This is a genomic window from Oceanobacillus neutriphilus, assembly GCF_014645515.1.
In the GTDB taxonomy this organism is placed as follows: Bacteria; Bacillota; Bacilli; order Bacillales; family Amphibacillaceae; genus Oceanobacillus; species Oceanobacillus neutriphilus.
In genome coordinates this window covers 1-162,721 of record NZ_BMLW01000014.1, presented here as the reverse complement: position 1 = coordinate 162,721, position 162,721 = coordinate 1, and the positions used below count along the sequence as shown (strand labels likewise).

Genomic DNA, 162,721 nt, shown 5'->3' with positions numbered 1-162,721 from the left:
CCATGTTTTTTAGCTGTTGCCCCTATGGATTTTCTCTTATCTAATACTTGCCGTACTATTTGAATTCGTTCATCCAGTTCATGTCTCGTTCCTCTTTTAGACATATGAAATACTCCCTTCATAATAGGAGAGAATTTTTATTATTTTACTGTCTACTATAAAGGGAGCATATCAGCGGTGCCTTACACGTTACCTTCTTTCTGGAGTTTATGCTTTGTCAAGAGATAGAAGGGATTGACAACATATTTGGATTTTTAATAATGTAGGGGCACCTGCCTCCATACAAAAGAGACATTTACTCTCTCTCATTATCCGCTATCTCTTCAGCGGAAATATATTCTTCCGCCCAGTGCTGAATATCCTTGATCACAGGCTCAAGCGCTTTTCCTTTTTCTGATAATGTATATTCAATACGAACTGGAAATTCCGAATATATATTACGCTCTACAATACCTTCTTTTTCCAGTAATTTTAAACGATCTGAAAGTAAGCGGCCGCTAATAGGGAGGTCTGCTTCCATCTCTGAAAAACGTTTTGCCCCTTTTAATAATTCAAATAAAATAAGCCCGACCCAACGAGTGCTCAATAAGACCATTGCTTTTTCAAAACGTGGACATAATTGATTCATTTTTCCACCTCCATAGAACCATTTTGTATCTGAAATGTATGTGATAAATTCATTAGTTACGAAAAGTAATCTTAATATAGGGTATCATAAATAGGGGTACTAGTAAATGAAAGCTGTAATGATGGGGATAATAGAGGATATTAAAAGGAAATATATTTGGAAATATTTAAGGGAATATGAAATAATAAAAAGGTATTCAAAAAAAGAGAATTTAAATTTGTGCATATGGAGGTATATATTTATGGTTCAAGTACAGGTACAGGAAAAGTATGCAGAGTTAACATTGAAAAAGGGTGTTAACCTGCAAAAAGGACAGGCAGTTATGATTAATGCGCCGATTGAAGGGGCAGAATTTACGCGGATTGTAGCTCGTAAAGCGTATGAAATGGGGGCAAAGGATGTACATATTAACTGGGTTGATGATGAGCTCACCCTGTTAAAATACGAGAATGCACCAGATGAAGTTATTGCACATTTTCCGGAATGGAAAGTAAAATTGAATGAGACGTTTGCAGAGGATGGAGCAGCAGTTGTAAATATTCGTTCCACGAATCCGGATTTATTAAAGGATATTGACCCGTCACGCGTAGCAAAAGCAAATAAAGCAGCTGCGGAAGCGATGGTGAATTTCCGGAAATATACAATGAATGACCGCATTCCTTGGACCATTATTTCCATCCCATCAAAGGATTGGGCGAAAAAAATCTTCCCTGATAAGTCAGCAGAGGAAGCGGTTGCCAGTCTTTGGGAAGCTATTTTGAAGATTGTCCGTGTGGACCAGGATGATCCCGTTGCAGCATGGGATAAGCATAATGAAACATTGAGAACAGCCAGAGAAGTGTTAAATAAGAAAAACTATAAAAAATTGATTTTTAAAGCACCTGGTACAGATTTAGAACTGGAACTGCCGGAGGGACATATTTGGAAAGGCGGATCTGCCGAGGCTGAAACAGGCGTTACCTTCAACCCGAATATGCCGACAGAGGAGGTTTTCTCTGTGCCGCATAAATATGGTATTAACGGAACAGTATCAAGTACCAAACCGTTAAACTACGGAGGAAGCTTAATTGATAATTTCTCTTTAACCTTTAAGGAGGGGAAAGTAGTTGACTTTCAGGCAGAGCAGGGAGAAGAAGTCTTGAAGCATCTGCTGGACTCTGACGATGGTGCCCGCCGTCTTGGAGAAATTGCCCTGGTACCAGACGAATCGCCGGTATCGCAATCTGGGCTTATTTTCTATAACACATTATTTGATGAAAATGCCTCCTGCCATATTGCGTTGGGTAAAGCTTATCCGACGAATCTGAAAGGCGGAGCTGCTATGGATTTAGAGGAGCTGGATAAGCATGGGGTAAATGACAGCCTTGTTCATGTCGATTTTATGATTGGATCTGATAAAATGGACATTGATGGTATTACAGCTGATGGCAACTCAGAGCCGGTATTCCGTAATGGAACCTGGGCATTGGATATTAAGTAAACAATAAAAAAACTGCAGCAGGGCTTATCTAAGTCCTGCTGCAGTTTTTTTGAGGCATGAATCATCCGCAGATACAGTTTATTATGAACTTTCTTTAACCATAAATTTATCATTCTTCACAAGTACAGCTTTAATTTTTCGATACGTATAGTCTTGTGGTAAAGACTCTTTCAGTTCTTTCAATCCAGTTGCGTCTATTTCCTCATGCTTAGATAAAACGGTATCCTCTTCTTCGGAATTAAAAAATAAATTCCAATTAAGTGTATATCCCTTTTGAAAAGCTTGAAAAACATGAGATTCTATCGTCTGTTCCTTTAAATCCCGGATGGCGGCAATTTCCCGAATTGTTTTTCCTTTCTGCAGAAGCTCATACGATATTTGATAGGAAGGGCGATCATCCGCATCTTTGGCTTTGGCTGCTTTTTGATAATGAATAGCTGTCGGTGCTTTATAATCGGGATTTGCTTCTTTCCAATCCGCTATAGCTTTCAGAAAAGCTTCTCCATATAGCTCGTATTTCTTTTGACCGACCCCTTTTAACCGTAAGAATTCATCCTTATCTTCAGGAAGATACCGGGCCATTTCCTTTAATGTCATATCTGAAAATAAAACATAAGGAGGCAACTCCAGCTCCTGCGACATTGATCTTCTAAGCTGACGCAGTGCTTCAAACAGATCTGTACTATAATCTGCCTTTTCAACAGTTGGAACGTCCTGAATAAACATCGTAACATTTTCTTTCCCGGTAAGGATATCCATTGATTTTTGATTTAATTTTAAGATAGGAAACTGTCCTTCCTCTGCTGCTAAGCATTCTTCAGCAAGTAAGAAGTGAATTCTTTCTGTAATTTCCTTCTCTGTATATTTCGATAGGATTCCATAAGTAGATAATTTTGTTAAACCGAATTGAATCAGTTTCTTATCCTTCGAGCCTTTTAAGACTTTGGCTGTCAAACCAACGCCAAACCGTTCGCGCATGCGTTTGACACAGGATAAAATCATTTGTGCCTCTTCCGTAATATCCTCTAATTCCCCTTGCTGCAGGCAATTGCTGCAGCGCCCGCAGGATCCAGCAGCAGAGCCCATCTGGAAGTAGTTAAGAATATAGCTGTTTAAGCAGCTTTGTGTACGGCAATAATTGACCATCTTATTCAATTTTTGATATTCACGCTGCATGCCTTCTTCGTCCATCTCTGATTTTTCAATTAAGAACTTTTGCGTATGAATATCCTGAGGGGAGAATAATAAAACACAATTACTCGGTTCACCGTCCCGCCCGGCTCTTCCAGCTTCCTGATAGTAGGATTCCATGTTCATCGGGATAGCATAATGGATAATAAAACGAACATTCGACTTATCAATTCCCATTCCAAATGCCGTAGTAGCAACCATTAATTCGGTTTGATCAAAAATAAAAGCTGTTTGTGCAGCCTGTCTTTCCTGTTCGGATAACCCGCCGTGATATTTGGAAACGGCATAGCCTTTCTCGTTTAGGACATCATAGACATATTCGACCTGTTTTCTCGTAGCTGCATAGATAATTCCTACTTCTCCCTGATGCTTTTTCAGGTAGGAAAGAATGTAGTCTATTTTATTTACTCCTTTTTCGATAAAAAAGGAGAGATTCTTTCTCTCAAAACCAGTGTGCACTGTATTCGCAGGGGCTATATGTAAAAGACTCTGAATATCTTCAATAACTTCAGGTGTAGCTGTTGCAGTGAGTCCCATAATAATTGGATTGCCGCCAATCTGTTGAAGAATAGGAACGATGGAGCGGTAGCTCGGACGAAAATCATGCCCCCATTGGGAAATACAATGTGCCTCATCAAAAGCAATTAATGAAAGATTGGTCTGCTGCAGTGCATGAATGAAAGAACCAGATTCAAACCGCTCGGGAGCAACGTAAACAAATTGGTAACGATTTTGCTGCATCGCGATTAAACGCTGACGCTGTTCAGCGGAAGAAATAGAGCTGTTAATATAAGTAGCTGCCACGCCTAGTGCATGTAAACCGTCTACCTGGTCCTTCATCAGTGAAATAAGCGGTGAAATAATAATTGCTGTTCCGTTCATAGCGAGTCCGGGTACTTGATAACAGAGTGATTTCCCGCCGCCGGTCGGCATTACTGCAAGGGTGTTTTTACCTTGATCGATATTGTTAATAACCTCAGCCTGTCCAGGACGGAAACTGGTATAGCCAAAGTAATTCTGTAAAATATTTAGATGCTTTTCCATAGATAAATCTCCCTTTTAGAGGTTGGTTTGGGGCTGAGATTACTTTCACCCCATCAAAAAATGTAATACGCAGAAGAATAGCGGAAATTTCATATCAGGGTTATGTAAGCTGAACCATTAACTCCCCTATAGAATGTAAATGATTAAATACATGCTTCATTTTATAAACTGAAAATACGTGATTTATAATTAGACAATGCAGCGGTTATTATTTAACTCTTCTTAGATAGCTACATATAAAAAAGTGAGGAATAAATATTTCATTTAATTATTTTCTACCTTCTATCCTAGAACGTTTTAATTGGAAAGTAAAGTATTGAAAAATCGTAAATAACAGTTGAAAACACTGTCAAAACAAAGCTATTGCTCGGAGAAATGTAAATTTTTCTGTATATAACTTCATATGAATTTACTTTTTCTTATTTCATCTATAAAATAAAACTTCCTTCAGTGAGGTTTCTTTAATCTTCTTTCATTGGAGGACTTAGGGCAATGACTATATCCCTAAAGATTCATTATGCATGTTACAGCGTGAAAAATACGCTATATTTTTTGAAAAGGAGGGGAATATATGGTTCCTTCTTTGCTATTTGAGCTAATGTTAATTTGTATATTAGGCGTTGCTTCCCAATGGGTCGCATGGCGCTTTCGTATGCCGGCTATTGTTGTCATGGCAGCTACAGGACTGATGATTGGCCCTATTTTTGGATTCATTAACCCGGAACAGGATTTCGGAAACCTGTATAGTCCGCTGATTTCTGTGGCTGTAGCAATTATATTATTTGAAGGAAGCTTAAATTTAAGCTTTCAAGAGTTACGTGGAGTAGGAAGACCTATTTTTCGGATATCCACAGTGGGTGCATTCATTGCCTGGGTTTTAGGGTCATTAACAGCTCATTACATCGCCGGCCTATCCTGGGCAGTTGCCTTTGTTATCGGTGGTTTATTTGTAGTGACAGGTCCAACGGTAATTATGCCGCTTTTACGCCAGGCAAAATTAAAAGCGCGCCCTGCGAAGATTTTGAAATGGGAAGGAATTATTGTTGATCCTATTGGAGCCTTGCTTGCTGTTTTTGCATTTGAAATTATAACTTTTATGACAGCATCTAACCCGGAAGCAAGCCAAATTATATTTTTCTTTGCCGGATCTCTTTTTGCCATCTTCCTGGGCTGGATATTAGGTCGCGGACTTGGCTGGATGTTCGAGATGGGGCATGTACCTGAATTTCTGAAATCACCGATGGTTGTCGTTGTTGTTCTGTTTTGTTTTACAATTGCAGATGTTATTATGCACGAAACAGGTCTTTTATCTGTGACAGCGATGGGAATCACTTTAGCGAATATGGGGATTCGTTCTGTATCAGATATGCGTCATTTTAAGGAAAATATTTCTGTGCTTTTGATTTCAACCATTTTTGTTATGCTGACAGCATCCCTTGATGTGGCAACAATCACACAGATATTTAATCCGCACATTATCGGCTATGTATTGCTGATGATGTTTGCAGTCAGGCCATTGTCAATTTTCCTGTCGACGATTGGAACAGGGCTCAGCCTTAATGAAAAGGTGCTGATTGGCTGGATCGCACCAAGAGGAATTGTAGCGTTAACAGTATCCGGTTATTTTGCCGGTGTATTAACAGATGCCGGCTATGAGGATGCTTCTATCCTGACAGCATTGACCTTTGCCCTTGTCATTTTCACTGTAATAGCGCATGGATTTTCGATCGGCTGGCTGTCTAAAAAGCTGAATCTGTCGAATAAGGGTAATCCCGGAGCATTAATTGTCGGCAGTAATCCATTTACTGTTCAATTAGCTAAATCATTAAAAGAGGCAAATTATCCTTCTATTCTTGTTGATTCATCATGGGAAAATCTGTCCTTGGCAAGAAAAGAAGGCTTGGAAAGCTATCATGGAAGTATGCTGTCTGAGCAGACGGAGCATCATCTGGATACTATTCCATATGAATATTTATTAACGTTAACCCATGATAAATCGTATAATTCGCTTCTCTGCACAACATTTCTTCCTGAATACGGAAGAACAAATGTATTTAAGGTCAGTCCATATACAACGTTTAAGGATAATGGATATTCTGCAGGTATTGTGTCACAGGTTGGCGGCCGAATTTTATTTGATAAGAAATTCTCCCTGGAGGACTTAATTGATAAAGCCGAGAATGGTTTTACTGTGCGGCAGACAACACTTACCGATAAATTCACGTTTGAAAATTACAAACAGACCAAGGACCCGGAGACAGTCTATTTGTTCTTAATTAAACCTTCCGGACAGCTGAAGTTTTTCTCTGAAGAAATGCGTACCATACCAGCATCCGGAGATAAGATTGTCAGCTTAACCAAAGGAAAAGAAGCAGAGAAGCATTCTGGTCAAAGCTAAGATAATAAAAGAAGCTGACTCGTCAAGAAATGAGTCAGCTTCTTTACTTTATCAGTTAAATTGCTCCAGTTCTTTTCTTACCGCAGCAATTTCTCCTTCTAAACGGACTAATTGTTCTTCAGCTGAGGAGACACGCCCTTTAACAAACTCGAGCTTATCTAAATCCCCTTGAATACGGGCATAATCAGATTTTAATTCATCTAATTGCTGCTCCAGTTCTGCTTTTTTTGTCAAGAAAACCCCTCCTAAATTAATGCATCATCCTTATTTTTTCTTGATTTCACAAAGGTTTGATAAAAGTGAATTGTAATGGTACGGATTACTGCGTATACAGGAATCGCGAACAATATCCCTAAAAATCCGGCAATGCTTCCGGCAGCCAGAATCACCGTAATAACAGTTAACGGATGCAGACTGAGTGTCTGACCCATCACATTTGGAGTAATAAACGTACTTTCAAGCTGTTGAGCTACAAGCATAATAATAGCTACCCAAAATAAATTATACGGATCCTGGAACCCGCCGACTAACAAGGCAGGGATAACAGCAATATAAGGTCCCAGGAACGGGATAACGTTCATCATCATACCGAATAATGCGAGTACAACAGCATACTCTAAACCGATAATCAAGTAACCAATCAGCAATAAAACACCTACTGCAAAACTGACTAATAGCTGTCCCTGGATAAAGGCAGATAATACTTTATCAATTTTACTTAGTAAATCATGCAGGTTATCTGCTTTCTTTTTGCTGAAAAATTGCAGAATGAACGGAACAAGCTTTTCTCCATCTTTTAACATAAAGAAGAGGAAAAACGGAACCAGGACAATTCCGGCAATAATGCTCACCAGCTGGCCAATAAAGCTTCCCAGAAAACCGAAAACATTATTCAATACATTCTCAATATGCCCGGGGATATCATTGGCGAAATTATTAATAGCATCAATTACCTGGTCAGGAACTAAAGCAATATTATCCTGCCAATAATTAATCCATCCTTCCACCGTCTGAACCATTCCGGGAATACTGTCCATTAAACGGTCAAACTGATCACGGGCGATCGGCCAGATAAATACGATAAACAGTGTAATTGCACCTATGATAACCAGGAATACAACAATAATGGCTAAGATTCGCGGTACTTTATATTTGACGAGCAGATTCATCAGCGGTCTGGTTAAATAATAAAGGATACCTGCACCGATAATTGGGAGAGCTACAGCGCCAACTAACTGCAAGACAGGTGTAAAGATAAAATGTGTTATAGAGACCAAAAAAATTAATGTAAATAGACAGATAAAAAAGATGAAAAATTGAAACCAGCGTTTCTGCGTCATTGAATCACACTACTTTCTTTCTTTGTTTGTTATGCTATATTTTACATTAACCGAATTGAGAAAGCCATAAACATCTGCGGGAGATTTCAGAGGATATGTGCAAGGACTGACTGGGAGCACGTATTTGTTATGTATATTTTCAGGCAATATAGTATGAAGTAATTGTAAAAGATATTGACAAAGATCATAAAAAAGGTTTTAATAAAGTATACTTAATAAATGGCGAAAAGGGACATGCAAAAATTTGCGGCAGTCATCAAACGTCATCATAAATTTTTAGTGAACATTTATTCCTAAAGGGGAGTAGCTGTACACGTAAAGTCGTCATTACGGGACAATCATCCCCGGCTTTATGTGGCAACCAGAAAAGTTGTTAGCGAGACCTTTACCGATTGCAGGTAAAGGTCTCTTTTTATGACCTTTTCTGCAAAATACATGTAGAGAAGGGGAATACATCATGGGAACAGAATTACTGCTCGAGTATTTATGGGTCTTGCTGGTGTTAGTGGCATTAGAAGGCTTATTAGCAGCAGATAATGCACTTGTATTAGCAATCATGGTAAGACATTTGCCGGAAGAACAGAGAAAGAAAGCATTATTTTATGGATTGGCAGGAGCATTTGTCATGCGTTTTGCATCCTTATTTGTTATTTCATTTCTGGTTGATTTCTGGTTCGTACAGGCGTTAGGAGCCGCATATCTGTTATTTATATCAGGAAAGAACTTATACGACAGATTTAAGAAGAAGGAACCGGACAAATCAGAATCGCCAGAGAAGGATGAAGCGGATTCTGCAGAGACAGGGCAGGTATCCAGGAAGGAATTCTGGATGACTGTGGTGAAAGTGGAGTTCGCAGATTTAGCCTTTGCTGTAGATTCTATTTTAGCAGCTGTTGCCTTGGCAGTAGCATTACCGCCAACAACGTTAGGCCATATTGGAAGTTTGGATACAGGTCAATTTGCTGTAGTATTTGCCGGTGGTATGATTGGTTTAATTATTATGCGATTCGCTGCCAATATATTTGTAGGACTCCTGCATAAACGGCCAACATTGGAAATAGCCGCCTTTCTAATTGTAGGATGGGTCGGAGTGAAACTGGCTGTTATCGTATTAGCAAATCCGGATTTAGCAGTCCTTCCAGAGCACTTCCCGCACTCAACAATATGGAAAGCTTCCTTCTATATCGTTCTTGTAGGAATTGCGGTTGCCGGTTGGTTTGCATCCAGTCCGAAATTGAAAAGAGATAAAGAACAATCAAGGTCAAACTAAAACCTGACTGTACTAATCAGGGAATGTACTGACCGTTTACCTGAATCAAATTCATGTATTCCTTCTGTAGCTAAAAGAAGGAATTACGAAAGCCGTGTTGACTTGTAAAATGGTCAGCACGGTTTTTTAAAAGATAAGAAAGTATATAAAAATGCTGAAGTCAGCCGCTGCAACGGGTTTCATGGGGTGAGTAATCGCAACCCTAGAAATACACTACGCTTTCCGTGGGCTTGAGCTCAGCCTCCTCGAAAAAAAGAAGAGCACTTTTTTCCTGCGGAGGCATACAGGACGTATGTCAGTTCGGTGTTGCGACAGGACGTCGCGAACTTAACCGAACTTCCTTTCGTTTTGCGCATTCCCACAGGAGTCTCCGTGTATTTCTTCTGGGACTGGGACTGCGGTTACTCGTCCCACCGAAGAGCTTTTGCGATTACTCGCCCCATCGAAAACCGTTGCTAAAATTAGCTTTATTTCTTTGTGAAAAAGTAAATAAAACATATTTCTTCTTAGATGGGAGCGAAGGGAAGTCGACTCCTGCGGGAAAAGCAACAGGTGAAGACCCCGCAAGAAGTGGACTTCTTCTGAGGAGGCTGAGGCGTTGCCCGCGGAAAGCGACTTCCCGCAGCGGACATCTCCTTGGCTAGAATACCAGTATTTTAAAGACCAAGTGATTTTTCTTGGTTTTTCTAATTGAAAGCTTGAAAATTGTATTTTTTGTAAAAAGCTTTTATATGCGGCATAATAGTGGAAAAGAGGGACAAAGTGAGGAGTGATTGCCATGACATTGCACCATTTTCATTTGAAAGCAGAATGGCCCGGGGGACGGAATAGTGAGGGCTATATAAGCGCAGGGAATTTACAAACCAAAATATCAATTCCTCCAGAAATGGACGGACCTGGAATTGGTACAAATCCGGATGAAATGCTGCTTGGAGCAGCTGCAACATGCTATATTATTTCTCTGGGAGCCATGTTTGAGCGGGCAGAGCTTCCAATTGCCGGGATGAGCATGACCTCAGAAGGAATCGTGGATGTAACAGATGGCATTTTCACATACGAAAAAATCATCCACCGGCCTGATGTGACATTGAAGCAGGGGGCAACAGATAAAGAAATTCGCTTAACTGAAAAACTTGTTGAGAAAGCGGAAAAAACATGTATGATTTCGAAAGCTATTAAAGGGAATGTTGAATTAGGGTTGGAGCCAGTTATCCGAATACCAGAATAAAGGGAACGAAGTCATATGAACAAGGAGATCCAAAGATTGAATTGGCTTCATATGGCTTTTTTGATTGGCAAAAGTTTTGCCTAAATATAGATATTTAACAAGCCGATTAATTTGTATTACATTTTTTCGAGACACTAACAAATTGATTACAAAACGATAAAATTTCTGTTTTTTAGGAGATTTTTTTAGTACAAGTGGGTAAAGTAGAGTATGCAACTTTAAATGTGTACGAAATAGAGGGATGAGTTATGGAGCGAAATGCATTTTTTGATAATGCGAAAGTGATTTTAATTTTCCTTGTGGTTTTTGGTCATATGATTCAACCCTTTGTTGGGGATTCGAAGTCAACGGAAGCAATTTATATATGGATATATACTTTTCATATGCCGGCCTTTATTTTATTGGCAGGGTTCTTTGCAAAAGGATCAGGGAACAAAAAATATATATGGAATTTAATGAAGAAGCTAATTATTCCATATTTAATCTTTCAGACGTTATATACAATTTATTATTTCTTAATCGGAAAAGCAGATTGGCAGACAGGAGTTTTCTATCCTCAGTGGTCGCTGTGGTTTCTGTTCAGCTTATTCAGCTGGCATATCCTGCTTGTGCTGTTCAAAAAGATTCCGGCAGGATGGAGTATTGCTTTATCTGTATTCATAGGAGTGCTTGTCGGTTATTTTGGAGAAATTGGCCATTCATTCAGTTTATCAAGAACATTTGTGTTTTTCCCATTTTTTTTAATTGGCTATTGGCTGACAGTAGATCAAATGATGGTGGTGAAAAAACGGCAGGTGAAGATAGCATCTGTTGCCATAATGGCAGTCCTGTTTGGATTAATCTATACACTTCCAGCGATAGACACAGGCTGGCTGCTGGCATCACAATCTTACAGCAGTTTAGGCGCAGACAGCTTTGGCGGTATACTCCGGTTACTTGTTTATACAATTGCGGCAGTGATGACAATCAGTGTATTGGCATGGGTTCCGAAAAGAAACCTGGGCTGGGTAACCAGACTTGGAACAAGAACATTGTATGTTTATTTATTACACGGTTTTATTATTCAGTTCCTTCGCGAGTTTGATTTATTAACTGTAAATCACTGGTTTGATGTTGTCGGTATTGCGGGTTTAGCAGCATTGATTGTGATAGTGCTCTCCAGCAAACCTATTTTAACAGTATCACAGCCATTAATTGAAGGACGTTTAGCTAAGGTCCAGTCGTTATTTAAAAACCGGCATAAAGAGACATCTTCTTAAAAAAATTATGCTGTAATAAAAAATGCGGAGTTTCCCTGAGAATCTCCGCATTTTTTTATTTTATTTATTCAACTTTCGCACCTGAGAATAAGTATCTATACCTTACCATTCTACAGCGAATGAAAGGAATTATATCCAGATGGGGTTGTATGAAATAATCGCTTATTACTTGATGTAAAAGATCATTTAATGTTTCGAATGGTTGATTTGGCAATTTAAATGATGATACGGCATGAATAGTAAATATCGGAAATAGCATCATCTGAAGATCCAATTTTGCCAAGTGCTCTTCTTGGCAAAAGTTAGCTGAAGAGCATGCCCCTAAGAAAGCAAAACGGTCCACCGCAGCGGTAGCCTTACACGTTACCTGCTTTCTAGATAAAGTTTATGCTTTGTCATAGAGATAGGTGGAAGGAACGATCAACACCTATCCCTATAATAAGCAAGTTATTTTATAGATACGAAAGTTGAATTATTTAAAATAATATATGAGCGATGACAGTAATAATCGGCAGCGTAATTGCTGTACGGATCAAAAAGATAATAGCAAGGTGACGGAAGGATACCGGGATTTTCGTTCCCAGGATAAGCCCGCCGACTTCTGACATGAAAATTAGCTGTGTGACAGATAAAGCAGCAATAATAAACCGTGTAATTTCCGCTTCCACACCAGTAATTAAAATTGCCGGCAGAAACATATCTGCAAAACCAATTAGCAGTGTTTCAGATGCTTCGTGGGCAAATGGGATCTGCATCAGCTCTAAAATAGGAACAAACGGCATCCCAAGCCATTGGAATAAAGGTGTGTATTCCGCAATAATTACTGCGATTGTTCCGAACGCCATTACTACAGGAGTTACACCGAACCACATATCCAGAATATTTTTTCCGCCGTCTACAAAGAAAGTGCGGAAGCTCGTTTCTTTCTCTGCTCGTCTTAAAGCATTTTTAAACCCAAAAGTAACTGCATTCTCAGATTCAGGAATTTTTTCATCATCGGTTCTTTCTTTTCCATCGATATAGGTGTTTGCCATTCCAGAAAGCGGTGGAATTCGCGGCATAATGAAAGCAGCAATTCCTCCTGCAATAAGGATAGTCAGGTAAAAAGGTAAAAACATGTGCTCCAGACCGACCTGCTGTAGAATGACTAATGTGAACGTAATAGAAACAACAGAGAAGGTTGTACTAATGATGGCAGCTTCCCGTTTTGTATAATAGCCTTCTTCATATTGCTTATTTGTCAGCAGTACCCCAATTGTAGCATCTCCAACCCAGGAAGCTAAGCTGTCAACTGAGGCTCTGCCCGGCAATCGAAATAGAGGACGCATGATATTCCTCATAATTCCTCCAAAAAACTCAAGCAGACCAAAGTTGGTTAGAAAAGGTAAAAAGAGACCTGCAAACAGGAAGGTGACAAATAATGTATGCAGTAAACTATCTAAGAGCATGCCGCCTGTATCTTCGTTATAAACAAATTCCGGTCCAATTTGAAAATAAACCATCACTGCAAAGACAGCCGCCAAAAAACGAGTGATTGTCCAAAACCAGGTTGTATAGAATAACTGATGCAAAAAAGGGAATCTTTTAAAAGATGACTTACCGCCAAATTTTGCCGAGATGGTGAAGATGGCAGTCAATAAAATAACAATCATCATAATAAGTGATAAATAATTATCGATAGCTCCCTCCAGTATGCCTGCTAAAAAGGCAATGGGGATCGTAAAGCCGTCCTTTGTCGGTAAGGGATATAAGAAAAGAAATAACCCTAATAAAGACGGAATAATAAATTTGATAATATTGCTAAAGGAATAGGACTTCATTTTTTTCCTCCTAAATAATACTAAAAAGTGCAACTGTATGATTATACAAGTAAACGTAATTTTATTCAATAGCAGATGGTTAGATAATGGTTAATTATAGTATGGAACGGGAATACAATAATATAACAGATAAAATTAGCGCCAAAATCATTTACGCAGCGGCCTAATATTTTATATAATAACTGTGTAGGAACATTTATTTTATTCTTTGTACCCAAAAAATGTATAGAATAATCCTGTTTCACGTATTGTAAGGATGACGGGTTAAAAGGATGAAATTCATCCAGTTTCCATTGAACCATCATACAGACATACTATTAGGAGGTATAAATGATGAGTGAATATTTACGTAAAGGATTTTTACTGGGCCTGGGTGCTGCAGTAAGCGGAAAAGAGAAGTTTGAACAAAAAGTAAAAGAATTAGTGGAAAAAAATGAATTGACACAGGAGCAGGCAAAAACTGTTTTAGATAATTTTATAGAAAAAGGCAGCAGCAAAAAAGGCGAGTGGGATGAAAAAAGCAAAGAGAAGAAGAAAACGATGGCAAGAGAGGCCGGGCTTGCAACAACGGATGACATCGAAGAGCTGCGTGCGAGAATTAATGTGCTGGAAGAAAAACTGGGTGTTTCCTTGGCAGAAGAAGCTAAAGAGGAAGCAGTAGAAGAAGAGCAGAATTAATGTTTAAGAGCAGGACGCTTTCAGATAGGGTGAAAGTGTGTTGCTCTCTTTTTTTGCAGAAAGCATTTTATTTATGAAGCAAGGGAGGATAAAAATGATTACAGTCTATGGACCGGTCGTTGATAACCAGACAAGATGTAAGCATTATCACGGTCAAAAGGATATTATTGCGATTAAATTTAAATGTTGTCATAAGTACTATCCATGCTATCAATGCCATGAGGAATGTGAAAATCATAAAATAGCCACCTGGGAAAAAGACGAATTTGATAAGCTGGCAATTTTATGCGGTGTTTGCAAAACAGAACTTACGATTGATCAATATCTAAATACGAATCAGTGTCTGAATTGTAAATTTCCATTCAATGAAGGCTGTCAAAAGCATTATCATTTATATTTTGATTATGAAGTAAACCGCAAAAGGTAACAGTACATAAATGAAATGATTCAAACCTGCTCATGAACCAGCCAATTTCATAGAAACATCTTGTAATTTATTATTATTTCTATTAGTATCTTATATAAGTATCAGGTACTAAAAAAGAGAAAAGGAAGAGAAAAAGCATGTATTATTTTGCAGCATATGCCTTAAAGGTAATATTAAGTTTATTTGGACGTGTAAAAGTATTTCAAAAGGAAAAGGTGCCGGAATCCGGCGGATATATTATCGCATGTACTCACTCAGGCTGGGTAGATATTTTATGGTTAGGTGTCAGTATGCTGCCTACAAAAATTCACTATATGGCAAAGAAAGAATTATTTCAATCCGGTCCTTTGAAATGGCTGATGAAAAAACTGAACGCATTTCCTGTAGATAGGGAAAACCCGGGTCCAAGCACGATCAAAGTGCCCCGCAAGCTTTTAAAAGACGGAAAAGTTATCGGTATTTTTCCAAGCGGCACGAGGACAACGAATCAAGTCCCGTTAAAAAGAGGGGCAGTTACCATTGCTGCATACAGTAACGTACCAATTATTCCGGCAGCTTACACAGGACCGAATAATTTTAAAGAACTCATTAAGTTTAAAAAACCAAAAATTATTTTTGGCGATCCAATCTATTTATCTAAAGATGTTTCACGCAGGGAAGCAATGGATGAGATGATGGAAGTAATGAATGAGAAGCTCTATACATTACAGTCAAAAATAGAAGGAAAATAAAACAAAATGTTATTTTAAAAGTATAGTTCCCATTAAGGAAAAGAAAAGGGGTATTAATACACGTTATTTACCATAAATGTTTATATTGTTAGGACTAATTTAATGGTTATTTATTTTGTGCAAAAACTTAGTTCCTATAATAAAGGTGTAATTTTTCTTTATTATGAAATTACTTGTAATATTCTCCTATTGAAGATAAAAATAGACAATGCTATAATATTTTTATATTTTACTGCATCAGTATAGGGGGAGTTTTCAAGTATGAAAAACTTTTTTCATCTATATCGGCAAACTTCAACACAATTGGGAAGAGAACTTCAAGACACAGAGGTTACATTTTTGAAATGGATGTATGAGCGCTATACGGTGGAGGAAATAACAAGACAGAAGTTAAGTGAAAAGCGTATATTACGATAAAGAGCAGAAAGACGGATATGATCGTCTAAAGCTCTTTTTTATTTTGCGGACATGAGAGCTTTTTCTGAATGATTTCTGTGCTATAATTCATTAGGGAAGTCAGTGATGTAAAAGGAGGGGTTAAATGGCTGTAAGTAATGAAATAATAATTAATAAAATGATACGCGAATTAGAAGAGGCCAAACGAAAAACCCATCAGCAGGATCAAGTAAAAAAACATATGGAGAATATCCATTTATTAAGTGAGCTGTTCCTTTCAGCAAGCCAAGATCAAAATAAAACAAATCAAATACAGGTTAACATGGAAGATACGGAAGAGCATATTTCAGAGGCAGAAATGAAAGCGATGCTAGGTAAACAGTCCAGTATCAAGGTAGTCAATCCGAAGCAGAAAAAACTAAATGATGAAGACGCAAATGGAGATTCTATTTTTGATTTCTAAGGATTATGACTAGAGAAATTTTAATTCTTTTGAAAAATGCACTTCTATAAATGGGAAGGATTGGAGTTGGAAAAGATGAAACTATTTTTAATAATTGGAGCTGTCCTTGGATTTTTAGCGGTTGCCCTGGGAGCATTTGGCGCTCACGGGCTGGAAGGAAGATTATCTGAAAAAGCATTAACCAATTGGGGCAAAGCAGTAGATTACCAAATGTTCCATACAATAGCTATTGTTGCAGTGGCAATTCTCTTAGGGAAATTTGAGGGGAGTAATCTTTTTGCATCAAGCGGCTGGCTATTTTTAGCTGGTATTGTCTTATTTTCAGGGAGCTTATATCTCTATTCTTTAACAGGTGTCAAAACACTTGCGATGATTACGCCAATTGGAGGTTTATCCTTTTTAGTAGGATGGGTGTTATTAGGTATTGGTGCTGTGAAATGGTTGTAGTTATAAGACGGATATATAATGTGTAAGAAAGTTCTATCTTATTAATAGATGAGAATAGAGCTTTCTTTATTTTTCCTAAGTTGAATAAAAATAAGTATGGATATGAATTATACTGCTGGTAAACAGGTGGAGGAATCTTTGGGATTACTATAATAATCAGTATAAGATAAGGAAGTTAATATATTCCTGAAAACTCTAAAATAAATGAGCATCTGAAAATAGTTAATAAAAATAAAGAGAAGTGATAAATAAAAACAGCAGCACTGCCCGAATAACCTGTTTGACCGCATCAGAGCTTCTGCGCGTATGGAGCAAAATCAAAGCATCAGCAAGCATGCTGAGCACAAAAAGATAACAGGCAAAGAATAAAAAGAGCATCCAACCTGTTATCCAGGCTAGTATACCAATAAATAGGCCGCCCATGATAGCAATCGCTTCAATTCGTATGAATTTTTCCAGAGGATGTTTCATCGTAATCTCCTCACAATACAGTTATCGGTTTAAGTAAATAAAGCGTAGACGTTATTTGTGTCTACGCTTTATTTACAGTTTCAAATACTTTACCTGGGGTTATAGCTGGATAACTGATCCTAACTACTTGGATTGCCATATGGATAAGAATAATTGATTTGTTCGTCAAATAACACATAATCTAAATACACCATTAATAATAAGAAACGCCGTTCAGAGTCTTCCTCACGAATCAAAATATGATCCCTTCCAGCTTCTTCGAGATAACCGCGGAAGGACGTTGGCTGCTGACCTTCAAATGTCAGATAAAAAGTACCCAATTTTCCTCGGTTCAAGCGTAAAATATTCTCAATAAAGGATTGCTGATTTGTTAACTGACCACCTCCATTTCCGCTTGATGGCTGTGGCTGTGCATATTGTCTGTATGAATAGGCAGGATAAAAGTTCCCGGTCGCCTGAGGATAATAATAGTATGGATTAGGATAGTAAGCCTGATTATTACTCACTGGCTGATTTGGATTCGTTTGATCACTCATGATTTCACTCTCCCTCATTCTAAAAAATTGAGCTGTACATTAAATGAAATTCTCTACCGATACACAGCAGGACATTCACTTTCAGCTGGAGCATAAAAGCAGTGCGATAGGAATCGGCCAGTATTCCATTGGCCATACCATTGAGCAGGGCATGCTCCTTCAGGCATAAAGAACCAAAGTGAGTTGGAAGCAGGGTGCTGCATTTCGCCTTGGATAACTCTTCTTGCAAGACGTTTATCTGATTCTCTGGCCCGTTGATAAAAATAGCCTTGCTGCGTTGCCTCAAACCCGCCGGGGCTTTGGAAAACCATATCGGTTATCGTCCGAATATCCGTAAAGTCTAAACAATCGGCAAGTACACGATTGATGCCTGTATTGCCGACCATCAGCATGCCGAGATCGCCATCTCCCTCTGCTTCTGCACGCATTAAGCGGGCGAGTAAATCAACCTCCGCTTCATTATGAGCAACAACTGCCATAAACCAACCTCATTTCTGAAAAAACTTCGGTGCAAGCTCATTAATGATATGTATGTAAGAAAGTGTTTTTTCATGATTATTTTCTGCATAAAAAAAGAGACCTTTTCAGTCTCTTTTTAATAAACATTAGGATAATGCAAGATAACCGGCTAGTTCATCTGCTGCTAAATAGTTACCCATGATGAAATCACCGAACTCTGCATATTTTGTTGTAACTTCATCGAAGCGCATTTCATAAACAATTTTCTTAAATTGTAATGGGTCATGAGCAAATAACGTTACGCCCCATTCCCATTCGTCAAGTCCAATAGATCCAGTAATGATTTCTTTGACTTTACCGGCATATTTACGTCCTGTCATACCATGCTCGTAAAGTAATTTTGTGCGCTCTTCTTTATCAATTGTAAACCAGTTTGCTTCAGGCTCACGGCGTCTGGCCATTGGATAGAAGCAGGCGTGCTCCCATTTTGGCATGATTGGTCTTAAGCGTTCCTTTACATATGGAGAAAGCTCCCGGTCGTCACCAGCCTTCATTGGATCATGCATCGTCATTTCAATAATGGATACATAAGAATAGGCAGGGATTAAGAAATCACCTAATACAGATTTATTGATTGCTGTTTTAATTTCTTCCAGCTCATCCATTGTTTCGCGTAAGAAAATAAACATAAGGTCTGCTTTATTTCCGACAACTTTGAATATACTATGACTGCCTTCTTTATTTTCTTCTACTGTTTCCCATTGTTTGATAAGTTCTTCAAACTCTTTTATTGCTTTATTTCGTTCGTCCTCAGAGATTGATTTCCAAGATGTCCAATCAAAATGACGAGTATCATGTAATGCGGACCAGCCGTCTACAGTTACTACTGCTTCTGCCATTGTATATACACTCCCTCATTATAAGTTAAATACTGATTCAATATTAACTATAGCATAACCAGAGGGTGGGAATCATATAAAAAAGGGACAAAATCATGTTATTTTATGTATTGTCAAGGCTTTGTCAAAATTAAGGAGTGTTGAAGGCAGATTTGCTGAAAATTTTATACTTTCCTGATGGATAAAATAAGGGAGATATTGGCAGTTAGGGATAAAGAGGAGTTGTAATCCTTTTCATTGATTTTTCAGGGTTCAAGGCTTTATTTGTGCGGTTAAATGGTATATCATTAAAGAGAATTTGAAGGTAAAATGAATCGGTTTTTCCAAGTAAAAAGTCCGTAACTATCATTTTAACGTGTTAATTACCATAGGAGGTTTCAACATGGGTTTATTTGAACAATTAACAGAGAAAGTAAAAGGAAAAGGTAAACGTATCGTATTCCCTGAAGGATTAGATGAACGTGTATTAACAGCAGCAGGCCGTCTGGCTGAAGATGGTGTACTTACACCTGTTGTCATTGGGAATAAGCAGGAGGTAGAAAAAAAGGCATCAGATCTTGATGTACAAGTATCTGGGCTTGAGATTATTGACCCTGCAAGCTATGAAGGTTTCCAGGAAATGGTTGATGCCTTTGTTGAAAGAAGAAAAGGAAAAGCAACGGAAGATGATGCGAAGAAAATTCTTTTAGACGAAAACTATTTCGGTACAATGCTTATTTATTTGAATAAAGCAGACGGTCTTGTAAGTGGTGCTGCACATTCCACTGCAGACACAGTGCGTCCGGCATTACAAATTATTAAAACAAAAGAAGGCGTGAAGAAAACTTCCGGCGTATTCATTATGGTAAGAGATGAAGAAAAATATGTATTTGCTGATTGCGCAATTAATATTGCTCCTGACAGCAATGACTTGGCAGAAATTGCTGTAGAAAGTGCTAAAACAGGGGCCTTATTTGATGTGGACCCGCGTGTTGCTATGCTTAGCTTTTCCACTGCCGGTTCTGCGAAATCACCAGAAACAGAAAAGGTTACAGATGCGTTAATAATTGCAAAAGAAAAAGATCCTTCTCTTGTTATTGACGGTGAATTCCAATTTGATGCTGCATTTGTTCCGAGTGTTGCTGAGAAAAAAGCGCCTGACTCCGTGATTAAAGGGGACGCAAATGTGTTTGTATTCCCAAGTCTGGAGGCCGGTAATATCGGCTATAAAATCGCCCAGCGTTTAGGTGGTTTTGAAGCAGTCGGTCCAATTCTTCAAGGGCTTAATAAACCGGTAAATGATCTATCCAGAGGCTGCAGTACAGAAGATGTGTACAACCTTGCACTTATCACAGCAGCGCAGGCAACAGCTGAATAATTTATAAATAAGAAACAGCCTGATCGGATTGAATTCGATCAGGCTGTTTTTGTATACCTCGTTAAACTTGCTTATATATTCTCATTCCGTTTTATCATTTGCTGATAACGTTTATCAAAATTTTCCTGTTCCTTATCCTGTATCGGGATTGTAACTATTTTGTCGGAGAGTTCTTTTAATGTGGCCGTGACACGCCGCTTGACCTCTTCAACAGTCAATGAAGTCCCCAATAAATCAGAGAGAGAAGCCATAACATCAGGATTTACCTCAGGATAAGTAAAGGCTGTATCTTCACCGCGTTTCGCCATATGATAAAACTCCCGAATTAAAGAAGCACGTTTTTTGCTGTTACCTTCAACGTCTAAATAAATCTGTACGGAAATGCCGCTTTTCACCCGGCGCTGTGAAATACCTGCAAACTTTTTTCCATTAATACTTAAATCATAATCTCCCGGGCAGTAGGAACCGACAATTTCATATGCCTCAATAGCTTCAGTTATATCTGCAAACATTGCCTGGACAAAACGGACCATTGCTTCATAACAATCATATATAGATAAGTTATCTATTCCGGGAATAATGAGGGAAATATTGAGCACACCTTTATCCAGAGCAACAGCAAGTCCTCCTGAATTACGAACAACCCCCTGATAATGCTTTTCTTTTAGAAACGCCATTCCATCTTTGATATAAGGGAGGCGTGAATCCGGGATACCTAAAACAATCGTATCCGGGTGTACCCATAAACGAAGCACAGGAGGAGAAGCTTCCTCACTGACTGAAATTGCCAGTGCGTCATCAACAGCAAATGATGCCAGAGCTGTGTTTGGTTTGCCTGCAACCATATCCTCTGTGGTGTGGTCTATGTATCGAAATGTTTTATGCCGAATAATTTCTTTCCAATTTTTCATAAGTTTATCCTAAACCTTTCGTCAGCTGATTAACTATATTATAATATAATAAAAGCATATGTGGAAAAGAAGTAAAAAGCACTTCATCAAAGATAATAAAGGACTTGTTCAAAATGTCCTGTTTATTGGATTTTTTGAACACCCTATTAAAACAACTACGCTGGACCTTTTCTGGAAAAGTATGCAAAAAATCTTTCAGAAAGTACGGATGGGGACAAATATATGGCATATAAAGATGAACAATTAATAGAAGAGAAGGTATTTAAAGATCCGGTCCATCGGTATATTCATGTCCGGGACCGGGCTGTCTGGGATTTGATTGCCACACCGGAATTTCAGAGGCTGCGCCGGATAAAACAGCTGGGAACCACCAACCTGACCTTTCATGGTGCAGAACATAGCCGTTTTAACCATTCTCTGGGAGTCTATGAAATTGTAAGAAGGATTACTAATAATTTTGCAGACCGTGAAAGATGGGATAGAGAACAGCGGCTGCTATGCCTTTGTGCGGCATTATTGCACGATTTAGGCCACGGACCATTCTCGCATTCATTTGAGAAAGTATTCAAACTGGATCATGAGCAGTTTACACAAAAAATTATCCTGGGAGATACGAAGGTTAATCACATATTGAAGAAAGTGTCTGCTGATTTTCCTGAGAAGGTAGCCGATGTAATTGCCAAAACGTATTCGGACAAGCTTGTTGTGAGTCTGATATCCAGTCAGATTGATGCCGATCGAATGGATTATCTGCAGCGCGATGCTTATTTTACCGGAGTGAGCTACGGCCATTTTGATATGGAGCGTATTTTGCGTGTTATGCGGCCGATGGATGATCAGGTAGTGATTAAATCAACAGGGATGCATGCGGTGGAAGATTATATTATGAGCCGTTATCAAATGTACTGGCAGGTTTATTTCCATCCTGTAACGAGAAGTGCGGAGGTTATCCTGTCAAAAATATTTCAGCGGGCAAGAGTGCTTTATGAAGATGATACCTATCAATTTCAGCTGGAGCCAACACACTTTATTTCATTTTTTGAAGAGAGAGTAAAGCTGTCAGACTACTTAAAGCTGGATGACATGATTGTATATTATTATTTTCAGCAATGGCAGGAAGAAAAAGATGATATTTTAGCTGATTTATGCTACCGGTTTATTAACCGTCATTTATTTAAGTATGTGGAATACAATCCAGACCCTCAGATTAATGCAGGAATGGAGCTTTATCAGCTGTTTAAAAAAGCGGGTATTAATCCAGACTATTATTTAGTGGTGGATTCATCTTCTGATTTACCGTATGATTTTTATCGTCCGGGTGAAGAAGAAGAACGCCTGCCTATACACCTTTTGATGCCGGATGGCGGTTTGAAGGAATTATCCCGTCATTCTGATATTGTCGAGGCGATTTCAGGTAAAAAAAGGACAGACCATAAGCTGTATTTTCCTAAAGACAGGATTCAAGCGATAGAAGATACTGAGTTGAAGAAAAGAATTCTAGATATATTGTACGGGAAGGAATGACCATTTGTGTTAGACAATCATGCGAAACTGCTCTATTTTTTCTCTAAAGCCAAGCAAGTAACTGGAAGAAAGAAATTACAAAAAATGATTTATATTTTGCAGCAATGCCGGGTCCCCTTTGAAGAAAAATACCAATTCCATTTTTATGGGCCTTATTCAGAGGAACTGACATTGCGGGTGGAGGAGCTTTGTAATTTAAACTTTTTAAATGAAGAAAAGGAAGAAAAAAGTAATTACCATCAATATCACTATTCAATAACGGAGGATGGAGCTACTTTTTTAAATCAATTTGAAGTGAATATTCCTGAAATAGAAGACAGAATCAATGTACTGCAGGATTGCAGTGCCCGCTTTTTAGAGCTTGTCTCTACGGTGCTGTATTTTTCTTATTTACCGCGGGAGGAAATAATTGATAAAGTACATACGGTAAAGCCAAAGCTGAAATATACAGATGAAGAAATGAATGAAGCCTTCCAGTTTATTGATGAATTACAGGATAAGTCTTCTCACTAAAAAAGCCTGTTAGAACGTGGTAGAATAGGAAAAAGGTCAGAATGAAGCAGGAGGGAATGACATTGACAGACGGAAAAAAGAAAAAAAATACATTTACAATTATAAAAGACGATTCTACAGATGGCCATGGCGGTTATGGAGCTGGGACAGTCAGCCTTGAAAATATGTCATCGATTATTGTAGATCCGAATGAAGGTAAAGCTTATGTTGATATGGATGCGATGCATGCGAGAAGTTCTGTAGAGCGCCGTGTGAAATGGATTAGAGACCGTGAAGAAGTGCAAGGCGGAAAGCTTTATTGGATTGTCTGGGTCACAGTGGAAAAAGGAGAAAATGGTCCGTATTATTCTGGAGTTGCCGGCAGTGAAATCCGTGTTAATCGGGAAATCAAACGGGCCTATAAATCCATGGCAGAGCATGTGAAGCATATGGAGAAATCATTGAAAGGCCAAATTATCGTTGAGCATATGGACGGGCCTTCCAAAAAATTATTAGGAGACTTCCTGAAAGAATTTAAGCCTGAAATGTGGGAAAACGCTTCTTCAGAGCTGAAAGATCAATTAGGAATGGAAAGCTGATCTTTGACAAAAATGTGAATGAATTATGAACATATTTAGAAATTCTTGTACTTTTCTTAAATACTTTGTAAACTATGAGTACATGGGCTAACTCATGTTTACTAGGACAAAAAAGCAGTCCGTATCGACAAATTCGATACGGACTGCTTTTTTGTCCTGAAATTTTAATATTATTTATTCCGTAAAGCCTCTTCAATATATTGAACTCCGACATCGGTAACAGCTTCATACTGATTGCCTTGTCCTATTTCAACAACAGGTACATGGCGAACACCGTATTTTGCTTCCAGGATATCCCGTCTATCATCGTGGTTTGTCAAATCAATATCTTTAAAGGTGATCCCTTTGTCAGCTAAGTATTGTTTCACCTCTCCGCAATAACTGCATCCCTGCTTTGACCAGACAACGATGTTTAATGTTTCCTTTGCCATATTTCATCATCCTTTCCATTTTATTGTGATTTATGTTGTTTTAACAATTGTTGCGCATTTTCATAAAAAATCTTATTGGCAATACGATCATCTAATACTTCGCGTCTATAATGCTCCATGGCGTAATGATAGGGGACATTGGGATAACAGCTCGCAAATAAAATTTGATTCTCTAATCCGAATTTTGCAGCTTCTATATATTGCTGCCCGCCTGGAAAAGCGGTATAAAAATCCGGACAGAGATAAATGTTTTTAAAGTGGGTTGCAATTGCAATTGATTCTTGTACAAATGGCCAGGCAGCATGTGAAATAATCAGCTTTAAGTCGGGATACTTCTGTGCCACCCGAATGAGCTGTTTCGGATGAATATAATCATAATCCGGTTTTTCACTGATTAGTGATATCAATAAGCTTAAGGTCATACAAAATGGCAGGCCGTATTCAAGACAGGCTTCAAAAATAGGGTCAAGGCCTGGATCACCGATTGGGGTCAAAGGCTTAATCTTAGAGGGAATAGCTGCTACTCCATGAAAATCTCCTGTCCGTCCAAAGCGATGAATGGTCTCCACAGCCTCTGTCACTGTCATGTCTTCAATGCCGATGAAGCCAAAGAACCGCTCTCCCTGGGGACCCGCTAAAAATGCTTGTAATGCTTCATTGGAGCTCCCTATATCATTATTCCTTCCAAGAATAACGGAATGGCTGATTCCTTGCTTATCCATTTCCTGGAGAACATCTGTAAGGCTGGAGGAGGTTGTCGGTGTAACATTTTTCAGTTGTGGAAAGACGTCTTTGATGCCGGTTTTTCCACTTTCAAATAATGCCTCCCAACCAGGAATTGGTGCTTTCATTTTAAAATCTATAATCATTTATCTGCCCCCTCTTATTTTTATCGTGCAGTTAAGCCGCCGTCGATAACGCATTCCGCTCCAGTTGTATAGCTCGATTCATCCGAGGCGAGATGAAGAACAAGATTAGATACCTCTTCTTTTGTCAGTACACGCTTTAAAGGACGATCTGTTGCCACATTGCTGCCGCCAGCCTGTTCTGAAAACATACCCGTATTTACTAAGCTGGGGTGAATGGAATTAACTCTGATTTGATACTGTCCTAATTCCAGTGCTGCCACTTTAGTCATCCCGGTTACAGCAAATTTTGAAGCGCCATAGGCAATACCGGCAATTCTTCCACGCAAACCGCCAATAGAAGAGATGTTAATGATTGACCCGCTTTCTGCTTTCTTCATTGAAGGAATAACTGCCTTCATTCCTAGGAAAACAGCTGTTTGATTAACTTCAATTACTTGCCGGTAAGCATCTTCAGGAAAGTTTTCCAAGTATTCACTGTAGTTTAATCCGGCATTGTTTACTAAAACATTCACGGCTCCAAAAGCTGTTTCTGCTTCTTTTATAATTTCATCCCAACGATCGGCATCCGTTACATCCTGCTGTAAAAATAACGTATTCCTGCCGAGCTCAGCTTGTAAGGCCTGCCCCTCCCTGGCAAGAACATCGGTAAAGACAACCTTTGCTCCTTCTGAAGCTAACTTTTTTACATGAGAGGCGCCCATCCCGGATGCCCCTCCAGTTATAATTGCTACTTTTCCATCTAATCGCCCCATGTTTTATTCCTCCGTTTCTTCCTGGCTGACAGTTACATCTTCATCAAACCATTCTATTGCCAAGTCATGAAGCACACCGTCTTCTTTTAAGTTTTCCAGCGCTTCATTTAAATCGAGGATCAATTCTTTATTTTCGTCTGTGTCAGCGAAGGGGAGGGAGACAAGCTTCTCTCCGAAGCCATCACCAACGACCTTTAATGGAATATCTCTATTTTTAATTTGGGCAAGCAGCAGCTCTCTGCCGGTTACAAAGGCGTCTAATTTGCCGGATGCAACATCCTGTCTGATTACATCTGCTGTTTCATAGCTGGTAATCTCAATTTCATTATTTGGATCATGCTCCTTCAGTACATTCTCATAATTTGACCCAGTTACATTTCCGACCTTTTTTCCCTTCAAATCGTCTAAGGACTCGATCGTATCGTTATCCAATGCAACACCAAAGCCAGCCCGGGAATAGTAGTATGGATCGGTAAAGATATATTTTTCTTCCCGCTCCGGTGTTTGCGCAAAGCCAGCAACGGTATCAATTTTCCCGGTTTCTAAAGAAGCAAGTACACCGGTCCAATCTGTGATAACCCATTCAACTTCATAACCAGCTTCATGAAATAAAGCTTCTAAAACGTCTGCGCTAAAGCCCTTGACTTCATCATCTTCGACATAATACTGCGGATAGCCATCTGGTGTTGCACCGATTTTTATAATATTATCCTTTTCAGATGCTGCTTCACCGCCACTGCTCTGTCCACAGGCACTTGTGAAAATAATGAAAACAACTATGATAAATCCGACTATTTTTTTCATTTTTACGTAGCCTCCAAAAGTTAAACTTCTCTGACATATGCTTTGCTGATTTTCTTTTCATACCAGGATTGCAGCCAACTATATAAGGCAGTTAATCCCCAATAAATCAATGCAACCGCCATATATGCTTCAAAGAAATGAAGCGTGGCTGTAGCCAATAATTTTCCTTGTGCAAGTAATTCAGTAACCCCGATTGTAAACGCTAAGGAGGTGTTCTTCAGCAAGCCAAGAAAGGTGTTTCCGGTGGCTGGAATCGCATTCCGTGCAGCCTGTGGCAGAATAATAGACCGTAATGCCTGCGGATAGGTCATCCCTGTTGTCAGTGCTGCTTCAGCCTGCCCTTTGTCCACCGATTCCAATCCTGCCCGGAAAATTTCTGCAAGGTATGCGGAAACATTTAAACTAAATGCAAGAATTGCAGCGGTCATTGCCGTAATGGAATTGAATGAAGGCAGCAGCTGAGGCAGCCCGAAATAAATCATTAACAGCTGTACCAGCGGCGGGGTCCCCCGGAAAAAAGAAATATAAATCAGCGCCAATTGATGCAAAACCGGGATTCGGTTGACCAGGATTAAAGAAAGAAAAATAGCAATAATGACAGCGATAATCATGGAAGCAATCGCTATATACAGCGTAACTGCCACATAGGTTAAAAGCTCAGGAATAATTTCAAACATATATTTAAAATCAAAGTTCATATTTGGACACCGCCATCTTTTCTATTTTAAGTGTTAGACAATAGCAAACTTTTCATTTTTATTGTCTGTCTTCCCTGTGATTTGTCTTTGATAATCCCGCAAGAATTTTTTCGTTCGGTCATTTGCAGGATAATCAAAAACTTCTTCTGGTGTACCCTGTTCAACAATGAGGCCATCATCCATGAAAATGACTCTGTCGGCAACCTCCCGTGCGAAATTCATTTCATGTGTGACAATAATCATAGTCTTATCCTTATCGGCGATACCTGATATGACACGGAGCACTTCTCCTACCCATTCAGGATCAAGAGAAGATGTAGGTTCATCGAATAAAATAGCATTTGGATTAACCGCCAGCGCACGGGCAATTCCTACACGCTGCTGCTGCCCGCCCGACAGAGAAATGGGATAGTGGTCTGCTTTATTGGATAATCCTACCTGCTCCAATAAACGGCGTCCGATTTCTTCTGCTTTTTTCTTATCTAATTTTTTAGTTACCCTTAAAGGATGGGCGACATTTTTTAAAGCAGTAAGATTTTTAAAAAGGTTATAGTGTTGAAAAACCATCGATGTTTGTAAACGTAATTGATGAATCTCTTTCTTAGCAGCTTTGGTGGTATCGACGGATACTCCGCCAATTTCAATATGTCCTTCATTGGGTTTTTCTAAAAAATTAAGACAGCGCAGTAAGGTTGATTTCCCTGATCCGGAGGGACCGATAATTGCTACAACCTCGCCTTCATCCACATGAAAGCTGATATCTTTTAAAACTGGATTATTTTTATAGCTTTTCTTTAAGTTAGAAACCTTTATCATGAGTTATCCATCCTTTCTTTTATTAAGTGAACTATTCCTAGTTATTTAATCGGTTTTGAGATTATCGGTTAGTATATCACGCACATTAGTGTCTAACAATAACTCTTCTTATAGGAATATAAGGAAGTTCTTATAGAGGTTCTCTATAAGAGGATATTCAAAAGTCGTCAAATGTATTGAATGGGGGAATAATTGCTGCTCAATAATCGACTGTGTCTGGGGGAACGTGAGAAGAGCTCCTTTCATTTACTAAAAACATGTCTTCTCAATCCTCAAAATTCGGAACTCTTCTTTTTTGAACATTTGCTTCAGGTTCTAAAAGATTATCTGTTTTTTTCCTTCTTCCTGAGCAATTTCCAGCAAAGTATTATAATAAGCAGGTTTTTCATTTGTATAGGAAACCATGTTTGTTTTTAAAGATAGATTGGATAGGACATCTAAATGAATATGGACTAATTTTTGAGATTGAAGTTCATTTCGTACACTAATTTCCGGTAAAAAACCAATCCCGTTCCCGCTCATAATCAATCCCTTCGCCAGCTCCATATTATCTACTTCATATTGGATAGTTGGCTGTAAGCTGAGATTCTGAAAGAGGTTGCGTACCATGGACCAGTCCAGGGAGCCGCATTCAAAAAAGATGATAGTCTCTTTTGCCAAATCATTTATATCAATTAGACTGGCATCTGCGAAAGGATGATCCGGTTCGACAAATAGATTAATAGGACTTTCAAGCACTCTTTCAGAGGTGAGGAGAGGGTGTGCTCCATTTTTGACAAGACCAAGGTCAATTTCCTGGTTTAATACTTTATGTTGAATTGCCTCGCTTGAGCCTGTGATTACTTTTACCTGAACATGCGGATATCTCCTGGAGAATGCTGGAATGATCCTGGTAAGCAGATAATTGGAAACGAGCTGTGTGCATCCAATGCTTATTTGCTCAGATAGTTCATATGTTTTCAACTGTTTTTTCCCAGTTTTATAGAATTCAATAATCTGTTCTGCATAAGGAAGGAATTCTTTTGCTTTTTCTGTAATGATGAGTTGTCTGCCTGCGCGTTCAAAGAGCTGCGTATCTAATTCCCGTTCTAAAGACTGGATTCTTGCGGTGACAGATGGCTGGGATAGGAAAAGTGCACGGGAAGCTTTATTGATACTCCCAAAGTGATTTACCAGTACAAAGGCTTCGATGTTTTCGATATTCATAAATGAAAACCCTCCTAATTCATAGTAATTTTATCAATATTATATACATTGGATTGGGAAATGTCACTATCATTCAGATATTCAATGAATTGAGAGTAAATACTGCTTTTTCAGTGGTGAACATGATGAGCCTTCCATCATAATATGGTATTCAAAAATGGAGGGAACTCAAAAGAGGCGATGAACAGCGGATTGCCTAACGACTCTTTATAGATTTTATCTATAAGAAAATTAATAATTATTTATAAGTGCGCCTATTGTAGGGAGTTTGTTAGGATGCTATACTGTATTAAATTTATAATTCATTGTAAATCACTTGGAATACTAAAAATAATTTTTTGTGTTGAAAACGAAAATCAACCAAGCAATTTTAGCTGACAGGTAATAGAAATACGGAACATGGGAGGAGAAAGGAATGGGATATAAGCTGGGAATACTTGATCAAAGCCCTATCTTTTCAGAAGAGACCACAGAAGAGGCATTAGAAGCAACAGTCCAATTAGCACAAAAAGCAGAGGGGTGGGGATATAACCGTTTTTGGGTGTCAGAGCATCATCAATCACTTGATTTGGCGGGAAGTTCGCCAGAGGTGCTTATTTCATATTTATTAGCTAAAACATCATCTATTAAAATCGGTTCAGGAGGTGTTATGCTGCAGCATTATAGTCCTTATAAGGTAGCAGAGAATTTTAAAGTGCTGTCTGCGTTGGCACCGGACCGGGTGGAACTTGGTGTAGGGAAAGCCCCCGGCGGTTTTTCATTATCAACGAATGCACTGCAATACGGCGGAGCAGGCTCGGAAATTGTGTTTGATAAAAGATTCAAGACGCTGCAGGAATTTACTTCTGATCAATTGCCGGAAAATCATCCTTTATATGGCGCAAAAGCTTTACCGGAAACGAAGAAGAACCCGCCGATTTATCTTTTGGGGGCCAGCAAAAATAGTGCCAGACTTGCGGCAGAGCAGAGAGCTAATTTTGTATTTGCGCGATTTTTAAATGGTAATGATGAAGTTCTGCAAGAGGCAGTAAGCGAATACCGAAGTATCTATCCACATGGTGTATTTTCACTTGCCATTGCTTCTTTTGCGGCAGAAACACAAGCAGAAGCAGAAAAAGAAACAAGTAGTTATAAAATTTATAAGCTGCAATTAGAAAGCGGCCGTTCTATTTCTGTTCAGTCTCCTGAGCAAATAGAATTGTTCCGGAGCCAGACAGAAGAATCCTTTGAAGTCAAGGAACAGGAAGTGGAGCTGCTTGCGGGAAGTACGGATACTATCAAGGAAGAGCTGGACCGTTTGGGGGATATCTTCCAAATTAATGAGTTTATTCTGCATACACCGATTCAAAACAGAAAGAAACGTTTCAAGTCATTTGAGCTGTTAGGGCAGTTAACCGCTCCAGTGCTGGAACGGACTTGATTAGCGAATATACAATGACGAAGGATTAAACCTTTGTCAAATACGAATGGTTCTTAAATGGATCGAAGGGGGAAGTAAATGAAAAAACTACTTTTATTTATATCTGCTGCTTTCTTACTTCTTACCGCGGCTTGCGGTCAGGGAGAGGCTAAGGGAGAAGGAGACAGCGATTCATCGGAAGAGAAGGTGATTAAGGTCGGGGCAGTACCAGATGGATTCCCGCATACCTTTCAGGAAGATGGAGAGTTAGTCGGGTTCAATGTAGATATATTTAATGCCATTTTTGATGATATAGGCTATGAAGTGGAGTGGGTTTTAACAGAATGGGATGGTGTTCTGGCAAATCTGCAGTCTGGAAAGGTAGATACAGCAATTAATTTTGCAGCAACTCCTGAGCGGGGAGAAGCGTATGATTTTACCGATCCGTACTATCGTTCAAAAGCAGTGGTTGCTACCTCCAGTGAAGACCCGCAGATAGAATCATTAGATGATCTTGCCGGGAAAGAATTAGTTAGTATTTTAGGAACCAATTTTGAAAATGTCTTAAAAGAAAACTACCCGGAAGAAGATTATGAATTAGTTATTTATGAATCTGCAGATGTAGCTTATACCGATATTAATACAGGAAAAGTAGACGGATTTATTTATGGCAGAGAACCGCTGATGGCACAGATTAGTCAGCGGAATATTCCGCTTAAGATTGTTGATAAACCGTTTGGGAATCAGCCAGTTGCACTGCCATTCCAAAAGACAGAAGAAAATCAGGAATTAATCGCAGAAATTAATCAGTCCATTGAAAAATTGAAGGAAGACGGAACATTTTCTGAAATATCTTTAAAATGGTTTGATGTCGACTTTTTAGCAGAAGAACAATAGAGAGGAAGAAAATAAATGAAACTTGGAGTAATGATACAAGGACCGGGTGGACATATGAACTCCTGGAAGTCAGAGGAAGTACCTGATGATGCGAGTGTTAATTTGAACCATTATATATCTGTCACCCAAAAAGCAGAAGCAGCCGGACTGGATTTTGTATTTATTGCAGATGGGCTGCACATTAATGAAAAATCCATTCCGCATTTTCTTAACCGGTTTGAACCGCTGACATTATTATCGGCTTTAGCAGCAGTCACAGAAAAAATTGGATTGGCGGGAACTGTTTCAACAACGTATAGTGAACCATTTAATATTGCACGTCAATTTGCCTCTTTAGACAAATTATCAGGAGGCAGAGCCGGGTGGAATGTCGTTACCTCTCCGCTGGAAGGGACAGCGTCCAATTTTAATAAAGGAAATCATCCAGAGCATAAGCTGCGTTATCAAATGGCAGATGAATATTTAGACGTTGTCAAAGGATTGTGGGATTCCTGGGAAGACGACGCCTTTGTCAGAAATAGGGAAACAGGCCAGTTTTTTGATGCGGAGAAGATGCACCGTTTAAATCATTCAGGAAAATTCTTTAAAGCAGAAGGTCCATTAAATATTGACCGTTCCAGGCAGGGACAGCCGGTTATTTTTCAAGCTGGATCGTCTAAAACGGGAATGGAATTTGCGGCAAAACACGGGGAAGCAATTTTTACGAATAAATCCACTTTGGAAAGCTCTCAGGAATACTATCGTGCATTGAAAAAGCTGGCCGCAGAAAATGGAAGAAAACCGGAGGATATTGCCATTTTACCTGCGCTTTCCCCAATTATTGGTGCGACAGAGGAAGAAGCAGAAGAAAAATATAATGAAATTAAAAATTTGATCAGTATCGGGGAAGCACTCAACTATTTAGGGCGTTTCTTTGACCATTTTGATTTCAGTCAGTTTCCATTAGATGAACCGTTTCCTGATATTGGTGATGTCGGAAAAAACAGCTTCCAATCAACAACGGATGATATTAAAAAGCGGGCCAAAGAAGAGAATTTAACGTTAAGAGAGGTTGCTTTAAGTGTTGCTACACCAAGAAATGAATTTTTCGGCACCTATGAGCAGGTTGCTGACAAAATGATTGAATGGATAGAGAAGGAAGCTGCAGATGGATTTGTGATCAGTATGTATGTATTAGGAAAACAATATGATGATTTTCTGAAGTATGTGCTTCCACTGCTGGAGCGAAAAGGTTCCTTTCAGAGTGATGGTAAAAGCGATACTTTACGGGGAAACCTCGGATTATCGGTTCCTGAAAATCGTTTTAAAAAAGAGCGTATTAAAAACTAGGAAAATCCGCCGGATAGAGCTTAGTTTTAAAAGTGCGTGTTCAAGGAGAACAAAAAAATTCACAGGATTATTTTATTGAGCTGTTTGAACATCCTCGTTAAAGAAGGAAAGGAGAATGAATGTGAGTGCAATTGTAATTATATCAGGAAGCCCTTCACCGCTGTCCAGATCAGAACGCATTCTTTATTATTTGGGTAACCAGGCGGAGCAGAAAGGTTTTTCTGTGAAATATATATCCGTTAGAGATGTGGAAGCGGAAGATTTATTGTTTGCCAACTTTCAAAGTTCGAAAATAAAAGAAATAGCGGCTGATTTGGAAAAAGCAGAGGGAATTATTGTCGGTTCTCCTGTATATAAAGCTTCCTATGCAGGGGTGCTGAAAGCATTATTTGATCTGATGCCTCAGGATGTTTTGAGGGGAACTGTTTCACTGCCGGTAATGACTGGAGGGAGCCTCTCTCACTTATTAGCATTGGATTATGCTCTGAAACCATTACTTGCTACACTGAAAAGCCAAAGCTTAAAAGGTTTGTATTTTCAAGATAGTGAAATTGATAAAACGAGAGAAAACCCAATTTTAGATGATGCCATGCTGAATAGAACGCAAAAGCAATTAGATTATTTTTTAGAGCAATTAAAAAGTAAGGAGCTGGTTTGACATAAAAAATCGCAGCATCCCTGCATATGATCTTCAGGGTGCCGCGGTTACATCAGTTTTAAATGTATTAAAAATGAACATTTGATAATTGGCCCTCATTTAGAGGGTTTTTTCTATTCTAAAATGAGGAGAACCTAAACGACATTAGAATAACGATTCAAACCACTTCTCCAAAACCCCTCTGTCCGGATTATCTATTTCTTCATCCTGATGCTCTGCTTCATCACGATGGCAGTATCCAAGCGGTTCAGTACCTTTTTCATAAAACATAATTCTGCTTTTTTCACAGCTTACATCTGCCCGTAATCCGCTGGCAGGATCGACTGGAAGCCCGACAACACCAGAGGGCATTGGGAAAACATTTTTTTCATCATCATCAATTTTTTCCATATAGTTTGCCCATATTTCTTTTGAGAAAGCAGTTTCTGCGACATTAGTCATTTCTCTATGATCATCATACCCGACCCAAATGCCGGTAGAAATAACAGGGCTGTATCCAATCATCCAGCTGTCAAAGTCAGTTGTTCCAGATTTGCCGGCATAAATATCAGTCAGCTGATTTTTTACATTTGCTCCGGTGACGCTCGTATAGCCGTTTAACGTTTCGTCAAACATTCCCGTAAGAAGCTGTGTCAGAATAAAAGCTTTTTTCTCATCCAGCACCGGCTTTCCCTCCTCTGGTTTATGTGAGTAAAGGGATTTCCCGCTGGCATCTGTAATTTCCTCGATCAGATAAGGGCTGACTGCCTTTCCTCCGTTTGCAAGACGTGCATAAGCATTTGTCAACTCAATTACAGAAACTGAAGAAGTGCCGAGCGCTAAGGAAGGGACTGAATTTAAATCACTTTTAATCCCAAATTTTTTCGCTGCTTCTATAAAACGGTCCCCGCCTATATAAAGTGCTGTTTTGACAGCGTAGATGTTATCTGATAAAGCAATTGCCTGAGCAAGCGTGATTGGCGCATCTGCATAATACCCGTTAAAATTACTCGGCCGATACGTAGAACCGTCAGAAAGCTGGAAGGTGGTTGCTTCGCTGGTTAAAGTCGTACTCGCTGTATAACCGTTTTCCAATGCAGCATAATATAAAATTGGTTTAAAGGTAGAGCCTGGCATCCTTTTGGCATCAACCGCCCGATTGTAGCTGCTGGTATGATAATCGGTTCCGCCGACCATTGCTGCCACTTCGCCCGTTTGCGGGACAATGGAAATACCCGCAGTTTCCAGGCCGGTCTCTTTATCGATGGTTTGAGCAGCGGCAGCTTCCATTTCCTGTTGATAATCACTGTTTAAAGTTGTATGGATCTGGTAACCGCCAAGCTTTACTTCTTCTACGTCTTTATTTAAAATCTGTGCAGCTTCTTTTAATGCCTGATCTTTAAAAAAGGATGCCGTCTCTTCAGCAGGAGCCTGTTTTTGATAATTTAGTTTTTCATTTATAGCTGCGGTGTAGTCCGCCTCAGAAATAAGTTCATTATCAAGCATTCTTTTAAGAATAAGATGCTGCCTGTCAGTGGCTTTCTCCAAATTATTTAATGGAGAATAATAGGTCGGCCCCTTTGGAACTCCTGCCAGCATACTTGATTCTGCCAGGGACAGCTGATCAGCAGGCTTTCCAAAAAAATAATTGCTCGCAGCTTCAATGCCATGAGCGCCATGCCCATAATAGATCGTGTTCATATAGCCCTCCAAAATTTCTTCCTTGGAATAGAACATTTCTAAACGAATGGCATAGAAGGCTTCCTGCAGCTTGCGGGACCAGGTCTTTTCTGGAGATAAATAGAGATTTCTTGCATATTGCTGTGTGATGGTGCTGGCGCCTTCCTTCAACGAGCCGGAAACAAAATTATTCCACAATGATTTTGCAATACGAAAGAAATCAAGACCGTTATGGTCAAAGAAACGATTATCTTCAATAACCAGCGTTGCCTGAATAGCAGAAGGATCGATATTGTCTAAAGAAACCCATTCATAAGAATCCCCAAAGCTGTCTTCAATAATTTCTCCTTCCTGATCATAAAAAACAGCGGGAGATTGATTACTGAGATTTGGAGGACCCATTAAATAAGCTAATAAGTAGATCGCTAATATCCCGGCTATCATCAGTAAAATGATACCGCCAATCAGCTTGTAGATTAGGCGCAGTTCTTTTAATGATTTCATCCTTCATCGTCTCCAAAATAATATGTCTTCACTAAAATGGTGATACTGGAGTTTGTATATCCTCTCTATTCATTATGGAAAAAGAAACGATTTTATAAACCTCAAAAGTTTTCCATCAGCAAGAGTATTGCTTATCATGGTGTTTTACAGATATAATATACAAATACATTAAATTAAGAAAATGATAGAAGGAGTACCTATGCAACAAAATTCCGAACATGTCAATATTACATTGAAGACACTGATTTTTGATTTGGATTCAGGCGATCAGGAAACACAGGAGCAGACTTTTACTGGAGAATGGACAAAAAAAGGCGACATCGATGTGCTGAGATACAAGGAAGTTATTGAAGAAGCCGGAACTATCCAGAATATGATTATGATTCGTCCGGAGCGTGTTTCTATTAAGCGTACTGGTGCCATCCAAATGAACCAGCAATTTCAGTTAGGTCAGAAAACAGAAAACATTTATCAGCATATGCATGGTAATATTCATATGGAAACTTTTGTAGAAACCATCACATTTACAGAGGATACAATGCCGCGGGTGCTAGATATGAATTATACAATGAAGCTGAATGGCCAAATAGAACGTAAGCATCAGCTTAAACTGCAATTTTCAACAAAATAAGCAAGGATTCTCCCGCCTTCAGGAAGTGCAAAGTGAGTAAGCGGCGGAGGAGTTGCCAAGAGTAAAGCTATCACAGGAGAGGCGGAACGCTAGTGGTCCCCCCTTTCTAGTGTGATAGTAATCCGCCGATATTTATAAACTGTCTGCGGGGATCGAAACAAGGAGGAAATAGGAAATGAACGTATTAGCACAAGCAGAAGAAACATTAAAGGAGCAAATTCATACAGCCGTCATTGCTGCAGAGCTTGCAACAGAGGATACCATTCCTGATATTATTCTGGAAAAACCAAAAGATAAAGCACATGGCGATTTTGCCACCAATATTGCGATGCAGCTGGCCCGGATTGCTAAAAAAGCACCGCGACAAATCGCTGATGATATCGTGGCAAAATTAGATAAGCAGAAAGCATCCGTTGAGAAAGTAGATATTGCGGGACCTGGATTTATTAACTTCTATATGAAGCAGGATTTCTTAGGTGAAGTGATTGAAACGGTGCTTGATGCTGGAGATGCCTATGGAACTTCGAAAGACGGCTATGGCGAGAAGGTACAAGTCGAATTTGTATCTGTTAATCCGACTGGAGATCTCCATTTAGGCCATGCACGAAATGCGGCGTTTGGCGATGTTCTGTGTAATCTTTTTGCAGCTGCCGGCTATGAGGTAGAAAGAGAATATTATATTAATGATGCAGGAAACCAGATTAATAATTTGGGTTTATCGGTAGAAGCCCGTTATTTGCAAGAATTAGGACAGTCTGTTGATATGCCGGAAGACGGCTATCATGGGCAGGCAATCATTGATATTGCGAAAACGCTTGTGAAAAAAGAAGGAGATATCTGGGCGAAAAGATCACATGAAGAGCGTCTGGATTATTTTAAAGAATATGGCCTTAAAGCCTCCTTACGCAACATTGAAAATGATTTAAAGGATTTCCGTGTTGAATTTGACAGCTGGTTCTCCGAGCGATCTCTTTTTACGGATGATCAGATTGATGATGCTTTAAAAGTGTTGGAAGACGGCGGCTATACGTATGAAAAAGATGGGGCATTATGGTTTAAGACGACAGCCTTCGGCGATGATAAAGACCGGGTACTTATCAAGCAGGATGGAGCTTACACCTATTTAACTCCGGATATTGCTTATCATAAAAATAAATTAGACCGCGGCTTTGACCAGATTATTAACGTATGGGGCGCAGATCACCATGGTTATATACCGAGAATGCGTGCTGCTCTCCAGGCTTTAGGTTATCCAGTCGACAAATTCTCCGTGAAAATTATTCAAATGGTAAATCTGTTTGAAGGCGGCGAGAAGGTTAAAATGAGTAAGCGTACAGGTAAAGCTGTATCGTTAAGAGAGCTTATGGATGAAGTGGGAATTGATGCGGTCCGTTATTATTTCGTTGCGCGCTCAAATGACTCGCAATTGGATTTTGACATGGATCTTGCAAAATCACAATCCAACGATAACCCGGTGTACTATGTTCAATATGCGCATGCACGTATCTGCACCATGCTTGAACAGGCAAAAAATAAAGGCTTTGCAACAGAGGAAGCATTTGATGCCTCCTTATTAACAGCAGAAAAGGAACTGGACCTGCTTAAAAAAGTAGGGGAACTGCCACAGGTGATTGCCGATGCAGCAGACAAACAAACACCGCATAAAGTAACCCAATATGTATTTGACCTGGCATCAACGCTGCACAGCTTCTATAATGCAGAAAAAGTATTGGATGCTGATAATCCCGAGCGTACCAGCGCACGTATTGCTTTAATGAAAGCTGTGCGTCAGACCTTGGCAAATGGATTAGGTATTTTGGGAGTAGCTTCTCCGGAGAAAATGTAACTGGAAGATGATAAAAAAATCCCACTGAGAAATGGATGATTTCTCAGTGGGATTTTTGCTTGACAGTTAAGAAAGTATAAACTTTCTTACTGCATAAGTGTAACTAAGGCTGTCACCTAAAAGCTTGATGACAACCAAGTTTTCTAATTTTTTTGTTAGATAATCAATAATCAGTGAAGGAGCAATTAGAAATTATTTTATCTTCATTTTACATTTTTCAAATTATAATGTATATTATAGATAGAAATGCGTATATTATTAAAAAGACCGTCCATGCATGGTACATGGAACGGTCATCAATAAACCGAACCCCATTAAGAGGGGATAGGTAACGAGAGAAAAATAATTCCTCAGTCTCCTGCTAAAGATCATGAGGGGTTATTTTTTTGGTTTTTATCAGCCATAATGAACGCTATCAACATTCCAAAGGATATCATTAACGCCAAAGAGCTTTCCAAATCCATCGGCAGCACCTCCTCTCCCTGGAAGTCTCCAACGAAAGACCAGCGACAGATTACAGTGCTACCTAACCCCTCATACGAAGCCGGTTTATTGTGTTTTCATTATAGCATAATTACCGGCCTGTTAATCCTTCCATTCAAAGTTTATCAATAAAAATTAAAAATAACATTATTCCCCCTGAAATAGGTTGACTGAATGATCATTCATGTTTTAAAGTAGAGATAGAATTATTTTTTATTAAAATATGAAAACGCTAACAAATTATATTATAATAGAAAGAGGGGGAAATCATATTGGATACATTTCTGATTATTAATTGGATAGCATTTTTAGCTGTGACCGGCTATGCGATATTCTTATTTGCTAAAGTTATCACAACCCGGATTGCATATATCAGACTTGGGAAAAAATCAGAGTTTGATGGCGAGATAAAGCTGCGGATCCAGCGTATTATAAAAAACGTATTCGGACAGTCGAAGCTGTTAAAAGATAAAAAATCCGGTACGATTCACGTTATGATGTTTTATGGCTTTATTCTGGTGCAATTTGGAGCGATTGATATGTTTATCAAAGGGCTCTCACCGGGAAACCACTTGCCGTTTGGAATGTTCTATCCGGGATTTGTCTTTTTCCAGGAACTCGTTACTTTAATGATCCTGGTAGCTGTTGTTTGGGCATTTTACCGCCGTTATATGGAAAAGCTTGTCCGTTTGAAAAGAGGATTTAAAGCGGGGCTTGTTCTTATTTTTATCGGAACATTGATGGTTTCCGTGCTGTTTGGGAATGGAATGGCTATGATTTGGCACGGGCATGAAGTAACATGGGCAGAACCGGTAGCCAGTGTCATTGCAGGCTTATTTGGCGGCGTTTCAGCAGGTACAGCGATGGTACTGTTCTATATTGCCTGGTGGGTACATACGGTAACATTGCTTTCTTTCTTGGTGTATGTGCCGCAATCCAAGCATGCGCATTTAATTGCTGCGCCAATTAATGTATTCCTGAGTAAGCAGGTACCTGGCAAATTAGAAAAGCTGGATTTTGATTTAGAAGATATGGATGAAGAAAGTGAAGAAGAGATTGCTTTCGGAGTCGGCAAAGTAGAAGACTTCAAGCAGCATCAAATGATAGATTTTTATGCCTGTGTGGAATGTGGCCGCTGTACCGATGTATGTCCGGCTGCCGGCACAGGAAAAATGCTTTCTCCGATGGATATTATGATTAAGGTTCGTGACCATTTAACAGAAAAAGGAGCAGCGGTTACCGGCAAATCAGCATGGGTTCCTTCCTATGCCTTTGCAGGAACTGCTGGCAATCAGGCTTCTGCAAGCAAGGAAGCTGCTGCATCCGTTCAAAGTATGAGCTTGATCGGTGATGTAATCACAGAAGAGGAGCTGTCTGGATGTACGACCTGCCGGAACTGTGAGGATGCCTGCCCTGTAAATAATGAGCACGTTGGCACTATTATTGATATGCGTCGTTATTTAGTCATGACAGAAGGAAAAATGGATTCGGATATTCAGCGTGCTGTCATGAATATTGAACGTCAGGGCAATCCTTGGGGATTATCCAAGAAGGATCGGATTAAATGGCGTGATGAAGATGAGTCTGTCTATATTCCGACGGTGAAGGAATTGAAGAAGGAAGATAAATCATTCGAGTATTTATTCTGGGTCAGCTCAATGGGGTCCTTTGACAGCCGCAGCCAGAAGATTGCACTCAGCTTTGCGAAATTAATGAACCAGGCCGGCGTCAGCTTTGCTATTTTAGGAAATACAGAAGCAAACTCCGGCGATACAGCAAGACGGATTGGTAATGAGTTTTTATTCCAGGAAATTGCGGAGAAAAATATCAAGCAATTTACAAAAAATGAAGTCACGAAAATTGTCACGATAGACCCGCACGCGTACAATATATTTAAGAATGAATATCCTGACTTCGGGTTTAAAGCAGAGGTATATCACCATACGCAGCTGCTCTATGACCTGATTATGTCAGGGAAATTGAAGCCGCAAAAAGCAATAAATGAAAGACTAACCTATCATGATTCCTGCTATTTAGGAAGATATAACGGTGTTTACGATCCGCCGCGTGAAATACTGAAGGCTATTCCAGGCTTAGAGCTGGTGGAAATGGATCGGAGCCGTGAAAATGGTATGTGCTGTGGCGCAGGTGGCGGCTTAATGTGGACAGAAGAAACTACTGGGAACCGGATTAACGTTGCACGTACAGAGCAGGCATTACAAGTACAGCCGTCGATCATTTCAAGTGCATGTCCATATTGTTTAACTATGCTGAGTGATGGCACAAAAGCAAAAGAAGTAGAAGAAGATATTGGTACAATGGATGTTGCTGAGATCTTGGCACTATCTGTTTTTGAACAAAATGAAGAAAAAACAGCATAAAGGTATAGAGAGGGCGGGTGTCCTCTCTATACTTTCCACTGTTCATTGAACGAGCGTTCGTTCGAACTATAAAGGGAGGCTATATATATGAAGAAATCGGTTATTGTTTCGGGGGCACGTACGCCTTTTGGCAAATTTGGAGGAGTATTAACACCGTTGACAGCTGTAAATCTAGGAGCAGCAGCAATTAAGGCAGCATTAGAAAGAGCTGAACTTGATGGTGCAGATGTAGATGAAGTAATTATGGGAACCGTTTTGCAGGGGGGACAGGGACAAATCCCGTCAAGACAGGCTGCAGTAGAAGCGGGTATTCCATGGGAGGTAAAAACAGAGACAATCAATAAGGTCTGTGCCTCCGGGCTGCGCAGTGTTACACTGGCAGATCAATTAATCCGGTTAGGCGAAGAGGATATTATCGTTGCCGGTGGAATGGAAAGCATGAGCAATGCGCCATATTTCTTGCCTGATGCCAGATGGGGAAACCGCATGGGTGATAAAACAGTGAAGGATTTAATGATTCATGATGGCCTTACCTGTACTTTTACAGGAAATCATATGGGAAGCTATGGCAATGACACAGCTGCATCCTTTGAAGTGACCCGTGAGCGCCAGGATGAATGGGCGGCACGAAGTCAGCAGCTGGCTGTGGAGGCGATTGAAACAGGGAAGTTTGCAGATGAGATTGTTCCTGTAGAAATTCCGGTCCGTAAAGGAGATCCGATTGTTGTCAGCGATGACGAAACACCAAGAAAAGGAACAACTGTTGAAAAGCTGGCTGCATTAAGACCGGCCTTTGATAAGGATGGCACAATTACAGCAGGAAATGCACCTGGTGTGAACGATGGAGCGAGTGCAGTTGTTGTGATGTCAGATGAAAAAGCAAAGGAATTAAATAAAACACCTCTGGCAACAATTTTAGGTCATGCAGAAGTAGCTGTGGAAGCAAAAAACTTTCCGCAGACGCCAGGCTTAGTTATTAATCGTCTGTTAGAAAAAACAGGTGTATCTAAGGAAGAAATCGATCTCTACGAAATTAATGAAGCATTTGCGGTTGTTGCACTGGCAAGCGGACAAATTGCAGATATTGATGAGGAGAAAATAAACGTCAATGGGGGAGCAGTCGCACTGGGTCATCCAATTGGCGCAAGTGGTAACCGGATTATCCTGACATTAATCCATGAGTTAAAACGCCGCGGCGGCGGTAAAGGCATTGCGGCAATTTGCAGCGGCGGCGGCCAGGGAGATGCCGTTTTAATTGAAGTACCGGCAAATTAATCATGTGCGTTTAAATAATCTCTAAAAGGAGCGTGTTAACGTGACTGTAAAAGAAGTAATGGTTATCGGAGCAGGGCAAATGGGTGCAGGAATTGCGCTCGTTTTTGCCCGTTCCGGCTACCATGTGAAAATGTATGACGCAGATATTGAAGCATTGAAGCGGGGAAAGCAGTATATTGAAAAGATATTCGACAAGGATACTGCTAAAGGGAAAATGGAAGCGGATACAAAGGAAGAGGCGCTGAATCGTCTGCAGCTTGTTGTTGATCTGGATGCAGCTCCAATCACAGCTGATTTTATTATTGAAGCAGTTGTTGAAAGAATGGAAGTGAAAAAAGAGGTATTCCGCAGACTGGATGAGCTGGCACCGGATCATGCTGTTTTTGCGACCAATACATCCTCTCTGCCGATTACGGAAATTGCAGCTGTTACAAACAGAGCTGAGCAATTTATCGGCATGCATTTTATGAACCCTGTTCCTGTCATGAAGCTGGTTGAAATTATCCGGGGACTGGAAACGAGTGAAGCGACTTACCAGACAGTAAAAGCATTGACGGAGGCTTTAGGCAAACAAGATGTGGAAGTGAAAGATTTTCCGGGCTTTGTTTCCAATCGCATCCTGATGCCGATGATCAACGAAGCAGTTTATACCGTCTTTGAAGGGATTGCCAGTATAGAGGATGTGGATCAGGTAATGAAGCTGGGGATGAATCATCCGATGGGGCCGTTGCAATTAGCAGATTTTATTGGCCTGGATACATGCTTATCCATTATGGAGATACTGCATGAAGGCTTCGGAGACAGTAAATACCGCCCATGTCCGCTCCTGAGACAGTATGTGCAGGCAGGAAGACTTGGCAAGAAAGCAGGCAGAGGCTTTTACACATATAGTGATTAAAAGAACACGTTTTGAGCGTGGAAGGAGTATGCGTATTGATTATTACACAAACGGAAGAACAAAAAATGTTAGTCAAAATGGTTCAAGATTTTGCCCGCGATGAGATTGCCAAGGAAGTCGGGCGGATGGAGGAGGAAGACCGTTTTCCGAAAGAAATTATTGCGAAGATGGGAGAGCTTGGCTTAATGGGTATTCCTATACCGGATGAGTACGGAGGAGCTGGTATGGATTTCAGCTCCTATATCCGGGTGATCCATGAGCTGTCAAAGGTCAGTGCAACGATTGGTGTTATTTTGTCTGTGCATACTTCTGTCGGTACTAACCCGATTCTTTATTTTGGAACAGAGGAACAGAAAAAGAAATATATCCCCAAGCTTGCTTCCGGAGAATATTTAGGCGCTTTTGCTTTAACAGAGGCGAATTCCGGCTCCGATGCAAGCGGTTTAAAAACAACTGCCAAACTGGTAGATGATATGTATATATTGAACGGTTCAAAAGTATTTATTACGAACGGGGAATATGCAGATACCTTTATTACTTTTGCCAGAACAAGTGATGACAAGGACGGGATCAGTGCATTTATTGTCGAAAGAGACAGTCCAGGTCTGGTGATTGGAAAGAATGAGAAGAAAATGGGATTGAAGGGGTCAAGTACGGTTGAATTAAGCTTTGAGCAATGCCGGGTTCCTAAAGAGAATATGCTTGGTAAGGAAGGGCAGGGCTTTAAAATAGCGATGGCTAACTTAAATATCGGAAGAATTGGTATCGCTGCCCAGGGGCTCGGTATTGCGGAGGCAGCATTAGAATATTCCGTTGCTTATGCGAGGGAAAGGGAGCAGTTTGGCAAGCCGATTGCAGTAAATCAGGGGATTTCCTTTAAGCTGGCTGAGATGGCAACGAAGGTAGAAGCGGCAAAACTATTAACCTATCAAGCGGCAAAACGGATTGAAATGAATCAGGCCTGTATAAAGGAAACATCGATGGCAAAGCTGACAGCAACCAAAGCAGCGATGCAAAATGCCATTGAGGCTGTCCAGATTTATGGCGGATATGGCTATACCAAGGAATATCCTGTTGAAAGATTGTTTCGTGATGCGAAGGTAACCGAAATTTATGAAGGAACGAATGAAATACAGCATATCGTGATATCTAAAGAGCTATTGAAGGGGAGATAGAAATGGATTTTCAATTGACTGAAGAACAAGAGATGCTGCGGAAAATGGTCAGAGATTTTGCTGAGAATGAAGTAGAGCCGACAGCAGCGGAAAGAGATGAAGAAGAACGGTTTGACAGGAAGATTTTCGATCAGATGGCCGAGCTCGGATTAACAGGTATTCCCTGGCCGGAGGAATACGGTGGAATAGGTTCGGATTATGTGAGCTATGTGATTGCAGTTGAGGAATTATCACGTGTCTGTGCTTCTACGGGAGTAACGCTTTCTGCCCATTTATCCTTGGCGAGCTGGCCGATTTATAAATATGGAAATGAAGCACAGAAGCAGAACTTTTTACAACGGCTTGCAACTGGAGAAGCATTGGGAGCTTATGCCTTATCAGAGCCGGGGGCAGGCAGTGACGTAGTTTCGATGAAAACAACAGCCAAAAAAGATGGCAATGATTATATATTGAACGGCAGCAAAGTATGGATCACAAATGGCGGTGTAGCAGATCTCTATATTGTTTTTGCAAAAACAGATGCGGATAAAAAGCATAAAGGCATTACAGCTTTTATTGTTGAAAAGGGAACAGAGGGCTTCACATTCGGAAAAAAAGAAAAGAAGCTTGGCATTCGTTCTTCTCCAACCACAGAGTTAATTTTTGAGAATTGCAGAGTACCTGCAGAAAATGTACTTGGGGAAGAAGGGGACGGATTTAAAATTGCGATGACCACTTTGGATGGAGGCAGAAACGGCATTGCTGCACAAGCTCTGGGGATTGCACAGGGAGCACTGGATGCAGCTGCGGCCTATGCGAAGGAGAGAAAGCAATTCGGCAAGCCGATTGCAGCTAATCAGGGTATTTCCTTCAAACTGGCAGATATGGCAACAGACATCGAAGCAGCCCGCCTGTTAACCTATCAGGCTGCATGGCTGGAATCAGCTGGAAAACCGTATGGAAAAGCATCTGCTATGTCGAAATTATTCGCAGGGGATGCAGCGATGCGTATTACAGTAGAAGCGGTCCAAGTTTTTGGCGGTTATGGATATACCAAAGACTATCCAGTGGAACGTTACATGCGTGATGCGAAGATTACGCAAATTTACGAGGGTACCAATGAAATTCAGCGCCTCGTTATCGGACGGATGCTGACAAAATAAAGGAGCATTCCCTTTCTATAATGGAAGCAGAACAAACTATTTACTCAACTTTCGCACCTAAGAATAAACACACTAACCTTGCTATTCCAGGATGTACATGGTCTCAATTATCATGCTTGCTTTTAGTTAACTCATCTTTTTATTTTTTGAACAGGTTATTGTGTATAGCTTCCGCTCCGGCCAACCACTCCGCTTTCCGACGTACAGGACGTACTAGTGCAGACGTTGCAACAGGACGTTGCGATCTTAGTCTGCCATGGGGACGGCTTCAGCTAACTTGAAAAGAAACCCGCTTTTCAAGTGGATCTTCAGCTCGCCCTGTTCCCATAGGAGTCTACGTGGTTGGCCTGCGCTCTAGTAGGATTCTACAGCGCATGGAAGAAATAATAGACTGATGAAGTTAGATGAAATCATCGTTTTTTAGCAGTTCAAATCATAACAGCATGAATAAATCATATCGAGAATAGCTTTCATGCACAATAAGGATTACTGAGCATCTTTACCATAAAACACGAAAAATTTGTTCTGTCAGATCTGCCTTTTATTTGTTCAGTTATTTCAGTATAGAATACCCTGTTAGCGGAGGCGGACCGTTTTGACTCCTGAGGGATTAAGCACCATCTGAAGATCCACTTTTGCCAAGTGATCTTCTTGGCAAAAGTTAGCTGAAGAGCGTGCCCCTAGGAAAGCAAAACGGTCCGCCGTAGCGGTCACTGTACACTTTACCTTCTATCTTTGTCAATAGATATATGGAGGAAATGATCACCCCCTGTTCCTATGGATAGGAAGTTTCTTTTTAAAGTGCGAAAGTTGAGCTATTTATAAATTCTAAGGATGAATAATCAATGATTTATCATAGAGAACCGCCAATTTATTTATAAAAAGGAGGTTGAGTGATGAGTGAAGACCAGATCCGTTCTTCCGTCAAAGACCAGGAACTCGTAATGCGTCGCAGGAAGCAAATTATTGAAGGAGCCATGCGGCTGTTTAAGGAAAAAGGCTTTCACAGGACAACGACAAGGGAAATTGCCAAAGAATCTGGATTCAGCATTGGCACGTTATATGAATATATTAGAACAAAGGAGGATGTGCTTTTTCTTGTATGTGAATTTGTACATGATCAAGTGCGTGATCAGCTCTCGGCAACAGTTTCTGTAGAAAATCCGACAGAGGAAAGCCTGCGTCAGGCCATTCGGCAATACCTTTATTTTATGGATACCATACAGCCTGAAATTTTAATGCTGTATCAGGAAACAAAATCATTAAATAAAGAAAAACGTAAATTTGTCCTGGAGCAGGAGCGTAAGGTTGTCGGAATGATGGAGGAGCTCTTGACTGTTTCTCTTAAAGAAAAGCTGAGCCCTAAAGAAATTTATTTTTTGGCAAATAATATTGTCGTCAGCGGACATATGTGGTGCTTCCGCCGCTGGATGATTCAAAAAGAATTTACCATTGATGAATACGTAGAATTGCAGATGAAACAAGTGAATTGTTGGCTGTAAATAGATGAAAGACCAGAAACTTTGCAATCTAATTAAAGAGGAGGATAAAGCATGACAGAAGAGCGTTATTCGCCAAAGCATCCCATTCGTTTTGTGACAGCGTCCAGCTTGTTTGACGGGCATGATGCTTCCATAAATATTATGCGGCGTATTCTGCAGGCCAGTGGTGCGGAGGTTATTCACCTTGGACATAACCGTTCTGTAGAAGAAGTGGTTTATGCAGCCATTCAGGAGGACGCACAGGGGATTGCTATCTCATCTTATCAGGGCGGGCATGTCGAATATTTTAAATATATGATTGATCTGTTGAAGGAGCTGGATGCAGCGCATATTCAAGTATTAGGCGGAGGAGGAGGGACCATTCTTCCGCGCGAGATCAAAGAGCTTCACGAATATGGCGTTGCCTGGCTGTTTTCCCCTGATGATGGAAGAAAATACGGGCTTCAAGGGATGATTGACCGTATGCTGGAAAAATGTGATTTTATCCCGCCGATAGATATAGATAAAGACTTCTTACGATTAAAGGAAGGGGACCGGCTGGCGATCGGTAAATTTATCACTTTAATGGAGAATGGGGAAGCAGAAACGAAGAAGCAGGTTTTAGAAAAGTTCTCTGCGCCTTCCAAAAAGAAAATTCCTGTACTTGGGATTACGGGGACAGGGGGAGCAGGGAAGAGTTCTTTGACCGATGAACTTATCCGCCGATTTTTAAATGAAATTCCAGAACGGAAGGTGGCGATTTTATCTATTGATCCATCCAAACGGAAAACTGGCGGTGCTTTGCTTGGAGACCGTATCCGTATGAATGCAATTTTTTCTGACCGGATTTATATGCGCTCTCTTGCTACCAGAAATTCAGGGACAGAACTTTCCGATTCAATCCATGATGCGATAGAAGTGGTACGTGCATCAGATTATGATCTTATCATTGTTGAGACAAGCGGAATAGGGCAGGGCGATGCAGCAGTTACAGATATTACGGATTTATCCATGTATGTTATGACCGCAGAATTTGGCGCACCTACCCAACTGGAGAAAATAGACATGATTGATTATGCTGATTTTATTGTGATTAATAAATTTGAACAAAAGGGATCAGAGGATGCACTTAATCAAGTGCGGAAGCAATATGAACGCAGCCATATGCTATTTCATCAGGATAAAACCAAATTTCCTGTCTTTGGCACAATAGCCAGTCAATTTAATGATGAAGGAACAAACGCTTTATTTGCTTCATTGATTGATCGCATGAATGAAGATTTTCAATGGGAGGCAGAGGTTCCGTTTCAACGTCATGTTATTTCAGAAAAGCAAAATCAAATTATTACGAATGAACGCAGGCATTATTTACGGGAGATTGCTTCCTATGTCCGGAATTATGATAAGCGCGCCGGAAAACAGCGGGGAATTGCCACGAAGCTCTATCAGTTAAAAGGAGTAAGAGAGGACTTGGATGATGGAGCGGGGGCTTCTTTAGACCAGGTGATTACAACATATGAACAGCAATTAGACGGGGATGCCAGACAGCTGCTGGATAATTGGGAAACTTTAAAAGAAAGTTATCTGGGTGATACATTTACGTTTAAAGTGAGAGATAAAGAAATCACGATGGATTTAACAACAGAGTCATTGTCAGGTTTAAAGATTCCGAAAGTTGTGTTGCCCAAATATCAGGATTGGGGAGATCGTCTATATTGGTTAATGCGGGAAAATGTTCCCGGTTCTTTCCCTTATACAGCCGGTGTGTTTCCCTTTAAACGAAAAGGGGAGGACCCGACAAGGCAGTTTGCCGGTGAAGGAACTCCTGAGCGGACTAACCGCCGCTTTCATTATCTTTCTAAAGGTGAGGAAGCGAAACGCCTTTCGACCGCTTTTGATTCAGTGACTCTATATGGAGAAGACCCTGCCGAACGTCCGGATATTTACGGAAAGGTCGGAAACAGCGGTGTAAATATTTGTACCTTAGATGATATGAAAAAGCTCTATAGCGGCTTTGATTTAACAGATCCATTAACCTCTGTTTCTATGACAATTAACGGGCCTGCCCCAATTATTCTGGCAATGTATTTTAATACTGCCATTGATCAGCAGGTAGATAAGTTCACAGAAGAAAATGGACGCCCGCCGACGGCTGAGGAATTCGGCCAAATTCAGGCAGATACTGTTTCCGTAATCAGGGGTACGGTACAGGCGGATATTTTAAAAGAAGACCAGGGTCAGAATACCTGTATTTTTTCGACAGAATTTGCTTTGCGGATGATGGGGGATATTCAAGCATATTTCATAGATAATCAAGTACGAAATTATTATTCTGTTTCCATATCCGGCTATCATATTGCGGAAGCAGGTGCAAATCCAATCACCCAGCTGGCATTTACATTAGCAAATGGATTTACTTATGTAGAATATTATTTGAGCCGGGGAATGGATATTAATAAATTTGCTCCAAACCTTTCTTTCTTCTTTTCTAATGGTTTAGATCCGGAATATACAGTGATTGGAAGAGTGGCAAGAAGAATCTGGGCAATTACCATGAAGGAAAAATATGGTGCAAATGAACGCAGTCAAAAGCTGAAATACCATGTGCAGACTTCCGGACGTTCCCTGCACGCGCAGGAAATTGATTTCAACGATATCCGTACAACATTACAGGCATTATTGGCTATCCAGGACAATACAAATTCACTCCATACGAACGCTTATGATGAAGCAATCACTACACCGACAGAAGAATCAGTCCGCCGGGCAATGGCAATTCAAATGATTATTAATAAAGAATTCGGATTAGCAAAAAATGAAAATTCCTTGCAGGGAGCTTTCATTGTGGAAGAATTAACAGACCTTGTCCAGGAAGCCGTTTTACAGGAATTTGAGCAGATGAATGATCGCGGCGGCGTTTTGGGAGCAATGGAACGCCAATATCAGCGCGGGAAAATTCAAGAAGAATCGCTTTATTATGAAGGGAAGAAACACTCTGGAGAACTGCCGATTGTAGGAGTAAATACGTATTTAAATCCAAATCCGCCATCCGAGGAAGATATAGATTCGATGGAGCTTGCCAGGGCAACAGAAGAGGAAAAAATGCATCAAATCAAAGAACTGCGCCGTTTTCAATCAGACCATAAAGACGATGTAGAGGATGCTTTAAAACGATTAAAGCAAAAAGCAGTAACAGACGGAAATATCTTTGCAGAGCTATTACACACTGTCCGCCATGCAAGCCTTGGAGAAATCACAAAAGCACTCTACGAAGTCGGCGGACAATACCGGCGTAATATGTAAATTCATTGAAAGTATAACGAACTATGAAATCCATGCTCACGTTCTTTTTGTAAAAAAATGAATAGTTCAAGATTAATTCCCCTAATTGTATAAGCTGAAATAGAAACAAGTAACTGTAGCAATTTTTCCGGAGTGATCACTATTCAGCTTATTTAAGAATACAGAACCGTAAACTTTCACTGGATAATTGCATTCAAATATGTTTATAATGTAAAATAGATTTATTGTGACTAAAATCGCATATATAATAATTATTTGCAGCATAGATAGCTATTTTTAGCCTTAAGTATATTTTCAAAGGAGTGCATGAACGTGAGCGTGAAAGAATTGACAAAAGAAGAGATCAGCAATCTGTCCATGATTGAATTAGGTTCTATTATTTTAAAGGAAGAAAATAAAGCAATCTCTTTTCAGAATTTATTCTCCAGAATAGCAGATTTAAAAAACTTCTCAAAAGAAGACAAAGAAAATTTGATTGCACAATTCTACACAGATATGAATGTTGACGGACGTTATTTAACATTAGGATCTGGTATGTGGGGATTAAAGAGCTGGTACCCGGTAGAGCAGGCAGAAGAAGAAATTACAGATGAGCCGACGAAAAAACGTAAGAAAAAGAAGAAAAAAGCAGCAGTAGTAGAAACAGAAGAAATTGATAGTGATTTAGATGTAACAGATGAAGATATTGATGATATGCTTGATGATTTTGATGACGCAGAAGAAGATACAGATATAGAAGAAATTGAAGATGAAGTGGATGACGTCATTGGTAAAGATGATTTGGATGAATTAGATTATGATGACGAGGATGACCGTTAACCCATCGCATACAAAATGGATTGATTTAAAAAAGCTGGAACAGGTTGAGTTAAAACTCAGTTTGCCCCAGTTTTTTTTGAGTAAGAAAGTATAGAATGCCAAGGATAGCCACTCCAGCGGTTTTCATGGGGGGAGTAATCTTAGGCCCCAGAAATATACTACGCTTTCCATGGGCCCCGAGCTCATCTCCTCGAAAAAAAGAAGAGTACTTTTTTCGAGGAGGCATACTGGATAGATGTCAGTTCGGTTTTGCGACAACGTTTTTTGATGAGACTGCTGTTACATGCCCATCAAAAAGAGTCGCTAGAATTAGCTTCATTTCTTTGTAAGAAAGCAAATGAAGCATATTTCTTCATAGATGGGAGCGTAGGGGAGCCGACTCCTACGGGAAAAGCAACAGGTGAAGACCCCGCAGAAAGTGGTCTTCTTTCGAGGAGGCTGAGGCGTTGCCCGTGGATAGCCGCTTCCTGAAGCGGACATCTCCTTGATAAGAACGTCATTGTTTTAAAGACCAAGTGATTTGCTCATTTTTTCCTGGAATAGCAGAAATATGCTTTTAAAGAAAGCTGTTTCAGCAGGGATAATATCTTATAGTGAACTTTTTTAAAACTATTACTCCTTTCTATAGTTTTTCACAGTAAAACATTGTAAAATAGAAATAGACTCAGAAGACAATTACATAAAATAAAAATAGGTGATTTTCATAAAATCATAAAGGGAAGTTGGTGTAATTCCAACGCGGTCCCGCCACTGTAAATGCGAGCGAGCAGAACAAGCCACTGTACAACGAGGTATGGGAAGGGTTCTGTGAGTGATGACCATAAGCCAGGATACCTGCCTATTTTTAGTTCAAGCCGATTCTACGAGGATAGTAAGGTGAAGCATTTTTTCTGCATCTTTCTAACATCTTCATTTGCCGTGGAGATGTTTTTTAGCGTTGTATAGTTCGTTTTAATCCAGTGTAAAAATTGGAGCCCCGCTAACTGTACAAAACGATTTGATTCAGGATATGCAGCAGGCAGAATAATTTATGAAAGCCATTTCACGTCAGTACTTCCTCAACAATAATACATGGCTGAACATGTAAGAATACACCAAAAATCAAGGGGGAAGTCAAAATGAAAAAGTTTTTACAAGTACTGCTGCTGGCTTTATTAGCAGGATTCTTAATTGGATGCAGTAATAATGACAGCGCAGATGAAGGAGCACCAGATGAAAATACGACAAATGAAGAAACAGCTTCAGAGGATACAGACGGAGAAGACTCTGCTTATCCGCTAACAATAACAGATGCAATAGATAATGAAGTAACACTGGAAGAAGAACCGGAACGAATTGTCTCATTGATGCCAAGTAACACGGAGATTACATTTGCTTTAGACCAGGGAGATAAGGTTGTTGGTGTTTCCGATAACGATACTTATCCGGAAGAGGTTCTTGATATTGATAAGGTAGGCGGTATGGAATTTAACGTGGAAGTAATTATCAGTCTGGATCCGGATGTTGTTTTAGCACATGAGTCTTTAGTAGCTTCATCCCAGGAAGCATTAGATCAACTGGAGGACGCTGATATTGAAGTGTTCACGGTTGCAGATGCAACAGATGTTGATACAACGTATGAAACAATTGAAAATATCGGACAGGTTGTCAATGCAGAAGAAGAGGCAGAACAATTAGTTACAGACATGCAGGCTGACTTTGCAGAATTAGAGGAGATAACCTCGGAAGTAGCAGAGGAAGATCGCCAATCTGTGTTCTTTGAAATTTCTCCATCACCGGAAATCTATACAGCCGGACAAAATACATTCCTTGATGAGCTGCTGCAGATTATCCATGCAGATAATGCCGCCGGTGATCAGGAAGGCTGGGTTGAAATGGACCCGGAAGCAATTATAGAGCTGAATCCAGAGGTGATTATTTCAACATATGGTTCTTATGTTGAAGATCCAATCGGTGAAGTGACTTCAAGAGACGGTTTTGATACTGTAGATGCTGTAGCAAATGAAAGAATTTATGATGTTGATTCGGATACAGTCTCCCGTCCAGGACCTCGTCTTGTCGATGGAGCAAGGGAAATCGCTGAGGCGGTGTATCCGGAGCTTTTTGATGAAGAGTAATTTATTGAAATATACGCTTTCATTAGCGTTCTTAATCAGTACGATGCTGATAGCAATTTCGGTCGGCAGCGTCTCTGTCCCGATACCTGAAATTATTAAAATTATCGGCTCAGAGGTATTTCATCTGCCTATAGGTGACGGTGTTGATCCGAAGTCCATCAGCATTGTATATGATATACGCTTGCCACGGGTAATCCTGGCGGGACTTGTGGGGGCCTCTCTTGCGATTGCAGGAGCGGCCTTTCAAGGTTTATTGCGGAACCCTTTAGCCGATCCCTATATTCTCGGTGTTTCCTCCGGTGCATCTGTCGGAGCGGTATCAACCTTATTCTTTAATATCTCCATTCCGTTTCTGGGAATGTATACGTTGCCATTCTTAAGCATTCTATCAGCGTTGGCAACCATTATGATTGTACTTTTTTTTGCGAAAAAAATTGATAAAACAATGCGTGTTGAATCAATTATTTTGACCGGGATTATTTTCAGCTCCTTCTTAGGATCTATTATCTCCTTGATTATTGCATTAACAGGAGAAGAGCTGCAGCAAATAATCGGCTGGCTCTTAGGAAGTGTATCCATGCGCGGCTGGAAATACGTCGGCATTATTTTACCATTTTTAATCGTTGGCGGTTTATTATTGCTGATGAATACAAGGGAATTAAATGCTATGTCATTTGGGGAAGAGAGAGCCCAGCATTTAGGAGTCGATGTGGAAAAACGGAAAATGCTTATCCTGGCTGCAGGTTCTATTTTAACAGGCGCAGCAGTGGCTGTCTCAGGTACGATCGGCTTTGTCGGACTGGTTATCCCTCATTTAACGAGAAAGCTCTGGGGGCCGGATCATATTCATCTTCTGCCATTATCTATTATTACTGGAGCGGGATTCCTTATCTTGACTGATTTATTATCAAGAACGATTATTTCGCCGCAGGTCCTGCCTGTGGGGGTTATCACAGCATTAGTGGGTGCACCAGTATTTGCGATGATTTTAATCAAACAGAAAAAAGAAAAAGGAAGGTAAAAAAGATGCTCAAAATAGAAAACGTATCTGGCGGTTATGATGGTGTAAAAATCGTAAAGGATATTCATTTTTCTGTTGGAAAAGGAGAATTCTTCGGTATTCTGGGACCGAATGGCAGCGGAAAAACCACATTGCTCAAGATGATGAGCGGTTTATTGGAACTTGAGCAGGGAGAGGTCAAGATCGACGATATAAGCATCTCTGATTTAACGAAAAAACAGCTCGCGAAGAAGATGGCTGTCTTGCCTCAATTATCACCGCAGGTTTTTCCGTATACGGTAAAGGAGACCGTTTCTCTTGGCAGATATGCACATCATCGCGGTTTTTTCCAGACATGGACGGATGAAGATGAGGATATTGTGCAAAAGGTAATGAAACAGACAAACATCAGCCGTTTTCAAGAGAATTCCGTGATGGAGCATTCTGGCGGGGAACAGCAAAGGATATTCCTGGCACAGGCACTGGTTCAGCAGCCAGATATTCTGTTGCTGGATGAACCGACAAATCATTTAGATTTGGCCTATCAAAAGGAGCTTCTTGATTTATTGAGAACAAGGGCCAGGGAAGAAGGGCTGACGGTCGTTGCTATTTTACATGATTTAAATCTGGCAAGCCTTTATTGTGACAAAATTTTATTAATGGATAACGGAGAGACGAGGGCGGTTGCAGATCCCAATGACGTACTTTCAGAAGAGTTGATCAATCATGTCTATCAAACAGAGGTCGTCAAACAACCGCATTCTAAAATTGCAAAACCGCAGCTTCATTTATTGCCGGGTAAAAAGAGCGAGAGAGAGGGAGAACAGGTGAAAATTGATGAAAATATGCTGTCAATTAGTCCGGAGAGGATTGTATTACAGTCAAAGCAGCCCTTGAAAACAGTGTCTTCTGGTGTTGTCGGCGCTGGAGCAGGCTGGTACAGTAATTTTGTGAACAGACATGTAGATGCAAATTACAATTGTACAAATCATCGGCAGGAGATGCGGGAATATTTAACAAAGTATGGATTTCCTGTTTCACAGACAGTTGGAATGATGACAGCAGTTGTATTAGAAGATAACAGTTACCGCTTATATGAGGGAGATGGGTTCTCTGTCATGATTGTTGTGACTGCCGGCGTGGGAAATGCTGTAGACAGTTCGCGCGTGAATTCACCTGCAGCTGGTCCAGTGAAGCCGGGTACCATTAACACCTGGATTTTTGTAAACGGGAAATTAACAGATGAAGCCTATATTCAGTCAATCATTACTGCAACAGAAGCGAAAGCACAGGTGCTCCGCGATTGTCATATTCTTGATGCTGTCACAAAAAAACAGGCTACCGGGACCTCGACAGACAGCATATTAGTTGCTGCAACACAGCAGGGCAAAGAAATCGATTATGCGGGGACAGCTACCGAGCTGGGGGCTATAATTGGCAAAGGTGTTTATCAGGAAATGAAGCAGTCCATCCAACATTATTTTAAGAGGAAAGAAATGCATGGTCATCTATCATCTAATTAGTATCACACTCGCATTAATCATTGATCGTGTCATCGGTGACCCGCCGCATTGGCCGCATCCGGTGCGTTGGATGGGGAGTTTTATTACCCTGCTTGACAGGCATTTGAATCGTGGGAAACATAAAAAATGGAAAGGCATTGTGCTTCTTTTACTGATAACAATGACAGTTTTATTAACCAGTTTACTGTTAAGCTGGGGCGCATATCAGCTTCATGCTGTTGCAGGAATTCTTGTAGAGGCATGCCTGATTGCAGTAACGATTGCACAAAAGGATTTAGGAACAGCAGCATTGCGTGTCTATGAGCCGCTGGCTGCCGGTGATATAGAGAATGCCCGTTATCAGGTATCAATGATTGTTGGCAGAGATACGGAAAATCTGGATGAAAAGGAAGTAACACGTGCCGCTGTTGAAACAGTTGCTGAAAGTATTGGTGATGGAATTACTTCCCCACTTTTCTGGGCGTTTATTGGCGGAGCCCCGTTAGCAATTGTGTATCGTGCTGTAAATACATGTGATTCCATGCTCGGTCATAAAAATGAACGTTACCAGGATTTCGGCTGGGCATCCGCAAGACTTGACGATGTTTTAAACTGGATTCCGAGCAGAATAACGACCTTTTTGATGATGTTAACAAATCGCACTCCACATCTTAACAGAAAAGAAGCTTTTAAACGATGGTATACAGATGCCAAAAAGCATCCAAGCCCGAACAGTGGCTTTTTTGAAGCAGCTGTAGCATTATTCCTCGGTGTCCAGCTCGGCGGAGTGAATTATTATAAAGGTATCAAATCAGAGCGGGCTCATATGGGGATCAGTATGCGGGAATTAGAAAAAAGGGATATTTTACATACTATCAAAATAATGCAGCGCGCCGTTTTCGCTTTTGTTATTATCTTATGGATAGGAGGTGGCATCATTGCAGCTGCCGGAGCATGGTTCTAACACAAAATATGTCTATGAATCATTAAAGATGAAACAGCCTGAAAAGGTGATTGATTTCAGTGTGAATATTAATCCATTAGGCGCACCGAAAGTGTTACAGGAAAAATGGGGAGACTGGTTCACAGCAATTAATGATTATCCGGATCCATATGCCTATACACTTATGGAGGAGCTTGCAGCGCAGGAGAATATCTCTGCTGCACATTTACTTGCAGGAAATGGAGCTGCTGAGATAATCACTTTGGTTGCCAGGTATTTAGCTGGAAGCAAGGTGGCTGTGATTCATCCAGCTTTTTCGGAATATGCAGCTGCCTGCAGGAAGGAAGACTGTGAGGTTGTGGAAATTGTACTTGCTGCACCGGAATGGAATTTAGAGGTATCTGCTCTGGCAGATAAGCTTCACGGAGTAAAGGCTGTATTTCTATGTAATCCCAATAACCCTACTGGTGTGCATTACAACCGGGAGACGGTAGAAGCCTTGATGGAAGCATGTAAAAGAACGGATACACTTTGTATTATTGATGAGGCTTTTTATGATTTTTTACCGGAACCGGTTACTTATATAGAAAAAGTTCTGCATCAACAGCATGTGCTCATTATCCGTTCGCTGACAAAAATGTATAGTATCGCCGGCCTGCGTCTTGGCTTCCTTGCCGGGAATCCTGAATTGCTTCAAGAGATTGGCAGGACAAAGCCGCATTGGAGTGTGAATGCGTTGGCGATGAAGGCAGGTGTTGCCTGTTTACAGGACAGATCTCATACCGTGGAAACAAGAAGGTTTATTGAAGCGGAACGAACAGCAATTTTTCAGGAGCTGGTGAAGCTGGGATTTGAACACAGTTCATCACAGCTGAATTTTTATTTATTAAGGGATCCTTCCTTATCGACACAGGAGCAGCTGTTTCATTATTTGCTGAGACAGGGGCTTGTACTGCGGCATACAGAAAACTTTCCGGGAATAGAGGGGGAATGGCTTCGTGTTGCCGTGAAGCAGCCTGATGATAATAAAATACTGCTGGAGGCGTTAGCTGCATGGAAACAGAGAAATTAATATTTATTACTGGAGGAGTACGGAGTGGTAAAAGTGCTTTTGCTGAACAGTTAGCTGTAAAGCATGCCCGGGAAACAGATAGCAATCTTCATTATATTGCGTGCGGTATTCCCTCAGACGTGGAAATGCAGGAGCGCATTAAACGTCATCAGCAGGACCGGAAGCAATCCGGGTCTGTGTGGAGAACCTGGGAGCAGCCTGTTCATCTGTCACATATCGCCCGCCAGTTTACAAGGCAGGATGTGATTTTATTAGATTGTATAACTACGCTTTTGAATAATTATCTATTTCAAGAAGAACTAAATGACGCAAATACAGTTTTAGAGTATATAAGAGAGGATATTACAGAACTTTGTAATTATGCAGGCGAGGTCATTATTGTTTCCAATGAAGTGCTGCAGGATATCCCTTATGAGAATGAACTCACACGGAATTATCAGGCATTGTTAGGAAATGTGCATCAGCAGTCAGTAGAGCGTGCGAGCCTGGCAATTTTAGTAGAGAGCGGGATACCGCTTATGAAGAAGGGGAGATGGAAATGAAGGGAGTTATGCTGCAGGGAACAGCTTCTCATGTCGGAAAAAGTATTCTCACAACAGCAATTTGCCGGATGCTGACAAGAAAAGGTTTTCAAATTTCCCCCTTTAAAGCACAGAATATGTCGAGTCATAGTGTTGTACTCGAAACAGGAAGAGAGATTGCCATTTCACAATACGAGCAGGCAGAAGCTTCGGGGCGCAAAGCGGAGCCCTGGATGAACCCGATTCTGCTGAAGCCTTTAAAAAAGATGCGTACAGAAGTATTTTTAGCGGGGGAATCACAGGGCGTGATTACAGGTGCAAGCTTTAAGGATCTTTATTACCAAAGGGCGCTTCTGGCAATTAAAAAAGGTCTGACACAGGCTGAGAACAGCAGTGATTTTGTAATTATTGAAGGAGCAGGAAGCCCGGTGGAAATGAATTTAAAGGAACGTGATCTGGCAAATATGGCAGTTGCCAGGCTTGCAGAGGTCCCTGTTCTTTTAATAGCTGATATTGAAAGAGGCGGTGTTTTTGCCAGTATTGCCGGTACACTTGCTTTGCTTACAGAAAAAGAACGCTCGCGTGTAAAAGGAATCATCATTAATAAATTTTCCGGTAACCCATCTCTGTTTACGAATGGTGTGGAATGGCTGGAAAACTATACAAATCTTCCTGTACTGGGTGTCATTCCTTATATTCAGCATCAGCTTGACGAAGAGGATAGTCTCCATGAAACAGAATCCTCTTTCCAGCCAAATCTAACAAGTAAAGAAGCGGATTATGAAAGGCTTGCAGACCATTTGGAGGCAAATATAAATGTAGAAAAACTAATGAAAATCCTGGGAGGAGCATCCTGATGCTGTACAAGATCCGCTTATTTTTTACAGGTATTCTTGTTAATCTGCAGTTTTTTACAAGTATCCCGATAAAATCCCAATTCTCCCTTGATCAAAATCAGTTAAAATATGTGCTCCGGACGTTTCCGGTATTGGGACTGCTTCAAGGCAGCATCTACGCAGCTTTTATCTATATACTGCACAGCTTTACACCGTTTACAGATTTAATAATGGCGCTGTTTCTTTGGCTGTTGCTGATTATTCTCTCAGGCGGTATTCATCTGGACGGCTGGATAGATACCAGTGATGCTTATTTCTCTTATAAAGATCCTGAAAAGAGATTAGAGATTATGAAGGACCCGAGAACAGGTGCATTTGGTGTCCTGTCGGTAATTGTTCTCTTGTTTACAAGATTTATTATCCTTTATGAATTAATCCAGATTGCACATATTGCTATCCTTCTGTTTATCATACTTATTCCGTTTCTGGGTAAAATGCTGCTTGGTGTATTTCTGCAAACACTTCCTCCTGCCAGGACAGAGGGGATGGCGAGCTTTTTTCAACGAGGGAAAAGCAACAGCCTCTTCGGGGTGTATGCTGCTTACCTCGTGATTATCGGCAGCTTTATTACCTGGCTTCAGATAGACCTGTTATTTGCTTTCTTGTTGTTTATTGCGGTGACTCTGATTGCAGGTTTATTTATCGCCGGAAGCATCACGAAGAATTTTAATGGAATTACGGGCGATACATTAGGTGCAAGCTCAGAGGGGATGGAATTATTACTATGGCTGACTTTATTAGTGTTACATTACTTCGCCATGGTATAACAAAGGCGAATCAGGAAAAAAGATATCTTGGCTGGACAGATGTGCCGCTTGTACCGGAAGAAATGGAAAGATTAAGAGCTGCCCAGGACTTTGGCAAACAGTTTGATCTTTGTATAACAAGCGATTTATTACGGGCCCGTCAAACAGCTGACCTGCTTTGCCCGGAGCTGGAACGAATAGAAATAAAAGACTTTAGAGAAATGAATTTTGGTGCGTGGGAAATGAAAACCTATGAAGATTTAAAGAGAAATGCAAGCTACCGTGCCTGGATTGATGCGCCAGAAAGCCAGGCACCGCAAGACGGAGAGAGTTTTCTGGAATTGCAGCAGCGAATTGATGCAGGCTTTCAGCAATTAAGGCAGAAGGCATACAGACGGCAAAGTAAAAATATATTGCTTGTTGCACATGGAGGGGTCATTCGTTACTTATTAACAAGCTTAATGGAAGAAAAGAAGTCATTTTTTGATTGGAAAGTATCACATGATGCAGGAGTCCGCTTAACATGGGAAGTAGACGATTGGGAGGAGGCGCGAAAATGCATTTCGTTACAGGAGGTGCCTTTAACGGTAAGGGGAAGTGGGTGAAACAGCATTATCCTGAAGATATAACATGGCTGTCAGCATCAGAATACCCGGAGTGGCCGATTCCAAATGAAGATTTGCGTTCTATTGTGATTTTAGAAGGATTGGAATTATGGATAAAAAAAGAAATGAATGCGGAATTATCTCCTGATGTACTCTTAGATAAGAATATTAAAATGATAGAAAAATGGATGGAATGGGAAGAAAACAAGGAAAACCACAGGCTTGTATTGATTGGAACGGATATTTCAAAGGGGATTGTACCAATGGAAAAAGAAAATCGGCTGCAGCGTGATATTGCCGGCTGGCTCTATCAAAGATTAGTTGCGCGTGCAGAGCGGGTTGATCTCGTTTGGTATGGCATTTCACAAACATTAAAAGGTAAGGGAGAGATTTAAATGAGACTTTACACAAGAACCGGAGATAAAGGACAGACAGCGTTAATTGGCGGGAAAGCAAGAAAGGATGATGTGCGGGTAGAAGCATATGGTTCTATCGATGAAATCAATTCGTTTACCGGATTGGCAATTGCTTATCTAGATCCGGATGTATTCGAGGATATTATCCAGGATCTGGTGAAAATCCAGCATGAATTATTCGATTGCGGCACGGAGCTTTCAAATGTTTCCAAGAAGGAAAGACCTTATGAACTGACGGAGGATATCGTTACCTATCTGGAGGAGCGCATGGACAGTTTAATTGAAGAAGCGCCGGAGCTCGAGAGATTTATTTTGCCGGGCGGCTCTCAAGCTGCTTCTGCACTTCATGTTGCGAGAACAGTGACAAGAAGAGCAGAGAGACAGATGGTGACTCTTTATCACGAAGCCGAAGAAATCAATCCAATTCCATTAAAATATATCAATCGTCTTTCTGATTACTTTTTTGCTGCTGCCCGTGTTGTAAATGCGCGACTTGAAGTTGCTGATGTAGAATATGAGCGGAGCGCCAGAGTATTTCGCGGCAGCCACAAGAAAAATAAATAAAACAAATGACAAATGCGATCATTTTACCGTTGGAAGCAGATAAGGAATTGGTGATTGCGACAGATAACAGCGGGGCTATCGGTGAAAAGGAATCCGATCTGGTGAAAACCTCTAATCAGATAGTCGGGAAATTTGCCTGCCGTGTCGTGTTAATGGAGTGCCTGGCAGAATATGCAGAGCCTGTCGCTGTTATCATGCAAAACTTTACGAATGAAGAAGCCTGGCAGGGCTATGAATCGGGGGTGCGTGAAGAGCTGGCTGCGGCCGGAATTGCCGGACTGCCTATTACCGGAAGTACGGAAAGTAATTTTCAAACGTTCCAGTCCGGACTTGGCTTAACCCTGATTGGTAAAAGAGAAAAAAGAAACAGCTATCAATGGACAGGCGGAGAGAGCTTTGCTGTTATAGGGGCTCCTTTTACCGGGCAGGCTGTTCTTGAGAACAACAGGCAGATTCCAAGTGCTGGTCTATTAAAAAAAATGGCTGATATAACGGGAGTTAACTCGATCACGCCAGTAGGTTCCAAAGGTATTGCAAGGACATTTCAGCAATGGACAGGAAAAGGAGCAGAGCTTCAATCAGAGCTTGATTTACAAGCATCTGCAGGTCCGGCGACATGCTTTCTTATTGCTTTTGAACAGGAGAGCACAGCGGAAGCAGAACAGCTTGCAGGAAGGCTTTTTCACCTGCTAAAGGTGTCCAATTATTGAAAGACAGCAGATTAAATTCAGAGCTTGACATTTACATGGACTAACAGTAGAATCTTTATTGGGCTCTTTGAATATAATTACAAAGCGTTTCCCCTGAGAGATGAGAGGGGGAAACGCTTTTCTTGTTAGATAGAGAAATAAAAATAAAACCGTCCTGACATGATAACTTTTACTGTCTATGTAAGTTGAATTATTAAATTTTTATTTAGCGTCTAAAATAATAAATTACTTCTTTCATGCTAGAAAGTAATATCTTTATTTTAACTTATATATGTAAAAGATAAAGGAAGGACAATCATTCCAAAGAACGACCAAATATATTATTCAACACAGCATAAAAATAAAGAAAGAAGGATGAGGACAAGTGACAAAGTATATTTTTGTAACTGGTGGCGTAGTATCATCGCTCGGAAAAGGGATTACAGCAGCTTCATTAGGACGTTTATTAAAAAATCGCGGATTAAAAGTAACCATTCAAAAATTTGATCCATATATCAACGTAGATCCAGGAACAATGAGTCCTTATCAGCACGGCGAAGTATTTGTGACAGAAGATGGTGCAGAAACGGATTTAGACCTGGGACACTATGAACGCTTTATCGATATTAACTTGAATAAATACAGCAATATTACAACAGGGAAAGTATACTCAAGCGTTATCCGCAAAGAACGTCATGGAGACTATCTCGGCGGAACTGTACAGGTTATCCCGCATATTACAAATGAAATTAAAGATCAGGTATTCCGCGCAGGAGAAGCTACTGGTGCAGATGTTGTCATTACAGAAATTGGCGGAACTGTCGGTGATATTGAGTCATTGCCATTCCTGGAAGCTATTCGTCAAATTAAAAGTGATGTAGGCCGCAATAGCGTTATGTACGTACATTGTACGCTTGTTCCTTACATTAAAGCTGCTGGAGAAGTAAAAACAAAGCCGACACAGCACAGTGTAAAAGAATTACGTTCTTTGGGAATCCAGCCGGATGTGATTGTTTTACGTACAGAAATGGCGATTACAAAAGAAATGAAAGAAAAGATTGCTTTATTCTGTGACATTAACGAAAAATCAGTTATTGAAATGATGGATGCAGACACACTTTACCAGGTTCCCATTGCCTTACAGGAGCAAAATATGGACCAGATTGTTTGCGATCATTTTGGATTAGATTGCCAGGATGCAGATATGGAAGACTGGACAAAGCTGATTAATAAGGTTCGTAACTTATCTAAAAAAGTAGAGATCGGATTAGTTGGTAAATATGTAGAACTTCCGGATGCCTACCTTTCTGTTGTAGAATCTTTAAAACATGCCGGCTATGATTATGATGCCAATGTAAATGTTCACTGGATTAACTCTGAACTGTTATCAGAAGAAGAAATCGAGGCAGAATTATCTAAAGTAGACGGTATTATTGTTCCCGGCGGCTTTGGGGATCGCGGTATCGATGGAAAAATCCATGCGATCCGTTACGCACGCGAGAACAATATCCCATTCTTTGGTATCTGCTTAGGAATGCAGTTAGCTACCGTAGAATTTGCAAGAAACGTAGTAGGCTTAGAGGGTGCGCACTCTGCGGAAATTAATCCGGGAACACCATATCCGATTATTGACCTGCTGCCAGAACAAAAGGATATTGAAGACATGGGCGGTACATTACGTCTCGGATTGTATCCATGTCATTTAACAGAAGGAACGAAAACAAAAGAAGCTTATGACGGCGCAGATGTAGTAGAAGAAAGACATCGCCATCGTTATGAATTCAACAATGTATATCGTGAACAAATGGCAGAAAAAGGGCTTATCTTCTCAGGTACAAGCCCGGATGGACGTCTTGTCGAAACCATTGAACTTGAAGATCATCCTTGGTTTGTTGCATGTCAATTCCATCCTGAATTCACTTCCCGTCCAACAAGATCTCAAGGACTGTTTAAAGGATTTATTGGAGCGGCTGTAGAACATCAAAAATAATATATAAAGTTAAAATGGAGATATTCATCTATATTTGATGAATATCTCCATTTTTTTAAAAGTATCTCCGTTCACTTATATAAATAAGTATGCTAATATAACATACAAATATGGAAATAAAAAGAATGTTTTTAAAAGTCGAAAAGGATATAATTTTGTGAAGCTGCAGTGTCGCATACTGGAATGTACATAAGCAGATATATGGAGAAATATAATAAAGAAATAAATATATCCTTGTTATCGAATCCTTTGAAATTTTTGATATAAATTTTAAGTGAAGCAGGTGAAGGATAGTGAGTGACAAAAAGAAACTTTTTGGAGTAGGCAGTGAACCGGAGGAAGATAACCCGGAAGTGAATCAGCAACCCTTCAACCCGGACATCAAGAAAGAAAAAGTGTTTGGCAGCCAGGTAAAGGAAGAAGGAATCTTGGAAAAACAGACTGCTTTCGGGACTCAGCACACAGCAGCTGATGAGAATAAGCAGGGAAAACTGGCTAATATTAAATTGGTCTTTTCGCTTCAGAATAAATTATTTTGGGTAAGTGCTTATCTTTTAGCGATTATCTATTTAATTATAAGCGATCGGGATATACTCCAGTTTCATTTTCCAACGATACCTCATATAGCCATGACAGTACTCTTTCCTTTTTCAGTGCTCATAATCGGAAGCATAGCAATACGTCTTAGAAATATGATGCCTGGTGTATATTATTGGCTCTACCCAACGTATAGGCGGAGTCCGAATATAAACTCAATATTATTTTTGGTAATCTGGTATGCAATGAAAGTGATGTTCTATTACTTTATTTGGGCTACTTCCTTTTTATGGGGAATTCTCGGAATAATATTTGCAGTAATAAATGCTAGAAAAATAGAAAAGTAGGTGTAAGGAATGAGACATATATGGAAGGTCGGTAAAGGATTCGGAAAGAAAAGCTTTGAGGATGCTATCAAAAGTTCCTCTAAAGGAGACACGCTTCTTATTGAACCAGGAACGTATCATTTTCCGAAAGGCTTTAATATAAATGAATTGGAGCTGAAAGGAGCAGGGAACCAGCCAAATGATGTGGTTCTCAATGGATTTTTTTCATTGCAGAATAAAGCAAAGCTAAACTTGTCAAATCTTACGCTTTCCGCACCACGAGGGATGAATGCACTTCATATCAGCGGCAGCTCAAGCTTATTTTTGAAAAATGTTATTGTAAACGGTGAAGAAACCGGACGATATCCTACTATTTGGTGTGTGAATTCATATCTGAATATTTCTGCATCAGAAGTCTATTTTAATCAGGATTCTCCATATGGAATCTACATACAAGAGAGTTCGAAGCTTGAAATCACCTCGACTGTGGCAGATTCCATCTACGCAAGCCAATCCAAAGTATCCTTGAATAATGTACAAATTCAGGTAATCCTATACTTAGAAAATGAATCCATTGCTGAGTCTGCCGGAGTTCTGGACTTTCCACGTCAAAATCCAGATAAATATGTACTTACGGTTTATTCAGGCTCCCGTGCTAATTTAGCGCTAGTCAATGGCGATGAAGACCATATCGAAGCAAATGTAGATAACGGTTTATTAATTATTAATTCAATAGAACTCGGGGAAAGCAATATTTTTGATATTTATCATAATGACCAGTCAACCGTGGAAGCCGGCGGTGAACGTGTATTTGTTCAGAACGTAGATGAACAGGCAGTTCAGGAGAGCGCCAGTCAAAATACCGTTCTTCAAGAAGAAACGAATACAGAGAATCAGTATGCCGAAGAGACAGAATCTGATAACGAAGAAATAAATCAGCTGGAAGAAGAAATAGATGAACAGATTTCTGAGGATGAGTCGTCTCAGGAAGAAAAGCCTGCATTAGAGCAGCTGAACGAAATGTATGGTTTAACGGAATTAAAGAAACAGATGAAGCAATTTATTAATACGATTAAGTTTAACCAATCCAGAAAAAGCAAAGGACTCAAAGCAGCGCCGCTAAATTTACACTCTATTTTTCTGGGAAACCCCGGAACGGGTAAAACCACCGTTGCCAGGCTGCTGGGAAAAGTATTATATCAGGAAGGAGTAATTCCGGCAGATAATTTTGTTGAAGTTACACGGAAGGATCTGGTCGGTCTCCATATTGGCGAGACAGCTCCAAAAACACAAGCAGTTTTAGACCGCGCCCGTGGCGGCATCTTATTTATTGATGAAGCCTACACATTGCACAGCGCTTCTGATAATGATTTTGGGGCAGAGGCTGTAGAAACTATTTTAAAATTTATGGAGGATAATCGGGATGAAATCATGATTATCTTTGCCGGCTATTTTGACGACATGCAAAATTTCCTGACGATGAATAGCGGATTAGCTTCACGTATTCCAAATGAATTTGTTTTTGATGATTATTCCGGCTTTGAAATTGCTGAAATTGGCTATCTGGATATAATGGATCAGGATTATATAGTGGACGAAAAAAATTATAAAGAAGTAGTAATGAATCAATATGCCCGCAGTGTTGACGAAAGCAATGCAAGGTGGGTCCGTAATTTCAATCAGAAATTAGTCATTACAATGGCGAACCGTGTTATTGAAACGGGGTCCGATGATACACAGACGATTTTAAAGGAGGATATAGATGCTTTAATAGGAAACAGCGGTGAAAATAAAGAAGAAAAGATAGAAGAGCTTTTATCTCAATTAAACGAATTAATCGGGCTGGAAGAAATAAAGGACTATGTACAGCGCTTAGTAAAACAGGTGAAAATTGATAAAATGCTTGCTGATCAAGGAGAGCTGTCCTTTAATCCGACATATCATATGATTTTTGAAGGCAACCCTGGTACAGGAAAAACAACGGTAGCAAATATACTTGCTTCTTTATTTTACTACTTAGATATTCTTCCGAGTAAAAATGTAAAGGTGGTTGACCGTGCTGATTTGGTCGGCTCCTATATCGGCCATACAGAAAAGAATACAAAAAGAATTATTAATCAGGCAATGGGCGGTGTTCTGTTTATCGATGAAGCTTATCAACTGACTAATAACAGTGAGAATGACTTTGGAAAGCAGGCTGTGGAAACATTGCTTACTTATTTAGAAAATTACAGGGATAAATTTGTAGTAATTTTAGCAGGATATACAAAGGAAATGGAGAAATTCCTGGATATGAACCCGGGGCTGCGCTCCCGGATTCCAGAGAAAATTATTTTCCCTGATTATCATCCGGACGATATAGCTGCTGTTGTTGAAAAAAATATTACAAAGCATTGGCAGGTAGATTCAGATTACCTTCGTTCCATGGTAAGTGACATTTATCGTCAACTTCCAGAAGAAGAGAAAACCAATGCCAGATGGGCACGTAATTTTAGTGAAAAATTGATTCAAAATCATAAAATCTGGATCAGCGACCATCAGCTTTCTGGAAACGAGATGAAACAAATCAGCACAGCGCTTTTGGATAGGATGTACACTTCTTATCAAAATAGTATGAGATAAAGTGAAGCATTATTCAGCGGGGCTTTTAACACTAAAAATATTATCTATTCTTAGCAGCCAGTTATGCTGCGATCAATCTGATGCAAGGAAATACTTGAAGAGGCAGAGAGAAAAAAGCTGTCTCTTTTTGTGATTTTTAAAGAGTTACAGATACACCAAAATTTTGGAAGGAAGTATAACTGAACAAAGATTACTGTATTGGATCTGGAACAGCTATCATACTTTTAATGGCAGGGAAGATGCTGGATAAATGACATTTAACAGGAAAGCGGTATAAGCTGTTTCGAAAATAAACATAGGTAATTTGAAAACTTCTTACCGCTCCAAAATAGATGAACAATGCTTGCGACATATGCTAAAGTATGGTTGAGGTGTACCAGGAAAACGGCAGTTTCATCGGCATAGCTTGTAATCAAAACTTCTAAACAGAAGCTTGCTAAACTGGGCCTGCTCTGTTGAATTTGTAGAAGAAGAAAGAGGGAAGCAGTTAAAAAACAGGAAAATAATGGTGAAATCAGCCGCCCTGCCTGCGAAAGCCTGGAAAACCTGAGAGCGTTCAGCCTTCATATTTATAGGGATTAAGTAAGGATAAAACACCAGGACCTTGCGACTTTAGTTGTGAGACCTTCTTCCCGAAAGGAAGGCAAAAATAACGATTCCAAATCAATAAGCAGGAATTTAAATAAATACTATCGAAATTTAAATTTAAACAAAAAATTAAATATATCGGAGGAGGGTAAGTATGAGCCAATCAATCCTTATTGTGGATGATCAAATAGGAATTCGTATGTTGCTTCAAGAAGTTTTTCAGTCAGCCGGATATTGTACTTCTCTTGCAGAGAACGGAAAAGAAGCGATAGAATATTTATCAAAATCTCCTTACGATTTAGTAATTCTGGATTATCATATTCCTGTTTATAACGGAAATATTGTTATACAAAAAATCAAACAAATGAAGATAAAAACAAAAATTGTCGTCATTAGCGGTTTGCCGGAAGTTGCAAAACAGGAAATAGGGGAAGATTTACCTGAAAAAATCATTTCTAAACCTTTCAATGTTGCAAAACTATGTCACATTGTCGAAGAAATTTTGAAGAAAAAAGAATGATTCGCTGCTACTTTGTTGCGATAAAGTCATGAAATTGGTATTCTTATATTGTAATGAATATTGTCAGTGATTCATCATGCGGATGAATTTGAAGGAGGAACTTGGTATGCCTTTAGTATCAATGAAGGAAATGCTTGAAAAAGGAAAAGAGAATGGATATGCAGTAGGTCAGTTTAATATCAACAACCTGGAATATATCCAAGCTATTCTCCAAGCGGCTCAAGAAGAAAAGTCACCAGTAATTCTTGGTGTTTCTGAAGGTGCTGGAAAATATATGGGCGGCTATAATGTTGTAGTTGCTATGGTTAAATCTTTAATGGATTCTTATGGGACGACTGTGCCTGTAGCAATCCACTTAGATCACGGATCAAGCTTTAAAAGCTGTGCAGAAGCAATCCATGCAGGATTTACTTCTGTTATGATTGACGGATCTCATTCACCGATTGACGAGAATATCGCTGTAACACAGAAAGTGGTTGAACTTGCTCATATCAATGGTGTATCTGTTGAAGCAGAAGTTGGTACTGTAGGCGGCGAAGAAGATGGTGTTATCGGCGGTATCAACTATGCAGACAAAGAAGAATGTGCACGTCTTGTTAAGGAAGCAGAAGTTGATTGTTTAGCTCCGGCTTTAGGTTCTGTTCATGGTCCATATCAGGGAGAGCCGAACTTAGGGTTCACTGAAATGAAAGAAATTTTAGATCTGGTAAATGTACCATTAGTGCTTCACGGCGGTACTGGTATTCCTACAAAAGATATTCAAAAAGCAATTTCTTTAGGAACTGCTAAAATTAACGTGAACACAGAAAATCAAATTTCACAGACAAAAGCAATTCGTGAAACATTAGCAGCAAAACCTGATTTATATGATCCACGTAAATATTTAGGACCAGGAACTGCAGCTATTAAAGAAACAGTAATTGGTAAAATGCGTGAATTTGGTTCTTCCAATAACGCGTAATTGATTTTATTAAAAATGTATGTTAAAAAGGGCTGAAGAGATTAATTTTTTAGCTACATCTAACAAATATATATTCAGCAAAAGCTGTACCATTGGTACAGCTTTTGTTACAAAATCTCGGGGAGGTAATCTTAATGAAATTTTTTATCGACACAGCTAATATTGAAGATATCAGAGAAGCGAATAAGCTGGGAATTTTGGCAGGTGTTACAACCAATCCAAGTCTGGTGGCTAAAGAAGGCGTTTCTTTTCATGACCGCCTGCGTGAAATCACAGAAGAAGTTTCAGGATCTGTCAGTGCAGAGGTTATTTCTGAAGACGCAGAAGGTATGATTGAAGAAGGTAAAGAGCTTGCAGCGATCGCGCCGAATATTACTGTAAAGGTTCCTATGACCCTTGAAGGTTTGAAAGCGGTTAAAGCATTTAGTGACTTAAATATTAAAACAAACGTAACATTAATTTTTAATGCTAACCAGGCTTTACTTGCAGCAAGAGCCGGAGCGACATATGTATCCCCATTCTTAGGAAGATTGGATGACATTGGACAAGACGGCATGGAATTGATCGCAAATGTTGCTGCAATCTTTGACCGTCATTCTATCCAGACTGAAATTATCGCTGCATCTATCCGTCATCCAATTCATGTAACAGACGCTGCGTTAAATGGTGCGCATATTGCAACGATTCCGTTTAATGTCCTGTCGTCGTTAGTAAAACATCCATTAACTGATCAGGGAATTGAAAAATTCCTGGCAGATTGGAATAAACAAAAATAATTGTATAGAGCAGAAAAAACGGCAGACAATAAGACAAGGTTTAAAAAATGAAAGAATATGCAGCTAAAGCTGAATAAACAAAACAGCTTGTGGAGTATAACTTCCATAGGAACGAGGTTTTTACATGCAAAAGTTATTAATTGAGGGTGGGCATGAACTGTCTGGAGAAGTTCACATCAGCGGTGCGAAAAATAGCGCAGTGGCACTATTGCCTGCAGCTATTCTTGCAGATTCCACAGTGACAATTGAAGGATTGCCGGATATTTCTGATGTAGACACATTGGGTGCTCTATTAGAAGAAATTGGTGGAACAGTATACCGGGATGGTCAGGATATGACGATTCATCCAGAAAAGATGATTGCCATGCCGTTGCCAAACGGAAGAGTCAAGAAATTGCGTGCATCCTATTATTTCATGGGTGCCATGCTTGGAAAATTTAATAAAGCAGTCATTGGTTTACCTGGCGGGTGTTATTTAGGCCCACGTCCAATTGACCAGCATATTAAAGGCTTTGAAGCGCTTGGTGCAGAAGTAACAAATGAGCAGGGAGCTATCTATTTACGTGCAAAAGAGCTTCGCGGTGCACGAATTTATCTGGATGTCGTCAGCGTCGGCGCTACCATCAATATTATGCTTGCAGCAGTAAAGGCAAAAGGACAAACAATTATTGAAAATGCTGCAAAAGAACCTGAGATTATTGATGTTGCAACATTATTAACAAATATGGGTGCGAAGATTAAAGGTGTCGGAACGGATGTCATCCGCATTGATGGAGTTCCTTCTTTACATGGTTGTACGCATACCATTATTCCTGACCGTATTGAAGCAGGCACCTATGCTATTGCAGCTGCTGCAATGGGGAAAGAAATTGTCATCGACAATGTTATTCCACAGCATATGGAGTCTTTAATTGCTAAATTACGGGAAATGAATGTTAATATTGAATCTCACAATGATCAATTGTATGTTGCCAAAAATAAGTCTTTAAATAGCGTGGATATTAAGACCCTGGTTTATCCAGGCTTTCCGACTGATTTGCAGCAGCCGCTAACGACATTATTAACCCAGGCAAACCATTCAGGTGTAATTATCGATACGATTTATTCTGCGCGTTTGAAGCATATTGATGAACTTCGCCGGATGAATGCTGAAATTAAAGTGGAGGGCGGATCTGTAATAGTTTCTGGACCGGTACAATTAGAAGGCGCTAAAGTGAAAGCAAGTGATCTCCGTGCCGGAGCAGCACTTGTGATAGCCGGCCTGCTTGCAAATGGAGTAACCGAGATTACCGGGTTGGATCATATTGACCGCGGCTATGAAAACTTAACGGATAAGCTTTCTTCCCTGGGAGCTTCTATCTGGAGAGAAGAAATGTCTGAATCAGAAATTTACCAGGATCAGCATACTTAAAGAGTGCGTTTGAAAAGACAGACAAAAGATCAGAATATCCTTTTGTCGTGATTTTTAAGCATCCTCTTTAGAATACATGTATATAATAAAAGAGAAGATTGTTCCTTCTCTTTTATTATATAGCATTTTTTGAGGGCATATGGATGGCTTGTCAGCTTCTTTGATATAGGTGTGTCATTTTCCTGCATCTTTTTAAAACCTCTTACTAAAAAAGCACGTCCTATCTTCAAGTAACCTCAATAATTCTCGAAAACACTGTATATGATTAAAGTTTTTTAAAACTTCAGGCGGTGTTTAAAAGATTTTTACAACATGAGATAAAATTCCTCTATTTTTGACAAAAAAGTCTATTGAATCTTTATTCGTAAAAGAGTATGATAATAGATGTTTAATAAAGATAAGCGATTTAATCAGACGGCTGACAGCAAAATATAAAAAGGAGCTTTATAGTGCAAAGATACCTTATCCCATATAATAAGGAGTTTCGGGCTTCATGATATAAAATGCGTTGTCAGATGTATTAATAAAGTTGACAGCTTCTAAATTGCTTCTGTTGAACAAGGCAACTCTTCTTAGTATTTCCTTCCGTATACAAGGCAATCAGTTTTGAATACAGCTATAAAAAAGTGTTTCTAAAATTAAGGATTTGGTAGATGTAAATAAAGCATTCAGTAAGATGTTGAAACCAATACACTAAATACATATCATTTCCACAATAAAGAAAGATAAATACCCTATTTGTGAATTATTTTCTTTAACTAAATCCTTTTGAGGTAGAATTTAATGAAGCGTATACAAAAATGAATGATTGCTGAATTAAAGGTATGATAATGATATGTAAACAAACTATTTATTGTTATAGAAAATAGAAGACTGTTTCGTAAAAGGATATTGCATTCTCCGAAACAGGGCTCAGTTTAATAGTATCCGTTCGCATTCTGTTGAAAATGATTTGACAGGAGACAATATACTCAAAAATTTTTACAGAAATACAGGTCCATTCGGACGTGAGGGGGCTGTTTGTCCCGTTAGAAATATTTAAAAGAACCTAGAACAGGCGTGGTGATTTAATGGCAACACTGACAATCTCTAGTTTAGAGACAATGACATTAAAAGAGATTTATACACTTGCAAAAGACTATAAGATTTCTTATTATGCAAAATTGACAAAGAAAGAGTTAATATTTGCAATATTAAAAGCACAGGCAGAAAAAGATGGATTTTTATTTATGGATGGAATTTTAGAAATTATTCCTTCTGAAGGATTTGGATTCCTGCGTCCAATTAATTATTCTCCAAGTGCAGAAGACATCTATATCTCTGCTTCGCAAATCCGTCGTTTTGATTTAAGGAATGGAGATAAAGTATCCGGTAAGGTACGTCCTCCGAAAGAAAACGAACGCTATTACGGTCTATTGCATGTAGATGCGGTAAATGATTCAGATCCGGATTCATCCAAAGAACGCGTGCATTTTCCTGCATTGACTGCACTTTATCCAAACAGACCGATTAAATTAGAAACAGAAACAAATCAATTATCAACACGTATTATGGATTTAATGACTCCGGTCGGCTTCGGGCAGCGTGGTTTAGTTGTTGCCCCTCCAAAAGCCGGTAAGACGATGTTAATTAAAGAAATTGCAAACAGCATTTCTCAAAACCATCCGCAGGCCAAGCTGATTATTTTACTGGTGGATGAACGCCCGGAGGAAGTAACAGATATTGAGCGTTCCGTAGGCCCGGATGTAGATGTTGTTTCTTCTACATTTGATGAAGTTCCTGAAAGTCATATTAAAGTGTCTGAGCTCGTTTTGGAGCGTGCGATGCGTCTGGTAGAACATAAGCGTGATGTCATCGTTTTAATGGATAGTATTACACGTTTAGCCCGTGCGTATAACTTAGTTATTCCACCAAGCGGCCGTACATTATCAGGGGGTATTGATCCGGCAGCATTCCACCGTCCAAAGCGCTTCTTTGGAGCGGCCAGAAATATTGAAGAGGGCGGAAGCTTTACCATCTTGGCTACGGCGTTAGTAGATACAGGCTCACGGATGGATGACGTGATTTATGAAGAATTTAAAGGGACAGGGAATATGGAGCTGCACTTAAGTCGTCATCTTGCAGACCGCCGGATTTTCCCTGCGATCGATATCCTGCGTTCAGGAACCCGGAAAGAAGAGCTTCTGGTAGACAAAGAACATCTGGACAAAATGTGGCTTCTGCGTAAAACAATGCAGGATTCCAATGACTTCTTAGAACGCTTCTTAAAACGTCTGAAACATTCTAAGAATAATGAAGAATTTTTACAGCTGATGGACGAGGAAATGAAGCGTAAAGGAATGAATCGTAAAAGTTAATTCGACAGGTAAAGTTATTTAACTTATCTTTTGTTATTAACTGCTATTGCATTTCATTCCATACACTGTTATAATCTTTCTATGTGAGTTTAGGTAGGGTGCATTTGCATCTCATACGGCTCTTAGAATAACTCTGTTTCCAAGGGATTCAGGGCAAAAAGGAGTGGAAGAACATGAAAAAGGATATTCATCCAGAGTACAGAAAAGTTGTTTTTCTAGATACTAGCACGAATTACAAGTTCTTAAGCGGATCAACAAAAGGATCAGACGAAACAATTGAGTGGGAAGATGGTAATACTTACCCTCTACTAAAAGTTGAAATCAGCTCTGATTCACACCCATTCTACACTGGTAAGCAAAAAGCTGACAAAGTCGGCGGCCGTGTGGATCGCTTTAAGAAAAAATATAACCTTAACTAATTATCTGATAGCCCGCAGATATGCAGGGTAACGCAGGTTTTGTAAGGAATTGAATGTTAAAGGACAGGCAAAATGTCTAATTTTGCCTGTTTTTTTACTTTTCATTGAGGTATAGTATGAAAAATAAGATTTATTACAGTTAATATTAAATAAATGGTTGGTATTTATAAACATAATGAATGCAATCTAAATATACTTATTTCACACAACGCGAGAGGAGCTTCTCCAAATGCATGTAATGAAGAGAAACGGGTGGGTAGAGCTAATTTGCGGAAGTATGTTTTCCGGAAAATCAGAAGAATTAATACGCCGTGTCAGAAGAGCCACCTATGCGCATTTAAATGTATGTGTATTTAAACCGGCGATAGATAATCGTTATGATGAAACAGCAGTTGTTTCTCATGATGGAAGAACGACAATTGCAAAATCTATCCAGGATGCAGCAGAAATTTTAGAGGAAATAGAGCCAAATGCAGATATTGTCGCTATTGATGAGGTGCAATTCTTTGATAATAATGTTATTGATGTGATTGAGGAGCTTGTCCACAGAGATATTCGCGTTATTGTAGCCGGCCTGGATATGGATTTCCGGGGAGTGCCTTTTGAGCCTGTACCACAGCTGATGGCTTTATCTGAATCCGTCACAAAATTAAATGCAATCTGTCCAATCTGCGGGTCACCGGCAAGCAGAACACAGCGTTTGATTGACGGCAAACCGGCATCCTATGATGACCCTGTTATTTTAGTTGGGGCTTCTGAATCTTATGAACCGCGCTGCCGCCACCATCACGAAGTGCCAAACCGCCCGGAAGTAAATATAAAAAGCAAGACAGCAACACAGACAAATAGTTAATACAATGACTGCCGAAATTATATGTTTTGGCAGTTTTTTTATGAAGATATACTAAAATAAAAGTCAGAATAGTATTTACTTTTAGTTCTTGTTATATTAGCATAATTGTAATAGGTAAGTTCTAGGAGGTTTGATCTGATGAGAAAGAACACTATTTTTGCATAGCAGAGGCTAATGCATAATGACATATAGCCTTTGTGTTTCCTATTAGAAAAATTTAATTAGGAGTGCAAAAATGAGCTATAAAAAAATAAAAGATATATTACCGTCTGAGTTGATAACAATGATACAGGAGTATATTGATGGTGAATATATTTATATCCCGATAAAACAAGATAATAAAAAAAGCTGGGGAGCAAGTACTTCTACTCGAAAAGAATTGAAGTTAAGAAATTCTGATATTTATAATGATTACCTATCAGGAATAAATACACTTGATTTAGCTAAAAGATATTATTTGTCAGCAAAGAGCATTCAACGGATTATACGAGCTGAAAAAAGTAAAGATAAAATTTTTTAGTTTGAAGCTAGTTTATAATTGAAAGGTTCAATTTAAAGCTGCATGTTCACAAAATAAAGAAATCCAAACAGTTTGAAATCATATGGAAGGATTCAAATTTGTTTGGATTTCTTTATAGCTTAACTTTAGCTCCTAAGAATAAGCATATATACCTTACCATTCCAGGATGAACGTGTTCTCTATTATCCTGCTTGCATTTTGTTAAATCATCTTTCTATTGAAATCGAGATTGTGTATAGCTCCGCTCCGACCAACCACTACGCTTTCCATGGGGACGGCTTCAGCTAACTTGAAAAGAAACCCGCTTTTCAAGTGGATCTTCAGCTCGCCCTGTTCCCATAGGAGTCTACGTGGTTGGTCTGCGCTCAGTTAGGCTTCTACAGCGAATGAAAGAAATAATATCCTGATGAAACTGGATGAAATAATCACTTTTTGCTTGATGAATAGATCATTTTCGCATTTCAAATGGTTGATTGGGCAATTGAAATTATGTCATAGCATAACATGGATAGTAAATATCAGAAATGGCTTTCATGAATAGAAAATAATCGTGACGGGTCATTTTTATATGTACCACGAAAAAATAATTCTTTGCTGTTTGAATTTCTATTTACTCCGTTGTATTAAACAGTATAGATAGAATCCCCTTCAGCGGAGGCGGACCGTTTTGACTCCTGAGGGATTAGCATCATCTGAAGATCCGCTTTTGCCAAGTGCTCTTCTTGGCAAAAGTTAGCTGAAGAGCATGCCCCTAGGAAAGCAAAGCGGTCCGCCGCAGCGGTCGCCTTACACGTTACCTTCTTTCTAAATAGAGTTTTTGCTTTGTCAAGAGCTAGATGGGAGGAACGATCAACACCTGTCTCTATGATAAGCAGGTTATTTTTTTTAGGTGTGAAAGTTGAGTTTATAATTACAAAGTTTTTTTTGCCAGACGCATTTTCTTTTATGAAGTGACTATGAGGTTTATTTAACACATATACGTCAGATATAATTTAATAAAGTGACGTTGTGAGGAAATATTTATAGTCATTTAAAAAGAAAAGGAGCTGAAAAGATGAAAGAGCTATTTACAATTGATTGCGGTGAAATTATACTGCGAGAATTTTTAACAGAAGATGCGGAAGCCATTTATCAGCTCACTTCCCAGCCTGAAGTGTATGAATTTTTGCCTGATTGGCGTTCAACCAAAGAGCAGCGGGCAGAGTGGCTGAAAAACTATGAGATACCTGATAATAAAAAGTTTATCGAAGCGAGTCCTGAAATAACGAATGAATTTTTAAAGCTGGGAATGATTTTAAAAGAAACAAATGAATTCATAGGATTTTGTAATACTGGAATCAAAGAAGGACTCAATGAACCAAATCGTGAAATTGCTTATGCTGTTTCAAAGCGTTATAGAAATAGAGGGTATACAACACAAGCAGTTCAAGGGCTGATAAGATATTTGTTTGAAAATACGAATGTGAAACATGTTAATGCGGTTATTCTTCCACAGAATACAGCCTCCAATAAGGTAATTAAAAAATGCGGCTTTGCTTTTTGTGAAGAGATTGAATTGGAAGGTCAATTGCACTATCGCTATATATTGAAAAACGAAGGAATCAAGTGAATTTTAGATGCTTATAGATAAGTCCTTTCTGCGGATGGTAAGTTATAATATCAATTTTTTCTTATCAAAAATGAAAAGGTGCTATATCATAACCTCCCTCATGGTATAATATAAATAAATATCCTGGAGGTGACTCAATTGAAGTGGGAAGATGTGTGCCAGGCGTTTCCGGAACAGTGGGTTTTGATTGAAGCAATTGATGCACATACAAACGATCATCGTGAACGTATTTTAGTCGATATTACCCCTTTGAAAAAATTTTCTAATTCTCCAGAGGCGATGAAGGTATATCAGGAAATTCATCGATATGACCTCAGCAGAGAGCTGTATGTTCTCCACACCAGCCGGAAAGATCCTAATATTATTGGAAAATAATGGATAAATTTCAGAGGATAGTGAGAAAAATGAGCTTTTCGTTTTTTAAAAGATATTGAACTGGAAAGGAATTTGTGTTTATGCTGTATGACATATTAAATAGAGAAAATATGAATAGAGAATACCTGTAGACATGCCACGGCCACGTATAATACGCGCCTCTGATCTATGGGTATTTTTTTGTTCACTTGCAGCAATATAATCTCATCCAATCAGACGTGCAATTGACCCGGGTGCTCCCTTATAATATAATAAGACTGTTATGGAGAAAGAGGTGTATTCTCGTGTTAGATCGTTTACAGACACTGGAAGATCGGTATAATAAATTAAATGAAATGTTAAGTGACCCGGAAATAATCAGTGATACAAAAAAATTACGTGAATATTCGAAGGAGCAGTCTGGGCTGGAGGATGTTGTTCAGGCTTATCGTGAGTATAAAGAAGTTACATCGCAGCTGATAGACGCGAAAGAAATGCTGGAAGACGATTCAGATGATGAAATGCTGGAAATGGCAAAAATGGAAGTATCTGAATTATCCTCCAGAAAAGAAGAATTGGAAGATAAGATGAAGATTCTTCTGCTTCCCAAGGATCCAAATGATGATAAAAACGTTATTATGGAAATTCGCGGTGCTGCCGGCGGAGATGAAGCTGCTTTATTTGCAGGCGATTTATACCGGATGTATTCCCGCTATGCAGAGAATCAGGGCTGGAAAATTGACGTAATGGAAGCCAGCTCCACCGGGGTTGGCGGTTATAAAGAGATCATCTTTATGATTAATGGTTCAGATGTTTTCTCTAAGCTGAAGTATGAAAATGGAGCACACCGTGTACAGCGTGTTCCTGAAACAGAATCTGGCGGACGTATTCATACCTCTACTGCAACGGTTGCTGTGCTTCCTGAGGCGGAAGAAGTGGAGATAGACGTCCATGATAAGGATATCCGTGTGGATACATTTGCTTCCAGCGGACCGGGCGGACAAAGTGTAAATACAACCATGTCAGCGGTACGTTTAACACACGAGCCTACCGGGATTGTCGTATCGATTCAGGATGAAAAATCACAGATTAAAAATAAAGAAAAAGCAATGAAGGTATTACGTGCCCGTATTTATGATAAATTCCAGCGGGAGGCGCAGGCAGAATATGATGAAAACCGTAAATCAGCGGTTGGGACAGGAGACCGTTCCGAGCGTATCCGTACGTATAACTATCCGCAAAACCGTGTTACGGATCACCGTATCGGCTTAACCATTCAAAAGCTGGACCAGATTATGCAGGGCAAACTGGATGAATTTATCGATGCGCTTGTTATGGAAGAGCAGGCGAAAAAATTGGAACAGATTGGTGAATAACCTATGACTCAAACAAAAATTTATGAAGTCCTTAACTGGGCTTCTCTTTTTTTAGATGAAGCGGATAGAGAACCAAAGGTTGCCGAGATTTTGATTAGGCATCATTTAGGATTATCCAGGCAGGAATGGCTGCTTTCCTTACGTGAGCCAATTCCGGAAGATAAACTGATACAGATTAAAGCAGATATAAAAAAACATGCAGAAACGGGAGTTCCTGTTCAGCATCTGACCGGCTATGAAGAATTTTACGGCCGCTCCTTTCAAGTGAACAGAGATGTGTTAATTCCCAGACCGGAAACAGAGGAACTTGTTCTTGCCGTAAAGGAATACCTTGCTTCTAAGCGGGGAGAGCCTGTACGGATTGTTGATATAGGGACAGGCAGCGGAATTATTGCTGTAACACTGGCATTGGAATTAGATAATACAGAGGTATTTGCTACAGACATTTCAGAGAGAGCATTAAAGGTTGCTGAGCAGAATGCAGATCAATTGCATGCCAATGTTTCCTTCCGGCAGGGGAATTTTTTATCCCCGCTTATAAATGAAACAGCACCATTTGATGTGATTGTTTCCAACCCTCCTTATATTGCGAAATCAGAAGCGTCTGAGCTTAGCGATACCGTCCGTGATTTTGATCCAGAGCTGGCTCTCTTTGCAGAAGAGGATGGACTGGCAGCCTACCATATGATTATGGAACAGGTAAAACAGATGCCTTTAAAAGAAGGTACCTTGCTGGCATTTGAAATTGGTTATACACAAGGCAGATCTGTTAAAGAACTCATTCAGCAGGTATTTCCTGATAGTCACGTGGAAATCAGACAGGACATTAACGGAAAAGACCGGATTGTATTGGCAACGCATTTAAACTGATATCCCCATATCCAAAATGACGTAAAAATATACCCTGATTATAAATATATATTTCTATAAAACTTGTATAAGCATAAATCTCCTTGTCCACACTATCTCATAGATAGGTGGAAGGGAGATTTTTTAAATGAAAAAATTATGGGCGGCAGTAGGACTTTTATTTTTATTATTATCGATTATTCCTGTAATGAGTGCAGCAAAAGAACTGCAACATAAAGAGCTTGACTATCAGATCATCCCGGATGAAGCAATCAGGCTACGCATTCTTGCAAATAGTGACAGCGAGAAAGATCAGGATATTAAACATATAGTCCGTGATGAAGTGAATAAAGTTATCACGGAATGGGTGGAGGATATTGAAGATATAGAAGAAGCCAGAGCGTTGATCAATGACCGGCTTCCAGAACTGGAGGAAGTAGTCAGTGATACACTAACAAAAGAAAATAGTGATCAGGACTTTAAATTGGAATATGGAGAGAATATATCTTTTCCGGCGAAATTATATGGAAACTATCTTTATCCGGCAGGCGAATATGAAGCAATTTTAGTAACTCTTGGGGAAGGCTCCGGTGCTAACTGGTGGTGTGTATTATTCCCGCCATTATGCTTTTTAGATTTCTTTAACGGTACATCAGTAGCGAGTGAAGATGCAGCAGAGACAGAGGAAGACGAAGAAGTAAAAGTAGAATTCTTTTTATTTAAATGGCTGGGGTTGTCATAGTTTATTTGATAGAGGCATATTCATATACTAAGTTATTCTTCAACATTAAAAGAATGGAGGATGGGAAAAATGCAAATCTACCAAGTCAAAGAAGCAAAAATAGAATTGATAGAGGAATTTATTCATAATAATGAAAGACTTTTCGGTAAAAAATTAACGGAAAAAAGCTATGTTGTAGAAGTGGATGGAAGTATTGAAGGCTGCTTTAATCTGGAGAAGGTAGATGAATCGACGTATTGGCTGAAGCAATTGTATTTAAATAAAGAGCATGTCCAGAAATTATTTGTTGTTTTCGAGTCCGTTCTCTTAATTTCCCGAAAAAACGACATAAAATGTGTATATGTGCATAATCAAAGCCCAGTTGTGGATATCCTTTTAGAGTCTTTACAATTCAAAAGAGAAAGCGATGTCAGATTTAAAAATATAAATTCAGAAAAAACAGGGAATTGGTGGGCATATCAAGTTTCCTAGGATAGTAAAAATAAAAAATGCTTGATATAACTACAATGAACTACTTTTTTATTTGTCAAGAGAAAATTATACACACTATTCACAGGTGGTTGTGTATAAATAATAGGAATTTGTGAACAAAGATTATTCTGTGGATAAAAACTGTGAATAATGTGCATAAGTATGATGAAATTCCCCCCTTCTTTGCGTTTCTGTCATGAATCGACTAAAATAGATACGTAGAAAAGAGGGAACGTTATGCACACGAAAGTATGGAAAATAAATTCAACAAATATATTAGACAAGGATATCCATGAGGCGGCCGAGATGCTGCGGGCAGGAGATGTGGTTGGCTTTCCGACAGAGACGGTTTATGGACTTGGGGCTGACGCTACCAATGAAACAGCTGTCCGTAAAATATTTGAAGCAAAAGGGCGGCCGCAGGATAATCCACTGATCGCTCATGTTGCATCAGAAGAGCAATTAACGGAGCTTGTCACATTTATTCCGGACTATGTGTATAAATTAATTGAGGCTTTTTCACCTGGTCCTTTAACATATATTTTACCGGCGAACGAGTACTGTGCACAAAATGTAAAAGCGGGCTTATCAACAATTGGTGTCCGGATCCCCAGTCATCCTGTTGCGCTTGCATTACTCCAGACGGCAGGAAAACCGGTTGCAGCTCCAAGCGCAAATGTATCCGGAAAACCCAGCCCGACGTCAGCAAAGCATGTGTATGATGATTTAAATGGACGGATTGCAGGCTTGATTGATGGGGGACAAACTGGTGTCGGCTTAGAATCAACCGTGATTGACTGTACAGGAGAAATACCGGTTATTTTGCGCCCCGGAGGAATTACCAAAGAACAATTAGAGCTGGAGGCAGGTGCCGTCATGGTGGACCCAGGTCTTGCAGTATCATCTGTGGACCGCCCGAAGGCTCCGGGAATGAAATATAAACATTATGCACCAGAGGTTCCGCTCTATTTATTTACGGGCTCAAATCAGGCGCTTAAAGATTTAGTAGATAAAGAAAAACAGGCAGGTAACAGAGTTGGTGTACTCGTATCTGATCAAACAGCAGAAATATTCACAGAGGATACACATATTCACAAGCTTGGCGGGACAATAGAGGAAATTGCTTCCTCTTTATATGATGGATTAAGATTCTTTAAACAGGCCAATGTGGATAAAATCATTTGCGAAACATTTACGGAAAAAGGAATTGGCCAGGCAGTAATGAATCGTCTGCGAAAAGCAGCGGATAGTGAGATAAAAAAATAAAAAGATTAGAGTTATATAAAGAATATTTACTGTTTATATAGCAGTATTATTATATTTCTCAAGGTCTAACACATGCAGGAAGTAATTAAAAAACATTCATATTATCCTCAACGGAAGCATAAAGTGTACAAGCATGCTTCAAAGGGGGATGTATGGATGTTTTTTTCTACTGAATTAATTTCACTGGCTCTGCTCGCAATTGGTTTAAGCATGGACGCATTCTCCATCAGCTTAGGCTTAGGGATGAATAAAATGCGGTTAAAACGGATTGCTGTCATCGGGCTGGTAATCGGCAGCTTCCATATGCTTTTCCCGATGATAGGAATGTTGCTTGGACACGCTTTATCAGAACAAGTGGGGCAATGGACAGCATTAGCATCAGGAATACTCTTATTCTTTATCGGTGCACATATGTTTTTCTCTGCTTTCCATACATCAGATGAGTATAGGTGGCAGCCTGTCGGGCTAGGGCTATGGATGCTTGCATTCAGTGTCAGCCTCGACAGCTTTACAGTAGGCTTCAGCCTGGGCATCTCCGGAGTAACCATTATTATCACCCTTTTTATTTTTGGGATAATAAGCTGCATTCTGACATGGCTGGGTCTATTCCTGGGCAGAAGGCTGCAAGGATTTCTGGGAACATACAGCGAAATTTTTGGGGGCATCATACTTTGCAGTTTTGGGATTTATATGCTGTTCAGCTGAGCTTGAGAATAAGCAGTATCTATTTAGGTGTAAGCTTCTGTTTGACTTACTTATCGACCTGCAATACAAGGTTACAGGCTCAATATCAGTCTGCATAGTTTATGATTCAACATCCACCTGTGGAAGCGCCCATACTGACACGCTGCCTCCATTGACAGGGAAAGCAGCAAATCCATCTTCTTCAATACAAATATGCTCGTCTCTTGTACCGGTCAGATCAACCCAAATCTCCCCTGCACGATTTTCTCCTGCACACATTCTTTTTTCACCAGCATCTCCATTGGAAATAACAACGGCACAGCCTGAGCGTTCTATTTCCGGTTTGCCGCTACGGACCCAGCCAATCGTATTAGGGTGATCAAAATAGTCCTCTTGTACACCATATGCTTTATGGTAACGGGCATAGAGAATTGGATTGATAGCTTCTTGTTTCGGTTCAATTGGATTTTCTCCGCCAATGCCAAAATAATCGCCGTAAAAAATACAGGGATAGCCGTCTTTACGCAGTAAAATAAGAGAATATGCACTTTGTTTAAACCAATCCTCCACCCAGGATTCCAGTGCCTCGCCAGGCTGTGTATCATGATTATCGACAAAGGTTACAGCCTGAAGCGGATGCGATTGAACCAATGTATCATCAAAAATTGTTGTGAGATCAAAATCATTTCCGGACTTAGAAGCTGTGTGCAGTTTATCATGCAATGCTACATCAAATAAATCGATATGATAATCGACCTGCTCTAAGAACTGTTGACATGCTTCTAAATCATGCTTCCAGAACTCGCCAACGAAATAAAAATCATCTCCGCAATGTTGGGCGATCTGTTCTGCAAATAGTTTAATAAAATCATGATTAATGTGCTTCATCGCATCCAGACGGAAGCCATTGCAATGTAACGTATCTGCAAACCATTTACCCCATCGGATTATTTCTTCCTGCACTTCCGGATGGTTGTAGTCGATATTGGCAAACATTAAATAATCATAGTTACTGAATTCATCGTCCACTTCGTGGCTCCAGTTTTTATTATCACCAATAATTCGAAAGACACCGGTTCTATTCTCCATTGCATCAAAGTCTGTCCCGTTGAAATATTCAAATCCCCATTTAAAAGAAGAATACGTATTATCCCGATTCGGAAATGTGAATTTTGTCCAGCCTTCTATATCAAATGGCCCGGAGACTTCCTTTGTTCTGTCATTTGGATCAACTTCAATGACTTGAAAAACTTCCGTGTCATCCGCTCCAGCTTTATGATTCATGACAACATCGGCATAAATATGAATGCCATGATCATGACATACCTTTATTGCATCCAGCAGTTCCTTTTTAGCGCCATATTTTGTAGCAACACTGCCTTTTTGATCAAATTCTCCTAAATCGTATAAATCATAAGGAGCGTAGCCTGTATCTTCAGCGGACATGCCTTTTGTAGCAGGAGGAATCCAAACAGCACCAATTCCTCTGTTTTTAAATTCAGTAGCTGTTTCCTTCAGGCGCTTCCAGTGGTTTGCATCAGCTTCCAGATGCCACTCAAAAAATTGAATCATCGTATGATTTCGTTCCATATTATATCTCCTTGTTTTTTGTTGGTAAGGTAATTCAGCTTCATTGAATAATGTTCAAATTGTGAAGGGTTTATTTAAAGCGGATGTAATTATTTCTAGATATATTTTTGTCGCTAAGATGTAGATACACCTTATTCACAGAAACCAAACCTCTTATTTTTGAAATAAATAAAAAGAGGCGCAAATCGATAGTAAACGTATATATTTCCCAAATAGATAGAATCACCTTTATTAGGCCGTTGATTTTTTGGCAAAAATTACTGAGGATTATTTTACAAAATACTCTTATTGTTCAACTTTCGCACCTGAGAATAAGCATCTATACCTTCCTATTCCAGGATGGACAAGTTCTAGATTATCCTGCTTGCATTTTGTTAGATCATCCTTCTATTGAAATGAAGATTGCGTATAGCGCCGTTCCGACCAACCACTACGTTTTCCATGGGGACTGCATCAGCTAACTTGAAAAGAAAATCGCTTTTCAAGTGGATCTTCAGCTCGCCCTGCGATGCACAAATGTTTCCGATGGGGCGAGTAATCGCAAAAGCTCTTTGGTGGGATGAGTAATCGCAGTCCCAGTCCCAGGTCGTGCAAGTGCAGGCGTTGTGACAACGCTTTTCGATGGGGTGAGTAATCTTAGGCCCCAGGAGTCACAGGTTTAGCCTGCGAACCACTTAGGAGTCTTCGTGGTTGGTCTGCGCTCAATTAGGCTTCTACAGCGAATGAAATAATCGCTTTTTGCTTGATGAAAAGATCATTTTGGTGTTTCAAATGGTTGATTTGGTAATTTAGGTGATGATACGGCATGAATAGTAAATATCTGGAATAGCTTTTATGGACAAGAAGTAAGCGTGACGGGACATTTTTATATGCACCACGAAAAAGATGTTCTGTTCTGGCAATTTAACAGGGACTCTGCGCTTTTTAGTTAATCATGATATGATATAAAAAACATTACTCTTAAAACAACCATGATAATCAAATAGGAGGATTTACCTATGAATGTACTCTTCGTATGTACAGGAAATACATGTCGCAGTCCTATGGCAGAAGCACTATTACAGCAGCGGGCGCCAGCAGATATGTATGTGAAATCCTGTGGAATTACAGCTATGCCCGGCGCTCCAGCAAGCAGCCAGACAGCAGAGATTCTAAGAGAACAGGGTATTAAAATGAATCATCAGGCTTCCCCGATCAGTGAAGAATTAGTTCAGTGGGCAGATCTTATCCTTACAATGACGGCTTCGCATAAGGAAATGGTCTGGGCTAAATACCCGGAAGAAAGAAAAAAGACATATACACTTAAAGAATTTGCACTACATGCCGATATACAAATATGGAATCAATTAGAAAAAGCCTATACAGAATTGGAAGAAAAAAGAAAGCGCTGTTTAGATCAATTGGACGCAAAAATAGATCCGGCACAACAGAATCAGCTCTTGTATGAAGCATGCCATGAAGAGCTTGAAACGATTCACGGCTTAAAAAGCCAGCTGATTCATTCGGATATTGCTGATCCATTTGGTGGTCCAATAGCGTATTACCTGGAAACGAAGCAGGAAATTGAAACGTGTCTGAATCAATGGCTGTCTCCCGAAGAGTAAATGACTTTGGATGGTTTTAAAGCGTGGAATTTCGTGAAATCTTCGTAAACCAAAGAGAGAAAAGACATCAGTATATTTGCTGAAAAAACTTATGCCGGGTTTTTGAATGCGCTGATCGCTTTTTGTCCACATTCCCTTTCTGTTTAGAGCTGGAAGCTTATGAAAAAAACTTCATTCCATGGAGTTTTACAGACAACTATTTATGATAAATACCGGCAGCGAGCGAAAGAAAGTTTACATGGGGGAGTGGAAGGTTTAATGGGGAATAAATATCGGTTTAGTTTAAGGTTAAAGCTGGTAGTGTTTACAACTTTTTTAGCACTTATCACGTATACAACAAGTGCGATTTTTATTTATTTTTTATTTGACTATATACAGTCATGGATTAATGTATCACAGCAGACCTTTGTTATTGTAACATTGCTGTTAGGTGTAGTCTGGTCTGGAATCCTTGCATTTTTTGCAGCGAGATGGATTACGAAGCCTTTGCAGAAATTAGAGCAGATTACAGGAGAGGCAGCAAAAGGAAATCTGGAGCTGCAGGTAGAAATACCAAAATCTGATGATGAGATTAAATCCTTGTCTGTTGCTGTAAACAGTATGCTGCAAAGCTTAAACAAAATGGTGACAAATATTGACCAGCATTTTGAGGAAACGAATGAAACAGTAACTCAGTTGAAAGAGGCTTCAAACAGGGCAACACAGCACTCTGCAGCAATTGGCGAATCTATCACCGAAATTTCAGACGGGGCAGAGAACTCTTCACGTGCGACACAGGAAACAGTGGGTTCTATTGAAATAGCAACGGGATTAGCCAAAGAGGTACAGAATAAAGCAGAGGTATCCAAAGAGCAATCTAACTCTATGATTAATATGCTGGAAGAAGGTCAAAATGTTGTGAAACAGCTTGTTGATGGCATTCAGCGTATTGCGGTTGAGCAGGAAGGTTCATTAGAAGACGTGAATCACTTAAGCAAGAGCACGATGGAGATTGAAGGAATTATTACTTTAGTCGGCGAAATTGCAGAACAAACTAACTTATTAGCCTTAAATGCTTCTATTGAAGCTGCCAGGGCAGGCGAGCACGGGAAAGGCTTTGCTGTTGTTGCAGAAGAAGTACGAAAACTGGCTGATCAAAGCGGGAAAGCGGTTAATGATATCTCAACGTTATTGCTTTCTATCCAGGGTGATGTCAAACAGGTAGCAACAAAAATAAATACGAATGTGAAGTCTGCGCGTGAAGAAGTGGACCGTGGAGAAAATACAAATCGTACCATTGCTAAAATGGGCAGCACCGTAACGGAAACAGCTACGCAGATTGATACGATTTATAAATTAGTGGAGCAGCAGCTGCAATCGATTCAAAATACAGCCAATCAGTCTCAGGAAGTAGCAGCAATTGCCGAAGAAACATCTGCTGGAACACAAGAAGTTAATGCTGCGATTCAGGAACAGGTTGTAACGATGGAGCAAGTAGATCGATTGGCACGTGAGATGGAGGAGCATGCAGGAGGTTTGAGAGAGCAGATTAAACAATTCAAGGTGAAGCAGATGACTGAATCTGCCAGTATTACACCTCTGGAGCCCTTAAATGCCAACAAGGAAACTTTAGAAGAAACCAGTCATCAAGATGTATCGTAATTTTTAAAAAATCATGGTATGCTATAAATGATTCTATTATTTACTGTGTCAAACGGGGAAATGGAACGAATGACTGTAAAGGTGTGTGTCATTTATGATAATTAAAGACTTGAAGCAGGTTATTGACGAGTGGCTGGCGCTGGACTATCTGCGGAAAGATGAGATAGTTGTCATCGGCTGCTCGACAAGTGAAGTAGCTGGTCAGCCTATCGGGACGAGCGGAAGTACAGAAATCGCGAAAACGATTTATGAGCAGATGTCAAAGCTGCAAAAACAAACAGGGGTCCATCTAGCTTTTCAATGCTGCGAACACTTAAACCGGTCTCTTGTCGTAGAGAGACAGACAGCTATACAGTATGGGCTGGAAGAAGTGGCTGTCGTGCCTGTTCCAAAAGCCGGCGGATCGATGGCAAGCTATGCTTATCAGCAAATGGAAAGCCCGGCTGTTGTTGAAAATATAAGCGCGCATGCCGGGATAGACATTGGAGAAACAATGATTGGTATGCACTTAAAACCAGTAGCTGTTCCGCTTAAGCTAAAGCAGCGAACAATTGGCCATGCCAGAGTCCGCACTGCACGGACCCGTCCGAAATTGATTGGCGGGCATCGGGCATTTTACGGAGAGAATCCATCTAGATAATAAAGGATGTTCAAAAAGCCCAATAAAAATGACGCGGCGAATTTCTTCGTTGACAAACTATTTCCAATGGGACTGCGATTACTCGTCCCACCAAGAGCGTTACTCACGTATTTAAAAGCATACGCTCCGTTTGGAAATAGCTTGTCGCCTTGAACTTCTTGGTCCTATTTATCGTACTTTTTGAACATGTATTATAATAGATTGGATTCTTTATTCCTTCTCTCTCAGTTTGGACAATAAATAATAATTTTCATACTTTACCTTACATAGGAGGCTGTACACGAATGATGGAATATGTAAAACAAGCAGATAATGAAGTTTTTCAGGCAATGTTACAGGAGAAAGAGCGTCAGCAGGATAAAATTGAGCTGATTGCTTCCGAAAACTTTGTATCCAAAGCAGTTATGGATGCAATGGGTTCCATACTTACGAATAAATATGCAGAAGGTTATCCACATAAACGCTATTACGGCGGCTGTGAGTATGTTGATGTTGTAGAGGATCTTGCAAGAGAACGTGCCAAGCAAATATTCGGTGCAGATCATGCGAATGTACAGCCTCACTCTGGTTCCCAGGCGAATATGGCAATTTATTTCGCTTTTCTTGAGCCGGGAGATACGGTATTAGGAATGAATTTAAACCACGGCGGACATTTAACACATGGAAGCCCGGTTAACTTCAGTGGCGGTTTATACAATTTTGTTGACTATGGTGTGGATAAAGAAACAGAGCAGCTGGATTATGACGCTGTTCTGGAAAAAGCAAAAGAAGTAAAACCGAAATTGATTGTTGCCGGTGCAAGTGCGTATTCTCGAAGCATCGATTTTAAAAAGTTCAGAGAGATTGCCGATGCTGTCGGTGCTTATCTGATGGTTGATATGGCACATATCGCCGGATTAGTTGCTACAGGCCACCATGAAAATCCGGTTCCATATGCTGATTTTGTTACCACAACAACGCATAAAACACTGCGCGGACCACGCGGAGGCATGATTCTTTGTAAAGAAGAATATGCTAAAAAAATTGATAAAGCTATCTTCCCGGGAATTCAGGGAGGACCTTTAATGCACATCATCGCAGCAAAGGCAGTTTCCTTTAAAGAAGTCTTATCCGATGATTTCAAAGCATACTCCGGTAACATTATCGACAATGCTAAAACGCTTGGCGATGCACTGCAAAAAGAAGGCATCCGTATCGTATCAGGCGGAACAGACAATCATTTATTATTATTAGACGTTACACCATTGAACCTTACTGGAAAAGTAGCTGAAAAAGCTTTAGATGATATTGGCGTAACAACAAACAAAAATACAATTCCATTCGACACCGAAAGCCCATTCGTAACCAGCGGCGTCCGCATCGGAACCGCAGCAGTAACAACCCGCGGATTCGGCATCGAAGAAATGAAAGAAATAGCAGAAATCATCTCACTTACATTAAAAAATTACGAAGACGAAGCAAAACTAAAAGAAGCCAAAGAACGCGTACAAGCACTAACAGAAAAATTCCCACTGTACAAATAAATTATCCCCAATGTGGATAATAGATTACTATTTTAAAATAAAAAAGCAAATAATCCACAGAGTACTCAACAATTACTCTGTGGATTATTTATTTCTATATGCAATTTTTACTGGTTATAATAGGTACATAAGTTTTGCTTTTTTAAATTATTTGCTTGGTTTTTATAATAAAAGAATCAACTTTCGCACATTAAAAAGTAACTTCCTATCCATAGGAACAAGGGTTGATCATTTCTTCCATATATATGTTGACAAAGATAGAAGGTAAAGTGTAAAGCGACCGCTACGGAGGACTGTTTTGCTTTCCTAGGGGCACGCTCTTCAGCTAACTTTTGCCAAGAAGATCACTTGGCAAAAGTGGATCTTCAGATGGTGCTAATCCCTGTCCAGCTACAAGCGTCAAAAACTAGACAACTTCCCGACAGCGCCCTACGATAAAGAAGACTTAGCGACTGGCAAGCCGTCAGGCGCAGACAGAGCTAAAGTCGCGCTTATGCCCCGCGGGTGAAAGTCATCATCCGTTCGTAAACTCACGGTGATTCCTTTATCTCAGTTGCTTCGGTCCAGTTGTTATGTTTTTAAACGACGCTTTCCGCTTTTCTTTCAGGAGTCAAAACGGTCCGCCTCCGCTAGCAGGGTATTCTATACTGAAATAATTGAACAAATAAAAGGCAGATCTGACAGAACGAATTTTCGTGTTGCATGGTAAAGGTAAACATGCTCGGCAATCCTTATTTTTGGTGCATGAAAGCTATTCTCGATATGGATTATTCATGCTGTCATGATTTGAACTGCTAGAAACCGTTTGAAACGCCAGCATGATTGCTTATTTAGGCTAAAAACGATGATTTTCATCTAACTATTATTTCTTCCAAGTGCTATAGAATCCTATTAGAGCGCAGGCCAACCACGTAGACTCCTATGGGAACAGGGCGAGCTGAAGATCCACTTGAAAAGCGGGTTTCTTTTCAAGTTAGCTGAAGCCGTCCCCATGGAAAGCGTAGTGGTTGGCCGGAGCGAAAGTTGAGTGAAAGATAACAATCTTTAGTTAGACGTTACAACCAGCGTAGTGTATTTCCGGAGCGCCGGTCAGAAAAGTATTTTAATTCAAAGCATATCTATTTTATTTTGTACTAATACCAACTTGATTTCTCCATAAATCAAAGCGATAATAAAAAGGAAATTAAAATTTTTAAAATAAACTATTAATAATACGATAAGAATATTAACTTGAAAGCACACATGATTTTCAGTACAATTTGAACGATATATAATTTTAGGGAGTGATCGGCATGAGTAATGTATTTGTATTTGACCATCCGTTAATTCAACATAAATTAACGTATATTCGTGATAAAAATACAGGAACAAAAGAATTTCGCGAGCTTGTGGATGAAGTTGCAATGCTAATGGCATTTGAAATTACAAGAGACTTACCAACATCTGATGTAGAAGTGGAAACACCAGTAACTACATCAAAATCAAAAGTATTGGCTGGTAAAAAACTTGGATTAGTACCTATTCTTCGTGCTGGTTTAGGAATGGTAGATGGAGTGCGGAAATTAATCCCGGCAGCAAAAGTTGGACATGTCGGCTTATACCGTGATCCAGAAACATTGAAACCCGTAGAATACTACGTCAAATTACCGAATGATATTGAAGAGCGTGAGCTTATCGTAATTGATCCAATGCTCGCGACAGGCGGGTCGGCCAATGATGCAATCGGTGCTTTGAAAAAACGCGGTGCCAAAAACATTCGTTTGATGTGCCTGATTGCTGCTCCAGAGGGCGTGAAAGCAGTACAGGAGGAGCATCCGGACGTGGATATTTACTTAGCAGCATTAGATGAACGGCTTGATGACCATGGTTATATTATTCCTGGTCTTGGAGATGCGGGAGACCGTTTATTTGGAACTAAATAACAGAACGAAAAACAGACTGGATATAACATTCAGTCTGTTTTTGTACCCACAAGAAAATCACAGCTCCAATTCCTGTGGATAAACATCAGAAAACATCCTCTAAACATGTTGCGTATAACTTTAAAAGGTTAAAAATTTGCATAAAATAATATCTATCCACGAAAACTACTCTACAGAGGTGGAGATGTTATGTGGAAAAAGATGATATGCTTTATTGCTGTCTGCCTGATTTTCATGCAGATGCAAATTGATAATAATACGCATGCTGAAGAGCTTAAGCAAACACTCATCATAGAAGTGGAAGGCGACCCCAATAAAGTAAAAGAGGAAATAGAAGCTTATCATCCATTTGTTGATGTAGTAGCGGTATACGATATTGTTTTTAAGGGTCTGGCAGTGGAAGGGAAAGCAGAACAATTAGCCGGACTGGGTTCGATAGAACAGATAAAGGCATTTCATCAGAATCAAACCTATCAGGCACTGCCTTCCCAGGCTGATAACGCGGATGTCGTTGAAAAGCTGGATCCTTCCACGTCTAAAGCCTATGATTTGAATAAAACATCTTACACCGGTAAGGGAGTTAAGGTCGGCATTATTGATACAGGGATTGATTATAATCATCCAGATTTAGAGAAAAATTATCAGGGCGGCTATGATCTCGTTGATTTTGATGATGAGCCGATGGAAACAACACCGGAGGAAGGCCCCGCCACTTCACATGGAACGCACGTTGCAGGAATCATTGCCGGTGATGGGGATATGAAAGGTGTAGCTCCTGATGCAGAAATTTACGCATATCGTGCATTGGGACCTGGAGGGACAGGCTCTACCGTTCAAGTATTAGCAGCTATGGAAAAAGCGATAGAAGATGACGTCGATATTATTAACCTTTCATTAGGAAATGACGTAAATGTTCCTGATTACCCAACAAGTATTGCCGTTAATCGTGCCAGCGAGCTTGGGATTATTGTTGTGATTGCCAATGGAAACAGCGGTCCCGACGCATGGACAGTCGGATCACCTGCAACAGCAGACCGGTCTGTATCAGTAGGAGCATCCACGACACCGCAGAAAAGTCCTGTGCTTGTGGATACATTTGAAAAGAAAGAGATTCCTTTAGTAGAAGCTGTAGGCGCTCCTGCGTGGGAGCTGAATCGTTCTTACCAGATGATAGATATGGATAATATGAAACAGGGACAATCCATGCGTGGAAAAATTGCTTTAACCAGACGTAAGGAAATACCTTTCTTTGAATTGGCGCTGCAGGCTGAAAGTATGGGAGCAGAAGCTTTAATTATCTATAATTCGGAGTCCGGTCCTCTGCAGGCATCTGTTCAGAATAACCGGCAGCCTGTAAATATTCCGGTTGCTTCTATTCAAAAGAAAGAGGGGGAATGGCTGCAGTCGCAAGTAAATCAAGGTATTTATTTTATCGATGCTGCTCAAAAAGACAATGTATTAACGATTGCTCCCTTCAGTTCCAGAGGGCCGGTTGCTGTCCAATGGGCGATTAAGCCGGATATTTCAGCACCCGGGGCTGCTATTTGGAGTACTGTTCCAGGAGGATATCAGGCAATGAATGGAACCAGTATGGCCTCCCCTCATGTGGCAGGAGCCTTTGCTGTTTTGAAAGAGGCACATCCAGACTGGACAGACAAGCAGCTGATCGGTGCTCTTAAAACAACTGCAGAGCCTTTTGAAGAAAACGAGAGCCGCTTAAATGCAACGATTCAGGGAATGGGGCTCCTGCAGCTGGATGGTGCAGTAAACACTCCTGCAATTATCTATGACCCCCAATTGGAATTTGGCAAGCTGAACAGCTACCAGGAAGAGTTTACGGAAACGGTAACAATAGAAAATAAATCGGAGAAAGAACAAACATATTATTTTGAAACACCGGAACGGAAGGATGGTTTAGTGTGGGGGCTTCCACAGACCTTCATTATTCAGCCGGGAGAACAAAAGGAAATAACGCTGAAGCTGTCAATGAACAGGGACCGGCTCGAAGAAGGAGTCCATGAAGGATGGCTGACACTCAGAGAGGCCGGGAAAAGCTACGCTCTGCCGTACATTATTGTAAATCAGGAGGCAGATCAGCCTAAGACAGCAGGCTTTGAATTTTATCTGGAGCCCTTCGAAAATGAAAATTATAAGTATCAATATTACTTAACGGAACCAGTGAAGAGCCTGGATATCAGCCTGTACCAGCCGGAGACTTTCGTATTTGAACGGAAGCTGCTTGAAGAAGCAGAGCTGGAAGAAGGAATGCACGAAGGAGTCCTCGGCAAAAAAGAAGCCGGAGCGTCCGGATATTATCTTGCATTAATTACTGCTGAGCTTGAGAATGGAAAATTTGAACAGGTGGAGACGATGATTTTTATACAGTAAAAATGAACAGGAATTCGACAGTTTTTTCTAGTCAAAAAGTTAAGTTCACAAAACTGTCAAATTGAACTGGAAGCATTTGTGAATCTCTTTGCTGGAAAAGGGATTCACAAGTGCTTATTTAATTAGCATAAAGCTTGATTTGAAGCAATTTATTACGGTTTGAGAAATACCTCGTATATTGCGTTATACACATTGACAACTGTTACAGGCGTATTGTAAACTTATTTAGTGTGGAGAAAAAGGCAGAGCCCATATGAAATTTTGATGCTTTCTGAAGGATGCTGACAGCATTTCTCTGCTTTCTATACATAGATGCAAATAGTATGTAACACCTCCGCATCTAAGACTACAAGTAGTATTGCCTAGCAAGAAATTCCCCAACTTGATTGAAAACGGATGCAAACCTACGTTCTGACATAGTAGTGTATCTAGTTGACGGGCAGCATTAGGAGTGAAACAGCAATCATGTTTAATTTTGATAGTATGATTACCCGTCAGCGGAAATGGATGCTTTATTGGTTAGCAATCTTAGTACTTTGCGCTGGATTTCTACCCTATACCCGGATCTTTCTCGGTTTAATCCTAGGTAGTAGTATTAGTCTTTATAACTTGTGGTTACTGCAATACAAGTCAGACAAATTTGGGAAAACTGTTGCAGCAGGCCAAAAGCCAAGAACTGGACTGGGCACCTTTACAAGAATGGCTGCCGCTGTCTTAGCAGTTCTCATAGCGATGCGTTTTGATGAGTATTTTCATCTTTATGCTGTAATCATAGGGATTGTTTCTTCTTACGTGATTATGATGATAGATTACATTCTTTATCAAATTATAATTATCATACGTAACAGCAAAGAAGACTAATCCTTCCAGTATTCCATTTTTACTTACAAATAGTTTTAGTAAAGGGGTGATAATTTTGGATCACGAAAGTCCAATAGTACATGATATCTTTGGGATACCAGGTGCAGATTTAAATCTTTCCAACCTTTTAATGACTTTTATTGTATCACTCATTGTTTTTGTTTTTTGTGTATGGGGAAGCAGAAAACTGCAAATGAAGCCTAAAGGAATGCAGAACTTTATGGAATGGGCAGTAGAGTTTGTAAGAGGCATTATAAAAGACAATATGGATTGGAAAACAGGAAGATTATTTCTTCCGCTTGGGTTGACATTAATCTTTTATATCTTAGTAAGTAATCTTATTGGGGTAGCAACTGCCGGAGTCGTAGGGCACACCTTATGGTGGAAATCCCCGACAGCAGACGCGGTACTGACGTTGACGTTATCAACAACAATCATACTGCTGACGCATTACTACGGTATCAAAATTCAGGGTACAAAAGCTTATTTAAAAACGTATGTAACCCCAGTATGGTTTATGTTTCCATTTAAAATTGTGGAAGAATTCACAAATACTTTAACGTTAGGTCTTCGTTTATTTGGTAACATTTACGCTGGAGAAATTTTATTAGGACTCTTGGTAGGCTTAGCAACGACAAGTGCAACAGGATTCTTCTTATCTGCACTGCCGATGTTGGCATGGCAAGGTTTCAGTGTGTTTATTGGTGGAATTCAGTCATACGTATTCGTAATGTTAACGATGGTGTATATGTCTCACAAAGTGAACACAGAGCATTAAATAAAAATTATAATTTATTGGTTTACACATAAAAAGGAGGAAATTATTCATGGGAGCTTTAGCAGCAGGGATAGCAATAGGCTTAGCAGCACTAGGTGCTGGTGTAGGTAACGGTTTAATCGTAGGTAGAACAGTAGAAGGAATCGCACGTCAGCCAGAATTAAGAGGTACACTTACAGGAACAATGTTTATCGGGGTAGCACTTGTTGAGGCAGTTCCGATTATCGCGGCCGTTATTGCATTTATGGTTATGTAATTCGTGCTTCATTTTTCAAAAGTATAATGGCGAAGTTTGTCTCAGAGAGAATCTTCGCCTTTCCTTTATGCAAGAAATTAATTGTGGTTTATATAACTTTATAGAGTAAGACATGAATATTAAATGTATACGATTTTTCGTGCTTAATAAATCGATTAGAGAAAGCTGTATAGGTGGTAGCAGCTGCTTCTCTATTTCGGGGTAACGTCTTAGTGAAAGGAGTTGGGTTCGTGCATTCATATATTGATTCATTAACAATTGGCGCCAATGTCGGTGGTTTACAATGGGTAGATATGCTGGTTCAGCTGTTTTTCTTCTTAGTACTCCTTGCATTGCTGAAAAAATTCGCTTGGGGTCCATTGATGAATATAATGGAAAAACGTGAGAAGTATGTGGCGGATGAAATTGAAGAAGCCGAAAGAAGCAGAGCTGAAGCCGAAAAAGCTTCTAAAGAAGCAGCTGATCAGCTAAATCAGGTTAGAGCAGAAGCTCAAAAAATGATTGAAGATGCAAAATCAGCAGGCACCAGTCAACAGGAACAGATTATTGCAGCTGCGAAGAAAGAAGCAGAACGCATTAAAGAAGCTGCTCAGGCAGATATTCAAAACGAGAAAGAAAGAGCGATTCAGGCATTACAGGATAAGGTGGCATCTCTATCTGTATTGATCGCAAGTAAAGTAATTGAGAAAGAATTAAGCGAGCAGGATCAAGAGAAGTTGATCAACGAATACATTAAAGAGGTAGGAGAAGAGCGATGAGTAATGTAGCAGTTGCAAAACGATACGCAGATGCTCTTTTCAGCCTTGCAGCAGAACAGCAAAAATTAGAACAGTTTGTCGCAGACTTTAAAGTTGTACAGCCTGTTTTTCAGAATGATAAAAAATTAGCTAAATTCCTGACGCATCCAAAAATTGATAATGCAAAAAAGAAACAGCTTGTAGTTGAAGCATTCCAAGGGGTAGACCAAACCATTTTGAATACACTTCAATTACTTGTGGATCGCCATCGAACAACGATCATTCCAACCATTATCGACGAGTTCATTTCTTTAGTAAATGATGCAAAAGGAATGGCAGATGCTACAGTATATTCGACACGCCAATTATCGGACGATGAAAAGAATCATTTAGAGCGTTCTTTTGCTGTCCGGTTAGGTAAAAGCGCAGTTCAACTGAACAATATCGTCGATCCTTCCGTTCTTGGCGGGATGAAAATCAGAGTTGGAAATACGATTTATGACGGTACGGTGAAAGGGAAACTGGATCGAATCTCCCGTAGTATTGTGTCTGCTAATAAATGATGATAGGGGTGAAATGGTATGAGCATTAATGCTGAAGAAATTAGTACGCTGATAAAAAAGCAAATTGAAAATTTTGATTCAGACATAGAAGTTACTGATGTAGGAACAGTTATTGAAGTTGGGGACGGTATCGCACGTGCACACGGACTTGATAACGCAATGGCCGGAGAGCTCCTTGAATTTCCTAGTGGAGTAATGGGCTTGGCTCAGAACTTAGAGGAAAGTAATGTAGGTATCGTTATTCTCGGACCTTACCAGGATATTAAAGAAGGTGACGAAGTTCGTCGCACAGGCCGTATTATGCAGGTACCGGTTGGTGAGGAGCTTTTAGGCCGTGTGGTTAACCCGCTTGGCCAGCCGATTGACGGAAGAGGAGCAATTGAAACATCCAAAACCCGCCCAATCGAAGCACAGGCACCAGGAGTAATGGATCGTAAATCTGTTGATGAGCCATTACAGACAGGTATTAAAGCAATTGACGCACTCGTACCAATTGGACGCGGACAGCGTGAATTAATCATCGGTGACCGTCAAACCGGGAAAACAACGGTTGCTGTCGACACGATTTTGAACCAGGCAGATCAGGATATGATTTGTATCTATGTGGCAATTGGTCAAAAGGAATCTACTGTCCGTGCTACAGTGGAAACATTCCGTAAGCACGGCGCATTAGATTACACGATTGTTGTAACTGCAGGTGCATCTGATCCGGCTCCATTATTATACTTATCACCATATGCGGGTGTAGCAATGGGTGAGGAGTTCATGTATAACGGCAAACACGTTCTTGTTGTTTATGATGATTTATCTAAACAAGCGGTTGCTTACCGTGAACTTTCCCTGCTACTTCGCCGTCCGCCAGGCCGTGAAGCATTCCCTGGAGACGTATTCTATCTGCATTCACGTTTATTAGAACGTGCAGCTAAGCTGAGTGATGCAAGAGGCGGCGGTTCTTTAACTGCATTACCTTTTGTTGAAACACAGGCAGGTGATATCTCAGCATATATCCCTACAAACGTTATCTCTATTACAGATGGTCAGATTTTCTTACAATCCGACTTATTCTTCTCAGGGGTACGTCCGGCGATTAACCCGGGATTATCTGTATCTCGTGTAGGTGGATCCGCACAAATTAAAGCCATGAAAAAAGTTGCCGGGACATTACGTCTTGACTTAGCTTCTTTCCGTGAACTGGAGGCATTCTCGCAATTCGGTTCTGATTTGGATAAAGCTACGCAGGCAAAACTTAATCGTGGTCAACGTACTGTTGAAGTATTGAAGCAGGGTCTTCATAAACCAATGGCCGTTGAAAAACAGGTTGCAATTATTTATGCACTGACAAGAGGATTCTTAGATGATATTCCTGTTGAAGATATTTTACGCTTTGAAGAAGAAATGAATATTTGGATTGAGAATAATCAAAATGATATTTTCACAACAATTCGTGAAACAGGCAATCTTCCGGATGAAAAAGAATTCAGTGGAGCAATCGAAAGCTTCAAGAATACATTCTTACCATCTAATCAATAAGATGCCTTAGATAGAAGTAAAAAGGGCCGAGACAAAGAATCTTCGGCCCGCATTCCTTATAGGAAAGTGTGGTGAAAAGCTTGGCATCACTTAGAGATTTAAAAGGAAGAATTGACTCAACGAAAAAAACAAAACAAATCACTGGAGCAATGGAGCTTGTATCAGCATCTAAAATGTCCAAGGCAGAACAGAATGCGCGCGGGTTTGTTCCTTATGCAGATAAGCTGCAGGAAGTAGTAGGCAGTATTGCAAGTTCCAATACAGATGCAAAGCATCCAATGCTTATAAAACGTGAAGTGAAGAAAACAGGTTATCTGATTATTACTTCTGATCGTGGCTTGGTTGGAGCTTATAATAGTCATATTTTAAAAAGTCTTGTAAATAACATTGAGCAAAAACATTCCAGCAAGGATGAATATACCATCATTGTTATTGGAAGAAAAGGTTATGACTTCTGCCGTAAGCGTGGTCTTCCAGTTACTCAAAGTATATTAGGAATGTCCGATCACCCTACATTTGCAGATGTGAAAAATCTTGCTTCTGAGACAGTACAAATGTATGCCGACCAGGAAATTGATGAACTGCATATTATTTATAACCATTATGTAAGTGCAATTTCCCAAGTAGTTACAAATAAACAGCTATTGCCTATTGAAAATATAGGGGAGCAAGCTGCTTCCACATCTAATTATGAATTTGAGCCAAACCAGGAGGAAATTCTGGAAGTGCTCTTACCACAATATGCTGAGAGTTTGATTTTTGGCGCATTACTTGATGGGAAAGCAAGTGAGCATGCTGCAAGTATGACTGCAATGCGCAGTGCAACAGATAATGCAAATGAACTGATTGGTGATTTAGAACTTTCATATAACCGTGCACGTCAAGCAGCTATTACACAAGAAATTACTGAAATTGTCGGTGGCGTAGCAGCACTTGAATAGTCGCTCAGGTAAGTTAAGTTAGGAGGGAAACAGATGACGAAAGGACGCGTAACACAGCTGATGGGACCGGTCGTTGACGTACGTTTTGAAGATGGTCAGCTCCCAGCTATAAACAATGCATTAGTAGTACGCAGTAAAAACCCGGGTGAAGATTTAACTCTGGAAGTAGCCCTTCATCTTGGTGATCATAATGTCCGTACTATTGCGATGTCCTCAACAGATGGTTTCCAGCGCGGAGCAGAAGTAGAAGATTTAGGTCGGCCAATTTCTGTACCGGTTGGAGATATTACATTAGGACGAGTATTTAACATTTTAGGTGAAAAAATTGATTTGGATGAGCCGTTGCCAGCAGATACCCGCTTAGATCCAATTCACCGTGAAGCACCGGACTTTGAGAATCTGTCTACAGAAACAGAAATTCTGGAAACAGGTATTAAGGTTGTAGATTTGCTTGCCCCATACATCAAAGGTGGTAAGATAGGTCTGTTTGGTGGAGCCGGAGTAGGTAAAACCGTATTAATCCAGGAGCTAATCAACAATATTGCTCAAGAGCATGGCGGTATTTCTGTATTTGCGGGCGTTGGAGAACGTACACGTGAAGGAAATGATCTTTACTATGAAATGAGTGACTCCGGAGTTATTGCGAAAACCGCGATGGTATTCGGACAGATGAATGAGCCGCCTGGTGCCCGTATGCGTGTTGCATTGACAGGTCTTACTATGGCAGAGTATTTCCGTGATGAACAAGGTCAGGACGTATTATTGTTTATCGATAATATTTTCCGTTTTACACAGGCAGGTATGGAGGTATCCGCACTTCTTGGACGTATGCCGTCAGCCGTTGGTTATCAGCCAACGCTTGCTACAGAAATGGGACTATTACAGGAGCGTATCACTTCAACGGATAAAGGCTCTGTAACATCCATTCAGGCTATCTATGTTCCGGCCGATGACTATACCGATCCGGCACCGGCAACTACTTTTGCTCACTTAGACGCAACGACAAACTTAGATCGTAAGCTTTCTGAGCAAGGTATTTATCCTGCCGTGGATCCATTAGCATCAACTTCCCGTGCACTTGACCCCGAAGTAGTTGGTCAGGAGCATTATGAAGTGGCAGTAGAAGTACAACGGACACTTCAAAAATACCGTGAATTGCAGGATATTATTGCAATCCTTGGTATGGATGAGTTAAGTGAAGAGGACAAATTAGTCGTTTCTCGTGCACGCCGTATCCAATTCTTCTTATCGCAAAACTTCCACGTTGCTGAGCAGTTTACTGGGCAGCCTGGTTCGTATGTACCGGTAAAAGAAACGGTTCAAGGCTTTAAAGAAATTCTTGAAGGAAAGTACGATGATCTTCCTGAGGATGCCTTCCGCCTTGTTGGACGAATTGAAGAAGTAGTTGAAAAAGCAAAAGCTTCGGAATAAAAGACAGCTGTGAATAATGCGTCATCCTCAGCTGTTAGGAGGGGTAAACATTGAGTACATTAGCAGTAAGTGTCGTCACTCCTGAAGGTCCGATTCTGGAAGATAGCTTTGATATGGTCATCTGTAAAGCGGAAACTGGTGAAATTGGTATCATGCCAAAGCATATACCTCTTGTCGCTCCATTACAGATTAGTATCGCACGCTTGAAAAAAGCGGATGATACAAAGCAAGTTGCAATCAGTGGAGGTTTTCTGGAAGTACAGCCTGATAAGGTTACTATCCTGGCACAATCTGCTGAAACTGCTGACCATATCGACATTCTGCGTGCAAATCAAGCCAAAGACCGTGCAGAGAAACGTCTTCAGGATAAAAGCGATACAGTAGATAGATATCGTGCTGAACATGCATTAAAACGAGCAATTAATCGTCTGGAAATCGCAAATTCATAAGAAAATATTTTTAGATAAACTCCCTGCCTAAATAATGGACAGGGAGTTTGTTTTATAAGCTGAACTTATAAATGTAACAAAAACGTATTACAAGCAAGTCCTTGCTCGCATTATTTAGTTCAATTTATTATTGATAATAAATCACCACAAAATAAGACCGTAATCTGTCTTGAAAGCAGTTCTTATCGAAAAAATAAAACGAAATATGTTATAATTTCCCGGGAAATGATTGAATGGAAATATGATTCTGTATTATAAGACAAAATATAAAAGTTGAATTAGATATTTATAGTCTTTTTCAATGTCGATGGGTTAGAAAAAAGTTTTAGACTAAGGAACGATTATCTGTCGTGATGCAGCCTCTTAACCATTTTGAACATACATCTCAATTTAACGTTTAAAGAAAGGAGATTACTATGTTTTCAGCAGGACAATTAGCTTTAATCAGTATCTTTTCACATATCATGTTCATTTATCTGACGTGGAAGGTAATCACAGCGATTCGTATCGAAACAATATTTAAAAAAGGAAGGTCTGCCGAAGCAAGAGTTTTTCTTTTGTTTATAACAATTGTTATCGGAACAGGAGTAAGCAGGTTTTTCCTGGATATATTACAATGGTCAGGCGATTTAATATATCTTTTTTCTTTCATAAATATGTATTGATATAAACACTTCTGTCAAAACTAAGATTAATAGATTTGATAGGAGGTTTTTTTTATGTTTCATAGAATTCTTTTTAATTCTAATTTTCCCTTTACGAAAGTAAGACCCCTTCATGCCCTTCGAAATACGGTTCAACTGAAAAAGCAGGCTTTTTGCTTACTGCTTGTTATTTGCTTTGTAGTCAATCAGGCCTTCAGCCTGCCTTATCATGCAGATGAAATGGAAGACTTGGCGGCTTTTGCAGAAGAGTACGATCTGGCTATTAATTTTTGGGAGGTTACAATGAAGGAACAGCTGGAAACAGAACGTGCGGAGGATCTTGTTCAAAGCTTGAAAGAAAAGTATACATCGCATGAGGATAAGGATGAAAACCGTTTGAAATATACTTTTGAAAGTCGTCACAAAAACGATCCGTTCTACGTAATATATAATGTGATTCTTCCTTTGGATAAGAATGAACCGGCAGAAGTAATTATTGTACTGCACGGGACTGAGTGGGATAATCAAATAAGCCAAAAGTATCAGAAAGAAAAAACAGCTATACTAAAGAATTATTTAACAAAAGAGTCACAACTATATACTTGTCTATCTGTACAAGGTAGTGGTATAATGAATCACGATGTATTTATAAATAAAGCAAAAATGTATCTTAATATAAAGCATATATCGACTAAATACGACAATATAGAAAATTCCAGGATTGAGAAAAGTACATACGGGTATACAAAAACATGGGAGCAGTATTATTACATGGAAAATACCCCAAAAAATGTGCAAATTGCTGCTGTTGCTGATCGTCAAGGGGAAATGAGTTATATGATAGGAACACCTATCCTAATCAATGAATATTAATAATAGGGAAATTAGATTCTGAAGGGGATTTATGACATGGAAAAAATCATCGTTGGTGGCGGACGAAAGTTAGAAGGCACTGTACGTGTAGAAGGTGCTAAAAACGCAGTCCTGCCTGTACTTGCTGCTAGCTTAATTGCTAGTGAAGGAAGAAGTATTATTAAAGAAGTGCCAGTATTAGCAGATGTATACACAATTAACGAAGTACTTCGAAACTTAAATGCCAATGTAGAATTCGATTCAACAGAAAATACAGTAATGATTGACGCTTCTAACAAGTTGGAAACAGAAGCCCCATTTGAATATGTAAGAAAAATGCGTGCATCCGTGCTTGTATTGGGACCGTTATTAGCCCGCTATGGACACGCAAAGGTAGCTATGCCGGGAGGCTGTGCAATTGGATCACGTCCAATTGATTTACACTTAAAAGGCTTTGAAGCAATGGGCGCTGACATTCATGTCGGTAATGGTTTTGTAGAAGCAAAATCAAATGGCCGTCTTCAAGGTGCGAAAATTTATTTAGATATGCCAAGTGTAGGAGCTACAGAAAACATTATGATGGCAGCTGCATTAGCAGACGGAAAAACCATTATTGAAAATGCGGCGAAAGAGCCTGAAATTGTTGACTTAGCTAACTACCTGAATAAAATGGGTGCAAGAATTGTTGGAGCTGGTACAGAAACAATTCGTATTATTGGCGTGGAAAAACTTCATGGTACAGAACATACAATGATTCCAGATCGTATTGAAGCAGGAACATTTATGGTTGCAGCAGCAATTACAAACGGAAACATATTAATAGAAAATGCTGTACGTGAACATTTGAGTTCTGTTGTTTCAAAATTAGAGGAAATGAACGTTCAGGTTTTAGATGAGGATGGCGGCTTACGGGTTATTGGCTCCGAGGATATTCAATCTACAGACATCAAGACATTACCACATCCCGGTTTCCCGACAGATATGCAATCACAAATGATGGCATTGATGTTATGTGCGAAAGGAACAAGTGTTATAACAGAAACAGTATTTGAGAATCGTTTCATGCACGTGGAGGAATTCCGCCGTATGAATGCGAATATTAAAATTGAAGGCCGCAGTGTGATTATCGAAGGTCTTTCTGAACTTCAAGGTGCAGAGGTAGCAGCTACAGATTTACGGGCAGCAGCAGCACTTATTCTTGCAGGACTTGTAAGTGAAGGTTACACACGGGTTACAGAGTTAAAACACTTAGATCGCGGATATGTCGATATTGTAGGTAAATTGGCGAATCTTGGCGCAGACATTAGACGCATTGATGAAAATGGTGTCGTAATTCAGCCATTGGGCGTAGAGGAAAATATCGAATTAAATGAATTTATCACTGAATAATTAACTATTCATAAATCAAAAAAAGATGTGCCTTATCCAGGTACATCTTTTTTTGATTTATTATAATCTATATAAAAGGTAGCAGTTCCAAGGGGTTGATTGGGTAAGTAATCTTATTAGGCCCAGAAATACACTACGTTTTCTGTGGCTCCCAAACTTATAGGTGCAGCCAAAGCTAAAGTGTCGCTTATACTCCTAGTAAAAAAGAAGAACACTTATTTCCGCGCTACTCTTTTCAATGGGACTAGGACTACAATCATTCGTTCCACCAAAAAACGTCCGCTTGCATTAGTTTTATTTCTTGTAAGAAAGCAAAATGAAGCATATTTATTCATAGATGGGAGAGGAGGGAAGCCGACTCCTACGGGAAAAGCAACAGGTGAAGACCCCGCAGAAAGTGGTCTTCTTTCGAGGAGGCTGAGGCGTTGCCCGTGGAAAGCGGCTTCCCGGAGCGGACATCTTCTTGGCAAGAACACCAAAACTTTAAAGATCAAATGATTTGTTAGAATGCTCTAAATGGTAGCAGTAAATATTTCTATACAGCATATATAGGAACAAAGAATTATTTTTTGAATTCGTATTAAATAGATATGATTAGTAATATGTCATGCTTACATAGCAGTCTATACGTTTTTCTGAAAAAAAGGTTAGAAAAAGAAATGAATCATAATTCAATTTTTTACAATATATCTCTTCTCACTTTGACAAAAACATGCTATATTTAGAGAAAATTACTAATATTTCGATTGGATGATGAAAATGAAAATTTACATGTCTGTTGATATGGAAGGAATAACAGGCCTGCCAGATGCTACATTTGTAGACTGGAGGAAGCATAATTATGAGAGAGCCCGAAAAATCATGACAGAGGAAACAAATTATGTCATTCAGGCTGCATTTGATTATGGAGCGGAAGAAGTTTTAGTTAATGACAGCCATTCTAAGATGAATAATTTACTTATTGATCTAATTCATCCGGATGCGCTTTTAATAACCGGAGAAGTGAAACCGTTTTCAATGATGCAAGGATTAAATGATACATATAGCGGAGCTTTTTTTGTAGGCTATCATGCCAGAGCCGGCCAGTACGGCGTGATGTCACATTCCATGATACATGCTGTCCGTAATTTTTATATTAATGATCATTGTATTGGTGAAATGGGGATGAACGCCTATCTTGCCGGATATTATGGTGTACCTGTTTTATTTGTGGCAGGAGATGACCAGGCAGCAGCAGAAGCAGAAAAATTAATACCCAATGTGACTACCGCTGCCGTGAAAGAAACTATTTCCAGGTCATCCGTAAAAAGTTTAACACCAAAAAAAGCCGGGCTTCTGCTTAAGGAGAAAGTCAAGCTTGCCCTCGATCAACGCAGCCTTGTAAAACCGCTGGTTCCTCCAGATAACCTGGAGCTGACAATGGAGTTTAATAATAGCGGACAGGCAGAATGGGCGAATTTAATGCCGGGAACAACATGGATTTCAGGCACAACAAAAGTCCGTTTCCAGGCAAAGGATATCAAAGAAGCCTATCAAGCCATGCTCGTAATGACAGAATTAGCCATGCAGACAACTTTTTCTTAAAGTGTGTCAACGCCCTCTTAAAGTGTAATGAATACAAAAAACAAACATATTTATCATTAATAACAAGCCGGTTTATTCTCTTATTTTTACAGGTTCACTTTTCTCCTTCTGTTTATGAAGGAGTCAGCTAACAGGAATAGTGTATGAAAAAATTTTAGGATAGCGTGGTGAAACATATGCTGAAGTATATTTTAAAGCGTTTATTAATTATGGTTATCACATTGTGGGTGATTATTACACTTACTTTTATATTGATGATCAATATACCCGGCTCTCCTTTTAATAGCGACCAGTCCTCCAATGAGACGGTACAGGCCAACCTGGAGGCCCATTATAATCTGGATCAGCCTTATTACATACAATATCTGCTCTACATAAAATCGATTGTTACTTTTGATTTCGGACCTTCTATCAAACAGCCTAACCAGACTGTGAATGATCTCTTGTCGAGAGGATTTCCGATTTCTTTTGAGCTGGGGATTATCACGATTGTCTTAGCAGTAATTTCAGGGATATTAGTCGGGATTATTGCCGCACTCAGACATAACGGATTTCTGGATTATTTAACAATGGGGATTGCTGTTTTAGGTATTTCCATACCAAACTTTATTTTAGCGACACTTCTTATCCAGCAGCTGGCTGTAAACCTGGAAATATTCCCGACGGCTACCTGGAGAAGCCCGGCTCATATGGTACTGCCGGTGCTTGCACTGGCTACCGGCCCGATGGCAATCATTGCCCGGCTGACACGCTCCACCATGCTGGAGGTGCTGACCCAGGATTATATCAAAATGGCTAAAGCAAAAGGTTTATCTCCTTGGAAGGTAATCTTTAAACATGCGCTAAGAAACGCATTAATGCCAGTTGTAACGATTATGGGGACACTCTTTGCCGGAATTTTAACAGGAACCTTTGTAATTGAACAGATTTTTGCAATACCGGGAATGGGAAGATACTTTGTAGAAAGTATTAATCAGCGTGACTACCCGGTTATTATGGGGACAACTGTTTTCTACAGCGCCTTCTTGATTATAATGCTTTTTATTGTGGATGTTGTTTACGGCATACTCGATCCACGGATTAAAATGCATCAAAAAGGGGGCAAATAAAGATGAAATCAAAGAAAGAGATCGAATACACACAATCTGCTGCCAATGTCCCTGATGAATGGTTTTCCTGGAAAGAACGGGATAAAGAAAAGCTGGAACAAGTATCCCGTCCATCCCTGTCCTATTGGCAGGATGCCTGGCGCCGGCTGGTTAAAAACAAAATGGCTATGCTTGGACTTATCTTTTTGGTATTGCTTACCATTATGGCAATTATCGGTCCAATACTCTCACCTTATGAAGTAAACAGGCAAAGCCTCCCTGATCAATATCAGCCACCGTCTATGGAGCATTGGTTCGGTACAGATAATGCAGGGAGAGACGTCTTTACACGCACCTGGTATGGTGCCCGAATTTCCTTATTTGTTGGGTTTATAGCTGCATTAATCGACGTAACCATCGGTATTATCTGGGGAGGGATATCCGGCTATAAAGGCGGCCGCACCGATAATATCATGATGCGCATTATTGAAGTTTTATATGGTTTACCGTACTTATTAGTTGTTATTTTACTCTTAGTTGTACTCGGTCCAAGCCTGGGAACCATTATTCTGGCTCTGACAATCACCGGTTGGGTGGGGATGGCCCGGATTGTGCGGGGGCAGGTCTTACAGATTAAAAACTATGAATTTATTCTCGCCTCCAAGTCATTCGGTACCAAAACATTCCGGATTATCCGGAAAAATCTCTTGCCTAATGCAATGGGACCGATTATTGTCCAAATGACGTTAACGATTCCATCAGCAATATTTGCTGAAGCATTTTTAAGCTTTATTGGTCTCGGAATCCAGGCTCCATTTGCCAGCTGGGGAGTGATGGCAAATGATTCGTTAGGGGCAATATTATCCGGAAACTGGTGGACACTGTTCTTCCCGGCATTCTTTATTTCCTTTACAATGTTTGCCTTCAATGTTCTGGGAGACGGACTGCAGGATGCACTTGATCCGAAATTAAGAAAGTAGGTGGACAACTTGGAAAGAATACTCGAAGTAACTGATTTGCATGTTACATTTACAACTTATGGAGGGACAGTCCAAGCTGTCAGAGGTGTCAATTTTCACTTGGATAGAGGTGAAACACTGGCGATAGTCGGTGAATCCGGATGTGGCAAGAGTGTCACCTCCAATGCCATTATGCGGCTGATTCCAGATCCCCCGGGGAAAATTACAAAGGGGAATATAATTTTTAAGGGACAGGACTTAACCGCTTATTCAGAGAAAAAAATGCGTGCCATTCGCGGTGTTGATATTTCTATGATTTTTCAAGACCCGATGACAGCGTTGAATCCAACCTTAACGATAGGTACACAGCTGATGGAAGGGTTAAAAGAACATAAGAAAATTACAGGTGCACAGGCAAAGCAAAAAGCCGTCGAAATGATGGATCTGGTTGGTATTCCTAATCCGGAAGAACGCTTAAAACAATATCCTCACCAATTTAGCGGAGGAATGCGTCAGCGGATTGTCATAGCCATTGCACTTATTTGTGATCCTGATCTGCTGATAGCAGATGAACCGACAACTGCGCTGGACGTAACGATTCAAGCGCAGATACTGGAGCTGTTTTCAACGATTCAGGAACGTACCGGTGTATCGATTATTTTGATTACGCATGATCTAGGCGTCGTAGCTAAAATAGCCGACCGTATTATCGTCATGTACGCTGGAAAAATTATTGAATCCGGAAGTAAACGGGACATATTCTATCGGCCGGAGCATCCATATACGCAGGGGCTGCTGAATTCTGTTCCAAGATTAGACGCAAAAGAAGAACTGAAGCCGATTGCCGGCACTCCACCTGATTTATTCTCACCTCCAAAAGGATGTCCATTTACTGCAAGATGTCCTTTTGCAATGGAGGTGTGTGATAAAGTTTATCCCGTTTCAGAAAGGATCAGCGATTCGCATCAAGTGGATTGCTGGCTGCAGGATGAACGGGCTAAGCGGCTTATGGCTGCTGAGGTCTTACAAACTTAAAAAAGGGGGCAGGACAATGAAAGAAAGGAAGCTTTTATGGGTTCTCCTGGTGATGTTAACAGCACTATTTCTCGCAGCGTGTACAGCGAATGAGGATGCTGGAGAGCCGCAGGAGGGTACAGACACAGAAGAAGGTAATGACGAAGATGGCGAAGACGGTGAAGCTGCAGAAGAAACACCGGATCTGGATGGAAAGACATTATATATTAATAACGGTCAGGAGCCGGCATCATTCGACCCATCCGTCGGATTTGATCAGGTATCCTGGGATCCTTTGAATAACCTGATGGAAGGATTGACCCGTTTAGACGAAAATTCAGAAGCAGCTGAAGGTGTTGCAGAGAGCTGGGATATTACTGAGGATGGTTTGACCTATACATTCCATTTGCGTGAAGATGCGAATTGGTCAAATGGTGATCCTGTTGTAGCAGAGGATTTTGTTTTTGCCTGGAAGCACATGCTGGATCCTGATACTGCTTCCCCGGCAGCGTTTTTAGCGTACTACATTGAGGGCGGCGAGGAGTACAACAGTGGTGATGGATCAGCTGATGATGTCAATGTAACTGCCGTTGATGACAAAACATTGGAAGTCGTTTTAATACAGCCGACTGGATTTTTCTTGGATCTGCTGACAAATCCGGCGTTTTTCCCAATCAATCATCAGATTGCTGAGGAAACACCGGACTGGTATGCAGAAGCAGATACATTTGTAGCAAATGGACCGTTTATGCTGGAAACCTGGGAGCATGACAGTGAAATGATTTTTGCCAAGAATCCGGAATATTGGGATGTCGATGCAGTCAAGTTAGATTATGTTCATTTTTCCATGGTGAATGACACGAATACACAATACCAAATGTTCCAGACAGGCGAGTTAGATACAGCGAGCATTCCTCCAGAAATGTCAGATGAATTAATTGATGGAGATGATGTATTTATCGGCGAAAGCGGCGGCCTAGAATTCTATCGTTTTAATCTTACAGAAGAGCCATTCCAAAATAAGAAAATCAGACAGGCGTTTTCTTACGCGATTAACAGGGATGACATTGCAGAATATGTAGTAAAACAGGGCGTAGAGCCGGCATATGGTTTTGTATCACCTGGCTTTACAGCGCCGGACGGAAAAGATTTCCGTGAAGAAAATGGTGATTTGCTATCCTTTGATCCGGACCTTGGCAAACAGCTGCTGGAAGAAGGAATGCAGGAAGAGGGATACGATGAACTTCCACCGGTTGTATTGACTTACAGTACCAGTGATGTTAATCAGGCTGTAGCAGAAACAATGCAAAATATGCTGAGTGAAAATTTAGGTATCGATGTTACCTTGGAGAACCAGGAGTGGAATGTATTTTCGGAAGCACAGCAAAATCTTGAATTACAATTCTCCAGAAGCTCATTTCTCAATGATTACGCTGATCCGGTCAACTTCCTGGAGAGCTTTATAAGCGATTCTTATATGAACCGTACCGGATTTGAAAGTGCAGAATACGATGAGCTTATCGAAAAAGGTAAAAGTGAAACAGACGAAGAAAAGCGCTATGAATATCTGTATGAGGCAGAAAGAATGCTGGCTGAAGAAATGATTGCCATGCCGATCCGCTACTACAATGTCGTTGTACTTGAAGCAGATGGTGTGGAAGGAATCCTTCGTCATCCGGTAGGATACTTCGACCTGAAATACGCAGACAAAGCAGAGTAAAAAAAGCAGATAGGCTCATGTACCGACCTTCAGGTTCCACTTGAGCCTATCTCTATTTTAAAGAAAATTTTAGTACCTGCCCGTCAAAACCGTTGAACATAATGATATATACTTTTCTATTTATCGAAAAAGGGGGATACATACTTGCTTTCTTATCGTTTAAAGTCTGGAGATACCATCGGAATTATCGCTCCGGCCGGTCCTATAGAGAAAGAAAAACTGGAACAATCCTTCTCCTTTTTTGAAAATATGGGCTTAAAAGTAAAGCTTGGAGAACATGTATATGACCAATACGGATATCTAGCAGGAAAGGATGCGAATCGTTTAGCAGACTTTCATCAAATGGTTGCTGACCGGAATGTTAAAGCGATTATTTTTGCCAGGGGCGGCTATGGAACAGGCCGTATCATTGATAAAATAGATATGGAATTAATCAAAAAGAATCCCAAAATTATCTGGGGATACAGTGATATTACATTTTTACATACAGCCATCCGCCAAGAGACCGGCTTAATTACTTTTCATGGTCCAATGCCGGCATCGGATATGGTGAAAAAAGACTTTGATACACTCTCCAGCCAATTATTCAGGCAGCTGTTTGGACCGACTAACCTTATTTATTCTGAGAGTATTTCATGGCTTACTGTCTACCGGGAAGGAGAAGCTTCAGGGAAAATCGTCGGCGGAAATCTGTCGCTGCTTGTACAAACGCTGGGCACTCCTTACGAAATTTGTACAAAGGATAAACTATTATTCATAGAAGATATTGGCGAGGAGCCTTATCGGGTTGATGCGATGATGAATCAGCTGCGTTTGACCGGGAAGCTGCAGCAGGCTGCCGGGGTAATTATCGGTGATTTTGCAGAAGCAGACCCTAAAGTACATCCAAGTTTAAGATTGGAAGAGGTCTGGAAGCATTACTTTAGAAATTATAGAAAGCCGGTTATTGCCGGTTTTCGAATCGGTCACTGCTTTCCACATTTTTCTATTCCTTTGGGAGTAGAAGCAACTTTATCCAGCAGGACGAAGACGCTTCAGCTGTCACCGGGAGTACGTTAAGGAACCTCAGATATTTAGAAAGGGGCGTTTATCGTGAAGATAGTTGATTTAGAGCTATATCATAGCTCGATCCCTTTACATACACCTTTTAAAACAGCACTGCGGACTGTAACTGTTGCAGAGAGTATTTTTGTGAAAATCACCTGTGATAATGGCATCATTGGCTGGGGAGAGGCTCCGCCGACGCATGTGATTACAGGTGATAGTCTGGCAAGTATCCACTACACAATTGATAAGGTAATCCGCCCAATTTTAATGGATACAGAGCTATCATCCTATACGCATATTTTTACGCAGCTGGAGAAGGCGATTGTTCATAATACCAGTGCCAAGGCCGCTGTGGATATGGCATTATATGACTGTCTGGCACAAGCAGCAAATCAGCCTTTATATCAATATTTGGGAGGCAGGAGCTCTGCTATCCAAAATGATTACACTGTCAGCGTGAATGCGATTGACCAAATGCAGAAGGACGCAAAATTATATAAAGAAAATGGCTTTGACATTTTAAAGGTAAAGGTGGGCAAAGACCCGGCAGAAAAAGATATAGAACGGGTAGCTGCTGTCCGGAAAGCGGCAGGAGAGGATGTTTTGATCCGGTTGGATGCAAATCAGGGCTGGACAGCGAAAGAGGCAGTTAAATCTATTACAAAGATGGAAGAGCTGGGCTTAAATATTGAATTGGTAGAACAGCCAGTTCCTGCCCATGATATCGAGGGGCTTAAATATATTACCGATCATACGGCAACACCAATTATGGCGGATGAAGCGGTATTTTCTGTACACGATGCACGGCGTGTCCTGGAAATGGGTGCTTGCGATCTGATTAATATTAAGCTGATGAAAGCTGGAGGAATCCATCAGGCGATAAAAATTGCGAACCTTTGTGAAGCTTATGGGGTTTCCTGTATGGCAGGGAGCATGATAGAGACCAAGCTGGGAATTACAGCAGCCGCTCATTTTGCAGCCAGTCACCCCGCAGTGACGCGTTTTGACTTTGATGCGCCGCTGATGCTGTCAGGTGATATTTTAGAAGGTGGTATTCAATACGAGGGAAAGGGAAACCAAATTACATTTTCTAATCAAGCGGGACTTGGAATACAATCTTTGAAAGAATCTTATTTGAAAGGAATCAATAAGGAAAGGAGTTGGTAGAATGAAAGAGATGTTTGAGAAGCTCCCGGAAATGTTTCATGTGACGAATGTGCAGGCCGCAACAATCTGGACCAATCCAGAGTCTGCCAGAGCAGAGGATGAATATGGGATTTCCAGTCCGACAGATATACGTAAATGGGTGAACAGCTTAACCTATGAGCAAGGCCTGGCTTTGTGTAATGACAATCTGGTGCAGTCGCAGACATTGTATGGAGAGCCTGTCATTGTTCTGGAGGAAGAAGGAGAATGGGCACATGTTATCGCTCCATTTCAGCCATCCAAAAAAGATACAAGGGGCTATCCGGGATATATACCAATCCGTCAATTGACACGCGTGAATAAAGAAAGCTGGCTCCAGGATAAATATAGCGTCGTGATTGCAAAGGATGCCCGGCTGGAAGACTCAGACGGGCAAAACAGTATGCAGCTGAGTTATTTAACCATTTTACCTTACGCAGGTGAGAATGATACACATGTGTATGTACAGACGCCGACCGGAAAGCAGCAGATTGCTAAAGAAAAAACAATAACAGTTACGAAAGAAGCTGGCATAGAGCCTGGCAGCGGGAAAGATATTGTGGCTGCCGGTCTTCCGTTTATCGGTCTTGATTATTTCTGGGGCGGCATGAGCTCCTTTGGCTATGATTGCTCAGGGTTGGCATACGCAGCGCATAAAGCAAACGGCTATTGGATTGCCCGTGATGCTGGAGATCAGGCGGATGCAGGTGAGAAGATAGCTTTTGATGCGATAAAGCCGGGAGATTTGCTCTTCTTTGCTCATCAGGATGGAAAAGGAGCAATCCATCATGTCGGTATCTATAAAGGAGATGGAGAAATGCTGCATTCACCACAAACAGGAAAAGGTATTGAAATCACTCCTTTACAAGGAACCAAGTACGAAAGGGAGCTATGCGTAGCGAGAAGGTACTGGAGGTGAAGAGATGGAAGATAAAATACTGGAAGTAAAAAACCTTGTAAAATATTTTGATGTCGGAAAGGCAGATATTTTAAAAGCAGTGAATGATGTATCCTTTCATATTTTTAAAGGGGAAACCTATGGCCTGGTTGGTGAATCCGGCTGCGGGAAATCTACTATCGGCCGCACGATTCTCGGGTTATATGAGAAAACAGGCGGAGATGTCTGGTTTAATTATGAAAATGTGCATGGATTAAGCGATAAGGAACAATTCGCGCTTTATCGGAAGATGCAGATGATTTTTCAGGACCCCTACGCTTCGTTGAATCCCCGGTCTACCATCAGAGAAATTATCTCCGAACCCTTAGAGGTACACGGAATTTTTAAAAAGAAAAAAGACCTGATGAACCGTGTATATGAGCTGCTGGAGGAGGTTGGGCTGAGTAGAGACCATGTAAACCGCTACCCGCACGAATTCAGCGGCGGACAGCGGCAGCGGATCGGAATTGCAAGAGCGCTGGCATTGAATCCGGACTTTATTATTGCCGATGAACCGATTTCTGCATTAGATGTTTCCGTACAGGCGCAGGTAGTGAATCTGATGAAGCGGCTGCAGCGGGAAAAAGGGCTGACCTTCTTATTTATTGCGCATGATTTATCGATGGTGAAGCAATTTTCAGACCGGATAGGCGTGATGTATTTAGGGAATCTGGTAGAGGAGACAGACGGCGAGGATCTCTATGAAAATCCATTACATCCTTATACAAAAGCACTTCTATCAGCCATTCCAATTCCAGATCCGGATATAGAAGAAGAGAGGGAACGGATTATTTTGGAGGGGGAATTGCCAAGTCCGATAAATCCGCCTTCAGGATGTGTATTCCGGACAAGATGCCCGATGGCAATGGATATATGCAAGGATGTGAAGCCGGTATGGCAGGAAATAAAGTCCGGCCATCGCGTTGCCTGTCATCTGTATGATCAGAATTATAAGGATAGCCCTACGACTGGACCACAGCGGACAAGAGAAGTTGAAGAAGAAGAAATTCAGGCTTAAATTAAAAAACCACAGAAGTCTCTTTGAACGAATAAAAGAGACTTCTATGGTTTTTTATTACCGTCAGTTTTTTGAACAGTTATGCACATTCTGAACATTTTTTCTCAAACTTTATCATAAGAAAAAGGTCTATTTTGCCAATAAAATGTATAGATTTAATAGTAGGCATGATAGATAAACAGCTTAAGAGGATGTTCAAAAAGTTTTAGAGAAGGAGGAGGAACGTGCATAACCAAAAGTATAAACGGAAAAATACAGCAATTCATAAGAAAATGAAACAGCTGCAGCAGAAGAAAAGGATACCGAACCAGCCATTGCAGAAAATCGTACCTTTTTCTAACCGGAAATCAACGTATTATAATCATCAGCGCCCATCTCCTTGGAAGCAAATGATAATAGGTGTTTTTGCAGTACTGATCATTTTTATACTGGCAGTACCGGCAATTATTGTCCAGATTACAAAAACGGATAATCAAATTAGCGCAGGTGTAGAAACGGTGGAAACAGATGAAGAAAATCCTGATAAAGAAAACGAGGCAGAAGATACTTCTGAAGAAGCTGCAGCAGGCGATGAAGCCGTGGAAGTTGGAGCATCTCCATTTGATGTCTCTGTCATGCGGGTGAGCAATGAAGAAGTGGAGAATGTTCCGGTAGAGCAATATGTGGCCGGTGTTGTTTCTTCAGAGATGCCGACAGAGTTTGAAATGGAGGCATTGAAAGCCCAGGCAGTTGCTGCGAGAACATTTACTGTCAACTTCCTGCTGAATGGAGAGAAGAATGGCAGCTATGATTTGACGGATTCCACACAGCATCAGGTATACAAAGGAGAACAGGAGCTGCAGGAACAGTGGGGAGCAGAATACCAGGAGAAAATGAATAAAATAAATCAGGCAGTTAAAGAAACAGAAGGACAAATCATCACTTATAAAAAAGCGCCGATTACAGCTTCCTTCTTCTCCACGAGTAATGGATATACAGAAAACTCGGAGGATTATTGGGAGAGTGAGGTTGCCTATCTGCGCAGTGTGGAGAGTCCCTGGGATAAGGATGCACCAGAATTCACCAGTCAGACAACACTGAGTATCGCCGAAGTATCCGAGGCATTACAAATACCACTTCAGGATGATAAGAAAATCCCGATGGAAGTCAGCCATACAGACAGCGGCAGAGTAAAAGAAATAACAATTGCCGGTAATGCTTTTACAGGAGCGGAATTTCGCGATAAATTAGGTCTGAGATCCAGTGATTTTACCATTGAACAGAGTGACAATCATCTGATTTTTACGACACAAGGCTATGGACACGGTGTCGGCATGAGTCAATATGGAGCAAACGGCATGGCAGCAGAAGGAAAAAACTATGAAGACATTATTCACTACTACTATACAGATGTAGATATCAGCCAAGTAAGTGAAATTGCACCAACCCTCGTTTCTAACTGAGCGGGGGTTTTTTTATTGTCTAAATGGGCTAAACTACTTTTATTGCAAAGGTGAAAGCGTTTCTACCAGAACCTCTATGTAACCTATTTCTCAACCTTCGCACCTGAGAATAAGCATCTATACCTCATCGGAAACATTTGTACGTCGAAAGCAAAACGGTCCGCCGCAGCGGTAACCTCACACATTACTTTCTTTCTAGCTAGAGTTTATGCTTTGTCAAGAGATAGATAGAAGGAACGATTAACACCTGTCTCTATGATAAGCAAGTTTTCTTTTGGCGAAAATTGAGCCTACTTATTATGAAAATCAAAAATTTTTTTCATAGTTATGTATATAATTCTCTTTTTCTGCTCACAATGGTTGCAGAGGTGATGAAAATGAAAGAGGAATTCAAAGGCCCAAAAAATAAATGGAGCCAAATTTTCCGCAAGAAATGGTTTTTCCCAGCATTGTATTTAAGTATTGCAGCTGTTTTATTAGCGTCAGTCATTTGGTATCAAAATGCAGGATCTGATGTTTCAGAGCAAGATGACCAAAGAAATGCAGAGGACCACTACCTTCCATCAATGAATGATGAAGATGCTGTACCGGTAGTTGATCAGCAGGAATTGGTAGGAATGCCGCTGGAAAACACAGATGAAGCAGAAATCGTAACTAAATTTTTTGATTACAACGCAGAGCAGGAAGACAGAGAAAATGCACTTGTACTTTACAACAATCGTTACTATCAAAGTACAGGAGTAGACATTGCTGCAGCAGATGCAGAAACTTTTGATGTCTTAGCATCTATCAGCGGAACAGTAGAAGAAGTGAAGGAAGATCCATTACTAGGTAACGTAGTTGTTGTATCACATGGTGAAGACTTAAAAACGTATTATGCTAGTCTTGGAGATGTAGCAGTTTCTGTGAGTGACCAAGTTGCACAAGGTGATAAGCTGGGAACAGCTGGTAAAAACTTGTTTGGTAAAGACAATGGAACACACTTGCATTTTGAAATCCGTAAAGACGGCACAGAAGTCAATCCGGAAAGCTATTTCGATCAGCCGGCATCCAGCATTGCTGTAGAAGATAGCGCTGCGGAAGATGAAGCAGTAAGTGACGAACCAACTTCAGGAGAAGATGTTGTAAATCCTGAAGAAGATGCAGAAAACGTAGAAGATACAGAACAAGAAGAAGTACCAAGTGAAGATGAAGGAACTGACGACGAAGCGGATGAAGAAATCGATGTAGAATTGGACGATTCCGAAGAATAAAAGAAGATTGCTTGGGAAAACCAAAAATCTGGTGATGAATAATTCATTGCCGGATTTTTTTATAGGGATTTTTGGACTCCCCTAAAAGCAATTTATTAACATACTTTTAAAAATACACCTTGTCCCCATGATTATTTGTACAAATCTTAAGCATAAAGGAACGATTTTTTTAATATGATGATATTACAAACCATGCAATCGAATTGTCTGAGGTGAAAAGACATGTAATTTATAAATACCATTCATCTTAAGTGGAACCCTTATTCTTTTATATTCTAATGACTACATAAAAAATAGTCAGCCGCTTATCAATAAGTCCTATCCCAAAACATACACCCTGTCCAAGCGACACCTCGGAATTACAACTTAGGGGGGCGAACGGTGTGCATGATTACATCAAAGAAAGGACAATTAAAATAGGGAGGCATGTTGTAGAAACAAGAAAAACAGTCCGGACCATTGCAAAAGAGTTCGGCGTATCCAAAAGTACTGTTCATAAAGATCTGACAGAACGGCTGCCGGAAATTAATCCTAAACTGGCCCAGGAAGTCAAAGAAATACTTGAGTACCATAAAGCAATCCGCCATTTACGCGGAGGAGAAGCAACAAGGAAAAAATACAAAATATCCAAGGATGAAGAAGATACAGTAAAAGAAACAAAAATCACACAAAAATTCCTGGCTTCGTCAAGCAGGTCAAAAGCTCAGGGGAGTTAAAAAATCTCCACGCCATTTATTTTTTTAATATTATAAATATGTTGGAAAAGCAGTAGAACAATGATAAAAAATAGTTTTACTGCTTTTTTATGTGTTGGAAAAACTTTGGTTGAAAGATAAATGCTGATTTATTACAAGAAAATGAAGTGATTTATGACCAAATATTATAGTGACTAATATAATTTTTCTTAATCACATCTTAATCACTCAACTTTCGTACTTTAAAAAGTGACTTCCTATCTACAGGGACAGGGATTGATCATTTCTTCCATCTATCTCTTGACAAAGTATAAACTCTATCCAAAAAGAAGGTAACGTGTGAGCTACCGCTACAGCGGACCGTTTTGCTTTCCTAGGGGCACGCTCTTCAGCTAACTTTTGCCAAGAAGATCACTTGGCAAAAGTGGATCTTCAGATGGTGCCTGATCCCACAGGAGTCAAAACGGTCCGCCTCCGCTAGCAGGATGTTCTATACTGAAATAACTGAACAAAAAAAGGCAGATATGACAGAACAAATTTTTCGTGTTGCATGGTAAACATGCTCAGCAATCCTTGTTTTTGGTGTATGAAAGCTATTCTTGATATGAATTATTCCTGCTGTCATGATTTGAACTGCTAAAAACCATTTGAAACACCAGCATGATTGTTTATTTAGGCTAAAAAACGATGATTTCATCTTACTTCATCAGGATATTATTTCTTCCATGCGCTGTAGAATCCTATTAGAGCGCAGGCCAACCACGTAGACTCCTATGGGAACAGGGCGAGCTGAAGATCCACCTGAAAAGCGGTTTTCTTTTCAAGTTAGCTGAAGCCGTCCCCATGGAAAGCGGAGTGGTTGGCTGGAGCGGAAGCTATACACAATACCCTGTTCAAAAAATAAAAAGATGGGTTAATTAAAAGCAAGCATGATAATTGAGAACATGTATATCCTGGAACAGCAAGGTTTATATTTTTATTCTTAAGTGCGAAAGTTGAGTTAATTATTATAGGATGAAAAAGTTGAGATAATAAATTACATTGTTTGTTTTAATGAAAATGATTAAATTATAGCTCTATACACTAACTAGCGGAAGAAAAATACGGAGACTCCTATGGGAAAGCGTAGTGGGAAGACCCCGCAGGAAAAAAGTGGTCTTCTTTTTTCTGAGGAGGCTGAGCGCAAGCCCATGGAAAGCGTAGTATTTTTCTGGAGCGGCTGCTTCTAATATTCAATTCATATACTTTACTTATATCAAAGAAAATAATCAATGAACCCAACCAAAAGATAATAATTTGAACTTTTTTAAATAAGACCGCCAAAAAAACAAAAAAATATTTTTTTCATACAGTTAATTACCGTATTTTGTGGTAAAATAGTATACTAGTAGCATTTTGTCTTAGGACGGTGCAAGATAGTAACGCTAGGAGGATTTAGATTCATGTTTTCCAGAGATATTGGGATTGATCTTGGTACCGCAAATGTATTGATACACGTTAAAGGAAAAGGAATAGTTTTAAATGAACCATCTGTCGTTGCCATGGATCGTAATACAAACCGTGTGCTCGAAGTTGGAGAAGAAGCCCGTCGTATGGTTGGACGTACACCGGGTAACATAGAAGCACTGCGCCCGTTAAAGGACGGAGTTATCGCTGATTTTGATGTCACAGAAGCAATGTTAAGATATTTTATAAATAAGATTAACGTCAAAGGTGTTTTATCAAAGCCGAGAATGCTTATTTGCTGCCCGACAAACATTACAAAGGTAGAGCAAAAAGCAATTAAAGAAGCGGCAGAAAAGTCTGGCGGAAAACGCATATACTTAGAGGAAGAGCCTAAAGTAGCTGCAATTGGTGCCGGCATGGATATTTATCAGCCAAGCGGAAATATGGTGGTAGATATCGGAGGAGGTACAACCGATGTGGCAGTACTGTCTATGGGCGGTATTGTAACCTCTCAATCCGTGAAAATGGCTGGAGATAAGTTTGACTGGGATATTCTTCAATACATTAAAAAGCAATACAAACTGCTTATCGGAGAACGTACAGCAGAAAATATTAAAATTAATGTAGCTACTGTATTCCCTGGTTCACGCAAGGAATCAATGGAAATCAGAGGCCGTGATATGGTATCGGGATTACCAAGAACGATCACGATTGAATCGGAGGAAATCCAGCAGGCGTTAATGGAATCTGTAGCCCTTATTGTTCAGGCTGCAAAAGCAGTTCTTGAGCAGACACCGCCAGAATTATCAGCAGATATTATTGATAGAGGTGTTATTTTAACCGGCGGTGGAGCACTGCTTCATGGTGTTGATCAATTATTGGCTGAAGAGTTAAAGGTTCCTATTTTTATTGCAGAGGATCCGATGGATTGTGTAGCAAAGGGAACAGGAATTATGCTTGAAAACATTGATAAGCTTGAAAAAAGAAGTGTTAACTGACAAGCTTCAGTAAAAGACAGCCGTTGGCAGCAATCTTAAATTAATTTATTGCTGCCCGCACGTCTTTTTAACACTTTCTATTACGGAGGAGGCGGCTTTGTGTTAAGAGGTTTATATACAGCAGCAAGCGGTATGATAACGCAGCAGCGGCAACAAGAAGCATTGTCTAATAATATTGCTAATGCAAATACTCCAGGATATAAGGCCGATCAAACGGCTATTCGTGCTTTTCCGGAATTATTAATTGAACAGATGGGCGGCGCAAATCGTATTCCGACAACACAGGGAGGATTCAATATCCCTTCTTCCCGTCAATTAGGGGGGCTGAATACAGGTGTATATGTCCAGGAAACAATTCCGCATTATGCGCAGGGTGATATAGTTGAATCCGGTTTGCCGACAGATGTTGCCATTAATCAAAGGGAAGTGCCTGATGAGAATGGGGCCATCTTTTTCACAGTTCAGAATAATGATGGAGATGTGCGCTACACCCGGAATGGGAATTTTACGATTGATGCAGACGGCTACCTCGTGACAAGTCAGGGGTACTATGTGTTAGATGAAAACGGCAATAATATTCAGACAGATGGCACCATTGATATCATCAGCCCGGAAGGAGTTATTCCGACAGCTGGCGGAGATATTACACTTGGTACACAGTATGTAGCTGATGCAAACACATTGATTAAAGAAGGAAATGATCTTTTTCAAGGGGATGCAGAAGCTATGCCGGGAGATGCCGATTATACATTACAGCAGGGTGCTTTAGAGCAGTCTAATGTAAATACTGCACAATCAATGACAGATATGATGAACGCATACCGCTTGTTTGAATCCAATCAGCGCGTTTTACGGGTATATGATGAAAGTCTGGGGAAAGCAGTTACAGAAATTGGCCGCTTAAGTTAAGGAGGAATCTGTCATGTCACGCATTATGAATCAGGCAGCAGTAACAATGAATCAAATTCAGAACAAGCTCGATATTATTGGAAATAATATTTCTAATAATGGGACAACTGGATATAAGAGCAGACAAGTAGAATTTTCTTCCTTGTTAAACCAGCAGATTAATAATTTAAATGCACCGGCGAATGCTGAAGGCAGAATGACGCCAGACGGGATTCGTGTTGGGACCGGAGCAGGATTGGGTGCGATTCATTTAAATCAGCAGCAGGGAAGCCTGGTCGAGACGAATCGGGTATTAGATGCAGCATTAACTGGAGAGAACACGTTCTTCCAGGTGAACCGGATAGAAAACGGGCAGGAAGAAATGGTCTATACAAGAGACGGCTCATTTTACCTTTCTCCAGCTGGAGGAGATACACTTGCCTTGACAACTTCCGATGGTCATCCTATTATCGGACAAGAAGGCCCTATTGAAATTCAGGATGGATTTGATTCCGTTGAATTTAATGATCAGGGGCAGTTAATAGTGACCCGCGGTGACAATCAGGCTGCAGAGGCTGAATTAGCCATTGTAGAAGCTGTACGTCCAAGTGCTTTGGAAGCAGAGGGCGATAATTTTTTCTCCGTATCAGCAGAGGCTGATGCAGATGAAATTATTCAGGCGTATGCCGGAGAGGGTGCTGTTATTCATCCGCAATCTTTGGAGCAGTCTAATGTTGACTTATCACGGGCAATGACAGATATGGTTGCAGCGCAGCGGCTTTATCAGTTTAATTCACGTTCCATTTCGATGGGTGATCAAATGTCCGGATTAGTGAATACAATCCGATCATAAATCCTATCCATTGGTTGTGCTCTTGCAGCAGGAATAAATTGGGCTATACATAGTCAGTGTTTAAAAAGACTGAAAAAAGGGACCGGGAAATTCGAAGCGTCACTTTTACGAATCTTTTTAAACATCTTCTTATAAGGAGTTACAGAAATGACGAATAATCCATCTTCACAAAAGACCTCACACAAAGCAGAGGAAGAGTCAGCAGCAGCGGGTGAGGAACAAGCAGTAAAACAAGAAATTTCCAGAAAGACGGAAAAGAAAGAAAAGCAGCAGAGTAAGCGCAGAGAGAAACTCAGCAGACCGAGATTGCGTATTTTCCCAATCTGGCTGCGTATTATCGTTGTATTGATATTCGCTACAGCTGCTTTTATCGTAGGTTTAATGATCGGCTTTGCTGTTTTGGGCGACGGATCTCCGTTAGATGCGCTGCGTATGGAAACATGGCAGCATATTGTCGATATTGTAAATAAAGTAGATTAAAAACATATTCGATGATGGACGAATATGTTTTTCAATTTCTAAATCAGCTATAATGACAATACATACATATAAAAAGGAGTCGTTGAAAAATGATGGACATTCAACAAATTAAAGAAGTACTGCCGCATCGTTATCCGTTTTTATTAGTAGATCAGGTAAAGGATATAGAAGAAGGCAAGAAAGTCACAGCGATTAAAAATGTGACAGCAAACGAGCCATTTTTTCCCGGCCATTTTCCAGACTATCCAGTAATGCCTGGCGTGCTTATTTTAGAAGCTCTTGCACAGACAGGTGCGATTGCCGTTTTAGGAATGGAGCAGAATAAAGGTAAAATTGGCTTTTTAGCAGGAGTAGATAAATGCCGCTTCAAACGTCAGGTAAAGCCGGGTGATCAGTTGGAGCTGTCCGTTGAAATCATTCGTATGAAGGGACCGATTGGCAAAGGAAAAGGTATTGCAACCGTCAATGGGGAAGTTGCATGCGAAGCAGAAATTACATTTGCGATTAAATAAAGGAAAATGTAATAAATTTCCTAAATGAAAATTATAAAAAGTGTATGATTCCTCTTTTCTGGGAGAACCTAATTTCGAGCAATAGGTTATTTTAGAAGGGAGGAATTTTTTATGAAAAAGGTATTATTAAAAGTTGGTACTTCTGTTTTCGCTCTTACATTGATGACTGCATGCGGTACATCTAATGATGAAGAACCGGCGGATGATAACCCGACCATTGATCATGAAGAAAGAGAAGATGAATTGAATAATGACCAAAATGACAATGATCAAATGGACAGAGATGACACAAACAACTTCGATGAAGATGAAGAACTTCCTCGCAACAATGAGTAAGCAGCTTTAAAAAATAGAGAAGAAGGAAATGAACCTCCTACATCCATTACCTTCTTCTTTCTTTTTTGAGCAAGTTATACCTCTATGTTAATATAACTAACTTAGTAAACATATTCTTCGCTTTCATTCACGTCATCAGAGGTGAGTCCGGATAATACGTGAACGCGTAAGATATAGCCGACAAGCTTGTTATCCTCATTGACAACAGCTAAGGGGAAGCTTGATTCCAATGCTTTTGGAATTAAATCATTGATATATTCCTCTTCGTTAACAATAGTAATATCTTCTCTGATTACATCGCTTAATGATTTCTTTTCCTTAATCCCTTGAATAGCATCGTCAATGGTAACAATCCCTTGGATGCGTCTGGAACGGTCAACGACAAATACACTGGAAATCCCGTTCTCACGCATTTCTTTTATCGCCACATTTAAACCATCTTTACTGGAAACAAGCGCATTCGGCTTAGTCATAATATGACTGGCCTGGAATACCTTCGAACGGTCGATATCCTTAATAAAATCGGAAATATACTCATTGGCAGGGTTTGCGATAATTTCTTCCGGAGTACCGACCTGCTCCACATGCCCATCCTTCATCACGGCAACACGATCACCAATCCGGAAGGCTTCATTCACATCATGGGTAATAAAAATAATCGTTTTTTGCAGCCGCTCCTGAATATCTAACAGCTCCAACTGCATTTCCCGGCGAATTAATGGGTCAAGCGCACTGAAAGGCTCGTCCATTAAGAGAATGTCAGGATTATTGGTGAGTGCCCGGGCTAAGCCGACGCGCTGCTGCATCCCGCCGGATAATTCATCCGGATATTTATCCTCATAGCCTTTTAAGCCTACTGTTTCAATATTCTGCTGTGCGATTTCCCGGCGTTTTTCTTTAGGTACATTACGAATTTCTAAACCATACTCTACATTTGCTAAAATAGTCCGATGGCTGAATAGACCGAAATGCTGGAAAACCATTGCGATTTTTTCCTGCCGGACCTTTTTCAACTCATCCCGGCTGCACTTGGTAATATCCTGTCCGTCTAATAAAATCGAACCATCTGTCGGTTTATTCAATAGGTTGAAGCAGCGGATCAATGTTGATTTTCCACTTCCCGACAGACCCATAATAACGAAAACTTCCCCTTTATTAATATCAAAGGTAGCATCATAAACACCTACTGTATGATTGGTTTTCTTTAAGATTTCTTCCTTGGATAATCCTTTTTTGATCAAAGGAATAGCGGATTTTGGTTTGGAACCAAATATTTTAGATACGTTTTTTACTTGAATTTGTACAGTCATTATTGATTACCCCCACGACGTTGTACTTTTTCAGCAATTCCATTTGTAATTCGGTCAATAATAATTGCTAAGAATACGATACTGATACCAGCTTCGAAACCGAGAGCGATATCAATCCGGTTAATCGATACAAGAACCTGTTCTCCAAGACCGGATGCTCCAACCATGGAGGCAATAACCACCATTGCCAATGCCATCATGGTTGTCTGGTTGACCCCGGCCATAATTGTCGGCAATGCTTGCGGCAGTTGGACCTTTGTTAAGGTTTGCCATCTGGAAGAACCGAATGAATGTGCCGATTCAACCACTTCTTTATCAACACCGCGGATAGCCAGGTCTGTTAAACGGATAACCGGCGGCAAGGAATAAATCAATGTAGCGAAGATAGCGGAAACGTTCCCCAGTCCGAAGAAGAAAATTGCTGGAATTAAATACACAAAACTCGGCATCGTCTGCATTGCATCAAGAATAGGACGTAATATCATGGAAACCCACTTATTAAATGCCATCGCAACTCCAAGTGGAATTCCGATAATTAAACAAATAATAACGGCAGTTAAAATAATGGAAATCGTAATCATCATTTCTTCCCAAAGTCCAAATGTCCCGATAAGAAATATAAATATGCCATATAAAATACCGGAGAAAAAAGATTTAAAATACCACCCGAGTAAAAAGATGATAATAATAAACAGCCACCATGGAATAATCATAAGGAAGTCAGTCAGTCCACTAATGGATCTGGAGGTTACAAAAAATATAAAATCAAATAAAGCTTCTAAATTATCGGCAAGAAAACTGACAAGGTCATCAACATACTTACCGGCTTCGAAAGTAATATCTGGAAAACTAATCATAAGCATTATAACTGCTGAAAAAGCAGTATTTACCTCTCCTTCTTTAATGTGTTTAATCAAGTGGTAAACAAAGAGCAGCCAGCCTGGTGGCAAGCTACTCCATGTTTTTTATATTCTATTATTCAAGCGAGTCAAGTACATCCTGAGCGACATCATCCGGAACCCATTCTGTCCAAATATCTTCATGCTCCTGCATCCACCATAGAGCAGCCTCTTCTGTGGACGCTCCATTTTCTTCCATGTACTCTAAAGCTTCTTCCGTCAGTGCACTGCTGGTTTCATAGTGCTCCAGGAATTCGGCAACCTCGGGTGCCTGTTCAGGAAAATCGGAATGTACAGATATAACTACATCATTTGGCGGGAATTCGGTTCCTCTGGACTCTTCCCACACTTCTTCATCATATGGTGCTTCCTCTAATAAAATTAAATCATATTTTGCTGTGATTGCAGTAGGTGACCAGTAGTAGCCAACCCATCCTTCACCTGCTTCATAAGCACGGGCTAAATCTGTAATAATGGCAGAATCAGATCCCGGGCTGAAGTTGTTAAATGTTTCATCCAATCCATAAAAATCAAATTTATCATTAATTGCCTGCTCGACTTCCCAACCGCTCGGAGCGTTAATTAAACGGCCTCTTCCCGGATCTTCAGGGTCTTCAAATACTTCAGGATATTTTTTTAAATCCTCTACGGTTTTCAGATCAGGTGCAAGCGGCTCAATCCCTCTTTCAGGATCTCCTTCAATGACATAGGCAGGAACGTAAATTCCCTGATTATTATCATCAAAGTTAACAGATAATGTTTCAATATCACCGTCTTCCGTCAGCTCTTCATAAAGCTCCCGGATATTATCTGTCCATACCTCCATATTTACATTAATATCTCCATCTTTTAACCCCTGCATTGTTGCAGCTGTTGATCCAGAAGTTATATCTGTATCGTAGCCATATCCTTCTTCAACAATTTTTCCGGCAATATAGTTATGTACATTCACGCTGTCCCAGCCGGCATCAGTAAAAACAATTGTGTCAATATCTCCATCTGACGAGTCGCCACAGGCAGATAAAACAAGAACTGAAGCAGTCATCAAAGCAAATAATAATTTTTTCATTTTTTTCCGTCTCCTTTTTATTTTGGTAATTTTCAGGTATATGTTTTGATAAAAAATTAAAACAAAATAGTATATAAAACTTAAAGAACCTTTTGTAGAGGGCAAATAAACTATTCTATTTGTACCGAAAGCAGGGTGGGGGTAGTGCATTAGTATGGAAGATAACGGTGATTCGATTCTTTATTATACCTTATACATGTAAGAATAAACAAAGCGCTTAAAAGTGTATAAATGTGCATATTTCTATGTATAGCGAAATTAAAGCAGGTTTAGATGTATATATCTTTATAATTGTCGAGAATACTCTAAAATACGTATAAGATGTCATGAAAACGTATAAATTGTAATTTGGTTTTTGTCGAAATAATAGCAAAATTAATATTGTTTATGCATTCCCATATAAAAGAGGAATGAAACCTGTACCAGACGTAAAATTAGATAACTCAATTTTCGCACCTTAAAAAATAACTTGCTTATCGTAGTGATAGGTATTGATCGTTCCTTCCATCTATCTCTTGACAAAGCAAAAACGCTATTTAGAAAGAAGATAACATGTAAAACCACCGCTGCGGCGGACCGATTTGCTTTCGACGTACAAATGTTTTCAATAGATATACGAGAATGTGGAATTATCTGAAACAAAATATACGAACCTTTCGTACTACATAAAGAAGTGAAATTTAATAAAAACTGGAGGAACTTACTCCAGATAAAATATGGAAGGGGCATATACATAACTATGAAAAGAAGGATTGGAGCAATAGGATTGGTTTTTTTGCTGCTTACATTAGCGGCATGCACGGAAGATGAGAATGAATCCGCTGAAGAAAGCGGGGAGCAAGTGATTACTTCTGTGCAGACAGATGAAGTCAAGGAAGGGAATTTAACCCGGGAGAGAACGTATAACGGCCGGATTGAAGCTGCTCAAGTAACCCCGATTATGATAGAACAGCCATTAGAGGTGGATACATTAGAAGTCAAGACTGGAGATAAAGTAGAAAAAAATGATACAGTTGCTGAATTGTCTTTTGATGGCAGTATACAATCTGTTGATGCACCTGAAGCTGGAGAAGTTATTCAAATCCAGGCAGGAGAAGGAGAGAATATTGATCCGGAAGAACCGTTTATGCTGATTGCTGATACAGATGAATGGCAGGCGACAGGCAGTGTATCGGAAAGTATGCTGAGACTCCTGAATATCGATGATGAAGTAACTTTAACCGTGAATGGAGAAGAAAAGGCAGCCACTATTACAAATACGGACCGGGTTCCTGATGATACAGGATTATATTCTGTTACGGCTACATTCGAGGCGGGAGATTCATCCTTTATCTCCGGATCTGTTGCAAAGATAACGGTGGATGAAACAGTTGAATCGGATGCTTTATTAGTACCGACAGAAGCAGTTGCAGAGAGCGAAGGAGAATCCTTTGTATTTGTTGTAACGGATGATGAAACGGTTGAGCAGCGTGCCGTTACTGTAGTTACGATGCAATCGCAGCAAACAGCAATTGAAGGCGATATAGAAGCAGAGGAAGAAATCGTAATAACAGGTCAATCCGGATTAGAAGACGGCGATGCTGTCGAAGTAGTGAAAGGGGAATAGATTTTGAAACAGCTTATAAAAACTTCTGTAAAACGGCCGATTGGTGTCATTATGATCGTGTTGGCTGTTCTTGCTTTAGGATTCATGTCACTGCGTAATCTTGCGGTCGATCTTTTCCCTGAAATAGATTTGCCGGTAGCAGTTGTTGCGACAAATTATCAGGATGCAGCACCGGAGGATATACAGAATTTAATCAGCAGACCGCTTGAATCAGCAGTAAGTGCAGTAGAGGGAATAGATACCGTTCAATCGCAATCGCAATCTGGTTCATCCATGGTCATGATGATGTTTCAAAATGGAACAGATTTAGATCAGGCCTTACTGGATGTGAGAGAACAGGTCGATCAAGTAAAAGGAATGCTGCCGGAAGGAGCAGGGGATCCGAATATTCTCCGCTTCAGTCCTGATTCACTTCCTGTTATGTACTTAGGGTTAACCGGCGATGATTTAGCCGAGTTAACAGAAATAGCAGATCAGCAAATTGTTCCTTTCTTTGAAAGACAGGAAGGCGTAGCCTCTGTCACGATTGAAGGGGGCTTAGAAAGAGAGATTCAAATTGAGTTGGATGAGGCAAGTCTGGAACAATACGGGATATCCGCTCAAACAGTGATGGATACACTTGGAAGCTCTAACAGCTCCTCCTCGATTGGCACAGTAGAGCAGGGAGACCAGGATTTGCAGATTCGCGTCATTGGTGAATTTGACAGTATCGAGAATATTGAAAATACACAAATTCAGTCAGAAGCAGGCGGTATTGTCCGCATTTCCGATATTGCAACAGTGCAGGATGATTTTAAAGATGTTTCCTCTGAAACGATGGTAAACGGTGAACACGCTCTTGTCCTGTCTGTTATGAAGCAGACAGATGCGAACACGGTCGAAGTGGCGTCAAACATTACAGATGCGATGCCGGGGATCATTGAGGATTTACCAGAGGGTCTGAATTTAAAAACAATCATTGACACCTCTGAATTTATTGAGATGTCGATTGACTCTGTGATGAATAATATTTTAATCGGAGGAGCCATTTCCTTTCTGATTCTGCTTTTATTTTTAAAGAGTGTCCGTGCAACGATTGTTATTGGATTATCGATTCCAATTGCTATTATAGCAACCTTTGTATTGATGTACTTTACAGGACAGACATTGAATGTCCTTTCTCTGGGCGGATTAGCTTTAGGGATAGGCATGATGCTGGACAGTTCGATTATTATTTTAGAAAATATTTATTCCTACCGGCGAAGAGGCTACAGTCTGTTTGAAGCCGCAACCAAGGGATCCATTGAGCTGGCACCGGCAGTTATTGCCTCGACAACAACAACATTAGTCGTATTCTTGCCAATTGTTTTTGTAGAAGGAATATCATCTGATTTATTTAAACCGTTAGCTCTTACGGTATCCTTCTCCTTGGTGGCTTCCTTAGTTGTTGCAGTTACCCTGGTGCCCATGCTGTCTTCTAAGCTGTTAGCAAATGTCATGGAAGGTTCAGGAAAAAGATATTGGTTTGATCAATTCTTAAACTGGTTAAAGGATCGCTATGGCAATGGTTTGGAAAAGGTCTTGAAATTTAGAAAAACAACCGTGCTGGTAACAATTTTAGCGATTGCGGGAAGTCTTTTCCTGATACCTCGGATCGGAATGGAATTTATGCCATCAGCAGACCAGGGGCAGGCGCAGATTTCGGTGGAAACTCCGCCGGGAAGCAGTTTAGATTATACAATGAATATTACAGAACAAGTGGATGAAATTTTAGCAGATTATGAGGAGTATATGGAGGTTAACTATGTAACCATTGGATCTTCTGACTTTACGGGTAGTGTAAACGAGTCAAACTATACACTGCAATTAGTACCGGCATCTGAACGGGATCGCTCAACCGGGCAGATTATGGTGGAAATTGATGAACGGGTGCAGCATATTGCGGGTGCTGATATTACAGCCTCTGCCATGGATGGCGGTATGCAGATGGGAGACCCGATAACTATACAATTAAATGGACCTGAAAATGAGAAGCTTATTGATTTATCGGAGCAGGTGTTCACAGAGGTAGAAGAGATAGAAGGTGTTACAAATCTATCCTCCACTGCAGAAGACGGTATTCCACAAATGGAGATTCGTGTAGATGAAGACCTTGCATCCGGCTACGGTTTATCAGGAGCACAAATCACCAGCCAGCTGGAAATGAAGTTCTCCGGACAGGTAATTGGACAATATCGCGAGGATGGCCAGGAAATTGATATCAATCTTTCCTATCCGGAAGATACCCGTACAACCATTGAGGATCTGCTGGATACAAGCATTCAATCACCATCAGGAGCAACAGTGCCATTAGATGAACTTGTTGAGATAGAGCAGGCGGAAGGGCCGCAGACGCTATTGAGAGAAAATCAGCAGGCACAGATGAATATCAGCTCCGGAGTGGTTGACCGTGATTTAGGAAGTGTCGTATCGGATATAGAATCAAAACTTAATCAAATGGACTTCCCGGAAGGCTATAGCTATAACATTGGCGGTCAGGCGGAAGATATGGAAGATGCCTTTATGGATCTTGGCTTAGCGCTTATCTTTTCGATTTTCTTAGTGTATATCGTTCTTGCTGTACAATTTGAAAATCTCCTGCAGCCATTTATTATTATGTTTGCATTGCCGACAACCATTATCGGTGTTATCGGCGGATTATTTGTAACAAATATTTCTCTCAGTGTAGCCGGATTTATCGGCATCATCATGCTCGCCGGGATTGTTGTTAATAACTCCATTGTCCTTGTCGACTATATCAATATTTTGCGCAGACGGGGAATGGATCAGCTCGAAGCTATCATTGAAGCTGGCCGCTCAAGACTGCGTCCGATCCTGATGACATCACTCACTACCATTCTGGCAATGATTCCATTAGGATTAGGCATCGGTGAAGGAGCAGAACTGCAGCAGCCGTTAGCAGTGACGATTATCTTCGGATTAACTGTTTCCAGTATCTTTACCTTATTCTTTGTACCTGTTATCTATCTGATCTTTGATAATATGACGAAGAAAGTAACGGGAAGAAGAAAACGGAAAAAAGCAGCAAAAAGCTAAAAAATGAAAAAAGAGGATCTGCTCCAGTCATAAAGGTAAAAAGTTTATTGGCAGGAGCTTCCTTTTTTTATAAAGCCTAGCATAATAAAAAATTTTAGTTATAACTCAAATTATGCGCTTTAATAAGTAACTTCCTATCCGTAGGAACAGGAATTGATCATTTCTTCCAAATATCTGTTGACAAAGATAGAAGGTAAAGTGTAAAGCGACCGCTGCGTCGGACCGTTTTGCTTTCCTAGGGGCACGCTCTTCAGCTAACTTTTGCCAAGAAGAGCACTTGGCAAAAGTGGATCTTCAGATGGTGCTAATCCCTCAGGAGTCAAAACGGTCCGCCTCCGCTAGCAGGATATTCTATACTGAAATAACTGAACAAATAAAAGGTAGATCTGACAGAACAAATTTTTCGTGTTGCATGGTAAACGTGCTCAGCAACCCTTGTTTTTGGTGTATGAAAGCTATTCTTGATATGAATTATTCATGCTGTTATGATTTGAACTGCTAAAACCATTTGAAACACCAGCATGATTGTTTATTTAGGCTAAAAAAAGATGATTTCACCTAACTTCATCAGGATATTATTTCTTCCATGCGCTGTAGAATCCTATTAGAGCGCAGGCCAACCACGTAGACTCCTATGGGAACAGGGCGAGCTGAAGATCCACTTGAAAAGCGGGTTTCTTTTCAAGTTAGCTGAAGCCGTCCCCATGGAAAACGGAGTGGTTGGCCGGAGCGGAAGCTATACACAATAACCTGTTCAAAAAATAAAAAGATGAGTTAACCAAAAGAAAGCATGTTAATAGAGACCATGTACATCCTGGAACAGCAAGGTTAGTATGTTTATACTTAGGTGCGAAAGTTGGGTTATAATGTAAAAATGCATCGAATTACCATAAAAAATGTCCGTTTTAGTCGAAAATCGGGTATGATAAGAGAAAAGGAAAGCAAGGAGAAGGTGGATAAGATGGTATTATCTCAAATTATGCAATTACTGACAGGTGTATTTGAAGGGCTGCTTGGAATTCCGCTTTTTGGCGGCATATATATTATAGGATCAGGCTATACGCCATTATTTGTGATGCTGGTTCTTCATATTATCACCCTGGTGCTTGCCAGCCGTGATAGAAGATGGATAGCAGGAAGTGTTTTAGGAATTATTACAAGTATTATTGGATTTATTCCGATTGTCGGCATGGTACTGCATTGGTTAACAAGCATCGTGCTTATTATTTCCGTATTTCAATCAAGAAGATATTAAAAAATAAGCCTCTTGCTGACTAAACTGCAAGGGGCTTATTTATTCGTTATAACCGTGTGGTTTTATTCAGGCCACCAGCGGAATCCATCTTTTTCAAGCAATTCATCCGCAGCTTTTGGTCCCATAGATCCAGATTCATAATTCGGGAATTCCGCCTTTTGACTTGCCCAGCTGGCTAACAGACGATCGACAAATTCCCAGGACAATGCTACCTCATCCCAGTGTGTAAAGTTGGTTGCATCGCCAAGCATACTGTCGTAGATAAGCTTTTCATAAGCCTCCGGCGTGTTAATCCCGGCCTGGGCATCCTGATGATAAGCAAGCTGAATAGGCTCTGTTAAATTGCCATTACCTGTTTTCTTCGCATTCAGGTGAAGTGTAATTCCTTCATTTGGCTGAATGTTAATGACAAGCAGATTCGGATTGCGTAAATCATCTTTTTTATGATAAAGGTTCATAGGAATATCTTTAAATTCGATAACAATTTTTGTTGATTTTTCTTTCATACGCTTTCCTGTGCGAATATAAAAAGGAACACCGGCCCAACGGTAATTATCAATTGCCAGCTTTCCGGCAACAAAGGTTTCTGTTTCAGAACCTTTTAACTCATCTGCTTCATCCTGATAGCCGATGACCTCTTCGCCATTTACATTCCCGGCACCATACTGGCCCCGGACAAAATACTCGCTGACTTTTTCTTCTTTTATCGGACGCAATGCGCGTAATACCTTTATTTTTTCAGAACGGATTTCCTCTGTGCTAAGATTAATCGGCGGCTCCATAGCGAGCAGGGCAACCATTTGCATCATATGGTTTTGAATCATATCCCTCGTAGCACCGGATTTATCGTAATAGTGCGCACGTTCTTCTACACCAAGTGTCTCACTGCTGGTAACTTGAATATTATTGATAAACTGATTATTCCACAGGTGTTCAAAGATCCCGTTCGCAAAACGGATAACTTCAATGTTTTGAACCATTTCTTTTCCAAGATAATGGTCAATACGGTAGATTTGATTTTCATCAAAAGCAGCCTGAAGTTCTTTATTCAGCTTTTTAGCAGACGGTAAGTCATGTCCAAATGGTTTTTCGATAACTAATCGTGTCCAGCCTGAAGTTTCCTTTAAACCATGGTTTTTCAGCTGATTTGCGATTGTTCCGAAAAAGTCTGGAGCCATTGCTAAGTAGAACAGGCGGTTTCCACCGGTATGATATTCTTTTTCAAGAGACTCCACCATATCCCTTAAGTCATTATAGGAATCTGTAGAAGTCACATCAAAAGATCTATAGTAAAAATGAGAAGTGAATTCGGATACGTCTTCGCCTTCAGAAATTAAGCCCTGAATCGATTCCTCTACTTTTTCGCGGATAATATCATTATTCCATCCACGGCGGGCAAGACCGATAACTGCAAAATCTTCATCTAATTTCCCGCTCTTATAAAGACGATAGATAGATGGATACAATTTACGGTTTGCCAAATCTCCAGTTGCTCCAAAAATCACGATAGTTGCTTTCGGTTGTATAGTTTCACTCATGATTAAATTCCTCAATTCTTTAGTTGATAAAGATGTTAACAGTGCTTATTCAAAAAGCTGTTAAAATAACCTTTCTGCTAATATTTTTTATGTTAATGCGTTATTTTATTGAACCTTTGAACACCCTTTAAAAACATTAAAAATACCCTAAAGATTAGAAGGGGATTAATCATTAACTTTACAGAATGAACGGTATCTTTGTCAATATATATACCTGTAAAAACGAGAAAATAAATTAACTTTTCAGAATTCAAATGGAACAACCTGTTAGTAATGGAAAATAAAGCGTTAACAGTAGAAGCGGAATAGCTGTGTTTTTATTAATAGGGCAGGTTTTAAGCAAGTTTAGCTATGAAAACAGTGGACTTATTTTGAGACGATTGGTAAAATAAATATTTTTCTTACCTCTATGCTAAACACCGCAAACCGATTCAACCCATCGCTGTTTTGAGTTATAATAGGGAAAAAGAAGAACCAACTCAATTCCGAATAGATACACCTACACAAAATGTACTTCAATTTAATTTTTTACAATTACACTTGAAAAAGAAAAACTGGAGAGAATATATTCAATCAGATAACCCGGCCGTAGCCGCATTACTCAGTCAGATGGGTTATGAAGAGCATGAACGTGTCCAGGTGAAGATAGAATTTCTGCGCATGATTACCCGGATGAAAATAGACCCTGCTAAAACAACATTTCTATATGGATTTTTTGAGACCTATTTGAAACTAAATAAAGAGGAGGAAGCGCAAATGATGGAGGAAATTGAAAACTTGCCGGAAGAGGAGAAGGAAGTCGTGTTGCAGCTGCCAAACTCATATTTTGAGAGAGGTAAAGAAGAAGGGAAGCAGGAAGGAAAACAGGAAGGTATAAAAGAGGGAAGAAAAAAAGAAAGGCAGCAAATCGTTTTAAAATTGATAGAAAAAGGCATGTCTATCAGTGAAATAGAAGACATCACAGAATATAGCCAGGAAGAAATTAAAAAACTTGCGGGCGAATGAGCAAAAAGAATAGGGGATCAGCTCTGAAAAAATAAAAAAAGTGAGCCAGTTTTCATATGAGAATCGGCTCACTTTTTAATATAAAATGAAAGATTAACGAAAGAAACTCCTGCGCAGATTACTGCTTCGCCTTCTGCAGCTTCGTCATAATTTGATTAATAACCTGGGAAAACATTAAACCGATCGCAATACCTCCAGCCAGCAGCATCACCTGGGCAGAGAGCTGAATAGCTGTATTATAATCGTTTTCGACAAAGTTCCGCATGGCATTATAGGCAACACCGCCGGGAACAAGCGGGATAATACCGGATACGGTGAATATAATAATCGGGCGTTTTAGAATACGTGAACAAACCTGACTGAGAATAGAGACAAGGATAGCTGCGAACGCTGTTGCAGCAACGATGTCTACCTGATGATTCGTCAGGGTATAAAAGAAAATCCAGCCGGTCATTCCGACAAGGCCGCATGGAATTAATGATTTCTTAGGTGCATTAAATAATACCCCGAAGCCAGCGGATGCAATAAAACTGGCGGCAAGCTGTACAATTATCTCTAACATTTTATTCCATCCTCCAATCGATAGGCTACCTAAATATTTTTTGAAATCTCCTTAAACCGGGAAGAACCCATAAACAATCGCAATCCCTGCTCCGATTGCCACAGCAGTGAGCAGGGACTCAATTCCCTTCGAAACACCGGAAACAAGGTGGCCGGCCATTAAATCACGGATGGCATTGGTAATAGGAAGTCCGGGAACAAGGGGCATCACAGCACCGATAATAATCATTTCCAGACTGCCGCCAAATCCCAACGAAAAACAGGATAAGGCTATTAAACCGACGAACGATGCTCCAAAAAACTCTGCAAGAAAACGAATCTCAATCATTTTATCAAAAAGAATCATTGTCAGATAGCCTATTCCGCCAGCTAGACAAGCCGGCAGAAAATCCGGCCAGATCCCGCCGAACATGAGAGAGAAACATCCACTGACCAATGCGGCCGCCAGAACTTGAAAGCTTAAAGAAAAAGCCGGTACATTTTTTTCTAAAGCTTTCAGCTTGTCATAGGCAGTTGAAAGCGGCATTTTATTGGCAACAATTTCCCGTGAAAGCTGATTTACCTCATCTATTTTATGCAGGTCAGTAGCCCGCTTGGTAATCCGTAAGAAATAACTGCTTGATGTATAATCCAGTGAAAAGTGTAAACCGGTCAGGGTAGCATAGCTCTGAGGGTTTTCTACACCATAGCACTGTGCGATCCGGTCCATCGTATCCTCCACCCGATAAGTCTCAGCTCCTGAAGCCAGCATAATTTTCCCGGCCAGTAAACATATTTTTTCTACTGTGACAGACGGCTTACTCAAAACATAACCCCCATTTCCGAATCAGAACGATAACATTCTATATTATAAGTAAATAAAGCGGTGAAAGAAAGCCATAAATCTGAAATTACTAAGTTAGCCTGAAGTTTTTAAACACAGCAGAAGAAGCAGACAAAAAATCCTGATGTAATAAACACCAGGATTAATTTACAGACAGAACTATAAAAATAATTGCAATAAAAGGTATCGAGTTTGCTAAAGCTATCGTAAGAAATATCAGCGTTTGAATACGCTGTTTCATATCCTGTTCGACATTACCTGCAGGCGAACGCTGAGAGAAAACATAAAACATATTAAAAATAATTAAAATGACAATAATGGCAATAGGAACATAGGCGTCAGCCATTTCCTGCTGTTCTCCCTGCAGAAAAACAAAGCCGAGTATAACCAGGATGATAGGTAAAAATTCGACCAGAGCAACCTTCGTGAAAAAGCCCGACATATACTGCTGAACCTTTTCGGGCTCGGTCAGCATATTGTCCACGGTGGAACGAAATACACGAATTATCCCAAGCACAGCGATAACAGCTGCTAATACAAAAATATATAAATACACGCAGGAGCACCTCCTTCTCAAGAAACTGATTAATAATGAATGTACCATAACTTTATCCTCAATAAAAGCTTCCCTTTACCTATTTTAGTCTGGAAAGAAGCCCGCCATGAAAGTTTCCCGAAGAATAATGGGATAAATCATTGCGCAATCTAGGAAGAGTCTTATATAATTTAAAGAAGCCGACAGGAAAAAATGTCGAAAAAAGAAATGTTATGGAAATGGAATAGGAAGCTTACCCAGTTCTCTTTACTGCGGTCAGCTGAATAGAAGCTGGATGCAAGTGAATTGTAAGATTTAGGAGAATACTATGTTTAACTATGTAGATTTAGCAATAGCCTTTTTAATTTCTGCCATTACGACTTTACTGGCGACGTACCCGGTAAAGAAGCTGGCGGTGAAAATAGGGGCAATGGATAAACCGAATTACCGGAAAATACATCAAAAAGTAACACCGAGATTAGGTGGATTAGCCATTTTTATCGGTGCTTTATTTGGTATGATTTATTTGCAGCCAAGACATATTTATATAGATGAAATTCTGATTGGCTCGATTATCATTCTGATTACGGGTGCACTTGATGATAAATACACCATACGGCCTCTCGTAAAATTATCGGGGCAAATCATTGCTGCAAGCCTGCTTATTTATGCCGGTCTGGTAATTGAACGGATTACAATCCCGCTTATGGGAGTCGTTGAGCTGGGCTTTTTAGGTCCTGTACTTACCTTCTTCTGGATTATTGGGATTACCAATGCCATTAATTTAATCGATGGATTAGACGGCCTGGCTACTGGAGTAACAACCATTGCGATGATCAGCATCTTTGCAATGGCGCTTGTCGATTATCAAGTGCTGGTTGCTTACTTATGTATTACCTTTATTGGGGCAAATATCGGCTTTTTATATCATAATTTTTATCCTGCCAAGATATATATGGGGGATACCGGCTCGAATCTCCTGGGGTATGTCGTGGCAATTATTTCGATCTTAGGTCTGTTTAAAAACATTACCTTCTTCAGTTTTATTATTCCAGTAGTAATCCTGGCCGTGCCTATCTTTGATACACTGGTTGCGATGATTCGCCGCATGTATAATAAAGAAAGCATCATGGCGGCAGATCGCCGTCATATTCACTACCAATTAATTGATGCCGGCTACAGCCATCGAAAAGCAGTTGTGATTATTTATCTGTTCAGTGCATTATTTGGGGTAATAGGTATTCTCTTCTCAGAAGCGGATTTAACAATTTCTCTTTTATTTACAGCTATAATGATTGTTCTATTACATATTTTTGCAGAGCTGGCCGGGCTTGTTATGGGAGGGAAAAGGCCGGTAGTAACGATGCTCCGCCGGGTGAAGACGTTTATATTTAAACCGTTTAAAAAAAGAAAGAAATCAAAAAAAAGCAGTGATTGAGGTCGCTGCTTTTTGTGGTTTAAACAATCAAAGGGCTGGAAAATGAAAGTCCCTCATCTCGTTTATTTTATCTTCCTCTAACTTATTCTATGCCTTTTAAACGCATTTAAGGCTGTTGTCGCTGTAGCCTGTGCTTCCTGATGTAATTGCTTGACCTGCTGCTGTCTAAGCGCAGGATGCTTCTCTTTGGCATCCAATAGCTCCTGCACCTGTTCTAACAAGGTTTCTGCAGTCCAGTTAAGCTGATCAACATGCCCGATAACAGACTGATCAAACTGCTTCGTAAGCGCATTAATTTTGGGGTCGTAGGATAAGGCGACAAAAGGTGTCAGACTCATTGCCGCAAAAATAAGAGCATGAAGACGCATGCCGATAAGTACATCCGCCTGATGAATAGAAGCCATTTTTTCTGTGAAGGAAGAAGTAACCGGGAGAATATTGCTTGGAGCCTGCATTGCCTGCTGAATTTCAAGAGAGGCTGCATAATCATGCTGTCCATGCATCGGCAGAAATTCAATAGTATAGCCCTGCTTGTGGAGGCCATCTAAACAGATAGCCAATTGCTTTTTATAGGCATGATGATCCAGCCAGGCACGTACAGCAACACAAATAATATTAGCGGACTTTTTTTCGGGAAAGGTAGTCTGCAGTCCAAGGACAGGATCTGGTACAACCTGAATAGCCTCTTTTACCCCAATCATCTGTAAAAATATTTTAGAGTCATTATCCCTGACGGATATATATTGCGAACGATTAAATAGATAAGAAACCAGACGCTTGCTGGATAATCTCCGTAATGGACCGATGCCTTGAGCATAGATACATACAGGAACCTTATGGAATCGGGCAAGCTGAATAACACCGGCATAGTACAGCAGTGAACGGCTGCTGGTAACATCCTGAAATAAGGAACCGCCGCCGCTGATTAACCCATCTGTCTCTCGCATAACCTGATTAATTTCTGCAAAGCGGTGCCGATTTACACTTTTAACCTGGAATGTTTTTTCGGTTTGATGAGGATGGTTTGATAAAACAGTGATTTCAATGCTTGGATTCTCCCGGCGCAAGGCTGCAATAATACTATGTAAGATTGCTTCATCGCCGGCATTATCAAAACCGTAATAACCGGATAAAATAACGTGCATCGTCACATCCTCCTTTTGGAATTTTAATGTTTATCTCCTTATTTTGCCCAGTATTTACGTCCCCATACCACAAGAAACAGAAGCAGATAACCAAAGATAACTCCAAATCCAACCCCATAAACAGACCGCAATAGCGAAACAAAGAGCGGGGAATGGAAATGGGTAAATGTGTTAATCATCGATAAGAACCCAATCGAACCAATGACAAGCAAACATCTCCCGATAATTGGCGACCGCGGAAGAAAGTAAAGACCGATAATCATTGCCGGGTAACCAATCAGGAACTCTTTCGTACGCGGACGAACATATAATATTTCTTCTAAAGCATGACGAATGGTAATTTCCCAAGGGCTTACCAGACTGCTGTTTCCTGTCCGGATAATATAATAGGCAAAAACCAGCAGGAGACCAAAGCACACAATTACATGCCAGACACGAACTACCTTATTGAAAATGTTCTGTAAGGAATGGCGATTTTGTTTTGTCAGGTAATACCCAAATAAAGCAAGGAATACAAGGAACGGCGGGACAATATGCAATAGCTTAATCCCACGAAACAGCTCCACTCCCGATATAAATTCATTGCCATTTAACAGCCCGATAATCAGCAGAATGCCAATCATGGTTATTCCCAACGCCTGTAAAAAAGAGAGCCAGACAGCTGCTCCTTTTTCGGTAGACTTCCACATTCCTGCTCTTGAATTTGCACTGATTAACACGGCGCAGACTGCAGTTAACACAGCAATCAGCCAGGCAAACAGCTTTAAAAGGATTAAATAATCCGTTATCAGCCAGGCAGCACCTGTGATAAACAGCAGGGAAACTACAGCTATGCGAATGATTTTAAAAGGAAGTAAGCTTAGCAACCCGTAACCAAAAAGAACACCTGCCAAAAGAAGCAGGGGATGGATCCAATTTGCTGCAGCAATCGTTTGAAAAGGCTGGGCATCTCCATGGATAAAATGAGCAGGCATTTGCTGCTGAAGTGTTTCTATAAAAGGAACCCCATCTGCTGCTCTTTCTGGAGCAGCAGTAACAAGAATCGAACGGATATTTCTTTCCTTGATTGCCCGGACAGCCTGCTGTACACTATCTTCCAACGAGTTTTCACCAAGTGTGATACCATGCAGCCGAATAAATTGATAGTTTGTTTCTTTTGCCAATCCGGGCAAGCCGGCGAGGGCAGTAAATTCCTGCTGATAAAAAGAAAGGCCGTTCTTTTGCAGAATATCACGAGTAGCTTGCATATCCTCCTCGACAGGATAACCGGTAACTTCCCCCGAGGAGAATAAAACACCCTGAAGGGAAGGGTGTCTATAGTTATGTAAGAGTGTACTTGATTCATGGCTGTTTTGATTAGGCAGGCTAAATACATAGTCCATATCCGCCTTATGCAGCATTTGAATAGAATATGGATCATAGCCAATATTTTCTTCCAGGGCGCCCCGATCGGTGAAATAATAAAATCGTTCTCCGCCAATAATCCGGTAATCTAAATAAAAATGCTGCGCCAAAAGATTTTCATAGGAAGACTGGCGGGGGATTGTCACATAGATTCCTTTTTCTACATAGCTATCCTTATATTCCGGAGAAAAACGCAATGCCTCTGTAAGCTCCGCATCAGAATAAATACTTAACAGCTGATTCTCTTCCATCCGCGCCAGTGTTAAAAAATCCAGCTGTACTTTTTCAAGCCCGGCTGCTTTGAATTCTTGAAGTACTTCATCATCTGGACGATTTTCTGCTTCAGCAATGGCTCTTAAATCTTCAAGCGGCATCATAATCTCATATATGCGATTAGCAGACTCCACTTCCGCCCGATTGAAAATCCCCGGCAGGCTGATAATAAGTAAAAGCACAACCAGACTAAATATATAAAATGGCTTTTTCATGAAACATAAACTCCTTCTTGCTACTTGCTTTGCTTGCCGGACTTTCGCCAGAAAAACAAAAATGCAATGATAGTAATGATTAAAAATATCCCGACAGCCAGGGAATAGAGGAACGCTTCTATCCGGCTATTTACACCGATTTTCCAAATGGACATTGGTAAGCGAAGGATAAATCCTAAACAGAGAGAAACAACTAGTATAATCCGCAATGAAACTGGAAATAAAGGCACATTCAGATGACGTTTTAATAAGAAGAAATTGAAAATGACTAATAAACCATAACTAAATAATGTCATACTGGCAGCAGCCATCAAACCATACATAGGCAGAAAGATCAGATTGCCAATTACCTTGCTGACGATTGCTATACAAACGAACCCGGCTGCCTGCTTTTCATAACCAAGCGCCTGCAAAACAGCTGTACTAAGCATTGCCAGCGCTAAAAAGCCACCACTGAAAATTAGGATAACAATAACGGAATTTCCACTCGTATTGGTGAATAATGTTATATTCAGAGGTGTAATAAGCAATGCAGAAATAATAACCACAGGCCAGGCCGTTAATTGCACAATAAATATGATTTTAGAAACCGTTTGTTGCACCGTCACTAAATCTCCAGCTGCCCGCAAGCGGGAAAGATGCGGAATAAGCGGTGTAACAAGAGAAGCAGCAATCATCGTAATAACCTGGACGAAGACAATACCGCGACTGTACACTCCAAAGGCATAGGGTACTTTGTCAGCCGGGATACCAAATTGCTGTAATCCATATGGGATGGTTAAGGAATCAACTACAGGCATTAGGGAGAAGCTAACCGATCCAAATGCAATGGGAATAGCCAGACTTAAAAGAGAGGTACTATCTGCTTTTAATTGTGCCCAGTTTACTGTTTTCCAAGACGAAGCGGGCAGAGGCTGCCTTCGATAAGCAAATAATAAGTAAATCAGGGAAATACCTGCTCCAAGAAAAGAACCAATCATCATCCAGCCGGCAATCTCCGGATAGCTGAAATCAATCCCTACAAGAATATAAACAACCAAAAGCATGATTCCTACCCGGAATATTTGCTCGATAATTTGTGAGATAGCTGTTTGGTGCATCATTTCAAAGCCTTGGAAATATCCGCGATATACAGCCATATAAGGAGCAATAATCAATGTAGCAGAGACCATTACTAATGCAAAACGAGTCTGTTCGCCACCCAAAAGAGAAGATAAGGGAGAAGCAAACAGCCAGATAGCCAGAAAGCAGCTGATACCAAATAGAACAGCCAGCAGGCGGGCCGTATGAAATATAGAAGAAATGGATGTATTATCACTGCTGTACATCCGCTTCTCAGAAATCAATTTAGAAACAGCAATCGGAATTCCTGCAACAGACAGTGTTAATGTCAGCATATAAATTGGATAAACGATACTGAAGATACCAAGTAATTCATCCCCCGCAATATTTTGCATTGGAATACGGAACAGGCTGCCAATCAATTTTGACAGTGCGGAGGCAACCGTAAGAAATAAAGCTCCTTTGAATAGTGGATGCATCGGCAAAGCTCCTTTTTAAGCGATTGGGGGAAGGGAATTTCTTTAATCATGCTTATATAAATATGCTTTGATGTTAGTCTATCCAGAAATGTGTATTTTAGAAGAGGGATATTGAAAAATTCTAGCGTGTATGGGTTTCTCAATAAAATGCAATAATAGTAAAAGTGATGAGAGAGTAAAGAGAAGAAGAGTTAAAGGGGGAAACCCATTTTTGAAAAACAAAAAAAACATATACGCAAAAGTGCGCATATGTTTAAACAGGAATTTTTCCTTTTTCTTCCGTTCCAGTAAGATACATTGCTAAATCATTGCTGGAATGTCCTTGTGAATATTCATTATAAGCCTGATTAAAACGGCGAATTTCTTCATAATCAAAAGCGTCTTCCTGAACCACCCGGATAATTTCATTGGTTGAACTGACAACCGGACCGGGAACTTCTTGTTCATAATCCTGAATTAAGCCGCTCTCGATTTTATATTCTTCCAAATCATAGGCAAAGAAAATCATTGGCTTTTCCAAAATCGCATATTCAAATGGAATGGAAGAATAATCGCTGATTAATAAATCTGTAATCAGCAGTAATTCATTCGTCTCTTTATAATCGGATACGTCATAAACAAAGTCTTCATACAGTTCATAGTTAAAAGACGCAGAAACAGCTGGATGAAGCTTAATAAATAGCACGTAATCATCAGAAAGCTCCTGGTTCATACGATGTAAATCAAGCTCCAAATCATAGCTTTCTAAGGAATTGTTGCGAAACGTCGGCGTATATAGAATAATTTTGCGATCTCTGATACTGGGAAACTGTTTCTTTATATCATTATACACCTGCTCACGACGTTTTTGATCAAATAATAAATCAGAACGTGGAATCCCAGTCCGGATAATTTGTTGATCTGACAAACCAAAGCTCTGCTTAAATGAATCTGCCATTTTCTCGGAACCGACTACTGAGTAATCAAAGTGAGAATATACTTTTTTAAACCGGTTCATCGCCCGATTACTGCGTAATTCATTAGTTGGATCCTCTAAACCAAATCGTTTTAAAGCCCCGGCTGCATGCCATAGCTGAATACAGGCCGTTCCGCTCCGGAAATTTGTGGATGCCAGGAATCCTTGATACGTATCTAGCAGAATCGTTTTCGCCGTTGCTAAATGATAGATTGATTTCAAGAAATGAATGGGATGCTTTAGCGTAAATGGGATAACCTTTGCCTCCAAATCGCCAAAATCATATCGACAGGAAGAGTCTTTTAAAATATAAATCTCTTCATTCGACAAATTTCGCAATGAAGAAACAGTGAAGGAAATATTATCCCCAAAAGAAGCGACGGCAACCGTCTTGTTCTTTTGGGGAAACCATTTACCTATTTCGAAGAGGATGCGAAAAGCAAATAAATATGCTGTAATCGCAAGCTCTCTAGCCATTTTCACTTAATTTTAAATCCTTTTTTATTTTTGTTGTTGAAATACCAACTGTGCGGGGTAAATAAACGACTTCACAATAATCTTTTAAAAAGTCAAATTTACCTTCCCAGTCATCGCCCATTACGAAAACATCAACATCATGCTTTTGCACATCTTCGATTTTCTGCTCCCATGTTTCTTCAGCGATTACTTCATCTACATATCGAATTGCTTCTAAAATTGCTTTTCGCTGTTCAAACGAGTAATAAGCTTTCTTTCCTTTAATTGCATTAAATTCATCAGCTGAAATTGCCACAATCAAATAATCTCCAAGTTCCTTTGCACGTCGTAGTATATTGATATGTCCTGTATGAAGTAAATCAAATGTTCCGTACGTAATTACTTTCTTCATAAGAGTACATAACCTCCAATTAATTATTTGGAATCTATTATAACATAATTTATAGATTGCACTATAAATATAAAGCAGTAAACGACAATCACATGTGTTTTGAGATCTTATTACCTATGAATATAGTAAAAAAAAAGAATGGAAATGGGAAGTGGTATTTATTTCTAATAGTAATTGAAATAAGCAATTTCAGTTATAAATGGTTGTAATTAAATAAAATTCTTTATACTAAGGTATAATATTAAATGAATCATAACAATTAATTCAGTTTTTAAATGCTTACTAAAAACAAATCTTTAGACCTATTTATCTTAGGAGAGTGAACGGAGCAATTAACAATTGGATAACAATTATCAAATTACGACATTTTTTTATTACAATTATGTAATAATAGAGTGTAAAATAATATTATTGACATTTAAATAAAAGTAGTGTTTGGATTAAAATAAAGTAAGTATGCAAATGAGTATTAATAATTAATTTCTTATAAAGATGTATAAGGAAGTTGGGGGTACGAGAAGTGGAAGAAAAGATTAGACTGATCTCTTTACAAGAAGAACATATTGTATTTGAGAAGCCAAGGAATCTAACCGTTAATGAAATTTATCTTTTAAATGAAAAAAATAATAAAGTTGATATAGAATTTAAATCTGGCTTAGATGAAATTACAATAAAGAATCCAGCTAAAAGATTAAGGGAAGAGGACGTTTATTTATTATATATAAATGATGAAAAAGCAGGTGGCTCAGACACAATTGTTGCAGGATCCAATCATTTAATTATAGAAAGCAATTTAATCGCTATAACATTCAAAGGGAAAATGGAAAATATATCTTCGCTGGATAATAAACATATATTAGAAGGCGATATGCCAATACAAAAGGTGATGTTTCAAGATGAAAATATATTATTAACTATACCCGATGAAACTATTACTAACGTAAATGTCCTTGGGTTTTTAGTTGTGAATGAAGAAACAGAAGAAATCAGGAGACTTCATTTTTCATATGTAAATGATACATTCTCAGTTAATTTATCCGAGTCCTTTACGCAAGGATTTTGGAAAATGAAGATTGTATACAAATATAAGCAATTATATTTAATGGATACAATTGTTCAAGGAAACCCAAATTATTTTAATAAATTATCTTTCATTGGATATGTTGGAGAGAGCTTAGAGCAACATACTGGTGCCTATTTTAAAGGAAATCAATTAACGATTTGCTCTCTTCAAATTGAAGATTTCTTCAAGGAAATTCCAATTAAAGAAAGAAAAGATATATTGATTGACCAAGTTTTAGTAAATGATGCGGCTGAAAAAAGTATAGAATTGCACGTCGTTGATGAACAACTTGTATTAAGTAAATTCAAAGAAATTATGCTTGTTTCCAGGAAAAATAAAAAGCGTATAAGAATTCCATCTATAAAACACACAGATGGTAAGATTGTTATTCCATTAACTCCTGAAAATTTAGATGAAGTTAACAACAATCGGTGGGATCTGGAAGGCCTTTTTATTAATGGTGAAAAATCAATAGCTGGAAGGCTGCAAGTTATAAGAGAAGATAATGAAAAAATGATTTACTTAAATTATTCTATTGAAGATTATACAATGATGGTTTATACGACAATGAATAATTATATTGCTATTTTAAAATCTTCTGGATCGGCTGTATTTAAAGAGAAATATAAAATGAAAACAAAAATGAAGGATATTTCTAAAAAAGATAAATCCGGCTTTACTCTTACTGTTCAAGTAAAGAAAGATGAAAGAGTAGACATTAAGAATATTCTTTTAAAGCTGCGTTCGCAGGATACAATGAAATTTATTGCAACTGAAGATACGGAAATAGAGTTATTACAAAATCAAAATTATACCGTTCAAGGATCATTTCAAATGAATTGGGATAAAGACTTTTTCCCGCTATATTGGGATGTTTTTGTTACAGCAGTAGATGAGGAAGGCAATGAAGAGCGCATTAAAGTAATCGGCGCAACGAATAAATTAAAGAGGCAAATAAATAAAGACTACTTCACGAATGCAATTTATACAGAAAATAAAATTCTTTATCCGTACGTAACCCTGAAAAAAGATATCGCATTTATGATGCGTGATAAAGAATACTACGAGAATAAAGGAGCGAAACTAAAAGAAAAATTAGCCTATTTGACATACTTAATAATGAAGCCATTTTATTATAGAAAGAAAGAAATCTGGATTGGATTCGAGAAATTCTCATCCACAGCTCAGGATAATGGCTATGCTTTTTTCCAATATGTAGATAAGAATAAACTGCATGATAATTTCTATTTTATTTTGGATAAACATTCATCTGACTATGAAGAAGTACGAAAAGAAAGTAACAAAGTTGTTCCATTCATGTCATTTAAATATTTATTACTTTTATATGCAAGTGACTTATTAGTGTCTTCAGAGAATAAACGTCATGTATATAATTTACGTGTCCGTTCAGGAATTGTGCCGAAAAAAATTGATAGTAAAAAAAGTGTTTTCTTACAGCACGGTGTAACAGCACTGAAGCAATCAAATGTTTTCAAAAAGGCAAAAGGAAGAGGAAACTTCAGCTTAGTTATTGCAACTTCTGATTTAGAGGAAGAAATAATCCATCAGAATTGGAAATATGAGTTAAATGAAATTGCTGTAACCGGGTTTTCCAGGTGGGATAAGTTATTTGATAAATCACAGAAAATAGAACGAAGAAAAATCTTTGTAATGCCTACTTGGAGAACGTGGATGGAAGATATGCCGAAAGAAGATTTCAAGAGAACGGATTACTATGATAACTATGTTAATTTCCTGAATTCCAAGGAATTAGAAGTGATTTTAGAGAAACACAATTTAGAACTGGTCTTCTTTTTACATCCAAAATTCAAGCAATATATTTCTGAATTTCAATTAGACAGTGACCACATTTCTTTAAAAGAATTTCAAAACATTAAAGTGAATGAGGAAATTATGGAAGCCTCGTTGATGATTAGTGATTATTCATCCGTTACATGGGATATGTTCTACATGAAGAAACCGGTATTGTTTTATCAGTTTGACTATGAAAAATATGAAGCGTATGAAGGTAGTTATATTGATATGGAAACAGAGTTATTTGGTGAACGTGCTTTGAGCAAGAATGAACTAGTTCAATTAGTAAAAGAGTATGCAGAAAATGGATTTGAATTAAAGCCACATTATGAAAAATTACACGGAGAGTATTTTAAATATGTAGATCATAATAATTCACAAAGAATATTTGATGTTATTAAAAGCTTAAAGTAGGGTGAAAAAAATGAATTATGTTGAGATAGAATTTCAAAACGGGATTAATAAATTTGTGATGCCACGGCAAACAGCTGAACAAATTGAATTTATACAAATTGGTGATAAAAGTATCCACTTCGTCAAACATGCACTGGATGAAGCTAATACAGAAATCTTGATTGTACTTAATGAAGTTTTCCCGACAGATGTCTTTTATGACTTGCAGTTTATTGATAAAGAAAATCAAAATATTGTTTTATACTCGCCAATGGAAGGCGTTATTCCTTTCTTTGGTGAAGTTCAAGGTATTTTAAAGGTTGAAAATAAAAAAATAAAAATGAAATTCCTGCATTTAAATGCCTTATTTAATCAAGTAAAACGTGCACCTATTTTACAAATAGAAAACCTTTTTACATCTGATGGAAAAAGATTGAAGAAGGATGCGATAAAGGATAGCTCTAATTTGTTAGCAATTGCTACTCAAAGAAATACTTCAATTGACCATGTTGTTCCCTTACATTTTGAAAAAGATGAAATTATTCTTTCAAGTGAGTATTTAACCGGGTTATTTGACATTGCAATAATTATTCTAAAAAATGAACATGCTTTTCGTATATCAGAAAGTACCAACAATAAAGAAAAGTATGTATCGTCAATAAAACAACAAACAAAGTATTTAGGCGATTTTAGTGATAAAGTGAAATACGAAGGTGCTGAAGATAATGAATTAATATTTAACACCAGTTCTGTATTTGATATTCAAAGAGCATTTTTGTTAACAGATAATATATTTGAAGAGTTGCAGTGGGATGATAAAGCAGAAACAATAACTGTAAGCAACAAAATTTCAGGCAATATTAGATTAGCCTACTTATTATTGCTTTCTACGGAGGAAGGTTTCTATACCAAAAATTTAAAAGATGAAATTTCACAAGAGCAATCTAACGTACCGGCTTATGTTGATTTGACAAGATATAACTTTGATAAAAGTCATTTGAAAAATGTTACACTTTTATCTGTCAAGGATATACGAATTTCAGGTACATCGTTACGTTTTTCTTTAAATGACGATTATCATAACGATAGTATTAGTGAGGCACCATTCTTATTAGTAAAACAAAGGAATAATGGAAAGATACATTATATACATGGCGAAAGGGAGTCCAATTGTTTTTATTTCAACTTTTATTATTTGTTAGATACATTAGGGACTAAAAATGGTACAAGATGGGACTTTTATTTAATAAATAATCCTAAAAGTACAATCAGTTATCAGCTTGGAAAATTTGAAGAGTCGCTTATAGAAAGACCTGAAAGATTTTTTGAGCCTTTCAAACAGAATTTCGAAAATGATTCCACGTATAAACAAAGAACAAGAATTTATATTACAGTAAACAACGAGCTGGCGATGGTGAGGAACAATCTTTCTAATTTAATAAAAGAAGAATTTAAATTGAAAGCTCAAGTTATTGGATTTAAGATGAAGAAAAATATGGTTGATTTGCAAATTAGTGTAATGTCCCCTTTTATTAAAGATTTACAATTAAATTCACTGCATCTTATTCAAAGGAATAAAGATAGTCTAGACCAAAGAAGCTTTTCTATTACAGAATTAGATACGTTTAATGGGAAAACAGTTGTTAGTAGTACCATCAATTTGAAAGAGTCTAATTTGTATCCACTTTATTGGGATTTATATATTGGTATCATTCGTAATGAAGAAAAATATTATGTGAAAATAAATTCAGTCGCACAAAAAATTGCATGGGATATTAATCAGACAATATCCAAATATCAATATCAAATAAATAATACGGACATTATATACCCATATATAACACTATCTAATGATCTTTCGTTTACGTACCGTGAAAAAGAGTTTTTTGAGAATAGATATTACTTGTTGAAAGAAAATTTAGCTTATTTATATGTTCAGCTTTTTTATAAACATTATGCTAAGAGAAATATCTGGTTAGCTTTTGAAAAGCTGGCTATTTCCGCTCATGATAGTGGATATTATTTCTTTGATTATGTGTATAAAAATCAAAAACATGATGAGTTTTATTATATTATTCAAAAAAACTCTCCAGAAATGAAGAATCTTGCTGATAAAAAAGATAAAGTCATTTACTTTATGTCATTTAAATATTTTGTTTATATGTTTGCATCTAAGTTATTAGTTTCATCAGATACAAAGCGAAATAGTTATAATCTAAAATTAAAGAAGAGTAAGCTTGCTAAAGCATTAACAAACAAAAAACTTGTTTATCTTCAGCATGGAGTAAATGGTTTAAAAAGGGTTCCAGACTTTCATAAGAGTAGAGATGTTTTTGATTTAGTTATTGCACCATCAGAATTTGAAAAGCAAATGATAGTTAATGATTGGGGTTACGATGAATCGGAAGTCGCTGCTACAGGTTTGGCAAGATGGGATGGTTTAGTTGATAGAACAGAGGAAATACCATATAAACAAATTTTCTTAATGCCAACATGGAGAACCTGGATGGACGGTATGGAAAAAGATAAGTTTAAGGAAAGTGAATACTTTAAAAAGTATAATGAATTTCTTTCTTCAGAGAAACTCCATGCATTACTGGAAGAACATAATGTGAAAATTAAATTCTTTTTACATCCTAAGTTCCGAAATTATATTGATCTTTTTGACAGCAAATCACCAAATATAGAAAAATTCGGTTTTTTGGAAGTTCCAATGGATGAAATGATTATGAAAAGTTCCCTGATGATTTCAGACTATTCCAGTGTTATTTGGGAAATGTTCTATTTGAAAAAGCCATGTGTATTCTTCCACTTTGATAAAGATAAATATTTAGAATACGAAGGAGCCTATATGGATTTTGATACAGATTTATTTGGAGATGTTGCATACGAGACTTCAGATTTAATCAGTATCGTTGAAAATTATATTCAAAATGGATTTGAAGAAAAGAATGAATTTGCAGAAATGAGAAATGAATACTTTACTTTTATGGACAACCATAATTCTGAACGAATTTATGAAGTTATTGAAGAAAATAAAGATTGGTTAATCAGTGATTCACTAAAAATACCAAAGTTTAAATTAAGCCACCTTATGCCTTATAGTATGAGAAGGAAAATATTAGACATCAAGAATAGCATTTTAAAATAAGGTTAATTTTAATGCGTTTATCAAAGTTTTTAAATTGATATAATTATTTAATAAAAGTCGTGGGGGGGGGAATTTAAGTAACTACTAACAGAACAAAGTAGTTACTTAAGGAATCTATGTCAAGAAATTGGACACTAGAAATGAAGAATTTCTCCAAACCGCTATCAATGCAGTCTCATTTGGGATAATGATTGTAAATATGTCTTTAACATCTGGCAAAGTTAGAGTGTGCTCTATTTTAGGCAAATAAGGTTAAATCAATTGTAAAACCACAAATTCTATATCATTGATATGCGATGCAGTTCGATAAAATACGCATGGTCCACACACATGCACATTTTATCGGTTTGTGGTTTTGTTAGGTTCCCTTGAATCGAATTATTTGGAAATGACTGCTTTTTTGTTCATTTTTCCGTGAAGAAGCTTTAAAAATAGATAGTTTAGTATAAGGACATTCGGGATTTGAGAGAGGGTAGCTGTTTAAAAAGTTTAAGCTCCACAGAAATGTATTGATACTATGCAGAGAAAATGCTTCACGTTTTAGGTGTTTCCCAAATTGATTATTATCACTTCCATACTTTCTTTAGTGAGTAAACTTACTATGAAGAGAAATCGTATGAAGTAACTTACGTTTATAGAGAGTACTAGATTATTGACCTTTTTTCGATTGGTTAGTTAAAGCGGTATATTAAATTAGAACACTACTTACATGTATTGGTTATTGGATATAGGCTGCTTTGTAAAAATTAGTTTATATTCAGCTACGTGTTTTGAAAAGCTTATAATAGTAATCAGTGGGGACTATTTGTTTGAATTCAATATTTTTCAAGATAAGCAAAGCTGCTTGTAGTTGAGTTTCAATTATTTAGCGAAAATTACAAAGAATTATTTTGCTACACAGTTAATCTTAGTACTTGTAGCGTAAGTTATTACTAATCAAGAAAATAATATAGGGGTTTAATACTTAATAAAAAAAGATGATTTATGACTATTTTCATGGTATAGTGAATAAAAAAATGATTAAATTATGATATTTTTTTATTACAAATATAGAGTTAAGTGTAGAATAGAATTAATGCTTTAAAGTGTCGTATTGTTCTAGCAAAAGTCAAATGTTTTTTGCAAATTTGAGTGGATATTTGCATATTACTTCAGCAAAAATTGAAGTAATATGCAAATTTATTTATCATTTTCCGGAAAAATTTTGTGACGGTAGAGCGTTAAACCTTGATGGGTATGAATTTGTAGTTAAAGAAGAAATGGAAACACCTCTTTCACAAGATTGATAATCTATCATGCTTATTTCTTTACACAAAGCCATGATTCAGAGTTTTTCATGCATTTGTGAATATTAAATACCATGCTAATTGGGGAAATGGAATAATACGAAAAATTATTTTGACGTTTATATTATTAATAATGTTTATTTAATTCTTGATAGAATATGTATAAGTATTTTGGAGGTAGGGGAAGTGAAAGAACAAATTAAATTACTATCAATACAAGAGGATAACATTGTATTTGAGAAACCACGAAATTTGTTAATTGAGAATATTTATCTTATGAATGATAAAAACGAAAAAGTGGCTATTAAAGTTAAAGAGGAATCAGATGAATCGACTGACGAACTGAACATTGAAAATCCAAGTAGTCAATTATCTAATGATATTGATTACTATATATATATAAATGAGAAAGAAGTAAGCAGCACTGAATATTTAATTATTGGAGTGGAGAATCTAATAATTGAACAAAATTCAACCTCTATTTGTTTCCGAAAAAAAGTAAATAATACTAAATTATTTTTCGAAAGAAGACAAATACCGGAGTTAGAGGTAGAGAAAGTGAAAGAAAAACAAATTAAATTACTCTCAATACAAAAGGATATCATTGTATTTGAGAAACCACGAAATTTGTTAATTGAGAATATTTATCTTATGAATGACAAAAATGAAAAAGTAGCTATTAAGATGAAAAAGGAATCAGATGAATTGATTAATAAAGTGTCCATTGAAAATCCAAGTGATCAATTAACGAATCCAAGTGGTTATATTTTATACATAAATGATAAAAAAATAGGCAATGAAGAATATTTAATTCTTGGAGCAGAGGGCTTAATAATTGAACAAAATTCAACCTCTATTTGTTTTCGCAAAAAAGTAGAGGATATTGCTTTACTTGATTCAAATCATTTGTTACAAGATGACATACCAATAAAAAAGGTATATTTTCAAGACGGCAACCTCCTTTTAGAATTTCCTAACCAAACAGTTTCTTCTACTAATACGTTTGGTTTTTTTGCAGTGAATAAGGAAACAAAAGAGATAAGGAGTTTAAGTTTTTACTATCTAAATAATAGCTTTTTTGTGAGTTTAGCTGAAAACTTTGATCAAGGGCTCTGGAATATAAATATTCTGCACCAATTTAATCAGTATTTTCTATTAGATACAATTGTACAAGGAGATGCCAATTATATAAATAAACCATATTTTATTGGCTATGTCGGGGAAAATGAGGGAAGTCATATAGGAGCTTATTTTAAATCGAATCATTTGATTATTGCTAATCTTTTTAGAGAAGAGTTTGTTGAGAACATTCCAGTCAATATAAAAATGTCTATTTTGATAGACGATGTTCAAGTATATGAAGAAAATAAAAAAAGTTTAGAATTGAGGATTGCAAATAAAAATCTTGCTTTATCCAGCAAGTTAGCTAATGTTGTTTTTGTTTCTCGGAGAAGTAAAGAACGTATTGTCATCCCTTTTATAAAAAAATCGAATGATGTGATTCAAATTCTGCTGACTACTGAAGCTCTTGAACAAGTAAAAAATGGTCGTTGGGATTTGGAAATGGTATTTGTTAGTGAAAACAATTGTATTGCTGGACGATTGCGAAACAAGAGAAAAACTGATGGTAAGTTGGTTTTCGTAGACGATCATATTGATGACTACGAGATTATGGTTTATACGACAAAATATAACAACTTTTCTGTTTTGAAGGCTCCAAGCTCAGCTGTATTTATAGATAAACATAAAATAAAAACGAAATTAATTGATATAACAAAAAATAAAAAAAGGGGTTACAAGCTAGCTTTACAAGTACAGAAGAATGGAATGATAGAAATTCAAAAGATTGTTTTAAAGCTGCGTTCTGACGATACTATGAAATTGATTGTTACAGAAGATACCCAAGTAGAAGCTTTGAATAATAATAATTATATAGTTAATGGTTCTTTCCGTATGGATTGGGATAAAGATTTTCATCCATTATATTGGGACATCTTTATACAAGTTGTAAACAATAAAGGAATTGAAGAATTAATAAGAGTAACAGGTGTAACAAATAATTTAAGAAAGAAAGTAAATAAAGATTATTTGAAAAATGCTATTTATACTGATAATAAAATTCTTTATCCATATATAACATTAAAAAAAGATATTGCATTTATGATGCGGGACAAAGAAGGATATGAAAATATGGGTACGAGAATAAAAGAGAAGTTTGCTTTTCTAACTTATCTTTTATTAAACCCTTTTTATTATAGAAAAAAAGATATTTGGTTAGGTTTTGAAAAATTTTCTTCCACAGCTCAAGATAATGGTTATGCATTCTTTCAATATATAGATAAAAATAAACTGCATGATAATTTTTATTATATTTTAAGAAAGGATTCATCAGACTATGAAAAAGCGAGTAAAGAAAGTAAAAAGATTGTTCCCTTCATGTCTTTTAAATATTTCTTGTTGATTTTTGCGAGTGACTTATTTGTTACATCAGAAAGTAAACGACATGTTTATAATTTAAGAGTGCGTTCTGGTCTTGTAGCAAAAAAAGTTGAAAGTAAAAAAAGTGTTTTCTTACAGCATGGTGTGACAGCCTTAAAAAAATCAAATGTATTTAAAAAAGCAAAAGGCAGAGGAAACTTCAATTTAGTTATTGCTACCTCAGATATGGAGAAAGAGATTATTCATCAGAATTGGAAATATGAATTAAATGAGATAGCAGTTACTGGATTTTCAAGATGGGACAAATTAAAAGATAAATCAAAAGATAGAGAGCGTAAGAAGATTTTTGTAATGCCTACTTGGAGAACGTGGATGGAAGGTATGCCAATAGATGAATTTAAACAAACGGATTATTATCATAATTATCAAGGTTTCTTAAACTCTAAGGAATTAGAGGCTACATTAAATAAACATAATTTAGAATTGGTGTTTTTTTTGCATCCTAAATTTAAAGAATACTTTTCAGCATTTGAATTTACTAATGAAGCTGTTCAAATAAAAGAATTTCAAAATATAAAAGTAAATGAAGAAATAATGGAAGCATCTTTAATGATAAGTGATTATTCGTCGGTTACATGGGACATGTTTTATATAAAAAAACCAATTATATTTTTCCAGTTTGATTTCGAAAAATATAATGAATATGAAGGCAGCTATATTAATATGGAAAAAGAGCTGTTTGGAGATCGAGCATTAAATATGGAAGGTCTAATAAAATTAATCAATGATTATGCAGCTAAAGAGTTTAGATTAGGAACAAAATACCAGCGCCTCCATGATACGTATTTTAAATATATAAATCATAAGAATGCTGAAAGAACATATGAAGCAATAAAAAGATTAAAGTTGGGTGAAAAATGAATTATATTGAATTTGATGTGCATAGTAGACAATATACTTTTATATTGCTAAGTGAGCAAAAAGTAGAAGTAAAGTATATTCAAATTGGTAATAAAAATGTAGAATTTATAAGAGAAGAATTAGGAGATAAAAGACAGGGTTTTACATTAGATATCCAACAGAAATTTCCTATAGGTATTTCTTTTGAAGTAACTCTTTCAAATAAAGAAGAAATCCCATATGAAATAACCAATCAAGGTATGATTCCTCTATTTGGAAGAATGCCTGGTGTCCTCTTTTTTGAAAATCAAAGAATGTATGTCAAATTTCTCTTCGTAAATGATGTTTTAGAGGGGTTTAATCAGCTGCCAATTATTAAGGATGTGAACGTAGAGTTAAATACAACTGAATCCTACACTGCTATTATATTCAAAGATATAAAATTGGATAGTTGGGAAAATATATTTGCTGTTGCAAGTCAAAGTGAAAGCAATATAAAGCAAGTAGTTCCTGCTCATTTAACGGATAATGAATTAATAATTGCAAATATGTATACAAGCGGATTGTTTAATATAAATTTGATTTTTACAAAAGGGAAACATATATTTCGAGTAAGTTTCTCTAATGATGATTATTTACCTTTGATCGAGCAGACGCAAACCATTCTTAAAAATAATGATTATCAAGTGACATTAAATTACTTTGACAATGAAAAAAAAATAAAATTGCAATTAAATTCATCGAAATCAATAGATTGGGTCACGCTGCTATCAAATAATATGTATATCCAAGGAGATTATAATACAGAATTGAGAGAGTTTAGTTTTACACATTTCGCATCTTTTAGAAATGTGAAAGATCTCTATCTTTTTATCGCAAGAGGAAATCAATATTATTACGAAGATTTAAAAGAAGTATTGGAGGAATCTGGTCGGCCTTTGCAATATATAGATAATACACTCTATAATTTTAATTTAGGCTATATAAAAAACAGTGAGGAACTTAGTATTCATAATATAAGTGTAGACGGATCTAACTTGAATTTTGAAATACAAGAAAAAGATATAAACTATATTGCTAATATAAATCCTTTCTTACTATTGAAATTAAGAAAAGGTAAGCAGATTAAATATGTAAAGGGGGAGCGGGATAATCAGAAATTCGCTTTTGATTTCACATATTTATTAGAAGAACTTGAAAGCTTTGGCGCTACAAGATGGGATTTTTATTTAGTTAATGATTATAAAAAACAGCACAGTTATCACCTTGGTGATTTTGAAGAAACGATTTTAGAAAAGCCTAAGCGCTTCTTTAAACTATTTAAACAAAATTTTTTGAACAACTCTACTTTCAAACACCATTCTAGAATTTATATTACGATAAATAATGAATTGGCAATGGTTAAGAATACTATATCGAATCTGATTAAAGAAGAATTTAAGCTCAAGATCAAGGTGACAGATTTTTATATGAAAAAAAATGTCATTGAAATGAATATCTCTGTTAACTCACCTTATACTGATTTTTATCAACTAGGTTCATTTTATTTAATACAAAGAAATAAAGATAAGATAGACAAAAGAAAATTCGAAATACAGACTATCAAAAGCGATAATGGTAAAACAATCGTTAAAACAAGGATAGATTTAAGTGGCTTAGAATTTACTCCAATTTATTGGGATCCATATATAAGCATTATTTCAGATAACAAAGAGTACTATGTTCGAATTAATGCAATTAATAAGAGCCTAGCATGGGATATTAATGAAACAATTACAAAATACCAATATAATATGGCAGAAAATGATATATTTTATCCTTATATCACCTTGGGGAATAACATTTCATTTACTTATAGAGAAAAAGAGTACTTTGAGAACAGATATTATTTGTTCAAGGAGAATCTCGCTTATTTGATTGTGAAATCATTTCCTAAGTATTTTGAGAAAAGAAGAATTTGGTTAGCTTTTGAGAAATTAGCAATGTCGGCTCATGATAGCGGCTACTATTTCTTTGATTATATGTATAAAAATAAAAAACATGATGAATTTTATTATATTATTCATAAAGACTCTCCAGAGTTAAAGAACTTAGAAGATAAAAAAGATAAAGTTGTCTATTTTATGACATTCAGGTATTTTATATATATGTTTGCAGCAGAGCTGTTGCTTTCGTCTGATACAAAAAGGAATTCATATAATTTGAAACAAAAAAAGAGTAAATTAGCAAAAACGCTTACTGATAAGAAACTTGTTTATCTTCAACACGGTGTAAATGGCTTGAAAACTGTAAGAGATTTCCATAAAGATCGTGAAGTATTTGATTTAGTTATTGCGCCTTCAGAATTTGAAAAACAGATGATTATAAATGACTGGAATTATGATAAATCTGAAGTAGAGGCAACTGGATTAGCCAGATGGGATGGTTTAAGAGATAAGACGAAAGAAATTGACTATAAACAAATATTTTTAATGCCAACGTGGAGAACATGGATGGACGGTATGAATAAAGAGGAGTTCAAACAAAGTGAATACTTTATAAAATATAACCAATTTCTTTCCTCAGAAAAACTTCATAAAATGCTTGAAGAAAATAATATTAAATTGAAATTTTTCATGCATCCTAAATTCCGTGATTACGTTGATTTATTTGAAATATACTCGCCAAATATTGAGAAATTTGGTTTTCTTGAAGCGCCGATAGATGAAATGATTATGAAAAGTTCATTGATGATTTCAGATTATTCCAGTGTTATTTGGGAAATGTTTTATCTTAAGAAACCGTGTGTATTTTTCCAGTTTGATAAGGTTAAGTACCTTGAATACGAAGGTGCTTATATGGATTTAGATAATGATTTATTTGGTGATGTAACTTATAATACAGATAATTTGCTAAAAGTTCTTGGATATTATGTAGAAAACGGGTTTCAAGAAAAAGAAAAATTTGCCAAATTACGAAATGAGTATTTCACATATATGGATAATAATAATTCTGTAAGAATTTACCAGTCCATAAAAGAAAATGAAGATTGGCTCGTAAAACCTTTAAAATTACCAAAGTTTAAATTAAGCCATTTGATACCATTTAGAATTAGAAAAAAGTTACTTGATATAAAAAATCGAATTGTAAATTAATCAAAAGGAAATAAATTATAAAAAATAAATCCGAGCTAACCTCTGTCTTATTTTGAAAAAAGAGGCATAGCTTGGTTTTATTTGTGAAATAGTATTAAAAGCAAAATTATTTCTAAATTTAATTTGTCGATTTTAAATATATAATTGTCATTAACTGTTCTTTTTTGAGTAAAAGTGTAAAAATAATCTTTTCTATTATGAAAGGATTCAGTATAATGAATCTTAGATTTAGTTGGAATTGAAAAGAATTAAAACAAACGGGAGGGGAAAAATACCTGAAATAATTTAATAAGGTATATAATTATGAAAAAGTTTTTTTATTTATTAAGTATTATACTTTTGTTGTTAAGTTCCTTGTTTCCACATTTAACATTTGCTGAGAGTAACACTAATAGTAATGAACCAAAGATAACAGAGGAAGAGGCAGCAGATGAAACGGTAGAAGCACAAGAGCAAGATCAAATGGAAGAACTAGATGAAGCTGAACTAATTGAAGAAGAACTAAATGAAGAGAAGGTTTTGGAAGATAGTTCTGCTGAAGATAAAGATGTTGATAATAAATCTTCTGGATCAAATGAACCAGAGAAAATAGAAGATGAAAAAGATAAGGACTCTGAAAGTAAAGAAAGAGATTCTGAAGAGGGTATTGAAGTAGATGATATAGAAGAGTCAGAAGCTGAAGAGGAAGAAAAGAAATTAAATACTCTTATGGAACAATCAATTACAGGAGAACAAAGCGTTAGCAAATTAGGACACTTAAAGCAGAATGCTGAAATTTTTAAAGAGTTAGGAAAACCAAATTCAAAAATAAATAGTACTAATTATACAAATGCAGTTTATTACATAAAGAAACAAGCTACAGTTAATGGAGAAAAATACTATTTAATTAGTACACAACCAAGTAGCTCCAAAGGAATAATTGGCTGGGTAAAGAGTTCACAAATGGATGTTCACGAGCATGTCGGAGTTGACAGTAAAAAGAAAGAAATGCTTGTTACTGGAGACGGCAAAGCCTTCTCAAAGGCATGGGGAGGAAATAAAGATCTTGTTTATAATCTATCATCCTATAAAGGACAAACATTTACTGTTAATAAAACAGAGCGTGTAGGGAATAATATATGGTATCGAGGAAAATTGAATGGGGAACAAGTATTTATCCATGAATCTTATGTCAATGAGGTGGAAGAAAAGGAAACTAGTAAACTGGGCCATTTGAAAAGTAATACGGAAATATATAAACAACTGGGTAATCCAAATTCAAAAATAGATAATTCCAGTTACTTAAATGCAGTTTACTATATCAAAAAAGAAGCTGAGATAGGGAAAGAAATATATTATTTAATTAGTACAGAAGCAAGCAGCACCAGTGGGACAATAGGCTGGGTGAAAAGTTCGCAAATGGATGTTCACGAGCATGTCGGAGTTGACAGTAAAAAGAAAGAAATGCTTGTTACTGGAGACGGCAAAGCCTTCTCAAAGGCATGGGGAGGAAATAAAGATCTTGTTTATAATCTATCATCCTATAAAGGGCAAACATTTACTGTTAATAAAACAGAGCGTGTAGGGAATAATATATGGTATCGAGGGCAACTAGGTGGAAAAGAAGTATTTATCCATGAATCTTATGTCAATGAGGTGGAAGAAAAGGAAACTAGTAAACTGGGCCATTTGAAAAGTAATACGGAAATATATAAACAACTGGGTAATCCAAATTCAAAAATAGATAATTCCAGTTACTTAAATGCAGTTTACTATATTAAAAAAGCAGCTGTCATAGGTAAAGAAACATATTATTTAATTAGTACAGAAGCGAGCAGTACCAACGGGACAATAGGCTGGGTAAAAAGTTCGCAGATAAATATACACGATCATACAGGTGTAGATAAAGAGACAAAAGTGTTTACGGTTAAAGGAGAAGGTCAAGCATATACAAAAGCATGGGGAGGTTCCAAAGACCGTGTATATAATCTCTCAAATTATAAAGACCAAGTATTTATAGTAAACAAGACGGAGCGTGTAGGGAAC

The 162,721-nt window shown here is 39.0% G+C and carries 140 protein-coding genes and 1 riboswitch; of the genes, 107 read left to right on the top strand and 33 right to left on the bottom strand.

Annotated elements, in window-relative coordinates; genetic code table 11:
• Nucleotides 1-295 precede the first annotated feature (295 nt).
• Nucleotides 296-628: a winged helix-turn-helix transcriptional regulator gene (locus tag IEX29_RS21315; RefSeq protein ID WP_188737047.1), complete on the bottom strand. Its 333-nt coding sequence runs from the start codon at nt 626-628 to the stop codon at nt 296-298.
• A gap of 241 nt (nt 629-869) precedes the next feature.
• Here IEX29_RS21315 and IEX29_RS21310 point away from each other — a divergent pair, with 241 nt between their 5' ends.
• Nucleotides 870-2,108, top strand: coding sequence for an aminopeptidase (locus IEX29_RS21310; RefSeq protein ID WP_188737045.1), 1,239 nt, complete (start codon nt 870-872; stop codon nt 2,106-2,108).
• A gap of 81 nt (nt 2,109-2,189) precedes the next feature.
• Here the strand turns inward: IEX29_RS21310 and recQ are convergent, their stop codons facing one another.
• Nucleotides 2,190-4,343, bottom strand: a complete 2,154-nt coding sequence (gene recQ, locus IEX29_RS21305) for a DNA helicase RecQ (RefSeq protein WP_188737043.1) — start codon at nt 4,341-4,343, stop codon at nt 2,190-2,192.
• A gap of 571 nt (nt 4,344-4,914) precedes the next feature.
• Between recQ and IEX29_RS21300 the strand changes: the two genes are divergently transcribed.
• Nucleotides 4,915-6,741, top strand: a complete 1,827-nt coding sequence (locus tag IEX29_RS21300; protein ID WP_188737041.1) for a cation:proton antiporter — start codon at nt 4,915-4,917, stop codon at nt 6,739-6,741.
• Nucleotides 6,742-6,792: 51 nt separating this feature from the next.
• Here IEX29_RS21300 and IEX29_RS21295 read toward each other — a convergent pair whose 3' ends face one another.
• Nucleotides 6,793-6,975, bottom strand: a complete 183-nt coding sequence (locus IEX29_RS21295; protein WP_188737039.1) for an SE1832 family protein — start codon at nt 6,973-6,975, stop codon at nt 6,793-6,795.
• Between the two features lie 11 nt (nt 6,976-6,986).
• The gene (locus tag IEX29_RS21290; RefSeq protein ID WP_188737037.1) at nt 6,987-8,081 is read right to left on the bottom strand and encodes an AI-2E family transporter; all 1,095 of its coding nucleotides are present in this window, start codon (nt 8,079-8,081) and stop codon (nt 6,987-6,989) included.
• Between the two features lie 457 nt (nt 8,082-8,538).
• On the opposite strand from IEX29_RS21290, the gene IEX29_RS21285 reads away from it, so the two are divergent.
• Nucleotides 8,539-9,351, top strand: coding sequence for a TerC family protein (locus IEX29_RS21285; RefSeq protein WP_188737036.1), 813 nt, complete (start codon nt 8,539-8,541; stop codon nt 9,349-9,351).
• Between the two features lie 327 nt (nt 9,352-9,678).
• On the opposite strand, the gene IEX29_RS21280 is transcribed toward IEX29_RS21285, so the two are convergent.
• A complete protein-coding gene (locus IEX29_RS21280) occupies nt 9,679-10,131 on the bottom strand; it encodes a hypothetical protein (protein ID WP_188737034.1) in 453 nt (150 codons plus the stop codon).
• Here IEX29_RS21280 and IEX29_RS21275 point away from each other — a divergent pair.
• Entirely contained in the window at nt 10,130-10,579 is a 450-nt protein-coding gene (locus IEX29_RS21275; protein WP_188737032.1) for an OsmC family protein, read from the top strand. The two genes, IEX29_RS21280 and IEX29_RS21275, sit on opposite strands and share 2 nt — an antisense overlap.
• Nucleotides 10,580-10,827: 248 nt before the next feature.
• Nucleotides 10,828-11,838, top strand: coding sequence for an acyltransferase family protein (locus tag IEX29_RS21270; protein ID WP_188737031.1), 1,011 nt, complete (start codon nt 10,828-10,830; stop codon nt 11,836-11,838).
• Nucleotides 11,839-11,902: 64 nt separating this feature from the next.
• Here IEX29_RS21270 and IEX29_RS26860 read toward each other — a convergent pair whose 3' ends face one another.
• Together IEX29_RS26860 and IEX29_RS21265 are read right to left on the bottom strand one after the other, a co-directional pair.
• Nucleotides 11,903-12,181, bottom strand: a complete 279-nt coding sequence (locus IEX29_RS26860) for a hypothetical protein (protein ID WP_229720324.1) — start codon at nt 12,179-12,181, stop codon at nt 11,903-11,905.
• Nucleotides 12,182-12,314: 133 nt separating this feature from the next.
• Nucleotides 12,315-13,658, bottom strand: a complete 1,344-nt coding sequence (locus IEX29_RS21265) for a YjiH family protein (RefSeq protein ID WP_188737029.1) — start codon at nt 13,656-13,658, stop codon at nt 12,315-12,317.
• A 330-nt stretch (nt 13,659-13,988) separates the two neighbouring features.
• Here IEX29_RS21265 and IEX29_RS21260 point away from each other — a divergent pair, with 330 nt between their 5' ends.
• From IEX29_RS21260 to IEX29_RS21235, 6 genes are all read left to right on the top strand, one after another.
• The gene (locus IEX29_RS21260; protein WP_229720323.1) at nt 13,989-14,336 is read left to right on the top strand and encodes a phasin family protein; all 348 of its coding nucleotides are present in this window, start codon (nt 13,989-13,991) and stop codon (nt 14,334-14,336) included.
• A gap of 94 nt (nt 14,337-14,430) precedes the next feature.
• Complete coding sequence (locus tag IEX29_RS21255; protein WP_188737027.1) at nt 14,431-14,763, top strand: CHY zinc finger protein; 333 nt, start codon at nt 14,431-14,433, stop codon at nt 14,761-14,763.
• Between the two features lie 137 nt (nt 14,764-14,900).
• On the top strand, nt 14,901-15,494 hold the full coding sequence (locus IEX29_RS21250) for a lysophospholipid acyltransferase family protein (RefSeq protein WP_188737025.1): 594 nt from the start codon (nt 14,901-14,903) through the stop codon (nt 15,492-15,494).
• 261 nt (nt 15,495-15,755) lie between these two features.
• The gene (locus IEX29_RS21245) at nt 15,756-15,911 is read left to right on the top strand and encodes a hypothetical protein (protein WP_186813721.1); all 156 of its coding nucleotides are present in this window, start codon (nt 15,756-15,758) and stop codon (nt 15,909-15,911) included.
• A 124-nt stretch (nt 15,912-16,035) separates the two neighbouring features.
• A complete protein-coding gene (locus IEX29_RS21240) occupies nt 16,036-16,353 on the top strand; it encodes a YwdI family protein (RefSeq protein WP_188737022.1) in 318 nt (105 codons plus the stop codon).
• A 75-nt stretch (nt 16,354-16,428) separates the two neighbouring features.
• Nucleotides 16,429-16,800, top strand: coding sequence for a DUF423 domain-containing protein (locus tag IEX29_RS21235; RefSeq protein WP_188737020.1), 372 nt, complete (start codon nt 16,429-16,431; stop codon nt 16,798-16,800).
• A gap of 222 nt (nt 16,801-17,022) precedes the next feature.
• Here IEX29_RS21235 and IEX29_RS21230 read toward each other — a convergent pair whose 3' ends face one another.
• From IEX29_RS21230 to hemQ, 4 genes are all read right to left on the bottom strand, one after another.
• Complete coding sequence (locus tag IEX29_RS21230; protein ID WP_188737018.1) at nt 17,023-17,271, bottom strand: hypothetical protein; 249 nt, start codon at nt 17,269-17,271, stop codon at nt 17,023-17,025.
• Nucleotides 17,272-17,390: 119 nt separating this feature from the next.
• On the bottom strand, nt 17,391-17,807 hold the full coding sequence (gene gerQ, locus IEX29_RS21225; RefSeq protein WP_188737016.1) for a spore coat protein GerQ: 417 nt from the start codon (nt 17,805-17,807) through the stop codon (nt 17,391-17,393).
• A gap of 53 nt (nt 17,808-17,860) precedes the next feature.
• Entirely contained in the window at nt 17,861-18,286 is a 426-nt protein-coding gene (locus IEX29_RS21220) for a cell wall hydrolase (RefSeq protein ID WP_188737014.1), read from the bottom strand.
• 126 nt (nt 18,287-18,412) lie between these two features.
• Nucleotides 18,413-19,165, bottom strand: a complete 753-nt coding sequence (hemQ, locus tag IEX29_RS21215) for a hydrogen peroxide-dependent heme synthase (RefSeq protein ID WP_188737012.1) — start codon at nt 19,163-19,165, stop codon at nt 18,413-18,415.
• 382 nt (nt 19,166-19,547) lie between these two features.
• Here hemQ and pta point away from each other — a divergent pair, with 382 nt between their 5' ends.
• Nucleotides 19,548-20,522, top strand: coding sequence for a phosphate acetyltransferase (pta, locus tag IEX29_RS21210; RefSeq protein WP_188737011.1), 975 nt, complete (start codon nt 19,548-19,550; stop codon nt 20,520-20,522).
• A gap of 71 nt (nt 20,523-20,593) precedes the next feature.
• Here the strand turns inward: pta and IEX29_RS21205 are convergent, their stop codons facing one another.
• Nucleotides 20,594-21,433, bottom strand: coding sequence for a lipoate--protein ligase family protein (locus tag IEX29_RS21205; protein ID WP_188737009.1), 840 nt, complete (start codon nt 21,431-21,433; stop codon nt 20,594-20,596).
• Between the two features lie 222 nt (nt 21,434-21,655).
• Between IEX29_RS21205 and IEX29_RS21200 the strand changes: the two genes are divergently transcribed.
• The 3 genes from IEX29_RS21200 (at nt 21,656) to IEX29_RS21190 (ending at nt 24,048) form a co-directional block, all read left to right on the top strand.
• Nucleotides 21,656-22,957, top strand: coding sequence for an HD domain-containing protein (locus tag IEX29_RS21200; RefSeq protein ID WP_188737007.1), 1,302 nt, complete (start codon nt 21,656-21,658; stop codon nt 22,955-22,957).
• A gap of 6 nt (nt 22,958-22,963) precedes the next feature.
• The gene (locus tag IEX29_RS21195; protein ID WP_188737005.1) at nt 22,964-23,470 is read left to right on the top strand and encodes a YwgA family protein; all 507 of its coding nucleotides are present in this window, start codon (nt 22,964-22,966) and stop codon (nt 23,468-23,470) included.
• Between the two features lie 62 nt (nt 23,471-23,532).
• Nucleotides 23,533-24,048, top strand: a complete 516-nt coding sequence (locus tag IEX29_RS21190) for a YwhD family protein (protein ID WP_229720322.1) — start codon at nt 23,533-23,535, stop codon at nt 24,046-24,048.
• 170 nt (nt 24,049-24,218) lie between these two features.
• On the opposite strand, the gene IEX29_RS21185 is transcribed toward IEX29_RS21190, so the two are convergent.
• The 7 genes from IEX29_RS21185 to IEX29_RS21155 all read right to left on the bottom strand — a co-directional run bounded on the left by IEX29_RS21185 (nt 24,219) and on the right by IEX29_RS21155 (nt 29,624).
• A complete protein-coding gene (locus IEX29_RS21185; protein WP_188737003.1) occupies nt 24,219-24,479 on the bottom strand; it encodes a glutaredoxin family protein in 261 nt (86 codons plus the stop codon).
• A 20-nt stretch (nt 24,480-24,499) separates the two neighbouring features.
• Complete coding sequence (locus tag IEX29_RS21180) at nt 24,500-25,348, bottom strand: amidohydrolase family protein (RefSeq protein ID WP_188737001.1); 849 nt, start codon at nt 25,346-25,348, stop codon at nt 24,500-24,502.
• A gap of 20 nt (nt 25,349-25,368) precedes the next feature.
• Nucleotides 25,369-26,100, bottom strand: coding sequence for a glucose 1-dehydrogenase (locus tag IEX29_RS21175; RefSeq protein ID WP_188736999.1), 732 nt, complete (start codon nt 26,098-26,100; stop codon nt 25,369-25,371).
• 3 nt (nt 26,101-26,103) lie between these two features.
• Nucleotides 26,104-26,904 carry a transporter substrate-binding domain-containing protein gene (locus IEX29_RS21170; RefSeq protein WP_188736997.1) on the bottom strand — a complete coding sequence of 267 codons (801 nt, stop codon included), beginning with the start codon at nt 26,902-26,904 and terminating at the stop codon, nt 26,104-26,106.
• Between the two features lie 20 nt (nt 26,905-26,924).
• A complete protein-coding gene (locus IEX29_RS21165; protein ID WP_188736996.1) occupies nt 26,925-27,602 on the bottom strand; it encodes an amino acid ABC transporter permease in 678 nt (225 codons plus the stop codon).
• Between the two features lie 33 nt (nt 27,603-27,635).
• Nucleotides 27,636-28,418 carry an amino acid ABC transporter ATP-binding protein gene (locus tag IEX29_RS21160; protein ID WP_188736994.1) on the bottom strand — a complete coding sequence of 261 codons (783 nt, stop codon included), beginning with the start codon at nt 28,416-28,418 and terminating at the stop codon, nt 27,636-27,638.
• Nucleotides 28,419-28,733: 315 nt separating this feature from the next.
• Complete coding sequence (locus tag IEX29_RS21155; protein WP_188736992.1) at nt 28,734-29,624, bottom strand: LysR family transcriptional regulator; 891 nt, start codon at nt 29,622-29,624, stop codon at nt 28,734-28,736.
• A gap of 415 nt (nt 29,625-30,039) precedes the next feature.
• Here IEX29_RS21155 and IEX29_RS21150 point away from each other — a divergent pair, with 415 nt between their 5' ends.
• The 4 genes from IEX29_RS21150 to ssuE all read left to right on the top strand — a co-directional run bounded on the left by IEX29_RS21150 (nt 30,040) and on the right by ssuE (nt 33,907).
• Nucleotides 30,040-31,044, top strand: coding sequence for an MsnO8 family LLM class oxidoreductase (locus IEX29_RS21150; RefSeq protein WP_188736990.1), 1,005 nt, complete (start codon nt 30,040-30,042; stop codon nt 31,042-31,044).
• Nucleotides 31,045-31,122: 78 nt separating this feature from the next.
• The gene (locus IEX29_RS21145) at nt 31,123-31,920 is read left to right on the top strand and encodes a transporter substrate-binding domain-containing protein (RefSeq protein ID WP_188736988.1); all 798 of its coding nucleotides are present in this window, start codon (nt 31,123-31,125) and stop codon (nt 31,918-31,920) included.
• A 15-nt stretch (nt 31,921-31,935) separates the two neighbouring features.
• Nucleotides 31,936-33,249, top strand: a complete 1,314-nt coding sequence (locus IEX29_RS21140; protein WP_188736986.1) for an LLM class flavin-dependent oxidoreductase — start codon at nt 31,936-31,938, stop codon at nt 33,247-33,249.
• A 121-nt stretch (nt 33,250-33,370) separates the two neighbouring features.
• Nucleotides 33,371-33,907: an NADPH-dependent FMN reductase gene (gene ssuE, locus IEX29_RS21135; RefSeq protein ID WP_188736984.1), complete on the top strand. Its 537-nt coding sequence runs from the start codon at nt 33,371-33,373 to the stop codon at nt 33,905-33,907.
• Between the two features lie 144 nt (nt 33,908-34,051).
• Here ssuE and IEX29_RS21130 read toward each other — a convergent pair whose 3' ends face one another.
• On the bottom strand, nt 34,052-36,070 hold the full coding sequence (locus IEX29_RS21130) for a transglycosylase domain-containing protein (protein ID WP_188736982.1): 2,019 nt from the start codon (nt 36,068-36,070) through the stop codon (nt 34,052-34,054).
• A gap of 199 nt (nt 36,071-36,269) precedes the next feature.
• Between IEX29_RS21130 and IEX29_RS21125 the strand changes: the two genes are divergently transcribed.
• From IEX29_RS21125 to IEX29_RS20925, 42 genes are all read left to right on the top strand, one after another.
• Nucleotides 36,270-36,701 (top strand): YwiB family protein, encoded by a 432-nt coding sequence (locus IEX29_RS21125; protein WP_188736979.1) that lies wholly within the window; start codon nt 36,270-36,272, stop codon nt 36,699-36,701.
• Between the two features lie 175 nt (nt 36,702-36,876).
• The gene (gene argS / locus IEX29_RS21120) at nt 36,877-38,547 is read left to right on the top strand and encodes an arginine--tRNA ligase (protein WP_188736977.1); all 1,671 of its coding nucleotides are present in this window, start codon (nt 36,877-36,879) and stop codon (nt 38,545-38,547) included.
• Nucleotides 38,548-39,302: 755 nt separating this feature from the next.
• A complete protein-coding gene (locus tag IEX29_RS21115) occupies nt 39,303-41,411 on the top strand; it encodes a (Fe-S)-binding protein (protein WP_188736976.1) in 2,109 nt (702 codons plus the stop codon).
• Between the two features lie 87 nt (nt 41,412-41,498).
• Nucleotides 41,499-42,686, top strand: coding sequence for an acetyl-CoA C-acetyltransferase (locus IEX29_RS21110; protein WP_188736974.1), 1,188 nt, complete (start codon nt 41,499-41,501; stop codon nt 42,684-42,686).
• A gap of 40 nt (nt 42,687-42,726) precedes the next feature.
• On the top strand, nt 42,727-43,584 hold the full coding sequence (locus IEX29_RS21105) for a 3-hydroxybutyryl-CoA dehydrogenase (RefSeq protein WP_188736972.1): 858 nt from the start codon (nt 42,727-42,729) through the stop codon (nt 43,582-43,584).
• A gap of 41 nt (nt 43,585-43,625) precedes the next feature.
• Nucleotides 43,626-44,759 (top strand): acyl-CoA dehydrogenase, encoded by a 1,134-nt coding sequence (locus IEX29_RS21100; protein WP_373290712.1) that lies wholly within the window; start codon nt 43,626-43,628, stop codon nt 44,757-44,759.
• Between the two features lie 2 nt (nt 44,760-44,761).
• Nucleotides 44,762-45,901, top strand: coding sequence for an acyl-CoA dehydrogenase (locus IEX29_RS21095; RefSeq protein WP_188736970.1), 1,140 nt, complete (start codon nt 44,762-44,764; stop codon nt 45,899-45,901).
• Between the two features lie 896 nt (nt 45,902-46,797).
• Nucleotides 46,798-47,403 (top strand): TetR/AcrR family transcriptional regulator, encoded by a 606-nt coding sequence (locus IEX29_RS21090; RefSeq protein ID WP_188736968.1) that lies wholly within the window; start codon nt 46,798-46,800, stop codon nt 47,401-47,403.
• Between the two features lie 51 nt (nt 47,404-47,454).
• The gene (gene icmF / locus IEX29_RS21085; protein WP_188736966.1) at nt 47,455-50,685 is read left to right on the top strand and encodes a fused isobutyryl-CoA mutase/GTPase IcmF; all 3,231 of its coding nucleotides are present in this window, start codon (nt 47,455-47,457) and stop codon (nt 50,683-50,685) included.
• A 312-nt stretch (nt 50,686-50,997) separates the two neighbouring features.
• The gene (gene rpoE, locus IEX29_RS21080; RefSeq protein WP_188736964.1) at nt 50,998-51,504 is read left to right on the top strand and encodes a DNA-directed RNA polymerase subunit delta; all 507 of its coding nucleotides are present in this window, start codon (nt 50,998-51,000) and stop codon (nt 51,502-51,504) included.
• 249 nt (nt 51,505-51,753) lie between these two features.
• Nucleotides 51,754-51,975 (top strand): hypothetical protein, encoded by a 222-nt coding sequence (locus IEX29_RS26855; protein ID WP_229720321.1) that lies wholly within the window; start codon nt 51,754-51,756, stop codon nt 51,973-51,975.
• A 204-nt stretch (nt 51,976-52,179) separates the two neighbouring features.
• A riboswitch (cobalamin riboswitch) is annotated at nt 52,180-52,360 on the top strand.
• 262 nt (nt 52,361-52,622) lie between these two features.
• Nucleotides 52,623-53,621, top strand: a complete 999-nt coding sequence (locus IEX29_RS21075) for an ABC transporter substrate-binding protein (protein WP_188736962.1) — start codon at nt 52,623-52,625, stop codon at nt 53,619-53,621.
• Entirely contained in the window at nt 53,611-54,642 is a 1,032-nt protein-coding gene (locus tag IEX29_RS21070; protein ID WP_229720320.1) for a FecCD family ABC transporter permease, read from the top strand. The genes IEX29_RS21075 and IEX29_RS21070 overlap by 11 nt, the downstream gene beginning before the upstream one ends.
• Before the next feature lie 5 nt (nt 54,643-54,647).
• Nucleotides 54,648-56,144, top strand: coding sequence for an adenosylcobinamide amidohydrolase (locus IEX29_RS21065; RefSeq protein ID WP_188736960.1), 1,497 nt, complete (start codon nt 54,648-54,650; stop codon nt 56,142-56,144).
• Complete coding sequence (gene cbiB, locus IEX29_RS21060) at nt 56,122-57,087, top strand: adenosylcobinamide-phosphate synthase CbiB (RefSeq protein ID WP_188736958.1); 966 nt, start codon at nt 56,122-56,124, stop codon at nt 57,085-57,087. The genes IEX29_RS21065 and cbiB overlap by 23 nt, the downstream gene beginning before the upstream one ends.
• Nucleotides 57,062-58,138: a threonine-phosphate decarboxylase CobD gene (cobD, locus tag IEX29_RS21055; protein WP_188736957.1), complete on the top strand. Its 1,077-nt coding sequence runs from the start codon at nt 57,062-57,064 to the stop codon at nt 58,136-58,138. Before cbiB ends, cobD begins: the two co-directional genes overlap by 26 nt.
• Nucleotides 58,120-58,680 carry a bifunctional adenosylcobinamide kinase/adenosylcobinamide-phosphate guanylyltransferase gene (locus IEX29_RS21050; RefSeq protein ID WP_188736955.1) on the top strand — a complete coding sequence of 187 codons (561 nt, stop codon included), beginning with the start codon at nt 58,120-58,122 and terminating at the stop codon, nt 58,678-58,680. The genes cobD and IEX29_RS21050 overlap by 19 nt, the downstream gene beginning before the upstream one ends.
• Complete coding sequence (locus tag IEX29_RS21045) at nt 58,677-59,516, top strand: cobyric acid synthase (RefSeq protein ID WP_188736953.1); 840 nt, start codon at nt 58,677-58,679, stop codon at nt 59,514-59,516. Before IEX29_RS21050 ends, IEX29_RS21045 begins: the two co-directional genes overlap by 4 nt.
• The gene (cobS, locus tag IEX29_RS21040; protein WP_188736951.1) at nt 59,516-60,322 is read left to right on the top strand and encodes an adenosylcobinamide-GDP ribazoletransferase; all 807 of its coding nucleotides are present in this window, start codon (nt 59,516-59,518) and stop codon (nt 60,320-60,322) included. The genes IEX29_RS21045 and cobS overlap by 1 nt, the downstream gene beginning before the upstream one ends.
• Complete coding sequence (locus IEX29_RS21035) at nt 60,280-60,906, top strand: histidine phosphatase family protein (RefSeq protein ID WP_188736949.1); 627 nt, start codon at nt 60,280-60,282, stop codon at nt 60,904-60,906. Before cobS ends, IEX29_RS21035 begins: the two co-directional genes overlap by 43 nt.
• Nucleotides 60,858-61,301, top strand: coding sequence for a bifunctional adenosylcobinamide kinase/adenosylcobinamide-phosphate guanylyltransferase (locus IEX29_RS21030; protein ID WP_188736947.1), 444 nt, complete (start codon nt 60,858-60,860; stop codon nt 61,299-61,301). The genes IEX29_RS21035 and IEX29_RS21030 overlap by 49 nt, the downstream gene beginning before the upstream one ends.
• The gene (locus IEX29_RS21025) at nt 61,302-61,886 is read left to right on the top strand and encodes a cob(I)yrinic acid a,c-diamide adenosyltransferase (RefSeq protein WP_188736945.1); all 585 of its coding nucleotides are present in this window, start codon (nt 61,302-61,304) and stop codon (nt 61,884-61,886) included. It abuts the gene before it with no gap.
• Between the two features lie 5 nt (nt 61,887-61,891).
• Nucleotides 61,892-62,596 carry a hypothetical protein gene (locus IEX29_RS21020; RefSeq protein ID WP_188736943.1) on the top strand — a complete coding sequence of 235 codons (705 nt, stop codon included), beginning with the start codon at nt 61,892-61,894 and terminating at the stop codon, nt 62,594-62,596.
• 364 nt (nt 62,597-62,960) lie between these two features.
• The gene (pyrG, locus tag IEX29_RS21015) at nt 62,961-64,565 is read left to right on the top strand and encodes a CTP synthase (protein WP_188736941.1); all 1,605 of its coding nucleotides are present in this window, start codon (nt 62,961-62,963) and stop codon (nt 64,563-64,565) included.
• A gap of 293 nt (nt 64,566-64,858) precedes the next feature.
• Entirely contained in the window at nt 64,859-65,449 is a 591-nt protein-coding gene (locus IEX29_RS21010) for a hypothetical protein (RefSeq protein WP_188736939.1), read from the top strand.
• Between the two features lie 9 nt (nt 65,450-65,458).
• Entirely contained in the window at nt 65,459-68,050 is a 2,592-nt protein-coding gene (locus IEX29_RS21005; protein ID WP_188736937.1) for an AAA family ATPase, read from the top strand.
• A gap of 742 nt (nt 68,051-68,792) precedes the next feature.
• A complete protein-coding gene (locus IEX29_RS21000; protein WP_188736936.1) occupies nt 68,793-69,158 on the top strand; it encodes a response regulator in 366 nt (121 codons plus the stop codon).
• 106 nt (nt 69,159-69,264) lie between these two features.
• Nucleotides 69,265-70,119 carry a class II fructose-1,6-bisphosphate aldolase gene (gene fba, locus IEX29_RS20995; RefSeq protein WP_188736934.1) on the top strand — a complete coding sequence of 285 codons (855 nt, stop codon included), beginning with the start codon at nt 69,265-69,267 and terminating at the stop codon, nt 70,117-70,119.
• A gap of 134 nt (nt 70,120-70,253) precedes the next feature.
• The gene (fsa, locus tag IEX29_RS20990; RefSeq protein ID WP_077602265.1) at nt 70,254-70,895 is read left to right on the top strand and encodes a fructose-6-phosphate aldolase; all 642 of its coding nucleotides are present in this window, start codon (nt 70,254-70,256) and stop codon (nt 70,893-70,895) included.
• Nucleotides 70,896-71,019: 124 nt separating this feature from the next.
• Complete coding sequence (murA, locus tag IEX29_RS20985) at nt 71,020-72,306, top strand: UDP-N-acetylglucosamine 1-carboxyvinyltransferase (protein ID WP_077602264.1); 1,287 nt, start codon at nt 71,020-71,022, stop codon at nt 72,304-72,306.
• A 1,070-nt stretch (nt 72,307-73,376) separates the two neighbouring features.
• A complete protein-coding gene (gene rho, locus IEX29_RS20980) occupies nt 73,377-74,663 on the top strand; it encodes a transcription termination factor Rho (RefSeq protein ID WP_188736932.1) in 1,287 nt (428 codons plus the stop codon).
• Between the two features lie 173 nt (nt 74,664-74,836).
• Complete coding sequence (locus IEX29_RS20975) at nt 74,837-75,082, top strand: type B 50S ribosomal protein L31 (protein WP_077602262.1); 246 nt, start codon at nt 74,837-74,839, stop codon at nt 75,080-75,082.
• Between the two features lie 229 nt (nt 75,083-75,311).
• Nucleotides 75,312-75,935: a thymidine kinase gene (locus IEX29_RS20970; protein ID WP_188736930.1), complete on the top strand. Its 624-nt coding sequence runs from the start codon at nt 75,312-75,314 to the stop codon at nt 75,933-75,935.
• 235 nt (nt 75,936-76,170) lie between these two features.
• Nucleotides 76,171-76,455, top strand: coding sequence for a CD3324 family protein (locus IEX29_RS20965; RefSeq protein WP_188736928.1), 285 nt, complete (start codon nt 76,171-76,173; stop codon nt 76,453-76,455).
• 1,054 nt (nt 76,456-77,509) lie between these two features.
• Nucleotides 77,510-78,064, top strand: coding sequence for a GNAT family N-acetyltransferase (locus IEX29_RS20960; protein WP_188736926.1), 555 nt, complete (start codon nt 77,510-77,512; stop codon nt 78,062-78,064).
• A 138-nt stretch (nt 78,065-78,202) separates the two neighbouring features.
• Nucleotides 78,203-78,439 carry a hypothetical protein gene (locus tag IEX29_RS20955; RefSeq protein ID WP_188736924.1) on the top strand — a complete coding sequence of 79 codons (237 nt, stop codon included), beginning with the start codon at nt 78,203-78,205 and terminating at the stop codon, nt 78,437-78,439.
• Between the two features lie 284 nt (nt 78,440-78,723).
• Entirely contained in the window at nt 78,724-79,794 is a 1,071-nt protein-coding gene (gene prfA / locus IEX29_RS20950) for a peptide chain release factor 1 (protein WP_188736922.1), read from the top strand.
• 3 nt (nt 79,795-79,797) lie between these two features.
• Entirely contained in the window at nt 79,798-80,664 is an 867-nt protein-coding gene (prmC, locus tag IEX29_RS20945) for a peptide chain release factor N(5)-glutamine methyltransferase (protein WP_188736920.1), read from the top strand.
• 127 nt (nt 80,665-80,791) lie between these two features.
• On the top strand, nt 80,792-81,385 hold the full coding sequence (gene spoIIR, locus IEX29_RS20940; protein WP_188736919.1) for a stage II sporulation protein R: 594 nt from the start codon (nt 80,792-80,794) through the stop codon (nt 81,383-81,385).
• 69 nt (nt 81,386-81,454) lie between these two features.
• On the top strand, nt 81,455-81,856 hold the full coding sequence (locus IEX29_RS20935) for a hypothetical protein (RefSeq protein ID WP_188736917.1): 402 nt from the start codon (nt 81,455-81,457) through the stop codon (nt 81,854-81,856).
• 237 nt (nt 81,857-82,093) lie between these two features.
• Nucleotides 82,094-83,122 (top strand): L-threonylcarbamoyladenylate synthase, encoded by a 1,029-nt coding sequence (locus IEX29_RS20930; RefSeq protein WP_188736914.1) that lies wholly within the window; start codon nt 82,094-82,096, stop codon nt 83,120-83,122.
• A gap of 156 nt (nt 83,123-83,278) precedes the next feature.
• Nucleotides 83,279-83,827: a manganese efflux pump MntP gene (locus IEX29_RS20925; protein ID WP_188736912.1), complete on the top strand. Its 549-nt coding sequence runs from the start codon at nt 83,279-83,281 to the stop codon at nt 83,825-83,827.
• Between the two features lie 99 nt (nt 83,828-83,926).
• Here IEX29_RS20925 and IEX29_RS20920 read toward each other — a convergent pair whose 3' ends face one another.
• Complete coding sequence (locus IEX29_RS20920; RefSeq protein ID WP_188736910.1) at nt 83,927-85,396, bottom strand: alpha-amylase; 1,470 nt, start codon at nt 85,394-85,396, stop codon at nt 83,927-83,929.
• Between the two features lie 998 nt (nt 85,397-86,394).
• Here IEX29_RS20920 and IEX29_RS20915 point away from each other — a divergent pair.
• The 36 genes from IEX29_RS20915 (at nt 86,395) to IEX29_RS20740 (ending at nt 125,000) form a co-directional block, all read left to right on the top strand.
• Nucleotides 86,395-87,000 carry a low molecular weight protein arginine phosphatase gene (locus IEX29_RS20915; RefSeq protein ID WP_188736908.1) on the top strand — a complete coding sequence of 202 codons (606 nt, stop codon included), beginning with the start codon at nt 86,395-86,397 and terminating at the stop codon, nt 86,998-87,000.
• A gap of 258 nt (nt 87,001-87,258) precedes the next feature.
• The gene (locus IEX29_RS20910) at nt 87,259-88,641 is read left to right on the top strand and encodes a methyl-accepting chemotaxis protein (protein ID WP_188737056.1); all 1,383 of its coding nucleotides are present in this window, start codon (nt 87,259-87,261) and stop codon (nt 88,639-88,641) included.
• A 100-nt stretch (nt 88,642-88,741) separates the two neighbouring features.
• Nucleotides 88,742-89,281: a TIGR01440 family protein gene (locus IEX29_RS20905; RefSeq protein WP_373290711.1), complete on the top strand. Its 540-nt coding sequence runs from the start codon at nt 88,742-88,744 to the stop codon at nt 89,279-89,281.
• A gap of 287 nt (nt 89,282-89,568) precedes the next feature.
• Nucleotides 89,569-90,804 carry a serine hydroxymethyltransferase gene (gene glyA, locus IEX29_RS20900; RefSeq protein ID WP_188737055.1) on the top strand — a complete coding sequence of 412 codons (1,236 nt, stop codon included), beginning with the start codon at nt 89,569-89,571 and terminating at the stop codon, nt 90,802-90,804.
• Between the two features lie 1,292 nt (nt 90,805-92,096).
• Nucleotides 92,097-92,726 carry a uracil phosphoribosyltransferase gene (upp, locus tag IEX29_RS20895; RefSeq protein ID WP_147212435.1) on the top strand — a complete coding sequence of 210 codons (630 nt, stop codon included), beginning with the start codon at nt 92,097-92,099 and terminating at the stop codon, nt 92,724-92,726.
• 189 nt (nt 92,727-92,915) lie between these two features.
• Nucleotides 92,916-95,114 (top strand): S8 family serine peptidase, encoded by a 2,199-nt coding sequence (locus tag IEX29_RS20890; protein WP_308423660.1) that lies wholly within the window; start codon nt 92,916-92,918, stop codon nt 95,112-95,114.
• Between the two features lie 465 nt (nt 95,115-95,579).
• Nucleotides 95,580-95,975 carry an ATP synthase subunit I gene (locus tag IEX29_RS20885; protein ID WP_188736904.1) on the top strand — a complete coding sequence of 132 codons (396 nt, stop codon included), beginning with the start codon at nt 95,580-95,582 and terminating at the stop codon, nt 95,973-95,975.
• Between the two features lie 55 nt (nt 95,976-96,030).
• Nucleotides 96,031-96,753: a F0F1 ATP synthase subunit A gene (gene atpB / locus IEX29_RS20880; protein WP_188736903.1), complete on the top strand. Its 723-nt coding sequence runs from the start codon at nt 96,031-96,033 to the stop codon at nt 96,751-96,753.
• Nucleotides 96,754-96,802: 49 nt separating this feature from the next.
• Nucleotides 96,803-97,009, top strand: a complete 207-nt coding sequence (gene atpE / locus IEX29_RS20875) for a F0F1 ATP synthase subunit C (protein ID WP_188736900.1) — start codon at nt 96,803-96,805, stop codon at nt 97,007-97,009.
• Nucleotides 97,010-97,239: 230 nt separating this feature from the next.
• Nucleotides 97,240-97,767: a F0F1 ATP synthase subunit B gene (locus IEX29_RS20870; protein WP_188736898.1), complete on the top strand. Its 528-nt coding sequence runs from the start codon at nt 97,240-97,242 to the stop codon at nt 97,765-97,767.
• Nucleotides 97,764-98,309 carry a F0F1 ATP synthase subunit delta gene (locus IEX29_RS20865; protein WP_188736896.1) on the top strand — a complete coding sequence of 182 codons (546 nt, stop codon included), beginning with the start codon at nt 97,764-97,766 and terminating at the stop codon, nt 98,307-98,309. Before IEX29_RS20870 ends, IEX29_RS20865 begins: the two co-directional genes overlap by 4 nt.
• Nucleotides 98,310-98,327: 18 nt before the next feature.
• The gene (gene atpA / locus IEX29_RS20860; RefSeq protein WP_188736894.1) at nt 98,328-99,839 is read left to right on the top strand and encodes a F0F1 ATP synthase subunit alpha; all 1,512 of its coding nucleotides are present in this window, start codon (nt 98,328-98,330) and stop codon (nt 99,837-99,839) included.
• 80 nt (nt 99,840-99,919) lie between these two features.
• The gene (atpG, locus tag IEX29_RS20855) at nt 99,920-100,780 is read left to right on the top strand and encodes an ATP synthase F1 subunit gamma (protein WP_188736892.1); all 861 of its coding nucleotides are present in this window, start codon (nt 99,920-99,922) and stop codon (nt 100,778-100,780) included.
• A gap of 33 nt (nt 100,781-100,813) precedes the next feature.
• Nucleotides 100,814-102,211 carry a F0F1 ATP synthase subunit beta gene (gene atpD, locus IEX29_RS20850; RefSeq protein ID WP_188736890.1) on the top strand — a complete coding sequence of 466 codons (1,398 nt, stop codon included), beginning with the start codon at nt 100,814-100,816 and terminating at the stop codon, nt 102,209-102,211.
• Nucleotides 102,212-102,261: 50 nt separating this feature from the next.
• On the top strand, nt 102,262-102,660 hold the full coding sequence (locus IEX29_RS20845; protein ID WP_188736888.1) for a F0F1 ATP synthase subunit epsilon: 399 nt from the start codon (nt 102,262-102,264) through the stop codon (nt 102,658-102,660).
• Nucleotides 102,661-103,076: 416 nt separating this feature from the next.
• Entirely contained in the window at nt 103,077-103,325 is a 249-nt protein-coding gene (locus IEX29_RS20840) for a DUF1146 family protein (protein WP_188736886.1), read from the top strand.
• Nucleotides 103,326-103,379: 54 nt separating this feature from the next.
• Nucleotides 103,380-104,177: a YwmB family TATA-box binding protein gene (locus IEX29_RS20835; RefSeq protein WP_188736884.1), complete on the top strand. Its 798-nt coding sequence runs from the start codon at nt 103,380-103,382 to the stop codon at nt 104,175-104,177.
• Nucleotides 104,178-104,213: 36 nt separating this feature from the next.
• The gene (gene murA, locus IEX29_RS20830) at nt 104,214-105,545 is read left to right on the top strand and encodes a UDP-N-acetylglucosamine 1-carboxyvinyltransferase (protein ID WP_188736882.1); all 1,332 of its coding nucleotides are present in this window, start codon (nt 104,214-104,216) and stop codon (nt 105,543-105,545) included.
• A gap of 759 nt (nt 105,546-106,304) precedes the next feature.
• Complete coding sequence (gene dppA, locus IEX29_RS20825; RefSeq protein ID WP_188736879.1) at nt 106,305-107,129, top strand: D-aminopeptidase DppA; 825 nt, start codon at nt 106,305-106,307, stop codon at nt 107,127-107,129.
• A 176-nt stretch (nt 107,130-107,305) separates the two neighbouring features.
• Nucleotides 107,306-108,238: an ABC transporter permease gene (locus tag IEX29_RS20820; RefSeq protein WP_188736877.1), complete on the top strand. Its 933-nt coding sequence runs from the start codon at nt 107,306-107,308 to the stop codon at nt 108,236-108,238.
• 2 nt (nt 108,239-108,240) lie between these two features.
• Nucleotides 108,241-109,197: an ABC transporter permease gene (locus IEX29_RS20815; RefSeq protein ID WP_188736876.1), complete on the top strand. Its 957-nt coding sequence runs from the start codon at nt 108,241-108,243 to the stop codon at nt 109,195-109,197.
• Nucleotides 109,198-109,206: 9 nt separating this feature from the next.
• Entirely contained in the window at nt 109,207-110,211 is a 1,005-nt protein-coding gene (locus IEX29_RS20810; protein WP_188736874.1) for an ABC transporter ATP-binding protein, read from the top strand.
• A gap of 16 nt (nt 110,212-110,227) precedes the next feature.
• Nucleotides 110,228-111,910: a peptide ABC transporter substrate-binding protein gene (locus tag IEX29_RS20805; protein ID WP_188736872.1), complete on the top strand. Its 1,683-nt coding sequence runs from the start codon at nt 110,228-110,230 to the stop codon at nt 111,908-111,910.
• A 144-nt stretch (nt 111,911-112,054) separates the two neighbouring features.
• The gene (locus IEX29_RS20800; RefSeq protein WP_188736870.1) at nt 112,055-112,969 is read left to right on the top strand and encodes a S66 peptidase family protein; all 915 of its coding nucleotides are present in this window, start codon (nt 112,055-112,057) and stop codon (nt 112,967-112,969) included.
• 33 nt (nt 112,970-113,002) lie between these two features.
• Complete coding sequence (locus IEX29_RS20795; protein WP_188736868.1) at nt 113,003-114,124, top strand: dipeptide epimerase; 1,122 nt, start codon at nt 113,003-113,005, stop codon at nt 114,122-114,124.
• A gap of 1 nt (nt 114,125) precedes the next feature.
• Nucleotides 114,126-115,061, top strand: coding sequence for a C40 family peptidase (locus tag IEX29_RS20790; RefSeq protein WP_188736865.1), 936 nt, complete (start codon nt 114,126-114,128; stop codon nt 115,059-115,061).
• A 4-nt stretch (nt 115,062-115,065) separates the two neighbouring features.
• Entirely contained in the window at nt 115,066-116,097 is a 1,032-nt protein-coding gene (locus IEX29_RS20785) for an ABC transporter ATP-binding protein (RefSeq protein ID WP_188736863.1), read from the top strand.
• Between the two features lie 224 nt (nt 116,098-116,321).
• On the top strand, nt 116,322-117,539 hold the full coding sequence (gene spoIID, locus IEX29_RS20780; protein ID WP_229720318.1) for a stage II sporulation protein D: 1,218 nt from the start codon (nt 116,322-116,324) through the stop codon (nt 117,537-117,539).
• Nucleotides 117,540-117,916: 377 nt separating this feature from the next.
• Entirely contained in the window at nt 117,917-118,792 is an 876-nt protein-coding gene (spoIIQ, locus tag IEX29_RS20775) for a stage II sporulation protein SpoIIQ (RefSeq protein WP_188736862.1), read from the top strand.
• Nucleotides 118,793-119,175: 383 nt separating this feature from the next.
• On the top strand, nt 119,176-119,508 hold the full coding sequence (gene spoIIID, locus IEX29_RS20770; RefSeq protein WP_268239107.1) for a sporulation transcriptional regulator SpoIIID: 333 nt from the start codon (nt 119,176-119,178) through the stop codon (nt 119,506-119,508).
• A gap of 1,421 nt (nt 119,509-120,929) precedes the next feature.
• On the top strand, nt 120,930-121,931 hold the full coding sequence (locus IEX29_RS20765; RefSeq protein WP_188736860.1) for a rod shape-determining protein: 1,002 nt from the start codon (nt 120,930-120,932) through the stop codon (nt 121,929-121,931).
• A 99-nt stretch (nt 121,932-122,030) separates the two neighbouring features.
• A complete protein-coding gene (locus IEX29_RS20760; RefSeq protein WP_188736858.1) occupies nt 122,031-122,840 on the top strand; it encodes a flagellar hook-basal body protein in 810 nt (269 codons plus the stop codon).
• 13 nt (nt 122,841-122,853) lie between these two features.
• Nucleotides 122,854-123,672 (top strand): flagellar hook-basal body protein, encoded by an 819-nt coding sequence (locus IEX29_RS20755; RefSeq protein WP_188736856.1) that lies wholly within the window; start codon nt 122,854-122,856, stop codon nt 123,670-123,672.
• A gap of 147 nt (nt 123,673-123,819) precedes the next feature.
• Complete coding sequence (locus tag IEX29_RS20750) at nt 123,820-124,152, top strand: DNA-directed RNA polymerase subunit beta (RefSeq protein WP_188736855.1); 333 nt, start codon at nt 123,820-123,822, stop codon at nt 124,150-124,152.
• Between the two features lie 89 nt (nt 124,153-124,241).
• Nucleotides 124,242-124,664 carry a 3-hydroxyacyl-ACP dehydratase FabZ gene (gene fabZ, locus IEX29_RS20745; RefSeq protein WP_188736853.1) on the top strand — a complete coding sequence of 141 codons (423 nt, stop codon included), beginning with the start codon at nt 124,242-124,244 and terminating at the stop codon, nt 124,662-124,664.
• Nucleotides 124,665-124,775: 111 nt separating this feature from the next.
• Complete coding sequence (locus tag IEX29_RS20740) at nt 124,776-125,000, top strand: hypothetical protein (RefSeq protein ID WP_188736851.1); 225 nt, start codon at nt 124,776-124,778, stop codon at nt 124,998-125,000.
• Nucleotides 125,001-125,101: 101 nt separating this feature from the next.
• Here IEX29_RS20740 and IEX29_RS20735 read toward each other — a convergent pair whose 3' ends face one another.
• From IEX29_RS20735 to IEX29_RS20725, 3 genes are all read right to left on the bottom strand, one after another.
• A complete protein-coding gene (locus IEX29_RS20735; RefSeq protein WP_188736849.1) occupies nt 125,102-126,310 on the bottom strand; it encodes a quaternary amine ABC transporter ATP-binding protein in 1,209 nt (402 codons plus the stop codon).
• Nucleotides 126,310-127,167 (bottom strand): ABC transporter permease, encoded by an 858-nt coding sequence (locus tag IEX29_RS20730; protein ID WP_077600850.1) that lies wholly within the window; start codon nt 127,165-127,167, stop codon nt 126,310-126,312. The genes IEX29_RS20735 and IEX29_RS20730 overlap by 1 nt, the downstream gene beginning before the upstream one ends.
• Before the next feature lie 118 nt (nt 127,168-127,285).
• Nucleotides 127,286-128,278, bottom strand: a complete 993-nt coding sequence (locus IEX29_RS20725; protein WP_188736847.1) for an ABC transporter substrate-binding protein — start codon at nt 128,276-128,278, stop codon at nt 127,286-127,288.
• A 739-nt stretch (nt 128,279-129,017) separates the two neighbouring features.
• On the opposite strand from IEX29_RS20725, the gene IEX29_RS20720 reads away from it, so the two are divergent.
• From IEX29_RS20720 to IEX29_RS20710, 3 genes are all read left to right on the top strand, one after another.
• Complete coding sequence (locus IEX29_RS20720; RefSeq protein ID WP_188736846.1) at nt 129,018-129,884, top strand: efflux RND transporter periplasmic adaptor subunit; 867 nt, start codon at nt 129,018-129,020, stop codon at nt 129,882-129,884.
• A gap of 3 nt (nt 129,885-129,887) precedes the next feature.
• Nucleotides 129,888-132,959 carry an efflux RND transporter permease subunit gene (locus tag IEX29_RS20715; RefSeq protein WP_268239106.1) on the top strand — a complete coding sequence of 1,024 codons (3,072 nt, stop codon included), beginning with the start codon at nt 129,888-129,890 and terminating at the stop codon, nt 132,957-132,959.
• Nucleotides 132,960-133,815: 856 nt separating this feature from the next.
• Entirely contained in the window at nt 133,816-134,214 is a 399-nt protein-coding gene (locus IEX29_RS20710; RefSeq protein ID WP_308423659.1) for a hypothetical protein, read from the top strand.
• Between the two features lie 62 nt (nt 134,215-134,276).
• Here IEX29_RS20710 and zwf read toward each other — a convergent pair whose 3' ends face one another.
• The gene (gene zwf, locus IEX29_RS20705) at nt 134,277-135,752 is read right to left on the bottom strand and encodes a glucose-6-phosphate dehydrogenase (protein ID WP_188736842.1); all 1,476 of its coding nucleotides are present in this window, start codon (nt 135,750-135,752) and stop codon (nt 134,277-134,279) included.
• A gap of 447 nt (nt 135,753-136,199) precedes the next feature.
• Here zwf and IEX29_RS20700 point away from each other — a divergent pair, with 447 nt between their 5' ends.
• Entirely contained in the window at nt 136,200-136,757 is a 558-nt protein-coding gene (locus IEX29_RS20700) for an RpnC/YadD family protein (protein ID WP_188736840.1), read from the top strand.
• A 118-nt stretch (nt 136,758-136,875) separates the two neighbouring features.
• Here IEX29_RS20700 and IEX29_RS20695 read toward each other — a convergent pair whose 3' ends face one another.
• The 3 genes from IEX29_RS20695 to IEX29_RS20685 all read right to left on the bottom strand — a co-directional run bounded on the left by IEX29_RS20695 (nt 136,876) and on the right by IEX29_RS20685 (nt 138,697).
• Nucleotides 136,876-137,319, bottom strand: coding sequence for a threonine/serine exporter family protein (locus IEX29_RS20695; protein ID WP_188736838.1), 444 nt, complete (start codon nt 137,317-137,319; stop codon nt 136,876-136,878).
• A gap of 51 nt (nt 137,320-137,370) precedes the next feature.
• On the bottom strand, nt 137,371-138,123 hold the full coding sequence (locus IEX29_RS20690) for a threonine/serine exporter family protein (protein ID WP_188736836.1): 753 nt from the start codon (nt 138,121-138,123) through the stop codon (nt 137,371-137,373).
• A gap of 160 nt (nt 138,124-138,283) precedes the next feature.
• On the bottom strand, nt 138,284-138,697 hold the full coding sequence (locus IEX29_RS20685; protein WP_188736834.1) for a hypothetical protein: 414 nt from the start codon (nt 138,695-138,697) through the stop codon (nt 138,284-138,286).
• Between the two features lie 307 nt (nt 138,698-139,004).
• On the opposite strand from IEX29_RS20685, the gene IEX29_RS20680 reads away from it, so the two are divergent.
• Nucleotides 139,005-140,114: a glycosyltransferase family 4 protein gene (locus tag IEX29_RS20680; protein ID WP_188736832.1), complete on the top strand. Its 1,110-nt coding sequence runs from the start codon at nt 139,005-139,007 to the stop codon at nt 140,112-140,114.
• Nucleotides 140,115-140,191: 77 nt separating this feature from the next.
• Here the strand turns inward: IEX29_RS20680 and csaB are convergent, their stop codons facing one another.
• The 5 genes from csaB to tagD all read right to left on the bottom strand — a co-directional run bounded on the left by csaB (nt 140,192) and on the right by tagD (nt 146,515).
• The gene (csaB, locus tag IEX29_RS20675; protein ID WP_188736831.1) at nt 140,192-141,259 is read right to left on the bottom strand and encodes a polysaccharide pyruvyl transferase CsaB; all 1,068 of its coding nucleotides are present in this window, start codon (nt 141,257-141,259) and stop codon (nt 140,192-140,194) included.
• Nucleotides 141,260-141,297: 38 nt separating this feature from the next.
• Nucleotides 141,298-143,151, bottom strand: coding sequence for a DUF5693 family protein (locus IEX29_RS20670; RefSeq protein ID WP_188736829.1), 1,854 nt, complete (start codon nt 143,149-143,151; stop codon nt 141,298-141,300).
• Between the two features lie 20 nt (nt 143,152-143,171).
• Nucleotides 143,172-144,692: a putative polysaccharide biosynthesis protein gene (locus IEX29_RS20665; RefSeq protein WP_188736826.1), complete on the bottom strand. Its 1,521-nt coding sequence runs from the start codon at nt 144,690-144,692 to the stop codon at nt 143,172-143,174.
• Between the two features lie 253 nt (nt 144,693-144,945).
• Nucleotides 144,946-146,124, bottom strand: coding sequence for a CDP-glycerol glycerophosphotransferase family protein (locus tag IEX29_RS20660; protein ID WP_188737048.1), 1,179 nt, complete (start codon nt 146,122-146,124; stop codon nt 144,946-144,948).
• On the bottom strand, nt 146,117-146,515 hold the full coding sequence (gene tagD, locus IEX29_RS20655) for a glycerol-3-phosphate cytidylyltransferase (protein WP_188736824.1): 399 nt from the start codon (nt 146,513-146,515) through the stop codon (nt 146,117-146,119). Before tagD ends, IEX29_RS20660 begins: the two co-directional genes overlap by 8 nt.
• A gap of 520 nt (nt 146,516-147,035) precedes the next feature.
• Here tagD and IEX29_RS20650 point away from each other — a divergent pair.
• The 5 genes from IEX29_RS20650 to IEX29_RS20630 all read left to right on the top strand — a co-directional run.
• Entirely contained in the window at nt 147,036-149,807 is a 2,772-nt protein-coding gene (locus tag IEX29_RS20650) for a CDP-glycerol glycerophosphotransferase family protein (protein ID WP_188736808.1), read from the top strand.
• A gap of 10 nt (nt 149,808-149,817) precedes the next feature.
• Nucleotides 149,818-152,937 (top strand): CDP-glycerol glycerophosphotransferase family protein, encoded by a 3,120-nt coding sequence (locus IEX29_RS20645; RefSeq protein ID WP_188736806.1) that lies wholly within the window; start codon nt 149,818-149,820, stop codon nt 152,935-152,937.
• Between the two features lie 1,472 nt (nt 152,938-154,409).
• Nucleotides 154,410-157,583, top strand: coding sequence for a CDP-glycerol glycerophosphotransferase family protein (locus IEX29_RS20640; RefSeq protein WP_188736804.1), 3,174 nt, complete (start codon nt 154,410-154,412; stop codon nt 157,581-157,583).
• Complete coding sequence (locus IEX29_RS20635) at nt 157,580-160,696, top strand: CDP-glycerol glycerophosphotransferase family protein (RefSeq protein WP_188736802.1); 3,117 nt, start codon at nt 157,580-157,582, stop codon at nt 160,694-160,696. The genes IEX29_RS20640 and IEX29_RS20635 overlap by 4 nt, the downstream gene beginning before the upstream one ends.
• A 303-nt stretch (nt 160,697-160,999) precedes the next feature.
• Nucleotides 161,000-162,721: GW dipeptide domain-containing protein (locus IEX29_RS20630; protein ID WP_188736800.1), on the top strand; the 1,722-nt coding region annotated here is incomplete at its 3' end.

Coding starts and splice junctions, on each gene's coding strand:
- IEX29_RS21315 (WP_188737047.1), bottom strand. CDS start 628: ATGAATCAATTATGTCCACGTTTTGAAAAAGCAATGGTCTTATTGAGC.
- IEX29_RS21310 (WP_188737045.1), top strand. CDS start 870: ATGGTTCAAGTACAGGTACAGGAAAAGTATGCAGAGTTAACATTGAAA.
- recQ (WP_188737043.1), bottom strand. CDS start 4,343: ATGGAAAAGCATCTAAATATTTTACAGAATTACTTTGGCTATACCAGT.
- IEX29_RS21300 (WP_188737041.1), top strand. CDS start 4,915: ATGGTTCCTTCTTTGCTATTTGAGCTAATGTTAATTTGTATATTAGGC.
- IEX29_RS21290 (WP_188737037.1), bottom strand. CDS start 8,081: ATGACGCAGAAACGCTGGTTTCAATTTTTCATCTTTTTTATCTGTCTA.
- IEX29_RS21285 (WP_188737036.1), top strand. CDS start 8,539: ATGGGAACAGAATTACTGCTCGAGTATTTATGGGTCTTGCTGGTGTTA.
- IEX29_RS21275 (WP_188737032.1), top strand. CDS start 10,130: ATGACATTGCACCATTTTCATTTGAAAGCAGAATGGCCCGGGGGACGG.
- IEX29_RS21280 (WP_188737034.1), bottom strand. CDS start 10,131: ATGGCAATCACTCCTCACTTTGTCCCTCTTTTCCACTATTATGCCGCA.
- IEX29_RS21270 (WP_188737031.1), top strand. CDS start 10,828: ATGGAGCGAAATGCATTTTTTGATAATGCGAAAGTGATTTTAATTTTC.
- IEX29_RS21265 (WP_188737029.1), bottom strand. CDS start 13,658: ATGAAGTCCTATTCCTTTAGCAATATTATCAAATTTATTATTCCGTCT.
- IEX29_RS21260 (WP_229720323.1), top strand. CDS start 13,989: ATGATGAGTGAATATTTACGTAAAGGATTTTTACTGGGCCTGGGTGCT.
- IEX29_RS21255 (WP_188737027.1), top strand. CDS start 14,431: ATGATTACAGTCTATGGACCGGTCGTTGATAACCAGACAAGATGTAAG.
- IEX29_RS21250 (WP_188737025.1), top strand. CDS start 14,901: ATGTATTATTTTGCAGCATATGCCTTAAAGGTAATATTAAGTTTATTT.
- IEX29_RS21245 (WP_186813721.1), top strand. CDS start 15,756: ATGAAAAACTTTTTTCATCTATATCGGCAAACTTCAACACAATTGGGA.
- IEX29_RS21240 (WP_188737022.1), top strand. CDS start 16,036: ATGGCTGTAAGTAATGAAATAATAATTAATAAAATGATACGCGAATTA.
- IEX29_RS21235 (WP_188737020.1), top strand. CDS start 16,429: ATGAAACTATTTTTAATAATTGGAGCTGTCCTTGGATTTTTAGCGGTT.
- IEX29_RS21230 (WP_188737018.1), bottom strand. CDS start 17,271: ATGAAACATCCTCTGGAAAAATTCATACGAATTGAAGCGATTGCTATC.
- gerQ (WP_188737016.1), bottom strand. CDS start 17,807: ATGAGTGATCAAACGAATCCAAATCAGCCAGTGAGTAATAATCAGGCT.
- IEX29_RS21220 (WP_188737014.1), bottom strand. CDS start 18,286: ATGGCAGTTGTTGCTCATAATGAAGCGGAGGTTGATTTACTCGCCCGC.
- hemQ (WP_188737012.1), bottom strand. CDS start 19,165: ATGGCAGAAGCAGTAGTAACTGTAGACGGCTGGTCCGCATTACATGAT.
- pta (WP_188737011.1), top strand. CDS start 19,548: ATGGGTTTATTTGAACAATTAACAGAGAAAGTAAAAGGAAAAGGTAAA.
- IEX29_RS21205 (WP_188737009.1), bottom strand. CDS start 21,433: ATGAAAAATTGGAAAGAAATTATTCGGCATAAAACATTTCGATACATA.
- IEX29_RS21200 (WP_188737007.1), top strand. CDS start 21,656: ATGGCATATAAAGATGAACAATTAATAGAAGAGAAGGTATTTAAAGAT.
- IEX29_RS21185 (WP_188737003.1), bottom strand. CDS start 24,479: ATGGCAAAGGAAACATTAAACATCGTTGTCTGGTCAAAGCAGGGATGC.
- IEX29_RS21180 (WP_188737001.1), bottom strand. CDS start 25,348: ATGATTATAGATTTTAAAATGAAAGCACCAATTCCTGGTTGGGAGGCA.
- IEX29_RS21175 (WP_188736999.1), bottom strand. CDS start 26,100: ATGGGGCGATTAGATGGAAAAGTAGCAATTATAACTGGAGGGGCATCC.
- IEX29_RS21170 (WP_188736997.1), bottom strand. CDS start 26,904: ATGAAAAAAATAGTCGGATTTATCATAGTTGTTTTCATTATTTTCACA.
- IEX29_RS21165 (WP_188736996.1), bottom strand. CDS start 27,602: ATGAACTTTGATTTTAAATATATGTTTGAAATTATTCCTGAGCTTTTA.
- IEX29_RS21160 (WP_188736994.1), bottom strand. CDS start 28,418: ATGATAAAGGTTTCTAACTTAAAGAAAAGCTATAAAAATAATCCAGTT.
- IEX29_RS21155 (WP_188736992.1), bottom strand. CDS start 29,624: ATGAATATCGAAAACATCGAAGCCTTTGTACTGGTAAATCACTTTGGG.
- IEX29_RS21150 (WP_188736990.1), top strand. CDS start 30,040: ATGGGATATAAGCTGGGAATACTTGATCAAAGCCCTATCTTTTCAGAA.
- IEX29_RS21145 (WP_188736988.1), top strand. CDS start 31,123: ATGAAAAAACTACTTTTATTTATATCTGCTGCTTTCTTACTTCTTACC.
- IEX29_RS21140 (WP_188736986.1), top strand. CDS start 31,936: ATGAAACTTGGAGTAATGATACAAGGACCGGGTGGACATATGAACTCC.
- IEX29_RS21130 (WP_188736982.1), bottom strand. CDS start 36,070: ATGAAATCATTAAAAGAACTGCGCCTAATCTACAAGCTGATTGGCGGT.
- IEX29_RS21125 (WP_188736979.1), top strand. CDS start 36,270: ATGCAACAAAATTCCGAACATGTCAATATTACATTGAAGACACTGATT.
- argS (WP_188736977.1), top strand. CDS start 36,877: ATGAACGTATTAGCACAAGCAGAAGAAACATTAAAGGAGCAAATTCAT.
- IEX29_RS21110 (WP_188736974.1), top strand. CDS start 41,499: ATGAAGAAATCGGTTATTGTTTCGGGGGCACGTACGCCTTTTGGCAAA.
- IEX29_RS21095 (WP_188736970.1), top strand. CDS start 44,762: ATGGATTTTCAATTGACTGAAGAACAAGAGATGCTGCGGAAAATGGTC.
- IEX29_RS21090 (WP_188736968.1), top strand. CDS start 46,798: ATGAGTGAAGACCAGATCCGTTCTTCCGTCAAAGACCAGGAACTCGTA.
- icmF (WP_188736966.1), top strand. CDS start 47,455: ATGACAGAAGAGCGTTATTCGCCAAAGCATCCCATTCGTTTTGTGACA.
- IEX29_RS21075 (WP_188736962.1), top strand. CDS start 52,623: ATGAAAAAGTTTTTACAAGTACTGCTGCTGGCTTTATTAGCAGGATTC.
- IEX29_RS21070 (WP_229720320.1), top strand. CDS start 53,611: ATGAAGAGTAATTTATTGAAATATACGCTTTCATTAGCGTTCTTAATC.
- IEX29_RS21065 (WP_188736960.1), top strand. CDS start 54,648: ATGCTCAAAATAGAAAACGTATCTGGCGGTTATGATGGTGTAAAAATC.
- cbiB (WP_188736958.1), top strand. CDS start 56,122: ATGGTCATCTATCATCTAATTAGTATCACACTCGCATTAATCATTGAT.
- IEX29_RS21050 (WP_188736955.1), top strand. CDS start 58,120: ATGGAAACAGAGAAATTAATATTTATTACTGGAGGAGTACGGAGTGGT.
- IEX29_RS21045 (WP_188736953.1), top strand. CDS start 58,677: ATGAAGGGAGTTATGCTGCAGGGAACAGCTTCTCATGTCGGAAAAAGT.
- cobS (WP_188736951.1), top strand. CDS start 59,516: ATGCTGTACAAGATCCGCTTATTTTTTACAGGTATTCTTGTTAATCTG.
- IEX29_RS21035 (WP_188736949.1), top strand. CDS start 60,280: ATGGCTGACTTTATTAGTGTTACATTACTTCGCCATGGTATAACAAAG.
- IEX29_RS21030 (WP_188736947.1), top strand. CDS start 60,858: ATGCATTTCGTTACAGGAGGTGCCTTTAACGGTAAGGGGAAGTGGGTG.
- IEX29_RS21025 (WP_188736945.1), top strand. CDS start 61,302: ATGAGACTTTACACAAGAACCGGAGATAAAGGACAGACAGCGTTAATT.
- IEX29_RS21020 (WP_188736943.1), top strand. CDS start 61,892: ATGACAAATGCGATCATTTTACCGTTGGAAGCAGATAAGGAATTGGTG.
- IEX29_RS21005 (WP_188736937.1), top strand. CDS start 65,459: ATGAGACATATATGGAAGGTCGGTAAAGGATTCGGAAAGAAAAGCTTT.
- IEX29_RS21000 (WP_188736936.1), top strand. CDS start 68,793: ATGAGCCAATCAATCCTTATTGTGGATGATCAAATAGGAATTCGTATG.
- fba (WP_188736934.1), top strand. CDS start 69,265: ATGCCTTTAGTATCAATGAAGGAAATGCTTGAAAAAGGAAAAGAGAAT.
- fsa (WP_077602265.1), top strand. CDS start 70,254: ATGAAATTTTTTATCGACACAGCTAATATTGAAGATATCAGAGAAGCG.
- murA (WP_077602264.1), top strand. CDS start 71,020: ATGCAAAAGTTATTAATTGAGGGTGGGCATGAACTGTCTGGAGAAGTT.
- rho (WP_188736932.1), top strand. CDS start 73,377: ATGGCAACACTGACAATCTCTAGTTTAGAGACAATGACATTAAAAGAG.
- IEX29_RS20975 (WP_077602262.1), top strand. CDS start 74,837: ATGAAAAAGGATATTCATCCAGAGTACAGAAAAGTTGTTTTTCTAGAT.
- IEX29_RS20970 (WP_188736930.1), top strand. CDS start 75,312: ATGCATGTAATGAAGAGAAACGGGTGGGTAGAGCTAATTTGCGGAAGT.
- IEX29_RS20965 (WP_188736928.1), top strand. CDS start 76,171: ATGAGCTATAAAAAAATAAAAGATATATTACCGTCTGAGTTGATAACA.
- IEX29_RS20960 (WP_188736926.1), top strand. CDS start 77,510: ATGAAAGAGCTATTTACAATTGATTGCGGTGAAATTATACTGCGAGAA.
- prmC (WP_188736920.1), top strand. CDS start 79,798: ATGACTCAAACAAAAATTTATGAAGTCCTTAACTGGGCTTCTCTTTTT.
- spoIIR (WP_188736919.1), top strand. CDS start 80,792: ATGAAAAAATTATGGGCGGCAGTAGGACTTTTATTTTTATTATTATCG.
- IEX29_RS20935 (WP_188736917.1), top strand. CDS start 81,455: ATGCAAATCTACCAAGTCAAAGAAGCAAAAATAGAATTGATAGAGGAA.
- IEX29_RS20930 (WP_188736914.1), top strand. CDS start 82,094: ATGCACACGAAAGTATGGAAAATAAATTCAACAAATATATTAGACAAG.
- IEX29_RS20925 (WP_188736912.1), top strand. CDS start 83,279: ATGTTTTTTTCTACTGAATTAATTTCACTGGCTCTGCTCGCAATTGGT.
- IEX29_RS20920 (WP_188736910.1), bottom strand. CDS start 85,396: ATGGAACGAAATCATACGATGATTCAATTTTTTGAGTGGCATCTGGAA.
- IEX29_RS20915 (WP_188736908.1), top strand. CDS start 86,395: ATGAATGTACTCTTCGTATGTACAGGAAATACATGTCGCAGTCCTATG.
- IEX29_RS20910 (WP_188737056.1), top strand. CDS start 87,259: ATGGGGAATAAATATCGGTTTAGTTTAAGGTTAAAGCTGGTAGTGTTT.
- glyA (WP_188737055.1), top strand. CDS start 89,569: ATGGAATATGTAAAACAAGCAGATAATGAAGTTTTTCAGGCAATGTTA.
- upp (WP_147212435.1), top strand. CDS start 92,097: ATGAGTAATGTATTTGTATTTGACCATCCGTTAATTCAACATAAATTA.
- IEX29_RS20890 (WP_308423660.1), top strand. CDS start 92,916: ATGTGGAAAAAGATGATATGCTTTATTGCTGTCTGCCTGATTTTCATG.
- IEX29_RS20885 (WP_188736904.1), top strand. CDS start 95,580: ATGTTTAATTTTGATAGTATGATTACCCGTCAGCGGAAATGGATGCTT.
- atpE (WP_188736900.1), top strand. CDS start 96,803: ATGGGAGCTTTAGCAGCAGGGATAGCAATAGGCTTAGCAGCACTAGGT.
- IEX29_RS20865 (WP_188736896.1), top strand. CDS start 97,764: ATGAGTAATGTAGCAGTTGCAAAACGATACGCAGATGCTCTTTTCAGC.
- atpA (WP_188736894.1), top strand. CDS start 98,328: ATGAGCATTAATGCTGAAGAAATTAGTACGCTGATAAAAAAGCAAATT.
- atpD (WP_188736890.1), top strand. CDS start 100,814: ATGACGAAAGGACGCGTAACACAGCTGATGGGACCGGTCGTTGACGTA.
- IEX29_RS20840 (WP_188736886.1), top strand. CDS start 103,077: ATGTTTTCAGCAGGACAATTAGCTTTAATCAGTATCTTTTCACATATC.
- IEX29_RS20835 (WP_188736884.1), top strand. CDS start 103,380: ATGTTTCATAGAATTCTTTTTAATTCTAATTTTCCCTTTACGAAAGTA.
- murA (WP_188736882.1), top strand. CDS start 104,214: ATGGAAAAAATCATCGTTGGTGGCGGACGAAAGTTAGAAGGCACTGTA.
- dppA (WP_188736879.1), top strand. CDS start 106,305: ATGAAAATTTACATGTCTGTTGATATGGAAGGAATAACAGGCCTGCCA.
- IEX29_RS20820 (WP_188736877.1), top strand. CDS start 107,306: ATGCTGAAGTATATTTTAAAGCGTTTATTAATTATGGTTATCACATTG.
- IEX29_RS20815 (WP_188736876.1), top strand. CDS start 108,241: ATGAAATCAAAGAAAGAGATCGAATACACACAATCTGCTGCCAATGTC.
- IEX29_RS20805 (WP_188736872.1), top strand. CDS start 110,228: ATGAAAGAAAGGAAGCTTTTATGGGTTCTCCTGGTGATGTTAACAGCA.
- IEX29_RS20790 (WP_188736865.1), top strand. CDS start 114,126: ATGAAAGAGATGTTTGAGAAGCTCCCGGAAATGTTTCATGTGACGAAT.
- IEX29_RS20785 (WP_188736863.1), top strand. CDS start 115,066: ATGGAAGATAAAATACTGGAAGTAAAAAACCTTGTAAAATATTTTGAT.
- spoIIQ (WP_188736862.1), top strand. CDS start 117,917: ATGAAAGAGGAATTCAAAGGCCCAAAAAATAAATGGAGCCAAATTTTC.
- IEX29_RS20765 (WP_188736860.1), top strand. CDS start 120,930: ATGTTTTCCAGAGATATTGGGATTGATCTTGGTACCGCAAATGTATTG.
- IEX29_RS20755 (WP_188736856.1), top strand. CDS start 122,854: ATGTCACGCATTATGAATCAGGCAGCAGTAACAATGAATCAAATTCAG.
- IEX29_RS20750 (WP_188736855.1), top strand. CDS start 123,820: ATGACGAATAATCCATCTTCACAAAAGACCTCACACAAAGCAGAGGAA.
- fabZ (WP_188736853.1), top strand. CDS start 124,242: ATGATGGACATTCAACAAATTAAAGAAGTACTGCCGCATCGTTATCCG.
- IEX29_RS20740 (WP_188736851.1), top strand. CDS start 124,776: ATGAAAAAGGTATTATTAAAAGTTGGTACTTCTGTTTTCGCTCTTACA.
- IEX29_RS20735 (WP_188736849.1), bottom strand. CDS start 126,310: ATGACTGTACAAATTCAAGTAAAAAACGTATCTAAAATATTTGGTTCC.
- IEX29_RS20730 (WP_077600850.1), bottom strand. CDS start 127,167: ATGATTAGTTTTCCAGATATTACTTTCGAAGCCGGTAAGTATGTTGAT.
- IEX29_RS20725 (WP_188736847.1), bottom strand. CDS start 128,278: ATGAAAAAATTATTATTTGCTTTGATGACTGCTTCAGTTCTTGTTTTA.
- IEX29_RS20720 (WP_188736846.1), top strand. CDS start 129,018: ATGAAAAGAAGGATTGGAGCAATAGGATTGGTTTTTTTGCTGCTTACA.
- zwf (WP_188736842.1), bottom strand. CDS start 135,752: ATGAGTGAAACTATACAACCGAAAGCAACTATCGTGATTTTTGGAGCA.
- IEX29_RS20695 (WP_188736838.1), bottom strand. CDS start 137,319: ATGTTAGAGATAATTGTACAGCTTGCCGCCAGTTTTATTGCATCCGCT.
- IEX29_RS20680 (WP_188736832.1), top strand. CDS start 139,005: ATGTTTAACTATGTAGATTTAGCAATAGCCTTTTTAATTTCTGCCATT.
- csaB (WP_188736831.1), bottom strand. CDS start 141,259: ATGCACGTTATTTTATCCGGTTATTACGGTTTTGATAATGCCGGCGAT.
- IEX29_RS20670 (WP_188736829.1), bottom strand. CDS start 143,151: ATGAAAAAGCCATTTTATATATTTAGTCTGGTTGTGCTTTTACTTATT.
- IEX29_RS20665 (WP_188736826.1), bottom strand. CDS start 144,692: ATGCATCCACTATTCAAAGGAGCTTTATTTCTTACGGTTGCCTCCGCA.
- IEX29_RS20660 (WP_188737048.1), bottom strand. CDS start 146,124: ATGGCTAGAGAGCTTGCGATTACAGCATATTTATTTGCTTTTCGCATC.
- tagD (WP_188736824.1), bottom strand. CDS start 146,515: ATGAAGAAAGTAATTACGTACGGAACATTTGATTTACTTCATACAGGA.
- IEX29_RS20645 (WP_188736806.1), top strand. CDS start 149,818: ATGAATTATGTTGAGATAGAATTTCAAAACGGGATTAATAAATTTGTG.
- IEX29_RS20635 (WP_188736802.1), top strand. CDS start 157,580: ATGAATTATATTGAATTTGATGTGCATAGTAGACAATATACTTTTATA.